Genomic DNA, 230,686 nt, shown 5'->3' with positions numbered 1-230,686 from the left:
TGTCGTCCATGGATATCTCCACGGCCAGCACGGCCACGCCCTGGTCCCTGAGCCGCTTTTCAAGATACGGAAAATCAAAGTACTCATACTCGCAGAACTTTTCACCCACAAAGACAAAGCCTTTCGCGCCGGCCTGCCGGACCCTGTCGATGATTGCATCCACTCTTCGGTCGGATGAAAACAGCAGCGTGGGGCAGGGGAAATGGGACTTGTAAAACTTTACATAATAGTCCGCCGCGTCGGCCCACGTTTCAGGCGCATGGGCGTAAGAACGGTGCATGAACGCCAGGTCATTGCCCGCCACCACAAAACCGGCCTGGTCCATCATTTCACAAAAAGCAGACGGCGACGGAAGAATCCCGCTGACCACCACCCGAACAGATTCATCGTCCGTGGCGGGCGGCGACCCGAGCCCGTCCAGCGTCGATGCCAGCAGCGCGATCTGCTCGCTTACCTCAAGAAAGTTGGCGGCCATCAGGGTGCGGCAAAAATCGGCAAACCCCATCCGGCCTTCGGCCACCGCCTGTTCCAGTTGCAGGCACAGGCTTCGCATCCGGCGATACAGAAAAACGCTTTCGGCAAACCGATCTTCGGAAAAGGTTACGCCGTACTGCTTTTCAAGAGAACAAATGAGCGCTTCGATCTCCTGTTTCAGGTAGCCGGAGCTGTCGGCCTGGGCCGGGGATGTCATGGGCACATGCATGCGGAACATGGGCAAAGGCGAAGCCCCGGCCAGTGCCCGTCCCTCCCGCAGGATCTCCGGAAGGTTTCTCAGGGTGTCCCCGGCGTTGTAAAAAAAGAGGCCGTCGATCAGGTCTTTTCCATCCCGGATCACAAACTGGGCCAGACGGCGGGCCACGGAACAGACATAGTTCTGAAGATGCCGGTCCGCGTCCGGAACGCCTGACACGGCATCGGAAAGCCCCCAGAGCACCACCGGGGTCAGGCCCATGCTGTGGATCAGCTCCAGCGGCGGATAGAGCGGCAGGCACCCGATCACCGGCCGGGGGCCGGCTTTCATTCGTGCCATGGCTTGCAGCGGTGTTTCCATAAAAAGTGTTTCCTCTGAACTAATTATCTTCGATCATTATTGTCCAAAACCGGTTTTAATCATGGCAGGACCAATCGCCGGTTGTTTATCCAAATCGAAATCGCTATCGGTATCGGTATCGAATTGGTTTTCACTCTTATTCCCGGTTATCCGGCAGCTTCCACCTCTGCCAGCGCCAGATCCTGGTAGGCGTGAAAGAACCGCTCGCAGAAGTCGTCCCACTGGCCGCAAACGGCAATGGTCTTTTCATCCATGTCAAACAGGTGGGGCGTTTCCAGGATCTCTTCCAGCTCCTTTGCAAAGCCCCGGACCAGGGTTTCATCCGCCCCTTGCAGGATTCGGCCCGCAAACTCGTTCGGCGGATACCAGTTACGGACCTTCTGAAAGTCCATAAAGAGCTGGGTCAAAAGCACGTTGCGCGGCCCCTCCCACAGTTCGTTGACCATGCCGTCACGGAACATGCGGGGAAAGCTGGAAAAATCCTCCATCACGCCGTGGCCGCCAAAGGCGCTGATGCCCAGTCGGGAAAGATCGATGGCATCCCTGGCCACGGTGATTTTCTGCAAAAGGATCAATTGCCGGACGTCAAAGCGGTGTTTTCGAAGCTCCGGCGGTTCATCCGCCTTTGAACTGACCGACAGGCCCCCTCCGTCCAGGCCCACGGAAAGGCCGCCGGGAAGCTCGATAAAGGCTTTATACACCTTGAAGTTGCCGGCAATGGTGCGCCGGACACAGCCGGCGTTCGTGAGGTACTGGGCCGCCATCATGGGAAAATCCTTTAAGGCGATACCAAAAGCGGTCCGGAACTCGCCGTACTTTTCCACTTCCCGCAGGCCCCGGGCCATGCCGCCGGCCGATCCAATGGAAAGGGCCAGGCGGGAGCAGGTCAGCACAATGCCCACCACATTGGCCACGCCCCGGTTCAGCGGCCCCACCGGATAGGCCGCGGCTCCGTTAAAAGTGATCTCGGCCGTGGGCAGCTCCACCGTGCCCATTTTCCACTTGAGGCGGTCAATGGTGAAGCCGTTGCGAATCTCCTTTTCCCTGTTGCCGTCAAGCCACATGGGAATAACAAACAGGGCCACTTCTTCCGAGCCTTTGGGCTTGGCCGTGACCACCGAATAGTCGGCATGGGCCGCGGAGCAGAAGAACTTGGTGCCGTAAAGCCGCCACCGGCCGTCTTCTTCGACCGCCTCCAGCAGGTTGGCCGGCACGTCGGACCCGCCCTGGATTTCGGAGACAAACTGGGCACCGATGGCAAATTCGCCGTTGATGCCGTCCCGGGTGTGCTCAAGAATATGCCGGGTCTCGGGCGTGTCCGCGTATTTTTCCAGCAGGTCCGCCATTCCCCAGGTGCAGATCAACGGGCAGACCAGGCCGGCTTCGGAGTTCTGGCTGAGCAGGTAAAGCTTGATAAACCGGGTCCAGAGGGAGGTTTTGGGGGAAAACCACGCCTCGGCAAACACCTCTTTTTCCATGACCTCGATTTCATAGGGCCGGACAATGCGGTCGATGCGGTTCTTGTGGCCGTCATAGTGCATCATGTAGGGTCGGTTGTCCGGCGTGGCGATTCTCTCGGCCAGGTCCCGCCAGCGAAAGGAGACCTTTTTGGAAAAGGCTGCGGCCTCGGCATCCACCTTTTCCGCCTCGTCCCCGGCAAACACCCTGATCATCTTCTGGACGAAGGGGTCTGCCTGGTAATAATCAACCTTTTTCCGCCACTCCAGGTAGGGATTAAATGTATAGGGATTGTTTCTGTCCGGATACGACATGAGGCACCTCCTTTTTCATCACGCGGGCATTAAAAAAACAGGCAGACTGCAAAATCCACAATCGGTAAAAAACATTATCCTCCCGTGCGGGTGGGAATGTCAAGAAAAAATCCACATCCGGTAAATTCTTTACTCGGTCTTTTGTTCATGCTACGGTACATCCGGTAAAAAAATTCAGAAGAACCCTTTTACGAAAGCGGCCTGCCTTGCCGACCAGAAAAAAACCTGCAAAAAAACCCGCAAAACCGGCCTCCCCAAAAGGACCCGGCCCCAAGGGAATTGCCACCCGCCTGCGGGTGCTTAAGGCGGCACGACAGGTCTTTACCACCGCCTCCTTTCAGGCGGCCGGCATTCGGGCCATTGCCGAAAAGGCGGGCGTGCCCCATCCCCTGGTGATCCATTATTTTAAATCAAAGGAGGCCCTGTTCGAAGAGGTGGCCATGGAGATCCAGAACGAAATCCTGGAGGGCCACCCTGAATTTTTCAGTCGGCTTCAGACCATGGGGGCCGACAAGCGCAAGGCCGTTTACCTGGAAGGCATTCTGCGCCAGGGGCTGCGCCGGCCCGATGCCTACCGGGTGATGCTGCTAAACGCCGTGGAAATGGTCGACCCGGACACACCGCTTCCGGGCGTGGACCGCATGGCCCGGGTGCATGAAAAGGTTTTGTCCCTGGTGGCCGATCATATTCTGGAGCAGGCACCGGCACAGGAGACCGCCATGTTCATGCTTGTGTTCATGCTGGTGGCCGTCCATTTTATCGGGGGCCGGGCCTTTCATCAAAAGACCCTTGGCGTAGATGACAAAGATTATGAAAACTGGGTGAAAAACACCCTGGCCGGGCTTTTTATCCCGGTGCTGGACGTGCTGTCCAAAGGCAAGGCCGCGGTGCCGGCCGAGTATATGGCCCGGTGGCCGGGAACGCCTGTTCACCCGCCGGAGCGCTCCGCTTCAGCGGCCAAAAAACAGCAGGAAGCGCCCCTGCCCAGAGGCGAGATCACGAAAAAAAGAATCCTGTACGCGGCCCGCCGGGTCTTTACCACCCGGCCTTACGACAGCGCCACCATCCGGCAGATCGGCCAGGCAGGCAAATTCGATTTTTCCCGCATTCACCACTTTTTCCCCACCAAGGCCGCGCTCTTTGAAGCCGTGATCCAGGACGCCTTTGAAACGTTTGTCGAGACCATTGAAAGCTGGCAGCAGGGCGTAAAAGGGCTGCCGCCGGAAGAGGTGTTCATCCACTACCTTCAACAGGGCCTTGCCTACTGTTTTGAAAACCGGGAAATGGTGGGCACCCTGGTCATCAACATCGCCCACTACGACAGCCACCGGCATGTGTCCGGGTTTACCCTGATGACCCGGGTCCACTCCAACCTGCTGAAGATGGTGGAGCAGAGCGTGCCGCCCGGCATTCCCGCCGAAGAAGTGAGCAGATGGCTTTATACCATCGTCATGATGGGCTACACCCTTGCCGGAGCCCCTGCCTACCCGGCCCGGATCATGGGCCTTGACCCGGACTCCGGCGCCTACAAAAAAAAGGTCTTTGAGATCCTCTGCTTTGTCTTTCTGCCCTCCCTGAGAAGCCGCCTGTAAAACACAGCCGCAACATTCCCCGAAACATTCCGGCCGGCAAAACCATTGACACACCCGTCCCCCTCCAAATCCGGATCGGGATCGCTATCGGGATCGGGATCGGGATCGGGATCGGGATCGCCACCCCGGGAGCGCCGCACCCCAGTGCGGCAACCACCGCGGCAAGGGTATTTTATACCCACCCATCCGGGTATTTTATACTCACCACCGCATCGTAACTATCCGATTTCCCCCGCGCCATTTTCTTAAATTAAAAATTTAATATTTTAAAAACAATATGTTGTCATAATATACCACATTGTGGTATGCTGTTTGCACTAACACAGGGCAGATGTAAGAACAGCCAAACCAGAAGGAGGTTTATTATGACGAAACTGACATCCACTATAGGTATTCTTTTGCTGGTATTTGCCGTGGCGGTTCCTGTCATGGCATGGGGACCCGGATGGGGTCGCGGTCATATGATGGGATACGGGAACAACGGACCCGGCGATTATTACGGGAACGTGACCCAGGAGCAGCGTGAAAAGCTGGAATCCCTTGACCGCGCATTCTATGATGAGACCCGCGATATTCAGGAAAAGCTCTGGACAAAACAGGGAGACCTGGAAGCGATTCTGAATACCACCGAACCGGATCTTGAAAAGGCAAAGGCCGTGCAGAGTGACATCAGCCGGCTTCGGGCAAGCCTGGACGAAAAAAGGCTGGCCTACCAGGTCGAAGTGCGCAAGATCACGCCCAATCAGCGGGCCTACGGGTATGGCGGCCGGTATAACCACATGGGGCCCTATGGAATGGGCTACACCGCCGGCCATTGCTGGAATTAACACTTAAAACCGCAGGGGGGAACGTTATCCCCCCTGCAATAATAAAAAGGGGGCACTATGAACACCCTGAACAACGAAACAAAGAGACACGAAACAGGTTCGACATGCTGCGGCATATCCCATGATCAGGACCATGCCCATGACGGTACAACGGCCTGCCACTGTAACCTTGACACTGCCCCGGAGAAAAAGCAGGGGGCCATCAAACGATGGCTGAACCGGATGGCAAAAGCCAATCAGAAAGCCTTCGGCTCTTCAGGCCCCAGGTGCGGCTGCGGATAGAAGTGTCCCGGCGCTCTCATCCAAATCGCTATCGCTATCGGGATCGGGATCGGGATCGAAACTCCCGGGAGCGCCGCACCCCAGTGCGGCAACTGCGGCCGGACGGATGGCTTAAAGCTTCTTTCCGGAGATTAACGTCCTGTCAGCCGCAACATCAGTGACTTCAACCCGGCCAAACCCCGCGGACATGAGAATATCGCCGATTTCTTTCGTAGAATAACATTTACCTTCCGTTGAATGCATCAGCAGGCATGAATACTCAGCAACGGAAAGAGGTCCTGTCTTAAATTGATTCAGATGGGCATCAAAGACCGCTATAAAACCGCCGGGGGACAGGCTCTTGAAGGAATTGGCGGCCAGCGTGGTTACAGCGTCGATATCCCAGTCGTGAAAGGCATTGGCAAACAGATGGACGTCATAACCAGTGGGAATTTTATCAAACATGTTTCCGGCGACAACGTTGATCCTGGCCGACATGCCCTTTGATTCGATTGACCGTTTTGCAGCAAGGTCCACGGGAGGTATTTCAAGGACGGCGGCCGCCAGACGAGGGTTCCGGTTTGCGATGGAGCAGGCGTATATGCCTGAGCCACCGGCAATGTCCAGAAGCGCGTTGTGCTGACTGACGTCGATTGTCTCGGCGAGTTTTCGGGCAAGAAAAGCGCCTCGGCTGTCCATGGCAGCGGTAAAGGTGTCCGCGAATTCCGGATTTTCCATACTTTTTGTCCAGCTGTCCCCTTTATCTTTACTCGACCAGCCGGCAGGCCTTCCGGTTTTGAGAACCTCATGAAACTCCAGGCATTGAGGGCGGTTCTTAAGAGAACGGTAATAAGGGACCAGGCTGTCCGGGCTGTCGCTGACAAGATATTTCGCAGACAGCTCAGCCAACCCATATCTGTGCGCATTCGTTTCAATCAGTTCCATGGAGAGAAGAAGTGACACCATGACGTCCGCCGGTCGAGGCTGAATTTCCATTTTGTCACAGATCTCATCAAAGGTTTTCGGGCCTTCACTCAGAAAGGTGAAAAAATCGAGGCAGGCCACCGCGCACACCAGCAAATCCGCTGCATAAATTGAATCCCTGTATCTGAGCAGACGATCGGGATCGGTGTTTTGAGAATCCTTTTTCATGTCCCCTGGTCTCTGGTCCAATGTACCGACCGGTGAACCGGCTGGTTGTTTTATCGTCAATTACCGGACTATTTGGCAATTACATGGGTCGTTGTCACTTCTGCCAGCAGCTTGTTCCTGTTTCCAGTCACTCGCGTCCGGATAACCATCACTGTTTTACCCTTGCTCAAAAACCTTGCCTCCGCGGTAATATCGCCGGTTGTCTGGTTACCGACAAGACTTGTATGAATGTTTACAGCAAGAGGAAACCCCTTTCCGTCATCCTCGATTTTTCGCCCCTCAAGTGCAAGCACCGAGGCGGTAACATCAGCCAGCCATATCATCGCACCAGCCTGCACCGTGCCATAGGGATTTAAAACGCCGGGGGTGACCGGCATTCGACTGATAACGCAATCAGCACGCCGCTCCTCAATGGAAAAATCGATATTCCCCGTTCTTCTGGCCGAGTTGATATGGTCCTGCAGGTCACTCATCGCAGACTCCATTGGCAAATAAAATTTTCGTCCACCAGGCGCGGTAGACGCCTGAAACGGCCCACGGACAAAGCGGGTTCACAATCACCCCTGGGGATGGGCCTGCCCTGTGCCCTCATTATGTTTTCTGAAAAACTCGATAAATTCAGCAGGCGAAAATATGGTGACATTCTGCCGAACCGCTTTGGGAAAATGTTTTTTGTTCCCTGTTATTATGCATACCGCCTGCCCGGCAATGGCAACCTCAAGAAAGGGCTCATCATCCGGATCCGGCAGCCTTTTTCCCAGTGGCGCGCCGAAAACCACCTGGCCCGTTTGTTTCAACCAGGCCAGAAAGGTGTTCACATCCTGCATATCAAATTGGAACCTGGGTCTCGCCAGGACATCCTGGTATTCAAGAAATATCCTTGAATCATATTGAACCGTAAGCACGCCGGCCGAAATCAGGCGGATGATCTCGCCGTTTGGCCCATACGGTGTAAGAAGCCCGGAAACCAGCACGTTTGTATCAAGCACGATTTTCATTTTTTCCGCCGGGAGCGAACCGACTTGATTTCATCGTCGATTTCACCTGTGGAAATTTTATCCGTTCCCTTTCGCACGGACTCGTGCTGAATGGCATTAACCGCCTGCGTTGCCCTTGCCTGGCGAAAGGACGACAAAACCAGTTCGAGGTTGTCCTCTGTTACGGATGAAAGAATGGCAATCGGCCTGCCGTTACTGGTAATCACCATATCTTTCTGGTTCGGCAGCTCTTTCCAGATAAGCGAAGACTTGGCTTTGAGATCTCTGACACTTAAAAATTTCATGATATCACCTCCAAATTGAGTCCCAATTGTATATTCAAATGAGACTCAATACAAGAAGATTCTTCGGAACATCCGTGGCCCCCTCCAAATCGGGATCGGGATCGAAACCCCCGGGAGCGCCGCACCCCAGTGCGGCACATGCGGCCGGACTAGACGTCCCAAAAAACCTTCATGCCGGCGGCATCATCATCGGGCGTCCCGACTTCCGAATCGGTGTGAAGGAAGCGGAAAACGAACAGCAATGACCTCGGCTTTAAAGAAGGCGAAATAGTCGTCCGTGCCGAACATATTTCCCGCCTCCACATTAAAGGGAAGGCGAAAGCCTTGAACTTCACGGAAATCAGACAGTTTGCCACCAAAAGGTTGCAGTCGATGCACTTTATCAGGATTCGCATCGCTCCATCGCATGAAATGAACTTCAATTGGCCGGCCCTCGCCGTCAACCGTCACATCTACAGCCTGTGACAGTCCCAGGTGGCTTACCGTGGCGCGAGCGGTGTGATCATCCACCGATTCCCAGGCAACGCCCGGGCCCGGCAGCAGGGCGGCAGGGGTCCAGAAAAAAGCCTCGGCAATATAGCGGCCGAACGCTGACCGCGTGTGGTCCGAATCGCCTCCCATCCGGGCAACGGGCAGCAAGCCGAAAATGCGGAACCGCGTCCACCGGCCGGAATCCGAGCCGGAAACCGGTATGACACCCGGCAAACGAAGCTTCCAGACAAAACCCGATGGAGCGGCAAGAATCTGCTTTGCGTCCATCTGCTGATAGGTTGGGTTTTCTCGAGAACCCAGGCTGAACTGCCCGCCCATATCGATTTCAGCCACTGTCAATAAAGGCGTGCCGGGCGCAATGGCAAAGTTGAAGAATCGCCTTGCCGGCTCGGGCAAATCGGCAACCATCATCGGATCATATAAAGACGGGTTTGCCGGCTGCAAATCGGCCAGCCGCGCCCATTCCGCCTGCTCGGCACGCTCATCCCAGAGGCGAAGCACCAGCAGTCCGAACAGCGCAATGCCCAGCGTTCCGAAAATTAAATACACTAAAATCATAGAAAGCGCATTCCGTCTTCTTTATATTTTTCGGCCGCATTTTGCGCCCGGAACGACCTCTGTTACTGATTGTTCTTTTGTGAACATGTCCTTCCGGTGGAACCAGATGATGAGGGATGCAGCAACGATCAGCAGGTATGTGTCGTAGGGCTGTGCGTCCGGGAATATGGGGTTCATGAGCTGAAAGTGGAAAAATGCCGGCAACAGAATGCTGCCACGGGCGTAATTGAACAGTGCGGTGACAATGACGCTTATCGCCAGGCATCCGGCGAAGAATGCGGTAAATGACCACTCGCTTTGCTGGGTTCCGCTCAGGAGGAAGGCCGGTAGATGCCACAGCCCCCATATTGCACCAAGGATCAGCCCGGCCCAGACTGGCGCGAACTTCCTTTGGAGAAGCGGAAGGGCGATTCCCCGCCAGCCAAATTCTTCGACAGGGCCTTTGATGGCTGCAAAGAACAACGCCACGAACAAGGCCTGCGATGAGGCGAATGGAAACGGATCCGTGAAAAGATTTCCCCGCATTGCGGAACCGGCAACAAAGATGACAGGAATACCGATGATCAGAAAGGCATACCAGGCAGCGCTGCAGCGCCAAAGCAACACCCGTCCCAAAAAGCGCCGCACCCCTGCAAGACCACTGTTCCAGGCAACCACAGCAAACGCGGCAATTGCCGGCGCATACACGGCAAGGTAAAAGAGCGGGTGGTTGCCCGTAAGTTGGCCAAACACCGATACCATTTTTTCCGGAAGAAAAATGTATAAACCAAGAATCCCCCAGGCCAGGCCAAAGGAGATCAGCAAAAATGGTATGAATGAGCCAAACGGAACCCGGTGTGCTGCCCGTACTGTGTTGGTTGAAGACATGTTCTTCCTGTTTTATGGTTGACGATCAAGCCCAGCCGCGCTGCTTTTTGTGGGTAAGACCACCGCACACGCCTGGGAGCGCCGCACCCCAGTGCGGCACCTGCGGCCGGTAGTAAACGTGAGAAAACTTTCATGCCAGCGACATGGGCGTATGACGCTGCCAACACATTCAGCTTGGCCTTCGGATACCCTCGCGCAAACGCTTTTTTCGGCGCGGGCGATTATGTAGGGGCGAACCTGTGTATCTGCCCTATTGATGGGTAAACACGCAGGTTCGCCCCTACAGTATTTGCCCACTTTTTCCGAAAAAGCCATTCTCGCTCGGCGGCGCTGCAATGGGCGGAGTTTACCATTGATGCCCGGCCTGGCAAGTTCCTTTGAGTGCACGTCGGTGTAAGAAAAGGTTTGCTGTTAAGAAAAGTATGATGTCCCCGGAATTCCGCCCGGAATTCCGCTGAATCATACTTGTCGTTTAAATCTGATGTTCAGTGTCGGTTTCTTTTTGAATTTTCTCCCAAGAGTCATCCGGTTCCTCGCCAGGATCAAACCAAAAATCATTTTTCAAATTTCTGTTAACGATAAAATATTCATCTGCATGGAATCTTGTTCTTCTGTTAAGTTCATCAACTACCCCATTATGAACATCAATATATCCACTACAGTCAGAGTGACTTATGAGTATAGTTTGTTTAGGTGATACAGGGAGCGTTATCTCAAGAGTAGTATCCATTAATGCTGGGGCACGATAAAATGGAGGCCTTTTATAGGCCTCTGGGTCATACCATACACACGGGCTGTCGGATGTTATAAATCCTGGGATACTATTAGTGCATAATATCGCCAAGCTTAATTTCATTAGCCTCGGTGTGAGGTTAGATATCATAACCGGTAGCATTTTTTGGAGAGGATTTTCGTATAATTCCTTTACTTGCGAACAATCTAAACTTTTATCGTTTTTGCGGGACGATAATGGAGATATTGAAGCCGCACGCCTCTTTTCCTCAGGGGTGGCAGTTTTGGCCCACTCCATCATGTCTTCCATCATTTTGAATGGGCGTTCCCAGTTTTTTTTCCAGTGCTCTCGATTCGCCTTGGTTCTAGATTGAGCAGCAGAAACAAAAGCACAAACAAAAGTTTGCTCTTCAATAGTTAATTCTATCCTTTTTCGAAGTTTTGTTCTTCTAATTCTTGCAAACTTTGTTTCTAACTGTTGAAGGCCATGCTCAAGGATTAGGTTGCGTTCACCCTTTGCTCCCTTGATTGTATACATGTCTGTTTCATAAAAAATATTTTCCGGTGCCTTACGTTTTACGTCTATCCCGTCAAAGGAAAACATCCAGACATATGGAGTCATTTTTTGGGGACATTCTGGGTCACACCAAGCTTTAAGGTAAGAGCTTGGTATAAAATGTTGTTTCTTATGCTTAGACATTGGATACTGGTCCTACACTGAACAGTGATTATACGTCGTGACGTAAAACGTCCATTCACGGGTGCTTTTTAGTTCTGCTTTATTAATTTCGCCATTTCAACTTCAAGTTTTTCCTTGTTGGCCCCGAAATGCGCTTCTCGATGATGCTTTGGGCAAAGAGCTATTACATTTTCAACAGTATCTTCTCCTTCGTCAGCGAGGGCAATTATATGATGTGCTTCTAAATAATAGTTTTGACCATCAGACATTAAAAATCCTTGTTCCCCACAATACTCACAGCGACCTTTAGCACGCTTAATCACAAAAGACCTGATTTTGGGGTCTCTTGAGTATGAAGGTGACATCCGAGATATTTTCTCTGGCTCAGAAATCCCTGGTGGATAAGCGTTTAGGTCGTTTATTGCGTCCGTAGATGGCAATTGATTTTCTGATGATTTGAGGAGGTCTATAGAATATTTTTTTACAATATTGACCAGCTCTATTTGCCGGTCACCCTTTGCGGTTATGTAAATGCTTGGAGAAGCTCCATTCCGCGTGAGTGATTCGTCAACTGCGACAGCTTCTTTTACGACGCTACCAACTTGATTAACAGAAAGAATATAGGCAGCCAAAGGCTTATGGCCATCATTGTCTGCGGCCAACAATAAAATGTGGGTTGCACCTCGGTCGTTAGCACGTTTTGTTTTTTCAAGCACGACCCCTACAACTTCATCTGCAGTCTGAGCGCGATCTTCTTTGCCTGGAAATGCCATCTGGACAGCGCAATTTCCTGAATTGCCTGGTTTCCAGGCGCATTTTACCCAAACAACAAGTGAAGGACCGGATATAGGTTGGACTGTAATCATTTGCATACCACTAACTTTGCGATCTGAAATGATTTCTCCGATATTTTTTAATACAAATGGAGCTAATTCCTTACGCATTGAAGTTTCACGTGAATTGCTTTCTGGACTTCTTGCATATGGAGTTCTTTTAGTCATACAAAACACTCCAAGTTTTATTGTGCCAGTTCCTGTAACCGAATGCCGCAGGCAGCGCGAACGCAGGTGGCCCCGGCAACTGGTTGCCGGGGTGTAAAACACAAGAGGCGGCTTGTTTCTTCATACAAATTTTTGGGGGCAACCTGACAGGCCTCTTGCCCTTCGGCCACGGGCAACGAGTTGCCCGTGGCACCCCTTTGGTTCGGCCCCGCCGATTATTCTGTTATCCAATAGTTTAATGTAACTCCAAGTATAGCGCCCAGCACTGCAACCAAGACAGCCAACCGGACAATTTGCTTATGCCGTCTCGTATTAATTGTTTCTTGATCATATTGTTCCTGTAAGGTCAGGCACTCACTTACATTGATCGCATACCTGTCTTTGCCTTCATGGGGGCCCACATAATAGCAATATTTCTGACCAAGATTATGCTGGGTCATGTTGAACTCGCCTTCAGAAATACCAAGAATCGCCATCATTTCCTGTTTATAGAAATGCGGATTCAAATTCCCTGATTCATTCGCGTAATTAATCAATGCCCTTAAAAACTGTTTCCGTTTAGTATGCGTATCTTTCATCCTCAATACCGTCTTTCCTAACAGTGATTATACATCGTGAAGTAAAGCGTCCTTCCCCCGTTTTTCTTGGATACTAAAATTTACCTTATTGAAATGTCAACATAAAAACTTGATAAAGATAATGTAAAGGAAGGGGTCGGAAGGGAGAGCAGGGTTTTGCCGCACTGGTGTGCGGCGCTCCCGGGGTGGGGTGCGTCCGGGGTGTGGTGAAAAGATTTATCAAACGAAGGGGGATGGCAGCGCGGGCGCGTTACGCCCGCGCTGCCATCCTTCCTTTTTTTACATGGGCTGCAATGCAGCCGGCAAATTATGCATAGCAGACATTTTCCCGGCCAAATACAAATGACGGGCTCACCACTTCAATGGGGCGTCGCCCTTCGGAGACCAGCCTTCCGTCGGCCAGGGTCATGACGCGGCCGGCATAGGCCGCGCACTCCGCGCTGTGGGTCACCATTACGATGGTGGCGCCGTTTTCATTGAGGCGGCACAGCAGTTTCATCACCTCGCCCGTGTTGCGGGAATCCAGGTTGCCGGTGGGCTCGTCCGCCAGCAGGATCGGCGGATCGTTGACAATGGCCCTGGCCACGGCCACCCGCTCGTTTTCGCCGCCGGATATCTCGGAAGGCAGGCGTTTCCACTTGTTCTCAAGCCCCACCACGGAAAGGGCGGCACGGGCACGGGCCTGCTTCTCCCGCCGGTTCATATCCGTGGTAGTCAACGGCAGCATCACGTTTTCCAGGACCGTCAGATAGGGAATCAGGTGAAACCGCTGGAACACGAAGCCCAGAAACTCCCGCCGAAAATCGGCCTGTTTTTCCTGGGAAAGGCCGTACACATCGATGCCGTCCACCAGATACCGTCCCGCGCTGGGTGTGTTCATGGCGCCCAGCACGGACAGCAGTGTCGATTTTCCGGCGCCGGACTCTCCCATCACACCGACAAATTCTCCGGAATCGATTGTAAAATTCATGTTTGAGACAGCCGCGACCTGTGAATCCCCGCTGCCGTAGATTTTTGAAAGATGCTCAACAATTATATGACGCATACCATCCTCCGTATGTTGAAAAAGGGTTACAGGGAACGCAGGGCCCGGCTGGGATCCATTCTGGCGGCCATAAAAGCGGGATAGGCGCTTGCCGCCAGGCCCACGGCCATGGCCATCAGCAACGCCCCTGCCGCCAGGGTCGGGTTCAGCAGAACCGTGGCCGCCTCTTTTTTCGCTAACAGCAGAAAGCCCAGCCGGGTTGCGCCGTATCCAAGCAGGTAGCCGAGGAGACCGCCGATTGCCGACAAAACAGCGGCTTCGATAAACGTGATTTCCATCACATCTTTTTTCCGAAACCCGATGGCCCGGAAAATGCCGATCTCCTCCGTGCGCTCGCGAACGCTTCCCATCATGGTCACCAGCACCACCAGCCCGCCGATAAGGACGACAATGCCGGAAATCAGGTAGGAAAACCGTTGAAAATGGCTAAGGGTTTCCATTCGGCCGCGAACGACCTGCTGAATGGCCATGGTTTTGGCGTCCGGCAGTTTTTCGGAGATCTGGGCCACCATCTCTTCAACCGGGCAGGCATTGCACAGGGCCGCCACCTCCACCATGGAGACCACGCCCGGTTTATCCAGAAGCACCTGGGCCGTGCCCATGGTTGTAAATATCAACTGGTCGTCCTGGGACCCGGTGGGCGCCAGAACCCCGGCAACGCTCATGGCCCGGCCTTTTATGGAGACCGGTTCATGAATACCGAGGCCGAAGATCCGGGCGGTTTCGGCGCCCAGCAGCACTTCGTCGGGACCGGGCAGGGCCCCGGAAACCTTCCACCAGGGTTTTAATATTCGGGTGGCGTCAAAATCAATTCCGGCCAGAAGCACATGCCGGTTTTCAATCTCCACGCCGCCCAGCACCACCGGCCCCACGGCGGCGATGCTGGCCGCGTCCTTGATCGTGGCAATACCGGCCAGGTCGGACTCCCGTATCTCCCGGGTTTCAAAAGCCACCCCGCCAAGGGTCATGCCGCCATAGGTCAGGGCCAGGTTGTCGGTTTTCGGCACAATCAAAATATTGGCGCCGTATTTTTCAAGCTGGTGGTTGATGTTGTGGGTCATGGCCGTAACAAAACTGATCAGCCCCACCACCGTGGCCACGGCGATCACCAGGCCCGCCAGGATGAAAAACGACTTGCCCTTGCGTCGCCACAGGTTCTTTACCGCGATATCCTTGAGTGTCATGGCTACCTCCCGCTTTCAAAATTAAAGTATCCGGCACCGGCAAGAATATCCGCGGTGTTTATGACCACCTGGCCGTCCTGCACGATCCGCGCAAGAGGAGCCGGGTTGCACCCGCCCTGGACTTCGTTGATCTTTACCGAGGCAAACCGGCGGCCGCAGTTGCCGCACACCATGTTGTCGCCTTCCTGGTAATATCCCCTGCCCTCGGGCCAGCACACGTCGCATGCGTCAAACGCGGCCCGGATCACGCCGTCGGCGCTTTGCAGGACAAAGTACCGGATGGTTCGGCCGCCTTCCGTGTAATCAAAATGACGGGCCTTGCCGTCGGCAAACTGGGCGGCCGGGTAGGCGACGGCCCGGTCGGCCGCTTCAGCGGGGGCCGGGGCAATGGACAGCGTCTCCTGCCCGCCGCCTTTCACCCGGTAAAAACCGGCGGCCAGCAGAACGATCAGGACCACACAGGCAACAGCAAACAGGAGGGGCTTTTTTTCGTTGCCAGCCAGAACCCGTGCTTTTTTCTCCGAATGGTTGTTGTTTTCCGTTCTATCTTTTATTTTTGCTTTTTTTGAAGTTCCCATCTTATTTATCTCCTTTTTTGTCCCGGCTGGAAAAAGCTTCTGTCAAACCGGGAGAATTCGAGTCTTTTACCGGCTTGCAAATACAGGAATCCCTGTTTTGAGCCAGGCCTGTTCAGGCGGTGAAGAAAAATCCTCTGCCGCCGGTACCGGCGTTATGATGACGTGCTATCGAAGGGGAAAAACGAAAAAAATCAAAAAAGAAGCGCGGCGTGCTGTAAATAGAGGGGAGGTGCTTTATAAAAATGCGGCAAGGCCGCTGTGAGGGGCGCGGGGGTGGTGGCATGGGTCAGGGCATCGGAAAGGGTGCCCGGGGCCTTGCATACGACAAACCGGGTTTCCGGTTGTTCCGCTGAAGGCAGAAAAGACTGGACGGCCAGAAACGGGGCCGCTGAAACAATCTGGCAGGCATCCTCCGGGCCGCCGGCACAGCAGCAGCCCATGGGATCCGGGGCCGTGTGCGATTCTGCCGGACGGGCCGTTGTACAGCAGCAGCCGGCCTGGTCACACTGGACAAAAGGCACGGCCGCGGCGGAAATCGTGACGCCGGTCAGAAGGCACAAAAGCAGTGAGAAAGTTTTAAGTTGCATGGCATATACCACAATGTAGTAGTTGATTAACTATAGGCATGGGCCGGACCAATGTCAAGCAATTTTTACGCAGCGCCTTGCCGGCCGGCGCCGTGGAAAGGCTGGAGTCGAAAAGGAGGGCAGGTTTTTGCCGCACCGGGGTGCGGCGCTTGCGGGGCGTTCCCCTTTGTCATCGCCGGGCTTGACCCGGTGATCCAGAATAAGATAGACCCTGTTCCGCATAAACAAGGAAACCAGCCAATTTTACGCTGGATTACCCGGTCAAGCCGGGTAATGACGACTACGTGGGCCGTCACCCTCGGGCTTGACCCGAGGGTCCAGAATCAAATTGGCCCCATACCGATAAATAAGGAAACAAATCAATTTTACACTGGATTACCCGGTCAAGCCGGGTAATGACGGGTGCGGAAACAGGTCAATTTTACACTGGATTGCCCAATCAAGTTGGGCAATGACGGGAGGCGTACAGGCGAGCCATCAATGGGCGCCGTGGACCGGATGGGGGTGAAAGGGAGTGCAGGGTTTTGCCGCACCGGGGTGCGGCGCTCCCGGGCTTCCCCTTTGTCATCGCCGGGCTTGACCCGGCGATCCAGAATAAGATAGACCCTGTTCCGCATAAACAAGGAAACCTGCCAATTTTACACTGGATTACCCGGTCAAGCCGGGTAATGACGACTACGTGGGCCGTCACCCTCGGGCTTGACCCGAGGGTCCAGAATCAAATTGGCCCCATACCGATAAATAAGGAAACAAATCAATTTTACGCTGGATTGCCCAATCAAGTTGGGCAATGACGGGAAGCGTACAGACAGGCTATTAATGGGTGTCCCAGGCCTACCGCCGGGGGTTGCGCAGCAGGGCTTGCAGTTTGCGCGGTCCCTCGTCGGCGGTGAGGGGTTTGATAACATACCCGGCAATACCAAGGGCTCTGCACTCGGCAATCGCGTTCCGGTCGGAGATGGAGGTGCACATCACAATGGGCACCTTCTTGTCCGCCAGGCGAATGCGCTGCAGGGCCTCGAACCCGGTCATTTCCGGCATGACATAATCCAGAAAAATGATGTCCGGCCGCTCGGTTTCGTTCATTTCCACGGCCTGCCGGCCGTTGGCCGCCTCCAGGGTGTTTTCGTAGCCGATGGCTTTTAAGTATTTCTTGACCACCGACCGGCTGAACGCCGAATCATCCACGATCAGAATTTTTCCGTCCTTTGGAATGCCGCCCGATTCAGCGTCCGCGTTGTCGTCCCTGTTTAAAATATAATTAAAATAAAACCGGCCCGCGTCAATGTGAATAGGAATGGAGATGACCTCGCTGGCATGGGCCAGAAGGGAGTTCAGGTTTTCCGTGTCGGTGATAAAGTAAGGGGGATCAAAGGTGATGCCCAGGTTCTTGTCGGACAGAAACCGGGTGGCGTTGCCGATGATGGTGTTGCCCCACTCGGCCAGGGCCACCTGCATCTCTTCGTTGATCTCTTCGTGCTCATCGATTTCAGACAGCATGTGGTGCCGCAGGCGGTTGCCGATGGTCAATGCGGTTTCAATATATTTATGCAGCAGGATGACGCCGTTGATTTTGCCCCGGGTGGGCGCGGCCACGGCATATCCCTTGAAACGGAACTTCTCCACATCGTCTAAAAACGGGTCACCTGAACTGGCGGAAAGCCCGCACATGGCTTTCAGGTTCCGAATGGTTTCATCAATAAACGGCGCAATGGTCATCAGCTGGAGGTCGGTCAGCATAAGTCTCCCCTATTCTGTTCGGTTGAAGACAAAAGTCTTTTGGATTCCAAATAGTATACTCCGTTTTTCCGCTCTTGAAACAAAAAATTCCGCCGTCCCGGACAGGCAGGCCGGATGCATCTTTAATCTCATAAAGCATTGGCGGGGTTCTCCTGGTATCCATGATTACACCAGGGGCATTTTCATGAGCCGGTAGGTGCCCTGGCCCATGGCCAGGACAGCGCCGTCCGCATCGCTGATCGTGGAGTGGATAAAGCTGATCCGTGTTGTCTTTGACACCACTTCGGCCCGGCAGGTGAAAAACGCTCCCCGGGCCGGGCGGGTGTACTGAATGTCCGCGTGAATGGTGGTGCAGGAGCCGAATTCCGGCTGGCCGGAAATGGCGGCCCAGGCCATGGTGGTGTCCATCAGGGTAAAAAGGACCCCGCCGTGGGGCTGGCCGGCAAAGGGCCAGCACATGGCCGGCGCGGGTTCAAGCCGGGCCGTGACCATGCCGTCCTGCGCCGTTTCAATGCGAATGCCGATGGCCGTGTAAAGCGGGTTGGTGTTTACCTGTTCAATCAGTTTGCCGTCAAATTCCATGAAACCTCCTGGTGCTTATTTTTTGACAGCCGCCAGCGATGCCAGCCGGCTGGTTCCCTCGTCCGTGGTTTTTTGCGTCTCTTCATAATACAGAATATGCAGGGGCGCAAACGCGTAAAGCAGTTCGTTTTCCGCCAGGCAGAAATCACGGGACCGGCGATGGCCCCTGCCGGAAGGAAAATCGATATAGGTTTCAAAAATCAGGACCCCGCCGGGCGCAAGGCCGTCCATGATCCAGGGAAACAGCCGCCGGTTTAAAAACAGAATGTTTGCAATCAGGGAAAAGCGGTTTTCCGGAATCTCGAAAACATCCAGGTCCGCGCACACCGGAAGAAGGTTGGCGTGGGCGCCGGCCATTTGAGCAAGGCCTTTTTCGGCAATGTCCACGGCCACCACGTCAAACCCCTGTTCGGCGAGAAAAACCGAATTGCGGCCGGTACCGGCCCCGATATCAAGGGCCATGCCGGGTTTTGCCAGCGAATAGAACCGGCGGACGATGTCCGAGGGTTCGGCGGTCCACTCCCGGTCCGTATATTTTTTATTCCACCGGGTACGATCCTCGTGCATGCAGGCCCTCTTTCTCAACGGCGTTGTTCGGTTGTATCTCCTGTGATCCGGCCCTTGAGCAGGACGGGAAAATAGAGGGCCATGTCGGAAAAGATGCGATCAAAATCGGTGGTGTTGACCACGTAGGAAAACACCATGTCGGCCCCGGTCAGCATGGGGTGGGACTTTCCCGCATAGATCAGCAGGTCCGGGCCGCCCTGCTCGGGCGGAGAAAAAAAGCAGGTCGCGGAAGACCATGGGCCGGTGAGCGCCGGCGCCGTGGAAAAGGCAAGGCAGGGGTTTAGAAAATCACCGGTCTGCACCCGCAGGTAGCGCTGCATGCGAGGATGGTATTCAACGGTAAACTCCATCTGGCCTTCTTTAAAAACAGGCGTTGGCCGCGCCTTTCCTTTCCGCATGTCCATCCCACCCGCCGTGCTCTCGGCCCACCACTGGGGACTGGTAAGGGTTCCGGCCCGGGCCGCGGCCTCGGGCCAGCGCACCATGTAAACATCCCGGTTGCCGCCGTCCGCGGCAAAAACCTGTAAAAATCCGTTTTCCAGCATCGGGGTGCCGGCACCCACAACAAAGCCCTGCTGCTGAGGGCTGATCAGCCAGGTCAGGTTCCAGCGGTCCGGTGCATCCCGGGGGTTGTCGATCCAGGCGGCCTTCCAGCCGTCTGCCTCAAAGCCCAGCGCATTGTCAGCGGCCCGGACCACCATCAGAAACACCAGCAGGCGCTTGCCCAGCAAAATACCCGAGGCGGGCCAGTACCAGGTATCGCCACCTTTATCGAAAAAAGCGACAGGCCGGCCCGCTTTTGTTTTCCAGGCAAACTGCATTGAGGCCGCAGTGGGGTCATAACCGGTCTGAACAGCAATGGTGTTTCTCACCAGGGCCGAGGACGACCGGGTCCCGGTGCGGGCCGGGTCGACAAAGCTGTCGCCGAACATCCACAGCACCCGCCCGTCTCCCAGGTCCACGGATGTGGCGCCGTCACCGCCCAGCCACCGGGGGTCTGAATGAAAAATCGCCCCGGCTTCGGGCCAGGGTTCGGCCTGGATGCCCCATGCCGGGGCATCGGCGCAAAAGCCCGCCGAAAAGGGCCCCGACAGAAAAACAAACAGAAAAAAGACAAAGAAAAAATTGCGCGGTTTTGTCACTTTGCGGCTCTCTATAATCCGTTTCGTCCGGAGTGTTCCCGAAGCCATTTGACGGCCCGGCCATTGCCCAGGGCGGCGGCCTTTTCAATATCCCGGCGGCCCGCCTCCCTGTTCCCGGTCTTCAGGTAGGCCATGCCCCGGCCGAACAGGGCGCCCCGCATTTTCGGCTCCACCTTCAGTGTCTGGTTGAAATCGGCAATGGCCTCATGATACCGGTCCTGCTCCATGTAGGCCATGGCCCGCTCAAAATAAGCCAGGTAGGTCGGGTTGCCGGCAATCACGGTGTTTAATGCTTCAATGGCCTCTTTTGTCCTGCCGGTCTGACGCATCTGCACCGCCTTTTCATACAGGCCCCAGGCATCCAGGATGCCCTGGTGGGCGCCGGCGTCCTGGTTTAAGCTGAGCAGGTCGGACTGGAGCTGCTCCATGCGGGCCTGCATCTCCCGCATCTGTTCTACAGACTCTTCGTTGATGGTCCGCAGCTTCTCAATATCCGCCATTTTGCCCTGGGTGTTGCGCATGGCATCAATGGACCGGGCAATCTCATCGGGGTCGGCCACGATCCGGGCGGTCATGGCATACTGCTCGCCGTTCCATTGTTCATCCAGAATTTCCAGTTTCACGATGCCGGCGGTAATGGCCGTCACCGTGTCCTTTGCGATCTGAAAATTCTGCACCTCGGTGCGGCTCTCCAGGTAGACCCCGATTTTTTCCAAAAGCAGCCGCTTGACCTCGATCAGGGAAACGGTGCGGCAGGTGAGCTTGCTGTCCGACTCGCCGGCGTTGTATGCGTAGGTTTCAACAAACGTTTGTGACGCGGCCATGCCGGCCGGCGGAAGGCCCGTTACCAGCAGAAAAACAATGATGACCCGCAAAAGCACCATGGTGTGACCTCCTGTGACAGGGACGCATTTTAAAACCATGCGGAATGATCCCCAAACTATATACCAGCAAAAAGCGCGGTGCAAAGAAGGAAATTCGACCGGCGCTTCCATCTTCCTTTTCATCGGCAAATATAATAAGGTAAAACAGCCTTGATCAATAAAAACCGGTTTATCTTTTTCAGGACTCAAATGTTGTCCCTGCTTAAAAAACTGATCCTCATCAGCGGCGTTCTTCTGGTACTTGCGACGGCGACAGCCGGCGGATACTGCTGGTACCTGTCCGGTCATATCGAAGAGCGCTTTGCCGGCAGAAAATGGGACATCCCCTCCACCATCTATTCAGACACCACACCCCTGTTTCCCGGCAAACAGATCGACCTTTTTGCGTTTGAAAAAAAATTAAAGAACCTGGAATACCGGAAAACAACAGGCCGGCCTGAAAAACCAGGAACGTACCGCCTGGTGGACACGGGCGTTGAAATTCATTTCAAGGACCTGCATTTGCCGGGCAATATCCGGGAAGGCTTTCCGGCCCGCCTGGAGATCAAAAACCGCCGCATTCACAATATTCGCCGGATGGACACGGGCGAGGCCCTCCCCCTGGTGGAACTGGAACCGGAAGTGATCATGCAGTTTTTCGGCAAAGAGCGGGAGCTGCGGCGGGTGGTTTCCATTTCCCAGGTGCCCGAGTACCTGGTCCACGCGGTGCTGGCCGCCGAAGATCACCGGTTCTATACCCATTTCGGCGTGGACCCCGCCGGTATTCTCCGGGCCGTGGCCGCCAACATTCAGCATGGCGGCATTCGCCAGGGCGGCTCCACCCTGACCCAGCAGCTGGCCAAGAACTATTTTCTCACGCCGGAGCGGACCTTCAGGCGAAAGCTTCATGAGCTGTTCATCGCCGTGACCCTGGAGATAAAATACAGCAAGGATCAAATTCTTGAGATCTACCTGAACGAAATCTACCTGGGCCAGAAGGGGTCGGCCTCCATCAACGGGGTGGGCCGGGCCGCTGACTTTTATTTCGGCAAACCGGTGGAGGACCTGACCCTGCCCGAATCGGCCATCATCGCCGGCATCATCAAGGGCCCCAACCTTTTTTCGCCCTACACCCACCCGGACAGATGCAGGGACCGGAGAAACCAGGTGTTGGCAGCCATGTTTGAATCCGGCTGGATCACCGAAGACCAGCTGGCCGAAGCAACGGCCCGGCCCATTGAAACCGTGGGGTTTGAAAAGTACCGGCGACAGGCCCCCTATTTTCTGGACTATGTATCCGCCCAGCTGGAAGCCCTTTATCCCCAGACCACGCTTTCCAGCATGGGGTTTTCCATCTACACCACCCTGGACCCCGAGGTCCAGTCCGCGGCGGAAACGGCCCTTGCCAGCGGCCTTGCCCGGCTGGAAGCAGACCTGCCGGCGCTCAGAAGGAATGATCCTGAAAAAAAGCTTCAGGGCGCCGTGGTGGTGATGCAGCCGAGAACCGGCAACATTCTTGCCATGGTGGGGGGCCGGGACTACGCAACCAGCCAGTTCAACCGGATCACCCAGTCCCGCCGCCAGCCCGGAAGCTGTTTCAAGCCCATTGTCACGGCGGCCCTGCTGGACCTGTTCAAACCCTCGGACCTGCTGGCCAACCGGAAGACCACTTACCTGATAAACGGCCGGGACTGGACCCCGGAAAACTTCGGCGAGATTCCGGGGGACACCATTTCGGTGCGGGACATGCTGCGGCTCTCCTGCAACCGGGCCGCCGTGGACATGGTGGTGCGCGGCGGGCCGGACACGGCGGTCAAACAGATCAGCCGGTTCAACTTCTCAACGCCGATGCAGCCCTATCCTTCTATCGCCCTGGGGGCCTTTGAGGTGATCCCATTAGAACTGGCCCGGGCCTATTGCGCCTTTGCCGCCGACGGGGTGTTGCCCTTTCCCCTGTCGGTTCGGGACGTGATTGATGAAAACGACAACCAGCTGGTCCGTCGTCACATGGATATCCAGGCGGTGCTCTCTCCGGCAAAAGCCTTTCTTGTCACCTCCATGCTGGAATCCGTGGTGACCGGCGGAACCGCAAAATCCCTGAAAGAAAGGGGTGTCGATTTTTCCCTGGCCGGCAAAACCGGCACCACCAACGATTACAAAGATGCCTGGTTTGTCGGCTATACCCCCGATTTCCTGGCCCTGGTCTGGGTGGGGTTTGACAACGGGGATTCGATCTTTTCCACCGGGTCCGGGGCGGCCCTGCCCATCTTTGCCGACCTGGTCAACGCCATGCCCGGGTATGTTTCCAACACCCCGTTTACTATTCCGCCAGGTGTGGTAAAAAGAAGGGTATGCGGGGACAGTGGCGAACTGGCGGTCTCCGGCCGGTGCCCGGCGCCCTACGATGAATATTTTCTGGAGGAAAACCAGCCGGTGGCCAAATGCCGGCTCCACGCGGGGTCCGGCGTGTTTAAAAGGATGTTTGATGGATTCAGGGGGCTGTTCGAATAACAGGCGGCGTACTTTTTGCCGGGTGTTTGCCCTGGTTGCGGCAGTGCTCTTTTTTTCGGCCTGCGCCCGGGTTGCCATTATGCCGGAGCCGGAGCCGGACACCGGCCTGCCCGCCCCTGCCCTTACCTCTCCCGGTGATCCTTCGGGCGCGGCACCCGACGCCCGGATGGCGGCGGCCCACAGCCTGACCGTGGAGGGATACCGGCTGTTTGAACAAAAAGATTATGACGGGGCCATCCGGACACTGGAGCGGGCCGTGGGCATCAACCCGGCCGACGGGCCGGCCTATTTTTATCTTGCCGAAGCCTGGCTGCAAAAAGAAAACCTCGCCCTGGCGGCCCGGTTCAACGAACTGGCAACCCTCTATCTTCGAAACAACCCGGCCTGGTCACAACAGGCCGATCATCAGAAAAAACGGATTAAACAGAAAAGCATCGAAACCGGTGCCGGAAGCACCTCCTGACAGGCCTTTTATCGCCCCCGGACCCAAAACAAGGAATATCTCCATGGAAGACCGTATCAGCCGCCTAAAAAAAGTCGTTCAGGAGGCCGTGCCCGGCGTCTGCCCGGAGCGGGCGCTGCTCTGGACCGCATACTTTAAAAACAGGGCCAACCGCCAAAAACCCGTGGCCGTTCAGATTGCCGGGGCGGTAAGCCATGTGCTGAAAAACAAAAGCATTTACATCTACCCGGATGAAATTCTGGCGGGCAACTACACCTCCCGCCGCGTGGGCGGCATTATCTATCCGGAGTCCCACGGCATCAGCGTGCTGATGGAAATCTTCAAATTTCACAAGCGCCGCCTCAACCCCCTGGAGACCACGCCTGCCCACCGCTGGAAGCTGTTCGCCACGATTCCCTTCTGGCTGAACAGAAACATCATCCGCAAGGCGTTTCCCACGATCAGGCAGCAGCTGACCTTTGCCGTGGGCCAGCTCACGGCCAGAGAATACCAGATATATGAAACCGGCGGCATCTCCCACCTGACGCCCAACCATGAAAAGATTCTGGCCATCGGCCTGGAGGGGTTTTTAAAGGAGATCGAGGCCCATGAGCAGGCAGCCACCGCGCCGGAGCAGCGCGATTTTTATCAGGCGGCCCGGATCGCGGCCGGCGGCCTGATCGCCTTTGCCGAACGGTACGCGGACCTGGCCCGAAAAATGGCCAAAAACGAGGCCGACCCCGTCCGAAAGGCCGACCTTGAGCGCATTGCCGATGCCTGCAAAAGGGTTCCCCGCCACGGGGCAAACACCTTTTTCGAGGCGGTCCAGGCCATGCTGCTGACCCATATTTCCCTGTTTCAGGAGAGCCTGGGAGAGAGCCTCTGCGTGGGCCGCATGGACCAGATCCTCTGGCCCTACTATCAGAAAGACCTGTCCGAAGGCCGGCTCACCCGGGACCAGGCAAAGGAGATTCTGGGCGCCTTCTGCGTCAAGCTCAGTGAGACCGTGCCCGCCTACCCGGAGATTCTGGCAAAAACCCTGGGGGGCCTGACCAGCTACCAGGTGGTCACCACCGGCGGCATGGACAAAAACGGGGAGGACGCCACCAACGAACTCAGCTATATCCTGCTGGAGCTGATGGACGAGCTGCGCATGCGCCAGCCCAACTCCCACGTGCGCATTCACAAAAACACGCCAAAGGCCTTTTACGACAAGGTGGTGGAAGTGACCACGGGCAAAGGCAGCGCGCCGGCCCTGTACAATGACGAAACCATCATCGCCACCATGCAGAAGGCGGGCTACACCCTGGCCGACGCCCGCAACTACGTGGCCATCGGGTGCGTGGAGCCCACCTCCCAGGGCAAGACCCTGGGCTCCACCGACGCCGCCATTATCAACATGCCCCTGGCCCTGGAACTGGCCTTGAACGAAGGCCGGCGGTTCGGCGCCCGCAGACGCACCGGCGCCAAAACCATGGCGGTTTTACAAATGCGGACCATGGCGGATGTAACGGACGCTTACCGGACCCAGCTTCGGCACCAGCTTGGCAGGCTCAAAAACGACCTTCAGGCCATTGAAAAGGCCCATGCCGCCTTTCATCCCACCCCCCTGACCAGCATGCTGATCGACGGGTGCCTGGAAAAGGGGAAATGTTCCACTTCAGGGGGCGCGGTTTACAATTTTTCCGGTATTCAGGGAGTGGGGGTCTCCACGGTGGGCGATTCCCTTTATGCCGTTGAAAAAATGGTGTTTGAAGACCGGGCCATGGGCCTGGCCGAACTGGTGGACCACCTGAAAAGCGGGCTTTCCAACGAGGCAGTGCGTACAAGGCTTCGCCGCCTTGAAAAATTCGGCAACGATCATGCCGAAGCAGACCGGTGGACCCGGTTTGTGATGGACGATTATGCCGACGCCATGGCCGAAATGGGCCAAACCACCCGGGGGGGCCGTTACAACGCCGGGCTCTACTCCAACACCACCCACATCCATTTTGCAAACTTTGTGGGGGCCCTGCCCAACGGCCGCCGCCAGGGCGAACCCTTTGCCTCGGGCATCGCCCCGGAAAACGGCATGGACCGGCGGGGCCCCACAGCCCTGGTCAACTCCATGAACCGGCTGGACTTTACCCGCATGGCCAACGGCATCAACTTCAACATCAAGTTCAACGCATTGAATATGAAAGATGATGCCGGCAAAAACGCCCTGGGCAGTATTTTCCGGGTCTATTTTGACCGGGGCGGCATGCAGGTCCAGGCCAACATGCTGGATCCCGAAATGCTGATGGCGGCCAGGGACAACCCCTCCCTGCACCCCCACCTGCTGGTGCGGGTCTCCGGCTACTCGGCCTATTTTAATGATCTTTCCCCCGAGATGAAGGACGAGATCATCGCCCGGAGTTTTGTCGCGGCTTAGCCCGGATATTTTATGAAATATCTTTTGGTCAGGAACTTGGTGGAATGAGGGGGTTGACTGGAATGTTCTCGAATATGCCGGTCGCATCCTTTCGGGTGATGACCGTATCGTAAAGGCCGATGTCCTCACCCTCGTGTTTGTAGATTCCAATGTAACTCAGGCTGGCATCTTCATAGCGCTTGAACTTGTAAATCGCATCATTCATCAGGGCGCTGTTGAACAGCCCCAGGCTGACCAGCAGCTCGAAGTCGGTCACGGTCAGGCCCGTAACCTTCTTGAACAGGCCCGGCTCCAGTTGAGTAATCACGTCCTTCAGGGTCCGCTCGCGAAAGTCCGTCAGGTACATGAAGATGGGAATTCGTGTAGCGAACTTGATGATCTTTTCCTGGATCTGCTTTCTCCGGCTCTTGTATTCCTTTTCCTCCTGGGAAAGTTCCTTCTTCTGTTGTGCGGACAGTTCCTGATCGTTGGCCTCCTTGCGGGCTTTCTTCACGGCTTCCGATTTGTTGATGATGGTTTCGATGTCCTGATTCAGGGTGCGGAACCCTTCAATGCTCATAAGGGCTTCCATGGCTTTTTTATTATCCATCAGGCGATGCAGGGTGTCGTTGTCCACATTCACCAGCAAGGCGCTTTCCCATCGTCGGGCCAGCAGGGTGGCCGTTGTGCCGCTCATGGCCATGTCGAGAATCCCGGCAGCGTCAATCTGTTTCATGGAACTGCCGTCATACGCCAGAACCGGCAGGAAACTGATAAACTCCTCCACCTTTTTTTCCTGGTTCTCTTCGTTGACGTTCAACCGGCAACTGTAATCGGCAATCTGGCGCAAGGCCCGGTCCGGCGCAAAGTCAAAAACATAACATTCCTTCTTGATAATCTGCTCGGAGTTGGGAGACGCGCCGTCCGGGTTGCGCACCGTCCAGGGCGATTGCACCCGGAAAGCCGCCTGAAAATAGGTCTCCGGGACAGATGCGTTGCGCAGCATCAGAATCCCCGTCCACGGCTTGACCGTCACGCCGGTGGTCAGCTTGCCGCAGGAAAGGGTTATCGTTTTGGTGGTCAGGGGATCGTCCATTGCCTCCTGGACCGGGGGCAGGGCCGCCACGCCGATTCCGGCGGCGTTCCCCGCCGCTACGATGACCTTGTAGTCGTGGTAGAACCGGTTCTGCCTTTTGGCCAGCAGATTGCGCATGGCGTGACAGGCCGCCACGCTCGGCAAAAACCAGAAGGAATGCGAAAGCACGCCCAACAGCCGCACATCCGAGAACGGCATCGGCGGCTTCCGCGCGCCGAGTTTCAGGCTGTCGACGCTGGTCGGCAGGAACGCGCCCCGGATCAGGTCAAGCCATTTCTGAACCTCGTTGGCGTACTTGAATTTGGCCTTGTTGCCGATCCCCTCGGCGGAAAAAAAGACATTCAGGTCGAACTCGTTAAACTCTCCCTGCATGGCGATTTCCCGAATCGCGTCCGGAAGCTGGTATGTCAGCAACACCATCCTTGGCAAAGCGACATATGGGTTGCCCGGACCCTTCCAGGCGCTTTTCGCCCGCTGTTCATCGGAATAGGTCCAGTTGAAAATCTGCTCTTCGATGAATTCGCCGGAAGCAATTGCCCGAAACGGCGTGCCGGACAGGTAGAGATAACCGTTCGTGGTGATCGGCATGATGTCGGCTATCTCTTCGTCCCGCTCTTTCAGGAACTCAGCGCCTTGCCCCACACCGAACGCGACCTCTTTCTTGTCCTCGGCCTCAAACAGCTCTTTGGCGGTCTCCCGCCAGGCGCCGTAGTGGTATTCGTCCAGAATAACGCAATCCCAGTTGGTGGTGTGAACCCATTCGTTCTTTGACTTGATGCCGCCCGTATCGGGGTTGCGGCCCAGATAGTCCTGAAACGAACCAAAACAGACCAAAGGCGGTTTTATCTTCGGTTCACCGTCAGTATGCAAATCGTGCGAAGCAACAAACTGCCACCCCGCAAAATCCACGTGGCACTTTAAATCCTCTTCCCAGGCGCTTTGTACCGCCGGTTTGAAAGTGAGCACCAGCACCTTGCGCCAGCCCATCTTTTTTGCCAACTGATAGGCTGCAAAAGTCTTGCCGAAGCGCATCTTGCAGTTCCATAAAAAATGCGGCGGCTTATTCCGGTTGCCCTTATCCTTGCGCCAGCCGGTGAAGTAGGCGGCCGTTTTTTCTACCGCTGCTTCCTGCTCGGGCCGCATGGTAAAATCCAGGGACCGGTTTTCCTCGTTGAGTTGACCGGTGCGCACGGCGATGATAGCCGCCTTGACCTGGGCGACCGTGCAGCAAAACCACTCGCCTTCCGGGTTTTTGACGCCGTTGATCCGCAGCATGCGGTGAACGTCGTTATCGGTAAACACCGTGCCGTCGCCGCGCATGGCGGCTTCTTCCAGAACGATTCGGTAGGGCGGTGCGCCGGGACGCAAGGTCGGATATTGCTGGGCAACGCGTTTCTGTGCGTCCACGGTTGTGTACCCGACCTTGAGCAGACCCGCGTACTGCGGATGGGTATCCTCGTATGCATAAATCGTGGGCCGCGATTCAGGCCGGGGAGGGAAGAAGGCCTTACTCATCGCTCGCCTCGTCGCTATCGGCAGGCATCGGGCGGACAACGGATTCGATAAAGGCGATTTCATCCTTGGTCAGGCCATATCGCTTGTAGAGCTTCTCGTCGGTCCATTCGCAATTCAAAGGGACGTCGGGAACAAATGCATAGACATCCTTCGTGGCATGTTGCGTTGCCTTTCGTAGAGACACAAGGAAACGGACAAAACGCGTCCGCAGATATGCCGCGTATCGCTCGGCCTCCAATTTGTTTTCGAATCGGCCGGCGATCAAATAAGTCTCCGAGCAGGCTTCTCCAGGCTCCGCAATGATGGGTCTGCTCAGAAACATGGTTTCAACCGCAGCACTGGTACCTTGAACACAAGTCATCAGGACCTTCCATTTGTCAATCCATTCCGAGTTCTGTTGGATATCCGAGCGCTTGATCCAAGAGATTTGTCGTGATCCATAGAGCTTGACCGGAATTTTGAAACCCTTGGGCGATTCAGCGCCATGAAAATTTGTGGGAAAACCAAAGGGCTTCCGGCTGGACACTCGTGCATCCAGTGTCGCCTCGGACTTACCTTTGACACGGTAGGCGCGGACCTTGTCCAGAATGGAGACCGCCTCGTTCCGGCGGACCAGAACATCGTAGGCATCCAGGCGCCGCTTCATCGGCGGGCCGAGTGGTTGGCCATCCCACATCGTTTGCACGGAGCAGGGGCCATCGTAGTCGCGCTCCCACAGGAAATAGGAGACACCGCCACGGATCTTTACGCCGGGAAATCCGTCGTAGAGTTTGGGATAGTCGACCAGGTGGGAAATGCGATGATCATGGAGCATCTTGCGGCGAAATTCGTCCAACCCCTTGCCGCCGGCGAACCATCGGGAAGGAATGATCATCGTCAGGTAGCGGGGCTTGAGTTTCATCGCCTGCTCAACAAACAGGTGATAGATCGGTCGGGCACTCTCTCCGTAACCCCCATCGCTCAATTGGTAAGGGGGGTTTCCGATAATAACATCAAATTTCATATTAAAAAGTTCCTCCGGGTTTTCTGTATGGATAAAGGCATAGGCGTGGCTTTCCAAATCACCGTCCCGTTCGTAGTTCTCCTTGCTGGCTCTGCAGTATACGCAACGGCCGTTCTTCCAGATGTGTTCCACCCTCGCAAAATGGATGTTGCCTTCCGGACTGTCGAAAGCTTCGCAAACGGAATAACGGCCGTTGGCCGTTTTAGAGCAATATACGGACCGACGCGAGAGCAAGGCGGTCAGCTCGGTAATGGCGAGCCCGTAAAGCTGGTTTTTGAAGATGTGGTTGATCCGCTTGTGGCGATCAGGGATCTGCTTCTCCAGGCCTTTGTCCAGACGCCTGGCGATCTCCCGCAAAAACACGCCGGACTTGCAGCCGGGATCAAAAAAAGTGGCTTTTTTGTCGGACCAGAGTTTTTCCGGAAGCAGGTCCAGAATCCCGTTGGCCAGTTGCGGGGGCGTGAACACCTCGTCACTGCTCAGGTTGGCAATGCAGGAAAGCACGTCGGGGTTGTAGCCGCTATTGTTGAGCATGGGCGATCTCCAGGAAGTGGATCGGGGGATATTCCCTGATGGGCTCGTTTAAGTCGGCGACATTGCCCTCGTCGCTGAACAGCAGCATTTGATGCTGCTTTTCCACCAGGTACGACAACATGAAATCCCGCCGCTTAAGCATGCTGCCGTTTACCGGCGACCACTCGGAGAAGCGAATCGGCACCCGGGGCTCGTCTTTGGTCTTAAAATCGAGGGCATCGCCCCAGACGATGTTTATCTCAAGAATAAAACGCACCGCTGCCCGGCAATCGTCGTTCGTCTTGTGTTTGAACAACCGCAGATAGACCAGATCAAATATCCCGAAGAGCCGTTGCCGGCAGTGCTCAACATTATCTTTCTGGATATCAACGCCATAGATAGATGAAACGGCAAGAACGGCGTAACGCTCAAAGTCCAGTTGCGACTTGCTGTATCGCTTCTCGACCACCGCCAATTTTCTTTCCAGGATCACGGCCAGAAAGTTCCCGGTGCCGCAAGCCGGTTCAAGAAAACGCGATTCAATCCTTTCCGTTTCCTGCTTCACCAGATCGAGCATGGCGTTGACCTCACGGTTTCCGGTCAACACCTCACCATGATTAGCAACCCGTTTTTTTGATATGACCTGCGATTCCATCGGTTATTTTCTCTTCTCCCGGCCAACGTCTCGGATAACCTGGACAAAAAGCGACAGCTTTTTGGATCAGAGTTAATCCGATTGGTTAGAATGGTATGTCTTCGTTTACCGAATCTTCTGTACAGGCCTCGAAGGAAAAAGAATCGTCCTCAAAGATATTAAGTACCCTACCTGCAATCCTCACAAGCTGATTAAAGGTTATTACCTCTATCCTATGTAGATGAGCGTTGAAGTTGCGCAAAGCTTCTTGATGATTTGGTGAACCATCACGACCAGCAATTATTCTAGCACGTATTTTGAGGGTGTCGCATTCGTCTTTGCTTAGGATTGAATCTCTGCTGCGTTCAATCTCGGAGATGTAACGAATCACCTGCCCAAGGACTGGTGACAACTTAGACGATGTGTAGTAGCTGTCATGGGATTTGTCGCGAAGAAAAAGAGGTTCATCAAATGGGGTCTTAATCTCTATGATCTCTAAATAGTTATCTGATGTTCGGCGAAGCATGAAGTCCAAATTATCATCACGAGTCCAAGTACGCCTGTCAAGAAGTTCGCTATACTCACTGCCGAACATCCATGGATTCTTTGCGAGAAGATCCTGGAATTCACTTTCAGAGGCATGGCCTGATTTCACAAAGCGCTTGAGCTGATCATATGCCTGTTTATGTTTTACAAAACGAGTAGCAACCGCGACATGATCCAAAGTTTGGGGGTCGGCGCACTCGAAGGCTTCAATAAACTTCGGCATATAATCGCCAGCGTCTTTAATACGCGGAATAATAAGCTTAACAAGCTCAACCATGTCAGGGGAAGACAGATTCGGGATCAAATCAATTAATCTTTCGAGTTTTTCGTACTCCTCTGACCGAATAATATGCAAATCACCTGTGGTTACAGAGAGTTTGCCTTCCAGATGTGCACGTAGAAATCGGAACAGCCGTTCTATTTCATTCGGGTTTTGCCCTTCGAGCGAAACAGATTTTTCAGGTTTATAAAACCACCCGGCTTTCTTTCGATTGATACTATCAATTCTTAGCGAGTAGTGATGTATCTCGCCGCTTTCTGGATTCATAATCTCAAAGAGAGTTGCGAGCCTGAACGCTCTCGGGCCTTCTTTGAGAACGGCTTGCTCCGTCTTACCCACATTTGGATTTTTGACAGATTCCCGTATCCGGACCTTTACGTCATCGAGAGTTGAATCTGGAGGTAAACTCATCGTTCCTCCCTGGTCATTCTAACGCTATTCATCGCCAGTGGCGCCAGTGAACTTGCCGCGTCAGCGCCGCCGCCTTTCTCGCCATCTGGTGCATGAAATTGCTATGTGATTGTTCAATTATTTTAGAGCCTTATTAATGTTTTCAATCAAAGTTTTCCAATTTTGTTGTTCGTCTTTGGTTAAATCTTTTGCGTCATGGTTTCTTGTCCAGCGGACATATGATTTTGCTAATCTATACTTAGAGAAATCTTTTACTTCATCTGCAAACAAGTCGATTATTGGCCTTGTTGGTTGTTTTTGTGCAATTTTTGAGGTGTCTTTGCCAAACTCTTCTTTTACAATTAAGATGAGTGTTTCCCGAAGCATATCTTCAATCTCAGGCTTTGAAACTCCATTACAGAAATCTTTTGTTCTGAGTATGTTTTTATTCCCTAAAGCATGTACGAGGTTTTCTTGTTGTGCAGCTTGGTCACCAGCTGCGTCAGAATCTAAAAGTGCAGCGACTTTAAGATGATGTGCATGCAAAATAGTGGCGTAATATACGACCTTCCCTGCGGAGTTGGCAAAAACCAAAGCTATTTTGTCATTTAAGATACATATTTTTGCTTCTTTCAGTAATTCAGAAGTTGCTTCAAGGTACCAATAGTCAGTAATGCCTTCCAAAATCAAATTTCTTTGCTGTGAAAACAAACTATTAGCGAGATCGTAACCGAGTGCTTCCTGGAGCGGCAACAATCCAGCTGGGTCGCTAGAAGAAATTGTTGTGTGGACTATTGTCCCAACTGTTCTGTTTTCAAGTTCAACAACACGAACAATGTCAAGCTCTTCAGGACCCACCAAGAATGGTGAGTGTGTGGTAAAAATAGTTTGGTTTTTTTCTGCAAGCCTCGAAATAGTTTTTCTGAACTCTCTTTGTTTTAGACCATGTAAACTCATTCCTGGCTCATCCAATAACAATATTGCGTTGTCATGTTTATCCATGGCTTCAGAGAAAAACACTACGAAAAAAGATACTAACCACTGAAACCCTTCTGATCTTTGATCTAACTCGATATCGACACCAAGATCATCTTCAACAACGACTTTTAAATATTGCCCATCTGCTGTTATCTTAAGTTTATCTGCTTCTGATCTTTTTAAGTCCGGCAACCATGCTGAACAAATTTCATTCGTTAACCTTACGCTTGCAGCATTTAGTTGATAACTTCTTTTGTCCAGCTTGTCCTTATATTCTTTTAAAGCCTCCTTTTCATTGATTTTCGGGCTTTGAGCATTACCCAAATCTGCTAATTCTTTTGGAGTAAATCCCAACAGTTTCAATAAGCATAAATTTCCATAGTCGTAATACTCGTCGTCAAGGATATTTTGTTCAACTCTTTGCGCCAAATGCCCTAAATGCACTGATGGCTTAACTTTAAAGTAGTTATTGAATAAAATGAATACAGGCGTTCTTTTGTCCAATATTTTTAATACTTCATCGTGTTTTGCGTTATTTTGAATTAATTCAAGCAATTCTGCGTGTCGTGATTCTTCTTTTTCATTTTCTTCTTCTACATACTCATAATTTTCATCTAACCAAGATTTTAATGACTTGGCAGATTCGTCATCTATTATTTTATTATCGCTCCATTCTGACGATATTGCTTTAAATGAATCACTAGGTTTTATAACTTCCTTATCACCTTCCACAGGAACGACTTGCTTATCCATGTGTGTAATCATTCTGGAAAAATTCTTTTTTAAAACTCCAAATGTAATTTTTTCAGGTGCATTTATTAGACTGTGATAGCCTTTATTGTTGAGATTTCTATATAATTTATACTGGCAATTATGAAATGATTCTGGAATTAACTCTTTGTCTTCATCCTCTAATTCAAAATAACCAGTTACTACGGTTACCGTTGATGGATCAACAATTCCAGTAGTAATGTCGTTGTATTTTGACCTTGGATAATCGCGTAATACATCAAATCCTTCGACATCACTTGGCTTGCTAAGCTGTTGTAGCGCTTTAAGGAGAACTGTTTTGCCAGCTTCATTTGGGCCGACTAATATTGTCTTTAATTTTTCGATATCAAATAGACCGGAGTCTATGATGCTTCGGTAATTTTGAACTCTGGCTTTTTTAAGTCTCATATTTTATCTCCGATCGTATTGATTGCACTTCAATTTTCACATAACGGGCTGGTCAGGGGCGGCGCGCTTTTGGCCGTCCCCTGCACCAGCGAGGTTAGACATTAAGAAAAGCTGTTTTCAAAATCTAAGAGTTTCTCAGATTTTATAACTATGCCTAAATTACTAGGTATACGTGAAACCGCAATAGGCTGCTGCTTTGTAGGAACATTTATAATTTCTATTTCACCAGTTGCTGTGTGTTGTGGTCCCGCATATAGTACCCCTAACAATTTCAATCTTTTTCCGCCTAAATTCATTCCTTTTCTCGAAAAATAACCACCTATATTAATCAGAAGAACAGGAGAACCGCTTGAGCCTGGAAAACATGCGCAGTCGATTAAAAATTCTTTTCTATCATTCCAATCATTTTTAGGATTTGAAGCGGTAATGCCTCTTCGAAAGACCGGCAAATTGTGAACACTATCCCAAATCCCAATGGGATAACCCACCATAGTTATATCATCCATACCGAACATATCATTAAAATCAGCGGCGGTTGGTAACAATTCTTTTGTGAGAGAAATGAAATAAAATTCTTTATTTTGTTCTTTGGCCAAATTAAGAAGAGGCGCTATAGGCATTACGCACAGATCAGTGCTACCATCCGGATGAGGAATCCACCTTTTTTCAAATTGATCAAGCTCGAAAGAGAAATGATCTCGTACAGATGGCTTTCCTGAACCATCTTTTAAGGTAAGTTGAAACCGTCCCTTTGTTGTGTTGGAAACTACATGCTTGTTTGTTACTATAACTGGTATATGAGATCCATCTGCATTTTCTTTTAGCTTAAAAAAGAAACCTGTTCCTGTGCTGACACCGCCATCAGTTGAATCTGCTTCAATTCTTACGGTGCTGTATGAGAGTTGTTCGACTGGTGTAAAATTTTCTTCCATAATGACTCCTGATGTCGAAAACGGCAAGTCAACAGCGGTGCACTTTTTGTTGTCCCCCGCAGGTTAGGCGTTGTTCACATACGGCAGCAACGTTTGGCCGACCTCTGTCACGACGCACTTTGCAATCCCTCCCTCGCCAACAAGATGGGCTTCGATAAACCTTGCAGAAATAAGTTCGTTCACAGAATGGCGAACTCGATTCTCCATGGCGGTGTCGGAAATTTGCTTCGTTTGGGCATATGCTCCTGTGAATTCCATCAACCAATCCGAGGTGACTCTGCTTCCGCTTGCATTAAAGCTACCCAGCTTGACCTGAGGCCAGGCTCGATAGTCGCTGAGAATGGTCAGTGCTTGGGCCGTGAGACGCTCGATTTGCGCAAGAGCGTACCTGTGAGCCTCGAATAGCTTAATGAAATCGCTGCTCACGATATGTTGCAGGGCGCTCGAAAGGTGGTTAGCAAGTTCGAGATCTGGTGGCGAATCGTCTAAAATGCGTATGATCTTGTTGAATAAAGTGTTCCCCTGCGGGCTCGACAGAAAATCGCGAAGTTGGCTAATGGCTATTTCATTATTCTCGCTGGCCTGTACGTACTGCGCGAGAAGAAACTCCTTCTTTGCCTCGCGAAGGTCTGCATCCACAGATTCGTTCCAGTTTAATATCTCACTGATTAACTCGCCCACTTTAAAAAGGCCAAGCAGCTTATCACGCACTGTCTTTGCAGCCTTTTCGGCTACGATACCCGCCTCCTCCTCCTGCGGAATCTTGATTTCTTTAATTCTCGCTTCAAGGGTCTTTTGCTGAGCTGCGAAGTAGTAATCAGGTGCTGTAAGGATTTCGGACTTGATCAGATTCTTCTCTGACATTCGTTTCCTTTCGTGCGTCTAACAAGTTATTGTGTGGTTCTGTGTATTCCCCCGTGTTTTTTATAGGTTGACACTGTCATCAAAGTCAAGGCTATTCTTCTGGCTGGATAATCCGGGGTTTTTAATATTATCGGACTTTGATATCATGCTGAAAGCTCCTCCGGCGTTAATGCAGAAATTCAACTGGCTGTTGGACAACAGCGATATTCCTCCCGGAGAATATCCGGCTTACCGCACATGGTTACGGTTTTATCTGGATTTCTGCAAAAAATACCGGCATGGCTATGCGGAGCCGCGAAAAACGGGGACAGTGAAAAATAAAAAGGTATTGCAGTCAATCTTATTCTGGATTACCCGGTCAGGCCGGGTAATGACGGGGAGGGAGGGTGCCCGGTTCGACCTTCGCCCTGGAGAAAAAACGGGGAAAAGCGAAAACGATACGGGCTAAGCACCGGTGAACTTTGGTTTTCGCTTGTGAAGAAAGGCTTCGACTCCTTCTTTAAAATCTTCGGAAATCAGGGTCAGCACAAACTGGTCGACATCCATATGTGCGGTTGATCTGTCCAGGGCGTTGGTAGCGGCATTGACGGTTTGCTTGGTCATGGCGGCCGGCACAGGCGGCAGGGAAAGGACTTTATCCGCAATTGTCCGGGCTTCATCCATGGTTTTGCGGTCAGGGCATATGCGTTGGGCAAAGCCCCAGTCATAAGCATCCCTGGCGTAAATTTTTTCACCGAACAGAACAATCTCTTTGGTTCTGGCCGGACCCACCAGATGGATCAGCCGTGGAATCGTGGCCCAGCTCATGTTCATGGCCAGTCCGATTTCCGGAACCCGCATAAAAGCCGATTCGGCCATGATCCGGAAGTCGCAGGCACAGGCCAGGGAGACACCGCCCCCCACGCAGAAGCCTTCAATGGCGCATATGGTAATCTGATCCAGATCTTCCCACGCCCGGCACATCCTGGGGCCGTATTCCATCAATTTGCGCTTTTCCGCCAGAGGCGCGATAAGGACCTGCGCCAGCCGGGGATCGGAAAGATCGACGCCGGCACTGAAACAATCGCCTGCGCCGGTTAAGATGATTGCGGAAACATCAGAACGCTTTTGAAAGTCGGCGGCAACTTCACAGAGTTCTTCCAGTACGTCGACGGACATGGCGTTTTTCTGACCGGGGCGGTTGATGGTCACAATCGCCAGTGCGCCGTCGTGGGTTATGGTTATGGAATTTTCATGAGTCATGGGATCACCTTGTTATGGATTGATTGATAATTTTGACGGCTTCGTAAAAAGCCCAATTTCCGCGTTGCGCTGCACCCCTCGTCACTGCGGCGTACGACAAGTACGCCGCATGATATCCTTCCCGATGCTATCCGCGTCCCTTGCCGGCACATGGCATTTCTTGAAAATGCCGGGCCATTCCATGACGGCTGCATTAATTTCCATAATTGTATTTCGTGCTTCCTGCCGCCGCTTGATTCCAAAGTACTTTGACTCGGCCAGCAGGGTTTCAAAATCCGGCGGTCTTGAATCCAGGCCGATTCGCAGCACATGTTCCCGGTTGAAACCGATATTCGGTATCAAGTCAAAGGCGGGGCTCAAGCGCCAGCCGGTTTCATCATGCAGCATGAGAAAGTTTTTGAGATGATCATCGGTGTTGCCGATCAGCACGTTGAATACCATCTGCCGGTATAGCCGGTGAAGATCATGGGCGGGTTGTGATGAAATGTGCCGTATAACTTCGGCCAGGTCGCGGTAACCGGCGTTATAATAGTCATCGGCCCTGAGCAGTGTCTGCATGCTGACCAGGTGATTGCGACCGCCTGCCGCGTTGATATCGAACCGCTTCACCAGCAGGCATTTTCCGGTTGTGCCCAGGGGCACAAGCCTGGTCCCGGCCGTGTCTATTCCGGCCCGGCGGGCCAGTTCCATGGCTGCCGCCTCCAGGCTGACCACGTCCAGTCGATCCCCGGCGCTGGCAAATTTTGCCAGATATGAGCCGTTTTCATCCGCGACAAGGACCTTGGGCCTGGCCCCGCCGGGCGAACTGCCGGCCTGGAACAGAAGGGAGAATTCATCGTCGGTTGCGGCAGCGGGGTCCTGCTCGAATTTTTCCGCAAGCAAGGCCAGTTCCTGCAAGTACCGGCTGGAGACACTTGTTGTTTCCGGCCCGGGTGAGCCCTCTTCTGCGTAGCCCAACGCCCCCAACCCCTTGCCGCCCAGCAGCCGTAAGAGATTGGGGACACGCTGTTCATCACGTTTCAGATTGTAACGGCGGATCATGAGCCGCCGGCCCCAGTCATCCGGCAGGCTGTCTTCAAAAACGCCATGGACACCGGCCCGGGGGCGATTTGCATCAAAGATTTCCGCGGACAAAGGCAGGTTCAGGGGATCAAGCGCAAAGGCCTCGGGGCGTTCCAGGTATTCGGGATTGTAGCGGAACTGCCCCCGTAACCGCCCTCCCCCGGCAGTGTCAGGATCAGCGACAACCAGGCTGCCCGCTTTGATACTTTTGCCTGATGGCACCGTCAGCCAGACATCAAGCCGGATCATTTGCGCTGATTCCTCCTGGTGCCGGCCCGTTGCCGTTTGCCGCTCTTTTTTTCATATTTTGCAAAAAGATCTTCGTTTTCGGCGAATATGTCCTTCCAGTCGTCAAGACGGCCCAGGATACTGCCGGCAGCAATCCAGTTACCGATCAGGGTCTGTGGCGATCCCTTTTCCATCCGGCTGTACGACTGACGGGTCAGGCCGAGTCGTTCGGCAAACAACGCCTGGCTTTCGTTCCGGGCCAGGCGTGCTTCTTTCAGACGTTGTCCGAGCCGTTTCAAAAGAGACTCAATTTCCATATTTTTGTTAAACATATTTTACTTTATACAATAAAAATAGATATTATGTAAAGAATTTTTTACAAAGAAAAGCGCTTTGGGCTAGTGGTAATCGGCCAGGAGCGCTGCGCCGATGGCGCCGGCCAGTTGGGGATCAAAGGGGAAGGGGTGATATTGACCGCTCATCTTTTTGTCGATGATGGCGTTGATGGTTTCGATGCGGGCCACGCCGCCGGTAATGGTGTAATGCGCCACGCCGTCAAACCGCCGGCCCTGGGAGACCACCAGGTTGGCCACGGTTTCGCATACCCCGGCCAGGATATCCTGTCGGGGGATGCCCTGGTTGACGTGGGAGATGACCTCGCTTTCCATGAACACCCCGCACTGGGAACTGAGCCCCACCGAGGATAACGCCCGGCCCGCTTCCTGATCCAGGCGGGATATGTCCACACCCAGCTTGTTACTGATCACTTCCAGGAACCGCCCGGATCCGGAGGCGCACTTGTCGTTGCGCATGTAGTTTGCCACGTCGCCGTCTTCGTCAATCCGGATGGCGGTGATGCTCTGGCCGCCGATATCGATGACCAGCTCTACTTCCTCCAGATAATACGCTCCGGCCGCTGCCACACAGGTGATCTGGTCTTCCATTATGCCGGCCCGGGGGGCCATTTCAGCGCCGGCCCCGGTAATGACGATTTTTTCCACGTCAGCCGCCGCTTTTCCGCCGTGGGCGGTGGTATCCTGAATCAGGCCGTTGATCTCCCTGCCGATATTCCCGGTGGTCCGGATGATCCGGGAGGCCAGCAGATCATCCTCATCCATCAGCACCGCCTTGGTAAATATGCTGCCGATGTCACATCCCACCGCAATCATGCCGATGCCTCCTTTCGGGCCAGCATGGCCGCGCCGTAAGCACCGATAAGCTGGGGATCTATGGCCGGCATCAGAATCTTTTCAGCAAGCATGTCTTCAAGTGCCGCGCGGACGCCGACATTTTTGGCCACCCCGCCGGTAATCATTATTTTTCGTTCCGGCTTCACCCTTCTGGCCAGGGCCAGCACCCTTTCCGCCATGGCCTTGTTGATCCCGGCGGCCACCTCTTTTTTGGGCACCCCCTGCTGCAGATAATGAATCACTTCGGTTTCCACATAGATGGTGCAGCGATTGCTCATCACCGCCGGTTTCCTGGCGTCCCGGGAGAGCCGCCCCAGTTCTTCCAGGCTCACCTCCAGGGTTTTGCTCATCACTTCCAGAAAATGGCCGGTGCCGGCGGCGCATTTTTCATTCATGACAAAATTGACCAGCTTGCCGTCGGCGTTGAGCTTGATCACCTTGGCGTCCTGACCGCCGATATCAATAATGGTCCGGACGGCGGCATTCAGACAAAACGCCCCGTACCCGTGACAGGAGATCTCGCTGACGTTGCTGTCGGCCAGACCCCGGGCCTGAAGCATTTCCCGGCCGTACCCGGTACTGACCGTATACGCGATCCGGTCCCTGGTGACGCCCGCCGTGTCCATGGCCCGGCCCAGGATGACTTCCGCCGACTCCACGGGATTGGACAACACGTTCATGGTTTCCGCGCCTATGATGTCACCGTTCCGGACGATGACCGCCTCGGCTGTCAGCGACCCGATATCAATGCCCGCGCAAAGCATGGCTGTCTGATCTTTCTTCGATGGGTGGGTCATCCGTCTTTTTCCGAAGCCCGCAGGTCGGCTTTGGCCCGCTTGCGCTGCCGGATTTTCCGCTTGCCGCTCTCCTTGCGGGCCACGACATTATTGACAAACTCCTCCACCTGGTTCTGCAGATCGCTCATGGGGGTCATTTTCTTCATCCAGGAATCGCCCTGCAGGATCAGGATGGGAATACCCAGCCGCCTGGCCAGTTCATCCCTGAGAATCGAGATCACCCCCCAGGTCTGCTTGCAGGAGTGGTGACCGCAGTAGATGACGCAATCGGCCTGCAATGACTTGGCCGCGTAAACGACATCATCGGTCCAGGAACCGGACATGGATTCCGCGCCCACCTGCCGGGTCATGGGCATGTTCCAGGCTGCATCGGTCAACCCTTCGATCATGGTTTCCCTGCTGGTGGTATCCACCACACTGGGGAAAAACAGGTCCAGGCCGTCTCCCAGATGGGAAATCCCCTGCTTTTCCATCCAGCTGAAAAATCCGAAAAAATCATGATAATAACTGGTATAGGCCCAGAGGCTGCGGGCCCTTTCCCGTTCAGCGGGGTATGCCTTTCGGACCAGGCGGTCCTGGCTGATGCGCACCAGGGTTTCCATCAGGCCCACCCCGGCATCGGTTCCCCACATGGAAAAACGGGTGCCGTACAAAAACAGGGAAAAAATATTCGGTACCGGGCTCGGGACGGCCTGCTGCAGATCCCACAAATCGTAATACAGCTCGGTGCAGCGGTTGGCCCGGGTCATGGCCTGCCGCAGCCGCTCTTCGTCCAGGGTTTCCCCGAGGAAATTTTCCAGATCGGTGACCAGGTTGTGCATGTAGGTGCCGTACCACTGCCGGCCGCGGCCCGAATCATCGGTGGGCTTTTGCAGAAAAAACTGGGGAATATTCAGATAATGGGAGACGAACTCGTGGATTTTGGCGTTTACGTCGCACCCGCCCGGGGAACTGGAGATGATGGCGTCGGGTTTGAAATCATCACCGGAAAGAACCGATCCCAGTTCAATGGCATTGGCCGAACAGATATGGTCGGGCAACCCCAGGCCCATGGCCACGTCCCAGAACTCCTCTCCCTGCCCTTTCAGCATGGAGACCCCCAGGGTGGTCAGCACCTCACTGGTCAGGGGGACCGCGCTTTCAAAGGCGTGAATGAGTTCACAGGGGAAATTAAAGGGCACCAGGATGACCTTTTTGCCTTCTTTGGCGGCCCGCTTGGCGTTCATGATCCAGGTGGCCGCCATTTTGGTGTAATCCAGGCTGGCTTCCTTTACGTGGGGCTCCCAGAGGGCGTTCATGGACTTGCGGGCGTCCTCGGGTACCAGCTTCAGGGCGTTCATCAGGAAACCGGCCTTGTCGATAAACCCCCGGGGAAGTTTTTCGATAATCGCGAACTGCAGGGCCAGCTGGTCAAACAATCCGGTGGGCGGTCTGAATCTCATGAGGCGTTTCCAATCTGTTCCAGGAAGGCCTGCACCCGGGTCCGCATGCGTCCGGCATCGGCCTTGGCGCCGTATTCTTTTTCCAGCTGCAGCACGGGGACGCCCGCTTCCTCCAGGGCCATGCGCAGCTGCACGTTATCCACCCCGTGAATATCACAGAATTTGTTGTGTACCAGCACAACGCCGTCCACCCTGGCCCGCCGCACCGCTTCCAGCAGGTACGCCCGGCGGGCGGGAAACTCACTGAACATGCGGGGGCAGACCAGGTTTTCCAGGTACATGCGGGCCAGGACGTCTTCCGGGGAACCGTTCATCTGCGGCGTGTGCTGCCAGAAAGCCCGGGAACCGAAGCAGAGCATGTCCGAAACCACCAGGCCGCCGAGATCCTCCATGTCACGAACAAAATCCACCTCATCGGTGGCGCTGCCGCCCAGCAGAAGACGGGCTCGAACGGGGCCGACGTCATGGTGGGTCCGTTCCTGAATGACCCGGTCCAGCAGGTCTTCAAAAACATCCGGCGGCAGGGCGGTGCCCGCCAGGAACACCTTCAACGCCTCCACCCCGGTAATGCCGGGTTTTTCACGCTCGCGGATCGCGTACACCGTTCTTAGCTTCCGGCGAATCCCGTCCTGCCGCTTGATCTCCGCGAAAAGGTCATCGTCGCTGACCGTCCGGCCGGAAAAAGCTCCCAGGGCCTCGCGAAACAGGGCCAGCTCCTCGGTAAAAAATGCCAGGGATGAGGCGTCCGTCAGATGGGGGACTTTCAGGTAATGAAAGAAATCAAACCCGCGGGCATACTTCCAGTTTTCCACCATCCCCCGGATATGATCGCACCCGTTGGTTTCGATCATCCCGTCCAGAAAGTCATAGGCCCCGGTGAGGCCCAATTGAAGGCAGGATCGGCAGAAGCTGCAGTTAAACCGCGACAGGCGGGCGTCGGCCATGTCTGTTTCGCCAAACCCAAGGGCCCGCAGCCGATAGGGCAGCACCTTGAAAGCCGTGATCATCTCGACCGGGGTGGCGACGCAGGCATACCCAAGAACCTTGCCGCCATCGGCCTTCCACGAGGCCACAAAATCAGTCTCAATGGCCGCGACATGTTTATCAATAAAATCCATACCAGGCCCTTGATCAGTAAAAACGGGTTAAAAAACCGGGGCGTAGCTCTGTTTGTATTGTCTGACCCTGCCATCAAACGGCTGTTAAGTCAAGGCAATAGCCATATGCCAGGATCAATGGGGACGCAAGGATAAGGAAAGGAAAAAAGGGGAGGGGAAACGGGGAGAGCCAGGCATCAGGGCCTTTTTTCTTGACAAGCAAAAGGCGCTGTCATAGTTTATTTCTATCCCCTTCTCTCGGCTGATTCAAATATCCAATTACCCGTTTTCCGGGAATTTTTGTGCGTCAAGAGGGGGAATGTTCCGGAAGACGCCACACGCAGGGAGGTCGGCAGTGGACTTGAAAGAACTCAAAAAAGCGCTGGCAGGCTTTTGTATCGCGGGCCTGATCAGTGGCGCCGGCATGGGACTGGCCGGGTGCGGCACCCCCGCCAGCGGCTGAAGCGCCACGGACGACGCAGGTAGCGTCGAAAAGCAACAGCAGCCGGACAGCGGCGGAAGCGGCCAGGACGACAGTGCCGTGAGCACTGAAAATGAACAAAAGACACCTGGCACCAGCGGCTGAGGGGCTTCCCAGTAAAGTGCCGTGAGCACTTCATCCTTTATCTCTTGACCGTTATGCTATCAGCAGAGGCCGTTTATCCGGCCAGCCGCCGGCTTTCCGGAGACCATTTTTTTTCCCGGTGCCTGGAAAAATGCGGGGATCATCCCGAAGCGCTGGCCGATGTAATGGCCCGTCTAACAGGCGAGTATGGTCTACCATCTTACCTGACCGAACTGGCACGTCTGGAGTACGCGCTTTTTCGGGCCGGTTCCGCCGCCGATCAAATCCCCTCTCAGGTATCCGAGATAACAATCAACCCTACCCTGGAGCTGTTGTCGTTCCAGTGGAAAAATCTATGCCGGCTGCTGACTTCCGGGAAAGAGGTTCATCCGGAAGCGGCCGAAGAACGGGTCCTGGTCTGGGTCGACCCGAAAACAGGGAAGCCCCTGGCGCGACCGGCTACGAACAATGATCTGCTGGCACTGAAAATCGTGGCGGAAAGAATCCCGGTGGAAAAGGCGGCCGGGGAGGGCGCCATTCTGCCGGGAGAAATCTGGTTCCGAATCCGGGCTGCCGCCCGCAAAGGCCTGATACTGACGCCGCCCAGTGCTATTGTTCGCGACCCGGCCATCTTTCCCCGCGACGCCGGACTGTCACCGGAAATCTATACCTCTCCGGTTTTTACGCTGCAATGGCATATTACCCAGGCCTGTGACCTGAACTGCAAACACTGCTATGATCGGAAGGAAAGCGAGCCCCTGCCCTTTGACCGGGGAGTGGCCGTTCTGGATGATTTTACCCGGTTCTGCATGACCAGAAACGTCAGCGGTCATATTTCTTTTTCCGGGGGCAACCCGCTGCTGTACCCTCGTTTCTGCGACCTTTACCGGGAAGCCTCCCGAAGAGGGTTTTCCCTGGGCATTCTGGGAAACCCGACCGAGCCCGGGCGGATCGAAGAATTAATCCGCATTGAAAAACCCGCTTTTTTTCAGGTCAGCCTGGAAGGGCTGGCCGAACATAACGATTATATCCGCGGGCCGGGCCATTTTGAGCGGACGCTGGCTTTTCTGGAGGTCCTGCGGGACCTGGGCGTTTTCAGTATGGTCATGCTGACCCTGACCCGGGACAATATGGACCAGGTGATTCCCCTGGCAGAAATGCTGGAAGGCCGGGCCGACCTGTTTACCTTCAACCGGCTGGCCCAGGTCGGGCGGGGAAAAGACCTGCTGCTGCCGGAGAAAACCGCCTACCTGTCATTTGTGCGGGAGTTTATTCAGGCTGCGGACAGGCTGTCCGTTCTGGCCAGAAAGGACAACTTGATCAATGCCGTCCTGTATGAGCAGGACCGGTCTGTTTTCGGGGGATGCACCGGTCACGGCTGCGGCGCCGCGTTCAACTTTATCTCCCTTCTGCCCGACGGTTCGGCCCACGCCTGCCGAAAGTTCCCCTCGCCCATCGGCAATGTTTTTTCCGACACCATTGAGGCCGTCTATGATTCGTCGACGGCCGAGCAATACCGGGCCGGCGCCGCCGCCTGCCGGGGATGCCCCGTACGGTGCGTGTGTGGAGGCTGCCTGGCCGTAGCTTACGGCCATGGCCTGGATGTGTTTTCCGAAAAAGATCCCTTTTGCCCGGGGCCTCCTTCCGCAAAAAACCGGCTGCCCGGTCCGGACCCTGCCGGACGCTAAAAAAGGGGTAAGCACTTGCTTCTTAAAGATAGTGAAACTATGCTCTTTTTTTCCTGTCGACAACACATACCGGAGGAGCCCGGCATGACAATCAAAAAGAGATTACAAACCATCGCGGCCGCCTTCCTGATAACGGTCATTGTGGCGGGATGTGTTTACACGCCGATAAAGACCAATGAGATTGCGCCAAAGAATTTCTCGTACACCGAATCGGCCGTCATTTATACCGACGGCCGAAGCGCGGTTGTGATTGACGAGGCCGGCGGACTCGCGCTTGAGACAGACGATATGTGGAGCAGGACAACACCGGAAGCGGCAAACCTTGAAAAATTTTTAACCGGGGAAAACATCATTGCCAAACAACTGGTCTCCATAGACCCGGCATCCGGCCAGGAGACCATAGAGGCGACCCTTTTGCAGAATGCCAGAGGCCTTGAGTTCTATTTTGAAAAAAAAGTGGGGAAGTACACGGTGAAATCACCCCTGTCCGAGCAGCCGGAACGGGAAAAGTGGCCCCGTCGAAAAGATAAATAACCGCTTCACAATAAACCGCATCAATTCATAGACCCAAAGCACTTTGGCAAAAACGGCCCGGCCGCCCCTGTCTGTTTTTTTTACAGACTGCCAAATATTCCGATACGTCCGGGGCTCAAAAAAAACCCTTCGTTTTTCTTCGCCTTAAAACCATTTATTTACAGGCAGTTAAAATCCGCACCCGCCTGCCCGGGTTCTGGCAAACAATTTGCAGTGTCCCAGGCCAGACACCGCTTTTTCATGGAGGCAGGTCATGCGGATACAGGCCATACATTCCACACGGTTCAAACTGATCGTCAACTTTCTGGTTGTCTGTTTCCTGGTGGGCGGCACATCCCTTTTCATCGGCGGCCACCTGCTTTACAACGCCGTTGTCCGGGAGGCGGAAAGCCAGGTGAAGCTGGCCCTGAGCGCCACCCGGGACGTGTACAACACGCAAATCCGGTACGTCAACGTGGCCCTGAACATCACCTCCCTGGGATCGGGGTTCAGAACCGCCTTTTTTGAACATGACATTGCGGACCTGCGGACCCGGCTGGAGCGGCTGAAGCAGCACGCGGGCCTGGATTTCGTCGGCGTGGTAACCGCCACCGGCCAGCCCCTGTGCCGGACCGGGCCCAATGCCGTGCCCGGAACAACCGAGCCCGCCCTTTCGGTGGACAACACCATCGCGCGGTATGTGACCAGCCACAAGGAGGCGGTGGCCGGAACGGTGGTTCTGCCCCGATCCTTTCTCCATATTGAAAACCCCGACCTTGCCGAACGGATTCAATTTTATTCCACCGGCACCGAGGGCCGGGACATGGCCTGCCTGGCCATTGCGGCGGCCATTCCGGTGTTTGAGAATACCTCTTCCGGAGAGATCGCCGGCGCCCTTTACGGCGGCATCGTGCTGAACCAGAGCACCGACCTGGTGGACATGGCGCGAAAGACCTTCTTTCTTGATGAAATTCAGAAAAAGATTGATGCCCCGACCGTGACCCTGTTTTTTGATGATGTCCGCGTGGCCACCAATATGACCGATGAAAAGGGGCTGCGGGCCATCGGAACCAGAGCGCCCGAAACGGTCCGGCAGGACGTGCTGACCATGGGGAAACAGATCACCACGCGCCTGCCCCTGGCCGGCAAATGGCACATGGCCGCCTACCAGCCCATCGAAGATATTCTGGGCCGACGGGTTGGCATGATGGGCATTGCCGTGCCGGAGTCCACCTATACGGGGGTCCAGAAGAAAATTTTCTTCTTTTTTCTGCTGGCCACCTGCATCGGGGCCTGCGTCGCCATCGGCATGGGGTATCTTCTGGCCTACCAGATCATGCGGCCGATACACCGGCTGATAAAGGCCAGCCAGGAGGTCTCCGAGGGCAGCCTCGCCCCGGATATCGGCGCCATATCCAGGGACCCGGAAATCGCGATCCTGCAGAAAACCTTTCAGCACATGATCGAAAAAATGAAGCAGCGGCGCATGGAGAGCCAGGACAAGATATTTCAGTCGGAAAAGCAGGCCAGTGTGGGCCGGCTGGCCGCCGGCGTGGCCCATGAGATCAATAACCCCCTCACCGGCGTGCTGACTTACACCCACATGCTGCTGCGGCGAAACGACCTGGCCGACGATGTCCGGTCCGACCTGACGGTTATCGTCGAATCCACCGAGCGGGTGAGAAAAATCGTCAAGGGACTGCTGGACTTTTCGCGCCAGACCCGGCTTGATCCCGAGGCCACGGAGATCAACCGCCTGATCGAGGCCACCGTCAAGCTGATTGAAAACCAGGCCCTGATCAAGGGGGTGGCCATTCATTTTCATCCGGGGGAGAGCCTGCCCGCCCTGGTGATCGACCGCAGCCAGATGCAGAGCGTGCTGCTGAACATGATCATCAACGCCCTGGACGCCTCCGAGCCGTCGGACACCATAGAAATAGCCACGGCCATGGCCCGGTCGGCCGGCGCCCCGGGCCGGAACGGGGTGGAGATCACCGTCGCGGACACGGGATGCGGCATTCCGCCGGAGAACCTGGACAAGCTCTTTGACCCCTTCTTCTCAACCAAGGAGGTGGGCAAGGGTACCGGCCTCGGGCTGTCGGTCTCCTTCGGCATCGTCAAGGAACACAACGGCAACATCCGGGTACAGAGCGAGGTGGGGGTGGGCTCCACCTTCTTTATCTGGCTGCCCGTGGAAACCACAGGACAGGAAAAATGAACATACTGGTGGTAGATGATGAAGGCATCGTGCTGGAGAGCTGCAACCGGGTGTTGAAACCCGAAGGGTTCTCGGTGCGGCTGGCGACATCGGCGGAGGAGGCCCTGGCGGTGATCGACCGGGAGCCGCCGGCCCTGCTGATCATTGACGTCAAGATGCCGGTCCATGACGGCCTTTACATCATGAAGGAGCTGAACCGCAAGCAGCAGCGCGTGCCGGTCATCCTGATGAGCGGGTTCAGCACCAAAGAGACGATCGAGGAGTCCTATAAAATGGGAGCCAGAATGTTCCTGGCCAAACCCTTTACACCGGACGAACTGCTGGGCGCGGTTCGCCGGGTGATCGAGGAGACATGTGATGGAAAAGAAAAAAGTTCTGGTCATTGATGACGAGCAGATTGTTTTAGACAGCGTACGGAAGATACTGGCCGACCGGTACGAAGTGGAGACGGCCGACAACGGAACCCGGGGGATCAAGCTGGCCCTCAAGAACCCCTGCGATATCGTGCTGACCGACATTCGCATGCCCGACGTGGGGGGGCTGATCGTGCTGCGGGAGATCAAGCGGCAGAAGCCGTCGCTGCCGGTGATGATCATCACCGGGTATGCCAGCGTCCGTTCCGCGGTGGCGGCCATGAAGCTGGGGGCCGCGGACTATATTGAAAAGCCGTTCACCCCGGAGCAGCTGGCCGAGGCCGTGGCTACCGCCATTGAGCGCGAGAAAGAAAGAGAGCCGGATGCCCAGCAGGTCATTCACAAAGAGGAGATGCTCCGGGTGCTGGAGCGGGCCGGCCATGACAACGATTTTCGAAGCGCCCTGCTCAACCACGGGGCCGATGCCCTTGAGAACTACGAGTTGACAAAACCCGAGATGCTGGCCGTCATCACCGGCGATATTCACTGGATAGAAGAACAGATCGGCCCCCTGACCGACAACCAGAAAAAATGGCTGGAGGCCCGGCTGGCAGCGGAAATCTGGTAACCCGAAGGAGAAAAACCATGCAAAAAAGAATACTGGTCATTGATGACGAACAGATCGTGCTGGAGAGTGTTGAAAAGATCCTGACAGCGGAAGACTACCATGTCCTGACCACGCTGTCGGGAAAAGCGGGGATCGCCCTGGCCTGCGACCGGCCCTTTGACCTGGTCCTCACCGATATCCGCATGCCGGACGTAAACGGGCTTATCGTGCTGCGGGACATTCGGCGGGCCAAACCTTACCTGCCGGTGGTGATCATCACCGGGTATGCCACCATCGACTCGGCGGTATATGCCATGAAGCTGGGGGCCGGCAACTACATCGAAAAGCCGTTTACGCCGGATGAGCTGCTTCGCACCGTAAAGGCCGCGCTGGACAACGCCGCCGGCACCTTTCAGCAGGAGGAGCAGACCCTGGTAAACAAAAAAGAGGTACTCAAGGTCCTGAAAAAAGGGGCCGCTGACGCCGGGTTTGCCGGGCGGGTATTTGAGCGGGGGTCTGACGCGCTGGAAAAGTATGATCTCACCGCCGATGAAAAACTGGCCATTGTCACCGGTGATGTGACCTGGCTGGAGGACCAGCTGGGTTCGATGGATCCGGCGCATAAAAAATGGCTGACGGCCCAAAGGTCGGCATAATACAGGGAGGCACCATGAGCAGCCAGCGGATGCTGATTATAGATGATGAAGAAATTGTTCTGCGCTCCTGCCAGAGGGTGTTTGCCGACGAGGGGTTCAGCGTGGTCATCACCCAGAACCCGGCTGAAGGACTTCGCCTGGCGTCGGAATCCTTTTTCGACGTGATCCTGTGCGACTGGAAGATGCCGGGGTTTGACGGCATGGACGTTGTGGCCGAACTGGACAAGCGGTCCCCCGAATCGGTGGTGGTGATGATCAGCGGGTTCCCTTCCGTGGGACGGGCCACCGAAGCCCTGAAGCGGGGCGCCATGGATTACGTATCCAAGCCCTTTACTCCTGAAGAGATCACCGCCGTGGTGCAGAAGGCTGTACAGCGAAAGCTTTCCGAAGAAAAAAAGGCCATCGGCCGTTTTGAAAAAATCATCGGCTCCCTTCAGTTTCCCGTGCCCGGCATCGAAGACAAGACGCCCAAGACCATTGCCGAGACCGTGGCTTCCACCATCGGCGTGGGTAAGGTGACATCGCCATGGCGCACCGTGACCGTGCTGGGCCTGCTGGCCGGTGCCTACATCGGGTTCGGGGGGCTGCTCTCCACGTCGGTCACCTTTGACATGAACGCCGTCGTGGGCATCGGGCTGACCAAGTTCATGGCCGGCGCGGCCTTCAGCCTGGGCCTGATGCTGGTGGTCATTGCCGGGGCCGAGCTGTTTACCGGCAACAACCTGATGATATCCAGCGTGCTGACAAAAGACATCACCTTTATCGACATGATCAAGCGGTGGGGAGTGGTTTACCTGGCCAACCTGGCCGGCTCCATCCTGATCGCCCTGATTCTGCTGCTGTCGGGCCTGTGGAAAACCGGCAACGGGGCACTGGGCGCCGCCGCCGTGAACGTTGCCGTGGCCAAGGTCTCCCTGGGATTCGGCGAAGCCCTGGTCCGGGGTGTCGGGTGTAACTGGCTGGTCTGCCTGGCGGTGTGGATGGCCCTGGCCTCCAGCCAGACCATCGGCAAGATCTTTGCCATCTTTTTTCCCATCATGGGATTTGTGGCCATCGGGTTTGAGCACTGCGTGGCCAACATGTACTTTATTCCGGCGGGCATCTTCCTGCACCATTGGGCCGACAGCCCCGCCATCGCGGCGGTCACGACGGACAACCTCACCTGGTTTGCTTTTTTGTGGAAAAACCTGCTGCCCGTCACCATCGGCAACATCATCGGCGGCGGCGTGTTCGTGGGCATGAGCTACTGGGGGGCCTACCTGAGGCCGGCAAAAGCGCCAAAACCGGTTTAATTTAAAAGGTTCATCTTCCGATTAGTGGTAGCAAACGATTTGCATATTTTTCAGTGCTGTCGATGGTTTTGAAAGGAGTCAAGGGTTCAAGGATTCAAGTGGTCAAGTAAAAAGCTATAAATAAAGGGAACCTCGAAAAATTCAATTTCTCGCAAAGACGCGAAGGACGCAAAGAAAAGCACGAACACCATGTGTAAAACAGAAAAAATAAGCCTTTGCGCCTTTGCGAGATAAAATAAATAAACCGCCAAAAACAAAAAATGGCGTTTTGGACGAAAAAAAAGGGGCAACCCACAGTCAGCGGGTTGCCCGGATAATTTACGCGGCATGCGCCCCATGACAGGATGATCTGTCTATTCGATATCAATGGAATAGATATCGAACTCAACACCCACACCGTCTTCCGTCATTCGCACCACCTTGCCCTTGACCTTGATCTGGCGGTCCTGGTTGGTAAAGGGAATCGACAGTTGAAGCACCTGGCCCGGGGCCATCTCCTCAATGGTTTCCAGAAACAGGCCGCCCAGGCTGATGTCTCTGGCCATGCTGGTGCCCGAGACTTCTCCCCTGGTCACGCTGACGTTCAGCCGCAAGGGCTTTCTGGGGTGTTGCCGTTTGTCCGTCGCTTCGGGGGCCTGGGGTTTGGATGCCGCCGCCGGTGCCGGTTTTTCCGCTGAAGGGGCTTTGCGGGGCTTTGCAGATGTCCCCGGTTGCTGCTTTTTAATTTTTCCCCCGGGCCGGGCCTTCTGTTTTGGCCCCGCTGTTTTGCCGCCTTGCGTGGCCGCGGGACGCGCCTTCGGTTTGTCGCTGGTTGTCATGGGCAGTTCCGTCGTGTTTAAAAGCGGGTTTGGGGCCATTGCCGCCGGCCCCGGTATTCGTCTTAAAACATCTCGACGTTCTTTTCGCGCTTCTCCCTGTGCCGTTGTTCTTCTCCGATCTCCAGGGCCTCCTTCACGCCGGCCCCTTCCAGAATGGCTTCAAACATCCGGCGATCCGCCTCAATATAATACCTGGATTTGATCATTTCCTGCAAGCCCTGCCACTCGTACGGCGAATAGAGACGATGCCGGTCGTTGATCAGGTCGGCCAGGGCCGACAGGTTGAGACCGACGTGGGCCAGCCGCTGGGTCAGCCGGTCATAAAACTGAAAGGCCACGATCACATCGTTGACCATTTTGGATATCTCCCGGCAGTTTTCCAGTATGGCCGTTTTTTCATCACTTTCCGCCAGGCTTTCCGATGCCGTGTGAACCACCCGCAGCTTTCCCATGAGCGCGGTGAACAGGCCGGTCAGCGCGTCCACCGACTCGTCGCCTTCGGACATGGACCGCTCCACCTGTGAAAGGGCCACGTTCAGCATCATCACCGTTTCCCGAATCTGGCTCCAGTCCAGGTCCGGGTTAAAAGCATCCGAGGGAATCTTTCGTGCAGGCATACCATCTCCTTCCAGATTTTAAGGGCCGGTTCGTCAAACCGTTTCAGCGACCGTTCACTTATAACAACACCGTAACGTACCGGGAAAAAGACCGGATTCGGCATCACCTTCGCCTATTCTCCGGCGAATGACGTCAAACGCCTCCATGTTGGCCGCAAAAACGTCCACTATATCCGGGTCAAATTTTTTCCCGCGTTCTTCCAGTATAATGGCAACCGCCTTTTGATGGGAAAAGGCGGCTTTATAAACCCGCTCGGTGGTCAATGCGTCATACACATCGGCCAGGGCCACGATCCGGGCGGAAAGGGGAATCTGTTCCCCGGCCAGCCCGTCCGGATACCCGGTGCCATCCCAGGACTCGTGGTGATGGTAGGCGATCTCCTTTCCCAGGGTCAGAAAGGACTGCTCCTGCAGCTCGGCATCCACCGCGGCCAGGGAGTTCCCCCCCACCAGGGTGTGCTGCTTGATAATCTCAAATTCGTCGATGGTCAGGGGGCCGGGTTTGAGCAGGATGGCGTCGGGAATGCTCACCTTGCCGATATCGTGCAGAATCGAAGAAAGATAGATGTCTTTAATATAGGCCGGGGTCACGTAGTCCGCGTACCTGGGCAGGCGGGCCACGGCCTGGGTCAGAATACGCACATACTCCCGCACCCGCTCCAGGTGCCGGCCGGTGCTGTCGTCCCTGGACTCGGCCAGCTTGGCCAGTCCCAGGATTGTCGCGTTTTTGGTGTGTTCCAGCCGCTTCTGGGGCGTCACGTCCCGAACAATATTGATCACGCCTTCCACTGCGTTGTTGTTGATAATGGGCCTGGCCCGGCTTTCTACATAAATGCGGGACCCGTCCCTGTGAAAGGACTCCATCTCAAAAATCGGAAACACCACATTGGGCTGGGCCGCCTTGTACAGCTCAAGGGCCTGGCGAAAATCAAAGCCCAGAAAATCATAACTGCCGAGATCCCGGCCCACCACCTCCTCCGGCGTAAGGCCAAAGATATCTAACAGGGTCGCGTTGGTGTTCACCACGAAACCCTCCCTGTCCATGTGAATGACGGCATCATGGGTGTTATCAAAGATAATGGACCATGCCTTCCGGTGTTCCGCGGCCTCGTTTTCCGCGTGCCTGCGCCTGTTGCGTTCTTCGATCAGAGCTTCCTGGGCGTCGACCAGCCGGGCCTTCAGGTGGGCCACATCACCCATGGGAAGATCATCGGCAAACCCGGGCCGTGCATGCCGGCGCCGAAGGGCCGCATCCAGAGCACGGTCCACCATGGGCCGCAGGGCCGCTTCGGTGAGAAGCGGCAGCACCAGGCAGTCAAAGGCGCCGGTACGAAAGGCCAGAAGAATATCGGCGGGAGTCGCATCTTCATCAAAAACGGGAATCACCGGGACACCGGGAAATGTTTCACAAAGCCGGGTCAGGGTCCTCTGCCAGGGCGGCCCGGTGGTTCGGGCGGGCAGAAACACCATGTCCGGCGCCGGTTCAAAAGGGCGGCCGGCCGCAAGATGGCCATGGTCAACCAACACGGCAGCATAGCCCATTCGTGTCAGCGCGGGGATCAGGCCCCCGTCCTCCGTATCGGCCGGGTCTCCAAGGATCCATATGGGTGCGAATTTATGCTGCATGACAACATCTTGTATTTCGACGGTTGATAAACGTTCGGCCATTATCTAGTTGGCGGGCATGACCTTTTTCACCACACCCACCAGCTGATCCGGCTTAAAGGGTTTGGTGATCCATCCGGTAGCCCCGGCGGCCCGGCCCTCCTGTTTTTTGGCCTCCATGGATTCCGTTGTCAGCATCACGATGGGCGTAAACCGGAACCGGTCCATGGCCCGCACCGACCGGGTCAGCTCCAGGCCGTCCACGTAGGGCATGTTCAGGTCCACGATAAACATGTGGATCGGCGAACCGTTAATCTTTTCCAGGGCATCCCTGCCGTTTTCCGCCTCCACCACCGCGTAGCCGGCGTTTTCCAGGGTAAAGGCCACCATCTTGCGCACGCTGGTCGAATCATCAACAATCATTATGGTCTGTTCCATCTGCTACTGCCTCCTCTGTGATTACATGCAGCCGGGCCCGGCCCGGCGCGTCATCCTTAAACCAAAAAACGTCATGAAACCCGGATTAAAACAACTCCACGTTGGTTCCCAGCCCCTCATCGACCGGTTCGTTGTCATCCTCCCGGCCCCCCTTTCGCGCCCCTTCAAACAGAATGACATTGTTCTCCCGGTCGGCGGTGTGCCTGCCGGGCAGGCGGCCCGCGGCTTCCAGGTCCGCGTCCACAAGGACCGTTTCCAGGCCGGGGCAGGCGGATATTTTCTCCAGGCGGTCGCTATACCCTTTGAGGCGCCGGGAAAGCCCCTGGAAAAAATCCAGGCTGGAAAGGGTCGTATCAACCGCCTTCTTCAACTCACGCGCCCGTTGATAAGCGGCCATGGAGTCCTGCTGAAACGCCTCGTAAGCCATGGAGATGTCCTGAATCACCTGGTTGAGACGGGACATGGCCCCGGACTCAGGATCCGGCGCCACCCGTGCCTCAGTTTGCCGAATCTCCCCGGCAGCGGTCATAATGGCCGTGATGATCTGTTCCACCTCGGAGGAGAGGCCGTCGGACCGGGTGGCCAGGGCATTCATCTCCTTGGCCAGCATCTTAAGCGCGCCGCCCCGCTCCCCCATCCGGTCCGCCGCGATAATCGAATTAATGGCCTTGTTATGCGTATTGGCGCTGATGCTTCTTACCAGGCCCAGCAGTTCCGACAGTGTGGCGGCGATACCGGACACCTGGGCCGCTGCCTCCTGAATCTGGCGGTAAAAACTTTCGCCCCGGTTGAGCAGGTCATGCAACTGGGTCAGGGCTCCTTTTAAATGGGAAAACGGGTCATGCCGGAAAGCGGCAAGATCGCTGTCCTCTGATTCCGTATCCGTACCGCTGATGCCCTGCACCAGGTCCCCTACTTCATGGCCGATCCGTTCCAGGGCAGACCGGTTCTTCTCATACACCTCGGTAATTTCAGTCCGAATGCCGGCAATCCTGTGGACCTGGTTGACGATAATCTCCGGCGCCGGTTTCCTGTCGGCTATCAGACCGGGGGCACGCCTGCCGCCATCAACCGCCGCGGACAGCACCGCGTTGAGCCGGTTGGCCACATACAGCATCCGCTGCCGCATGTTGTCATGAAACTGGACACCCACCACAATTTCGGCCACCTGCCGGGATATCTCCCTGGAACGCCGGCCTGCCTGATCGATGGTATCCACGGAGAACCGCAGCAGGGCCTCGGTCTTGTGCGTCGACTCCTGGACCGTTGTCCGTATCTCCGCGGTCAGGGTCTCCAGCCGGCCGATACCCCCGGCAATCTCTTCCAGGGTGGAACGATGGACCGTGCGGGCCTTTTCCACGTTCTTATGAACATCGTTGGCAATACCGGCGATGTTGACCGACAGGTCCTTGATCTCCTGGGCCACGTCGGAGAAGATGTTAACCGACCGGTCGATGCTTCGGGCATTTTCCACCAGCATGTTCAGGGCCACGGTTTTCAGGGACTGGGAAAACTTCTTGATCTGCTTGCTGATGGCATAGAGGGTTTCAAGGTTGTCCATCACCCCGTTCATCCGTTCCAGGTTGGTGCGCACCTCGTTCTGCCGGGCCACGATCTCGGCCAGAGACGCCTCCAGAATCCGGCGGCCCCGGTCCAGAAACCCGCCCTTGTCCATGACACCCATCTGCTTGACCGTATCCAGCATCAGGTCGGTGAGTTCCGTCACATTGGCGTGGATGGTCCGCAGGCTGATCCCCAGCAGCATGAAGTCGCCTTCCGACCCATCGACAAAGGTCTTCATTTCGTCTTTTATGCCGGGAATTTCAACCGACAGCTGCCGAAGCCCCTCCGGCGGCAGCACCGCCGGCGCAGGATCGGGTCCGCCGGTTTCCGGAAAACTCTCCGTAACGGCTGCCACGACCTCCACCGGTTCAAGGTCACTGCCCTGGGTTTCGGGTCTTTTTTTAAACCACGCGCTGAGTCTCATAGTGCCTCTGTGTACTTTTATAAAACCGGATCACTTCGCCGGCGATACGATCCAGGGGGAGCACGTTGTCCACGCCACCGTGCTTGACCGCCTCACCGGGCATGCCGTATACCACGCAGGACGCCTCATCCTGGGCAATGGTATAGGCCCCGGCCCCGTGCATCTCGGCCATGCCCCTGGCGCCGTCGTCCCCCATGCCGGTCATGATCACGCCGATGGCATTGGTTCCGGCGTAACGGGCGGCCGAACGGAACAGCACATCCACCGACGGGCGGTGACGGGACACCAAAGGGCCGTCCTTGACCTGCACCAGGTATTTTGCGCCGCTGCGCACCAGCAGAATGTGACGGTTGCCCGGTGCGATCAACGCGTGGCCCCGGAGTACCGGGTCTCCGTCGGCGGCCTCCCTGACTGTTATGCCACAGATGCCGTCCAGCCGCCGGGCAAAGGCGGTGGTAAAATGTTCGGGCATGTGTTGAACCACCACAATACCCGGCGCGTCCAGGGGCATGGCCTCCAGGAAAATTCGAAGGGCCTCGGTGCCACCGGTGGAGGCCCCCACTGTCACCACCTTGTCTGTGGTCTGAAAAACCGCATGACCCGGCCGGGCCCCGGCCAGCACCGCATCGGCCGTCAGCTTGGGGGACACGGCCCGCTGGTTCGAAAACTCCGGCACCGGCGGACGAGCAACTGCTTTCCTGGCCGTTCCGGCCCTGGCCGCTGCCTTTACCACGTCAATGATCTGCACCTGGGCATCGTGAAAAAACTGTTTGACCCCCAGCCGGGGCTTGTTGATCACCTCCACGGCCCCCTGCTCGACCGCCCTGACCGCCAGGGCCGAGTTTTTTTCGGTCAACGCCGAACAGATCACCACCGGCAGGGGATGCTGGGCCATGATCTTGCCCAGAAAGGTCAGGCCGTCCATGCGGGGCATCTCCACATCCAGCGTGATCACGTCGGGCATATCGGTCTTCATCTTCCTGACCGCCAGGTAGGGGTCCGGTGCCGTGCCCACCACCTCGATATCGGGATCGGTCTCCAGTATCTCGCGCAGGGTCTGCCGGACCAGGGCTGAATCGTCGACAATCAGTACGCGAACCGGCCGTTTAGCCATCCTTGCCCTCTTTACCCACAAGCGTTCGTTGAATCTTCTTGATCCAGACATCCCCCCGGTGAGGGAAAAAAAGCACTTTCCGTCCCAGGGTGCCGCCCACGTCGGTAGCCGTAACGGTAAGCCCCAGCTCGCCGATCACCTGAAGGGCGGTCTCCACGTTGCGGCGGCCGATATTCAGGGTCTTGTTTTCGTGTTTGCCCGGCACCGGCAGAAACATCTGGCTGCCGCCGAAAATCTTGACCTCCATGGTGCGGGGAACCACGCCCCTGGCCGACATTTTGCCGAATATGTGCCGAACGCTGGAATTGACATAGCGACCCACCAGGTTGGCCGTATCAGGGGTACCGGGCAACGGAAACGGCAACAGGGAATGGGTGATGCCCCCGATGTTCAGCCGGGGGCAATACATCGTCACCGTGACGCAGGAGCCCAGCACGGTCCGCACCTGGGCCGGGCTGCCGTCGGAGACGAACCATTCTCCCTGCTTCAGGTAGACGCCGGGCCAATCCGGATCACTGTCCGGCAGACACCGGGTATCGAGTTGCCCCTTCATATAAACTGGTCCCACCGGTTTTGGGTTTCTGTTGCATTCTCCGCTTCAGCACCCAGGCTCACCCCGTTGTTACTTAAGGCCTGGAGCACGGTCTGCTCGGTAAACGGTTTGGTGATATAAGCGTCGGCGCCGCATTCGTACTGGGCCACCAGAATGCGGGACGGGTTGTTGATGGTGGTCACGATAATAATGGTGGTGGCATTTTCTCCCGTCCATCCGGCCTGCTTCTCGAATTCCCGGATTTCCTTGACCGCTGTCAGGCCGTCCTTTTCCGGCATGATGATATCCATGAGCACCAGGTCGAACCGGTCCTCCCGGCTCGTGTTCTGTTTTATCATGTCCACGGCCTCCTGCCCGTTGGCCGCCGTCCGGCAGTGGGCCAGGGGAGACAGAATACCGGTAAAGGCCTCGCGAATGGACGCGCTGTCATCAACAATCAGTATTTTATGCATCACCACACCTCCTGTACTACAACCGCTGGTATACGGTGGGAAACACCTGTCTCAGCGGCAGATCCATGCCGCCCAGGGTTTCCGAATGACCGATGAACAGGTATCCACCGGGTAAAATGCATTCACAGCACCGGCGAAACAGGGCCTCCTGCAACGGGCGCTCGAAATAGATCACCACGTTGCGGCAGAAGACCACGTCGTTTTTTCCGGGGCAGGAAAAGGGCTTCATCAGGTTCAGGCAGCCGAAGGCCACCTTTCTTCTCAATTCCGGTACCACGCGCATCTGCTTTTTGTCCCGGTTCCTGCTGCGCATGAAATAGCGGCGCTTAAAATCGGCGGGTACAGCCTGGGCTTTTGCCTCCGCGTAGATGGCCTGACGGGCTTTTTCCACCACCTCCCGGGAAAGGTCGGTGCCGGTGACCTCAAAATCAAACCCCGGCTGAGTCCGGGCGAATTCATTCAGGACCATGGCGACGCTGTAGGGCTCCTCCCCGGTAGAGCACCCGGCGCTCCAGACCGCAAACTTCCGTCTGCCGCCGTTCCGGGCAAACCAGGCCGGCAAAAGCGTTTCGTAAAGCAGATCAAAATGGGCCCGCTCACGAAAAAAATCGGTTTTATTGGTGGTCACCGCGTCGATCATCAGGGGCAGCTCATGGGCCATCCCCTCGGGTGAAAACAGGTATTCCCGGTACTGCCGGTAGCTGTTCATGTTCATGGCCCGCAGCCGCTTGAGCAGGCGCGATTGGAGCATGATCTTCTTGGCCGGCGGCATCTTGATGCCGAACTCCGCCTGAATGAACCCGCCGATGGCCGCAAATTCAGCGGCGGTCATGGGCGGGGGCGGCTCCCATATCCGGCGCTCCCCGTTTTCACGAGGACCGGGAGACGCAGCCGTGCCCCCCTGCCCATCTCCTCCGACACTGCGGAGAGGCGGGCCGGCAGCCGACGTCATGCGGTATCCATCACGAATCCCGACAGTCCCGGTTGACGGCATCACTCCTCCTGTTCCTCTACCTGTTGCCGCAGGCCGGCAATCATGGAAAGTTCGCGGTCGGAAAAAATCTCATCAATGTTGAGCAGAATCACAAACGCGTCGGCCAGCTTGCCGATACCGGCGATAAACCGGGTGTCCAGTCGGCTGCCCAGGCGGGGGGCCGCATCAATCTGTTCCGTCGGAATATCCAGCACCTCCTTGACCCCGTCTACCAGGGCGCCCATGGTGGCGGCCTCGCCGTCAATCTCCAGTTCCACGATGATGATGCAGGTCTCGGCTGTCCGCTCGCCTTCGGCCAGACCGAACTTCTTGCGCAGGTCGATCACCGGCACCACGTGGCCCCGGACGTTGATGACACCCCGCATGAAGTCGGCGGTCATGGGGACGCGGGTGATGGCGGTAAACTCCAGCACCTCGCGCACCATCTGAATATTCAGGCCGTACAGCTCTTCATCCAGAAAAAAGGTCAGGTAGGTGTTGTTCTGCCTGGTTTTCTCATCCATCGGTCACTCCTTTGTCCGCCGAGTCGGCGTAACATGCCGACTGTTCCTAAAACTATTCAAACGCTGAATCCGCTTGGTCCATTCCGTCCATTGCCAGGGCCGGCCGTTGTCGGGAAGACGTCACCCCTTTGTTCCTTGTCAGCACCGGCCCCCCGGCGCCGCGACCTTTGCCGGGCCGGTCACGCGGGTCATCCTTTCTCCGGCGCACGGCCCCACCGCCCACTCTGAAAAACCCCATGATGTCCTGCAGCTGCTGGGCCTGGCCGGCCAGCTCCTGGGCCGTGGAAGAAACACCCTCGGCCGAAGCTGCATTCTGCTGCACCACATGGTCCAGCTGGGAGATGGCGGAGTTGATCTGGGCCGCGCCCGCGTTCTGCTCACGGGAGGCCGCGCTGATCTCCTGTACCAACTCAGCGGTCCGGCGAATATCAGGCACCATCTTTTCCAGCATGGCGCCGGCCGACTCCGCCACGGCCACGCTGCCGGATGACAGCCCGGCGATCTCCTTGGCCGCCTCGCCGCTGCGCTCGGCCAGCTTCCGCACTTCGGCGGCCACCACGGCAAAGCCCCGGCCCGCGTCGCCGGCCCGGGCCGCCTCAATGGCCGCGTTTAAGGCCAGCAGGTTGGTCTGCCGGGCGATCTCCTCAATGATAGAGGTCTTGCCGGCAATATCCTTCATGGCCCGCACCGTGTCCTGCACCTGGCGCCCGCCCTCTTCCGCGTCCCGTGACGCCTGGGCCGCGATCCGCTCGGTTTCTGAAGCGTTGTCCGCGTTCTGGCTGATATTGGAACTCATCTGTTCCATGCTGGAGGTGATCTCCTCCAGGTGGGAGGCCTGCTCGGTGGAGCCCTGGGAAAGCTCCTCGGAAGAAGAACTCATCTCCTCGCTGCCCGAGGCCACATGATCCGACGTTGCCTGCACCTGAACCACCACATTCCCCAGATGTTCTCTCATTCGGATCACCGCATGAATGATGTCCTGAAATTCGTCCACGATGGCGGTCCTTTCCGGTTCGGTGACCAGATCGCCCGCTTCGATAGCGGCGGCGGTATGGTTCACGGCGGTCAGCTTCAAAACGATGCTTTTGATAATCAGGGCGGAAAGAACAAAGGCAAGGGCGATACCGATGACCGAAATGATGACCATTTTTGTAACAAGGGCCGCTGTTTCAATCTCCGGTGACGTCAGGTAAACCAAAAAATAGGATAAAAGCAGCAAAAACGGGACGGCTGCGGAAAGAAAGAAGGCCACCGCCATTTTGAAAGCGGTGCTCAACCTGGGCAATGCGTCAAGGGTAATCCATCGGGGAAAGGCCCCGGCGTTTATATACCGCTGAACATGGAGCTCCATGGCAAGAAAATAGATGACCGACCCCAGGGAGACTGCGATAAAAAACAGAAAAATAATATTAATAGTCTGGACTCCCGTCACTTCGGCATACATGAAAAGAGGAATAAACACGATCGCCAGGCCGGTGGCCCAGTTGAAAGCCCCGTTGAACAGTTTTTTGTAGGGCAGCATCAGAACGTGCCTGAGCACGGCCTTATATTCTTCATCACTCACCGCCCGACCCGACAGGTATTTTTCAAAATATTTCGCCGGCGGGCCCAGCATGGTGTAGTTGAAAAACACCGTCGGAATCATTGAAAACAGGATGCCTGCCGGTATGCTGAAAACAAGAATCTTCATCTGTTCATCGTTGATGGCCATGTTGGACCACAGATGAAATACGACGATGGGCACAAGAAAAAAATAAGCAAGGCCCTCGTTGATCATCAACGAATTGAAAACAAACCGATCAAGAAGCGTTTTGCTGTTTCTGTCCATCTTAATGCTATACCTTCCTTTGCTGAACCGGCACCGTCGAACGGATCAGAACCGTTCAAACTCATGGTCCATGTCATCTGTTGTCCCCTGCTGCCGGGGCGGTTCCTGACCAGTAAAATCTTCAAGACGTTCCTGCCCGGAATCCGTGCCAGGAGCCGGAAAGTCGCTGTGTTCCAGGAGTTCCGGCTCATGGGCGTCCTGGTCCGTCTGCCGGTGGTCCGCCTGCCCGGCCTCCACCTTAAAAAACACCATGATGTCCTGCAGCTGCTGGGCCTGGCCGGCAAGGGCCTGGGCTGTTGAAGATACCTCCTCGGCCGAGGAGGCGTTCTGCTGCACCACCTGGTCCAGCTGGGAGATGGCGGAGTTGATCTGGGCCGCGCCCGCGTTCTGCTCACGGGAGGCCGCGCTGATCTCCTGCACCAGCTCAGCGGTCCGGCGAATATCAGGCACCATCTTTTCCAGCATGGCGCCGGCCGACTCCGCCACGGCCACGCTGCCGGAGGACATGCCGGCGATCTCCTTGGCCGCCTCGCCACTGCGCTCGGCCAGCTTCCGCACTTCGGCGGCCACCACGGCAAAGCCCCGGCCCGCGTCGCCGGCCCGGGCCGCTTCAATGGCCGCGTTTAAGGCCAGCAGGTTGGTCTGCCGGGCGATCTCCTCAATGATAGAGGTCTTGCCGGCAATATCCTTCATGGCCCGCACCGTGTCCTGCACCTGGCGCCCGCCCTCTTCCGCGTCCCGGGCCGCCTGGGCCGCGATCCGCTCGGTTTCTGAAGCGTTGTCCGCGTTCTGGCTGACGTTGGAACTCATCTGTTCCATGCTGGAGGTGATCTCCTCCAGGTGGGAGGCCTGTTCGGTGGAGCCCTGGGAAAGCTCCTCGGAAGAAGAACTCATCTCCTCGCTGCCGGATGCCATGTACGCTGAAGCGCCCTGCACCTGGATCACCACCGCCTTCAGCTTTTCCGCCATGTTGGTCATGGCCCGGGCCAGCATGCCGACCTCGTCCTTCTGATTGATATCCAGGGTGGCGGTCAGGTCTCCCTGAGCGATGGTGTTTAATGTATCCACCACCGCCTGCAAGGGCCGGGTAATGTTGCGGGTGGTCAGGCCGGCGAAAAAAGTGCCGACGGCAACCGCGATCAGAATACCGATCAGAAGAAAAACCCGCCCCTTTGCATAGGCCTGTTGGGCCGCCTGAACGCGCAGCGCTTTTTCGGGCTGGACCACTGTCTGTGAAATAGCCTCAAGATCTCTGATCTTCTGGGCGAATTTCTCCTCGGCGGATGTCTTGTGTGCCGCCACCTGGGCAAGGACATCATTGTAGTGAAGCGACAGATCAGAAAAAGTTGCCAGGTAGTCGGCCACGCCGGCGGCCACTTTTTCCAGGTCCGGTTTGCCGGCAACGCGCTCGTTCCACTTCGACAGTCCGTCGGAAACGGCTGCCTGAAGCCGCTGCACCTGCTGCCAGGTGAACCGGTCCCGGGTAAAACCAAAATCATGGGAAGCGGTCTGCAGACGAAGCACATTGGCAATCAGCTCCTCGTTGAGCGCCATATTGATGTCGCTCCACATGATCAATGACCGAAGGTCCCGGGCCTGAATCGCGGCGGTTTTGGCCGGGTCCACCACCTCCTCCATGCACTGGGTCAACTGGGCCAGCATCTGGGCAACCAGGGCATCCAGCTGGCGCTGGGTCTCCTCCAGGTCTGTATAAGCGCTGCCGATCCGCAACACCGAAAGCGACATCTCCTCGAGAAACGCCATATCTTCACGGGTTGTTTCACTGAGGGCCGACTCGCCCCCGACAAGCTGGGACCACGACTTCAAACTGTCGGTGGCGATCTCCAGCTCCTTCTGCAGATCGTCCAGGTCGTCGTATGCCGCGGATGTCATGTATTTCTGCAGCTTGTTCTGCAACTTGATCACATGGTGGGTGACCTTTTCGGTCATGGCGATCTGGTAATCGCTCCACCGGCCGTGCTCCTCCATGGCTGTGTTGACCAGACGAAGCTGCAGCAGGCCGATATAGCCGATCCCCGCCATGATAAGAATCATGACACCAAAGGCAATCCACAATTTTTTCGCCATTGAAAGATTTTTCATCGTTCCGTCCCCTGTTGCTCCGCCTTTTGAATCAGCGGCTCCACGTCCAGGATCAGGGCGATACCCCCATCACCCTGAATGGTAGCGCCGGAAACCCCCTGTATCTCTTTATAGGCCCGGCCCAGGTTTTTGATAACCGCCTGCTGCAGGCCGATGATCTCATCCACCACCAGCCCCACCATCCGCTTTTCCAGGGAGGCCACCACAACCTGCTCGTGTTGCGGCGGGGAGCCCTCAATGCCAAACCATTCCCTAAGCCGAAGAAAGGGCACCAGCTGATCCCGCAGGCTGATAAACCCTTCCCTGCGGCGGTGATGCTCCAGGCACTCACTGACCACGGCCAGAGGCACGATAAAATGTTCCCGGTCGATGCGGATCTCAAGGCCGTCAATGATGGCCAGGGTCAACGGAATGGTCATGCGAACGGTGGTTCCCTGGCCCTTTATGCTGGATACAGACACCTTGCCCCGCAGGGCCGTGATGTTCTGCCGAACCACGTCCATACCCACGCCCCGCCCCGACATGTCACTGATTTGGCCGGCCGTGGAAAAACCGGGTTCAAAGATAAAATTGAGCACTTCCTTTTCCGAAGGCGCGGCCCCGGATGCCAGCAGCCCCCTTTCAACGGCCTTGGCCCGGACCGCTTCCGGGTCGATGCCCCGGCCGTCATCGGCAATGGTGATGATCACGTTGCCGCCGGCATGCTCGGCTGAAAAAACGATCCTGCCATGGCGCGGCTTACCGGCCCGCTCCCGTTCTTCCGGGGTCTCGATGCCGTGATCAATGCTGTTCCGCAACAGGTGTACCAGGGGATCGTCCAGCCGCTCGATAACCGTCTTGTCCAGCTCAGTGGCCGCTCCCTCGGTGACCAGGTCCACCTCCTTGCCCTTCTGCGCGGAAAAATCCCACACCACCCGCTTAAACTTGCCGAAACTCGACCCGATGGGCAGCATACGAATATCCAGGGTGGTGTCCCTCAGGTCATTGCTCAGCCGCTCAATAACCTCGGCGATCTCACTCAGGGCGGCATCCTCGTGCTGATCGACCAGCCGGGAAAGGCGGGTCTGGGCGATCACCAGCTCTCCCACCAGGTTGACCAGCTGATCCAGCTTTCTGGCCTGGACCCGCATGCTGGATATGGTCTTTGCCGGAGCAGCGGGCGCTGAAACACCGGCCTCGGCGGACGGCACAGCGCCGGGACCGGTTTTGACGGCCGTTGAAGCAGAATCCGTCTCCCGGTCGCCCGCCACCACCTCCGCGGAAACCATGCGCCGCAGCCCTTCGATGTCGATGGAGGCGTCTTTCAGCAGCACGGGCGCCAGTCGGTCAAAAACAGGAGCCTCCCGGCCCGGTTGCAACACATCGGTCAACAGGCCGATGGCAAGATCACACTCGTCCTCCACGAAAATAAAAACATCCTGAATGGCGTTCTGCCCCTGGTCGGTGGCCAGCAGGATATCCCACCAGGTGTAGCAGCATTCCGGATCCATGGCATCCAGCACCGGCACGCTTTCCACGTGGGCCACCACACGGGCCGCGCCCATTTCATGCAGCTCATCCAGGAGAAACAGGGGGTTGGTCCCGGTGGCAAAAATACCGGGCCGGGGTTTGAAACGGATATGGTAAAGGGACCAGGCCGAAATATCGGGAGTGCCCTCCGGCGCCTCTGGGCCACCGGCAGCCGCGTCTTCGCCGGTCATGGTCTCCGCCGTGATCTGCCGAAAGGCGACCAGCAGATCGGCAACCACCTCAGGACCATCCAGTCCGGGGTCATCCACCAGCATCTGGAACCGGTCCTTGGCCGCCAGGGTCAGCTCCACCAGCCGGTTGTCAACCGCAAAGGAGCCGTTTCGAACATTGTCAAAAATGGTCTCCAGTTCGTGGGCCAGTTCCGAAATCCGGTCAAAGCCGAACATGGCGCCCGACCCCTTGAGCGTATGCAGGGCGCGAAAGGCCCGGTTGATCAGTTCCATGTCCTCCGGGGCATGGCCCAGTTCAAGAAGGGCGCTTTCCAGCTCCGGCAGCAGTTCCTCTCTGGCCTCTTCGATAAATGCCTGTCGAACCCTGGATTCAGTTGTCATTGGGTCACCACGCTTTTATGGCAATCGTGCCGTTTGTTCTGTCCGGCGTTCTTAAAAGCCCCTTTACCCCACATCCCCGGCCTGCATTGCGTCTGATGACGCCTTGAAGAGGCAGGACCCGCAGTCGCATTTTCGACAGGCAGACGCCATGCCGCTCTTTTCCAACTGTCGCGAAAAGGCCGCCGGGGGTGGCGCGTCGAGTGCAAGATGTTTGTCGCGCTGCGCAAAGCTCCGGGCAGCCGAACAGATAACCTGGAAAAACGAAACGTCGCACCGGCCCACGGCTGACATGTCCACCGCCACCTGGTCATCAGACTGTTTGAGCAGGTGACAAAACAGCTGATGCAACTCTTCGGCGCGATTGACCAGACAATCCCCGTGCAGCACGATCTTTCCCATTCCGCGGGTCCTTTCTTCAGGCGGCGCCGGCCGCTTTGCCCCTGCTGTTTTTCACCCGGTTTTCCAGCATCAGCAGAACGGTGTCGTCATTGGCGTCAAACGTCATATACCGGGGGTAGAGCTTCAACAACCGGGCGATCTGTTCATCGGATGTGATGCCGCTTAAAACGAGAATGATATTAAGCCCCTTTAAATCACCCTGATACGCCAGAAGCTCGGAAATCGGTGAATTGCCGCCCACATGCACCACCATCACATCCACATCATAAAGCCCGTCCTTCAACCGCTGTTCCAGGGCATTCAGGTCGTACAGGTATTCCGCCATGCCCGGCATTCTCTGGCGTATCCGTTTTTCAAGACCGTTGGCCGATGATGCGGGGCTGCATAAATTTGCATAAATAATCATGTTTATATATCCTTCCCATGAATTTTACAACTGTACCCCCGGTATCAGCAAAAAGTGTGCCTCCATTCCCGCTAATGTTGAATATCAAATAAAAACAAACTTTTGTTGTCAGGCATACAAGTATCCTGTCTTATTATCGACCATTTGCGGTGAAAACAGGTGAACTGCCAAAAGAAGGGTGGTTAAGCATATAATAAATTATTACAAATGCTTATACTATTAAAGAAGAAAACGTTACTTTCCAGAAAAGCTGGAAACCGTTCCTGTAAAATGGGACAGGGTTTGTTGACAACAGAGGGGTTATTTTTTCACGGTCAGATCGTGTTTGCTGATCAGGCCGTAAATTCGGGACTTGCTCATGTCGGCGATCTTGACCATTTGGCCGATGTCGCCGTCGGTGGTGGCCAGAAGCCTTTCAAAATAGGTCTTTTCAACCGTTTCCAGCACCTGCTTTCTGAAATCCTGCCAGGTGAGCATCTTCTGGTCCTTCAGAGCCGTAAAAAGTTCAGCACCCGGTTCCGATGACGATGGTGCCGATGCGCCGGCCACCCCCGCCTGCCGACGAATAACCGCGGAACGAATCTCCAGAGGGAGGTGTTTATGGAACAAAGCCGGGATGGCGCGGGTCGAACAGACCACCTGGTCAAGGACATTCACCAGTTCCCGGACGTTACCGGGCCACTCATAGTCACAAAGGCACTGCAGAAATTCCGGATGCACCGTCTTGGGCTCAATGTCCATACGCCGGCATATTCGGGAGAGATAATGAGAGACCAGCTCGGGAATGTCCTCTCGCCGGTTGCGCAGCGGTGGCAGCACGATCTTCTGTGCCTTTACACGGTAGAGCAGGTCGTTGCGGAAATCGCCGCTTGTTACCATTTCGTCCAGGTTCCGGTTGGTGGCGGAAATCAGGCGGAAATCGCTTTTCACCTCCGTGGTGCTGCCCACGGGCCGAAACTTTTTTTCCTCCAGCACCCGCAGAAATTTTTTCTGTATTTCCAGGGGCAGCTCGCCGATCTCGTCCAGAAACAGGGTGCCCCGGTGGGCCAGCTTGATCAGCCCGTCCCGGTCCCGGCCCGCATCGGTAAAAGCGCCCTTCACATGACCAAAAAGGCTGCTCTCGATCAGGGTCTCGCTTAAGGCCGTGCAGTCCACCACCACAAAATTGGATTCCGCCCGCTGGCTGTTCAGATGGATAGCCCTGGCAAACAGCTCCTTGCCGGTGCCGGTTTCACCGGACAAAAGGACGCTGTGGTCCCCGTCCGCCGCCTCGGCCATCTGTTCCAGGCACTCGCCAATGGCCTGGCTGGCCCCCACGATTCCGTTTCGCTTGAGAATATGACGCTTTTTACCGGCCATCTTGGCCTGGCGGAACTCCAGGGCCCGGCGAATGGAAAGAATGATCTTTTTGATGTTGATCGGCTTTTCCACATAGTCCCATGCCCCGTGCTCCAGGGCCAGTCCGGCTGCATCCGGGTGGCCGTAGCCGGTCATGATGAGCACCTCGGGGGCGGCTGTCACGCCGACAAAAAAGGAGAGCGCGTCCAAGCCGCTGCCGTCAGGCAGCTGAATATCCAGCAACACCACGTCAAAGGACTGGGCGCCGATGATTTCCCGTGCGTCGGCCAGAGTATGTACGCACACCGGAAGCCACCCCTCCTGGGACACGGTCTCAGACAGCAGCATGGCCACCATCGGCTCATCATCAACGATCAGTATGTGTGGCATCGGTTTTCCTTATTTTTATGACGACACTGCCTCGCCGGACAGGACCTGCCGCACGGCATGGCGCAGGCGGTCCAGGGAGACCGGCTTGGAAAGCACCATATCCACGGCCGGCGGCGCCTCTCCGGCGGCATCCATCATGTCGCCGAAACCGGTGACCATGATCACCGGTTTGCCCGGGGCTGCCTCCTTGATGGTGCGGGCCAGGGTATCGCCGTTCATCTCGGGCATGGCCCGGTCGGTGATCACCAGATCATACCAGCCGTCGGCGAATTTCCGCATGCCTTCGATTCCGTTGGCCGCGGTATCCGGACGATGCTTATCCGCCTTCAGGTATTCGGACAGCAGCAGACGCTGGTGTTCATCGTCGTCCACCACCAGCACCTTCAGTGAGGACCGCTCCGCCTCTGTCTTCTCTATCATGTCAGTGCTATGTTCCCTGTTTACAGCAGCCGGTATCCGCAGGACAAAAGTGGTGCCATTTCCCGGTTCGCTGACAATCTCGATCTGTCCCTGGTGCCGGGCGACGATGCCTTGCACCGTGGCCAGCCCCAGACCGCTGCCCGCCTCTCCCTTGGTGGTGAAAAAGGGGTTCATGCACTGCCGGCGAACCGTGGCATCCATGCCCACACCGGTATCACTGACTTCAAGGACGATCCATCCCGCTTCCCGGCGGGTGCCAAAGGAAAGCGAACCGCCTTCGGGCATGGCATCCACCGCGTTAAAGATCAAGTTGGTAAGCACCTCGTTGAGTTCGGTGCGGTTGCCGCTGGCCGACAACTGCTCCTGAAAACGGGTCTCCACGATAATGGGGGCGCCCCTGGCCTGGGTCTTGTGCTTCCATACCGGCTCGGTCAGGGCCACGGCCTCCTTGATGAGCCGGTTCACGTCCACCGGCTCAATGGTCTCCTCGTCACTGGGCCGGTAAAACTTGCGCAGCCGCCGGACCACCTGGGCCGCGTCCCTGGCAGCCGTATTGATCAGCCCCACATACCGTTTCACCAGTGGCGTGTCTGAAAACTTTTCCGGCGACTGAAGCAGCAGATCGGAAAACCCCTGAATTGAGGAGAGCGCGTTGTTAAAATCGTGGGCAATGCCGCTGGCCATCTGGGAAAGGGCGCGCTGCCGCTCCTGGTCCACGAACCGCCGTTGGGCCTGGCGCAAATCCTTCAACGCCCTTTCCAGCTCACCGGTTTTCTGCTGAAGCTCTTTTTCATACTGCTTGCGGGTGGTCACATCGCGACAGATGCCACCCACGGCCCATGGCTTGCCTTCCTTATAGATGGGATAAAGGGTCTCCACATAATAATGAGTGTCATCTGGTCCCTGGACCTCGTACTCAAAGGAGGTACCGCAGCCATCGGCAAGCACGTGAGCCACCAGCCGCTGGTAACGGTCGGCCAGTTCCGGGGGGTAAAGGTCCGTCAGGCGGCGGCCGATGACGGTGTCTCCCGGGGTCCGGTGAAAATGTTCCACCCGCTCGTTGCTGAACAGGTATGCGCCCTCACTGTTGAGCATGAAGATATGGTCCGCCGAATACTCCACCAGGGCGCGGAAACGAAGTTCGCTCTCCCGAAGGGCCTCCCTGGCCCGTACCCGCTCCGTTTCATCGTTGTAAACCGTCACGATCTCACCGGTGGCCAGCCGGTAAACATAATTGCTCCGCCAGCCGGTGGTGCGGCCGTCTTTGTAAAAACAGGCCGGATGGTGCCGGGGGCGCCCGTTTTCACTGACCCGCCGAAACAGATCCAGAAGCCCCATATCTCTAATGCCGGGAAACACCTCGGTCACCTTTTTCCCGATCACCGCTTCAGCGGATATACCCTCAATCTTTTCCGCGGTCCGGTTAAAGTCGATGATCACAAAATCCTCTCCGTCATCCACCGGCTGGTAGACCACGACGCCGGAGGCGATGTGGTTGAACATGGCCTGGTAGCGCTGGCGGCTCTGGACCAGCGCTTCGGACATCTTTTTCTGTTCCGTGACATCACTGATGGCCGTCACAAAACCGCTGACCCGGCCCTCTTCATCCCTTCGGTAGTTCCAGTCCACCACCACGTCCAGGATTCTGCCGGTGCGGGTCCGGTTCCGGCCCTCCCACCGTTGGGGTTCCGGCTGTTCCTCCACCAGCCGTTCCAGCAGCAACAGCAGCCGCTGCCCGCTCTCTTCGGACACGGCCAGGTCCTTTACGCTCATGCGCTCAAGGGCTTCGAGGGAGTATTCAAACACCTCGCAATACGCGGCATTGACAAACTGAAACCGCCCGGAACAGTCAATTTCGGCAATGGCCACGGGAACGGTATCCATGACCGCGCGCAGCCGCTGCTCGCTCTCCGCAAAAGCGGTTCGGATCTCTACCTTTTCAGTAATATCGTCGGCCACGCAGAGCAGTTTGTCCAGGTTCCCGGAACCGTCCCGCACCGTGTCAAACGTGGCCTGAACATGGCGGACCCGGCCCTGCTTGTTGATGATCCGGTAGGTCAGGGATTGAATCTTGTCAAGCCTTCCGTCAAAGGCTTTGGCCATCAGGGAGACCATCCGGTCTTTGTCATCAGGGTGGATAAGGGAAAAGGCGTTCTTTCCCTGAAGCTCGGCCGGCGTATAGCCCAGAGTTGCTTCATTGGGAGAATTAAGGTAAAGGAACCGGGCCTCCTTGTCGAAAACCGCCACCATGGAGCTGGTATTCTCCAGAAAAAGTCTGGCGAGTTCGTCTGAGAGCTGAATCGGGTTGCCCATTTCCTAAACCTGTTCGCGGGGTTTTCCGGCCCTGAGTCACCGGCACCGCCTATAAATAAAACAAAAACAGGGAACTGGAAAACAAAACGCGCCACAGACGGCCCGGCGCAGACCCCCCCGGTAACAATTGCATTTTATGCTATATCCCAGCCGACATAAAAAATCAATAAGATCATCATGTTTTGCCAAACCCACGCTGACCGCCAAAGCCCTTTTGCATCAATACCTTTGAACAAAAGTTTTAGGGTCTTCTCTAATTGAGTGTCCCTCCATCTTTTTTGAGGACACGAATTAACCCGGGATTTTCTGGAAGCTTTGTCCGACTGGACGGGTTCAAGCATGTTGACGACGGCATCCCCTAAAAAGAGATCATGGGTGCCTGTGACAAGCGGCAGGGCCTGGCGTATGGCCTTAATCTCCAAGGGCCGGCTCAGGTGCCAGGCGTATTGGCGGCCGATAGCGGCCGAGGTGGGGCGACTTACGATCCAATAGCGGTAAGTCTTGCTGATGGCTTGGAAAGCCGGTTCAAAAAAATCCCCTGATGCTTCAGATTCGGCGTCGTTAAGCCGAAAATCGCCCAACGGCTATAAAAAATGGTGTCCTTTCCGTTATGTTTCCCTGCAGTAGCAGCCGGATCAGTACCTGGCGTCATAGCGCAGGTGACTGTTGTCCGCTTTTCGGGAATCGGCCTGGCTGGCCAGCCTGTCCGCCTCTGCCTGCATTTCCTCGGCTTCCCGGTGCTGGTTTAAGACCTCTCTTAGTTCGTTTTCCTGTTTTTGCAATGTGGATTGTAGTGCCTTCTGGGCGGCAACTTTCTTCTCCAGTTCAGAAGAACATCCCAGGGTCAGGCCGGTCACTAAAACCAACACCATAGCCAATAGCAAGTGCCTGATCACTCTGATAGGCGGACGAGTCATCTGTTCCCCCGTTTTTGCATTAGTAAACATAGATACCATGAACCGCGGGCGGTCTGTCCGCTGGCCGGTGTCTTCTGTCCAATTCCTGAATGTCGATTCTTTCCGTTTCCATCTTAATCCGTCGGATGTCGGCAACATAATCTGTATCGTATTTTCTTTTTAAATCGCTGATGAGATTTTTGAAATAGGTTTCATCATCCGCAGAAATCCAGTTTGCGGCGGTAACGGCGCTTTCGGCGGCGGCCAGAGAAATGTCAACGGCGTCCAGCATTTGCCGACAGTCGGCGATCAGGGCTGTTTTCTCCTGCCTGAGTTCATTAATGGCTTCCCGGAACTCAGCAGACGAGGACATATAACAGAGCCTTTGAATTTTGCTTTTTATTTCTCTGTTGGCGGACCGGATGCCTTCGGCCTGGCCGGCCAATGATCGTTTGGCGTCATTAATCGCCCAGGAGGCCCTTCCGATGTCATGGCCCCTCTGGTCTTCGAATTCAAACCGGGACCTAGCCCCGTCCAGTGCTTTTCTGGCCCGGGCCAGTTTGTTTTTTACAGTTGCCCGGGCGGTTTTGATATCGCTGGTGTAAAGCTCTTCCGCCAGTTCCGCCTCCAGATCGGCAATACTATTCTTCAGGGCGTCAATCTGCCCGTTCAGCACTTCATACTGCCGGTTTAACTGGACGGTGTCTGATTGCCCGCCGCAGGCGGGCAGCAAAAGCACCCCGATGAGAAGCAGTACAAGACCTGCCCGGTAGAATGAATCCATGTCGGAACTCCTTGTTTTGTTGCCATGCCTGACCAGAGCTGGTTTTGTTTAATTTTATCCCCGAGGGAAAGCCCCCCTCCAGACTCCCGGCATATTATAAGTATTTGCTTATATGTCTAATTTTTGCATGACCTCCCCGGGGTGTCAATGTTTTTTTGGTTGGATGTGTTTTTTACCTGGCCACTTGAATTCTTGAACCCTTGGCCCCCTTTAAAACCATCGACAGCACTGAAAAGTATATAAATCTTTAATTACCACGAATCGGAAGATGGGCCGAATTTTAACATTGACACGCTTCATGCGGCGCACAATAATCAACCATCACTTTCACGTTTCAGTACAGGCGGGGCCATGACAAAAAGAACAGGTGAAAAACTCGGCTGGACCCTGGGGTGGATCGGCGGTTTTATCTGGGTGGGCGTCATCGCCGTTATCTTTCTCTGCCGGGGGGAGTGGGGGAGAGGGCTGACCGGCCTGGGGCTGACCGGCGCGGCTGTCGGCGTTATCCTCTTTTTTGCCCCATGGCGGTTTCCGTCCACCGCTTACTGGAGACTGATGCTGCCATCCTATGGCCTTTTTGTCATGTCGGTGGTGTGGGTCATATGGGTATTTGACGGTTTTACCTCCGGAGAACTCCGGTGGTGGTATCTTGTCTGGGGGCTGCCGATGTTCTCCCCCCTGATCACCATAGGGTGGCGACGGTGGGAAACAGAGGCCACTGCGAAACAGGACCCGGACGCAACCACCCACCAAAAACCGACCATAAAAAATGAGGGGCCATGAATATTGCGGAAACTATCGCCATTGTCGGGGCCGGCGGCTTTTTTTTAAACGGCCTGCTCACCGGCGTCTGGAAGTATCTTCAGATCCGTTCCAGCGAGCACGCCAAGGCCCATCCCTACGTGGACACCGCCCATCGCACCTCCCTGATGTACAGCTTTGCTGCCCTGCTGCTGGCAAAGTTCGCGGAAATTTCGCTTCTGCCGGAGAGGGTTGAAACCCTCGCGGTGATTGTGCCCCTGACCTTTTTTGTCGTGGCCGTGGGGTCCTACATGCTGCACGGGTTGCTGCGCGACACGGCCAACCAACTCAAACCGCCCTTTTCCCTGGGCCGGTTTCCGCTTCCGGCATGGGGCATGCCGGTTTTTATGTCGGTGCTGATCATCGGAGAGACAGGCGGATTTCTGGTTCTTTTCTACGGTGTTCTTAAAGCCGTCCTGTTTTCCGGGTGACTTTTTGCTTCTCCGGATAACACGGCCGGAACCACTTCCCCGATTTTTTCAAGAAACCGCCGGGTCAGATTAATGGACACAACGTGTTCGTACACCCGGCCGGTCCGGGTCACGCCCCTTATCTTTGCGTCGTAAAAAAATCCGGCCAACAGCAGCACGCCTTTATCCATACGGGTTTCGCGGGCCGCCATGCACTCGTCTGTCACCGGTGCCGGCTTTGGCAGGGGACTGTGGTTTTTCTCCAGGGCCTTGATGAAATTGACGATGCGGGAGAGCCGAAGCAGGGTGACGGCCTCGGTGCGGGTGGTGGCGTGGGAAAGCGGCAGGGCTGAAGAGCGCATCAGGCAAAGATGGGCCGGCAGAAGGCCCTGTTCGGCGGCATACTCAAAGTCCCGGCTGCCCGGTGCCGGGTAGAACACGGAAAGCCCGGCCAGGGTGGGCAGGCCCAGCAGGTGAACAAGGTCGTTTATTGTGGTCTCCGGCGTCTGGTCCGGAGCCCCGGCAATAATATAGCTCACCGCCTCCAGCCCGTGCTTTTCGCACCAGGACACGGCCCGGTCATGGGCACGGCCCACGTCGGGCCGGTTGAAGCGCCGCTGCTGGTCTGAAGAAAAAGAGCCCACCGACAGGTTCAGGGTCTTAAAGCCCGCGGTCTTCATGGCCGCGACCATGGCCTCGTCCAGGGAGGGCGGGAAAAGCCCGTTCATGGCCCGAAGTTCCACGTCCCGGTCCCGGATCAGGGGGCCGACGGCATTCAGCAGTTCCATAAACCAGGCCCGGTCCATGGTCAGGTTTTCATCCTCAAAATCAATAAACCCCGCGTTGTAACCGGTGATCGCCTGTTCGATCTCGGCGGCCACCGATGGAATACGGCGCTTCCTGAACGGCACCGTCTGGTTGCCCACGGCGCAGTAGCTGCACGCCAATGGACAGCCCCGGCTGGCCGTGACCACGGCGCTGCCTCTTTTGTGGCGGGTATAAAACGCCTGGTCCACCAGGTGAAGGGCGGGCAGGGGCATGGCATTCAGGTTTTCCACCACTGCCGGCGGGCTGATGTGCAGCGTGGCATCGGGCCTGCGGAATACGATTCCGGGAATGGCGGCCAGGGTGTCCGGACAGCCGGGGCCGTGCTCACGCAGCACCCCGGCCAGCAGGGGCAGGGCGATTTCGGCCTCGCCCCGGATTACAAAGTCGACCGCCGGGCAGGCCATGACATGGCCGGGCATGGCCGTGGCATGGTGGCCCCCTGCCACGATAAAACTTTCCGGACAGGCTTTCCTGACCGCTTCAGCCGTTTCCAGGGCCATATCGCTGTAGGGCGTAAAAAGAGAGGAGATGCCGATCAGAAAGGCCCCGGACCGGGCCGCCGCCGCTGCCACGGCATTCATGTCCAGGCCGAAATGCTTGTATCCGTGAAACAGGCCGAAGGGAGAGACGTCCGGCTCCCCGTAAAACGCTGACAGGTAGCCCATCTCTGAAGGCAGTGAAATGGTGCGGCTGGCGGAGACAGCCATGGCGTCAAGAATTTGAACTGAAAATCCGTCCTTTTCCAGGGCCGCGGCAATACAGGCCAGGCCGTAGGGGATGGTGCGCTTGGCGGTCAGGTAGAAATCCTGAACCGGCGGCTGAATCAGCAGAATGTCAGTCATACGTTGGCGCTATTGGTCCGATGCCGGTTCGCCGAAAGAGATGCCGATGTCCCGGGCGGTCTGAAGGGTGTCGCTCTCCAGGGGGACCGTTCGAATAGCACCCACAACATCTTCCAGAAGAACCGCGTCGATGTTGGGCGGGTTAAGGGCCACCATGCGGCCGAACTGTTTTGCCTCCACCAGCCGGACGGCGGCCGCGCCGAACCGCAGGGCCAGCAGCCGGTCAAAGGTGGTGGGGGAGCCCCCCCGCTGAAGATGGCCCAGCACCAGGGACCGGGTGTCCTTGCCGGTTTTTTTGTTGATGGCCTCGGCCACGACATTGCCGATGCCGCCCAGCAGCACGTCCTGGCGGCCTTTTTCGCCATCGCCCCGGTGCACGATCTCCCCGCCCAGGGGTTTGGCCCCCTCGGCCGCCACCACGATGGCATACCGGGTGCCCTGAAGCTCATCATTCATGATCTGTTCACACACCACGTCGATGTCAAACGGGATCTCCGGAATTAAAATGGCTCTGGCCCCGCCGGAAACGCCACTGTTTAAGGCAATCCACCCGGCATGGCGGCCCATGACCTCCACCACCATGACCCGGTCGTGGGACTTGGCCGTGGAGTGCAGCCGGTCAATGGCCTCTGTGGCGATACTCACCGCCGTGTCAAAACCAAAGGTGGCCACCGTGCCGACCATGTCATTGTCAATGGTCTTGGGCACGCCGATCACGGGAATGCCTTTTTTGAAAAAATCATGGGCGATTTTCAGGCTGCCGTCCCCGCCCACGGCGATGAGGCAGTCAAACCCCAGCCGCTGAAAATTGCGCACCACCCGGTCGGACACGTCGCGAATTTCCACCTCACCGGCGCCGTTTTCAAAGGGCATCTCAAAGGGGTTGCCCTTGTTGGTGGTACCCAGGATGGTGCCGCCCACACTGGAAATGTTTCTCACCTTGTCCGGCGTCAGTTGAATGATATCGTCTGTGTCCAGCAGGCCGTGGTAGCCCTGGCGAATGCCATACACCTCCCAGTTGCGGTACCAGGCCGACATCACCACCGCCTCAATCACCGCGTTCAGTCCCGGCGCGTCCCCGCCGCCGGTGTTGATGGCAATGCGCATTCTGTTTCCCATGGCGTTTCCTTTCCCTGCCCGAAAAGTTGGCAGCACATCAAAATGGCTATTTTTCCAAAATACCAGAAAAACCTGAACAATCAAAAGGTTTTAAATCTCCTTTCAAAACCGGCGGGCTGTCTGTATACTGACAAACAAAAATCCTTGATCAACAGGAAACCGGCCGACCCTTGAAATCGATAGTCAAAAAATCCGGATGGATCGCGGCATGCCTTCTGCTGCCGGTGGTTGCCGCCGGCGGCGGCGTGACAGAGACAGCACCTGCCGGCAGTTCCGGTGGAACAGACGCCGCTGCCTGGCTGGTGGTCTATGTGGTGATGGCCCTGGGGTTCTCTTTTCTCTGCTCCGTGGCCGAGGCGGTGCTGCTGAGCATCACCCCCTCCTACATAGAGGGGCTGAAAGACAGGCAGCCAGTTCTGGCGGCCCGGTTAAAACGTCTGAAACAGGACAACGTTGACCGGTCCCTTTCGGCCATCCTGACCCTCAACACCATTGCCCATACCGTAGGCGCCATCGGCGCCGGCGCCCAGGCGACCATTCTGTTCGGCAGCACATGGTTCGGCCTCTTTTCAGCCGCCATGACCCTGGCAATCCTTTTTCTCTCCGAGATTGTGCCCAAAACCATCGGCGCCGTCTACTGGACAAAACTGACAGGCCCCACCGCGCTGTTCGTCAAGACCCTTATTACGATCCTGTACCCCATCGTATGGCTCTCGGAAAAAATGACAAAATTTATCGCCCATGGAAAAGCCCTGCCGGTTTTTAACAAGGACGAACTGATCGCCATGGCCCGGGCCGGGGCCGCGGCCGGCCAGATTCGCGGCAAGGAGTCCAAAATCATTCAGAACCTGTTCCGGTTCGAATCCCTGAAGGTCACCGATATCATGACCCCCCGCTCCGTGATCTCGGCCCTTTCCGAAACCATGACGATCAATGACGCATTGCAGCAGATTACCCGAACGCCCTTCTCCCGCCTGCCCCTCTACAGAAGCCACATTGACGACATCACCGGTTTTGTGCTCAAGGACGACGTGCTGATCTTTGCCGCTCAAAAACGGAGCAGTGAGCGGCTCAAGGCCCTGAAACGTAAAATCGTGGTTGTTCCGGAGTCTTTGTCCCTGGCCGCTTTGCTGGAACGCCTGCTCAAGGAGCGGCAGCACATCGCCATTGTTGTCAATGAACACGGCGGCACAGACGGTCTGGTGACCCTGGAAGACCTGATCGAGACCCTCATGGGCATGGAGATCGTGGATGAAACCGACGACGTGGTGGACATGCGGGCACTGGCCCGCAGCCGCTGGGTAAAACGCGCCAAGGCCATGGGACTTGACGCTGACTTAAAGGACCAGACCTGACCCTGAACATTTCGGGCCAACCGCCCCTGTTGATCCGCCCCGGTCATCCCGCCTTAAAAAACACGCCTTTGCGGATTTTGTTGCACTGTTTGCAAAAAGCGCTACAATAGCTCTCCGCCGCTCCCGCGTGAGTCGGTTTTTATTCATCATGCGTTTCTGCTGCCGGAGGCATATGAACCACTTTGTCGCAACCATCCTGCTGCTTTGCTGCAGCAACGTGTTCATGACATTCGCGTGGTATGGACACCTGAAAAACCTTTCCCACAAACCATGGATCATCGCGGCCATGATCAGCTGGGGCATCGCCCTGTTCGAGTACATGCTCCAGGTGCCGGCCAACCGCATCGGCCATGCCTCCATGTCCGTGGGCCAGCTCAAGATCCTCCAGGAGGTGATCACCCTGACGGTGTTTGTGCCCTTTTCCCTGCTTTACCTGAAGGAAAAACTCTCCATGGATTACCTGTGGGCCGGACTCTGCCTGATGGGGGCCGTGTTTTTTCTTTTCAAGGGAAAGCTGCCCGGCCCCTGACCTGAGTCTTTAATAATATCTGTTAAAGATGAACTATCGTTCAGGGTCACGGGGATTTCGATGTCGATACCGATACCGATACCGATACCGATTTCGATTTGAATTCGGATAAACAAAAGTGATCCGGGATAAAATGCTAACCCGAGGATACTCTCATGCAACTGCTTGTTAAAGTCATCATCAGCCTGGCCGTCATTCTGATTGCCACGGGTGTGGGCAAAAAACTCCCCTCAATGGCCGGCCTGATCGGTGTGATGCCCCTTACCGGCGCACTGGTCCTGGTCTGGATTTACCTTGAGAACCAGGGAGACCCGGCCGTCATGCAACCCTTTACCCGGGGCGCGATCTTCGGCATGATCCCAACGGTGCTTTTTTTCCTCACCGCCCTGGTCTGCTTCAAAAACCAGTTCTCCCTGCCGGCCACCCTGGCCGCCGGATTTGGTGTCTGGCTGATCGCGGCCCTGGTCCACCAGTGGATACTTTCGTAAAATAATCCAAATCGGGATCGGGATCGGGATCGAAAATGTTCAATTCCGACCACGCTTCGGATTGTAAAGCAAAAAACTGTATTTATCTCTTTGGTGGGTGGCACGGGCAAAGGCCGAAAGCCTTGCCCGTGAGATCCGGCACCCCCGTCATTGCGAGGAGCGAAAGCGACGAAGCAATCTCATTCGCACCTGTTCAAGATTGCTTCGCTGCGCTCGCAATGACACAAATTGAGCTCAAGATTGCTTCGCTGCGCTCGCAATGACACGTCGATCGACAAAATTTTTACAACCCACCAGAACCGACAATAAGAGCTGACAGCCATGGCAGCGGAAAAATTCATACTGTCCATTGACCACGAGAACCATGCAAACGCCCCTTCAAAACCCTTGCTTTTCTCCCGGCCTGTGATTATTACTGAAAGCAGGACGAAAGCCGGGAGAGACACACCATGAGCAGTATTTTAATCGCCCTGGGACTGACCCTGTTTGCCGGCATGGCCACCGGCATCGGCAGCGCCATTGCCTTTTTTGCAAAAAAGCAGAACTACCGGTTTCTCTCTGTTGCCACCGGTTTTTCCGCCGGGGTGATGCTCTATGTCGCCTTTGTGGAAATTCTGGCCAAAGGCGCAACGGCCCTGGCCCGGGCTTACGGGGAGATTCCAGGGGCCTGGATCAACGCGGCCGCCTTTTTCGGCGGCATCCTACTGATCGGCGTCATCGACAACCTGATTCCTTCGGCGGAAAATCCCCACGAGGTGCCGTCAGAAACGCAAATGGCCGACTTTCGGGACGCCTGCACCCTGTCCGATACCGGCGCGGCCGACTGCGATGACGCCGGCCGCAAGGCAAAACTGTTGCGCATGGGGCTGTTTACCGCCCTGGCCATCGGCATTCATAACTTTCCCGAAGGGCTGGCCACCTTTCTGGCGGCCCTTTCCGATCCGGCCCTGGGCGTGGCCATTGCCTTGGCCATTGCCCTGCACAACATTCCCGAAGGCATCAGCGTGTCGGTGCCGATTTTTTACGCCACCGGCAATAAAACCAAGGCTTTTGCCTGGTCTCTGGTCAGCGGCATGGCCGAGCCCGTGGGCGCCCTGCTCGGCTATCTGGGCCTGCTCTTTTTTTTCGGCAACCCGGCGGGTGGAATGCCGCCTCAGATTATGGGCATTCTCTTTGCCGGGGTGGCCGGCATCATGGTTTACATCAGCGTGGACGAACTGCTGCCCACCAGCCGGGCCTATGGCCGGGGCCACGACTCCATTCTCGGAATGGTGGCCGGCATGGCGGTAATGGCCGCCAGCCTGCTGATGATGAAATAGCAAAACCGTATAATTTCAAACTGTGGAATTTGACATACCCATGGACATACCTTTTTTAAATGACGTGGAAATCATCTTCGGCCTGGCGGTGGTGGTCCTGCTGATCTGCCACAAACTGCGGGTGCCCACGGTGGTGGGTTTTCTGGTCACCGGTGTGGTGGTGGGGCCCCATGCCCTGGGGCTGGTCAAGGCGGTCCACGAGGTGGAAATGATCGCCGAAGTGGGCGTGGTGCTGCTGCTCTTTACCATCGGCCTGGAGTTCTCCCTGGAGCGATTGTTGCGGATCAAGCGGGCCGTGCTGGGCGGCGGTTCCCTGCAGGTGGCCGTCACCTCCGCGATAACGGCGATTGTCGCCATGCAGTTCGGACTTACCGCCGGCCAGGCAATATTCGCCGGTTTCCTGGTGGCCTTAAGCAGCACGGCCATCGTGCTCAAGCTGCTTCAGCAGGGGGCCCAGATCGACAGCCCCCACGGCCTCATGTCCCTGGGCATTCTCATCTTCCAGGATATCATCATCGTTCCCATGATCCTGCTGGTGCCCATTCTGGCCGGCACGGCCGGCAACCTCACCACATCCCTGCTGGTGCTGCTGGCCAAGGGCGGCATCATTATCGTGCTGGTGATCGTCAGCGCCCGGTGGATCGTTCCCCAGCTGCTTTACCTGATCGCCCGCACCCGCAACACCGAGGTGTTTCTGCTCTCCGTAATCGTCATCTGCCTGGGCATTGCCTGGCTCACGGCCACGGCAGGGCTTTCCCTGGCCCTGGGCGCTTTTCTGGCCGGGCTGATCATCTCCGAGTCCGAATACAGCCACCAGGCCCTGGGCAACCTGCTGCCCTTTCGGGACGTGTTTACCACCTTCTTTTTTGTGTCCATCGGCATGCTGCTGGACCTGGGATTTCTGATAGAACAGCCCGGCCGGGTGCTGCTGATCACCCTGGCGGTGCTGGTCGCAAAGACCCTGATCGCCGGGGGCGTGACCGTGGTCCTGGGGTTTCCTTTTCGTACCGGCATCCTGGCCGGCCTGGCCCTGGGCCAGATCGGGGAATTTTCCTTTATTCTCTCCCGGTCCGGCGTCGAATACGGCCTGATGAACGAGGCTGCCTACCAGCTCTTTCTGGCCGTGTCCGTGCTCACCATGGCGGCCACTCCCTTTATCATCATGGCAGCCCCCCGGCTGGCCGACATGGTCCTTCGGCTGCCCCTTCCCGGCCGCCTGGTCACCGGTTTTGCCCCCCTGGGCCATACCGACGCGCCGGTAAAACAGAAGGACCACCTGGTAATCATCGGGTTCGGCATCAACGGCCGCAACCTGGCCAAGGCGGCCCGAACAGCCGGCATTCCCTATATCATCATTGAAACCAACCCGGAAACGGTGCGCACGGCCAAGGCCGACGGCGAGCCCATCTTTTACGGCGACGCCACCCACCAGGCCGTGCTGGAACATGCCGGCATTCACCAGGCCCGCATTGCCGTGGTGGCCATCAACGACCCCACCGCCACCCGGCGCATCACTGATGCCATAAGACGGCTCAACACCGGCATCTGCCTGATTGTCCGTTCCCGCTATATCCAGGAGATGAAGCACCTTTACGAACTGGGGGCCGACGAGGTGATTCCCGAAGAGTTTGAAACCTCGGTGGAGATCTTTACCCGGGTGCTGACCAAGTACCTGGTACCCAGGGAGGATATTGAGCGGCTGGTGTCGGCCATCCGGGCCGACGGGTATGAAATGTTCCGCCAGATCTCCAAGACATCGATCTCCGTGTCGGATCTTCGGCTCAACCTGCACGACGTAAAAATCCAGTCCCTCCGACTCAAGGCCGACTCGCCGTTGGTGAGCATGTCCATCGGCCAGGCCGACCTGCGCCGCTGTTTTAGCGTCTCCATTGTCGCCATTTCAAAAAATGGCCAGATTCTGGCCAACCCCGGCGCTGACACGGTGTTGCAGGAGAACGACGTGCTCTTTGTACTGGGCAACCCCGATAATATTGCGCAACTCAAGGGCATGATGGTCTACGCCTGTCCCCTGGGGGACCGGCCAAAACCGGGGGCCACCTCATGAATACCGGCACCCGTCCCCGCGACCCTTTTTTCTCCCGGGTGCCCCTGGCTGTCATCAAACTGTTTCTGTTTCTCTTTTTCCGGCCCGCCTTTGCCTTTGCCACGGACCGCTCTCCGGCATGGAACATTGCCTGGCTGCGGCTGCGGGACAAAAAACACCCGTCTCCCCGTCAGGTAAAAGGATGCTTGCTGAAAGAGATCTCCGCCGGCGATGGCGTGGCCTGCACGATGATCACACCCAATCGGTTGACGCACAAAGACCGTCTGATCTTCTACCTTCACGGCGGGGCCTACGTCTGCGGGCCCAACCGGTTTCACTGGCCCATGCTGGCCGAACTGGCCCGGGATACCGGCATAACCGTTGCCGTGGTCCGTTACGGCCTGGCCCCGGAACACCCCTTTCCCGGGTCCATCAATGATGCCATGACAGCGTATCGTTATTTTCAAAACCGGTACGCCGACATCTGCCTTCTGGGCGATTCGGCCGGCGGAGGCCTTGCCCTGGCAACGGCCCTGAAGATAAAAGACGAAAACCTGCCCCCGCCCTCCCGGCTGGTGCTGCTTTCGCCCTGGCTGGACATCACTCTTTCCAACCCAAAAATCGCGGCTGTAAAGAACGACCCCTTTCTGGCCACCGGGGCACTGATTCCCATCAGCTCCGCCTATGCCGCCGGTCATGACCCCACAGATCCGCTGCTCTCCCCTATTCACGGCGATTTTGACGGGCTGCCGCCGACCCTGCTGCTTTGCGGCACCGCCGAAATCCTTGCGCCTGACTGCCGGGAACTCAAGAAAAAAGCCGAGGCCGCCGGAGTGAAAATCTTTTATGAAGAGTGGCCGGACATGTTTCATGTCTGGATGGCGGCCCCTTTTATTCCCCAGGCCGCCGAAGCCCGGAAGACCATGGCCCGGTTCATTGAGGCGACCGACTTGGCCGCTGCCGGAGCAGCGACATGAACATCTTTGTGCTGGACCGGAACGTGAAAAAATGCGCCCGGTACCACTGCGACCAGCATGTGGTCAAGATGATCCTGGAAAGCGCCCAGATGCTCTGCACCAGCCTGAGCAAGCGCGGATATAAAACCCCCTACCGGCCCACCCACCACAACCACCCCTGTGTTTTGTGGGTGGACGCATCCTTTGATAATTTTCTGTGGTTAAAATCCATGGCCCTGGAACTTAACAACGAATTCCGCTTCCGGTTTGAAAAAGAAAAGGACCATGCCTCGGCCCTGGTGATCCACGCGCTGGAGGGAATGACCTACCGTCGCCGGGGCCTGACCCCCTTTGTCCAGGCCATGCCCGAAACCTACCGGTTTGCCAACAACCCGGTGCGGGCCTACCGGGCCTTTTACAACGGCGAAAAATCCCGCTTTGCCCGGTGGACCAAACGGCCCGAGCCGCCCTGGTTCCAAAGGCCGGCCCATCCGCCGGGCTAACACCCGCAACCGTACTCCTGCTCGTGCTCGTGCTCGTCCCCGCACTGCCCATCAAAATCGCTGTCGGGATCGAAATCGAAGACCCACGGTCAAACAGGCAAGCGCCTTCTTCTTGACATCAAGGCGTTCCCGCCGCTATAGTTGCGGCATGGCGTATGAAAGGGGAAACACCGATTACAGGGGAGGGGGATATGCATCCTTCCTGTCCCAAAAACCTGAGGACTCCAGAATGACTGACAAACGAGCAGGTATTTCATTTTTACCTTTTTTATTGTGCATTGGTCTTTGTATGGGAATCGCGCATGCCGGTGATGTCCAAATGGGTGAGGTGACGACCGAGGTCAAGCTGAGAAGATCTCCGGGATTGAACGGACAATGGATGGAGACCCTGGCAGCCGGTCAAAAAGTTATCATAACGCAGGAAACAAACGACTGGTACCAGGTTGTTTACGAAAAAGAGAGGTATGGATACAAAGGATGGGCGTACAAAAAGTATGTAAAAATTACTGAAAATGCAGCGCCCGAAACGGCATTCCCATTGGAACGCTCAATCGCCACAGGGCCAACGCCAGGGGTAGCGGCCAAAAGCGCTCTGGAAGCAGAAGAAGAAGACCCGCTTGTTCAACAATCCCTTCAGGAAATTTTATCAGTTGTTAAGACACTGCAAACGGACACGAAAACGTCGGCAGAACCGGCCATAAACAGTGCGGACAGCATTGGCCGGTATAGCGGGCTGAGTGTTTTAATTGGGTCTGTGGCGGTACTGATATCTGTTGTACTTTCCTGTCTTGTCCTGTTGTATGCCCGCCGAAGAATAAAGATGGAAAAAGAGATCGTCAATACGGCCGGGCAGGTTGAGGCCCTTCGACACACTATTGAAAATATTTATAAAAATCCGGATGATGCCAAAGAAAAAAGAGAGCACACACGCGTACCCGGGCTCGTGCGTGTGGAGTTTGTTCTTGCAAATCAGGCGTATTTGGGCGTTATCAAAGACATCAGTGTGGGGGGTGCGTTTATTGAAACCAAAAAGCGCTTTTCCGTTGGTCAAAACCTGGTAATGAATTATCCGTTTCAGGCCATACAGGGCTATATCAGAATGAATGCCGTCATTATCCGTACCGAACCGGATGGAATCGCCGTCCGATTCAAAGAGGCCGGTGTCAAACTGTTCAAGGAACGAAACAAAGAGGGGGAGGTCGTTTCCGCTACGGTTGCCGTTAACCGGGACGGGGTGGTTGAAAAACGGCGATTCGACAGCGAGGGAGAAGCCAAGACCTTTATCAGAAGCCTGAAATAAGGCGCCGTACTTTTCTTGGCGGCAAGAAAAGTACCAAAAGAATCACGCCGCAGGCGTGACTGCCCTCGCGCAAGCAGGTTTTCCGGCGCGGGCAGGAACTCGCCCACCTGCGGCGGTGCTCAAACAGCCTGCCCGCTTTTTCCGGAAAACCCACCCGCGCTCGGCTGCGCCGCAACGGGCGATAAAACCATCAATGGCGTCCGGTCCGCCTTTAAACCACCGACTTTTGATGGGTGCCACGGGCCAAGCGCCAGCTTGCCCGTGTTTCGTTCATGTCCGGCACCTCACGGGCAACCTTCGGTTCGCCCGTGGCACCCGGCAGTTTATCAAATGTAGCGGCGACCTTCAGGTCGCCATACGGCAGAGGACACTGACCACCGATCTTTCTATGGAAGCCTGAAGGCTTCCGCTACCTCATCGAAATCGCTATCGGGATCGGAACCGAAATCGAAGAGTGACGGACAAACAGGCAAGCCCCCTTCTTCTTGACATCAGGGCGTTGCCGTCGCTATAGTGCGGCCATGGCTTAAATAAGGGGAGACCGCCAAATACAAGGAGAGAGGGATGAGTATCATGCCACCCGAATATCCGGAGAATGATTTTCAGCTTACAGAATGAGTTATTGAATTATTTAAGGACGTCCCCGTTTTCCACATGAAAGGCACCGGCTCCGCCATGACCGACACACTCCACCTTTCTCAGCAGCCGGCTCCCGGCTCCCGCATGCTGCGGTTCCGGGGCGATACCGTGACCTTTGTGCTGGAGCTGTCTGAACCGGCCGAGGGTGGCGCATGGATCCGCACCGACATCGGCCACGGCGCCATGGTGCGGCGGGCCGTGATCGACGCGGTGGAAGCCGATATCCCCCCCCTTGGCAAAGAGTGGTTTGATGTTCCCATGACCAGGGAGACCGGCACCCGGTTTTCCATCACGCTGCCCCTGGCCGAGGTGGGCCATTTTGAGGCCAAGTGCTTTTTCATGGCCGCCGGGGAGACGATTCCGGTATGGCCGGAAGGCCCTGACACGGAGATCAACGTGGGGCCGGCCGACACCTGCTGTGCCAACATCATCTACAACGCCTTTGTGCGCCAGTTCGGCCCCAACAAGAGCGGGGCCGGGCAGCCGGACGCGCACGACGCGGCCTGCGTCGAACTGCTGGACAAAAAAGACTATACCGTGATTCCCAAATCCGGCACCTTCCGGGACCTGATCAGCCATCTGGATTTTATCACCGGCGTGCTGGGGTGCCGGGTGATTCACCTGCTGCCCATTCACCCCACGCCCACCACCTACGGCCGCATGGGCCGGTTCGGCAGCCCCTACGCGGCCTTGAGCTTTACCGGGGTGGACCCGGCTCTGGCCGTGTTTGACCCAAAGGCCACGCCCCTGGAGCAGTTCGCCGAACTGGTGGACGCCATACACGCCCGCCACGCGAAGCTGATCCTTGACATCGCGGTCAATCACACCGGATGGGCCGCCACCCTGCACGAGACCCACCCCGAATGGCTCAAGCGGGACCATGACGGCGAAATCCAGGTGCCCGGGGCCTGGGGCGTCACCTGGAGTGACCTGACCAGCCTGGACTATTCAAAAAAAGAGTTGTGGCAGTATGTGGCCGATCTGTTTCTGGCATGGTGCCGCCGGGGTGTGGACGGGTTCCGGTGCGACGCCGGATACATGATCCCGGTACCGGCCTGGACCTATATCATTGCCGCGGTGCGGGACCAGTACCCGGACACGATCTTTTTTTTAGAAGGACTGGGCGGCAAGATATCGGTGACCCGGGACCTGCTCAACCGGGCCGATTTCAACTGGGCCTACTCGGAGTTGTTCCAGAACTACGACCGGGCACAGATCGAACACTACCTGCCGGAAACCATCGACATCTCCCGGACCGACGGCCTGGCCGTTCACTTTGCCGAGACCCACGACAACAACCGCCTGGCGGCCCGGTCCTCCGTGTGGGCGAAAATGCGCACGGCCCTGTGCGCCCTGGCCTCGCACCACGGGGGTTTTGGTTTTGCCAACGGCGTGGAGTGGCTGGCCACGGTCAAAATCAATGTCCATGACGCCTGCTCCCTGAACTGGGGCAACCCGGAAAACCAGGCCGACCGTATCCGGCGGCTCAACCTTTTGCTGCGCACCCATCCGGCCTTTTTTGAAAAGGTGGAGATGCACCTGATCGGCCAGGGGCCGGGCAACCACCTGGTCCTGCTGCGCCGCCACGTGCCGTCGGGCAAGGCCCTGATAGTGGCGGCCAACCTGGACGACCGGCACCCCACACCCTGCGAATGGACCGCGCCACCGGACTTTACCGGCCCCGATTACATCGACCTTTTAACCCAAGCCCCTTTTGCGGTGGCCGTGGAAGGCTCCCGGCATACCTGCGAACTGGTGCCGGGGCAGGTGGTGTGCCTGACCACCGACGGCAACGACCTGCAACTGCTGCAGCAACCGGACGACCTCTCTTTTATTCCGTCGAGAATTCTGGACCAGCGGCTGCGGGCCAAGGTCCTGGATATCTTCTGCCATTACCACAACACGGTAAACGTGGCCGACCTTGACCTGGCCGGCCTGGGCCGGCAACTGGCCAAAGACCCGGCGGCCTGCTGCCGCCTTCTGAACCCGCAAAGCGATGAACCCCGGGTGGTGCGCTGGCAGTGGCCTGTTGACACCCGGCGGGAGGTCATGGTGCCGCCCGGCCATTTCCTGCTGGTTTCGGCCCCGGCCCCCTTTTGTGCCACGGTGTCGGAAACCGGGCCGGCCGGCCGAAAAACCGTTGGACGCGAAGAGAGCCTGCCGGCGGCGGACGGCACCTTTTTTGCCCTGTTTGCGCCGTGGCCGGAACCCGCGGCACCGGCCCGGCGGACGATCCACCTGGTGGTGTATGAAAAACAGGAAAACCGCCATGCCGAAGGGCACCTGCTTTTTCTGCGCGACACGCCTGATCCCGTGGTTTCAACAACTTTCACCCGCACCGACCTGGCCGGCGGCAACCACCTGCTGCTGTCCACCAACGGCCGGGGCGGTATGTGCCGGGCCCACGCGTGGTGGGGAAGGCTGGCCAGCAAATACGACGCCCTGCTGGGGGCCAACCTGAGTCCCGATTTTCCCGAAGACCGGCGCATCCTGTTTACCCGTTGCCGGGCCTGGGTCGTGTTCCAGGGCTACTCCCAGAAAATCTGCTTTGACTGCCTGGACACGTTTGCGTATCAGAACAACCGGGGGGTCTGGACTTTCAAGGTGCCCACCGGCCAGGGACAGAACATTGACCTGATGATCACCGTTGCCATGGTGCCGGGTGAAAACCGGACCGACATCACCTTTGACCGCCGGCCCGCCGGCGACCACCCGGAAAAGCTGGCCGACCCGTCACCGATTCGCCTGATCCTGCGGCCCGACATCGAGGACCGGAACTTTCACCAAACCACCAAGGCCTTTGCCGGGCCGGAGCATGCATGGCCGGCGGCCGTCACGGCCCTGGCCGACGGATTTGTCTTTGCCCCGGCCCCGGAACGGCGCCTGACCCTGACGGTTGCGGGCGGTACCTTTGTGCCCGAGCCCGAGTGGTACTACATGGTACACCGGCCCCTGGAGGCCGACCGGGGCATGGACCCGTCGTCTGACCTGTTCAGCCCGGGTTATATCTTTGTCCCTCTTGAGGGCGGACAAAGCGCCCACCTGACCGCATCCGCGGAAACAGCGGCCAAAGAGACGGCCGATACGCCTGCCTTGCCGGCCCATGAACCCGCCGCGTCCGGGGTTGCCGCGGAAACACTGGCGCGAACCGCCCTTGATGCCTACGTGGTGCACCGCACGCCTTTTCTGTCGGTTATCGCCGGGTATCCCTGGTTTCTGGACTGGGGCCGGGACTCGCTGATCTTTACCCGGGGGCTGATTGCCGCGGACATGATCCCTGAGGCCCTGGCCGTACTAAAGCAGTTCGGCCGGTTTGAAGAGCGCGGCACCCTGCCCAACATGATCGCCGGCGACAATGCCGGCAACCGGGACACGTCGGACGCGCCCCTGTGGTTTATCACGGCCTGCGCCGACCTGGTCCACCGCCATCCGGACAAAAACGTTCTGTCCGAACCCTGCGGGGACCGGACCCTGGCCGAGGTGCTGGTCTCCATCGGCGAGGCCTATGTCAGCGGCACCCCCAACGGCATTCGCGTGGATCCGGCCTCCGGCCTTGTTTACAGCCCGGCCCATTTTACCTGGATGGACACCGATTTTCCGGCCGCCACCCCCCGGCAGGGATACTGCATTGAAATTCAGGCCCTGTGGCACGCGGCCCTGGCCTTTCTGGCCGCCATCGACCCGTCGGGCCGCAACAACTGGAAAGACCTGGCAGGCCGGGTAAAAGAGGCCATCACTCAAAAGTTTGTGCTGCCTCAGGGGTATCTTGCCGACTGTCTTCACGCCCGGACCGGTGAACCCCCGGAAACCGCCGCGCCCGACGATGCCCTTCGGCCCAACCAGCTTTTTGCCATTACCCTGGGAGCGGTTTCGGACACGGCCCTTGCCGCCTCCATTCTGGATGCCTGCCAGGTGCTGCTGGTGCCCGGCGCCATTCGCAGCCTGACCGACGCGCCGGTGGCCCGGCCCCTGGAAGTTGTTCACCACGGAAGACGGCTCAACGATCCTTTTTACCCCTACCAGGGCCATTACACCGGCGACGAAGACACCCGCCGCAAGCCCGCCTACCACAACGGCACGGCCTGGACCTGGCCCTTTCCCGCCTACTGCGAGGCTTGGGCCATGGTGTACGGGCAGCCGGGAAAGAAAACAGCCCGGGCACTGATGAGCGGCAGCCTGGAACTGCTGCGCGCCGGATGCGTGGGCCACTTTCCGGAAATTGTCGACGGCGACTGGCCCCACACCCATCGGGGATGCGACGCCCAGGCCTGGGGGGCTTCCGAATGGCTGCGGGTATGGCGACTTTTACAGGCCTAGCAAGCTTGATGTTCCCGTAAAAAGGCTATTTGGAATGGCAAAGTAAAAAGGTCAAGATCAAGGCGTCGCAAATCCCGAGGAATGAGGCGTACTTGTCGTACGTCGCAGTGACGAGGGGTGCAGCGCAACGCAGAGATTGGGCTTTTTACGAAGCCATCAGGCTTGAAAAAAATTTTTTCCGGTTGTAAGATGGGTTCTACAAAACGGGGGTTATGTCGCTTTGCAGGAGTTTGTTCCGGTTTTCCACGATCTGCCTGGCAAGGATATGTTCACTCTGTAAAATTTTTCATCACTCTGCTGTTCCTGACGCACCGCTGTTTTCGACTCCGGGAGGTCTTCAGAACTCCAGCTAACGGTTTTTTTACAATACGTTAAACAAACCATCACGCAGATGCCGAATAATACTGCGTATTGCGTTGGCACCGATTTTGCTTTCAATTATAGATTGAACCTGTCACCGGCTTTTGCCGGGAACAGTGCCGAATATCAACCCGTTTTACGGAGGAGCAAAATGAGCATGAAAAAGCAGTACCTCAAAGGTAAAAAAATGTGCAAGGTGACCTTTCGGGTGCCTGGAAAGGCATCCATGGGGGCAAAAACCGTCAACCTCGCCGGGGATTTTAACCACTGGAGCGTGACCGACTCCCCCATGAAGAAACTGAAAAACGGGGACTTCACATTGACGCTCAACCTGAAGACCGGCAAAGAGTACCAGTTTCGTTACCTGATGGACGAAAAAGTATGGGAAAATGACTGGGAAGCTGATAAATATGTGCGTAGTGAATACGGAAACTGTGAAAATTCCGTGGTTGTTGTGTAACCTTCTGTGGCGAGGACCCCGCTCATGAGTTTTCTTCAAACATTTCAAGTTTTTCCAAAAGTTCCCGAGCAGCTCAAATTTCTTGAGGTGCTGGTCAGAAACCTCTGGTGGTGCTGGAACCTGGAGGTCATTGACCTGTTCCGCCGCATCAATCCCAAGCTGTGGGAGGAGTCGGGCCGCAACCCCATTATTTTCTTCACCATGATTGATCAAAACCAGCTCGACAGGCTGGCCGAAGACACCAGCTTTCTGACCAACATGGCAGAGGTAAAAGAAAAGTTCACGCATGACGTAATGGCCCCCTCCGCCGACGCCGGTCCCCGGCCCAGGGGAGAAAAAGAGGTCATCGCCTATTTCTCCATGGAGTTCGGCATTCACGAAAGCCTGCCCCTGTTTGCCGGGGGCCTGGGCATCCTGGCCGGAGACCATCTGAAGGCCGCCTCGGACCTGGGGCTTCCCATTGCCGGCGTGGGGCTGTTCTACACCAACGGTTATTTCCACCAGTACCTGAACCACGACGGATGGCAGCAGGAGGAGTATCCGGCCACCAACCTTTACCACCTTCCGGTGGAACGGATCAAAGACGCCTCGGGCAACGAGCTGCGCGTTTCCTTTATGGGGCCGGACGGCATTATTCAGCTGTCTATCTGGAAAATCGCCGTGGGCCGTGTGTCCCTGTTTCTGCTGGACACCAACATCAAGGAGAACCCTCCGGCCATTCGGGAGATCAACTCCCGGCTTTACCGCGCCACGGGCAAGGCCCGCCTGGCCCAGGAGGTGATTCTCGGCATCGGCGGCATGCGGGCCTTGAAGGCCATGGGATACACGCCGGTGGTGTGCCACATGAACGAAGGCCACTGCTCCTTTTCCACTGTTGAACGGCTGGCCCAGATTCGGGCCCAGCACCAGGTGGACCTTAAAACCGCCATCGAGATCAACGCCCGCACCACCGTGTTTACCACCCACACGCCGGTGCCGGCGGGCCACGACGAATTTCCGCCGGACCTGGTGCGGCCCTACATGGTGCCCTATGAAACCGACCTCGGTGTTACCGCCGACGAACTGGTGCGATGGGGCCAGGTCGAGGGCACCGATCCCTACCGGCCCTTTTCCATGTTCGTGCTGGGGCTTCACCTGGCCCAGGACTTGAACGGCGTCAGCGAACTTCACGGCCAGGTGGCCCGGCGCATGTGGGCCCATGTATGGCCCCGGCTGCCCGAAGAGGAAACCCCCATTTCCCACATCACCAACGGGGTCCATATTCCGTCGTGGATATCCATTGAAAATGCCCTGCTCTACCAGCGATACCTGGGACGGGACTGGTCCATGAGCACATGGAACAGCGAACTGTCCGGCCGCATCGCCGATATTTACGATGAAGAGCTGTGGCGGGCCCACGAGATGAGCCGCACCCGCCTGATCCGGTCGTGCAGAAAATGGATGGTGCAGCAGTACGGCCGTCGCAACGCGCCCAAGTCGGTGATGAAAGAGGCCGAATCAGTATTAGACGACGGGGTGCTGACCATTGCCTTTGCCCGGCGGTTTGCCTCCTACAAGCGGGCCACCCTGCTGCTGCGGGACATGGACCGGTTTGAGGCCATATTGAAATCCGAGGAGTGCCCGGTGCAATTCATCTTTGCCGGCAAGGCCCACCCCAAGGATGACGAGGGCAAGCGGCTGATCCAGCAGCTGGTCCATTTTGCCCGGCACCCGCTCTACCGCCACAAGATCCTGTTTCTGGAAAACTACGACATCAACATCGCCCGCCACCTTGTGCAGGGCGCCGACGTGTGGCTCAACACGCCGCGGCGGCCCATGGAGGCCTGCGGCACATCCGGCATGAAGGCCGCGGCCAACGGCGTGCTCAACGTCAGCATTCTGGACGGCTGGTGGTGCGAGGGCTACACCCCGGACGTGGGCTGGGCCATCGGTAACGGCGAGGAGTATGACGACCACAACTACCAGGACGCCGTGGAAAGCCAGGCCCTGTACAATGTTTTGGAAAACGACGTGATCCCCTGCTTCTACGACCGGGAAAGCGGCGGCGTGCCGGAACGGTGGCTGGCCATGATGAAGGCCTCCATGCACATGGCCCTGGAAGGGTTTTGCGCCCATAAAATGGTAAACCGGTACGACACCCGGTTTTACACCCCGGGCATGGAGCGGTACTACGAACTCACGGAAAACGGGGCCGCCAGGGCGCGGCAGCTCAACGAGGTACACGACCGGCTGCGCAACAACTGGCACACCATTGCCATTGAAACACCGGAACGGCAGACCGCCGGGCCCTTCCGCATCGGCCAGTCCCTGGTCATCTCCGTGGTGGTCCACCTGGGCACACTGACCCCGGAAGAGGCGGATGTTGAGCTTTACTACGGCCCACTTCGGGACGTGGACGCGGTCACCGGTGGAAAAACCCAGGCCATGGCCGTAAAAGAGGACCTGGGCGGAGGGACCTTTCGCTATGAATGCGCCCTGACCTGCCGAAACGCCGGCCGGTTCGGGTTCACGGTCCGGGCCATGCCCCGTGCCGATAACTACATCAGATTTACGCCCGGGCTGATTACCTGGGCATAGCCCGAAGGTGTCATAAAAATTTACGATGGAACCAAACGGAGGAGCCTTTCCTGTTCTGATTCAGGACAATCATGTTAAAGGTCATTGCGAGGAGCGAAGCGACGAAGCAATCTTATGGCACACAGCTAAGACGGAGATGGCTGCGCCTGTGACTCACAATGCCGTTTTAAAATAAAAAACCTTCTTAATTTCGATACCGATACCGATATCGATAGCGATACCGATTTCAATAAAGGTACAGGTAACAACGCATGTCCCGCATTCGAAAAACACCCCGCGTGCTGATTGTAACGCCGGAGGTCACCTACCTGCCCGAGGGCATGGGCAACACCGCCAACTACCTGTCGGCCAAGGCCGGGGGGCTGGCCGATGTGTCGGCGGCCCTGGTGTCAGCCCTGTTTGAGCAGGGCGGCGATGTTCACGTGGCCCTGCCCGACTACCGCAGCCTCTTTTCCCACGAGGCCGACCCGGTTTTAAACAAAGAGTTTAAAACCATCAAAAAGAAGGTGCCCCAGGAGCGCATTCACCTGGCCGAAGACCGGGCCTTTTTCTACATGAACGCGGTCTACTCCAACTACTCCTGGGAAAACATCAAGATCTCCCTGGCCTTTCAGCGGGAGGTGATCAACAACATCGTGCCCAAGGTCCAGCCCGACCTGATTCACTGCAACGACTGGATGACCGGCCTGATTCCGGCCATGGCCCGTGAGCTGGAGATTCCCTGCCTGTTTACCCTGCACAACATCTACACCGTAAAAAAACCCCTGGCCGACATTGAAGACCGGGGCATTGACGCCGCCTCTTTCTGGCGCCATCTTTTTTTCACGCGGCCACCCCAGAACTATGAAGAGACCCGGGAGACCAACCCCGTGGATTTTCTGGTGTCCGGCGTGTTTGCGTCCCATTTTGTCAACACCGTAAGCCCCACCTTTTTAAAAGAGGTGGTAGAAGGCCATCACCCCTTTGTGGAAGAACCGTTGCGGCAGGAACTGACCAGCAAGTGGGAGGCCGAATGCGCCGTGGGCATCTTAAACAGTCCGGATCCCTCCTTTCATCCCACCGAGGACCCTTACCTGGCTGTTCCCTACGGCCCCAAGACCGTGATGGAGGGAAAGGCGGCCAACAAAAAGCATCTTCAACAATTGCTGGGGCTGGTCGAAAACCCCAATGCCCCCCTTTTCTTCTGGCCTTCCCGGCTGGACAGAATTCAGAAGGGGAGCCAGCTCATGGGCCACATTCTCTATGACGTGGTCTCCCGTTACTGGCACATGCCCCTGCAGGTCGTGTTCGTGGCCAGCGGGGAGTTTCAGCCGCACCTCAAGCAGATCGTGTGGGATTTCAACCTGGGCGACCGGGTGGCGGTGTGCGACTTTGACGAACGGCTCTCCCATATAGCTTACGGAGCGTCGGATTTTGTCCTCATGCCGTCGGCCTTTGAGCCCTGCGGCCTGCCCCAGATGATCGGCGCCCTGTACGGTTCGCTGCCGGTGGCCCGTGACACGGGTGGTATTCACGACACCATCACCCATCTGGACATCAGCCGCGACACCGGCAACGGCATTCTGTTTGAGACCTTTGATCCCCAGGGGCTCTCCTGGGCCATGGACCGGGCTGTTGACTTTTTCAACCTGCCTCCTGAAACAAAGGAAGCGCAGATTGCCCGGATCATGAAAGAGAGCCTGGCCGCGTTCAACCATTCAGTCACGGCCAGACACTATATCGACCTTTACGAACGAATGCTTCACCGGCCCTTTATAAACCCCGAATTCTAACACGGCGTCACCGGAACTCTGCCCATGGATCCCACAACACCGGCCTTCGACAAAACACAGACCGACACAGTGACCGCTCTTGTAAAGCGGCTGCTGGAAAGGGACGCGCTGCTGACGCCCTATGCCCCGGTTCTCGAACGGCGGCTGAGCCGCGTGCTGAATCTTGAAAAAACCCTGGCCGGTCCCCAGGGCCGGCTGGCCGACATCGCCGCGGAATATGACTATTTCGGGCTGCACCGGGAGCAGGACGGCTGGGTGTTCCGGGAGTGGGCCCCCAATGCCACGGCCATTTTTCTTATCGGCGAGACCAACGGCTGGCAGCCCTCAAAGGATTTTGCCCTGGCCCGCATTCAGGACAACGGCATATGGGAACTGCGGCTGCCCGGCAACACCCTTTCCCACGGGCAGCTTTTCCGGCTCCTTGTCCAGTGGGAAGGCGGCCAGGGAGACCGCATTCCCTCTTATGCCCGCCGGGTGGTCCAGGATCCCCACACCCTGATCTTCAACGCCCAGGTGTGGGAAGCGCCGGCCTATGAATGGCGCCACGAACCACCGGATCTCAGTTCCCAGCCGGCACTGATCTATGAAGCCCACGTGGGCATGGCCCAGCAGGAGGGCCAGGTGGGCACCTTTGCCGCGTTTACCGAAAAGGTGCTGCCCCGGATCATCGACTCGGGCTACAACACGTTGCAGCTCATGGCCATTCAGGAGCACCCCTATTACGGCTCCTTTGGCTACCATGTCTCAAACTTTTTCGCGGTCTCGTCCCGTTTTGGTACGCCTGAAGACCTCAAGCAACTGGTGGACACGGCCCACGGCGCCGGCCTGCGGGTGATCATGGACATCGTCCACTCCCACGCGGTCTCCAACGAGGTGGAGGGGCTGAGCCGGTTTGACGGCACCCTGCACCAGTATTTTCACGACGGCCCCCGGGGGCTTCACACGGCCTGGGACTCCCGCTGCTTTGATTACGGCAAGGAGCCGGTGCTGCGGTTCCTGCTGTCCAATTGCCGCTTCTGGCTGGAGGAATACCGGTTTGACGGGTTCCGGTTTGACGGCATCACCAGCATGCTCTACCTGGACCATGGGCTGGAAAAAGCCTTTACCGGGTATGACGACTATTTTAACCACAACGTGGACGAGGAGGCCCTGACCTACCTGACCCTGGCCAACCGGGTCATCCACCAGGTCCGGCCCGACGCGATCACCATTGCCGAAGACATCAGCGGCATGCCGGGGCTGGCCACGCCCATTGGGGCCGGGGGCATCGGTTTTGATTTTCGCCTGGCCATGGGGGTACCGGACTACTGGGTCCGGCTGGTCAAGGAATACGCCGACGAGGCCTGGCCCATGGGCCACCTGTGGCACGAACTCAACAACCGGCGCTATGACGAAAAATCGATCAGTTATGCCGAGTCCCACGACCAGGCCCTGGTGGGGGACCAGACCCTCATGTTCCGCATGGCCGGGGCCGCCATGTACCATCACATGTGCGTGGATGATCCCGACACCACTGTGGACCGGGCCATGGCCCTTCACAAGATGATGCGGTTTATCACCCTGACCACGGCCGGCCACGGCTACCAGAGCTTTATGGGCAACGAGTTCGGCCATCCCGAATGGATCGATTTTCCCCGGCCGGGAAACGCCTGGTCCTATCACTACGCCCGGCGCCAGTGGCACCTGGCCGATGACCCCGGCCTGAAATACCACTTCTTACAGGCCTTTGACCGGGAGATGGTTGCCCTGGTCAGGCGCTTTTCCGTGCTCGACGCCCCCTGGCCCTACCTGCTCTACGAACACAACGACGACAAGATTCTCGCCTTTTCCCGGGCCGGGCTGGTGTTTGTGTTCAACTTTCACCCCACCCGGTCCTACACCGACTATGCCATTCACGCGCCCGCCGGCAAATACATCATGATTCTAAACAGCGATGACGCGGCCTTTGGCGGCCACCACCGCCTGGCACCGGACCAGGAACACCTCACCCTTCCCATGCCCAACACCAAAACGGCCCACCGGCTCTTTCTCTACCTTCCCACCCGCACCGCCCTGGTGCTGAAAGCGGATAAGGCGTAAGCACCCACGGGCAAGCTTCGCTTGGCCCGTGCCACCCATTGAAGATCAGCCTGCCTTTGACCGAAAACAGCATTCGCGCGAGGGCAGCCAAAGGCCAAGCTGCATCCGCCGTCGCCAGAGGTTATGGCGAGACATGGGGCCGTGGGCACTGCCCGATTGTGATGACATAAACAGAAGCGGGCCATTCGCCGATGGCGAATGGCCCGTCCTGTTCTATCGTTAAGCCGCTGGGGCTAGGCTTTTTCCAGAACCACGGCGCACACCTTGTACTCCGGAATCTTGGACACCGGGTCCAGGGCCGCGTGGGTCAGTTCGTTTACCGCGGATTCGGCAAAATGGAAGGGGATAAAGACCGTTCCGGCCACGCCCTTTTCCGATACCGCAGCTTTGGCCTTGATCTTTCCCCGGCGGGAGGCAATGGTCACCATGCTGCCGTCTTCAATGCCGTAGCGGCCCGCGTCTTCGGCGGAGATCTCCACAAAATTTTCCGGGGCCCGCTCGTTTAGCCCTTCGCTTTTCCGGGTCATGGTGCCGGTATGGTAATGATAAATGATCCGGCCCGTGGTCAGATACAACGGGTAGGCATCATCGGTCTGTTCGGCCGGCGGAATGTAGTCGATGGCGTGGAACTTGCCCTTGCCGATGGGAAACTGCACCGTGTGCAGCACCGGCGTACCCGGATGGTCCGGGGTCGGGCAGGGCCAGTGCAGGCCCACCCGGTCGATCCGCTCGTAGGTGATGCCGCCGTAAGACGGCGTCAGCTTCGCGATCTCTGCCATAATCTGTTCGGCGCTGTCATACCCCATGGGAAAGCCCATGGCCGTGGATATGGCCGCCGTGATCCGCCAGTCGTCCCGGGCCTGGCCCGGCGGCTCCACGGCTTTTCGCACCCGCTGGACCCGGCGTTCGGTGTTGGAAAAGGTCCCCTCTTTTTCCGCAAAGCAGGCCGAGGGCAGCACCACGTCGGCCAGTTGCGCGGTCTCGGTCATGAAGATATCCTGGACCACCATGAAATCCAGGGCCTCAAGCCCGTGTTTTACATGGTGCAGGTCCGGGTCGGACACCATGGGGTTTTCTCCCACGATATACAGGGCCTTGACCGTCCCTTCAATGGCCTTGGGAATCATCTCGGTGACGGTGTAGCCGGGCTTGTCCGGAATGCCGGTCACGCCCCAGGCCGCTTCCAGTTTTTTTCTGGCCTCTTCGCTGGTCACGGGCTGGTACCCGGTGAACACGTTGGGCAGGCCGCCCATGTCGCAGGCCCCCTGCACGTTGTTCTGGCCCCGCAGCGGGTTTACCCCGCCGCCCTCGATGCCCAGGTGGCCGCAGAGCATGGACAGGTTGGCCAGGGACTTGACGTTGTCCGTGCCGGTGGTGTGCTGGGTGATGCCCATGCAGTAGACGATGCTGGCGGCCCTGGCCTTTGCATACAGGCGGGCGATCTCCACGATATCGTCGGCGGCAATGCCGGTTATACTTTCCACAAACGCGGGGGTAAACTTTTCGACCATGGCTTTCAGGTCTTCAAACCCGGCGGTGCGCTTGGAGACAAACGCCTTGTCGTAGAGGTCTTCCTTGATGATCACATGCATCAGGCCGTTGATCCAGGCCACGTCCGTGCCCAGGTTCTGGCGGACCCACTTGCGGGCAAAATTGGTGAGCCTGATCTTGCGCGGGTCGATCACGACCAGTTTGGCGCCCCGCTTTTCCACGGCCCGCTTGATAAAGGTGGAAATCACCGGATGGTTTTCCGTGGTGTTGGTGCCCGTGGCCAGGATCACGTCGGCCGTTTCCAGGTCACCGATGGTGTTTGTCATTGCGCCACTTCCAAATGCTGCGGCCAGACCGGCCACGGTGGAGCTATGTCAGAGACGGGCGCAATGGTCTATGTTGTTGGTTTTCAGCGCCCCCCTTGCAAACTTGTGTACCGCGTAGTTGTCTTCATTGGTCACCCGGGCCGAGGTAAACACGCCGATGCTGTCCGGCCCGTGGGCATCCTTGAGGGCGGACAGGCGCTTTGCCACCAGGTCGATGGCCTCCTCCCAGGAGGCTTCGCGGAACTTGCCGTCTTCCTTGATCATGGGGGTGGTCAGCCGCTCCGGGGAACCGATAAAGGCAAACCCGAACCGGCCCTTGACGCAGAGGCTGCCGTGGTTGGGCGGCGCGTCCACGCCGGTCACCTTCACCACTTTGCCGTCTTTGACGTGCAGATTCATCTGGCAGCCGACACCGCAGTAGCTGCACGTGGTGCGGACCTTTTTCGTGTCCCAGGCACGGCCCTCAAACCGGGCGTCCTTTTCCACCAGGGCACCCACCGGGCAGGCCTGAACGCACTCGCCGCAGAACACGCACTCCGAATCCTTTAAGGGCTTATCGTCCCCGGCCACGATCTTGAGAATCCGGTCCTCGTCGTCCCGAAGGTAATCAATGGCCTTGTTCACCTGGACCTCGTTGCAGGCCTTTACGCACCGGCCGCACCGGATGCACCGGGAAAAATCACGGATGATAAAGGGGTTGGCCATCTCCATGGGGTAAGACACATCGTCACCCGCCGGCACGTCGCCGGTCACCTGGTAACGGTAGGCCAGGTCCTGAAGGCGGCAGTCGCCCCACGCCGGGCACAGGGCCTCGGCCTGGTCATCGGCCTGGACCGCCATCTGGAACCCGGTCCAGTCTTTGCACGCCGTGCCGCTCATGGCGCAGTTGTGGTTGCCCGACGCCAGCATCTCCCGAATCGTTTCCCGCCGGGAGGCCACGACCCTGGCCGACTCGGTGCGCACCACCATGTTGTGGGCCGCCTCTTCAGTGCAGGCGGTGACCAGGTCGTCGGCGCCGTGCACCTCCACCACGCACACCCGGCAGGTGCCCGTGGGCGTGGTGCCCTTCAGGTGGCACAGGGTGGGAATGTCAATGCCGTTACGCAGGGCCACATCCAGAATCGTTTCCCCGTCTTTAAACGACAGTTCATGTCCGTTGATGACAATGATGTTTTTCATGCTGCCTTTTATCTCCTTGGCTGGTCAAAAACGATCTTCTTCGGTCCGCCGACCGCATTCGAAAAGACAGACCGGTTAAAAACGCAAACTTTCTTTTACAATATATATTGAACCCATGTCAATTGCCGGGTGTGTTTTTACCGCTAATATTCCAACTGGTTGATTTTTTTGAAAAACTAGTGATTGCCAAAAAAAATCATGAAACAAATGGAGAGACAGACACTTCCCCATGACTACTGGGGTACCTGAGAGAGACAAATTGGCCGGGAGGTTCTTGACTTTTACAGGTAATAGCGGTTTTAGGGACGCCCTTCATGAGAGGTTTTAGGGACGCCCTTCATATTTTCACATTTAGCACGTCACCTAACAACAAACCTTCTCCATTAGCGATTGTTTCTCCTTTTTTAACCGCATTACTGACAGTCGAGACCCCGACTTTCAGGGCTTCAGCCACTGCTGTCATTGACATTCCCAACTCCCGAACAGCCCAGTAACACACAAGCGATCGTCCTTTAACGACAGTCCTCTCTTTTGAAGGCTCTGTCATAGCGCTCCGGGGAATAGAAAGCAGGCAGGATACGGCCGCGACAATGTCGTCAAGCTGCACTCCTTTTGCAACCAGTGAATAGCGGTTATTCAGTTCTTCCTGTGCAGCCGATAAAACTGTTTTGACAAAATCATCATCTCCCAGGATGCGCTCGTCGCTTTTCTGAAAAACCCCTGCCTTGCGCTGGGAGCGGACTGCTTCCCAGCCGCCAGCGCTTCGAATCAACCCGCCGCCTGTAAGAGATGGCTGCCTGCCCGCTTCCAGGCCTTTTGTAACATACTTCCTATACTTCCGCCGCGCATCCGTCTTGTCTTCACTGAAATATGACAAAACCTCATTTATGGACTGCCAGGTATTGTTTATCTTTCCCATAATATAGCCGTGGCCGGCAAAATGATATCTGTCAAGCGCCTCCATATTGGCGACCAATCCCGCCCTTAGAGGATTCAGATGGATGTAGCGCACCAGTTCTTTCAAATAAATATCCTGCTGGCAGAGAATCGATTTATAACGGTTTTGAAACAAATGCCCGCTCCTGCGATAACGCCGATTGTGGTTGATTGCATAACCCGTCAGCAGGCGGCGCATAAGCGTGGCAATGGGAACATTGCCGGTTTTCAGTAATAAATGAAAATGGTTTGGAATCAACGCCCAGGCAAGGCACTGTGTCTGTGATTCTTGAACCAGTTGGCCGAGCCGCAGGATAAAATCATTTCGGTCCTGGTCGTCCCGAAATATCCGGCCGCGTTCAATCCCCCTGGCAATGATATGATGCAGCGCCCCCGGTGCATCTATTCTGGCTTGTCTGGGCATGTTTTTTTATTCTCAGATATTCAATAATTCGTAAATGTAAAAATATGAAGGGCGTCCCCAATTCCAATTCCTGGCAGCTTAATCGCTGCCAGTGCCACCCGCGCTTACTTGAAATAATTTTCTATTTTATGCTGTTCAATATATTTAAATGTTTTTATTGCTATATAAGTACCAACGGGCAATGCCAGATATAAACAATAGAGATAGAATTTTAAAACATGAAAACCCCAATTCTTTTTAAGTATGACACCGGCCCCCGCTAAGAAATGAAAACCCGATATTATTAAAACAAAGCACTTAAATTCGATAGTATAGTCATTGCTTTGCAATAATAGAAAATGCATAAAAAGGACAACACTTCCCATCAGAATAAAACAATAACCAAACATCTTTATCGGTTTTAAGATATCAATTTGCGCCATGCTAAACTCCTTTCATTCTTGCAATGCGTAAGACCACGACTTTGACGTCCCTTTTTCAAACCAAGTAAGACCGTACCCCTTTCCACCTAAACTTACGGTCCATCCTGTAGTTTTACCTGTACATGGATCTGAATACTTTGTCAGAGACGCGATAAAAAGGGTTAACATGGTATAATTCATTTCACCTTTAAAAAAGTCGGCAGAGTCGCCTTTATAGTAAGTTGCATTAAACCCGGCCCCAAGCCGTGCACCAGGTATTTCGTCAGCATAGGACTGATAAGTATAAGCGCCTAATTGGGCATACCCACCAGTATCTGGCTTAACTCCGATAAATAATCCTGTTCCAGCGCTCCCACCCTCAGAGTAATTATTAGTTCCCCATCCTGTCCCGTAACCACCCCCAGCATCAATGGCAAAACCAGCTAAGCCAATACCATCAATCATATTAACTGGATCATTTAGGCAATACCCATAAAGGTCACTTGCCCCGCCATTGAATCCGATTGGGTCCTTGGCTGTCCAGCGGCCGGTATTCGGATCATAATCGCGATATCCAAAGCGCACAAGACCTGTGTCTTTATCATACAGGCCCCCTGCAAACCCGAACGGTATTTCAAAGCCCGGGTAGGTGTCATTCAACATAAATCCGAAGCTGTCGTAGTCGATCTGCTTGACGATGTTGCCTGCGGCATCGGCCACGGCTCGCAGGGAACCGACCTGATCATAGGCAAGATAATATGTTATACCGCCTTTTTCAACCGCCACAGGCATGCGGCCGTCCGCATACACAAACCGCATAAGGAGGTTATCCGAGCCGTCGTACACCGCCAGCAGGGTTGTCAGGCCGCTCCAGAGATATTTCTCGGTGATCGTACCATTGACCTTTTTGGCGATGCGCCGACCAAGGGGATCGTGAACGTAGGTGATGTCCGTGCCGTCAGGCAGATCAACGCTCAGAAGCTCCCCACGGGATGAATAATCATAGTATGTGGTTTCTGTGCCCGATGTTTTGGATGTCAAAAACCCATCCAGATCATACTGATAGTCTGTCCCTCCGGCAGAAAGAAGGTGGTCTTCCGCATCATAATCCAGGACCCGGCCGGCAATGCCCCGAAGCGAGTTCATCTGGTATGTGCAGGTGCCGTAAGGGATAGTATCATGGTCGTATGATTCGACGAGAGAGCCGTCTTTTGTCACGGTCTCAAGCCGGCCCATCTCGTCATACGTGTAGCCGAACGTGGTGGTGACACCGCCGATGGTCTCTGTTTTTGTCTTTATTCTGCCGTCGGCATAACGGTCTATTACATTCCATTCATACACATCGTAACCGCCGACGGTGCTGGATTCTCTGCCGGTCTCACCATAGCCGTTAAATGTTCTGCCCAGGCTGAAAGCGCCGTTGGTCACGTTATAGGGAAGACCGGTCTCGTTGACGCCGGGGTCATTGTACCGGGATATGGTAAAGCCACCTGCGCCGGTGAGCAGGCCGTCATTGTCGTAAAGATATCCTTCCGTGGCCCCGGCATAGGTGAAGGACTCTACGTTGAAGTCCTCGTTATAGGTATATGACAGGGTTTTGTTGATGGTTCCGTACAGGGTTTCAGAGGTGACCAGTTTGCCGTCATAGCCGTATGCAATGGCCTCCGTGACGGTTGATACAGACTCGACCTTGTTCCCGCAAAGATAGGTGTAATCAATATCACCTTCCGGGGTGATGACACGCCACAGCCGGGACTTGTCTGTCGCGTCTGACGGGTTTGTATAATCCCAGTAAATAGACTGCCCGGATGGAAAATCTTTTTGAACCAGCCGCCGGTCTTTGTCATACGAATAGCTGTAGCTGCCGCTGAGCGGCGTTGTGTAGAAGCTTTTCAGGTCAACTCCATTATACCCGAACAGATGGTCCACGTTCGACGGATTGGTCAGCACGGTCATGTTGCCGTTGGCGTCATATTCAAACCCCAGGTTTGTACCGTCGGGGCGGGCGATATGCGTAACCCGGCCTGCCAGATCATTTGTAAAGTATGTGGTCAGACTTCTGGGGTCAGTAACAGATGCCAGGTAGCCATATGAATCATAGGCAAAAGAAGTCTCCCTGGTACCGGTCATGACGGATTTCGGTCGGCCGTCAGCATAGTAGCCATAGTTTGTCTGATACAGACCGGCTATTCCTGTGCTTAGCGTGACCAGTGTATCAGGATCGTAGGAGGATACAGTGGCCCGGCCTTCCGGTGATGTGGCGGTAACAGTTGACTGAATCACATCTTTTTGTACAGTCGTGGTCTTGCCGTTGACTGTCACACTCCGGGTAATCAGGTCAGGGGCTTCGTCCAGATCGGTATCTTCATAAGAGATATCCAGTTGATTTCTTTTTGAGATACCGGACGGTGCGATTTCATGCGACTCCTTGATAAATTTATATTTATAGGCCGGGTCAATACCATATTCAAAATCCAGCGCCATGCCGCAGGCTAAATCTTTCTGAGCATAAAACCCGTCTGCAGATCTAATATAAGTGGTCTGACCGCCTGGAGCGTCAGTGATAATCGATGTATATTCACCGGACAGTTCCGTTCGATCCAGATAAGATGTTACGTTACCTTCGGCTGTTGTCACCGTTGTCAGGATATCACCGCTTGGATACTTCATCTGCTCATAATACTGATGGCCGTGTTCTTCATCCAACACTTCTGATAATCGCCCTTCTATATCAAAAATGTGATCAAAACGATTTCCTGCAGGATCGATCTCATATTCCATTAAGCCGCCTGTTGTATATCCAAAGTCATAATAACCACCGTCAGGATGGGTAATTCGATTTAAATGACTGGTAGCGGGATCGACGGAAAGATCGGTTCTTAATCCATCAGGAGAGATAATCGCCGTGGGTCGGCCATCACTACTGCGCTCAACTGTTGTTACGTTTCCGAACTGATCGGTTATAGACACAAGACGGTTGTCAGTATCGTATGTAAAGCTTTTTAGTACAACACCCGAGGCCGTATCAATGGTCCTTGAATGCCTGCCATTGGACAACATAATGTGCCCAAGCCCATTTTCTTCCACAAAAATAACCTCCCCAACCCCTACGGAACCAGCCACGACAGGGGCAGGTCCTACTTTACGGACACCACAATAAGAAGTGTCTAAAATATACAGATTCCCTCGTGGGTCGGCGATAATATCGTTAAGGCCCAACCCCAGTTGTGCATAAATAGCCGGGCCTCCGTCTCCGCTGTGACCCGAACCGTTTCCTCCGGCAATTGTTGTGATAATGCCGTCCTGATTGATTTTTCGAATGTGGTCATAGCCCGTCAAGTAGAGGTTTCCGGAACTGTCTAGTGTAATCTCGCTTATAGATTGCAACTGCGCATCCACGGCCGGCCATCCATCGCCGCTGTAGCCCGGTCCGTTTCCACCGGCAATTGTTGTGATAACACCCTTCGGATCTACTTTACGGATACTAAAGTTGCCACTGTCGGCAATAAACAGATTGCCTGTCTTGTCGACGGCCAAGCCGGTCGGGCTTTGCAGCCTGGCATCAACCGCCAGGCCACCGTCCCCGCTGTAGCCAGCGTCGACACCCATGCCTGCGAATGCCTCAATAATCCCGTCCGGACTTATTCTGCGGACACAATGATTATCTGTGTCTGCGATATAAATATTACCAGAGGCATCTATTTCCATGCCTTGGGGATGGTAAAGTCGTGCCTCAATGGCTGGCCCTCCATCGCCTGCGAAAACCTTCATCCCAGGGGGATACGAGGTAGCGATTCCGGCCACGATGGAGACAATGCCGTTTAGATCTACTCTTCGCAATTGATTTTCTGATCTGCTCAGGATGTAAAGCATGCCATCGGGCGCCACTTCAATATCAAGGTTGCCTATGGACCGTATTATTGGGCCTTCAAAAAAAGTCGTAATATTACCATCCTTATCAACTTTCCGAATAATATCTTTGATAGAGATAGCCCCTCCAACAATTTCGTAAGTAGAATCCGCTATATACAGATTACCGCGCATATCCATTGTCACGCTTGTTGGATATGCCAACTGCGCATCCACAGCAGGTCCACCATCGCCGCTGTAGCCCCCCCCGTTCCCACCCGCAATTGTTGTGATAATAACTGCATTTCGCTCTATTTTTTCACCATTGCCCTTATTGAGGACGCCGATATTCCCCATATATAAACTGTGCTGGGAAGAAAGAGTCCACCCCTCCGCAAGCTGACTGTCAACGTTTTTATCTACAGGAGGAATGGGAGTTATTTGGGTCTCATGCGTTTCCCACAGAATAACATTTTGTCTTGAAGGAACATTGGTAACGGTATCTGCCCCAGACTGTGCAAACGCTTTTTTGTAATCAGCTTCAGCTTCATAGTAAACACCGCCATATTCAAAACCGATGTGAATATGAGCAACGACCGGAATTTCTACCCAATCTCCTCTATAATCACGTTTATCCCAGACGAATTTCGCTGCCTGGTTGGGAAGAGGGGCAAGCACCTGCTCAAACATCCTTCCCGCAACTTCCATGTTAACAATTATCTGTTTAAGACTGGCCGGCACAGAAGCTCCGCTTACCGGCACATCTATAATAATACTGGCGCCTTTTACCCAGTTGCTGGCATAGTGAAGGGACATGCCTGTGCCGGGAAGAGGAATATCTTCATGGAGAATACGACTTCTGATATTGACATATGAATTACTGTCTTTATCGCAATCATCAACGGTAGGCTTTTGCTCATCCACATCCGGGGGGCTTTCAGCATTAGACGAAATGGCATTTTCTGGAATCCCAAAAGACCAATTAAAATCCCATGGTGAAAAATGATTTATGGGAACTCTCCAGAATGTAGCACCGGGGCTATACGTACCAGGGTCATTCAACCCGGCGACTTCATCTTCGAGTACACCATTTTCATTAAGATCATCCGGCAGGTCATCGCTATCGGCATCCAGGGCGTCCACAACTCCATCGTTGTCAGTATCAAGCAATTTAACCACTACACCGTTGTCAGACGGCACCCATGCGGAGCGCCCTCGGTCATAATATCCAGAGGGCACTATTTCTCCGACATCAAATCCCAAAAAATTATTTACATAAGCAATGACAGGTTTATCGAACATTACCCGGTCAAACCCGCTTGCCTCCAGTTCAACACAATATGTATAGCCGGAGTTGGGAGGAAGGATAGCCGGCATGGATTCTGGTGTTGCATACTCACTTGCCCGGACTGTTATTAAGGAAAGCTCCTGGACCTGATTCCCGAATTCATCTACTTCGTATGCCTTGGCCTCACCGGTGAAGACCATGGTGCATGAACGGTCGCCAAGCTCGGCATCGAGTGTTTCTGTGCTCTTATGGACGGTAATGGTGCTTGGATCACCGTTGAAAAATATTGTCGTTTCAGCAGTGTCAGGTGATATGAGAGTCACTGTCTTAAGAATCAGAATATCAGTTACCGATGCTTCAATTTTTCTATGGGATGTCAAATACCCTTGTTTTTCAAAAGATAGTTTGAGCAGGCCCCCTCCTTCCGCCGGTATGGAGTATCTTCCATTTTCATCTGTAAGTACTGTCCCATATTCAGGGTGGCCCAGCACGTTCACTGCTACCTCCGGAAGTGGAATGCCGCTCATATCCCTTACCAACCCTGTGGCAACGACGAACCGGTCCGGATCATACGATTCAAGGCTCGCATCTTCCGGAATAAGATCGTTATATTGGCCGCCAAAAGTACCTTCGGGCTGAGGTTCCGGCGGGTGGCCCAAAACTTTGACAGAAATCGTCTGGCAGGTTGACTGATCATTATTGACGGCGGTGAATGTATAGGTGGTTGTATATTCTGGTGTCAGCGTCATGGACCCGCTGGCAGAAACTAATCCAATGCCGTTATTTAGATAAGCCCTTTGTGCCGGCCACGCCTCCCAGGTTAATATGATGGATTCTCCATAGTTAATAACCGCCTGTGATACGTTCAGGCTAACCTGGGGAGGACGCTTGACGGTAAGGGTGGTGCTGCGTGTTGCCACACCGCCGGGGCCGGTGGCCGTGATTGTATAAGTAGTGGTCTCTTCCGGCGATACCGTGACAGAGCCATTTAATGGCACATCACCGATGCCGGGTTCAATTGTACATGTCTCCGCATATGTGGATGTCCAGGTCAGCGTAATTTCTTCGCCGTATTGAATGACCGGCAGGTTGGCAGTAAGACTTACACTGGGGGGTGTGATGGAGACGGTGGCGCTTCTGGTGGTGGTTCCGCCAGGGCCGACGGCAGTGATGGTATATACTGTAATCTGTTCAGGAGATACGGTGACAGAACCGCTTGTCGCCACACTTCCTATATTCGGTTCGATATAGCATGTATCTGCATACGTCGATGACCAGCTCAGAACCGTAGACCCTCCGGGAACAACTGTTGAAGGGGAGGCGATGATAGAAACGACCGGCAGATGCAGTGTGATGGTTATTCGAACAGACATGGTGTCTGTGTGTTCACCGTCAGTGACGGTGAATTCGACATAGTACTCACCAGTCTGGTCACTTGTCGGGGTCCATGAAAACACCCGTGTGTCAGAATTGAAAATTGCCCCTTCAGGAAGATTTGAAGCGGAATAGGTTAATGAATCATTATTGGGATCCTGGGCCTGAACTGTAAAAGTCAAGCTCTCGTTTTCCATTCCTTCCTGCTCTGGTAGTTCGTCAAACCGAGGGGAGCTGCGATCAATAGTTATGGGCTCAGGATAATAAGAAACCACTGGAACGTTGACGCCATCATCAATGACTGCATAAACATAGTAGGTTCCTTCTGCTACTTCTGACGAATCCCATATGTATTGGTCTTCGGTCAGGCCGTCAGGGTCTTCTTCAATGCCTGCGATAATCAGAATGCCGTCCGCTCCTGTATTATCTGTATCGTAATAAAGCGATATGGCGGCATTATCATCAGGATCTTCGTCGTTCCAGCCAATCGCATTTTTTGACACGGCTCTTTTGATCAGAATGGCCAGGTTATCTTCAATAAAAGCTTTGTCGTATGCAAGCTCAAGGCCTTCTGTACCATACTTATCCTCAACACCCACGGTAGCGGAAGTGAGGTTCCCCTGCATCTCTTTGTACTGGAAAAGTATATCTCCGTTTGGATAAAGTATGACCTGAAATGTTTTCGGGGCATCGTCTGCGTATGGCAGCACTTCGGTATACTGAACAATAAAGATCTGGTTTCCCGAATCATAGTAATAATGAAACGATCCACCTTTATCCGGCACAATATCATCCCAGTAGGGAGCGATAAAATCGTTTGGATCAAAAAACTCTGGTATCGGTCTGTTATTACAGTTGGTGCCGTAATTCCCAAAAGTGAGGTATCCGTTTGAGCTAATCAGTATCGATGATTTGATATCGCCGAAAAACGGAAACTCAAATGGAAGATTGACAGAATATGCGTCATCAAACCCGGTCAACAATATTTCAGTGCCGACAGCCGTAATATCCAGCCAGTTGTACAAAAGGGTATTTGAATATCGACTGTCTACATATTCATACGATCCGTCACCCACAAATGCGCTTATGGACGTAAGAGTGATCTCCGGTGGAATGTTATGCAAAACAGTCACAGGACCCGGGCTGTACGCAATCACGGCAGGAGTGACGCCGTCGTCGATAACAGCGTAGATGTAATAATCCCCTTCCATGATTGTCGAAATGTCCCATGTGAATTGATCATCCACACCGTCGGGGTCTTCGCCGAGGCCCAGGGCAATAAGAATGCCGTCCGCGCCTGTGTTGTCGGTATCGTAGTAAAGGGATATGGTGGCGTCGCTGTCCGGGTCTTCGTCTTCCCACTGAATGGTAAAGGATTCATCTGCAATGTCATTGAGTCCGTTTGGTTCAACAATGGTTATTGCAGGCGGAACAAGAACCGTAACCGTGGCGGTTTCGCTGACAGAGCCGTAAGCGTTTGCCGCTGTCAGGGTATAAGTTGTGGTGGCATCCGGCGCCACAGTGACCGAACCATCGGGATCCACTGGTCCGATACCCGGTTCTATGGCGACGGTATCGGCGTTTTCCGTTGCCCAGGCCAGGGTTGCTGTTGAACCTTGCACAACAGAATTCGGCGCAATTGTAAAAGAGATGATTTCTGGTTTGGGGGGAAGGATTTCAATATGCAATGCAGTGCCCGGCGCACCGAGCAGGGACACGAAAAAGGCATTGAACCGCTTAAGAGAGACCGGCTGAACAAAAGTATCATTATTGTTGAGCCAGTAGGTCCTGCCGTTAAGGACCACATAACCCCAGTATGATTTGTCCGGAGTGGTATTGGTGATCCTGAGAACCCCCTGGGCTTCGGCATCAGCGGTGAAAAGATCGGCTGATTTTGCAAAGTGAAGCCAGTTGATGGAGACGGTTCTGTCCAGAAAAGAAGATGCCTCGGCGTGAGCGGAAAACGCAAAAACCAATACAAATAAGGCTGTTAGCAGAGCAGCGGGTTTCTTTGCCATACTTCCCCCTTGGAATAGTTACTTGTATGGATAAAAAAACTGAATTCTGGCGAGGTCTTGTGGGTCTCCCCTCCCATATGCATATGCCTTTATCGGAGTCCATACTATAAATCAAGCAAAAACTTTACAGCCTGTTTAGGTTTTATTGTTCCTGGAATAAACACAAAAACAACGTTTTTAAAGGCCCGTGAAACTGCCGGGCGATTGGGCGGTCTGAATAAATGTGAGGGTTTGTTCCTGGGAAAAGGCCGGGGGGTCAGGGCCTCTTTTTAATTTTATACAATGGTTTTAATGGTTTCCAGATAAAACTCCGGGCTACCCGGACCGGCCGTCATCGCACGGCTCATCCGATGAGAAGGGGCGGGCATGCTCGGCGGTTTCGGTGTAAGTGCAGGAATCGGTCTCCGTGGCCGCAGTTTTCAAGGCATTCAAAGCCTCCTCATAATCCGGCTCCTGCGCGATCTCCGGCACCAATTGAGTGTAGCGGACGGTTCCGGCTTCATCCAGAACAATTACGGCCCGCGCCAGCAGCCCGGCCAGGGGGCCGTCTGTTATCCGCAGGCCATAATCGTCACCGAATTTCCGGTTGCGCAGCTCTGAGGCGGAAATGGCATTTTCAATCCCCTCGGTTTCGCAGAACCGTTTGTGGGCGAACGGCAAATCCAGCGATATGGACAGAAGAACAGTCTTGAAAAATTGAGTGATGCGGCTATTGAAGGTGCGGACGGACATAGAGCAGGCCGACGTATCGATACTGGGAAAAATATTCATCAACACCATTTTCCCGGCCACATCAGCCAGGGAAAAATCGGACAGATCGGTCCGGGTCAGCAGAAAATCCGGGGCTTTTGTTCCAACCTTCGGCAGTTCGCCGCAGGTGTTTATCGGGTTGCCTTTGAACTTTATTTGAGCCATACAACGCCTCCTCTACCCTCTGAAAATTTAGAACAAGTCGGGGATTATCAAACAATAATTATACTGCCGAAGTGTCGTGTCAGAATACGTCTGTTCGGCGGTCAATATGGGAACAGGCTGTAAATTTTGTAATATAATACCAGCCCCAGGGGTGTTATGCAACTTTTGGGCTTGATATCGACCGGCCGATATGACCCGAAAAAGGAGAGATGTAAACAAACGTTCACCATGAAAAAAGGAGGCAGATCTGTGCCTGCCTCCCTTTTACTTTTTCAGCCGAATTATCCAGCCACCGGGCGCGGCAGTGGTGCCGGCACCGGAAAGTGTATTTTTTGCCGCGGGGGAGGGTTTTGTCAAGAAGAAAGCGGCCCGGCGAGAGCCGGGCCGCCGGCAATACCGGATCAGGCTTCCGCCTGTTTCTTTTCTTTTTTCTTTTTCTCTTTCTTTACAGGCTTGTCTTCAACTTTTTTGGCGGCCTTGGGCTGTTTGCCGGCCGCCGCCTTTTCTTTGGTGCTCTGGGCCACCCGGGCGTTGCGCTCCTCTGCGGCTACGATACTGGACAGGCGGGTGTTGGCCTGGCGAATGTCCGCCTTGAGCTTGCGGACACGGGGGTCCTTTTCCAGGCCTTTGCCCTCTATGCCCCGCTCTTTTAACAGCGCGACGCGGGCCGCCAGGTCTGCCTGGATTTTGTTCTTCTGCGCCTCAACATACGGCTTGGCTTTAAGATTCATTTCGTACTCCTTTGTATGGACAACGGGTTATTGTTTTTACTCTTTTTTATTCAACAGCGTGTCCAGGCCGGCAAAGGGCTTGTGCCCGAAGCCGGAAGCCGGCTCCCGGTCCGGGCCGCCGGATGGATCATAGGCATCGGCCACGGCCTGCCGGCCATGGGCGTTTTCATGACAGTACAGGCAGAGCAATTCCCAGTTGCTGCCGTCGGGTGGATTGTTATCGTGATTGTGGTCCTTGTGGTGAACGGTGAGCTCGCGCAGCCGTTTGCCGGAAAACTCCCGGCCGCAGTGGCCACAGATCGGTGGAAAAAGCTTAAGCGCCCGTTCCCGGTACCCCTTTTCCGCTTCTTTACGACGGGCCAGCACGTCGGCCACCAGCCGGTTCACGCCGTTACTGTCCGGACCTCCCTTTATTGAAGGCATGTGATGTCTCCCTGTTGCGTCTACCCGAATATTGCAGAAATATTCGCCTACTGCAAATTCCGTTCATCCCGCACCCTGTCCGCCGGGTCAAAGGCCCCCTGCTCCACCATGCGAATGGTGGCCTCCCATCCCAGGAACTCATTGACCAGCCGGTGCAGCCGTTCCATGTAAGTCCGCTGCTTTCCCATCTCGTCAAAGAAAATATTGTCCGATATCCGGATCAGCACCGTCAGGTGGTCCTGCCCGCCCCGGTTTTCCACCAGGAGCTGGTAGTCGGGAATATGACCGTTTTCAGCGGCCAGCAACGCCCCGACCTGCTCCGGCACGATGCTGCCGCCCCGCATGACGATGGCCCCGTCACACCGCTTGAATATACGCGAGATGCGGCAGTGGGTCCGGCCGCAGGAACAGGGGATGTCATCAATGCGGGCCAGGTCCCCGGTGCGGAAGCGGATCAGGGGATAGGCCTCCTTGGTCAGGGTGGTGATCACCAGCTCGCCTTCGCTTCCCGGCGGCAGGGGTTTTGCGGTCTGCGGGTCGATGATTTCCGGAATAAAATGGTCCTCGAACAGGTGAAGGCCGTTTTTCGCCGGGCACTCCCAGGCCAGGCCGGGGCCGAACACCTCCTTGAGCCCGTAAACATCGGTGGCCGTGATCCGCAGGGCCGATTCCAGCTCGGTGCGGGTGGCTTCAGACCAGGGCTCGGAGCCGAAGATGCCGTATTTTAAAGACAGGTCCATCACGCTGATGTTCTGGTGTTCCATCTCGTCGATCAGGCGCATGGCAAAGGTGGGGGTGGAAACAAAGGCAGTGGCCCGGAAATCGCGCATGACTTTCGACTGGCTGGCCAGCCGGCCCACGGACATGGGAATCACCGAGGCCCCGATCTGCTCGGTACCCAGCTGCAATCCAAAGGGGCCGATCAGTTTGCCCGGCACCAGGGCCACCTGCACCACGTCCTCGTTGTTCACACCCACGGAAGAAAGGCCCCTGGCCATGAGCATGCCCCAGTTTTTCAGGTCGTTCGCGGTAAACCCCACCACCTGGGGCTTGTCCATGGTCAGGGCCGGGGCGTGCAGCCGCACCACCTCACGAAGGGGAACGGCAAACATGTCGTAGGGATAGTTCTCCCGCAGTATCGCCCGGGTGGTAAGGGGCAGCCGGGTCAGGTGATCCAGGTCGGTCAGATCATCGGGCACAAAATCGATTTCCCGGAATGCCTGGCGGTAGTGCCGAACGTTCTTATACACCCGGTTCAGCGTTGCCTGAAGCCGCTCAAGCTGAACCTGCCGGATCGCCTCGCGATCCATGCACTCGTTCTGTTGATCCCAGAAATTGCTCATCCGGTCCCTCCGGTTTTTACAGGCACGTGGCCGCGTTTAAAGCAATATATTACACCACCCCGCATATTCCATGCGGTTTTTCCGACATAAACAGATGCCGCTAAACAGGCTGCGCTCCAAAGTTAATCATCTCACCAGGCGACTTTGTAAAAAGTCCAAGTTCAAGGCGCGCAAATCCCGAGGAATGAGGCGTACCTGTCGTACGCCGCAGTGACGAGGGATGCGGCGCAACACAGAAATTGGGCTTTTTACGAAGTCGCCAAAACTACTCCCATATCTCTTTCTGGTCCCTGCCCAGGTAGGCCCGCTTGACCTCCTGGTTGGCCAGCAGGGCCGATGCCGAATCCTCCAGAATGATCCGGCCGGTCTCCATCACGTAGCCGCGGTCGGCAAAATTCAACGCCACCCGGGCGTTCTGCTCCACCAGCAGCACGGTCAGGTCGTTCTCCTTTTTCAGCCGGTCCAGAATCTGGAATATCTCCCGCACAATCAGCGGGGCCAGGCCCATGGACGGCTCGTCCAGCAGCAGCAGCCGGGGCCGCAGCATCAGGGCCATGGCAATGGCCAGCATCTGCTGTTCGCCGCCGCTCAGGGAGCCGGCATACTGCTTCCGGCGATTCCGCAGCACCGGAAAGACATCGAACATCTCTTCTATGGTGGCAATCAGCTGACGGCGGCCGTGCATCTTGTAAACCAGGAACCCGCCCATCTCCAGGTTTTCAAAAACGGTCATGGGCCAGAAGATCTGGCGCCCTTCCGGCACCTGGGCAATGCCCATGCGGACCTTTTTTTCAACCGGCACCTGGGTGATCTCTTTTCCCTCCAAAAACACCTTGCCACCCCGAATCGCCTGAAGCCCGCTGATGGAGCGCAGCAGGGTGGTCTTGCCCGCGCCGTTGGCGCCGATCAGGGTAACGGTTTCACCCCTGTTGATGTGAAGCGACACATTCTTCAACACATGGGCCAGGCCGTAGTAGCTGTTGATGTTCTGAATTCGAAGCATTCTATTATAACCTTACCGCCGCTGCCGATCCGGGCTATTCCCCGAGATAGGCGGCAATCACCTCCGGGTTGGCCTGGATCTCACGGGGCGTTCCCCGGGCGATCAGGCTGCCGAAATTGATCACGTTCACCTGGTCGGAGATATCCATGACCAGCTCCATGTCGTGCTCCACCAGCACCACCGTGATCCCCATTTCGCGGATCTCCCGGACCAGTTCCCCCATGGCCACCGTTTCCCTGGCATTCAGCCCGGATGCCGGTTCGTCCAGCAGAATCATTTTGGGTTCCATGGCCAGCGCCCTGGCAATCTCAAGCATCCGCTGGCTGCCCAGGGGCAGGCTGCCCGCCGGCAGCCGGGCCAGATCGCCCAGACCGACAAATTCCAGCCACCGGGCCGCGGCCTTTCGAATCTCCTTTTCCTCGCGCCGGAAAAACGGCGGCACCAGCAAAGATCCCAGAAAACCCGATCGTGACCGCAGGTGCCGGCCCACCATGACGTTTTCCAGCGCGCTCATGTTGGAAAAGATCTGAACATTCTGAAACGTCCGGGCGATGGCCATTTCCGCAATCGTGTAAACCGGGCGGCCCTGAAGCGCGACCCCGTCAAAGGTAATGTCACCCCGGGTGGGCCGGAGAAACCCGGTGATCATGTGAAACACCGTGGTCTTGCCCGCCCCGTTGGGACCGATGAGCGCGGTGATGCTGCCCCGGTCCACGGACAGGTCCAGGTCCTTTACCGCCACCACGCCGCCGAACTCCTTGCGAAGCGACCTTATTTCCAGTATGCGTTCGTTCACTTTTCCGTCCCGGCGGTACCAGGGCGCACCATCTGTTTTGCCTTTTTCAACAGGTCGTTCAGCCCGCCGGCGATCCCTTCCGGCAGAAAAAGCATGACCAGCAGCAGGATCGCCCCGTAAACCAGGGTGTCGTAATCGGACCGGTATTGAATGCCCGTGCCCTCGAAATACTCGGACAGCAGGGAAAGCATGTCCGGCAGCAGTGACAGAAACAGCGCGCCGCCCACGGCCCCCCAGATGTGGTGAATGCCGCCCACGGCCACCATGGTGACCAGCAGCACCGAGTGCATGACGCCAAAGGGGCCGGGATCAATGTAGTTCACGTAGTGGGCGTAAAGACAGCCGGCCAGGCCCGCGTAAACCGCGCTTAACACAAAAACCTGGATCTTGTAGCGGGCGGTGTTCACCCCCAGGGACCCGGCCGCGTCCTCGCTGCCGTGGACCGCCATCAGGCCCCGGCCCACTCGCGAATGAATAAGGTTGAGCGCGAAAAACAGCCCCAGGAAAACCATGGCCCAGGTGAAATAGAAAAACCGGGTGTCCGATTTGAGCACATAGTTGAACAGGTGCAGTTTGGGAATGCTGTTGATTCCCTCCGGTCCGCCGGTGATGCCGATGGCGGCCACGGCCACGATATAGACGATTTCGCCAAATCCCAGCGTGGCCATGGCCAGGTAGTGGCCCCGGAGCTTCAGGGCGGGGACCCCGATGACCAGGGCCATGAGCATGCACGCCCCCACGCCGGCGACCATGGCCGGCCAGATGCCCACGTCCATCCTTACCGTCAGGTACCCGGACACATAAGCGCCGATGCCGATAAAGGCCGCGTGGCCCAGGGAAATCTGGCCGGCATACCCCATCAGCAGCGACAGGCCGATGCAGGCCAGGCAGTTAAGACCGGCAAACACCAGCAGGCCCAGGTAGTAATCGTTGCGGACGGCCAGCGGCGTGGCCGCGATCAGCAGCAGCAGCACCAGCAGTCCAATGTAGTGTCGTATGCCCATTTATAACCTGGATATTTCACGAGTTGATTTGGCCGCAGATGCAAGGCGCGGGACATGAAGCTGTAGTCAATCTACCGCGAATGTTCCGCAACACAGCAGATGCGGCCAAGGCGACTCGCCCGAAGGGTGAAATTTTTCGACATAAAATTAGCATAAAATGCCTCAAGTCGCCCGTGACAGTTTGTATTTTTAGAAATCGCTTGAATTTTACTTTAATATACTGCTTTTCATAAAAAATCTTATACATGTCGAAAAATTTCATGAGATATTCGGGTTAAAATTCTTTAAATCTGGCCGCCTCCCGGTTGCCGAAAAGTCCGCTGGGGCGGACAAACAGGACAATCAGCAGGATAAAAAGGGCCGCGGCGTCCATGTAGTGAGAGGAGATGTATCCCGCGGCCATGGCCTCGATAATGCCCAGCAGCAGGCCCGCGGCCACGGCGCCAAAACTGTTTCCCAGGCCGCCCACCACGGCGGCACCAAACCCCTTGAGGCCCAGCAGCGCGCCCCGGGCATAATCCATCTGGATCACCGGCGTGATGATGATGCCGGCAATGGCCCCGATACCGGCGGAAAGGGCAAAGGACAGCATGATCATTTTCCGGTCGTTGATCCCGGCCAGGCGGGCCGCGTCCCGGTTGATGGCGCAGGCCCGCATGCTTTTACCGGTCATGGTGTAATTGAAAAAATAGACAAACACGCCCACGGTCACAACCAGCATGCCGATAATCCACAGCGTCTGGGGAAGAATCGTGGCGCCCAGCACATTAATACTCTCTTCGCTGGAAAAGTGGCGCATGTGGTGGGACTCCTTGCCCCAGACCAGCATGGCAATACCGCGAATCAGGATGGAAACCGCGATGGTGATGATGATCAGCCGCAGCACCGAGGGGTTCTTCACCGGGTTGATGGTGGTCCGCTCCATCAGGACGCCCACCGCCATGACAAAAACAGCGGTCAGCAGAAAGGCCACGGGCATGGGCAGGTGAGAGGCCATTGTCAGGGTGACCATCATCAGGCCGCCCAGCACAACGAACTCCCCCTGCGCGAAGTTGATGATGCCGGTGGAGTTGTAAATGATGTTAAACCCCATGGCCACCATGGCGTAGATGCAGCCCCGCTGAACCCCCATGAAGAGGAACTGCAGAAAATCCGAAAAAGGCCCGCTTACGTCCATTGCTCTTGATCCAACGCTTCAGGGGCCGCCGCCCCTGTCATAAAAGTGTCCATCCGTTTTACATGGGTGGCACCATCCGGTGTTTCCAGCCCATAAATGTGAATTTTTTCGCAAGATCAAGGAGAACAAGTGGAGGCTGAAGGCGTACCCGGTGTACGCCGCACAAGCTGCCCCGCAGTTCGACGCAGAGATTGCGGAAAAGGGCCATTTATGGGCGGAAACTAAAAAAGCGTGGGGGGAAGTCTCCCCCCACGCATACATCATCCGTATCGGAGACTAGTCTGTCAGGACGACGAATTTCCCGTCCTTGACGGTCAGCATTTCAAAAGCGTTCTTGTCCAGACCGGTGTGATCTTCGGCCGAAAACTTGAAGACCCCGCCGGTACCCACGAATTCAATGGTCTCAATGGTGTCACGAATTTTGGCCGGATCGTCGCCGGCTTTTTCCAGCGCCTTTACGACGATGCTGAGCGCGTCATAGGCATGTCCGCCAAAGGTGCTCACCGGCTCATTGTACCTGGCCTCGTATTCGGCCTTGTAAGCGGCCAGCAGGGCTTTCTGGGGATTGTCGCCGGAAAGGGTGTCCACGGCCAGCAGCCGGCCGGCGGGAAAGATAATCCCTTCAGCGGCTTCCCCGGCGGCTTCCACGTATTTAATGTTGCCAAAACCGTGGCTCTGGTACAACGGAATCGTCATGTTCAGCTGTTTCATGTTCTTGGGAACAATGGACTGGGCCGGTACGATGGACCAGTTGATAACGGCCTGGGCCTTGGCGTTGCGGATGTTGACCAGCTGGGCGGTCATGTCCGTGTCGGCCGGGCCGTAGGTTTCATCGGCCACAATGTTCATCTTGTATTCTGGGGCCAGGTCCTTGAGCTGGGTGCGTCCGGCATTACCGAAACCGGTGGTTCCGGTAATCAGCCCCACATCCTTGATGCCCCTGGAGATCATGTGCTCGTAAATGCGCCGTACGGCGTCACTGTCTTTCTGGGGGGTCTTGAAAATCCATTTCCTCTCGGCCACTGGCTCGACAATAACCGCGGCGGCCGCGCAGGAGACCAGCGGGATCTCGGCTTCCTGCATGACCGGAAGAATCGCCATGGTGGCGCCGGAAACCGACGGCCCGATAATGGCGCATACCTTGTCCCTGTTGATCAGTTTCTTTGCCGCGTTGACCGCCCGGGTGTTGTCGCCCTGGTCATCCTCGATATATAATTTCAGCTTGTGACCGTTGATACCGCCGGCGGCGTTGATTTTTTCAGCCAGCATTTCCGCGGTCTTTTTTTCCGGTTCACCCAGCCATGAGGCCTTGCCGGTAACGGAAAAAATACACCCCACCCGGTAATCGTCCGAAGCGGCGTAAAGCATGCCGCCGCACATCAGCATGACAACCAGCACTGCCGCTGTTGCCAGGATACTCTTTTTCATGTTTTTCCTCCTCTTGCGTTGTTGATATCATCCACCCCGCGCCTGCACCCGGCCTTTCAAGCCGCATCATCCGCCGGCAATGTCGGCGTCGGACAGCATCCGGATATTCGCGGCATCCAGGCAGGCAATAGCGTTGTCCACATCATCAAAACGGAAAACCAGAACCGCGTATTCACCCGGTTTCCGGATAATGGCATACAGGTACTCAATGTTCAGCCCCTGGCCCTCGATGGCGTCCAGGGTTTTTGCCAAAGATCCCGCTTCATCGGGAATTTCGACGGCCACCACCTCGTTGCGCTTGACAATAAACCCCCGGGCCTTGAGCGCGGCGATGGCCCCGTCATTGTCCGCCACAATCAGGCGAAGAATGCCGAAATCGGAGTTGTCGGCCAGGGACATGGCCCGAATGTCCACCCCGGCTTCTCCCAGGACCGACGCGATGCTGCTGATCCGGCCGGAACGGTTTTCCAGAAAAACGGAAAGTTGGGTAATGCGCTTGCTGGTGCTCACTTTTTTTGTCCTTAATTGTTGTCCGGAAGCCGCCGGTTGTTCCCCGGTTCCCTGCCCGGCCAGAACCGGGCGCGCCGGCGGCACCCCCATGTAAAAACACGCGGCCCGCAAAAGACCTCCGCCGGCTGCGTAAAGCGGCCCTTATCTATAACAAGACCGGCCGGATGTGTCAATGTTTTAACCGGTTTTTGCCAAAAGCAGCGCCCGTTTAGAGCCGGTTGCACCGGAATTGGGCCGGGCTGCCTGAGAAGCGGCCAGATTTTCAAACTTTTCTTTGGCTTCATCAGGAACATGGTGCTATAATCGCCCGCGTTTTGGCCCGAATATTTCATGAAATATCCGGGTTGGCACCAAATGCCCCGGCGGACGGACAGACGGGATAAAATAGGTCGGAACGGTAAACCCATGCGCAATACCGCAAACCGCAATACCGCAACCACACAGGCCGGCTCCAGGCCGCTGATCGCGGACTGGAACGCCCTGATGCGGGTTTTCATCCGGCCCGAAGACGAGGCCTGCCGCACCACCCTGATCAAGTACATGGAGCAGATCCTCTTCGGCCTGCACGAGTTTCTGGCACAGCACGTGGGCATCACCGAAGACGTCAGCCTCAAGGCCCTGGCCCGGCAGTTCAAAAGCACCGCCATCGCGGAAAACCCGGAAAAACGGCTGGCCGAAGTCATTCAGGAACTGATCCGGGAGATATCCCCCTACGGCGTCAACGTGGCCTCCCCCTACTTTGTGGGCCACATGACCTCGGCCCTTCCCTTTTTCATGGTTCACCTGAAAACCATTGCCGCGGCCCTCAACCAAAACCTGGTCAAGCTGGAAACCTCCAAAATTTTCTCTCTTCTTGAGAAACAGGTGCTGGCCAAAATCCACCGGCTGATCTACCGGTTTCCCGAACAGTTCTACTGCGATCATGTGCAGAACCCGGAAACCACCCTGGGCAGCTTTGTGGAGGGCGGCACCACGGCCAATATCACGGCCCTGTGGGTGGCGAGGAACACCTTCTTTGCCCCGCGCAACGATTTTGCCGGCATCGAGGCCGACGGCAGTGCCGCCGCTTTTGCCGAATACGGCGTAAAAAGAGCCGTGATCCTTGTCTCCCGCCGGGGCCACTACTCCCTGAGAAAGGCCGGCGGCATCCTGGGTATCGGCAACAAAAACATTGTGGCCATCGACGTGGACAAGGAACATCGCTTAGACATCGGGTGCCTTGAACAGACCATCGCCGATATCAGAAAACAGGGGGATACCGCCATCGTCGCGGTGGTGGGCATTGCCGGCGCCACCGAGACCGGGGCCGTGGACCCGCTAAGAAAAATCGGCGAGCTCTGCGCCCGGGAAAAGCTTTTTTTCCATGTGGATGCCGCCTGGGGTGGACCCACGATCCTGTCCGACACACACCGCCACCTGCTCGACGGCATCGAGCTGGCCGACTCGGTAACCATCGACGGCCACAAGCAGTTCTACATGCCCATGAGCTGCGGCATGGTCTATTTCAAGAATCCGCACATCATGGATGCCGTGGCCTATCACGCCAACTACGTCAACCGGCACGGGTCGGTGGACCTGGGCATCCGGTCCCTGTCCGGCTCAAGGGAGGCAAACTCCCTGGTATTGGACAGCGCCCTGAAAATCATGGGGAAAAAAGGATACGCCCTGCTCATCGAACACGGCATTGACACGGCCCGAAAGCTGGCCGAGGAGATCGAACGCCGGGACCTGTTTGAAGTGGTGACCTGGCCCCAGCTCAATATTCTCACCTACCGGGTCTGCCCGGCAGGGCTCAAAGAGATAATGCAAACCGGCACCGATGAAGAGCGCATCGAAGCCGTTCATGCCCTGAACCACATCAACAAGACCGTTCAGCGGATACAGCGGGAAGCAGGCAAAAGCTTTGTATCGCGCACCACCCTGATGCGACGGCACTATGAAAAGGGCATCGTGGTACTGCGGTGCGTGATCATGAACCCCCTGACCACCATGGCGGTGCTCAACGACATCCTGGATGAACAGGAATCCATCTTCCGCCGCTACTTTCCCTCCCCTCCCCCCGTCTACCCCTCTTAATCTTACTCTTACTCTTACTCTTAATCCTGCCCGTGCTCGTGCTCGTAATCGTAATCGTGCTCGTGCTCGTGATCGACCCCGATACCGATACCGATACCGATACCGATTTAGCTGAAACCCACCTATTGCCCGTCGCTGTAATTGAAAAACCCCTTGCCGGTCTTCATGCCCAGGTGGCCGCGATCCACGTACTGCTTTAAAAGATCGGCGCTTTTCTGGGCATTGGCGTCGCCGCGCTTACGCGCCCAGAAATCGGTGATGCGCCACACGGTTTCCAGGCCGATAAAATCCATCAGGGCAAACGGCCCCAGGGGCATGGCCGTGATCTCGGTCCAGGCCCGGTCCACATCCTCCGGCGCGGCAATCTCGCGGGATACCAGGTTCAGTCCGGCCAGCAGCCAGGGGTTGAGCAGTGAATTGAACAGGTAGCCGGCCTTCTCCTGCTTGAGCACGATGGGCGAATGGCCGATCCGTTCGGCAAAGCGCCGCACCGTCTCCACTGTTTCGGCCGAGGTGCCGGCATGGCCCATCACATCCACCAGCTTGAACCCCGGATGAAAATGAAAGGCCAGAAACCGGTCGGGCCGTCCGGTCCGGGCAGCGAACATGGAAGGCACCAAAGAGGAGGTGTTGGTGGTAAAGATCGTGCGCTCCGGGCACACACCATGAAGCTTTTCAAAAAATTCGCCCTTGATATCCGGGTCTTCGGGAACCGATTCGGAAACCAGGTCCGCGTCGGCACCCGCTGCCGCCAGGTCGGTGGTGGTGGTAATATTGGCCTTGATGGATTCAGCAGCCTCCGGCGTCAAAGCCCCGGCAGGGACCATCTTGTCGATTTTCACCGCCATTGCCCTGCGGGCCGCCTCAAGGGCATCCTCTTTTACATCATACAAAATCACTTCACATCCACGCACGGCGCAGGACAGACCGATGCTCCGGCCCATGGTGCCGGCCCCGGCGATAAGCACTCTTTTAATCTCTTCTGCTTTCATCCACTGATTCCTCCATCACAAGGTTCCAATACAATATCGTGCTCGTACTCGTACTCGTGCTCTTACTCTTATTCTTGCCCCTACTTTTACCCCCGGAACGATTTTTGTTCAAGCGTACGATGAAGCACAAGGGAAAAGCCCAAACGCCTGCCCGTCATTGCGAGCGCAGGCGAAGCAATCTTGTCCAAATAAAGCGTCATTGCGAGCGCAGGCGAAGCAATCTTGACCAACCAAAACGTCATTGCGAGCGCAGCGAAGCAATCTTGAACGCCTGCCCGTCATTGCGAGCCGCAGGCGAAGCAATCTTGAACATACACGGAGCAAAATGGGGACTGTATTTTAATTTCACCCGCAGCAAAACGAATTTACCCCAACCGCTCAGAAATTAATATACTGTCCCCATTTTGAAGGCATCCTTATCCCTTATCAATATTATTTGCCTTGACATCCATAATTTTTAAAGGCAGTATTTAAAAATCATGGATAAAAAACGCTTTCTGGCAGATAAAATCAATCAATTATTAAACCTGTTTCCCGCCGTTGCCATTATCGGTCCCAGGCAATGTGGCAAATCCACGCTGGTCCAGGCCATCAGACCGGACTGGAAATACTACGACCTTGAACGCCCGGACGACTATCAGCTTATCACCTCTGATCCGCTGGGGTTTTTCAGCAGACAGCAGGACCGGACAATTATAGATGAAGCCCAGCAGTTCCCGGAATTGTTTAAAGTATTACGGGGTGTTATTGACAGGGACAGAAAGGCTGAGGGCCGTTTTTTATTGACCGGTTCCAGCTCTCCGGGTATCGTCGCCGGCCTTTCAGAAAGCCTTGCCGGCAGAATCGCAACAGTTGAATTATGGCCGTTCAAGGCGGCAGAGTTTTATGACCGGCCACTGTCACCTGTATATGAGATCTTATCGGTTTCAAAACCGGATTTAACCAGGCTGTCAGCGCTCAGGCCGGCAATGACACCGGCCCGGATATTCGAGCACTGGTTTCTGGGCGGATATCCGGAGCCCAGGATAAAAGGGCGGACCACGCCTGAGTTTCATGGGCTATGGATGGATGAATACTTTTCTGATTATATGAGAAGGGATATCCGGCGTCTTTTCCCAAGAATTAATGCCCATAATTTCCAGCTATTTATCCGGACGCTTGCATTTCATTCGGGGCATATTGTCAACCAGTCAAAAATCGCGGCCGCGCTTGACGTCAGTTCCGTTACAGCAAAAGAATACCTGGAAATTCTTCATAATACCTTTATCTGGCGGAATCTCAGGAGCTATGAAAAAAATAAGCTCAAAACAGTGCAAAAAATGCCCAGGGGGTTTTTCAGGGACCAGGGGATACTTCACCACCTCCTTAAAGTGAATGATATGGACAGCATGCTTGTCCATCCCGAAGCAGGCCCTTCTTTTGAGGCGTTTGTCATAGAGGAGATCATCCGGGGATTTCAATGCACGTTAAGCACGGGAATGGATTTTTATTTTTACCGTACAAAGGATAAATCGGAAATCGACCTGATTGTTGAAGCGCCGTTTGGCATTATTCCTGTAGAGATCAAACTTGGCCACAAAGTTACACCGCGCATGCTGACGGCTTTAAAAATTTTTCTTGAAGATACCGGGGCGCCGGTCGGCATCCTGGTAAACAATTCCGACAAGGTTGAATATCTGTCAGACCGGATTATTCAGATTCCGGCGGGCTGTTTATGACCACCAGAACAGCCCCGCCCGGAACCTTGACCTGTACTTTAATTGCACGGACAGCCGGACATGCCAAACGCCTGCCCTGTCCCCATTTTGGCCTTCCTCTGTATCTCCTCCCCCTTGACGGGGGAGGCTGGGTGGGGGTGAAATATCGGGTTAAGTGCTAAACAATCACCGCTGAATTTCTTTTTCAACGAGTTTGGCTAAAAATCCGGAAAACGGCTCAATATTCTTTTTTACACTCGCCTCTTCCAGGGCGGCCATGTAGTGATTGCGGGTTTCAATCGGAATAACTGTCCATGGATAGCTACCACTGGCCAACATAACATTCATCAGAAATCTTCCCATGCGGCCATTCCCATCACAATAGGGATGGATATATACAAAGAAAAAATGGCCTAAAACCGCCCTTACAGCCGGTTCCTTTTCACCTTCTAAAAGGGTGAAGAATGCCGGCATAAGGTCGCGCACGGCTTCGTAGCGGGGCGGTACATGCATTGATTTCCGGATATAGACAGGCTGACTTCGGTAACCGGCAAGGTCTGATGCGGCGATAAGGCCAGCGGTTACACTCGGGGCAAATAATTCTCTGTACCATATGGCATGATCCTTACTCGCCACTGTACCCGGCGTGTTTGCATGCAGAACTTTTGCCAGGCTTTTTTTTACCGCTTGAAAAGCTTGCCAGTAACCACGAGCAGCCAGGGCATCCGCGTATTCTCTATCTTTGCGGTTTGTTTCCGGGTCCCAATCCCCCGAGCGGACACGCTCAATAAGCGCTTCGCTCACACGATATCCTTCTATCGAAAGCGAATGATAGGCATCGGTCAGATATATGTCATCGACATGCTTAAGATATGCACCAGTGTCCTTGAGTCTTGCAGGCGGTTGGGGAAAGTTCTCAAGGACAGTCCCGCGCATATCTGCCCAGTCCATCCGTATCCGGTTAACATACGGAGAAACCTCCCGGCCACGCAAAATAATGGCAGGTCTTTCTTCGAACGGATCATCTTCTGTAATGCTGTATCCGGCAGCTTTCATTGCTTCAATGATATTATCAGCAATAGTATTTTCCCGGATATTACGGAAAGCGCCTGCGAGCCTTCCGGCTATTGTGCTATGTCCGCCTTCAAGAAGTTTGGGCAAAATCTCCGAAGCGTCAGCGACCATATAAAGCACCGCCCGGGCTTCTACAGCATTATTCAAATAATAGCCTGGAGCACATGAAATCAATGCGGCGGACAGGGTCATAATTTGTAAGTTTTCTTTGGTTTCTATATTATTTTTGTTCGGTAATTTCAGGCGAACGTCCATTATGGATGTGTTGTGTAGAAGCCATGTCGGCTTATTGCCCCCTTTGGGCGTGCGGACAACCAACTGTTCGGGGACATTCCAGTTTCCGCTATGAATGCGCAATGATTGTTCAGGGGACAGGCACCACTGATCGCCAAATCTTGAATAAAGATAATCGGCACAGAATCCCCAGAATGAGGCATACCAGGCCGTACTCTCTCCGGCTGGCTCTTCAGGGCGGGATGGGACATACCATCCCTTCATTACTTCTTTGATAAACCCGTTTTTAGCAAGACGCTCCCGGTGCGTACGCGTCATGTTTTTTGTATGAATTGCAACAATGCCTTTGTCCTGAAGCGTTTTCAGAACAACCAGAGATGCTGAAAGCTTATCTTGAGGTGTCGCCATTTTTAGCCCTGTTGGATGTATACGTATATTCTATTTTTAGGTTTTTCAGTATAGTCATTTTTAGGTTTTTGCGTCAAGCGATTTTTAGGTTTTTGTGTTGCGTTGTGGCGGGAAGGGTGAAATATCGAGTTTGGTGGCAATCGGACGGCAGTAGAACAGTCGCCATCCGGAAACCCAGGGCAGACTTTCCGAATCTGTCGACGCTTCGCAATAACCTATCGATCAGAACATTACCGGCTTTAAATGATGGCATTCAGCCTTTCTTTCAAAAAGGCAAACCCGTTTGCCGCATAATAGGCGCGCATGTCACCTTCCAGGATCGAGCCGAGACCGACCTTGAAATCCCTCTCCTTGAACCCGCCCACCCGGGCCCGCATCTTTTCCAGCCGGGCCGCATCCAGCAGGGGCAGGCCGATGCCCCGGCGCAGCAGGAACTCGATATCAAAACCATCCCGGATTTCACCGCGATCCAGCAGGGCAGCCACCTTGTTTTCCATGGTCTGTTCCAGCGTATGGGCCCTCACCACCACCTGGCGGGTGTCAAAACGGGAAAAGGCGATCTTCTGCTGGCAGTCCCACTGCCGGACCTCCCGGCGGATTTCAATTTTCAATCGCCGGGGATAGCGGCCGGAACGCAGTTCAACAACCAGGGAATACCGTTTGAGCTGAGCGTCCGTGATCTCATATACCGATTGAAGCAGGTCCTGGACCTGCCGGGAATAGGCCTTCTCATCCACCGGCCTGATGAACCAGAAATCAAGGCCTGCCGAGTACCGGGGCAGTTCATGGCAAAGCCGCAGCATGGTGCCGCCCCCAAAGGCCAGCGGCTCAAGAACCCCGGCCCGGCCCATCCGGTCCAACACCTCCATCTCAAACACTTCATGTTGTTCAAAGGTATCCATGGGTCCTCATCAGTTTTCTGGTTTTTTCGGGAAAATCCCGGCTTGCCGCTTTCAGCCCTTTCAAATCCAGCCGTGTATCATCCAGGGCAGACACATCCAGGGCATACCGGCCCAGGGACATCAGGTAAAAAGCGTCCACCAGGGCTTTTTCGGGCGTTGCGATAAAAAACCCCTTTTCTCTCCGGAACCCCGAATAAAGACGGGGCGCGATACGGGTATATCGAAACACCGTGCCATCGACATCCACCTGCTTCGTCCGCACAGTCGCCACAGACTCATAATAATCGCGCTGCATCTGGGTGGTGATATCGTAATAATCCAGGGCCGTGGTCAGAGAAATATAGGAAGGCACCTGGACAAGATTGGCAATGGCAAACGTCTCCTCCCTGCCGGCAGCTTGCCAGACCTCGCGCAGCATGTACATGTTCCGCTTTATCCGCACCAGCAGGCCCTGGCTCACAAAACGGTTGGCAGCCACACGCGCCGACGCGGGCGCAATGCCCAGCAACCGGGCCAGTTCTTCATACCCGAAGTAACGTTTCCTGATCTGTCGTAACTGATTCAGTCTCATTTTTCAAAATATAGTTAATTAACATTTTTGTTAATTAAATGTATTTAACAATTACAGGCCTGTCAAGACAAAACTATCCTGCTTTCCTCTGCAAGGTGCGGGACAATGATGTAGGGGCGAACCTTGTGTTCGCCCGATAACACAAGCCGGATTTACAGATATTCGCCTTCTACGGGAGGGTGATAAAATAGACGGCATCGTGGAGGCAAAAAAGCCTGCTTGACGGCTCTGGCCCGAGGCATGCTATTGCCTTGTTTGCGGCACAACACTCCTATTTAATCTGATTTAATCTAAACTTCCCTCCATCTGTTTTGACTTCCCCCCTCAATTGATATAAATCGTTAATCAATCACCTAAAAACCCTACACAAAGGGGATATAAATGGCACTCTGGATGGTTCGCGCCGGCAGGCATGGGGAAGATGAAAATGCTGCGCTTGAAAAAGGGCTGGTAATTGTCGGATGGCATGAGATGCCCGATATTTCTAAAGTGCGGAGTTATGCCGAAATGAAGAGGAAGCACGCGGAAGTATATCCGGACATGTCTCCAAGTGCGGTCAATAATCATGCTGCCCAGGCATGGGCTTTTTCCCAAAGAATAGATAAAGGCGATTTGGTGGTACTCCCGCTAAAAACAAGGTCGTTAATAGCCATTGGGAAAATCAAAGGCGACTATCAATATTTAGATGGCCGGCACGTCAGGAAGGTAGAATGGCTGAAAGAAAATATTCCCAGAACGACTTTTGGCCAGGATTTGCTGTATTCTTTTGGCGCCTTTATGACAGTATGCCAAATAAAAAGGAATAACGCCGAAGAGCGCGTGAAAGCGATTCTCGCTGGCAAGCCAGACCCCCACCGGCAAGGCAAGGCCGCAAAAAAAGACATGTCGACAGACAGTAATATAGTAACAGACGACGATACCGAAGGATTTGTCGATCTTGAAGAACAGGCAGTCGATCAAATACGCCGACTGATTCAGGCAAGATTCGGCGGTCATAATTTAACCCGCTTGGTAGAAGCGATTCTGCAAGTACAGGGCTATCAAACCTATCGCTCACCCGAAGGGCCGGACGGCGGTATCGACATATTGGCGGGATTCGGTCCCATGGGATTTGATAAGCCGCGCATCTGTGTGCAGGTAAAATCGGGCGGCGTTCAAAATGATGCGGCCATTCGGGAACTTGAAGGGGTGATGAGCCGGGTTGGCGCGGAACAGGGCCTGTTTGTCTCCTGGGACGGCTTTAACAAAACCGCCCTGGCAAACACCAGCGGCCTGTTCTTTAAAGTCCGGCTGTGGGACGACAAAAAAATAATTTTTAACCTGCTGTCGAGTTACGCAGACCTGCCGGACGAAATCCAGGCGGAGCTACCCTTAAAACGTATCTGGGTGATGGTGCCGGATGATGACTCCTGACGAAATGAACCGCTAAAGAGCACGATATTGGATAAAAGCGAAAAGAAAAAACTCAGCGAAACAGATATCTGTGATCTGTTCATCACCCCGGCGATTAAAAATGCAGGGTGGGACCCTATTCGGCAGATTCGTCGGGAGGTAACGCTCTCTCCCGGTCCGGTTGTTGTGCGGGGCAACATGTCCTCGCGCAACAAGAAAAAGAAAAAATTTGCCGACTATGTCCTAGCCTGGGAGCCGGGCGTTCCCGTGGCGGTCGTGGAAGCCAAAGCAAACGATCACACCGTCAGCCAGGGCCTACAACAGGCCCTGGGCTACGCCGAGATATTACAGGTGCCCAGCGCCTTCAGTTCCAACGGCGATGCCTTTGCCTCCCACAACAAAGTTCCGGCCACCGGTGAAGAAATTGAAACCCAGCTTCCCCTTGACCAGTTCCCGCCGCCGCCCACTCTCTGGCAGCGCTATAAAACCTATCGCAATATTGAAGACGCCTCGGACGACTTGCTTCTGCAGCCCTATCATTTCGACGCCACGGAAAAAGAACCCCGCTATTATCAGGTCGAAGCCATCAACCGGGTCATTGAAGCCGTTGCCAAAGGCAACCGGCGGATGCTGCTGGTCATGGCCACCGGCACCGGCAAAACCTACACCACCTTTCAGATCATCTGGCGGCTGTGGCAGGCCAGGGCCGTAAAGCGCGTCCTGTTTCTGGTGGACCGAAATATCCTGGCCGACCAAACCCTGGTCAACGACTTCAAACCCTTCGGCTCGGTCATGACCAAGGTGAAAAACCGAAAAATTGATCCAGCCTATGAAATTCATCTGGCCCTTTACCAAGCCATCACCGGCCCGGACGAAGCAGACAAAATTTTTAAAAGCGTTACCCCTGACTTTTTCGACATGGTCGTTATTGATGAATGCCATCGTGGCAGCGCCGCTGAAGACTCCGACTGGCATGAAATCCTCAATTACTTTTCCGGCGCCATCCAACTGGGCCTTACCGCCACCCCCCGGGAAACAAAATATGTCTCCAATATCTCCTATTTCGGTGAGCCGATTTACACCTACAGCTTAAAGCAGGGCATTCAGGACGGCTTTTTAGCGCCCTATAAAGTGGTGCGCATCGACATAGACAAAGACATCCGTGGCTGGACGCCGCCGCCCGGTATGGTAGACGATCTCGGCCAGGCAATTGAACATCGCACTTACAACCAGAAGGACATGGATCGCATTCTCGTGCTCAACCAGCGCACCAAGCTGGTTGCCAAGCGCGTTATGCAGCTTCTTCGCGCCACCGATCCGTTTTCCAAAACCATCATCTTTTGTGAAGACATCGACCATGCCGAGCGCATGCGCAAGGCCATTGTTAATGCCGCCGGCCAACTGGCCATCGACAACGCCAAATATGTTATGCGGATTACCGGCGACAGCCCCGAAGGTAAGGCCGAGCTGGACAACTTTATCGACCCGGAAAACCCTTTCCCCGTTATTGCCACCACCTCGGACCTTCTCACTACCGGGGTAGACGCCAAGACCTGCAAACTCATCGTATTAGACAAAACCATCCACTCCATGACCACTTTTAAGCAGATTATCGGCCGGGGCACACGCATCGATGAAGACAACAATAAATGGTTTTTCACCATCATGGATTTTAAAAAAGCCACCAAACTGTTTGCCGATCCGGAATTCGACGGTGAGCCGGTGGTGATTTACGAGCCCGACGATGACGACCCCCCGGTCCCGCCTGATCCAAAACCGGATGATGACGATGACGGTACCATCGAAGACCCCGGGCCGGGCATCCAAAAGTTTGTGGTAAACGGCGTACCGGTCAGCATCATTGCCGAGCGCGTCGAATACTACGGCCCGGACGGCGACCTCATCACAGAGTCCTACCGCGACTTTACCCGCAAGCAGATCCACCAGGAATTTACTTCGTTAGATGAATTTCTTGCGCGCTGGAACGCGGCTGAAAAAAAGCAGGCCATTATCGATCTGCTGGAAGAACACGGCATTATTCTGGAAAACCTGGCCGAAGAAGTGGGTAAGGATTTCGGCGACTTTGACCTTATCTGCCATATCGCCTTTGACCAACCGCCGCTTACCCGTAAAGAACGGGCCAACAATGTAAAAAAGCGAAACTACTTCACCAAATATGGCGAGCAGGTCCGGGCCGTGCTGGCCGCCCTGTTGGACAAATACGCCGACGAAGGCATCCGCACGCTTGAGAACGCCAAGGTGCTTAAAATGAAGCCCTTCAGCGACATGGGCACCCCCATGGAGATCATCAACACTGTTTTTGGCGGCAAAGCCAATTATGACAATGCCATTGCCGAACTGGAAAAAGAACTGTTTATTAATACGGAGCAGCGAGCATGAGCAACGTATCAGGCATTATCAAATCCATTCAGGACATCATGCGCAAAGACGTGGGCGTAGACGGCGACGCCCAGCGCATCAGCCAGTTGGTCTGGATGTTTTTCCTTAAAATTTTCGACGACCGCGAAGCCGAACTCGAACTTCTCGAAGACGACTATCAATCCCCCCTGCCGGATCACCTGCGCTGGCGGGCCTGGGCCAAAGACCCTGAAGGCATGACCGGCGAGGAACTGGCCGATTTTGTCAATGCCCAGCTTTTCCCCCATTTAAAAGATAAACTTAAAATCCAGGGGCTCCAGGGCAAACGGGCCATGGTCATCCGGAACGTCTTTGAAGACGCCTACAACTACATGAAGTCCGGCACCCTCATGCGCCAGGTGATCAACAAAATCTGTGAAATCGACTTTAACACCCAAAAAGACCGCCACACCTTCGGTCACATCTACGAGCAGATCTTAAAAGACCTGCAAAGCGCGGGCAATGCCGGCGAATTTTACACCCCCCGCGCCGTCACCCAGTTTATCGTCAATCGGGTGGACCCGAAACTTTCAGAAACCGTGCTCGACCCGGCCTGCGGCACCGGCGGCTTTCTCACCGGCACCATCAAGCACAAGCGCGATCATTACGTCAAAACCACCGAAGACGAAAAAATTCTCCAGGCTTCAATCTCCGGCGTAGAAAAAAAAGCCCTGCCTCACATGCTCTGCGTCACCAACATGATCTTAAACGGCGTTGATACGCCCGTCAGCATCCGGCACGACAACACCCTGTCCCGGCCTTACAAAGACTACGGCGAAAAAGACCGGGTCAACGTCATCGTCACAAACCCGCCCTTTGGCGGCATGGAAGAAGACGGCATTGAAAACAATTTCCCCGCCACTTTCCGCACCCGGGAAACCGCCGACCTGTTTCTGGCGCTTATCATCAAACTCTTAAAAAAAGGCGGCCGGGCCGCTATCGTCCTGCCGGACGGTTTTTTGTTCGGCGAAGGCATGAAAACCCGGCTCAAAGAAACCCTTTTGGCCGAGTGCAACCTGCACACCATTGTGCGCCTGCCAAACGGCGTGTTCAACCCCTACACCGGCATTAAAACCAACCTGCTCTTTTTCACCAAAGGCACGCCCACCGAGCAAATCTGGTATTACGAGCATCCTTACCCCGAGGGCGCCAAAAGCTACAACAAGACCAAACCCATGCTGTTTGAAGAGTTTGAACCGGAGATAAAGTGGTGGGGCAGCGAGGCCAAAAATTTTAAAACCCGCAAAGAAACCGCCCAGGCCTGGAAGGTGTCGGCAGAAGACATCGTAGCCCGTAACTACAATTTGGATATTAAAAACCCCCATGTGGCCGAACAGGAAGATCGTGACCCCCAAAAACTGCTGGCCCAATACCAGGCCCAGCAAAAAGAGATTGCGGACTTGCAAGATCAGCTAAAAGCCATCCTGGCCGATGCCCTCACAAATGGCGGCCAGGCATGAAAAACCTGATCACCGACCATCTTGATATCTGGACAGCCGCCCAAACCCCCAAGGCCAATAGCGGCCGGGGCCGGGGCAGCAATGCCAACGGCCACTCCCTGCACGGCATCAAAAAACTGCGGGAACTGATTCTGGAACTGGCCGTGCGCGGTAAACTCGTCCCCCAGGACCCAAACGACGAGCCCGCCAGCGAACTGCTGAAAAAAATCGGGCAGGAAAAAGCGCGGCTGATCAAAAACGGCAAAATCAAAAAACAAAACCCCCTGCCCAAAATCACAGAAGATGAAAAACCTCAAAAAATACCATCAGGATGGAATGTAACCAGATTAGGTGAAGTGCTTAATGTATTAAATGGTCGAGCTTACAAAAATCATGAAATGCTACAAGAAGGGACGCCTCTTTTACGTGTAGGGAATCTATTTACTTCTGACATATGGTATTACTCAGACTTGGCACTTGAACCAGAAAAGTATATTGATAATGGTGATCTTATATATGCTTGGTCAGCTTCATTTGGGCCGTTTATTTGGCAGGGTGGTAAAGTAATATATCATTATCATATTTGGAAATTAGATCTCTTTGATGAATCTTGTTTGTACAAGAACTTCCTGTACCATTATTTAGCTGCTGTTACTGAAAAAATAAAGGCTTCAGGTAGCGGCATTGCCATGATTCATATGACGAAAGCTCGCATGGAAAAGTTGGTAATAATGGTCCCCCCTCTCGCCGAACAACACCGCATTGTCACCAAAGTTGATGAACTCATGGCCTTGTGCGACCGGCTGGAACAGGAGCAGAGCCAGAGCATCGAAACCCACCAGACCTTGGTGAAGACCCTGCTGGCGGCCCTCACCACAGCCGGCGACGCCAAAGCGTGCGCCCAGACCTGGCAACAGATTGCCGACCACTTTGAGATCCTGTTTACCACCGAACAAAGCATCGACCACCTCAAACAAACCATCCTCCAACTCGCCGTCATGGGCAAACTTGTCCCTCAAGATCCCAACGACGAACCCGCCAGCGTCCTGCTGGAAAAAATCGACAAAGAAAAAGCCCGCCTGATCAAAGCCGGCAAAATAAAAAATCAAACACCCTTGCCCAAAATCACAGAGGACGAAAAGCCGTTTGATCTGCCGGAAGGCTGGGAGTGGGTGAGGTTTAACCAACTGATTGAGCCAAATATACCGATATCTTATGGTGTTCTTGTCCCAGGACCTGATGTCGAAAATGGTGTCCCTTTTGTACGAATAGGTGATTTGGACTTAATTAACCCACCCAAACTCCCAGAAAAGTCGATTGATAAAGAAATCGATAGGCAATATGAGAGAACCAGACTTCTGGGTGGAGAAATACTGATGGGAGTAGTTGGTAGTATCGGCAAGTTAGGTGTAGCACCAGATAGTTGGAGAGGGGCAAATATTGCGAGAGCTATATGTAGAATAGCGCCAACTCGGCTCATTCTGAAACAATATTTAATATGGCTATTACAGACTGATTTAATGCAAAGTGGATTTATTGGTGCTACACGAACCCTTGCACAGCCGACATTAAACGTTGGTTTAATTAGAGCCGCAGCAACTCCACTCCCCCCCCTCGCCGAACAACACCGCATTGTCGCCAAAGTCGATAAACTCATGGCCCTGTGCGACACCCTAAAAGAACGCCTGCACCAGGCCCAAACCATCCAGACCCAACTGTCCGACGCCATTGTGGGGCAGGCCTTGGCCTGACCCGGATGGTTCACAATTTATGAATCCTACAAATTCCGAATGTCCTGCAACTCCTTTACACGTACAATCTATTTATGTATATTGGTTGAAAGTTACGCTTAAAAAAAAGAATCCCAAGGGGGAAAACACACACCCCGGCTGCGTTACGCCGGATAGCAACAGTTTACGGAATACGTACGCTTTAGCTACACCCTTGATGTGGCATTAATTATGACAGAGATCGAGTCAGTTAATAACCTGAGAGCTGTACCTTTCTTAAAATGGGCTGGTGGAAAAAGATGGTTGGTTAAGAGGTACGAAAACCTTTTTCCATCAGAATATAGAACTTATATTGAACCATTTGTGGGGAGCGGTGCAGTTTTTTTCCATTTAAATCCAGAAGCGGCCATATTATCAGATAAAAATAAAGAATTAATCAACTCTTACCATGCAATAAAAAAAGATTGGCGATTAGTTTATGCCCATTTAAAAAATCACAACAAAAACCATTCGAAAGACTATTATTATAAAATTCGAGGATCTAAGCCAAGATCTGAATTCACAAAAGCCGCAAGACTTATTTATCTTAACCGAACATGTTGGAATGGCTTATATAGAGTAAATTGTAAAGGGGAATTTAACGTTCCAATAGGGACGAAAACGAACGTTATTCTTGATACCGACAACTTTCATCTTATCTCTGTAACACTATCGAATACGGAACTTCTATCTGATGATTTTCAGAATGTTATTGACAAAGCCCAAACAGATGATTTTCTTTTTGTTGATCCCCCATATACAGTTAAACATAAGAATAATGGATTTTTAAAATATAATGAAACTCTCTTTAGTTGGGAAGATCAAGTTAGACTAAAAGAATCGCTATTACAGGCAAATAGTAGAAAAGCGAAAATTTTACTTACTAATGCAAACCATAAAAGTATTATAAACTTATACAAAAATTATTTTAATATAAGAACATTAACGAGAAAGAGCATTATAGCAGGACAGCCGCGCTTTAGAAACAATTGCGAGGAGTTAGTTGCAACAAACTACTGATAATAATCTACAAATATAGAAATGGTGGGGGAGGCATGCATCTTAAATTATTTTTACGTAAAATCCTTAAAGCTGTGAGGACAATACCTCTTTTGGGCCATTTGATTGATTGTAAGCTTGAAGATTTTTCTGAAGCATTTAAGGAATTAATAACGATACTAACAATGTCAACTCTCCCTTTAACTCTGGGCGCTCTTCTACTCCTTTTTACTGATAAATCTTGGAATAACGAATATTTTAAAGCGTTGTTATTCGTTTCAAATAACGGGGAGTTGTTCCTTTATTCTGCATCCCTAATTGCCCCGATTTATTATATTGCTATGCAAAAGATTAAAACGCGAAAGGAGTTTCCATCAACTCAGTCACATATTTTTTTAGTTTCACTTATTATGTTTATCTCTATAGTCTTTTTTAATGCAAGCCATTTGCGAATAGATCTTAATGATAATTATATTTCTAATTTTTCACGTTACATTTTTATAATATCTACCATATTGTTATATTTAGCACTAGTTTATCGAAATAGTCGTATGTCGACATCTCTTAGAGATATGAAAGAGACAGAGAGAAACTATGTCGAAGATTATTCAGCACATAGGAGCCGAATATGAAAGAGGATCCGAAATCGATTTCATTCCCTTGCCTTAAAATATCCCAGCCAATTGGAAATTTTTACATAGGCAGTATTGGTTATAAAGATCTTTCTGATATTACGTGGGTGGATGTTCGAAGAATATTTGATGAAAGAGATTTTGAGAAATATTTAGGCATACAACGGCCATTAAGCAAGAAAAGGGTAAAAGAATTATCAGAATATGTGAAAACTGTAGATGCTTGTTTTCCAACCAGTATAATTTTATCTGTCAGCTCACTTTGTGCTGAGTATAATGAACAGACAAGTGAAATGACACTACAAAACTATCTTGATGCAGACAACGAAGAGGAAAAAATAATTTTTGGTCAAATTGCAAAGGTTATAGATGGGCAACATCGAATTGAAGGCCTTAAGAACTATAATGGACCTCACTTCGATATTAATGTCAGTATTTTTGTTGATATTGATGTGGCAGAACAAGCGTATATTTTTTCCACAGTGAATCTTGCCCAAACAAAAGTAAATAAGAGTTTGGTATATGATCTTTTTGATTATGCAAAAGCGCGCAGCCCCCAAAAATTGTGCCACAAAATAGCCGTTGCCCTTGATGGTGACAAAAACAGTCCTTTTTACCAAAGAATAAGAAGACTCGGAGTTGCAACGAAGAATAGATACAATGAAACCATAACACAGGCAACATTCGTAGAAGCTCTTCTAAAATACATCTCAAAAACCAAAATGCAAGAAATGCATGATAGAGATCTTTATTTGCGCGGGAAAAAACCCAAAAAAATTGATGCGGATGAGTCAAGACAATTGATTTTCAGAAACATGATGATTGAAGAAAAGGACTTTGAGTTAACAGATATAATTTGGAATTATTTTGAAGCCGTAAAAACACGATGGCCGCATGCTTGGGATTCAACAGGTACAGGATATATTTTAAATAGAACAAACGGGTTCAGGGCGTTAATGAGATTCCTTCGTAATGCATATTGCCAGTTAGCTAATCCTGGCTGTTGGGACGTTCCAAAAGTTGAAGACTTTTTAGAAATATTTAAAAAAATTGAAATTGAAGACGGCGAATTTACCAGTGAAAATTTTAAACCAGGATCGTCTGGAGAGTCTGAGTTATATAAAGCTTTAAAAAAAGGAAGTTTACCCAAGTAAAGTCAGAACGAGAGGTCCTCTTGTTATTATTCTTTAATCACGCGGCCAAATTCATTCCCCGCATAAGTAAGGAATTGATATAGTTCCGGGGACACCACACTTAACTGCACCGTTCTTTCAAGCCCCCAGCCAAATTTTTCCCTTCTATCCCAACCCCGCCACTTCGATGACGGCATTGGCGACTTCAACCGGTTTCATTCCATCATAGCAGTCACCGGGGCTGGCGCGGACCGGGGTGTCGGCCCGGGTTTTTCGATACGCCCGACAGATAAAAGATGGGAACTGGACTGACACATGGGCTACCCTCCTCAGGATTTTGCCTTTGAATGAAGCATTTATGGCAGACCGGGCACAGAAATCAAGAAAAAACAGAGAAGAGTTATCGCCGGTTCTGTGAGCTGCCAGCGGATTACGCCCGGCTGAGGGCACGGAACGGCATGCTGGCCAGGGGGAAAGGACTATGGTCAGGCAACGCCCAGGCAGGCACAAACAAAGCCCCAGAAGGCGCAGGTCGTGCCCGGCAGTCGCACCTTCCGGCTTTTAAAATCATCCATGTTTTACCTGGCCAGTTCACCGGCCGCGGTGATGGACAGGGTGTTGTTCTCCCCGTCGCTGAGCATGGCCACCCGGGCGTCCCGGAACATTTTTTCAACCGGGTACTCCCTGGTCAGGCCGTTGCCGCCGAATATGGCGATGGCGTCGCTGGCCACATCGAAAGCCGTGCGGGTGCAAAAAACTTTGGCGGCCAGGGAGTGATGCAGGGACGCGGACTCCGCGGTCCGGTTATAATTCCCGACCCGGCGGCTGTAGGCCCGGGCGGTTTCCACTTTTGTAAACATGTTAAAAAGCTGTAACTTGATATTTTTGTGCGTGAATATGGGGACCCCGCCCTGCACCCGCTGTTTGGCGTAATGTATGGCCTCGTCATAGGCGGCCTGGGCCAGGCCCACCGAAGCCGCGGCGATGATGTTGTTTGTCCGGGCCAGCATGCCTGTCATTTGCGGCCGGGCCTTTTCCATGTCGGAAACCGCCATGAGTGTGAACGGAATTTTCACGTCTTTAAAAGAGATCCGGCTTCTTGGCAGGGTGCGCTGGCCGATCCGGTCCAGGGGGTTGCTGACAGTGATGCCGGGAAGGTCAAGGGGAACGATGGCCACCCCGCACCCGGGTATGCCCCGGGACGGGTCCAGGCTGACCAGGACCGCCGCGTGGGTGGCCATGGGGGCATTGGCGATCCATGCTGTTATTTCTCCGTTGATGACGTATCCGTCTTCCCGCGATATCGACGCTAACCCGGGCGTATGAGGCGTATGGCTGTCCGCCCCGTTGCCCGGCAACAGCCAGTCCAGGTAATCCCCGGCGTCCGGCATTGCCCAGCAGCCGATCATCCGGGCATCGGTGTCCGCGCAATAGGCTTTGGCCAGTTCCTGCAACACCGGCTGCGAAGACATGGCCGCCAGTACGAACGGCAGGTTGGATACTTCCATACTGACGGCCAGGCCGGCGTCCCCCTGGCCCATTTCCTCGACAATAATGGGGCCGGCTTTATGGTGCAGTTCACCGGCCATGCCGCCCGCCTGTTTGGGAATGTCCAGTACATGCAGGCCCAGTTTCCGGTAAGCTTTGAAAACGTCCCGGATGACGGAGTTGACGGCACATACGGCTGCCGGGTCATGCAGGTTGTCCAGCTCGATGCCGGCCGGCCGCAACCGCTTTTTCGCAAACGGCCGCACTTCCCTTGTGATGGCCTTAACATCCCCGGGAATCGACAGGTCCAGTTCAAAATAGCCCATATTCTTCTCCTTGCATAACGGTTACAAATCTTCGGAAGCGGCCAGGGCCAGGGTCTCGTTGCAGCCGTCTTCAATCATCGAGGCCCGGGCGTCACGAAGCATTTTCTCCACCGGGTACCGGCCGGTCAGGCCCTGGTCACCGACGATTTCCAGGGCGGCGGACGCGATTTCAAAGGCGGCCTCCGTGGCCAGCACCTTGGCGGCAACCCCGTACTTGCCCGTCCCGTAGCGGGTTTTGACGCGGTCGCTCTGCCAGGTTTTCTTTAAATAACCGCGAACGGGTTTTATCTTAAACGACAGGTCGTACATTCTGAAAAAGGCCTGAAGCCCTTTGGCCGCAAGGGCGAAGGTGCTTTCATAGGACATGACCAGCGAGCCCGGAAACACCCGGGAGATCTTCGGCTGCAGAAAGGATTCCCGGAACCGGGTGGACCGCCGCACAAAAGCGCGCACGGCTTCTGTTTGTGCGAACATCTCAAAAAGTTTCAGCCGGACATGATCCTCTTTAATGGACGCGCCGGCCGTGCCGCTGTTTTCTCTTGCGTACCTGGCGGCTTCGTCATAGGCGGCCTGGGCCAGGCCGCTGATCATGATCGATGTTTCCCCGTTGACAATGCCCAGCGATCCCCGGGCAAAAGGGCTGTCCCCGCCCGGCAGGGGTTTATGATAAAGCAGGTGGCTTTTTGGCAGCACCACATCGGAAAAAAAGATTTCCCCCTGGTTGAGGGCCCGCTGCCCCACTTTGTTCAGGGGCTTTCCCCGGGAGATGCCCGGCAAATCCAGGGGGCAGAAGGCCAGCATCTGGCCGTGCATTCCCATGGACGGGTCTAGGCCGACATGCAGCATGGCATGGGTGGCGATGGTGCCGTTGCTGACCCAGGCCGACTTCTGGCCGTTTAGAACATATTCATTGCCGCGCCTTACCGCCTGGAGCGTGGGCGCCATTTTGGGGTTCGAACCCTGGGCGGTTGTTCCCATGGGCCAGTCCGAGCCGTGGTCCGGTTCGGTAATCCCCCAGCACCCGACCAGGGCGCCGTCTTTGTCTTCCGCATAATCCCGGGCCAGCCGGCGGATTTTGGCGTCATTGAAAAAAGGGGCCATGGCAAAGGGCATGCCGGATACGACCAGGCTGACCGCCAGCCCGGCATCGGCATGGCCGAACCGTTCGTTGAGCAATACCCCGGTTTCCGGCGGCACTTTGCCCATCCAGCCGCCAAACGCCCTGGGTATCATCAGCCTGTGGAACCCCTGTTCGCGATACCCTTTGACAACATCCCACAGCACGGAACCTTCTGCGATGACGTCGGAAGGATCATGCAACCGGTCCAGCGCGATACCGGCCGGCCGCATGACGGCCTGCCCGAATTCCCGGGCTGATTCGGCAAGAAAAACGGCTTCTCCAGACAGCGTTGGGTCCAGTTCATGAAAACTCATGAAGCCCCCTGTTCCTGTGACTACCGGTATCGCAGGTAATATGAATGCACGTACCAGATCCCCCCTGCCAGCCCGGCAGGAAGATAATATTTGGCCCGGAGGATATCCAGCACCACCATGCGGGTGTTAAACGGTTCGCCGTCGATGAGCCTGGCAATGGGATCATACTCGGAATCGTTTATCGTTATCCTGGCATCGGTTTCGTAGGATTCTGTAATCTCCTCTTTGGGCCGGAACAGCCATATCGGCTGGACCAGGGAAAAAAACTGCAACGGTCCGCCCACGTTGAATGTTTTATGATCAAACACCGGGGGCGGCGGCGTCTGCTGTGCCTTGGACGTTGATTCTATCCGCAGCACTTCAACCCCGCGACGGGTTACACCGGCCGTGATGTTTTTACCGTTCTCTTCAAAAGTGATGTCCGCCGCTTTTTTCGGATACCCCAGGATCTCCCGGCCGTAGATCATGGCGGTATCATCATCCACCACCATCCAGGGGCAATGCAGGCCTTTGCCCAGGGGGGTCCGGACATGGACCAGCAGCGCCGCCTCGTGATAGGGAACCGTGAAGGACGTTTTGGTGTAATCCACGATGAACAGGGTGGCTGTGGGATTGGGCCCGAGCCACATGCACCAGGGCAGGATTTTTTTCGTCTCTTTTTTGTTCAGCGGCACATCGGCCAGGACAAAACGGGCGTTCTCCCACAACCGGGTGCCGATTGCCATGGGTTTTGTGATCCGGCCCAGCGACTGTTTAAATGATGGAAGCACTTTTCTGTCTTTCATTTTTCCCTCCGCTCACATTAAAGGATCATACTTGTTTTGCCATGAAAGCGACATTAAGCGTTGTCACTTTTGTTCCTGCCTTTACGCTGTTCACAATAACCGGGTTTCAAAAGCGGGAAAAAGTGACATTAAGAATTGTCAGTTTGAAAATTATATGATCAGGACCCGGTTGTCAAGTTTTTTATACGTGTGTAGAAAGCCGGTTCGAAAATAGTTATATATTTTATTTTATTCGTTTTTTGGCAATACCCGGTTTCAGGCAACCCTGCCAAAAAAACAGTTTGCTTGTGACAATAAAAGCTGTCAGAATTGCTTTTATGAAAGAAAATCACCACAAACCGACCCGCCAGTACGGCGGTGTGGACGCGGACCAGCGGATGCATGAACGGCGGGAGAAATTCGTTGCCGCCGGCCTGGAATCGTTCGGTACCCTGGGATACGGACAGGCAACGATCAGGGGCATCTGCCAGCTGGCCGGGCTGACCGAACGCTACTTTTATGAATCATTTAACAACAAAGAGGACCTGCTGTGCGCGGTATTCAACCGGTTGATCAGTGAACTGGAAGCCGGGGCGCAGATGATTATTGAAACGCCCGGGACCAAACCGGAAGAAGCGGCCTGCCAGATCACAAAAAGCTTTTACCTGCTGTTTTTACAGGATCCCCGCCGGGCCCGGGTGCAACTGTTTGAGGTACTTGGCGTCAGCCCCCGGGTGGACGAAGAATACCGGGAATCGATAAAAACCCTGGCCGGCTGGATCAAAATCATTTTTTGTTCCCTTTTTCCCTCCCTGGAGCCCGAATGGCTGGAAACGACAATCATTCCCACATCAATCTCCGGCGCCATGATCGCCAATGCCCACCAATGGGTCCTGGATGGTTTTCAGACCCCGGTTGACGATATTGTATCCCAATCGATGGAAATGTTCATGGCCATCGGCAACCATTACCAGAACCTGCACCAGCACCGGTCGGAAAAATAACCCCCATCAGCACAGGTCGCGGATGATGCCTTTGGTTTATAAAATAGCTTTTTTGCAGTGATAATTTATGCAAAAACATAAAAAAATAAACTTTGAGTTTGAAAAAATATTTTTTTGCATAGACGCACTTTTTGTGATGCCGTTACGCCCGGCTGCGGTTGCGGATTCAACTGGCCGACGCCATGGTTGAACAGGCCGTAGCCTGACGGGAAAACCATAACAACAACCCCACCAACTTTCCTTCGTGCGATAGGCCGTAAAAGTATATTTTGTGTGTTAATATTCACATAATAGTTGAATTATTACGCATAAAATATATTTTGACAGGCCAAAATGGTATATGGTATGTGTATATATTCATATAATAGATGAACAATTACTCTTGAGGTATATTATGGATGAATTGACGGGCATAGGCAAAACAGACCGTGAAAGAATGGCTGCGGTTATTCGCGGCACCAAAGGCACGGTGTCGGTGGGCGAAGCGGCCAGGATTTTAAATGTGGCTTCCACGGATGCCTCCAAGATGCTTTCCCGATGGTCAAAAAAAGGATGGGTGTCCCGAGTGAGGCAGGGGCTTTATGTATATGTGCCACTGGAGTCCCGCACGGCTGACGTGCCGCTGGAAGATCCCTGGCTGATTGCCGAGCGCCTTTTTTCTCCCTGCTATATCGGCGGCTGGAGCGCCGCGGAATATTTTGATCTGACGGAACAAATCTTCAGCACCATCATGGTAATGACCGTTCAAAAGCCGCGAGACAGGAAGCCGGCAATAAAAGGCACGGCCTTTATGCTGCGCACGATTTCCGAAAAGGCCATGTTCGGGTTAAAGCCGGTCTGGCGCGGGCAAGTCAAAAGTTTGGTTTCCGATCCCGCGCGTACCATTCTGGACATGCTGGCCGTGCCCGGCCTGGGCGGGGGGATTCGTTCACTAAAGGAGATGTTTGCCAACTACCTGCGTTCTGAAAAAAGCGATCTTGATCTGTTGGTTGAATACGCAGACCGCTTGAACAACGGAGCGGTATTTAAACGCCTGGGCTTTCTGCTTGAAAAAACAGCGCCGGAACAGGCGCCTGCCATTGCGCAGTGCCGTCAACGGCTGACCACGGGCAACACCCGGCTTGATCCGGCCCTGAACAATACCCGGCTGGTGACCCGCTGGCGTTTGTGGGTACCTGAGAACTGGAAGGAGGCGGCGGGTGATTGACAAGTCTGAAATAATGGACTTTGTCCGGGAGTTCGGGCTCCGGGCAAATGTTATTGAAAAAGACTATGTGCTTGGCTGGATGCTGGCCGGTATATTCAATCATCCAGCGATCGGGAAAAGCTGGGCCTTTAAGGGCGGTACCTGCTTAAAAAAGTGCTATTTTGAAACTTACCGGTTTTCCGAAGACCTTGATTTTACCCTCACCGATCCCGATCATCTTGATCGGGATTTTCTGGTAAGCTGCTTTGAAGAGATTGCCGAATGGGTTCACGATGCTGCGGGCATAGCGGTGCCCGGGGACTTAATCCGTTTTGAGGTGTATGAGAACAACCGTGGCGGGATGGCCGCCGAAGGGCGTATCGGCTACCAGGGGCCAATGCGGCAGGGCGGCGCGCTTCCCCGCATTAAGCTGGATTTGACAACCGATGAAGTGCTGGTGCTGGACCCTGTCATCAGAAACGTGCATCATCCTTATTCGGACTGTCCGGCAGACGGCATCCAAATCAACTGCTACTGTTTTGAGGAAGTGTTTGCCGAAAAAATCAGGGCCCTGGCGGAACGGGAGCGGCCAAGGGACTTGTATGATGTGGTGCATCTGTATCGCCACGATGAATTAGTAACCACCCAGGGCGTCATTTTAAATACGCTTGCGAAGAAATGCGAGTTTAAAGGGATACCCGTCCCTTCCATGGAGACATTTACCAACCGGCCCGAGCGTGATGAACTGGAGGCGGAATGGAAAAACATGCTGGCGCATCAGTTGCCGGTGTTGCTTTCCTTTGAGCAGTTCTGGGTGGAGCTGCCCAAGGTGATAGAATGGCTGCACGGCACGGCTCAAAAAGTGAAAAAAGAATCCATCTCTTCCGGGCAGGTGGCAATTGATCGGTCCTGGCAGCCGCCTTCCATGGCCCAGGCCTGGCACACAACGGTGCCGCTTGAGAAAATCCGTTTTGCCGCAGCCAACAGGCTTTGCGTGAATTTGAAATATAAGGACGACTATCACCTTATCGAACCTTATTCGTTACGGCGTTCTCAAGCGGGTAATCTCTTGCTCTTTACGATAAGACATAATACCAATGAACCCCGGTCTTACCGAGTTGATCGCATTCAGGGGGCGGAGATTACGGACACACCATTTGTGCCAGAATATACCGTTGAGCTGACGCCCTCCGGTCCGGGTGCAACTGTTTGAGGTACTTGGCGTCAGCCCCCGGGTGGACGAAGAATACCGGGAATCGATAAAAACCCTGGCCGGCTGGATCAAAATCATTTTTTGTTCCCTTTTTCCCTCCCTGGAGCCCGAATGGCTGGAAACGACAATCATTCCCACATCAATTTCCGGCGCCATGATCGCCAATGCCCACCAATGGGTCCTGGATGGTTTTCAGACCCCGGTTGACGATATTGTATCCCAATCGATGGAAATGTTCATGGCCATCGGCAACCATTACCAGAACCTGCACCAGCACCGGTCGGAAAAATAACCCGCCTCAGCACAGGGCTGAGACATGGGCTACCCTCCCCGGGAGGTTGTCACAACTCTTTCACGCGCTTTTTGGTGTCTTTTGCTTTCCTGTTTTTTTACCATAGGCGCGCTGTTTTTCTTTTACGGTAAAACTGATCTTTTTTGGGGGTCTGGATTCAATCGCAAGAAGCTGGTCCAAGGTTTCAAAAACAACCGCAAACCGCTCTTCCGTCAGTTGTTTTAACTCAGACAACTCTTTTTTCAGGTCTTCATTGTTTAGAAGCCCCTGGCGTAGCTTTGTAAAGGTTCGCATGATCTGGATATTGACGGCAATTGCCCTGTCGCTATTTAAAACACCGGACAACATGGCCACGCCCTGCTCCGTAAAAGCCATTGGCACATAGCGACTACCACCCCAACTTGAGGTCACAATTTGTGACCTCAAGTTTTTACATTCTTCTTTAGTCAGCTCAAACATGAAATCAGATGGGAAACGCTTGATGTTTCTTTTTACAGCCTGTTTTAAAACCTTTGTTTCAACACCGTAGAGTTCCGCGAGGTCTCTATCCAGCATCACTTTTATCTGCCGGATCACATAGATTTTACTGGCGATTCTTTCTACCGGTACGATATCATTCATGATTAATCATCCTTATGCCGCAAAAGTATTTATTTGATTGGAAGTCGCAGATTGCGACCTCCAAACAGGCAGCCGAATAGGAGAAAAGCTTGTTGCCGTTTATTTTTGATATCACGATTTGTGATATCAACGCTATATTCATTTTTTGTGCCCATATGCGGCGGTTTGCTGACAGGCGAGGCAAGGATGCAGAAGATTGCTTCGTCGCTTTGCTCCTCGCAATGACGCGTTTTTTGTGATGCCGTTACGCCCGGCTGCGGTTGCGGAACCGGACGATGGCCAGGGTAAAAACGGCCGTTGCAATGGCGGCCAGGCAGGCCAGCTCCGGCCACAGCACATCCAGGCCGGCGCCCTTTAAAAACAGCTCCCGCAGGATCTCAATAAAATAGCGCAGCGGGTTGAGATAGGTGATCACCTGGACCCAGCCGGGCATGTTGTCGATGGGATAGAAAAAGCCGGACAGCAGGATAAAGGAGACCAGGAAAAACCAGGAGACAAACAGGGCCTGCTGCTGGGTCTCCACCAGGGTGGAGATAAAGATGCCCAGGCTCAGGGTGGTCAGGATAAAGACCGCGGCCATCAGCGCCAGCAGGGGCAGGCTGCCCACGATGGGGACCGAAAACCAGAGCACGCCAAAGGTCATGGCCACCCCCATCTCGATAAACCCCAGCACGGCAAAGGGAATGGTCTTGCCCGCAATGATCTGCCAGGGGGACAGGGGCGCCACCATCAACTGCTCCAGGGTGCCGATCTCCCGCTCCTTGACAATGGCCTGGCTGGTAAGCAGCATGGTCACGATGGTTAAAAGGATGGAGATGATGCCGGGGATCATATAGTAGACGCTCTTTAATTCCGGGTTGTACCAGACCCGGCCCTCCGGGGAGATGAAGCGGGGCCGGGATGCCGCGACAAAGGCCCCGGCCATGGCGGGGGTTGCCGCATGGTCCTGCATGAAGGCAAACAGGATGCGGTTTGTGTAGCCGGCGGCCACGGCCGCAGTGTTGGAGTTCTGGCCGTCCACCAGGATCTGCACCTCGGGCCGGTTGCCGGTCTCCAGGTCCCGGCCGAACCGGTCGGGAATCACCAGGGCGAGATCGGCCCGGCCGGTAAACAGGTGGTGCTCCACATGGCCCGGCGCGCAGCCGCTTTTGGCAACGTCAAAGTAGTCGGTGTGGGAAAACCGCTCCACCAGGTTCCGGGAAAGGGCAGAATTGTCGTAGTCGCAGATCAGGATATCCAGGTTCTTGATGTCCGTGGTGATGGCATAGCCCAGCACGAACAACTGAACCATGGGCACGATAAAAATGATGCGCAGCATGTTGATGTCCCGAAAGACCTGCCACAGCTCTTTTCGCACCAGATAGAAGACTTTTTTCATAACCGTTATCCAAAAGCTTTAAAAACACTATTTAAGACCCGGGCAACCCTGCCATCCAAATCGAAATCGGGATCGGGATCGGGATCGAAATCCATTGGCCGCCGCGGTTTTACGAAAAAACTTTTTGTCCATCCTTTTTGCGCCCCTATCCGCCTTCTTTCCAAAATCATGGTCAGCCACCCTGTTCAATACCATCACAGCTTCAGGCGAAACCGCCGAATGGCAATGGTGATAAACAAAACCCCCACGGCCACCATGGCCAGGGCCGACGGCCACAGGTCCGCCGGGCCGTTGCCCTTGAGCATGATGCCCCGAATGATCACCAGGAAGTGGGTGGCCGGAATCACCTGGGATACGCCCTGCAGCGGCAGGGGCATGGAGGCCACGGGAAACACGAACCCGGAGAGCATCACCGACGGCAGCAGCGTGGCCACCAGGGAGAGCATCATGGCCACCTGCTGGGTGGCCACCAGGGTGGAGATCAGCAGGCCGATGGCCAGAGAGGTCACCAGGTAGAGCAGGCAGGCAACCATCAGGTAAGACCAGGACCCCAGCATGGGCACGGAAAACCAGAGATGGCCGAAAATGATGATAAACACCGCGATGCCAAAGGCCAGCACCAGGTAGGGAACGGCCTTGCCCAGCACCACTTCGTGGGGCTGAATGGGGCTGACCAGGATCTGTTCCATGGTGCCGGTCTCTTTTTCCCGGGCAATGGTCACGGAGGTCAACAACGCGCCGATCATGATCAGCAGCAGGGCCACGATGCCGGGCACCACAAAGTGGGCCGACTCCATGTCCGGGTTGTAGAGAATCCGTGTTTTTATTTGCACCGGCTGCCCGGCGCCCCCGGCTTCCAGGGACCGTTCCAGCAGCAGGGCCTCAAGGTAGTTCTGGGCCAGGGTGGCGGTATTGGCGTCGGTGCCGTCCGTGATCACGGCCACGGTGGGCTCCCCTGCCCCGGCCATGGCCCGGACCAGGTTCCGGGGTATGATGACCGCGGCCCGAATGGCCCGCTGCTCAAACAGGCCGGCGGTCTGCCGGGGGTCGGTGTACCGGGCCTTTATGTCAAAATAGGGAGAGGCGTCCACGGTTTCTACCAGGGCCCGGCTCTCCGGGGTCCGGCTCAGGTCGCAGATGCCCAGCCGAATGTTCTTGACGTCCATATTGATGGCGTACCCGAAGACAAACATCATCATCAGGGGCATCAGGAACAGGATCCCCAGGGAACGGCGGTCCCGGGAGATATGGATAAACTCCTTGCGCATCAGCGCTACAAGACGGGAATGGGTCATCGGTCCACCAGGTGAATAAAGACATCCTCCACGGATGCCATGTTATATTTCTTCTTGATGCCGGCCGGGGAGTCGATCTCCACGATCCGGCCCGCGTACATGATGGAGAGGCGGTGACAGTATTCGGCCTCGTCCATGTAGTGGGTGGTCACAAACACCGTGGTGCCGCCGCCGGCCAGGGTGGATATCAGGTCCCAGAAATAGCGGCGGGCAATGGGGTCCACGGCGCCGGTGGGCTCGTCAAGAAACAGGATGGCGGGCCGGTGTAAAATGGCGCAGGCCAGGGCCAGGCGCTGCTTCTGGCCCGGCGGCAGAGAGCCGGTGACCCGCCGGGCAAAAGCGGACAGGCTCAGCATGCCCTCCAGGTCGGCCACCCGGCCGGCCACCTGTGCCCGGTTCAGGCCGTACACCCCGCCGAAGAAAAACAGGTTTTCCTCCACCTTCAGGTCGTCGTAAAGGGAGAACCGCTGGGACATGTAACCGATGCGGGACCGGATGGCGCGGCGCTGGCTCACGATGTCCAGGCCGTCCACGGTGCCGGAGCCGCTGCTGGGCGCCAGCAGGCCGGTGAGCATCTTGATGGTGGTGGTTTTGCCCGCGCCATTGGCGCCTAAAAACCCAAAGATTTCCCCTTTGCGCACGTCAAAGGAGACATGGTCCACGGCCACAAAATCGCCAAAGGTGCGGGTCAGGTCCCGGACCGTCACCGCGTGGGGCCCCTGGCCGGCGGTCTGCCGGTCGGTATTTTTGCTTTTGTCAGCGCCCTTCATCAGCGTCTCCCTGTCGCGCCACCATGGCCACAAACACATCCTCCAGGCCGGCGGACACCGGCCCGGCCGACACGATGGCTTTGCCGTCGCTTTCCGCTTGACGGCGCAGGTCGTCCATGATCCGTTGGGCATTTTCAAAAAGGCTGACCAGGACCCGGTCGCCTACAATTCTCACCTGTTCCGGCCCCAGCTTCTGCTTGAACCAGGCGGCCGTGCCCACCGGCTCCGGTGATTCAACCGAATAGACGGTGCCTGAAAAGTTGCCGGCAATACCGGCGGCCGTGCCCCTGGCCAGGATTTTTCCTTTGTGCATCAGGGCCACCCGGTCGCACCGTTCGGCCTCGTCCATGTAAGGGGTGGAGACCAGAATGGTCACGCCCCGGCCTTTGAGTTCCCGCAAAATGGCCCAGAACTCCCGGCGGGAGACCGGGTCCACGCCGGTGGTGGGCTCGTCCAAAACCAGCACCCGGGGCGTGTGCACAAGGGCGCAGGAGAGGGCCAGCTTCTGTTTCATGCCGCCTGAAAGCTGGCCGGCGCGGCGGTTCACAAAAGGGGTCAGCCGGGAAAAGGAGAGCAGCTCGTCGGTGCGGGCCAGCCGTTCGGCTTTGGGCACCTTGAACAGGTCGGCAAAAAACCGCAGGTTCTCTCCCACGGTGAGGTCCGGGTAAAGGGAAAACCGCTGGGGCATGTACCCGATGATCCGCCGGATATCCCCGGGCCGCCCGGTCACCGATATATCATTGACAGAGCAGGTGCCTTCGTCCGGGTCCAGCAGGGAAACCAGTATGCGCATCAGGGTGGTCTTGCCGGCCCCGTCCGGGCCGAGAAGGCCGAACATTTCAGCGGCCCCGACCTCAAGGTCCACCGATGCCAGGGCCGTGGCCGGGCCATAGCTTTTTTTCAATCCCTGAACGCGAATGGCGGTGTCGGTCATGGCTGAGCGTAAACCTCCACCGGCATGCCGATTTTCAGCACATCGGCACCGGTATCCAGAATGACCTTGACGGCATAGACCAGCTCGGACCGGGCCTTTCGGGTCTGGACGTTTTTGGGGGTAAACTCGGCTTCCGGCGATGTCCAGGCAATGGTGCCGCTAAAGGGGGTGTCCACGGCATCGGCCCGCACCTCAACCTTCTGGCCGATGGTGATATTGCCCAGGTCTTCGGCGGCCACGTAAATATGAACCCAGAAGCGGCCAAGGTCTGCAAGCTTGTAAATCCGGCTCCCCGGCATTGCCGTTTCCCCGGCTTCCATGTACTTTTCCACCACCGTGCCGTTGATGGGCGAGGTCACCCGGCCGTCGGCGATCTGCCGGTCGGCCAGGGCCAGTTCCGCCTCGATCTGGGCCTTTTTCGCGTCCAGCATCGGCAGCTGGGCCCGGGCCCCGGCCACCTGGTTTTTGGCCACGGCAAGCTGCGTGGTAATGTCATCCAGCTGTTTCTGGGTGGCCGATCCCCGGTCATGCAGCTCCTTTATGCGGCGGTACTGGGTCTCCACGTTGGCCAGGGTATCTTCAGCCTGGGCCACGGCCGCGTCCGCGGCGGTCCGGTTGGCGGCCACCTCGGCAAGCCCGGCAGCCAGGCGTTTTCGCTGGAGTTCCAGTTTTTCCACGTCGATGACGGCCAGCAGGTCCCCGGCAGCCGCCTTCTGGCCCTCCTCACGGGAAAGGTCGGTTACCGTGCCGCCGGTCTGGGCGCTGATCACCACTTCGGTGGCCTCCAGGGTGCCGGACCCCAGAAAGCCAGGCTCATGGGACTGGCCACACCCGGCAACCCATACCAGGGCCAGCAGCAACACCCCGATTTTTTCCCAGCGTTTTATTCTCATAACACTCTCCTTTATTCGAATATCCGGGATAAACATCCGCTCCCTTACATTTTTATCGTGCTCGTGCTCTTTCTCTATCCGTCATTGCGAGGAGCGAAGCGACGCGGCAGTCTCCTCCGCGTACGTTCAAGATTGCTTCGCTGCGCTCGCAATGACGCTTTGTATGGCCAAGATTGCTTCGCTGCGCTGGCAATGCCCCATGTGCTGATCGATTTCGATCCCGATACCGATACCGATACCGATTTCGATTTGGATGAGTCTTTCACGAAGAAAATCATCTCCGGGCCTCATCTAAACCCATTGCCGTCAGGTAGTCGCTCCAGGCCACGCGCACCCTGGCCCGGGCAGCGGCCAGGTCAAACTCGGCGCCAAGCAGGTCGGTGTGAGCATCCAGGTAGTCGGTGCTGGTGGCAATGCCCACCTGGAAGTGGTCTTTTTTGGTCTGGTAGTTTTCCCGGGCGGTCGCCACCTTTTCCACCATGATCTCTTGACGGCGGCAGGCCTCTTCATACGCCAGGCGGGCCACAACCCGTTCCTGGGCAATGCGGTTGTCCAGGCTTTTGGCGGTCTGCTCCAGCTGCCGCTGCCGGGTCAGGGCCGACTGTTCCTGGCTGCGGCGGCGGTCCATGTCAAAAATGGTCCACGACGCGTTGACACCGGCCTGCCACCAGGTATCCCAGTCCGGATCATTGCCCACAAACCCGGGCCAGCCGTAGTGGGCCGATGCCGTAAGGCCCACCTGGGGCCGCCGTGCCCCGCGGGCGGCCCTGGCACGGGCCCCGGCCGCCTCTATCTGCCGGTCCACAATCTGCTGTTCCTCCCGCATGCCGGCGGCGGCAAGGGTTGCAGGAATCGGCCAGGGCGGCGGATTGTTCCAGTCCGCCGCGATATCGATACCGGCTGCCGGGTCAAGCCCCATGCTTCTGGCCAGTGCCGCGCCGGCTTTTGCCACGGCATTGCCCGCCTCTATCACCGCAAGGTCGCTGTCAAGCTTTCGCATTCGAATGGGCAGAAGGTCGCTCTTTAGAATCAGCCCCTGCTCCAGCATGTTTTGCGCGTCATCCAGGTGGCCGGTAATCCGGGTCACCGATGCCCGTGCGATCTTTTCCATCTCCACGGCCACGGCCAGGTCGTAAAAAGCCGCAATCACCCGACGCCGGGTCTCCCGCTCTTCCAGTCTTACCTGGATCTCCGCGCCCTCCAGGCCGGCCCGGGCCGCCTTCACCCCGGCGGCAACAGCGCCGCCGGTATACAGGGTCTGCCGAAGGGAGACTGACAGGTCGGCAGTGGTGTTATCGCCGATCTCGGTTTCCCGGCCCGGTATCGTTAGCGGCGGTGTGGCCGGTCCGGTGGGAATGGTGATGGGGTCCTGGCGGGTGGTGTTGACCTCGGACCGATACCCGGCACTGGTTCCCAGGGCCAGTTCAGGAAAGTATCCGGCCCGGGCCTCCTGTGTCAGAAGCCGGGCCTCCTCCCGGGCGTAACCGGCCCGTGCGATCTCCGGGTTTTCGGAAAGCGCGATTTCCAGGCACTGGTCCAGGGTCAGGGGCTGAGCCCAAATGCCCGCCGGAAAAAACACAAAAGCGGCCAGCAGCAGGGCCGAAAGCCATGCATGCCGGAACCGGCATACTGTCTGTCTGCATGGGTCTGATGATTTTTTCATTTTCGGTCTACCTCTTTATAATGCCGTAAAACACAAGGTCGACGATGGCCTCCTTGCGCTGCGCGATAAACGCCTTTTCATCCGCCGGTTTTCCCCAGATATGTTCCATCAGGGGCCGGGCCACAAAATAAAACATGCACATGCCCACCACGCTGATGGTGGTCTGCATGGGGTCCACCGGCCGGATCAGGTCACTTGCCACCGCCTTTTCAATAAACGGGCGGATCAGCTGGGGCGGCGAGATACCGGTCTGTGAAAATATCCGGTCCACCACCGCCATGATGTGCCGGCCCCCTTCAAGCACCTCGGATACCATCAGGCGCGGCAGTTCCGGGCGGGTGGACAAAATATCCATATAGGCGTGAATAAAGCCGCGAAAGGCGGCTTCCGGTTCGGTCTCGGCCTGGAAATCGGTCGCCAGCCGGGAAAAAACATCGGAAAAAAAACGGAACAGCACCTCTTCATACAGCTTTTCCTTGGACCCAAAATGATAGTGCAGCAGGGCCTGGTTGACCCCTGCCTCGGCAGCAATCTGCTGCATGCGGGCCCCCTTGAACCCTTCTTTTGAAAAGACGCTTGTTGCCGCCTCCAGAATCCTGGCCGGGGTGTCCTGCTGTGCCATGGTGCCTCCGAAAAATCTGCGCTGGTTTTGAGTTGACCAAAAGGTTTAATTAACTGGTTAGTTAATTTATATTTGAAAAAATCCTCTGTCAAGCACTTTTTTTCGGTGAGACTGTTTTTCCTTTGACGGGTGCCACTCTCCGTCATCGCCCAGCTTGACTGGGCGATCCAGACCAGAATTGGCCCCATTCCTTATGCCGTCACCCTCGGGCTTGACCCGAGGGTCCAGGATCAAATTGGCCCCATACCGCATTAATAAGGAAACAGGTCAATTTTACACTGGATTACCCAATCAAGTTGGGTAATGACGACTACGTGGACGATCGGCCAGAGCAGAATGCGCCAAACCGGGGGATGACGGATGCGAAACGAAGCTTGCCCGTGTGCGCAGGCGGCATGCTACCGCACGCTGAAAACAGAACACCCCCCATCCTGATCTGAATCTTGTCTGATTCCGATCCGAACGGGGGGTGTAAAATTCTGAGTGTGTCCCGGCGGCACGCCTGCCGGGCTAAGCTTAACGGGAAGCGGAGCGGGCTGATGAAAATTTGCTCTGTGCCTGGTCCAGGCTGGTAAAAAACAGGTCCACCTGCCGGGCCTGGTCCTGGGGGCCGATCTCCTGGGGCAGCCGCCGGGAGACAATAGACATGGCCGATTCGATCAGCTCGGAACGAAAGGCCTGCCGGGCCTCCTGGAACCGACCCTGAATCCGGCGCCGGGCCGCCTCGATCAAAAACTCGCTCTCCTTTTTCGCGTTTTCAATGATGGCCAGCTTGGTCCGTTCCCCCTCGGCGATGATGCGCTCCCTGATCTCAAGGATATGGGTGCCTTCCGCGGCAACCTGTTTTTTCGTGTCCGCCACGTCGTTGGCGGCCCGCTCTCTTTCGGTCTCCAGCCGCTCCAGTTCCTTTGCCACCTCGTCATGCCGGGTCTTGAGAAAATTTTTCAAAGGGTTTTTCAGCAGTTTGGCAAGCAGAAACACCAGGATCAGAAAGTTGATCACCAGCATCACGTTGTCATATACAGGCCGCCACCCGGCCGAGCCGCCCGTCTCCTGGGCAAACGCCAATGTGCCGTCACCGGCAACCATCACCAGAACGGACAGCGTCACCCATCCCCACCATTTTATGCCGTTATTTTTTCTCACGATGCCGTCACGCTCCTGTCCAGGATATGCTCCATGATCCCGGCCGCCAGATCTTCCGCCTCTTTTTGAACACGCTTCTGCGCCTCCTCCAGTTGAAGCGCCACCTCCTGCTCGACCTTCTCCTTCATTCGGGAGATTTCCTGGCGGGAGGCCTCCATCATCTCGGCCGCCTGTCCGCCGGCCAGGGACTCCAGCTCTTTTTTCCGGTCAAAGCCGTCCTTTCGGGCCGCATCCTCGCGCTCACGCAGGTCCCGGTTCAACGCCTCGGCCTCCTGCCGGCTGGCGTCAATCTCCCTGTCCAGCTGGTCCATCCGGTCATCCCGCTGCTGCATGGTATCCAGCAGGGGACGGAACATGATCCGGTTGAGCACAAACACCAGGATCAGAAACGAAACCAGAACCACCACCATGGTTTCGTTAATGGTGATCATGCCGGGTATATAGATGAGTTCCATGTTGTTCCCACTTGCACGAAAAATTTCGTGTTTTTAGATTCCGCTGTTGCCGCCGCTTTTATTCAACACCGTGGCATAACGGTTTTCTGCCACGGCGGCATAAAACGGCCCGCCTTCAAACCGCGCCGGTGTTCAAAAAAACGGCCTGACTACACGACAAACAGCAGCAGCAGGGCCACCACCAGCGAGTAGATACCCGTTGATTCGGAAACCGCCTGGCCCACCAGCATGGTCCGGGTCAGCAGGCCGGCCTCGGCCGGGTTTTTGCCGATGGCTTCACACGCCTTGGCCGCGGCCATGCCTTCACCCACGCCCGGTCCGATGGCGCCCAGGCCCATGGCCAGCCCCGCACCCAGAAACGCCGCCGCCTGAATGATGTCTGTACCTTCGATTGCCATTTGTCTTCCTCCTGTTGCCGGTTCAAAACCGGACTTTGATGAGTTATTTAATCTGTACCGACACATACACAATGGTCAGCATGGTAAATACAAAGGCCTGAATGGTGCCCACGAACAGCCCGAAAAAGAAACAGAGAAACGGGGGAAGAATCAGGCTGTACACCAGGTGGCTCACCACCAGGATAATGATCGATCCGCCCATGATATTGCCGAACAGACGAAAGGAGATGGAGATGACCTTGGCCAGCTCGCCGATGAGATTCAACGGCAGCAGAATAAAAAAGGGTTCCATGTATCCTTTGACATATGCCCGAAGCCCCTTTTGTTTTATGCCGAAAAAGTGGGCGATCACAAACCCCATGATGCCCAGGCTCAGCGGCACATTCAGGTCCTTGGTGGGCTCTTCCATAAAGGGGATCACCCCCATGTAGTTGCTCATCACCAGGAACATGAACAGGGCGCAGATCATGGGCGCCAGTTTTCTGCCCAGCTTCTCGTCCAGGGCATCCTCGGTCAGGGCATAAAGCTGGGTCACCAGCAATTCGCCGACGATCTGCATTCTGCCCGGTACCAGGCCCCGGTTGCGGGTGGTAAACAGGGCGAAAACGATCAGAATGGCCATCACGATCCAGACCATGGCAATGACCTTGATGTTGAACGTCAATTCATGACCGAAAAAGGGCACGATCAGCTGATGTATGTATCCGAGTTCATCCATGGCGGTTCGCCGTCTCCTTCCACTGCCGCGACCCTGCCCCGCCGTCTGCCGATGGCGGCCCGGGGCGCGGAAACTGTCTTACACCACAAAAATCATCACAAACGCCACCACCAGGGCATAGATGCCCGTGGATTCCGACACCGCCTGGCCCACCAGCATGGTGCGGGTCAGCACACCGGCGTGCTGCTCGTTTCTGCCCACCCACTTGATGGCCTCGCCGGCGGCAAACCCTTCGCCGATGCCCGGGCCGATGGCACCCAGCCCCATGCAGAGACCGGCCCCCAGCAGGGACATGGCCGGCGCCAGGGCCAGGGTCTCGGGAAAGGACTTGAACACCAGTATAATACTGATCAGCAGACCGTATACGCCGGTGGACTCGGTCACTGCCATGCCCAGGAGCATCAGGCTGGTGATCTGCACCGCGGCCTGGGGCTTTCTGGCAATGCCCTCGCAGGCGGTCTGGGCCGCCCGGCCTTCACCGATGGCCGGTCCGATGGCGGCCAGCCCCACGGCAAGCCCGGCCCCGATAACAGCGGCCCAGGTGGGGCAGACCGGTTGGGCGGACAGGTTCAGAAACATGATCATCAGGGCCACGGCCAGGGCGTAAATGGCGGTGGTCTGGGAAATCGAAGCGCCGATGAGCATGTTGGTGGTGAGCCGGTCAGACACCTCGGGCTGCCGGGAGATGCCCAGGCAGCAGGCCCCGGCGGGCAGGCCCGACCCGATACCCGCGCCGATGGCGCCGAACCCCATGCAGAGGCCGGCGGAAAGCAGTACGTAGGGCGTGATGGGATCGGTGGCGGAGCCGGTAAACAGCAGCATCATGGCAATGAGCAGGGCAAAGATGGCCGATGTCTCGGCAATGGCCTCGCCCATGAGCATGCTTTTAAAGATTTCACCGGACCGTTCCGGGCTGCGTCCTATCGCCTCGTTGGCACAGGCCGCGGTGTAACCTTCCCCCACGGCCGCGCCGATGGCGCCCAGGCCCATGGACAGCGCCGCTCCGCTGATGGCCGCCATTCTGATCCATGTTTCTAATTCCATATATTCCCGCCTTGCTTATTCATCCTGTTCGCGCGACAGCCGCTCGAAGCTCGCTATTTCGCAAATCCTATTCTGATTCTGAAAACTGTTCCCGCCAGGCCCGGCGACCCAGCACACCGTCGGCCAGCAGGACCCCCTGCACGGAAAACAGGCCTATCATCACGGTTGCCAGATTATAGGTGTCCAGCCGGATGGCCAGCACAATGGGAACGGCCATCAGCGCGAACCGCATGCCCATGGATCCGAGGGCCGCGGTAATGCGCCGCCTTTTTGTCGGCGCCAGCCGGGACGGCAGGGTTTCGCCCATCAGCACGAAGTTGACCACGCTGAAAAGCGTGCCCAGCAGCAGGCCCTTTCCCATGGCCACCTGGCCGGCAAGATAGAGGCCGAAAAAGGCGATAATGGCAAGCATCAATGCCCTGGAACAGTATTTTTTCTGAATTTTTCTAATCTGTGCCGTTGCCATGATGGTCCGACCGGCCGGGCGGTTTCATCGGCTCGGCAAGTTCCATGATCTGGCGATAGACCACGATGCCGCCGCCGATAATGCCCAGAACAATAAAGATTGTTGTAAAGATCCCTTTTGTGCCCAGCCAGCGGTCCAGGTAAAGGCCCACAAACAGGCAGAAGACGATGCTCCCCGCCATGGTCAGACCGATCTGCATCACCACATGGAGGTTTTCCGTCCATGTCTTGTTCTGCCTGTAGTCGAAAACCCGGCGCGGTGCCACAAAAGACCGTCCGTTTATCAGGGTTTGGATGGAGAGATTCTAAAAAACCCTCAACCCCGCATTCACCCGTTGCCGGGCGATCTATCGGGTTAAGGGCTTTTTACCCTGCCGCCATCCTTTTATCTGCCCCCTGCTATAGTGGATTACCGGCCAATAGTCAACAGGATTTATTATAAAATTCAGCGCCAGCAACTGTCTGGATATCCCTTTTCATATAAACCGGTTATCGGTCAGCGATTGACAGGTTCAGCGGTTTTTGTTATGGCTGGTATCAGGCTTACGGGGTAGATATTGCGGCCCCAAACGCCGGTTTCTCTGTTTTTCATCCCCCACAACCAACGCCGGAGGATAGCGGAAATGATCAGACTGCTTGCCAAGCTTTTGAAGGCACTGAATTCGGAAACCGAACCGGGCCAGATCAGCCTGGGGATCTGCCTTGCCATGATCATCGGTTTCACACCACTTCTTTCCCTGCACAACCTCCTGGTGGTGCTGCTGGCCCTCATCCTACGGGTCAACCTTTCCATGTTCATCGTGGGGTGGGGAGTGTTTTCAGGCATTGCCTACCTTGCGGACCCGCTGTTTCACGCCCTGGGGCTGGCCGTGCTTCAATCCTCGGCCCTGGAGTCCCTCTGGATCGTGTTCTACAACATGACCCTGTTCCGGCTGGCCCATTTTAACAACACCATTGTCATGGGCAGCCTGCTGGTTTCCCTGGTGCTGTTCGTGCCCGTATATTTTATCGCCAACCGGCTGATCCAGGCCTACCGGGATTCGGTGCTGGCATGGGTCCGCCGGCTCCGGGTTGTTGAACTGCTCAAGGGCAGCCGCCTGTTTCAGGCCTACCAGGCACTTTCGAACTGAAGGGAGAATCACATGAAAAAACTGATTCGATGGCCGGGCCTGATCGCCTTCGTGGTGCTTGTGGGGGGGCTGGCTGGTTTCTGGCTGCTGTTCGCGGACGCCATCGTCAAAGGCATAATCGAACGACGGGGCACCGCCATGGTGGGGGCAAAAGTGGAAATCGCCGGCCTTGACCTTACCCTGGTGCCGGCGGGTATGAGAATCAGCGGTCTTGCCGTGACCGATCCGGACAGCCCCATGACCAATGCCGTGGAGATCGGCGAAATGGTGATGACGGTGGATTCGGGCCGGCTGCTTCGCAGAAAGCTGATCATTGATGAAATGGGAATCGAAGGCATGCGGTTCGGCACAGCCCGGTCCGTTTCCGGCGCCGTTAAAAAACGGACGGCAGACCGGCCAAAAAACGCCGAAAAAGCCGCAAAAAAATTTAACCTGCCATCCTTTGACATGCCGGATCCAAAAGAAATCCTGGAAAAAGAGGACCTGGAAACCATCCGGCTGGCCAATGAACTCAAAGCCGACATCGACGCCGCCAGGGCCCGGTGGGAAGCAAGGATTCAGGAGCTGCCCGACCGCCAGGCTTTTGAGGAGTACAAAAGCCGGATCAACAAAATCAAAACCGGCGCCAGGGGGCTTTCCGGCCTTCTGGGCACAGCCGGTGAAGCTGCGGTCCTTTCCAAAGAGATAAAGGCCGACCTGGACCGGGTAAAGGCGGCAAAAGCCGCTCTTGAGACCGACCGGACCCGTTTTGAAAAACGGGCAGAGCAGGTGACCCAGGCCCCGGCGAAGGACCTGAAACGCCTGGTGGAAAAATACGGCCTCTCCACCGGCGGCGTCGCCAACATCAGCCGCCTGCTGTTTGGTGAAAAGATTTACGCCTGGGTGACAACGGCCCAAAAATGGTACCAGCGCGTGCAGCCCTATGTCGTAAAGGCCACGGCATCCGGCAGGGACAAAAAAGAAAAACCGGCGCCGCCGGAACGGGGAAAAGGCGTGGACATTCGCTTTCGGGAGGCAAACCCCCTGCCTGATTTTCTGATCCGGAAGATTCACGCCCAGGCCGTGCTCGAAATGGGAGATATTGGCGGCACCATTGAAAACCTGACACTTGAGCAGCATATTCTGGGCGCGCCCACCACGTTTGCCTTCAGCGGTAAGGATTTAAAACAGGCCGCCTCGGTGGCGGCCAAAGGCGCGGTCAATTTTGTTTCGCCTCAAAAACCGGTCCACACCGTGGACCTGTCCGTGGACCGGTATGCCTTCAGCAATGCCGTGCTGGTGGACGACCCGTCGTTCCCGCTGGCCTTAAAATCCGGGCTGGCCGACCTCTCGGTCCGCGGACGGCTGGATAACAGCGGCATCAACGCCTCGGGCGTTCTGAACACGAAAAAAGCGTCGCTGTCCCTGGACATGGAAAAGGATGCCGGGCCCGTGAAAACGGCCATTGCCTCGGCCCTGGGCGATATTCGGGCCTTTGATGTCCGGGCCTCGGCCATCGGCCCGATCGAGGATATGGATATCAAGGTGTCGTCCAGCATTGACGAGGCCGTTAAAACCGCCCTGGCAAACCAGCTGAAGGCGGAAACCGCCCGGTTTGAAACCGCGCTGAAAACAACCATGCAAGAAAAAATCCAGGCGGCGGTGGGGACACCGGGCCAGTACCCGGCTGCCCTGGACGGCATTGAAAAAGAGCTGGCCGGCCGGCTGAACCTGGGTGAATCGCTTCTCAAAGATCTGGGGAAATGATAACCCGCGGCGACAAAACGGGCTATATATAACAACACTTTAATCTCATGGAGGTTTGCGGTGGAAGAAAAAAAGGTAAAAGACCTGATGGTGCCCATAGGCGAATACGCAACGGTTTCCGAAGATGCGACCTTAAAGGATGCCCTGGCCGCCTTGAAAAATGCCCAGAAACAGCATGACGACGACCAGTATGCCCATCGGGCCATCATCGTGATCGACAGGGAGCAGCAGGTGGTGGGCAAAATAAGTCAGATCGATGTGCTTAAGGCCCTGGAGCCCAAGTACATGGACCTGTGCGAACCGGACAGCGAATCAGGCATGACCCGGTTCGGGTTCAGCAAGAAATTTTTTACCGACATGTGTACCCAGTACAACCTCTGGTCCACACCCATGTCCCAACTGGTGCAACAGGCGGCCAACCGGCCGGTAAAAACCTTCATGTACAAGCCCAAAGAAGGTGAATACATCACCGAAAACGGCACTATAGAGGAGGCCATCCACCTGCTGGTGGTGGGCCGCCATCAATCCCTGCTTGTGTTGAAAGATAAAAAGATTGTCGGTGTGCTGCGCCTGGTGGACATGTTCCGCGAAATAACGGACGCCATGGACCGTCACGGCTGATACCACTGCCTTCTACCGGCCCGTGACACCGCTCTTCCACGCCGGGGTCATGGGCCGGCCCCCCCCCTTTTTTTTCCCGCCTCAGCATAATTCTATATAGTGTCCATCCATTTAACATGGAAGACACCATGTGGTGTTTCCAATCCAGTCCCGCCATGGCGGGATTTCGCAAGATCAGGGGAAAAAAGGGCTGACTGAAGGCGTACTGCTGTACGCCGCACAAGGAAGCCCGCAGTTTGACGCAGAGATTGCGGAAAAAGGCCATTTATGGATGGAAACTATATAATTCTATTGACAGCTTTCCCCTCTTCTCCTATCTTCGATCTTTCAAAGTTTCAACAAGGTACCTATTTTATAGAACAGACCAAGGAGTTTTTTGTATGGACACTCAGACCGAAAAAACCCCCGTCAACTGGAAAAAAATTATTTTCCTGTTCACCGGCATTCTGCTGTTTGTGGTGGTTTACTACTCCCCGCCCTGGCCCGACGCCGTGGACCCCACCGGCAAACATTTCGCCCTGAGCGTTGCGGGCAAAGGGGCTTTGGCCGTGTTCCTGCTGGCCGGCACCTGGTGGGTATTCGAGGTGGTGCCCATCGGCGTGACCAGCCTGGCCATCGGTGTGCTCCAGGTGCTGTTCATGGTGCGGCCGGCAAAGGTGGCGTTCAAAGATTTCATGGATCCGTCCGTTCTCTTTATCTTCGGCTCCATCGTGATCGGCCTGGTATTCACAAAGGTCGGCCTCACCAAGCGGCTGGCCTATAAAATGCTCTCCATCGTGGGGGAGAAAACCAGCATGATCTACCTGGGCTGTTTTGTGGTGACCGCGGCCCTGACCCATATCATGGCCCATACTGCCGTGGCGGCCACCATCTTTCCCCTGCTGGTGGCTATTTATTCCCTGTACGGCGAAGGGGACAAACCCACCAAGTTCGGCAAGGGCCTGTTCATGGGCATGGCCTACGTGGCCGGCGCCGGCTCCATCGTCACCCTGCTGGGCGCGGCCCGGGGCGCCGTAGCCCTCGGATTTTTCAAAGACATCATGAAACAGGACATTGGTTTTTTCGAGCTCTCCTACTACATGTTTCCCATCGGCTGGCTCATGACTTTTCTTCTGTGGGGCTTTTTCATGATCGTGTGCAAACCCGAAAAAAAGGCCATCCCCGGTCTCAAGCAGAAGGCAAAAGATCTTTACATCGGGCTGGGGCCCATCACGGGACGTGAAATCCTGGCGTCCCTGATCGTGGGCGGGTGCATCCTGGCCCTGGCCGTTTCCGCCGTGCTGTCAGCCGCTTATCCCGATTTTAACGCGCCGAACAAAACCGCACTGATCCTGGTCTCCACCATTCTGTTTTTTATTGTCGGCATCCTGGATATTGACGACCTGGAGGGCATTCCCTGGAACATCATCCTGCTGTTTGCCGGCGCCATGAGCATCGGCTTCTGCCTGTGGGAGACCGGGGCAGCCGAATGGCTGGCCATTAACTGGCTCACCATGTTCCAGAAAGCCAACTGGTTTGTTTTTGTGATGAGCATCGCCTTTTTCGTGATGATGATGACCAACTTCATCATGAACGTGGCCGCCATTGCCATCTCCCTGCCCGTGGCCCTGGTCATCGCTCCCTACCTGGGGGTGGCCGGCGAGGTGATCCTGTTCTCGTCCCTGGTGGTGGCGGGTATGCCGTTTCTGCTGCTGGTGGGTGCGGCCCCCAATGCCATTGCCTATGACGCCAAGCAGTTCACACCCGGCGAGTTCTTTCTTTATGGTATTCCGGCCAGCATCCTGCTGATGATTGTCACCGGGTTTGCCGTATACGTGCTGTGGCCCCTGATGGGCATGCCGATCCGGTTGTAACCGCATAACCAGCACCACACCGGGCACACTTTAAAACCACCGGCGGGAGCGAAACAATTTCGCTTCCGCCGGTCTGTTTTCCAAAAGTGCCAAAAGTGGGGACGTCCTTAAATAATTCAATAACTCATTCTGTAAGCCGAAGATTGTTCTCCCGGACAATCGCCTCGCCCCGCCGGGCCGCATAAGAAACACCCGACGGTGTCATGGCCAGTTTTACGGCAAGATCACTGAGTGGTATATTCAATTCTCTGGTCGCCCAATAACAAAGCAGCCCCCTGGCCTCAGCCCGCGTTTTCATGCGCCCTTTGGCAAAAATATCTTCGCGTTCAATCCCGTAAATTTTCGCCGCTTTTGCGGCAATATAATCAAGATCAACCCCTTTTGCCTTCAGTTGATACCCACGTTCGTATGTTTGCCTTGCCTGGTTTAACATGGACGCAACAAAATCCGAATCCCCCAGAATTCTTTGATCCCCCTTGATACGTCCCATTTTTTGCTGCCGGTTTTTTTTGACCTCCTCCCATCCGCCCAAACTCCGGATCAGCCCACCGCCCACAAGCTCGGGGCGCCTCCCCTGATCAAGACCTGCTTCGACATAAGACAAATAGCGTTTGCGTGCCAGAGAAAGAGAATCGGCAAAAAAAGTCAGAGCATACCCGTCATCCTGCCACGATTGTTTCCAATACCCCGCCAGCACCCCGTGTCCGCAAAAAGGATATTGCCCAAGCGCCTTTAAATCACCAACCATCTTCGCCCGGATGGGGTTCAAATGGATGTATCTTATCAGCTCTTTTAAGTATGCGTCTTCCTGGCAGATGATGGACTTGTAGCGATTTTGAAATAACTGGCCATAACGGTTATGACGGCGATTAAATGATACCGCATACCCGGTCAATAGACGTCGCATCAAAGTGGATATTCCCTGGGGGCCGGATCGAAACAGAAAATGGGCGTGATTTGTCATCAGCACCCAGGCATAGCAACAGGTTTGGGTTTCAGGAATCAGAACGGCCAGTCGATCCACAAAGGACTGCTGATCCGCCGAATCCCAAAATATTTTCCTGCGCTCGATGCCACGGATGATCACATGGTGTAATACACCAGGCGCGTCTAATCTGGATTGTCTTGGCATGAATCAAAAAATAGCAGGACGGTAGGAGCGCGTCAAGTTATTTAATTATTTAAGGACGTCCCCATTTAAACATTTAAAATTTGTTGACAGCCCCTTTTTAAGTGGTTAGGGTTTTTGAGCATATACTCATAATGCTGTCTGTACGAGGTCTTCCAATGACAAAAACAGCCCTGATCCGTTGCGAAAAAAATCAGGACCGCTGCCCCCTGACCGGCTGCTTTACCGCCATGGCAGACACAAAAGAGGGGTTTGCCATGTATGACCAGGCCCGGCCCGCCGGCGTGTTCACCTGCCGGTGCCCCGGGGACAATGTGGTGGACCTGGCAAAAATCCTCAAATCCAAGGGGGCTGAAGCGATTCACTTCTGCACCTGCACCTTTGCAAAAAAAGGGGGGTCCGGTTGGGAGCTGGCGCCGGGCGGTTTCTGCGACCACATTGACAATCTTATCGAAAAGGTTCACCAGGCCACGGGCCTTGCCTGCGTCAAGGGGTCGGCCCACCTGCCCGAAGGCTACACACCCCAAATCTGGAGGTAAGCCATGGTTGTTTTTTACGTGCTGCTGGCAATTGTCGCGCTGGTGCTGCTGTTTTTTGCCCGCACCCTGATCCGGCTGAAAACAGGCAACGCCCGGGGAGCCAAAGAACTGGCCCAAGCCCGGTACACGCCACTGGAGGATGTCGGGACCGTGGATTCGGTTTCCATTCTGCCCCTGGTGGATTTTTATACCGACAACCCCCGCCTCAAAACCGAGGCCGGCGTGGCCTACCTGGTAAAGGCCGGGGAGACCACTCTGCTGATGGACGTGGGGTTCAATAAAAAAAAGGCCCACCCCTCGCCCCTGCTGCACAACATGAAGGCCCTGGACATAAAACCCGATGCCATCGACGCCGTTGTGATCAGCCATGTTCACCTGGACCATGTGGGCGGCATGACCGAGCAGCGGACAAAGACCTTTTCCATCTCCCAGGGACCGGTGGACCTTCGCGAAATACCGGTCTACGCCACCTCGGCCATGGCCCCCTCCCGCTGGAACCCCAAACCGCAAGTCACGGTGACCGACAAACCGCAAAAGCTGGCCGAAGGGGTGGCCACCACCGGCGCCATTCCCCGGAATCTCTACCTGATGGGATACACCCTGGAGCAGAGCCTGGCCGTGCGGGTAAAGGACAAGGGCATCGTGATCATCATCGGGTGCGGCCATCCCACGGTGGAGCGGATTGTTGAACGGGTTAAAATGCTGTTTGACGACCCGGTTTACGCCATCATCGGAGGCCTGCACTTTCCGGTGCATGGCGGCCGCATCATGGCCGGCCCGGTCAACCTGCAGAGCCTGGTGGGCACGGACCGGCCCCCGTGGAAGGCCATCGGCGAGGCCGATGTGGACAATGCCATTACCGCCATGAAAACGGTCAACCCTGCCCTGGTCTCCCTCTCGCCCCACGACAGTTCAGACTGGAGCCTTGAGCGGTTCAAGGCCGCATTCGGCGACCGGTACCTGGATCTGAAGGTGGGGACGCCGATTCAAATATAAACTGGAAACCTTTTTTGTGTCCTCATAATCAAAGGATGGACACGACTTAACCTCACACGCAAGACTTCTCCTGAAAACCCCGCCCCCGGCCGGTAAAATCGGTCAGATTTTGCCAGCCTGACCGACATTTTGCGTCAAAAAGGGGAACTTCCCCCTTGCCCCTCTTTTCCAAAATCGAAAAAATCTTGTATTTCAATTGGTTTCTTTTTATCATGGTTCAAGATGCAGGGTTTGATTCTTGCATGTATTTTTCTTAAAAACTCTGCATTTGCTCTTCCCAACACCCCGCCAAAGGGAGGTATAATGAAAACAATTGCCCCCACCCATTCCTGTCATGCCGCCGTGGCCGCACTGCTTCTGGCCCTTTTTCTGACGCCCGTAACAGCCCCTGACGCTCAGGCCGCCGAATGGGTAAACTACCCCAGGCAGCCGGACATCATCTATTACCTGGCCATTGAGCCGGTCACGGACACGGACTACTATGTCTGGGCCGGCACGGAAACCGGCGCGTTTCGTATTCACGCGGTAGACGACACCTATGTGCGATACACCTATGCCGACGGCCTGTCTTACAACTCGGTCAAATCCATTCTGGTGGACAGTGCCGGCGACAAGTGGTTCGGCACCATGAACGGCGGGCTGAACCATTTTGACGACACCACCTGGACCCTGTTTCCCAGCCCGGATATCACGCCCATCAATGAAATCGCCCTTAACGGACTGGGATTTCCCCTGCTGGCCAGGGGTGATTTTTTAACAGAGCTTGCGGGCCTGGGCGGGTTTCATGTATTTAACGGCGCCGACTGGGCCGTCTATAACGCAGGCAACAGCGACCTGGCAGCAAATTACGTGGAGGCCCTGCTGGTCGACGGTTCGGGAAACGTGTGGCTGGGCACCTGCCCGCCGCCCCTTGGTTTTCTGGTCGGCCAGCCCGGGGGCCTGAACATGTTTGATGGCACGAACTGGACCACCTATGACAAATCCGACGGCCTGGTCGAGGAAAATGTTTCTGACATTGCCGCCGACAGCAGCGGAGACCTCTGGATCGCCACCCTGTTCGGCGGCATCAGCCATTTTGACGGCGCCACATGGACATCCTACACCACCGCCAACAGCGACCTGCCCAACGGCAACGTTCAGGCCGTGGCCGTTGACGCCAATGACACCAAGTGGTTCGGCACCACCATGGCCGGTGTCTGCTCCTTTGACGGTTTTGCCTGGACCCCCTACGACACGGACAACAGCGGTCTTGTCAACAACAACATTCACGCCATTGCCCTGCACGACACGCCCCCGCCCACTGAAGCGGCATCCGGAACCGATCCGATTGCCAGGGTCGTTGTTCCGGTATTTGAACCCGATGTCTGGCTGGGCACGGGCAATGGGGTCAACCGTCTGGACAGCACCGGGGCCTGGACCACCTTTTCCTTTGACGGCATCTTTAACTCCTATTACACGGCCGCGGCCGCGGATGCCGGCGGCAACAAGTGGTTCGGCACCCACGACGGCGTCGTAATGTTTGACGATACCGACTGGACCACTTACACCACCGAAAACAGCGGTCTTGCGGGAAACAACATTCGGGCCATTATCGTATCCAGCGACGGGAATATCTGGTTTGCCACCAACGCCGGGGCAAGCTGGTTTGACGGTACCGACTGGGCCACCTACAACACCGGCAACAGCGGCCTTGTCTCTGACGGGGTTTCCTGTCTGGCCGAAGATATCTCCGGCAGCCTCTGGTTTGGCACCAGCGCCGGGGCAAGCGTGTTTGACGGCACCACATGGACCACCTATACCATCACCAACAGCGACCTGGTTTCCGACGCTGTGCAGGCGGTCTGCGCCGCCGGTGACGGCAGCCTGTGGTTCGGCACCGACGCCGGTGTCAGTGTGTTTGATGGCGGCACATGGACCACCTATACCACCGCCAACAGTGACCTGGTGGCCGACGATATCAACACCATTGTCGAAAGCAGCACCGGCCTCATAGGAATCGGCACCGATTCAGGAATGAGCATGTTTGACGGCGGCACATGGACCACGCTTGACGTGGCAGGCGGCAGCCTGATCGCAAACACGGTCCGGGCCATTATCGAGGACAGCGAAGGCGAAATCTGGGTGGGCACCACGGCCGGCGTCAGCCGGTTTGACGGCGCTGCCTGGAGTCACTACGACAGGGGCGACGGCCCGGGCGATCCCAGCATTCGGGCCATGGCCCTTGAATCCGACGGCGACCTCTGGTTTGCCACGGGCAACGGGGTCACCGGTTATGTCATTCCCCCGGAGCCGGAGCCCGAGCCTGAACCGGAGCCCGTACCGGACCCGCCCCTGGTGCCGGACACCTCGATCGGCTGCTTTATCACCGGGCTCATGCGGTAGCACGCGCAACCGGCAAGATATCCACAAAACAACAGGGGACGCGGAAGGCCGCGTCTCCTGTTGTACTTTTCTAAAACTGCAATCTGCCAACTTTCTGTTGACAAACCAACAAAGTAGCTTTTAGTATTCTTAAAAAGAGGGGGCATGGATTTTTTCTATCACACAAAACCCTTTAAAAAATCAACCCATTCAAATATACAAAACCACATAATTTATAAAATGAGAGAAAATGCATTCAGCTTGTTTTTATTAATTGTTTTAATTATTCTTTTACATATTGCAGGATTTCTTGCGTTTGATTTTTACAATAACCCGAATAGCAATTTGGCAGCATCGAAAGATGAGCCTAAAATACCTTTTGGAGGGACCCAAAACGATCAAGTTAACCATAGAAAATATAATATAAGAAACATTCAGAAAAACCTTCCTGGCTTACTCAAGAAACCCAAACCTATTCCTGTTAACTCAACAAAACCCAAAATATATTCTTGGGTAGACAGCTCAGGGGTAAGACACTTCTCGGATCAAAACCCACAAGAACACTTTGAAAATATTCAAAAGAAGGACGCTTATGTTTCTGACGACCTTGGTACCAGCGAAAGAGCGGCCATGCAAATTGATCCTTACCCATCCAGTTCATCTACCAGCAAAATAATAGTAATGTGGAACCAAATATTTGTTCCTGTAAGGATCGGCTACAGAGGCAAAGAAGTTCAGACCATGCTTCTTCTTGATACTGGCGCTACGACTACGGTTATACACAGTGAAGCGGCTGCAAGACTTAATTTATGGAAAAGATCAAAGAGTGCTTCAATCGTTGCCGATGGAAGAAAAATTGGTTCAGAAAAAGCATATCTAGATTATATCAGAGTCGGGCCTAATAAATTTGAGAATTTCCCCGTTTCAATAATAAATTATTCGGGACACAACAATCATTTTAAAGGTCTGCTTGGAATGGACTTTCTAAAAAACGTAAAATACAGAATTAACTATTCCCAACAAATCATATATTGGGAATAGTCCTACAAGCCAAACCAGGACCTCCTTATCCCGGCCCTTTGGTTGAAAAAACTTTATGAACTCTTTCGACAGCGTTTCCGCCGATGGCCGAATGCATAAAAAAGCCCTGGTCTGGCGGGTGTTTCCCAACATTGTCGCTTTTGGCATCGGGCTGGGTGTCGCCTGGTTTCTTGAATGGGAAACCACGGACCTGGTCTGGAGCCTGTGGCTCTGCAGCCTGGTACTGGGATACCTGACCATCCTGTCCGCCATTTTCGGCGGAGCCTGGGCCTGGATTCATATAACCGGGCAGGAAGATTTGAGTCAGAAAAACCGGACGGCCGCCCTTGTGGCAGGCATCGGCATGGGCCTGTTTCTCCTGGGCTTTTTCTCCATCCACTTCTGCGGGTTTCACGCCGGGCACTCGGTTTTTCTCAGGCAGTTCTTTCCCGTCGAGGGCATGCCGGCCGAGGGTTTCGGCGCTGCCTTCATGAACCCGCCGCTTTTGTGGGCGCTGGCCTTCAAGCACCTTGCCGTGCCCTATGGCATCTTCCTTGTCCCGGCCCTGATTGTTGAACGCAGGCATGTGTTTGCGCCGTTTATCCAGGCCGTCCACATGGTAAACGGGCGGAAAACCGCCAACGGCTCCGGAACAGACCCCAAAACCAGCGCCCAGAAATTTTTCGGCAACGCCATGGGCCGGCCCTACATCAATGTCGTGCGCATGCACATCCTGATCTTCTTTTTTGCCCTCTGTTTCTTTTTAAAGATCGATTCCTTTGCTGTCTATGCCGTAGTCTACTTTGTCTATTTTTTCCCGTGGCACGAGGTGAAAAACAGTTGGCGACAAGTTCCCGCCGGGGCGGTTTGATTTGTAAAAATTAAAATCTTCCCGGACACTTTCGGCAGATGGTAAAGCCCCCGCCCGTTGCAGCGTAGCCGAGCGCAAAGGCTTTTTTCGGGAGAAGCGGGCAGGCTGTCTGAATCCCGCGAAGCGGGATGAGTTCCTGCCCGCGCCGAAAAAAACGTTTGCGCGAGGGCAGCCGAAGGCCAAGCTGCGGGGCGCGGTTCTTTTGGTACTTTTCTTGCCGTCAAGAAAAGTACGCGGAAAAGCAGGGGAGGAAAATTTGGTTTTAATGATAAAGATTGCTTCGCTGCGCTCGCAATGACCTTATGAGACAAACACGGGCAAGCTGTCGCCTGGCCCGTGGCACCCGTTAGCGTCGATTTCGATCCCGATAGCGATAGCGATTTCGATGAGAGACGGAATCGACACGTTCAAGATTGCTTTGCCTGAGGCTCGATAAAGTTTTCAAATTGACATTTCAGAGAGATAGGACGCACACTCTTTAAAAACCGAGAAAACAGGTATGGTAAAATTCTGTCGGCCAGAAGCTGTTCATCTACTGATAGCACCGTTGATCGGGGTTGTCCTGGTCTTCGGCATCCTGGGCTGCATGGCTGTGGGCCTTGACACAAGAAGAGCGGCACCCCAGGCCCCGTTCAATGTCGGCTACCAGGTCCTTGATCTCAAGTACCAAAAAGCCGGGCAGACGCAAACGCTCACGGTGGCCGTCTGGTATCCGACGGCGGCGCAACCGGAACAGCACAACTACGGGGGGCCAACAAATGGGAGCGTTGCTGTCGACGCACCACCCACGGCCAAAGGCGGCCCTTTCCCTTTCCTGGTCTTCTCGAACGGTTATGGAGGTAGCGGACTCAGCGCGGTGTTCCTCACCGAAGCCCTCGCCGCTCGTGGCTGGATCGTGGCATGCCCGGACCACCATGACAAGCATTCAGCCGTTCGTATACGAACCGGCCAAAAGACGGACTTCGACCGCCTCGGTTTTCTGCACGACGCCAGGGAGATAGCAGCATCCGGTCCCGCGGACCGCGACAAATACCTCTATCGACTGGACGAGATGACACTGGTGCTGGACAGCATGTTGAGTACCGATCCGTTCGACAAACTGATCGACAGGGACCGCGTGGCCGTCGGAGGGCACTCTTTCGGAGGATTCACGGCGCTGGGGCTTGGCGGGGCCATCAAACAGCGTCATGATCCCCGCATCAAAGCTGTGTTGCTGTTCTCGACGGGAGCTGGCGGTTACCTGTTCAAAGAGGACGAGCTTGACGCCGTTCGGATTCCATCCATGCTGTTCATGGGGGAAAGAGAAAAAGACCAGTTGCGTGGCTCCAAAACGATGGCAGAGCTTTCGGCCAAAATTTATAAGCACGTATCGTCACCGAAATACCTCCTTGAGGTTAAGGGGGCTGGCCATTTTTCGTTTAACAATTGCTTTGCGGACAACCGCGGGGCAAGGCGACTGAGCGGGACTGAGAAACAGTTCGAAGTTATCCGGCGATATTCAATTGCTTTCCTGGAGAAGCACGTCGCAGGTAAAAAAGACGCCGGTCACGTGCTGGACCGGAGTGACCCACTGCTTACCCGCTATGTCAGAGAACCGGTTCCGGAGGCCTCCAAACAGGATTTGGGGTCACCGGATGAAGGAATGTGACGCACCCGGGGTATGGCGCTCCCGGGTTTGTGCGGGGAACTTTTTTACAGGGCGCCGCGTTCAAGATTGCTTCGCTGCGCTCGCAATAACCTTATGAGACAAGTACGGGCAAGCTGTCGCCTGGCCCGTGGCCTCCGTTGATTCGGTTTCGATTTCGATCCCGATAGCGGTTTCGATAACAGCTGCGGGCATGACACGGCAACCAATAAAGGAGAGAATGAATGCGTTCAATCACTGCCGCCATGGCGGCCATTTTGCTTCTGGCCGGGTGTCTGACGCCCGGGCCGTCCCGGGACGCCGGTCCCTGGACCCTGTTTCTTGATGAACAGACCGGTCTTTACGGGTACAGGGACGCCAAAGGGGAGATTAAAATCCCGGCGAAATTCATCATGGCCGGCAGCCAGGAATTTAACCATATCACTGCCGTTGTGGAACAAATCGGCGAAGATGGCTTTCAGGATTACTACCTGCTGAAAACCGGGGAAAAGGTGGGAACCGGCTGCCTGTACCTGTGGGACAACACACCGGATTGCGAATGTGAGGGAAAAATCCGGTTTCGTGACCCGGAAACGGACAGGGTCGGCTTTTTTGACGCCAACGGCCGGGTGGTGATTCCGGCGGAATACAGTGATGCCCGGCCGTTCAGGAACAATCTTGCCGTGGTACTCAAGGACGCTGTAAGGGTCTGCCCGGACGGCACCCCCTGGTCGGCGGACAGCGGCCCGTGCGAGCACTGGCAGTGGCAGAGGGGCCGGGTGCTGCTGATCGATCCGGAAAACCGCGTGGTGGTTGAAGATTTTCCGCAGACCGGCAGATTTGACTGGTTTTCACTTCGCTTTTCAGAAGCAGCGGATCCTGACCCGCTGCGGGAATCCTTCAAGGCAACAGACGGCCGGTATATCTCTTTTGTAAATTTTGAAAAAGAGTTTGCCCACTGGCTCGCGTCGGCGTTCCTGGTGTCAGACACGCCGGACGCACTGGGGCGGTGCGCGTTTGACGAAATCACGTATTGGGAAGAGGATGCCGGACAATGGCGGCAGGAAGAAAAGGACCGGTTCCTGGAAAAAGCCGGTGGCAGGATGCTTCAGGTGATCGGGCAAATCCGGAGCGGCGCCCTTGAATATGAGGTGCACAACACGCCGGGGCTGAACCCCTTCATCTTCCAGGGCGACCGGTATGCCGCTTATTTTGACACCTGCGGAAATCCCATGGACTGGAAGTACCCGGTGTTTGACCTGGTTGTCTCATACCGGGATAAGGTCGACGGCAAAATTTCCCATCAGGATGTTTTCGAATTTCTCAGGACGGTGGACGGGGTCTACCAGCTGGTCAGCGCCCCTGTGCTTGCCTCGCCCTGATCCGGAATAGCCCGACAGCCATCACCGGTCCGAATCCGCCTTTTTGCCCAGCACCACATCGTCCGGCGTATCAAACACGCCGTCCGGGCCGGGGTGCCGCAGCAGACCACCCTCTTCCCGATATTGCAGTTCCCGGCCGGTATAGTAATCCGTCAGTGCCAGGGTTTGGCCGAGCCGCCGGTTTATGGAAAGCGCCAGCAGGTCGCTCTTTATCCTGGTCGCGGCCAGCCGGTCGATGTAACGTGAAAGGTCGGGCATGGCCATGCTGTTCAAAACCCAGCCGACCATATTCCGAATGGGGGGCTTTTGGGCGTATGCCTTCATATAGGCATCAGCCTGTGACAGATCCACCGGGTGACGCCTGCCGGCTTCGATCAACCGGTCATAGTAAATTTTCATGTCCGCCAGGCTCCGGTTGGGTTTAAACCCCAGAAAATAGACCGCACGTGACAGCAGCGGATTCTGCGCCTGCGCGTCGTCTGTGTTTCCGGGCATCGGTACCGAATCCATGAGGCGGCCGGCCACCAGGCCGCGCATGGTGTTCTTCATGATCAGGTATTCCGAAATCAGGGGCCGGGCCAGGGATATCTCCTCGAATTCGATGGGGGAAAAATTCTCGTGCAGGGAGATCAGGGTCTGCCGGTCCAGGTTTTCGTTCTGCAGGGCGGTCCAGGTGGTTTCAATGGCCTGTTCAACCAGGCCGGCAAAGATCATCTTGTGAATCAGCAGGGTCGCGTTATCCAGCCCCTTGCGGGCCACCCGGTTCAGCCGGCAGAATGCCTCGGTGGCCTCCCGTGGCTGCCCGGCCGATACATTGGCCAGAAAATATTGTCCGTAAATATTCGCCGTATCCCTGAGCGGCCTGAAGCTGAGAAACGGGATTTCCGCGGTAAATGCCACGGCTTCGGGCAGGTCGCAGATCCGGTCAAACCGGTCAAGGGCGTCAATGGCGTTGCGCCGTTTTCGAATATCGTCCCAGGCCTCGGCAATATCCGGCCGGCCGTCCGGGCCGGAGGTTTCCGGTCCCTGAGACTCATCGGTATTGAAAACCGCAAGATGCTCAAAACTGCCGTTGGAAGGACAGGCCACGTCTTTTTCCGAATAATCATTCACAACTGCCGGGGCATCCGCGGCCAGCCATGTTGTGCCGACCCCCGCCATCACGACCAGGGCCGAGACAAGCAGCAAATATCCGTTGTTGCCGGCGATGCGCCCTTTTTTAAGGCCAACGGCAAGGATGACGGCGGCCAGCAGGACCAGCAGCCAGTAGCCGGCAACAGCGATGCCGGGGACAGCGCCCTGCTGAAATACCAGCGCGGTGTGGAATGTCACAACAACGGCGTGCACCAGAAAAAAAAGGCAGGCAATCCCCCACAAGATAAACCGGATCGTTTTCATGTGTCCCCCTTTTCATTAGTTTCCATCCATAAATGGCCTTTTTCCGCAATCTCTGCGTCAAACCTCGGGCTTCCTTGTGCGGCGTACAACAGTACGCCTCCGCGTCGGCCCTTGTTTTCCTTGATCTTGCGAAATCCCGCCATGGCGGGACTGGCTTGGAAACACCACACGGTGTCATCCATGTTAAATGGATAGACACTAACTAAGGAAATTACTTTTAATGTAACCGGCATGCCCTGCCCTGTCAATCAGGGGAAAGGCCCGGTATGAAAGCTGTTTTCATTATTCCAAAACCGTGCTGACTGTTATATGCTCTTTTGCCGGGTCATGCGTTCTTTTCTTTTGGGCTGACGAAACAGGAGTGGCCAATGAAAAATGGATTTGTTCTGATCCTGCTGCTGGTTATTGTGATTCTGGCATGCGTTCTGGTGCAGTTTTACCGGACCCGGCGGGCCATGGCGGAGTTTGCCGGGCAGCACGGCATGACATATACAAAATCCCGATGGAACCTGTTTGATATCGGCACCATTCAGGGCAGCACCGGCGGCGCGGATTTTTTCATGGGCGCCCTGTCGCTAAAATACAAATTCGGCCCGGTTGCATCAGAGAATTATCCTGATGAAAAATCAGTTCTCATGTACATGCCGGTAAAAGGTATGCCGGAAAAAATGGTGATCCGGAGGCGCGGCAGGGGCATCCAGGGGGGTGCCGTTGAGATGGTTTTGTCCCAAACAGGTTATTCCGTGATAAAGACCGGGGACGGGGATTTTGATGCCCGTTTTGACGTGGTGGCAACCGAAAACAGCGTGACAGACTGGCTGACAGACACCCGGCGAAAGATTTTAAAAGCGTTTCTTTCCAGGGAAAACTGTGCGGTGGCCGACGGCAGGCTCAAAATAGAGCTCACCCGTTCACTCATCAGCCGCGATGATCTTGAATCGGCGTTTGCGCATATTCGGGAATCACAGGTGCCGCTGTCCGGCCCGGATGGGTCATAAACACCCCCCATTTTGACTGACGGTAGGGGCGGCCTGCGGCCGCCCGACTGATGGGCAACCGCAGGTTGCCCCTACAAAATCGCCGTCTGGCCCGTGGCGCCCATTGGCTCGATTTCGATCCCGATCCCGATAGCGATTTCGATGACAGTGAGGATTGACGCGTTCAGGATTGCTTCGTCGCGTTGCTCCTCTCAATGACGCATGACATTACCACTTCATGCGGACCGGCACACCGCGCTGATCCAGATACTCTTTGATGCCGCCGATGGTGTGGTGGCCGTAGTGGACCATGGAGGCGATCAGGGCCGCGTCGGCCCTGCCTTCGGTCAGGGCGTCGTGCAGGTGGACGGGCTCGCCGGCCCCGCCCGAGGCAATTACCGGAATGGTGACGTTTTCGGAAATCAGGCGGGTCAGCTCAATGTCGTATCCCCGGCACACCCCGTCGGCGTCGATGGAGTTCAGGCAGATCTCGCCGGCGCCCAGGCGCTGGGCCTCCCTTGCCCACCACAGGGCGTCTATGCCCATATAGGTACGGCCCCCGTTGATCACGATCTCAAAGCCGGAAGGAATCTCTTTACGCTTTTCCACGCGCTTGACATCCATGCCCAGCACCACGCACTGGCTGCCGAACTTTTCAGCCCCTTCGGAGATAATGGCCGGGTTCTGCACGGCCGAGGAGTTGACGCTGATCTTTTCGGCCCCGGCCAGCAGGGTGTCGCGCATGTCGGTAACGGTGCGAATGCCGCCGCCCACGGAAAAGGGAATAAAGATGGTTTCCGCCACCTTTCGCACCACGTCGATCATCAGTCCCCGTTTTTCATGGGAGGCGGTGATGTCGTAAAAAACGATCTCATCGGCCCCGGCCTCGTAATAGACCTTTGCCATCTCCACGGGATCGCCGATATCCACGTTGTTTTCAAACTTGATGCCCTTGGTGGTCCGCCCGTCCCGAACATCCAGGCAGGGTATGATTCTTCGTGTTAACATGGGTTCCACCTGCAAAAATTTTCCAGAATACGAAGTCCGGCCCGGCCGCTTTTTTCCGGGTGGAACTGGGTGGCCACCAGGTTGGCAAACCCGATGACCGACGCAAAGGTCACGCCGTAGTCGGTGGTGGCAATGACCGTGGACGGATCGGCAGGGGCCGGGTAGAAACTGTGCACAAAATAGAACCGGTCCTCCGGATCAATACCGTCAAACACGGGATGGGGTGTTTGCATGGCAACCGCGTTCCACCCCATGTGGGGAATCTTGAGCCGGTCGCCGCTGCCATCTACCATGTCCAGCGCAAAGGGCAGGACCTTTCCTTTTATAATGCCCAGGCATCGGGCGTTGTTTTCGCTGCTTTCTTCCAGGATCACCTGGGTGCCCAGGCAGATGCCCATCACCGGAATACCCCGTCCCACAGCCACGGAGATAGCCGCGTCAATGCCGGACCGCTCCAGGCTTGCCATGGCGGCCCCGGCCGCGCCCACGCCGGGAAAGATCAGCCGTTCGGCAGCGGCGATCTTTTCCGGGTCCCCGGTGATCACACATTCATGGCCGGTTTTCACAAGGGCCCTGGCCACGCTGGTCAGGTTGCCGGCTTCGTAGTCAATAATCGTTATCATGTTGATTTCGCTTCTCGTTACAATGAATTCTTTCTTCTTATCGTGCTCTTCATCTTAATCTTAATCTTACTCTTACTCTTAATCTTGCTCTTGATCGTTTTTACTTTCGAGCACGAGTACGTGCACGAGCACGGGCACGAAAAAAAAGTTACACCTGTAACGATTTTGCTTCGTCCCAGAGCGCGTCCATCTCCTGAAGGGTCATCTCCTCCAGTGTTCTGCCGCTTTTGGAGGCCTCTGCTTCTATATAAATGAACCGTTTTTCAAACTTTTTCACGGTATCGGCCAGGGCGGTTTCCGGGTGCACCCGCAGAAACCGGGCCAGGTTGACAAGGGAAAACAGCAGGTCCCCCACCTCTTCGGTGACATGGGCCTTGTCGTTTTCCGCCATGGCCGCCTCCAGCTCGGCAAACTCCTCTTTTATCTTGTCCATCACCCCGGCGGTATCAGGCCAGTCAAACCCCACACGGGAGGCCCGCTCGGTGATCCGGTAGGCCCGCACCAGGGTAGGCAGGTTGCGGGGCACCGAGTCCATGAGTGACTTTTTTTCCCCGGCCCCGGCTTTTTCCCGCTGCTTGATCCGGTGCCAGCGGTTTTTCACATCCTCCACGGTTTTGGCCTCCTTGTCGCCGAACACGTGGGGATGGCGCCGGATCATTTTCTCCGCGGATATGCGGGCCACGTCCTGGAGATCAAAATCGCCCCGGCCCCGGAAGATGCTTTCCAGAAACAGAATATGAAACAAAAGGTCGCCCAGCTCTTCGCAAATCTTGGCCGGGTCCGCCTCCATGATGGCGTCAACCAGCTCGTGAACCTCCTCAACCAGGTAGACCGTCATGGAGCGGGGGGTCTGCTCCCGGTCCCAGGGGCACCCCTTGTCGCCCCGCAATGTATCGACAATCCGGGCCAGCCGTTCCATCTGCGTCTCCCTGTTGCTTTCCGGTGCTACCTGATCCATCGTTTTTTGATCTCCTGAGCCTTTGAATAGATGTTTTTGTAAAACTTTCCGGAGACCACGTCGGTCATGGAGCCGGCCATGTCCACCGCCATGCCGTGAAACCGGGAATTTTTGGCGTACGGCAGGGCCGCGCCGCCCACCCTGGTAATAAAAAAGAGCAGCACCACCACGATCAGGACGCCCTTGACCGCGCCGAAAAGGCCGCCCAGGACCCGGTCCAGCCAGCCCATCATGGTGATGCCCAGGGCATACCGGACCAGCAGGCCCAAAAGCCCCACGGCGATCACCACGCAGCAGAACACAAGGGCAAACCCGGCCATGTCGGCAAAGGCCCCCCCGGGAATAAAGGCCGGCAATTTTCCGGCCGCATGGGGATAAAAAAGATAGGCGCTGTAAAACCCGGCCAGAATGCCGATGATGGAGGAGAGCTCCCGGCTCAGGCCCCGGAAGACTCCCCGGATCAGGCACACGCACACAACGGCAATGACCACCATGTCGACTATGTTCATCAGCACAACAGCTCTTTTGAATTTAAGGCCTTAAAATTATTTTAAAAACTTGCCTTTCCGGCCTGTATCGCCCGCAGGTCCCCATGGTTTTACCACAATACGGAAAATTTGCAACAAAGCCCGGTATTCTGTATGATGTAAAAATTAAAACCGAAACGGATGGAACGGACCAGAACCAATGAAACACGCGCACACGGAAACAGACCAGCCGGTTCAGCTTGAACTGTCGGACATTCGCCTGGCCATGCAGCTGTTCGGCGAGCATGGCGGCCACCTGAAAAAGATCGCCGCCGACCTGGGGGTAAAAATCGACGCCCGGGGCAGCACGGTCTTTATCCAGGGCGACACCATTGCCGCTGACCTGGCCCGGATCGTTCTCACCCAGCTTTACACCCTGCTGGAGGCCGGCTACCCCGTTTATGTCGAGGATGTGGACCACGCGGTCCGTGCCCTGCGGGAAGACCACCGCACCGACATCAAGGACCTGTTTCTCGACACCGTATGCATGACCGCCAAAAAACGGCCCATCACGCCCCGCAGTCCCCGGCAGAAAACCTATATTGAGGCCATCCGGCGGTTTGACATCGTGTTCGGCATCGGCCCGGCCGGCACCGGCAAAACCTACCTGGCCATGGCCATGGCCGTGGCCGCGTTCAAAAAAGGGCTGGTCAACCGGATCATTCTCACCCGGCCGGCGGTGGAAGCCGGCGAGGCCCTTGGGTTTCTGCCCGGGGATCTGGCCGAAAAGATCGACCCCTACCTGCGGCCCCTGTACGACGCGCTCTACGACATGATGAGTTTTGAAAAAATCGCCGGCCTGATGGAAAAAAAGGTAATCGAAGTGGCGCCCCTGGCCTTCATGCGGGGCCGCACCCTAAACGACTCTTTTATCATTCTCGACGAGGCACAGAACACCACCACCCAGCAGATGAAGATGTTTTTGACCCGCATCGGGTTCAACTCCAAGGCGGTGATCACCGGCGACATCACCCAGATCGACCTGCCCACGGGCAAGTCCTCCGGCCTGATTGAGGCCAAGGATATCCTTACCGACATTACCGGTATCGAGTTCGTCTTTTTTTCAAAAAAGGACGTGGTGCGCCATTCGCTGGTGGAAAAGATCATCGCCGCCTATGAAGAAAAAACCGATGGTATATCCAACGGCCTGAAATAAAATCGTTTTATCTTATTCTCTCCCCCGGCGGCGGTTTTTGCTTGAAAAGTGCGCCGCTTTTCTATAAAAACCCCAAGATGTAACCCGTACGGGTATGAAGGAGCATGAAGCAGCCGTGAACTTTTCAGCAACACGATGTTTGACCGGCCTGAGATCAGACATCCCCTCCGGTCACTGCTGTTTCGCCTGACGCCATGGCCATTCCCTTTCTCACAAAAAGCCTGCTTCCCCCTGTTGACAGCCGCTCTTTCCGGTGGGGCCTGCTGATCGCCACGGCCCTGGTCTTTTCCATGACCCTGTCGCTCTCCTCTTTCAAAATCCGGGACTATGCCTACCAGCTGGGGGATGTGGCCGGCGAAGATATCAAGGCCCCCAAGGACCTGCTGATAAAGGACGCCCGGGCCACGGAAGAAAAACGGGCACAGGCCGGGGACCGCGTGCTGACGGTGTATGACCACAACGACACCCTGGCCGAACAGATCAACCGCCAGCTGGCCGTGAGCTTTGAGCTTGCCAGAAACGCCCTTCAGGGGAAAATCTCTTCTGCCGACACCTCCGCCAAGCCCGGCCATGACCTTTTGTGGGAATACAAGCCCAAGTTTGAACAGACCCTGGGCATCAGCGTGAGCAATGGGGCCTACGGCATTCTGGAAAAAGAAAAATTTTCAAAAAAAATTGAAATCCTGATCGGCCGTATTGTCACCGAGATTCTTGCCAACGGCGTGGTGGCCAACAAGGAGAACCTGCTGCGGGAACGGGAACGGGGCATTGTCCTGAGCACCATAAGCAACCAACAGGAGGAGATCGTCACCAACCTGAGGCGCTTTTACGGCCTGGACCAGGCCCAGATCATGGTCCGCGTGGTGGGTGAGCCCCTGCTGGCCGACGTGGACTACACGGTAAAGAACCTGATCGTGGATTTTGCCCAGAGACTGATTACCCCCAACATTACACTGAATACAAACAAAACCGAAAAACGCCGGCAGGATGCCCAGGCCAGCGTCAGCCAGGTGGCCTACGAGGTGAAAAAAGGGGAGATGATCCTGCGGGAGGGCCAGCGCATCAATGAGCTGGACCTGCTGAAGCTGGAGTCCCTTCGGGCGGAAGCCAAAAATCAGGACTCCCTGGCCACCTCCCTGGGGGCCGCCCTGATCGGGGCACTGGTTTTCTTCGTGGTCTATCTTCGAAACTCGGAAAGCAGCCGGCGCGGTGTGCTGGCCGACAACAAGAATCTGCTCTTTTTCGCCACCATGCTCTGCCTCTCCCTGATGGCGGCCCGGCTGGCCTTTTCCCTGGGCGAGGCAATGGCCTTCAGCGCGTCATCGCCCACCATCACGCCCCAGTCGATCCTGCTGGCCGTGCCCCTGGCCGCCAGCGCCATGATCGTCTGCCTGTTCATGAACATTGAACTCACCGCCTCCTTTGCCCTGATCCTGGCCCTGTGCACCGGCGCCATTTTCAACAACAACTTCGAGGTGGTTGTCTACTCCATTTTAAACCTGACCATGGCCGCCTTCTGGATGCAGCACTGCCGGGAACGCAAGGTCTTTATCAAGGCCGGGGCCAAGCTGGGCCTCTTTAACGTGGCGGCCATCACGGCCATCAACCTCTACCAGGGCGACCTGTCCGGTGCCGGCATGCTGACCGACTGCGGCCTGGCCTTTTTCGGCGGGTTTCTCTCCGGCGTGCTGACCGCCGGCCTGGCACCCATCATTGAAATGGTGTTTGACTACACCACGGACATCAAGCTGCTGGAGCTTTCCAACCTGGACCAGCCCCTGCTCAAGCGGCTCATGCTGGAGGCCCCGGGCACCTATCACCATTCGCTGGTCGTGGGCGCCATGGCAGAGGCCGCCGCTTCAGAGGTAGGGGCCAACCCCCTGCTGGCAAGAGTGTGCGGCTACTACCACGACATCGGCAAAATTCGAAAACCCCTCTATTTTGTTGAAAACATTCGGGACGGCAAGAACAAGCACGACAAGCTGGCCCCCTCCATGTCCGGCCTGATCCTCATGTCCCACGTCAAGGACGGGGTGGACATCGCCCGGCAGCACCGGCTGGGCAAGGCCGTGGTAGACGCCATCGAGCAGCACCACGGCACCCGGATCATCGCTTACTTCTATGAAAAAGCCAAGCGGCAGGCAGAGGAGAGCGGCAAGGAAAAAGAGATCAATGTCAATGACTTTCGATATCCCGGCCCCAAGCCCCAGACCCGGGAGGCCGGCCTGATCATGCTGGCCGACGAGATCGAGGCAGCGGCCCGGACCCTGGAGTCCCCCACCCCCTCCCGTCTCCAGGGCCTGATGCAGGACCTGATCAACCGCACCTTTTCCGACGGCCAGCTCAACGAGTGCGAGCTGACCCTCAAGGATTTAAACAACATCGCCAAGAGCTTCAACACCATTCTCTCCGGCATCTACCACCACCGTATCGAATACCCGAGCGCGGAAAACGGAAAGAAAAAAGATGGAAGTCCAGATAAGCAACCGCCAAAAAGCCCACCGCCTGCCCCCGAAACACCGGATTCTGAAAAAGACGCAGGCCGTCTTAAACGCCTTGGCCAGTCCTGATAATACCGAACTCTCCATCCTGATCACGGACGACGACGCCATTGCCGAAATGAACCAGGTCTACCTGGGCCGCACCGGCCCCACCAACGTGATTGCCTTTCCCATGCAGGAAGGAGCGTTTGCCGATCTTACCCCCGGCCTGCTGGGCGACGTGGTAATATCCGCGGATACGGCCCTTCGGGAGGCCCGGTCCATGGGCGTCTCCCTGGAGGCCCGCTTTACAGAGCTGCTGATCCATGGTATTTTGCACCTTTCCGGATACGACCACGAACAGTCCGACACCGAGGCGGAAAAAATGGAGGCAAAAACGCGGGAACTGCTGAAAATGCTGGCGAGCCTATAGTGCCCCGCATTTTTTGAGCGTCATCGTAGAAAATCAAAATTCAGGCGGCTTTGTAAAAAGTTCAAGTTCAAGGCGCGCAAATCCCGAGGAATGAGGCGTACTTGTTGTACGCCGCAGTGACGAGGGGTGCAGCGCAACGCAGAAATTGGGCTTTTTACAAAGCCGCCATAAGAGGTGATTATGACACATCTGGCCGTCAACGTAGATCACATCGCCACCCTGCGCCAGGCACGGGGCGTGGATTATCCCGACCCCGTGGCCGGGGCCGTGCTGGCCCAGCTGGCCGGTGCCCACGGCATCGTGGCCCACCTGCGGGAGGACCGGCGCCACATTCAGGACACCGACGTGGTGCGGCTCCGGGCCGCCGCCCGCCGTTTTATCCTGGAGATGGCGGTGACCCCGGAGATGGAGAAAATCGCCCTTTCGGTCAAGCCCGACCTGGTCACCCTGGTGCCGGAAAAGCGAAAAGAGCTCACCACCGAAGGGGGGCTCAACCTTGCCAGACACGGCGGGCCGGTGGCAAAAACCATTGAAACCCTGCACCGCAACGAAATTCCGGTCAGCCTGTTTATTGACCCGGACCCCGGCCAGGTGCGCCGTTCCCATGATGCAGGGGCCATGGCCGTGGAGATTCACACCGGCGCCTTTTGCGAGGCCGCCACCGAAAAAATCCGTCAAAAAGAGTTTGACCGGATTCGAAAGGCCGTGGAAGTGGCCCGCAACCTTGGGCTGATTGTCAATGCCGGGCACGGGCTCTGTTACACCACCATTGAATGGATGGTCACCTTAAAGGAGATCGACGAATTCAGCATCGGCCACAGCATCGTCTCCCGGGCCGCCCTGGTGGGGATGGACCGGGCCGTCCGCGATATGCTGGCCCTTATCTCATGAAATTTTTCGACATAAGAATATAGATGTTAATTTATTGGGAAACGTCTATAAAACTTCCAAGACATAAAATGTCACAGGCGACTTAAGGAATTTTGTGCCAATTGTATGTCGAAAAAATTCACCCTTCGGGCGAGCCGCCTTGGCCGCAGCTGCTGTGTTGCGGCATACTCGCGGTAGGCCGGCTACAGCTTCGCATGCCGCGCCTTGCATCTGCGGCCAAATCGACTCGTGAGATATCTAGAACAATTGAGTACAATATCATCGAAATCGGGATCGCTATCGGGATCGGGATCGATCAATACTGACGGCAAAATATAAAATGACCTCATCAAGTGCTGACATGCGTTTTACAAAGGACCGTTCGTTCCTCGTGGCCTGTGAACCGTAGAGTTGTATCGCTATCGATACCGATACCGATCCCGATAGCGATTTCGATTTAAAGGGGAGACTGAAATGTACCTTGTGTGCGCCGACGAGATGCGGCAGATGGACCGCACCACCATCGAAGCCTTCGGCATTCCCGGCCGGGTGCTGATGGAAAACGCGGGGCGGAGTGCCACCGGCTGGCTGCTTGACACCATTCCCGACGCCCTTGAAAGACGCATTGCCGTGATCGCGGGCCGTGGCAACAACGGCGGCGACGGGTTTGTCATGGCCCGGTACCTGGCCCAGCGGGGGGCCGAGGTCACGGTATTTCTGCTGGCCGAAGAGAGCAAGGTGTCCGGCGACGCCAAAGCCAACCTGGACCTGCTTTCCGCATTGAATGTGCCGGTAATCTGCATTCCAGAAGAAAAAAGCTTTGCCAGAAAAAAAACGGCCCTCTCCCACCAGCACCTGTTTATCGACGCCCTTCTGGGAACGGGCCTGAAATTTGAAGTCAAGGGGCTGTTTGCAAAGGCCATTGATTTTATGAACCGGTCAGGGCGGCCCGTCTTTGCCGTGGACATGCCCTCCGGCCTGGATTCAGACACCGGGCAGCCCAGAGGCACCTGCGTAAAAGCCGCGGCCACAGCCACTTTCGGTTTTGCCAAGCCAGGGCAGGTGCTGTTTCCCGGCGCCGCATTCACCGGAAAGCTGGGCGTGGTGGATATCGGCATTCCGCCATTCGTGGCCGATGAGGCCGACTCCCGGCGATGGTTGCTTACACCGGCCATGGCCGCCGGTTACCTTCGGCCCCGCGAGCCGGACGCCCACAAGGGAAGCGCCGGCCATCTGCTGGCAGTGGCCGGGTCCGCCGGAAAAACCGGGGCCGCGGCCATGGTCGGCATTGCCGCCATGCGGTCCGGCGCCGGCCTTGTAACCCTGGCCGTGCCCGCCGGCATCAACGCGATTGTGGAGACCCTGGCAACAGAAGTGATGACCCTGCCGGTAGGAGATACGGATTGCCGAAAGTTTGACGAAACATGTATGGATTCGATCCTCGAACAAACAACCGGCAAAAAGGCTCTGGCCATAGGTCCTGGTATGGGAACCGGGCAGGCTGCCAGAAACCTGCTGCGCGGTCTGATGGAAAAAAGCGACGCGCCCATGGTCATCGACGCCGACGGTCTCACCTGCCTGGCCGACGATCCGGACTTGCTCTCTTTTAGCCGGGACCGGGCGGTGTTCACCCCCCACCCCGGCGAAATGGCCCGGCTCTGCGGTATGACCGTCGCCCAGGTGCAAAACGACAGGATCCGGTGCGCCCAGGACTTTGCCCGGACCCACCACGTCCACCTGGTTCTCAAGGGGGCGGGTACGGTCATCGCCCATCCCGACGGCACGGTGTTTGTCAACCGCACCGGCAACCCGGGAATGGCCTCCGGCGGCATGGGAGACGTGCTGACCGGCGTCATTGCGGGCCTGTTCTGCCAGGGATATGAGACAGGGATTGCGGCCCGGCTGGGCGTTTTTCTTCACGGCCTGGCCGGAGACATCGCGGGAGAAGAGACCGGGAAAACCGGACTGCTGGCCTCCGATGTGTCGTTCACCCTGCCCCGGGCCCTTCAAACCCTTGAAAGCAAGGACCATGACCGGTTTGTCGACTGTTTTCCGACACAGATCAAGCTCGCCTGAAGAGACCCAGGCCCTGGCCGAACGAATCGGCCGGCTCTGCGCGACCGGCGCCGTCATCGCCCTGACCGGTGACCTGGGCAGCGGCAAGACCGCCTTTGTCCAGGGCCTGGCCAGGGGCATGGGGGTTTCTGCTGCCTGTCCGGTCACCAGCCCCAGCTATACCCTGGTCAACCAGTATTCCGGCACCGGCGGCCAAACCCTCTGCCACATCGATCTTTACCGCCTGGTCCACCCGGACCAGATCGAGGACCTGGGCACGGACGAACTGATGGATGGGGACCATGTGACGGCCATTGAGTGGGCCCACAAATTCGGACCGGATTTATGGAAGGAAGATATTGACATCACCCTTGATATCGTGGAAGATACCGTGCGCGATATTTGCGTGGCCCCCCGCACGGCAAAGGGGGAAGCGCTGGTCGAACAGCTGATTCAGATGAACTCATAAAAAACGATTTCGAAAGGCAACGGGCTTTTTACAAAGCCATCCGGAGGGAAAAAATGGGCCTTGTGGTTCAAAAGTTCGGCGGCACATCGGTCGCCGACATCGAAAAAATCCGCAACGTGGCCAACCGGGTCATCCGCACCGCCACCGCGGGCAACCGGGTCGTGGTGGTGCTGTCGGCCATGGCCGGTATCACCGACAGCCTGATCAACCTGGCCAACCAGGCCGCCGAAGATCCGGACGGCAGGGAACTGGATTCCCTTCTCTCCACCGGCGAGCAGACCACGGTGGCCCTTCTGGCCATGATGCTCACCGACATGGGGTACAAGGCCCGGTCCCTGCTGGGGTTCCAGGCGGGAATCCGCACCAATGCGGCGGCCACCAAGGCCCGAATCATCAGCATCGACGCGGAAAAAATCCGCACACTGCTGGCCGGCGGCTATATCGTGGTGGTGGCCGGGTTCCAGGGCATCGACGATGACGGCAACATCACCACCCTGGGCCGGGGCGGGTCCGACACCTCGGCCGTGGCCCTGGCCGCCGCCATCAAGGCCGACGTGTGCGAAATCTACACCGACGTGGACGGGGTCTACACCACCGATCCCTCCATCTGTGAAAAGGCCAGAAAACTTTCCCGGATTTCCTACGACGAAATGCTGGAGATGGCCAGCCTGGGCGCCAAGGTGCTCCAGATCCGGTCGGTGGAGTTTGCAAAAAAATACAACGTGCCTGTTCACGTAAGAACATCTTTTGGCGAGGAGGAAGGAACCATGGTGCTGCAAGAAGACACCGGCATGGAAGAACTGGTCATCTCCGGGGTAACCTGCTCAAAGGGCGAGGCCCGGATCACATTCAAAAAGGTGGCGGATGTGCCGGGCGTGGCATCCGAAATTTTTGGCCCCATCGCCGAGGCCCGCATCCTGGTGGACATGATCATTCAGAACACCCGGGCCGGGGGCCAGACCGACCTGACATTCACCGTTCCCAGGGGGGACTATAAAAAAGCCCTGGCCATTGCCCAGGAAACCGGCAAGGCCATCGGCGCCGAAGAGGTGATGGGCGCGGAAAACCTGGCCAAGGTGTCGATCATCGGCGTGGGCATGAAAAACCACTCCGGCGTTGCTTCCACCATGTTCTCCACCCTGGCCGCCGAGGGCATCAACATTCAGATGATCAGCACCTCGGAAATCCGCATCTCCTGCGTGGTGGAAGAAAAATACGCCGAACTGGCCGTGCGCGTGCTGCACACCGCCTTTGGCCTGGATAAAAAAGAGTAGCGCACAACCCGTTTTCCCCTTTTCCGGGAACAGGTGCGGCAGCCCCGGAATGACACGACAGGGACAAAAGCCTTTTGTCCCTGTCGCTTTTTGATACCTTTCCTGCCACACAGGGGGTGCCCATGAAAAAAGCCTTGTCCTTCGTCTGTATTGCCCTGGCTGTGTTTTTCTGCCAGACGGCAACCCCCGACGCTTCCGACAGGCCGGTTATCTATGCCCAGGCCGGCAACAGCTCGGGCGTTGACAGGGTTATTTTTTCTCCAAACGGAGACTATCTGGTCTCCCTCTGCTTTCCCGGAAGTGCCGTGGTCTGGGAAACCGCATCGGGCCGCACCTACGGAGAGTTTCCGACAGACGCCGATGTTCCACCGGAACTTTCCGGCGTTATGGGCTTCAAAAACTTCGGGGAGGTTTACAGCCTTGCCGACGCCCGGACCACGAGCACCGACACCGGCCGAATCACTCATTCCGATGACACGCGGCTGATGGCCGAAATCCCCAACAACAGCTGCTCCACCATCCTTCTCCGGGACGCAAAAACCGGCGCGGTTTTACACACTCTGGGCTTTCTCCGGGACACCTTTCACCAGATGGCCTTTTCCGAAGACCGGTCCGTTTTTTACACTCACTCCGGGTTCAGTGACCTGACGGTATGGGACCCCCGGGCCGGTGAGCTGAAACAAAAAGACCCGGATGTTGACCTGCTGGACGACAACCGCTTTCTCTGTGCAGTGGCCAAAGAGACCGAGGGCTTCTGTTTTCTTTCTAAAAAAACCACCGCCTTTTTCCGCATCACCGACACCCTCACCGGCCGGGAGACCAGAATTCCCTGGGACGATATGCCGCACGGCCGTATATTCGGCCTCTCGCCGGACATGACCCGCGTGCTGATGGGCATCTTTGACGACAGCCGCCACTACCGGTTGCTGGACGTGGCAACGGCCCAACCGCTTTTTGATTTTCACGCGGAAAGCGACAACCAGATTGAGTGGGACATGGGCCGGTTCGCCTTTTCGCCGGACAGCCGTCATATCGCCTTCAAGGCGAATGAAATCGACAAAGAGACCGGAAAGCACAGAAACACGCTTCATCTTTATGACACAAACAGCGGAGCAAAAGTCCGCACTTTTACCGTCCCTGCCCCTTCCACCATCATTTACAGCTTCGCCTTTGATCCTTCCGGCAAGGCCCTTCTGGTTGCCGACGCCACCACCATCTACCGGGTGAACATCACGGATGGGGCCGTTGTTCAAACCTTTGCCACGGAAAACGAAAAAACCCCCTGGTGGGCCTCGATTGTCAGCAACATCTGCATGTCTGACGACGGCCGACGAATAGCGGCCGGTGACGCCGTGGGTGTCGTCCACGTCTGGGAGACCGGCGGCGGCACAAAAACCGCCACCCTGCCCACCGCGGCAGACGGCTCCTATTGTGTTGTCCTGGCGCCGGACAAAAACCGGGTATGGTCCACCGGAAAGGATGATGGCACCATCTATCTTACCGACATCGCCACCGGGGAAAACGTGGCCCGTTTCATCAGCTTTCGGGACGGCGGATGGATTGTCATCACCCCGCAAGGCTATTACAATGCCTCGGCCAACGGCGAAAAATATCTCAATGTCCGCATCGGCACCTCCATCTACGACATTGGAAACTACCGGGAGGCCTTTTTTCGGCCCGACCTGGTAAAAGTGGCGCTTCAAGGCGGTTCCCTGAAACACCTCCGCACCGTGGCCGACACGCCGCCGGCACCGGCGGTGACCATTGTCAACGCCCCGGTGAAAACCGACCGGGAGGAGATTGCCGTAACTGTCCGAATCACGGACCAGGGCGGTGGTATCGGCGATATCCGCATCTTTCTCAACGACAGCGCCGTTGTATCGGACAGCAGCCGGGGCATCGCCCTGACGCCCGTGGCCGATGAAAAATCGGTAATTAAAACCTATACCCTGCGCCTGGTGCCAGGTGTCAACATACTGCGGGCCACGGCATTCAACAGCGACAACACCATGCAGAGCAACGCGGCCCTGCATACAGTGACCGCCGGATTTGAAACCGGCCGCAAGCCGGCCCTCCACGCCGTGGTGGTGGGTATCAACACCTATAAAAACCCTCAACTCACCTTGAAATACGCGGTGCCCGACGCCCGGCTCTTTGCCGACACCTTGAAGTCCGTGGGAACCGGGCTGTTTGAAACCGTTTCCGTGGACCTGCTCACAACGCCGGAAGCCACCACGAAAACAACCATCCAGCGGCGTCTGGAAGCAATGCGGCAGCAGGTACGGCCCGACGACGTTTTTGTCTTCTACGTGGCCAGCCACGGCATGGTGGAGGAGGGCACCTATTTCCTGGTCACATCCAACGTGGGGTCCCTGCGCACGGAGCGACTGCGCGATGATGCCCTGCCCCAGGACCTGCTCAAAGGGCTGATCGCCAATATTCCTTCCACCAAGAAGCTGGTGGTCATCGATACCTGCAACGCCGGCCGGCTGGGCGAGGCCCTTCAGGCGGCCCTGCTGACCCGGGGCATGAGTGAAGACACGGCCATGAAGATCCTGAGCAGGGCCGTGGGCTCCACTATTCTTTCGGCCTCCACCTCCATGCAGGAGGCCCTGGAGGGGTACAACGACCACGGCCTCTTCACCTACATCCTGGTGCAGGGGTTAAAAGGAAAAGCGGACATCGGCAACACCGGCTTTGTCAAAACCACGGCCCTGGCTGATTACGTGGACACCGAGGTACCCCTGGCCGCGGAAAAAACCTTTCAGCGGCCCCAGTATCCCACCATCTCCATCAGTGGCCAGCCCTTTCCCATCGGCCGGGTGAAATAACCTGAACGCCCCGGACCGGCTTTCCCGAATTTCCCGGCGCTGGCTTTTGCGGCAGTGCGTTTCTGTCTTGACACGAGCCCGCCGCCTGCATAACATCAGTAAAAATCTTCTTTCTTACACTACAGCTTTTCGGAGGTGGTCCTATGATCAGCCAGGTGCCGGGCGCGGAGGTCGTACACGCCTGCCGGCTGCTGTTTCCCGCGGCAGCCGTTATTGATACCTGCTTTCTGGAAACCGTGGCAAAAAAAGATCTGAAAACCGCCTTTCGCAAAAAAGCGCTGAAAACCCATCCGGACCGGGCCAAGGCCCTGGGTCGCAGCCAGGAAGAGCTCAAACGCCTGTTTGAGGAGACGACCTCGGCCTACCACACCCTCAGTCTCTTTTTCTCCGGCCGTTCCACCAGAACCGCCACAGTAAAAAATGAAAAGCCCGCCTCACCCCGGCCTGCCCCCAGGCGACCGGCCCGCAAAAGAACAACGGATCATTTTTACACCGGCAGGCTTCCCACCCGGGAATTGCGGCTGGGTGAATACCTTTATTATTCAGGCCTGATCTCCTGGAAAACCCTGATTAACGCCATTGTGTGGCAAAAAAATCAGCGGCCCCGGTTTGGTGAAATCGCCCGGCAGTGGAACTTTCTTTCAGATGCAGAGGTTTACCGGGTCCTGTCCGGAAAAGCCTGGAATGAACCCTTTGGTGAGTACGCCCGGCGCCGCGGCCTGCTTTCCAAATACCAGCAGATGGCTGTATCGGGCCGGCAGAAGCAGCTTCAGCCCATGATCGGCGAGCATTTTATAAACGAGGGACTTTTCACCCCTGCCCAGGTCGACATGATGGTTATGCGCGCGAAACAGCACAACCGGGGTGTCGGCCACCGGTAACCCGGATATTTCATAAATGAAATATTCGGGCTGGCTGGCACTATTATCTCAAGAAAGGTTTGTCATGAACGCCATTGTTTTTGATCCAACCGTCTGCGCGGCCTGTAAAACCGTGGACTGCCTGATGAACTGCCAGTACATCTCCTTTGGCGACGTGGCTGAGGCGAAAAAAGAAAAGCAGAAGATCAATGCCGGCAAGGAGAGCCGTGTGCTCCACGAATGCCTCACCTGCTATGCCTGCCAGGAGTACTGCCCCAACCACAACAACCCGTTTTTCGTGCTGGTGGAACTTCAGGAAAAGCTGGGCCTGCTGCCCGCGCCCCGGCCCGTGGTGGCCGAGCAGTTAAAAATGATGGCGTTCAAGGGCCGGCTGGCCAGGGCGCCGGTGGCCTCGCCCCTGATCAACATGTGCGCCTTTCCCATGCTGACCGGCTCCATTCGGGGCCGGCTGTATGAAGGGGCGTCGGTGATTGCGGGAACAGACATCTTTTGCAACGTCATGTGGCTTCACTTTGCCAAAAACTCGGTGATCCGGGAGCGGGTGCCCAAAGCCATCGACAACATCATGTCCTTTTTCATGAAGGATTCCGGCCTTACCGATATGGTCTGCTTTCATGATGAGTGCTACGGCACCTACACCACACTGGCAAAGGCCTACGGCATTGACGTGCCGTTCCGGCCGATCCACCTGTTTGACTATATCAACGGCCGGCTGGATGACCTGGCCGACCGGATCAAGCCATTAAACCAGGTGGTCGCCTACCAGCGGGGCTGTTCCAACCGGCTCTGCCCGGAGACCGACGCGGTGCTGGACGAAATCTTTGAAAAAATCGGCGCCATCCGCGCGCCCCGCAAGTATGACCGGGAAAACGCCCTGTGCTGCGGCGGGGTTCCCCGGGCCCACCAGCGGGACGAGTTTGCCGACGACCTGGTGGAACGAAACATTTCCGACATGCTGGATGTAAAGGCCGTGTATTGCGTGTTCAACTGCCCCTTCTGCATGGCCACCCTGGCCCAGGAGGTGGCCGAGCGGGGCCTGATGCCGATTCTGGTCAGCGACCTTGTCCAGGCCGCCCTGGGGGAGTAATTTCATGAAAAATACGGGACACGACATGGATAAACTGATCAAAAAACTGCAAGCCATTGTGGGCGAGGCCTTTGTCTCTGACGCGGCCGAAGAGCGCTACCTCTACTCCATGGACCAGGGCACCATGCCGCCGGCCGCACCCGACGCCGTGGTAATGCCCAAAACCGCTGACCAGGTGGTGCAAATCGTCCGGCTGGCCAATGAGTTGAAGGTGCCCCTGGTGCCCATGGGCGGAGGACTGGTGCTCTCCGGCCTCACCCGGGCCTTAAAGGGCGGGGTGATTGTGGACATGAAACGAATGGACACCATCATTGAGGTCAACCCGGCCAGCCGCTATGTCGTGGTGGAAGCCGGTGTAACCCAGGGCAAACTCAAGGCCTATCTTGCCAAACACCACCCGGATTTAAAACACTCCATGCCCGACGCGCCCCCGGCCGCCACCATTGCCGGCAATGTGTGCATTCACGGCTCCGGCCACCTCTCGGTGCTGGGCGGGTTTCATTCAGACATGCTCACCGGCCTGGAGGTGGTGCTGCCCACCGGCGAGATCGTTCGCACCGGCTCGTGCAGCGTGTCGGACAAATGGTTTGCCAAAGCGCCCCTGCCCGACCTGTCCGGCCTGTTTCTGGGCTGGTCCGGCACCACCGGCTTCGTTACCAAACTGGGCATCCGGCTTTTTCCCAACTACCGGCACAATGACGTGCTGGTCTACGTGTGCGAAACCGCGGACAAAATGCCGGAGATCATCTACCGGCTCACCAGCGCCCAGGTAGCCGAAGACATGACCCCCTGGATGACCCCCAAGCCGGAATGGGCCAGGGGATTTTTTCATATTAACATCGCTTTTGGCGCCCACTCAAAAAAGGAGCTGATCTTCAAACGCAACCTGCTCCAGGAGTCGGTGCGGCCCATCACTGAAACCAAGGCCGCCGGATTTCTGCCCATTCCGCCGGTGCAGAAGGCCCGGTTCCTGGAGATTCCATCGCCGGACCTGGCCCGGTTTGCCGACGCTCGAAAAGGGGGCGGGTTTGAATACGTGGGCGCCATCATGGCCATTGAACGGTTTGCCGAGGCCTATGCCCAGGGAACAAAAATCGCGGAAAAATACCACACCACCTACTCTTTGGGAGCCCGGATCATCGGGGCCGGCCATGCCATGATGTTCTTTTTTGCCTATGCCTTTAACCGGGCCGACAGCGATGACGTGGACCGGGCCGCGGCCGCCCTGGAAGAGACCAACCGGGCCTGTCTTGAGATGGGCGGCATTCCCTGGAAAGCCGAGGCCCCGGCCCAGAAGGAAATTTTAAAACAAATGGACCCCGGCACCGCGGCACTGATGGACCGGCTGCGAAACACGCTGGACCCCAACCGAATCATGAATCCGGGCAACTGGGAGATATAACATGGAACATCAGGAAATTCTGCACCGCTGCTTCCGTTGCGGGTACTGCAAATTCCCGTCCAACTACACGGACATCAACTGCCCGGCCTACCTTGCCTACCGGTTTGAAACATTCGCGCCCGGCGGCCGCATGTGGCTGCTTTCCGCGTGGCTTTCCGGAAAAATCGACGTCAGCGAACGGCTGGGCCGAATCATGTTCTCCTGCACCGGGTGCGGCAACTGTGTGGCCCACTGCGCCATGCCCGGCTTCAAGGAAGAAATCCTGCTGGCCTTTACCGCGGGCCGGGATGCCATTCTGGAGACCGGCACGGTGCCCGGCCCGGTCCGGGACTACCTGACCCGTGTGCAGAACGCGGGAAACCCCTATGGAAAGTCAGCCAAAAAACGGGCCGCCTGGCGCGAGGGAACGGACGTGCCCGAATTTTCCGGCCAGGAGTACCTGTTTTTTGCCGGAGACGTGGGTTCCTATGATTCCCGTGGACAGGAGATCGCCCGGTCCGTGGCGGCCCTGCTCAAAAAGGCCGGCGTGGATTTCGGCGTGCTTACCGACGGTGATTGCTCGGACGGCAATGACGTGGCCATGACGGGCGAAAAGGCGTTGTTTGAGGATCTGGCCGGCAAAAACATCGGCACCTTTGCCGACAGGGGCGTTCAGAAGATTATCACCCTGTCGCCCCATTCGTTTCATGCCTTTAAAAATCTCTACCCGGCCCTGGGCGGGCAGTTCCAGGTGTTCCACTACACCCAGGTGCTGGCCTTTGCCATGGGCCGGCTTCCTTTTAAAAGCCCGTCTGAAAAGACGCGCGTCGCCTTTCACGACCCCTGTTATCTGGGCCGTCACAACGGCGATTACCAGTCGCCCCGCACGGTGCTTTCGTTTACGCCGGGCATCGAACTTGCGGAGATGGACCGCAACCGCGAAAATGCCCTGTGCTGCGGCGGGGGTGGGGGCAACCTGTTTACCGACATGATCTCCGGCGGTGATGATTCCGCGGCCCGGTCCCGGTGCCGGGAGGCCGCGGCTGCCGGTGTTTCGGTCCTGGCTGTGGCCTGCCCGGCCTGCGCCGTGATGCTGGAAGACGCCGTCAAAACCGAAGGCCTGGCGAACACGCTTCAGGTCAAAGAGATTTCAGAACTGGTGATGGAGCAGGTGGCCTGAATTGAAGCCATCACCGGCGGCTGACGGGCCTGGATACCAACAACAGTCCTTTCTCAACGATTCCTTCAGGCGGTCCGGATTTTCCTTTTGATGCTGTTTCGGATGGCCACCAGCGGGGAAAAGCGGTCCTGGGGAGGCTGTTTCTTCTTGATCGGGTTGGTGGCATCAATTGTTTTTTAAAACATATCAACAACATCCAAGGGAGTGCGGCTTCTGGTGAAGGCGGTAATGCCGGTTTGATGCCAACACCAATTCCCATCTGGACAGCAGGGTAAAACAGTTGCCATGCCATTGTCTGTATCACATGACAGAAAGCCGGTGGTTTGGGAGCAGGCATGCCGGTATCCCGTAATTCTGCTGCTGGCGTTCCTGGTGGCCGGGGTTCTTATCGGCCGGTATTTGCCCGCGGCCCGGCCATGGCCGGCCATTTTCTTCTGGGTGTGCGCGGGGGCCGGGATTGTGGCGATGGTTCGGCAAAAAGCCGCTGTCTGGTTTTTTGCTCTGGGCTTTCTGTTTTTCGGGTGGGTGAGCATGGCCCGGTTTGCAAGCCCGGTGATAAATGAACACCACCTGCTGGCCCATGCCGACGGCAATACCCGGTGGACAATCACCGGCACGGTGGACAGCGACCCGGAAATTTTCGGTAACCGGCAGGTGTTTTTGTTGAAGGTGGATGCCCTTGAAGCCGGGAAAAAGCGGTTTGAGCCCAGGGGACGGCTTCGCGTGACCCTTTATGACGCGCCTGAGAAGCCGGCCTTTGGCACGGGGCTGAAATTTTCAGGGGTTATCCGGCCCATTCGCAACTTTGGCAACCCCGGCGCCTTTGACTACAGAAGCTACATGGCCTGGCAGCATGTTTTCGGCCTGGCCTATGCCCCGGCCCGCCGGGTGACAATGGTAAATGAAAAACAGGCCCCCACCTTTTTTTATGCCGTTGAAATTCTACGCGCCGAACTCGGCCGGGCCATTGACAGGGCAACCCCCGGGCCCCAGGCCGGTGTTTTAAAAGCCCTGGTGGTGGGTAAAAAAACCGATATCACGCCCTGGGCACGGGATGCTTTTATCCGGTCCGGGGTGGCCCACCTGCTGGCCATATCCGGCCTGCACGTGGGTATTGTGGCAACCGGCGTGTTTGTTCTCTGTTGCCGGCTGTTTTCCTTTGTGCCGCTGCTGCTGTGGACCGGGTGGGTGAAAAAAAGCGCTGCCCTGGTGACACTGTGTGTCGTGGCAGGCTACGGCATGATTGCCGGCATGTCGCCCTCCACCCAGCGGGCCGTGATCATGGTGACGGTCTTTCTGCTCTCCTTTGTGGTCCAACGCAGCCATCGGCTGCTAAACACCCTGGCCCTGGCGGCTCTGACAATTCTTTTGGTCCATCCGCCCGCCCTGTTTGCCGTGTCGTTTCAGCTCTCTTTTAGTGCCGTGTTTTTCATTGTTTTCGGCATGGGCGTGATGCAGGCCCGGGTGGCCCGCATTTCCCGGCGACCGGTAAAAATTGCCGCAAACTTTCTATTAGTCTCTTTTCTTGCCATTGTGGGCACCCTGCCGTTGACCCTGCACTACTTCAACCAGACCTCACTGGTGGGCCTGGCTTCCAACTGCATCCTGGTGCCCATGGTGGGGTTTGTGGCCGTGCCCCTGGGCCTGGTCGGGGTCATCGGCCACATGGCATGGCCCCCGGCGGGAAGCCTGCTGTTCGGCATGGCCGGAACCGTGGTCCAGGGGGCGCTTGCAGTCGCCCAGGCCATTGCCGGCCTGCCCTTTGCCGCTGCCCATACCATCACCCCGAACCTTCTTGAGATGGCCTGCCTTTATATGCTGCTGGCATCGGGCCTGGCGTTTGCCGGCAACCGGTCAGGCCACGCGCCGCCGGACACGGAGCCTGTTGAAGGCAAACGGTTCGTGAAAACCTGGCCGGCGCTTCTGTTTTTTTTCGCGCTTGCGGTGCTGGCATGTGACACCGGCTACTGGATTTGCCACCGGCTGCTGCACAAAGACCTGCGGATCACGGTGCTGGACGTGGGCCAGGGCAATGCCGCGGTGGTTGAGCTTCCACGGGGCAAGGTGATGCTGATCGACGGCGGCGGGTTTGCCGGCTCTTCCACCTTTGACGTGGGCGAGCGGATCGTGGCCCCTTTTCTCTGGCGCAACAAAATCGCCACCGTGGATATTCTGGTTGCCACCCATCCGGACACCGACCATATCGGGGGCCTGGCCTATGTTGCCGACAAATTTCACGTCAAGCAGCTGTGGAGCAGCGGTCAGCCGGCGGATACGGAAGATTACCAGGCACTGATGGATGCCGTGGCACGGCGAGAAATCCTTATGCCCGCCTACGAAACCCTTTACGGGAGCCGCACCCTTAACGGTGTGGATGTCGATCTTCTCTACCCGGCCGCCGGGTTTTCCGACCCCGGCCGGGCCGGATCATGGCAGGGCACCAACAACAACAGCCTGGTCACGAAAATATCCTTAAAAGAGGTCTCCTTTCTTTTTCCCGGCGACATTCTGAAAAAGGCGGAAAGCGAGCTGGTTGCCACAACCGGGGACCGGCTGGCATCCACGGTGCTGATCGTTCCCCACCACGGCAGCAAAACCTCCAGCACACCGGTTTTCCTGGACCGGGTCCGGCCCGAAGTGGCGGTTTTCTCCGCCGGATGGGGCAACCGCTACAACTACCCTCACCCGGAAGTTCTTGAGCGCTACAAAACCTTAAATACCCGCATCTATCGCACCGACCTTGACGGCGCCGTGATCATGAAAACCGACGGCACCGTTCTGACCGTGGAGACGCCCTGCGCGCCGTAACTTTCTGCTTGTCTTTTTTCCCCGTCCTGGGATATGGTTCTTCAAATTGCCTGTTGCGTTGATCCGGCGCCAGCCAACCCGTCAGACCAGGAGAAGCAGCATCATGGCCTATCAGGCAAAACCCCCGCAGGATACCGTCGACTGTTCGGAAATGGGCCTCGAACTGGATGAGGCACTGGAAATGCTCAGGGAGCAGGTCAGGGAAAAAAACGGACAAAGCGAAAAACACCTGAAACAAAATTCGCCTGCAATGGCGCCGGCAGTCTCTGTAGCGGCCACCAGGGAGGACCGGTTCAGGGTGTTGCCCAGACAACCCAGAGAACGGCGGAACTGGAAGCGGTTTGCCATTGACGGCGCCATTGTGGTGGCTGCAAAGCCTTCCCTTCTGCCGGTTCTGAGGCCCTCCCCTGTAAAGCTCGGCCCGCTGAAGGATATCAGCATGAAGGGCCTTGCCGTGCATTACGGGGAAAAAACCGGGGAAGTCCTCAAAAAGGTGGAACACCTGTCGATCATGATTCCCGGGCAAGAAACCATTGTGGACAGAATCCCCTTCAAGGTGGTCAACCGCTTCAAGGTGGCCGACCTTCCAGACGGCAAGGCGGTCTGGAGCCTCTGCGTCTCCTTCGGACGGCTGCTTCCCATTCAGAAAAGCCAGATAGAGGGATTCATCGACAATTTTGGGGATGAAATCGGAACCGCCTGGGCGGAAACCACTACCGGCTCCGAGGCGTAGCCCGGACATTTCATGAAATATTCGGGCTTAAAACCTCCCTGTTTTTAGCGGCCCGTGCCGGCCGAACGCAGGAGACCCCATGCTCAAGAAGCTGACGCAAGCCCTGCAAAGCATGGCGGGGCAGCGGCTCCATACTTTTGATCCTTCGTCCCTTGGCGACCCGGTTGCCCTGCAGACCGGCTGGACCCCGGCCAGAAGCGGCGGGGCCAGCTTCCGCACCCACAAACTGGTCGCGGTCAATCCCGACCGGCTGGAGTTCCGGCCGGCCGGCGGCGCCATGCTCTTCTATCTTATTTTTCTTCTTGCCGGCCTGGGCATACTGATCGGGTTCTCGGCCCAAAAAATATCATCCGGCGGTCTGGCTTTCGATCTGGATACAATTCTGCCCATCGCGGTGGGCGCCGTCTTTGCCGCCGTGGGCGGAGGGCTGCTCTATTTCGGCACCCTGCCAGTGGTCTTTGACAGGCGCAACGGCTTCTTCTGGAAAGGGCGGACCGCCCCCCATGAGGTGATGAACCGGAGAGCGCTTAAGCATTTTGCCGGGTTAAAGGAGATTCACGCGCTCCAGCTTATCTCCGAGCATTGCACCGGCAACAAAAGTTCCTACTACAGTTATGAATTAAACCTTGTCTTAAAGGACGGCCGGCGCATCAATGTGGTTGACCACGGCAGCCGGGACAAACTCCGGGAGGATGCCAAAACTCTTTCTGAATTCCTGCAAAAGCCCGTATGGGACACCCTGTGACGGTCGCCCCCGCGCGCAGAACCGTTCCTGAAAACGGCGCTTTAACTGCTTTTGATCATCGTTCTTTGCTGTCGTGATCCTTCCTGCGGGGTAGACGGTCTGGCAGGACCGCGCCGGGTCTACGTGTTGAATCGGAAGTGAAAGGAGAAACAGAGAATGCGGGGTTTATCCATGGGCGACGAAAAGCCGCGGCTTTCAAAAGGTTTATTTCGATTCCTGAGAACCGGAGAATGCGGGACACGATCACACATACTCCTTTTGCTGGCCCTCTGCGCGATACTCGGCGCGGGTGTTTTTGATCCGTGCGCCCTGTATGCCACCGAGGATATTACCGATAACGCCGAAATACAATCGGCTTATCAGGGGGCACAGGTCAAGGAGGCGCCATCCGCGGCGCCGGGCGTGGTGAATGCCGTCATTACGGACCGTGGCGCTGTAATAAACGGGAACAGGAACAGAGACGCGCTCGAGATTCGTCCCTTTCAGGAAGCGTGGACCGGTTTTGTTGCCGTGAAAAACACGGGAACCACATTCATTGATCATTTCAGGATCAGTTTTACCTGTCCCATGGAAGACTCAGACGCCATAAGCCTTGACCTGATTTCTCCTTCAATGCCGTCCTGGATCTGGCGGCCGCTTGTGGGGGATATGCTGAGCCTGTGTACCCGGGATATGGATTTTACGATCCTCAACAACCGGGTGGAGGTGCGCGATGCCACCACCAGCGCCCGGATTGCCGTTGCCGGGCTTTATCCTTCTTCCCCCCTCGGGCCGGAAGGACTTGCGCCCGGGCAGACCCTGCTGATCGAATATACGGAGCCCTACAGCGACTGCCTGAACGGCTTTGTCCAGAGCATTGCCACACGGAAAAAAATGGACTTCCAAACCGAAATCGCGGATCGCGAAAACAACATCATGCACATGCGGATTAAAAAATATAAAGTGGCGTTTTTGACCTTTGATCAAGTCGTTGTCGCAATCACCTTTAAAGGAGCCGGGGCGTACGCTTCCTGTTCTCTGGACCTTTCTATCGACAATAAACTATACGATGCCGTTCCGTGGGTCGCGTATGAATGGAAGTAACCCCCCCTGCCTTGACACACCTCGCCACCGGTCTTTATAGTGGGATTGTGCCCGTCACCGCGAACAGACAATCGCTCATGGCCGGTCTGTCAAAATCAGTAGGCCGACACCCCGGACCGCCGCTTTAAAAAGGTTCTGACCGAAATCGTTTTTCAAAAAAAGAAAGGCGTCGTATTCATGACGATCAGTAAACGGCATACCGCACTGCTCGCCGGATTTATCGGGAATGTTGTCGAATGGTATGATTTTGCGCTCTACGGTTATCTGGCCGGTATCCTTTCCGGGCTGTTTTTTCCCGGGGAAAACACCACGGCCGCCCTGATTGCCACCTATGGCGTTTTTGCCGCCGGTTTTCTCATGCGGCCCCTGGGGTCGGCCGTCTTCGGATGGATGGGAGACACCATCGGTCGCAGTAAAACCATGTTCATCTCCGTGATAATGATGGCCCTGCCCACTGTGGCGCTGGGGTGCCTGCCCACTTACCACACCGTGGGGATCTGGGCGCCGATACTGCTGGTCCTGCTCCGCCTGGTCCAGGGCCTGTCGGTGGGCGGCGAGTTCAGCAGTTCGGTCACTTACCTGGTGGAAACAGCACCGGATAACCGGCGCGGTTTCTCCGGCAGTTGGGCCAATACGGGCAGCATGGTGGGGATGCTGCTGGGCTCGGGAATCGCGGCCACCGTTACCAGCCTGATGGCCCCGGAAGTGGTACAGCACTGGGGATGGCGTCTGCCATTCCTCATGGGCGGCATTATCGGTGGACTGTCCATCATGTTGCGCCGACGGCTGCCGCGATCAGAACATTTTGTACGCCATCACAATGAACGTCCGTCCACGTCACCCCTGCTCCAGGCGTTCACCACCAACCGGCGGGAAATGATTCAGGCGATTCTTTTCGCCTCTGCCTATGGCGTAACCTTCTATCTGCCGCTGGTATATCTGCCGGAGTGGCTTCACGACCACACCGGTATGGCCAGAGGCGTGGCACTGGGAATCAACACTGCGGCAACGGCCCTGCTGCTGGTGCTCATCCCGGTATCGGGCCGGTTGAGTGACCGCCTGTTCCGCCGAACCCACTTCATTGCCGGCGCCATGCTGATCATGGCCGTCCTCTCCATCCCTCTGTACATATGGCTTTCCGACAAGGGTGTCCCTGGCGCGATTGTCATACAGTTTGTGCCGGTGATTCTGATCGCAGTGCCTCTGGGAACAGCGCCGGCAATGTTCGTGGAGTTATTCCCGGCCACCGACCGCCTATCCGGATACTCGGTGGCGTATAATCTGGGCGTGGGGGTGGTGGGCGGCGCCACCCCCATGTTTGCCACCTGGCTCATCCAGGCAACCGGCCTGATCACCGCACCCTGGGGTTTGCTTGCCATGGCCGCCCTGCTCGCCTTTGTGGTGGTATTGTGGATTCAGGACAGAAGCCGTGAACCGTTACTATAAAATTCATAAGCCGAATTTTATCGGCGTGCGACATCATGGCTTGGCCGCCAAGACCAGGGAAGTACTGGAAGACAAGCCCGACGGAACACATCCCGAAAGCGACTGACGGAAACGCCCGCTGTCCCGCCCGGTTTTGAAAATATCCGGCCCGCCCCTTTATCACCTCTCGAAAAAGTAGTATCCTTTACGAGTAGCTGTTTCCGGACAGGCCGTCCGATTTGCGCGACAACCATACAGACCCCTGAAGCCGACCGACATCAGCAAAATACCATCCGGCCAGAGGATACCGCGAAAAAAGAGGAGAAAATGAACACCATGAAAAACGACGACATTCGGGAGAAGGTTCGGCAGGCCTACGGAAAGGTGGCGGCATCCGGCGCATCCGGCTGCGGATGTGCTGCCCCCTCCTGTTGCAACGGGGCCGTGAATGCCACCGATCTGGCCATGGGCCTGGGATATTCCGCCGAGGATATCGCCGCTGTGCCGGAAGGCGCCAACATGGGGCTCGGATGCGGAAACCCCGGGGCCATCGCATCGCTGAAACCCGGAGAAACCGTACTGGACCTGGGCAGCGGCGGCGGGTTCGACTGTTTTCTGGCCGGCCGGGCCGTGGGAGATTCAGGACAGGTGATCGGCGTGGACATGACGCCGGAAATGGTTGCCAAAGCCCGGCGCAACGCGGAACAGCTCGGAGCCGAAAACGTGGAGTTCCGGCTGGGAGAGCTGGAAAACCTTCCGGTGGCTGACGGCACGGTGGATGTGGTGATCTCAAACTGCGTGATCAACCTTTCCCCTGACAAGGAACGGGTCTTTAAGGAAGTGGTCCGGGTGCTCAAGCCGGGCGGAAGGGTGGCGATTTCCGATGTGGTGGCCACGGCGGAGATGCCAGATACGATAAGAAACGACCCTCTCATGTTGGCCGGGTGTATTGCCGGAGCCGTTTCTGTTTCGTCCCTTGAAGCCATGATGAAGCGAGCCGGGTTTAAAAACATCCGCATTCAGCCCAGGGTCGAAAGCCGGGCCTTTATTCGCGACTGGATGCCGGGAAGCCGGGCCGAGGAGTATGTGGCGTCGGCCGTCATTGAGGCGGTCAAGCCCCCGGCGTAATCTTTTTCCGGTGCCCGGCCGCAAACGGGTTCCGGCACTCTACACTGTCCGCATATCTGGAGATCTGCATGAAAACTTTACGATTTGTGTTTCCACTCGTCATGATCGGGCTTGTCGCCGGTTGCAGCACCCTCTATTACGGGGCCATGGAAAAGGTGGGCATTCACAAACGGGACATCATGGTCGACCGGGTCAAGGAGGCTCGCGACACCCAGAACGATGCCAAACAACAGTTTGTGACAGCCATGGAACAGTTCAAAAGCGTGGTCGATTTTCAGAGCGGGGATCTGGAAGAGGCGTACAACCGGTTCAATAACACCCTGCAAAAAACCGAGGCCCGGGCCGCCAGTGTGCGGGACCGCATTCGCGCGGTGGAGGATGTTTCAGACGCGCTGTTTGACGAATGGCGCGCGGAAATCAGGCAGTACAACAGCGACTCCCTGCGAAACGCAAGCCAGCGCAAATATGATCTGACACGGCAGAAATACACGGAGCTGATGGAGGCCATGAAACGGGCCGAAGCCACGCTCGAACCTGCTTTAATCCCTCTGCGCGACCAGGTCCTGTTCATGAAGCACAACCTGAATGCCAGGGCCATCGCCGGCCTGAGCGGGGAGGTGAGCACCATCCAGGCCAATGTGGATACACTGGTCCGCGACATGGAAAGCGCCATTGCCCAGGCCGACTCATTTATCGCGTCCCTTGAGAGTGAGTGATCCTGCCGTCGGCAGGGCCACCGGCTCACCGGCATGACCAGCACCATCAATCACCAGCAGAAGAAAGGAATCCTCATGCAGGCACGTGGCCCCCTCATGATAGAACATCGTCTGATTGAAAAAATGATCGCCCTTATCAAGGATGCGCTGGCACGCATTCAAATGGAAGGAGCGGTCGACCCCCTGTTTGTGGATGCAGCGGTAGACTTTGTTCGCACCTATGCCGACCGCACCCACCACGGCAAAGAGGAAGACATTCTCTTTCACGGTCTGAAGGAGAAAAAGATGTCCGCCGAAGACCGGCGCATGATGGATGAACTGATTGAAGAGCATGTGTTTGGCAGGACCACGGTAAAGTCTCTTGTGGCGGCCAACACCCGATACCGGAACGGAGACCAGACAGCGCTGGCCGACATTGCCGACTGTCTGGCCACCCTGGTCGAATTTTATCCGAAACACATTGAAAAGGAAGACAAGGTATTTTTCCCGGCATCCAGGGCCTATTTTACCGAAGCGGAAGACAGGACCCTGCTGGCCGCATTCGAAGCCTTTGACCGGAACATGATTCACGAAAAGTATGAAGCCGTTGTCCGGGAGCTGTCGTCATGAACGAGCGGCTGCAAAAAGTCATCGACCATCCCCTGCACCGGTTTCTGGGTGTCACCGGCATTCAATCGGACGCGGGCCGCGGCGAAATCGTACTCACCATAACGGAAAACCTGGTCAACCCGGCCGGTATTTTTCACGGCGGGGTCATTTATCTCCTCTGCGATGTGTGCGCTTACGGGGGCCTGCTCAGCCTGATGGAGGTGGACGTGGACGCAGTGACCCACGACCTGCAGGTATCGGTGATGCGAGCGCTGAAACTGGGCGACGTGGTGGAATTCACATCCGAGGTGGTCAAGTTCGGCACCCGAATCTGTTTTATCGATGTCAGGGTGACATCCGGGGGACGGCTGGTGGCGTCGGCCCGGGTAACCAAGAGCATGTTGCCGGTCCACCGCCCATAGCCCAATATGTCATAAAATTTTAGAGAGGTGCGCCGTGCCGGAATGGACTGAAAAAGAGATCGCCGACAAAAAACTGATGGCCCCGTGCGGCCTTTACTGCGGCACCTGCGGCGTCTATATCGCCACGCGGGACAACAACAAAAAATTCAAGGCCGTTCTGGGCGGCCTCTATGGCACCCGGCCCGAAGAGACCGAGTGCCTGGGCTGTATGCAGGCTGACCCGCCGGAAAAGCTGTACGCCTTCTGCCGGGCATGCACCATACGGGAGTGCGTAAGCCAAAAAGGCTACTACTCCTGCCACCAGTGCGACCAGTGGCCCTGCGACCAGATAACGACCTTCGGCCTTGCCACCGGACGCCGGGTGATGCAGCATGCCATTCCCCTGTGGCGAGAAAAGGTGGCCGAGCACGGCGATGAAAAGGGAAGCATTGAGTGGGCCCGGGCCGAATGCCGCCGCTACCACTGCCCGGACTGCGGCAACCCGCTTTTTCGAGGAGCCCAGCGATGCCGGGCCTGCGGCAGGTCCGTGGCCGACGACCTGGACGGATCGCTGTAAAACAGCAGACACACACAAGGCGCCTTCCATGAAAAAAATAAAAATCACCGTCAACGACATCATGCAGCAGGGCTATGTCTATTTTCTGACCGCGCCTGAAGGTAAAAATTTTTACCCCGGTTTTGCGCCGGATCTTACGCCCATGGAGATGCTTCATCTGGGGGTGTTTGGTGGAAAGTACATGACCGACTGCGCGGCAGAGTTCCCAAAGGAGTGGTTTGACGGGGCACGGCTGTGCGCCCACCGCCACGACCCGGACACAAACTGCTTCGGTGTCAATGCCTCCCAGCCGCTTTCGGTGTGGCGACAAAAGGGATGGATTTACCAGGAAGATCCCCGTGGCTGGTTTCAGTGGTACTGCCGTTACTGGCGGGGCCGGCGGTGCCCGGACGACGAGCGGCAGATCAAGCGGTGGAAGGCCATGACCCGCCACATCGGCCATCTTCGCAAAGACTGCGCCGCGGGTGATGTGAGTTGCCGGCCGAAGCAGCGCCAGGCCCTGATGCACTGGGCCTATGACAGCAGGAAACTCTGACCCGAGGGGTTGGGCCAGACAACAGCGGGCGAACCCGCCGGCGGCGGATTCGCCCGTAAAAAAACCCTACGATACTGTTCTACCGGTTCTTGTACAGCGGAGAGATATCGCGCAGGGCTTTGGTGATATCCCGAAGGGCTTTTAAAAAGCCGAGAATATCCTCCTCGGTGTTGTCAATGCCCGGCGTGATGACCAGGGTACCCTGGGCGTCGGCATGGTCCAGGCCGATGGACATCAACACGTGGGAGGCCCGCAGTGAACCGGTGGCGCAGGCCGACCGGGTGGAGACCGTGTAACCGGCATCCTCCAGCATCAGCATCAGGCTTTCGCCCTCCACGTATTTTACGGAGACAGAGACCAGGTTGGGCAGGCTGGTGTCAATATCACCGTTCACGTAATATTCATCGATATAGTTAGGCAGCTCTTTTACCAGCAGGGCCTTGAGTTTCTTTAAGTGGGCCACCCGCCTGTCCATGTCCCGTTTCGCCAGTTCCGCAGCCACCCCCATGCCCACGATGCCGATGAGATTTTCCGTGCCGGCCCGCCGGTTGTGCTCCTGGACCCCGCCGTCGATGATGGGCCAGATTCTCGACCCCTTACGGATATAGAGGGCGCCCACGCCGGTGGGCCCGTAATAGGGGTTGGAGGCAAAGCTCACCAGATCGGCCCCCACCTGCTGCACGTCAAAGGGAATCACGCCCACCGAATCCACGGCATCGGTGTGCAGCAGCACCTTTTTTTCTTTAGTAATCTTTGCGATCTCGTCTATGGGCTGAAGCGTGCCGATTTCATTGTTGCTGTGCATGATGGAAACCAGAATGGTGTCTTCCCGAATCGCCTTGGCCACCTCATCGGGAGCCACCCTGCCCTTTTCATTCACGGCCACGGATGTGGCCTTCCATCCCAGGTGCATGAGCCGCTTGACGCTGCGGTTGACCGCGTTGTGCTCAATGTTGGAGGTGACAATATGCTTTCCCTTTTCCACATTGGCGCGGGCCACGCCTTTAACGGCCATGTTGATGGACTCTGTGCCGCCGGACACGAACACCACCTCCCGGGGGTCGCAGTTGATCAGGTCAGCCACGGACTGGCGGGCCTTTTCCAGCTTTTCCGCGGCCAGTTCCCCGGCAACGTTCTGGCTGGAGGGGTTTCCCTTAAAATCGCGAATAACCTCTATCATGGCCTCCTGCACCTCGGGCAGAAGGGGACTGACGGATATATGATCAAGATGGATGTTGCTCATGGGACACTCCCGGACAACCAATGATGTTTTTAATGTTCTTCGGTCAGGTCGGACAAACACGCGCTGCACATCTTCTCGCCATCCGACACCTCTGAATCGCAGTAGGGGCAGTAGCACTTGTCGCCCACCCGGTGCAGCTCATCGTGGGATTCCTTGCGCTTGAGCTCAGGCCGGACCTTGCCCGCTTTTCTATCCTCGTAGTCCTTGATGGCCATCTGCAGCGCGTCGGCCCCAAGGTTGGAGCAGTGGAGCTTGTTTTTGGGTAGACCCTCCAGTGCCTCAGCCACATCCTTGTTGGTGATCTTCTTGGCCTCCTCAAGGGTCTTTCCCTTGGCCAGCTCGGTGAGCATGCTGGATACGGCAATGGCCGAACCGCAGCCAAAGGTCTGAAACTTGATATCCGCGATGCGGTCGTCCTGGATGTCCAGGTAGATGGTCATCATGTCGCCGCAGATGGGGTTGCCCACCTCGCCCACGCCGGCGGCATTCTCAATTACCCCCACGTTCCGGGGGTTTCGAAAATGGTCCATTACGGTTTTTGAATATATCATTGCTGTCTCCCTGGTTGTTTTTCTATTGACAGAAACATGCCACATTGTGGTATGAATAACTTGCTCCCTAAATATGACACTGTCAAGGGAAAACTACAAGAATTTTCTGGAGCGCGTCATGACCGGCCCTGAATTTACCGCCCTGCGCAAGCGGTTTGACAAAACACAGAAACAGATGTCCCAGCTGCTGGGGGTTTCCATCAAGGCGGTGCACAGCTACGAGCAGGGATGGCGATCGATTCCCGACCACGTGGAAAAACAGCTGCTGCTGTTGTCCGTCAGCGTCAACAACCGGCAGGCCCGGCAAAAAGAGTGCTGGACCATCAACCGGTGCCCGGCGTCCATCCGCAAACAGTGCCCGGCCTGGGAATTCGACCGGGGCACCCTGTGCTGGCTGGTCAACGGTACCATCTGCAACGGCACAGCCCACAAGACATGGAAGGAAAAAATCCGCATCTGCCGGTCCTGTCCGGTACTGGCGGCCCTGCTCGACGGCATGCCCGAGTGGAACCTTTCAACCAAGGAGCAGACGTAAAATGAAAAAACCGGACGGACACGCCTTTTCCACCCGTGTGGTACACCACACCCGGCCTGTTGCCGAATGGCAGGGAGCCACGCTGCCGCCCATCTTTCAGACCACGGCCTTTGCCCATGACACCGCGGAAAACCTGAGTAACGCCTTTGCCGGTAAAAACGCGGACCCCATCTATTCACGGCTGACCAACCCCACCAACCAGGCCCTGGAAAAAGTGATGGCCGGCCTGGAGGGCGGGGCCGGCACCATTGCCATGGCCTCGGGTATGGCCGCGGTTGCCAATACCTGCATGGCCCTGCTGCGGGCCGGGGACGAGTTTGTGGCCGGCACATCCCTTTTCATGTCTACCTACCAGCTGTTTGCCGGCATTTTTAAAAAATACGGCATCACGGTCAGGGCGGTCAATCCCCTGGACCTGGATGCCGTAAACAACGCTGTCACCGACAAAACCCGGTTTGTCTATATCGAGACCATCGGCAATCCGGTCATGGATGTGCCCGACATTCGAGCACTGGCCGACCTGGCCCACGGCCATGGCCTGCCCCTGGTGGTGGACAACACCCTGGGAACACCTTTTCTGTGCCGGCCCCTGGAACTGGGGGCCGACGCGGTGATCCACTCCACCACCAAGTACCTGTGCGGCCACGGCGCCGCCATGGGCGGGGTTGTGATCGACGGCGGCGCCTTTGACTGGACGCAAGAAAGGTTTGCCGACTTTGCCCCGTTTGTGGACCGAAAAGGGCGCCTGGCCCTGCTGGACAGGATCTGGCGGGAACACCATATAAACTTCGGCACCACCCAGGCGCCGTTTCACAGCTACCTCACCCTGATCGGCATCGACACCCTGGCCCTGCGCATGGAACGCCACGTGGCCAATGCCATGGTTGTGGCCCGGTTTCTTGCAACCCGGCCCGAGGTGGCCTGGGTCAACTACCCCGGACTCGAGGACCACCCCTGCCATGGCCTGGCGGCCCGACAGTTTGAATCAAAGGGGTTCGGGGGCCTGCTCACCTTTGGATTAAAAGACCCGGCCGCCTGCCCGGGCTTTATCAACCGGCTGAAGCTGGTCCTTCACCTGGCCAACCTGGGAGACTGCCGGACCCTGGCAATCCACCCCTTTTCCACCCAGTATGTCTCCTTTGACGACGCAACACGAAAAAAGCTGGCCATCGGTCCGGAAATGGTGCGCCTCTCCGTGGGGATTGAAAACCCGGATGACATCTGCGCCGATATCGCCCAGGCCCTGGAGCAGTGCCGATGAGCGAATATATCGAACACGATAAAAGCGGTGTGTCCGTGGGGCTGGTGGAAAAACAGTTTTTCACCTTTGCCGAACCCCCGAACCCGATGAAACTGGACAGCGGCGCCGTTCTGGGGCCGGTGACCATCGCCTATGAGACCTATGGCCGACTGAACGAAGACGCAAGTAACGCCGTGCTGGTGGCCCACGCCCTTACCGGCGATTCCCACGCCGCCGGCTGCTACAGCAAAACCGACCCCAAGCCCGGCTGGTGGGACATCATGGTCGGCCCGGGCAAGGGGATTGACACCAATAAATACTTTGTGATCTGCTCCAACGTTCTCGGCGGGTGTATGGGCTCCACCGGGCCGTCATCGGTGAACCCGACCACAAAAAAACCCTACGGCGCAAGCTTTCCGGTGATCACCATCGGTGACATGGTCCGGGCACAGAAGGCCCTGACAGACCACCTGGGCGTCAAACGGCTCCTGGCCGTGGTAGGCGGCTCCATGGGCGGCATGCAGGTAATGGAGTGGTGCGTCCGCTACCCGGAGATGGTAACGTCGGCCATTCCCCTGGCCACCACCACCCGCCATTCGGCCCTGGCCATTGCCTTTAACGAGGTGGCCCGGCAGGCCATCATGACCGACCCCAACTGGAGCAGCGGTGATTACTACGGTGGCAACAAGCCGGCCATGGGCCTGGCCGTGGCCCGCATGATCGGCCACATCACCTATCTTTCGGATGAGGCCATGCGCCAGAAGTTCGGCCGCCGGCTGCAGGACAAGGCAGCGGTCTCTTTTGATTTCGGCGCCGACTTCCAGGTGGAGAGCTACCTGCGCCACCAGGGCGCCAAGTTTGTGGAGCGGTTTGACGCCAACACCTTTCTTTACATCACCAAGGCCGCCGACTACTTTGACCTGGAGGCCCAGCACGGGAACGGATCAGCGGTGGAGGCCTTTTCAAAGGCCCGTGCCCGGTTCCTGGTGGTCTCCTTTACATCGGACTGGCTTTACCCCACCTACCAGTCCCGCGCCATGGTCACGGCCATGAAGAAAAACGCCCTGGATGTCAGCTTCTGCGAAATCGAAGCCGACTGCGGCCATGACGCGTTTCTGATTCCCAACCCGCGCCTGAGCGCCCTGATTAAAGGATTTTTAGAAAGTGTATCCACCGGACAACAGCACCCATAAAATGCGGTTTGACCTGGCCGTCATCGCCTCCTGGATCGCCCCGGGGTCGCGGGTCATGGGCCTGGGCTGCGGTGAAGGAGAGCTGCTTTATTTTCTCAAGACCCAAAAACAGGTCCGGGAGACCGGCATTGAAATCGTGGAAGAGCGGGTGGCCCGCTGCATTGAAAAAGGACTCTGCGTGCTCCAGGGAGACATCAACCAGGAGGTGGCGGACTACCCGGACAACGCCTTTGACTACGTTATTTTAAGCCAGACCCTGCAACAGGTGTATGACCCGGCCCGGCTGATCCGGTCCATGCTGCGCATCGGCAAAAAAGCCATTGTCAGCTTTCCCAACTTCGGCCACTGGAATATTCGAATGCAGATGCTTCTCTCCGGCCGGGCACCGGTTACCGAGCAGCTTCCCTACCAGTGGTACGACACCCCCAACATCCGGGTGCTGAGCATTCGGGACTTTCGCATATTTGCCCAGGCCATGGGCATCCGCATTGTCAATGAAGTGGCCACGTCGCCGGGCCGAACCACCCACACGGGAACCCTTGTCCGGTTTGCGCCCAACCTGCTGGCCACCTACGGCATCTTTCAGCTTGAGAAGAAAAGGTCCTGACGGCAACGGTTTCTCCCAGCAGCCGCCATGAAGAGAAACTCGTAAACAGGTCAACAAAAAGACGGCAAAGTAAAAAGTTCAAGTTCAAGGCGTCGCAAATCCTGAGGAATGAGGCATACTTGTCGTACGCCGCAGTGACGGGGGATGCAGCGCAACGCAGAAATTGGGCTTTTTACGAAGCCCCAATATAAAGGAGAAAGCCGAAATGAAAATTGTTTCCATTGCCGCCAGCAAACACAAGGGCACCCGCAAGACCACGGTGCAGAAGGCCCAACTGATAAAAGACCACGGCCTTGAAAACGACGCCCATGCCGGCGCCTGGCATCGGCAGGTGAGCTTCCTTGCGTCCGAAAGCATTGAAGGGGCCGCGGCCCGGGGGCTTGACGTTACCTTTGGCGATTTTGCCGAAAATATCGCCACCTCGGGCATTGACTGGCTGACCCTTCCCATCGGCACCCGTCTCAAACTGGGCGATGCCGCTGTTGTGGAGATCACCCAGATCGGCAAGACCTGCCACAACAAGTGCGCCATCTACCACCTGGCCGGAGACTGCATCATGCCCAGGGAGGGCATCTTTGCCCGGGTCCTGGAAGGCGGGCCCATCGCCTGTGGGGATGCCATCCATATTCTGGAATGCTGAAACGCGGGTGATCCGGAGACAACCATGAACGAACATGAATTTGCCCAAAAAACGATAGCCATACGACGTAAGGTCAGAGAACAGCGGCCACTGGTTCACCACATCACCAACTTTGTGGTGATGAACATAACGGCCAACGTGACCCTTGCCGTCGGGGCCTCGCCTGTCATGGCCCATGCCCATGAAGAAGTAAAGGAGATGGCGGCCTTTGCCGGCGCTCTCAACCTGAACATCGGCACACTTACGCCCTACTGGATAGACGCCATGGTCATGGCCGGAAAAGTCGCGGAACAGCGCGGTATACCCATTGTGCTTGACCCGGTGGGATCAGGGGCAACCCCCCTTCGGACCGGGGCCGCAAAAAAAATCCTTGCCGAGGTGGGGGTAAATGTTATTCGGGGAAACGCGTCTGAGGTGATGTCCCTGTTTGCAGATAAAGAAACCGTCAACATCCGCGGCGTGGATTCGCTTGAAACCGTGGATGCGGTCCGCCACGAAGCGGGCCTGCTGGCAGGAGAATTAGAAAAAGTCGTTGCCGTCACCGGCCCGGTGGACATCGTCACGGACGGAACCCGAACCCTTGAGGTTCACAACGGAACCCCCATGTTCGGCCGGGTCACCGGCACCGGCTGTTCCGCCACCACCGTGATCTCCTGCTTCTGCGCCGTTGAACCGGACCTTCTGGTGGCAAGTGCCGCGGCCCTGGGATACTACGGCCTTGCCGGTGAGGAGGCCGCCAGGATATCGAACGGACCGGGAAGCTTTCAGGCGGCCCTGCTTGACACCCTTTATAACCTGCCGGAAAAAATCATACAGGAAAAACTGCGCATCAGAGAGGTCTTGCCATAAACCGGTCCAGACAGATAAAGATGTCGGAACCGACATTCCAGTTCCTAACCGACTTAGCCGGCGTACCTGCAGTTCACTTGGCCCCTCGACCCCTTGAACCCTCTGGGGAAAACGGCTTAACCGACGACGATGCAATTGTCTGGTGTACCTGATCGGGAGACGAACCACACAATGAAATGGACCGACGAGGCCGAGGCCGCCATCAAAAAAGTGCCCTTTTTTGTCAGAAAGAAGGTGCGGGCCCGCGTGGAAAGCGAGGCCGCGGCCCGGGGCCGGCAGAAGGTCACCATCAACGAAGTCAACACCACCCGCAAGCGGTTTTTAGAAAACATGTCCGCCGAGGTCAAGGGATACCAACTGGATTCCTGCTTCAGCCAGGGTAGCTGTCCCAACATGGCCAACAGCACCGGGCGCCTGGCCGAACGGATCGAAGCCCTTTTAAAAAAAGAAGACCTGGCCGGATTTCTTCGCCGCACCGTTGGTGGAAACATCAAGTTTCATCACGAGTTCCGCGTCACTCTGGCCGAGTGCCCCAATGCCTGCTCCCAGCCCCAGATCAAGGATATCGGCATTGTCGGGGCCTGTCTGCCCGAAATCACGGACGCGGACTGCACCCTGTGCGGCGCCTGTGTTGCCGCGTGCAGGGACCCCGCCGTCTGCCTGGATGAGGCCAACACACGCCCGGTGATCGATCCCGGCCTCTGCCTTGCCTGCGGGGCCTGTGCCAAGGCATGTCCCACCGGCACCATCACCGAAGGGCAGAAGGGCTACCGCATCCTGCTGGGGGGCAAGCTGGGCCGCCACCCGAAGCTGGCCCGGCCACTGGACGGCATCTTTTCCGAAGACCAGGTGATCGATATCATTCGCCGCTGCATCACCTTTTACAAGGCCAATAGTAAAAAAGGCGCCCGGTTTGCCGACATCTACACGGGTCCGAAAGATATCGGATTGTCTCAGCCATAACTGTTCTTTTTACTGACTTGTCTTTCCTTTAAACTCCTTGACACCCCTTTTCTTTTGCCATAGGTTCAAACAAACACTGCGGGACTTTCGACAAAACCCAACGCGGGTATTTGCCGATGTTTTGCTGAACATGAATTGGCGTCGAGGAGGGGCCAAAACATGTTGTATGGGGACTACTCTTTTTCCTGTGTGTTTGAAACTCCGGCCAGGCTGCCCTTTTACAAGGGCTCCGCGCTTCGAGGCATTTTCGGCCGATCCCTCAAAAAAACGGTCTGCGCTCTCAGGCGACAGCAGTGCGACACCTGCCTGCTCAACACCACCTGCCTTTACGCCATTGTTTTTGAAACACCGGCTTCGGCAAAAACATCGGAAGCCCCCCATCCTTTTGTGCTGGAGCCGCCCCCGGCCCAGGAAACAGACTTTGCGGCAGGCGACACCCTGAATTTTTCCCTGCTTCTATTTGGTTCCGTCAACAACAGCCTGCCTTACTTCATTTATACCGTGGACAAAATGGGCGCAATCGGCATCGGCGCCAGAATAGACGGCCGCAGAGGCCGGTTTGCCCTTGTCGAAGTGAAAGCCGGCCGCAAAACCGTTTACCGGGCCGAGGATGGACGGGTCAAAACCCCGGCCCCTGTCGAAACCCTTGCCCTGTCTGCGGAAGCCGGCTCTTCCCGGACCAGCCGCCTTCACCTGACCATGGAGACCCCCCTCCGTACGAAAATGCAGAACCGGCTGACGGCCGACCTGCCCTTTCATGCCCTGGTCCGGGTCATGCTGCGCCGGGTATCTTCCCTCATGACCCATTACGGACAAGGGGAGCCGCCCCTGGACTACAAGGGCATGGTAAAACGGGCCATGGACGTAAAAATCGTTGAAAACAACCTGCAATGGTTTGACTGGCGGCGATACTCTTTCCGCCAGGACAACGAAATGCTCATGGGCGGCATCACCGGTTCTGTTGTTTATGAAGGCGAACTCGATGAATTTCTGCCCCTGGTCCGGTTCTGTGAAAAAACCCATGTGGGCAAGCAGACCACCTTCGGGCTGGGAAGAATAAAGGCAACCACGGTATAGAACAGAGAGACATGGCAACGTTTCCAAAATTGACCGGAAAAGGCCGCCGACCGAAAATGGCTTCCGGAAAACAGAAAACCATGAAAAACATTATTCTGGCGGTAACGGGCTTAAGCCCCCAGGTGATCACAGAGACCCTCTACGTCCTTCACCAGAGCGGACGGGAGGTCCACGCCATTCATGTCATCACCACCCGGGAGGGCAAAGACAGAATTTTCTCCGATCTTCTGGCCGGTGAAGACGGCCGCTATCATCGCTACCTGAACGAGTACGGCATCAATCCGGAAACCATCGCCTTTGACCATACCCATGTTCACGTCGTCGCCGATACCCACGGCGTGGAGCGCCCGGACATTCTCACCGAAGCCGACAACGAACGGCTTCTGGCCCTGTGCCTGGGCATGGCCTTTGAGCTTACAAAGGACCCGGACACGGCGGTTTTCTTTTCCATTGCCGGGGGCCGCAAGACCATGAGCGCCTGCCTCACCCTGGCGGCCCAGTTTTACGGCCGGCCCCAGGACAGGCTTTATCATGTGCTGGTGTCCCCCGACTTTGAAAGCAGCCGGGAATTCTTCTATCCCCCGAAGGAATCGAAAACCATCGCCCTCAAGGCCAAAAACGGACAAGCGTATTACAAGGACACCCGGTACGCCGAGATCAATCTTATATCGGTTCCATTTGTTTCTATTCGGGACTCGCTGTCAAAAGATGTTCTCAAGGCGTCCAAACCACCGGGCGCGCTTCTGCTTTCCCTGATCCGGGAAGAAACGCCCCGGCTGACGGTCAACCTTGTGGACAAAAAAATCATATATAAAAGGATGGAGCTGGACCTGACGCCGGCCCAGATGGCCCTCTATGCCTTTTTCGCCATGCGCAAAAAAGACTGCCGCAAAAATTCGATCACCTGCGGCGACTGCCATGAGTGTTTCCTGGATTTACCCGCAATTCTGAACCAGGGTTTGGTTATTGCGGATATTTACAAACGTCTTTGCGGCACCCGCCCTGTCGAAGAGATGAGCAAGACCGGCATCATGAACCTTGACGCCGAGCGCTTCAACTCGCTTAAATCAAAAATCAAAGCCGTCCTGCAGAACAGATTCGGGCCATACGCCTTAAAAGAGCTGGAAATCGCCTCCAAAGGCAGGCGGCCTGACACCCGATACGGCATTCAGATGGACAAGGGGAAAATTGAAATCGTTTATTGAAAGGCTATGGAGCCGGACCGGGTCAGATGATCTGGCCATCCCAGAACAATTGACAAAACACCCGTCACGGAAGAATGGTGATGCCGGAACGATCGGTTGTGATAATTTGGAGTCAGTGTCAAATTATTTGTGACAGTTTGGAGTATCGGCATAGATTATCGCTTCACCGAACAAATTAACGAGTGTCCATCCAGTGATTATGGGGACACGACAAAGGTTTCCAATCCAGAAATGAGAACTTTTTCGCAAGATCAAGGGGAACAAGGGCTGACTGAAGGCCTACTGTCGTACGCCGCACAAGGAAGCCCGCCGTTTGACCCAGAGATTGCGGGAAAAGGCCATTTATGGATGGAAACCAACGAACACCGGCAACGTTGCCAGGGTTGCCCGGCCGGACAGGCGGCGATATGCTGAGCACCGGAATGAAAGGAATCACATGAAACATGTCCTTGTCTGTACTGTGGGCACCAGTCTGAAGAAGAACCTGGCCCACGCGCCCGATGAAAAACTCAAGGAATGGATCGGTTCGGCCAATGTTCAAGGCATAGTGTCCGAGCTTTCCGTTATAGACCCGGCCGACCGGCTCAACGGTGCGGAAATCAACTCCATCACCGGCATTCTGGAAAAAGGTCTGCTTGACCAGAGAAACGCCCTTTATTTGCTGGTTTCCGACACCGAAGATGGCGCCCTCACCGGCCGGATACTCAAGGCGTACTACGAAAACAGCAAGAACCCCCGGCGGTTTGACAAGGTTGAAACCGTCACCCTTGAAGGGCTTTCCGACCGCTCAGTCTTCGACTTCAGGACCAAGGGCTTGCGCAACTTGGTGAAAGCCATTGCCGAAATCGTTAAAAGACACGGGGCCGAATCGGTGCTCATCAACGCCACGGGCGGGTACAAGGCCCAGATATCGTTTGCCGGCATGATCGGCCAGGCCCTGGAAATCCCGGTCTGCTACCTGTTTGAAAAATTTTCCGAGGTTATTGCCCTTCCGCCCCAGCCCATTTCACTCGATCTGGGGTTCTGGCTGGCAAACGCGTCCCTGTTTTTCGACCTTGCCGGCGACGGCCTCGACAAAAATCCCGCCGATGCCGACCCCCGTTTCGCCGGACTGATAGACGAAATAGAGGTGGACAACACCCGGCTGGTCGGCCTTTCGGCCACGGGCCAGCTCTTTCACGAAATGTTCTGCTTCCGGTTCCAGCAGCAACGCGGCCGCCTTTTGCCGCCGGATGCGGGCATCGCGCCCGATGCAAAGGTCATTAAATACGAAGACAGCAATAAAGGCCGACATTCCGGCCTTGAGCCCTGGCTGAAAAAACTTTGCGGGGCGCCCTATGTGAAGCGGATATACACCCATTATCACCACTACAGTCTTCCGCTGAAAAACTATTTCCGCCCCTCGGCCAAAGGAGACTTCTGCCAGGTGGAAGGCAGCTTCAGCGACGGGCATGCCACAACCAAATTTGACATCGTAACCACGGCAAAAACTGCCGACCAGCGGGATGCCGTCATCGCCGACCTGTCGAGCCGGTTTGTTTAAAAGGAGGAGTCATGGCATATTCGATTTACGAAGTAATTTTTGGCGCGCTGCTGCATGACGTCGGGAAAATGTGTCAGCGGGCATATGGCTCCATGAAAGCCGTTCCATGGGTAACCTATGATATGGAGTCAACACTCTGCCCCAAGAACAAGCACCAGGCATACACGCACAAGCATGTCCTGTTCACCAATGCTTTTTTTGACTGGATTGAACAGCGGAAAATTTCGTTTCCAGATGGCACCGTGCTGAAACACGTCGCCGATGCCGCGAGTTTCCATCATGCGCCAGATAAAGCTCCGGAAAAAGCCATGGCCTGGATGATCGCCCTGGCCGACAGATACTCTTCCGGCATGGACAGAAGAGAAAAAGACGAGGAGGAGGAAGAGACTTCGTCCAGGGAAACTTACAGGCGCTTGCCCCTGCAATCTGTTTTCGATGAAATTGTCATTGATCCCAAGCGACCGGCGCCGACAAAAAACGCTTATACTCTGTCTGTTCTCAATCCCCATGCCCCAGCGGCCTTGATCCCCCTGCCCTGGACCGGGGAAAGCCCATCGCTTCCCGAAAATTATAAGGCGGTTACGGAATTATGGATTCAGGAATTTCAAAAAATCAAGGATATGCCAGAGCTTTCGCCCCGGCTTTTTGAGGAGGTACTCCTTGGCCTTCTGGAAAGGCACACCTGGGCCATCCCCTCCAGCACCATGGACATCCCCGATATATCCCTGTTCGACCACTCACGGACCACGGCGGCCATCGCAGCCTGTCTCTACCGCTATCATGAGGAAAAAGGCGAGCTTGAAAACCCGGAGGCTGTAAAAAACGAGTCTCTCCCAAAATTCCAGTTTATTGCCGGCGACCTTTCCGGCCTTCAGTCCACGCTATTCACGCTGGAAAGTCAGGGCGTAAAGGGCGTGAGCAAAATTCTGCGAGCAAGGTCCTTTATGCTTTCCGCCATCACCGAGGCCGCCGCGCTGGAGACATTGGAAACGTTTTCCCTGCCCCTGTCATGCATCATCCAACAGGCAGGAGGGCGGTTTCTGATTCTCGCGCCCGTCACGCCTGACATGGAACAGCGGATGGAATCGCTCCAGCGCGACATTGATCAATGGCTGCTGGAAAACTACACCGGCAGCCTGGCCTTCCACCTGGCCGCCAGTCCCTGCTTCCCCGGCCAGTCCTTCAAGTCCAACGGACTTCACGGCATCATGGCCGACCTGGCCCTTGCCGTCGAAAACGCCAAACACCGGTCGCTCGGCGCCTGCCAACAGGGCGTCATCAAACGTGAATTTCGATACGACAAAGCCTGCTCCACCTGCGGCGTCAGGCTGGCCGAGGATCACAGTGAAGATGAATACCGTTGCCGCACATGCCAGAAAGAATTCGAACTTGGCCGCCGCCTTACCAGTGCCAACCACCTGGTCTGGGAAAAAGGTGAAACCGAAGACAAAAACGCCATTCCCGTGCTGGGTTTGCATCTCTTTTTATTGAAACAGGAACCGACCGGCGTCAGGCCGGATACAGCCGTTTCCATCCGCAGACTGAAGCCGGAAAGCGATAAGGCTCCTTGGGCTTGGCGCATTCTGGCCAACCATATTCCCAGGTTTTCTGACGAACGTGACCTTCAGGATCCGAAGTATGACGGAGTTCCAAAAGAAGATAACCAGTATTTCCACGGCATGCCCAAAACCTTTGCCCATATCGGCGCCGAGGCAAAAGAGTTCAGCCATGAAGACAACGACTACCGGGGCAAGCCTTTTCTCGGCCTGTTAAAAGCGGACGTGGACTTTCTCGGATATGTTTTCAGTTATGGCTTGAAGCGCGAGGATCAACAGAAGAGCCGTTTCACCCTTTCCCGCCTGGCCCAGCTTTCACGAATGATGGACCTTTATTTCACCGGCTATCTTCAGGGGGTCATCAAAAACGACTTCCCGGACACCTACACGATTTACGCCGGCGGCGACGACCTGCTGCTCATCGGGCCCTGGCGCCAGATGCACCATCTTGCCAAACGGATGCGGGAATCCTTCGGCGCCTATACCGGCAACAACCCCAACCTCACGATTTCCGCCGGGCTTTCCCTTCTGCACGCCAACTACCCGGTAAACCGGGCCGTAGGCGAGGCAGAGGAGCTTCTCGAAAGGGCCAAACAGCACGACCCGGAAACCAAAGACAGAATCTGCCCCTACACCGGCGCCCCCATGATATGGCCACAATTTAGCCAGACCCTTGATAGCGCCCAATGGATTCATGACCGGATGCAGGGGAAACAGAAGGTCGGCACGGGCTTTGTCTATCAAATTCTCACCCTCGCCGGAGACGCGGAAGAAGTGGCTAAAGGTGATGTGAGCAAGGCCGGCTGGCGGGCCAAGCTGGCCTATCATTTAGCCCGCAATGTTCCCGGCAAAAAGGACGAAAAAGCCCGAAGCATAGCCGAATGGCTCAAGCGGCTGGGCCTGGACAATATGTTTCACACGGTTGCCAATGAACCCGGCATCACCGGGTGGCGGCTGCCGATCACCATCGCTTTATATAGAAACCGGAAATAACATCACAAAGGAGGAGCCATGGTACAACCCAACAGACATTCAGGATACAAACCTCATGGTCAGCAGGGCGCGGGCCGCCCGACCTATGGCAGCCAGAGCCCGCCCCCGCAATTGCCAACGCCAAAACCGTTGAGCTACTATTCGGATGAGAAAAAAAAGCGACTGAAGCCCGAACTGCTGGATGACCAGGCGAGAACTGACGCCGAAAATTTTAAAGGCTTGAAGGCGACCCAGATGCGGCGTTTCTATGATGATTTGAAAGCCATTGAACGAAAAATCATGTCGGGGGACCTTCAGGAGCAGCAGGCCAATTTCGAACGGGACCGGGCGTTGATCGTCATGTTCAAGGCCAAGGCGGTTTACGCGGAAAAACGAAAAGTAGCACCCAGGGCCTTTACCCAGTTCATTTTTGACCACGTGGCTTCCATCAAAGACCTGGCCGATTTTAAAGGATTTTTAAAAGTGTTTGAAGCCGTGGTGGCCTTTCACAAGTTTTATTCACCGGAAAAATAACGTAAAAGGAGAGTTCGACCATGAAGCTGACCACCTCTTACTTGATAACTGGCCAGATAGAAATACTGACCGGACTTCACATCGGCGCCGGCAAGGACGCCGTTGAAATCGGCGGCGTTGACAATCCGGTCGTTAAAAACCCCTATACCGGCGAGCCTTATATCCCGGGCTCGTCACTCAAAGGAAAACTGCGGTGCCTGATGGAGTGGGTCACCGGGTGTGTGGAAGACTCGGGCAAAACCTGGGAAGGCGGCGGCGAGACCGGCCCGGACAAACTGGCGGCAGACCCCATTCTCCGGATCTTCGGCACCACCAGCAAAAACTGGGATGCCGGCCCCACCCGGCTGATCGTCCGGGACGCCTGCCTGAATAAGGAATGGAAAGAGCGGATCATCGACCGGGGGCTCCCTTTGACCGAGGAAAAATTTGAAAACAACATCGACCGGATTCAGGGTAAGGCTGGCCCTGGTATCCGCAAGACAGAACGGGTGCCGGCCGGCTCGCTTTTTGACTTTGAGATGGTCTACCGGATTTTTGACACGAACGATGAAGGCCGGACCGATGTGGATAATCTGGACAACCTGTTTGCGATTATGCGCCTGCTGGAACAGGATGCCCTGGGCGGCTCAGGCTCCCGCGGTTATGGCCGCATCCGTTTTGACAAGCTCAAAAAAGACGGCCAGGACATTCAGGCAAAGTTTGAATCCATCGACGTCTCTAAACTGATTAAACAACAAAAGGTCGCGTAATTATGGCTTACTTTCGCATCATCATCACGCCGTCAGGCCCGCTGACCACGGAATGGGTGTCCGGAACGATCTGGGGGCACATGGCCTGGGCCATTCGATATCTCGAAGGCGAATCGGCCCTTGCTCAATGGATGAGGGAGCAGGAGTCCTCTCCCTGGCTCTTTTCCAGCCGGATACCGGAAAACATGCTGCCCCTGCCATTGCTGCCGCCGGCCGCGAAAAAAGGCGGGAAACCCTCCCTGGAAGCGTTCAGCCTCAGCAAAAATGTCGCTAAGACAGCCTATATTCCAGAACGCCTCTTTCTTTCCCTCCGGGATCAGTTAAATGAGCCAGCCCTGCTGGAGGGGCTGAAAAAAATCACCCCCGAGAACCACAGTGGACTGGAATCAGGCCATCTTTTTCACAATTGCATTGACCGGAACTCCGGCCGCACCCCGGATGCCGGCGGCCTGTTCGTGGAAAACATCAAGTGGCCGGGAGAAAATCAGCGGTTCCAAATTTTCGCGGCCGCCGACCCGGCTTGCCGGAAGCGACTGGAAAGTTCGCTTGCCTTTATTGGCCAGTCCGGATTCGGGGCCAATGCCAGCACCGGCCGGGGAAGTTTTAGCTTCGAAATCAAAGAAGAAACAGCGCTGTTTGCCGGCACGGGCAATCGGGCCATGAGCCTTTCCCACGGTGTCATCACCCCGGCGATGCAAAACCCCAGGTACAAGCTCCACACCCACTATGGCAAACTGGGTGGCCATTTTGCTACAGGCGGCCGCAGTCCCTTTAAATACCCGATTCTCATGGCCCGGCCCGGCGCCACCTTCGACCCGGCTGGGGATCCGCCCTTTGGAAAACTGCTGGGAAAGGTCCACCATGACGAAAGCCTCGGCTTCATCCGACACTATGCTTTTCACCTGCCCACCTATTTTACGGAGGTGACGCCATGACCACATATCACTTCAAGGCCCAGGCACTGACACCCATTCACATCGGCTGCGGCTGTGAAATCGACCCCACCGAATTCCTGATCAAGGATGAAACGCTGGTGCAATTCAATACCGCACGGGTTATTAAAGACCTTTCTCCAGAAGAAAAGACCCGGTTTGCCGCCTTTGCCGACCGGGCCGACCTGAAGGAAATGCAAAATTTTCTTGGGCATCATCTGGATATCCAGCGTCATGCCATGAACACCATAGACGCGTCCGATGCTTTCATAAAAGAATATACGGCCAAGGCATCCAATCCAAACAACCGGTTTATCGTTTCCATGATGCCGCGCAACCCCCACACCGGCAGTGTTTATGTCCCTGGTTCTTCCATCAAAGGCGCGATACGAACGGCGGTGGTGAATTATTTTGCCAACATCGACGCAAACACCCGGCCCTCTGTTCACCAAAAAGTCCAGGCCGAACGCGACATAAAGAAAAAATGCGTGGCTCTGGAGGAAACGGCTCTCAACTGTCGCAAAAGCGAAACGCACAAGGATGTTTTCCGGCTCATTCACGTGTCGGACGCCGAACTTCCGGACAATTCCACCCGCATCGACTGGGCCGAGAATTCCGGGGCAAAGGGCATTCAGATGTGGGTCGAGCGGGTCCAATCAAAGGCCGACGCGGCAACCCCGCCTGAGTTTACTGTCTCCATACGCCTTGACAGCAAGGCAATGAAACGTCCCGGCGTGAAAGAGAACCTGGGCAGAGAACTAAATATTGATCTGATCATGGACGCCTGCAACCGGTTTTACTGGGCCAGGATGATTGACGAAGCAGCCCGCTTTGACAACAAAGAAGCCGACGATACCTCCTGGAAGGCCATTGAGAAACTTTTTCCTCTGGGGCAACTGGATAACGGGCAAACGATCAGCATCAATCCATCGGTCGACGTTTGGGACCATCGCGAATACGTCAACCGCCGCATGTTAATCCGGGTCGGCCATTTCTCCCATTTTGAGTCCCTGTCGGTCGATGAATTGCGGCAGGGCTGGCACGCGAAAAAAAGAGAGCCCATCACCCAAGGCTCCACCCGGACGCGCTGCACCATGGAAAACGGCCAGCCCGCCATGCCCTTTGGCTGGCTGATACTGACCCTTGACCAGGAGCAGGGCGTAAGCCGTTATTGACGAGTCAAAGATTCAAGGGTCGGCCATATGACAGCAAATCCACAAAACAGGGATTTTTTGCAAATGAACAAACCGAACAGCGACGGGGCCGCAGGGGCCATGATCGTTTCCGTGGGCGGCACGCCCGCGCCGGTGATCGAGTCCATCCGCCACTTTCGGCCGGTATTTGTCTCCTTTTTCGCCTCTCAAGAGACCCTGGACAAGGTAATGGAGATTAAAGGCGCGATAAAGGCCGCCGGCCTTGAGTTGCAAAGCGAGGTCACCCTGGCTGAAAACGTCAACGACCTGCTGCACTGCCACAAAAAGGCCGAGGAGGCCGTGGCCCGCGTCATCGGCCGGGGCCACAGCCGGGACAGCGTCATTGTGGATTACACCGGCGGCACCAAGAACATGTCGGTTGCCCTGTCGCTTGCGGCCATCACCCACGGGTTTTCTTTCTCCTATGTGGGCGGAACCCGCCGCACCAGGGGGAACGTGGGCACCGTGGAAAACGGGGCCGAAAAGGTGTTTCAAAGCGTCAACCCCTGGGATTTTCTGGCCGTGGAGGAACGAAAGAAAATCGCATTGCTGTTTAACCGCCACCAGTTCAAGGCGGCCGGCCAGCTTTGCGCGGACCTGGCTGAAAAAAACGTCAACCGGAGACTTGTGTACAAGAAAATCGGGCTGATGATCGAAGGCTTTCATGAATGGGATTTGCTGCGTCACAAAACCGCTGTTCGGCGTTTTGAAAAATGCGAAATAGACGAGCTGCTGGATGATGAGAATAAAGGCGTCCAGGCGTTCGCCAAAGCCGCAAAGGCACTGCTGCCGTTCCTTGCGGATGCCGCCGGATGCGGAGAAAAACCATGCCCGGCATACATCCTGGACCTGTTTGCCAATGCCGAACGCCGGTTTGACGAAGGCAAAACCGATGACGCCGTGCTCCGCCTTTATCGCATCGTGGAAATGGCGGGCCAGCAGCGGCTGATGGACACAAACGGCATCGACACGTCAAACGCGGCGCCGGAAAAACTGCCGGCCGGCCTGAAATCCATTTATGAAGAAAAGTACATGGATCCGGAAAGCAAAACCATCAAGATTTCCATGGCAGCCGGGTATAGCCTGCTAAAAGAGATGGGCGACGACCTGGGTCTTCAGTTTTATGACCAAAAGGACTCGTTTCTAAAAATACAGGATTCCCGGAACCACTCGTTTCTGGCCCACGGATTCCGGTCGGCCAGGGAAGCGGCGTACATGTCCCTGCGGGATTTTATTGTGTCGTTAAACATCTTTCAGGTCTCGGACGTGCCCCGGTTTCCGGTCGTTGTTTTTTGATTACCGGAAATACCGGAAAGCAGGGAGACAACCCGGTGCGGAAAAACGATAAAAAACCACAATGCGCCAACCCAGGGCCGGGAAAGGAATAAAGATCCAACTAGCTGAATTTGTTTTGAAAACGAAAGATCCCGGCCAGGAGGTCGGCGGAAAATAAAAATAGTAAACGATTCTGAAGTGTTACAACATCACAACCCCATAAAAGGAGGCGTAAAAAGATGAAAGAAAAGGAAACCGGCAGCGGTCCGCGGAAAACCCGCTGGAGCCCGTTGTTTTTATTGCCGATAAAAAGGCCGCGGAAGGAAGAGACCCGCTGTTAGAGGGGATTGCGACTAAAATACATTAGAGAGTATTTAGGGAAGGAAGGATATAAAGAAGGAAGAGACCCGCTGTTAGAGGGGATTGCGACCCACACCAGCAGACCTTATCGCCTACCTCAAAGCTCTGAAGGAAGAGACCCGCTGTTAGAGGGGATTGCGACTGAATCGCAGTAAGGTTATATGACAGGTAATCGGCAATGAAGGAAGAGACCCGCTGTTAGAGGGGATTGCGACAAAAAATAGTTCGTAGTCTGATCTTTTCTTAATATTTTCCCAGAAGGAAGAGACCCGCTGTTAGAGGGGATTGCGACGTATGCAACACAGGCCTCTTGAAATAAATCCTGGTAAGGAAGGAAGAGACCCGCTGTTAGAGGGGATTGCGACAAATCTTTTGTGTTCAGTACTTCGTGGAAAGTCCGAAGGAAGAGACCCGCTGTTAGAGGGGATTGCGACTTTTCTTACCAATTTATATTCAACACCATCGATAACCAGAAGGAAGAGACCCGCTGTTAGAGGGGATTGCGACGAACGTATGATGACGTTCTGTCCCTCATGAATGGGAAATCGAAGGAAGAGACCCGCTGTTAGAGGGGATTGCGACTGGTGAACGAGGTCTTCTGAATCTGAATCGGCTGACCGTGAAGGAAGAGACCCGCTGTTAGAGGGGATTGCGACGTCATGTCTCAAACCTCCATTTTTATTGATTAATAAAAAGAAGGAAGAGACCCGCTGTTAGAGGGGATTGCGACCTCAGCCTCAGCTGCCTTGGCCATCTTTTCTTCTAACTGGAAGGAAGAGACCCGCTGTTAGAGGGGATTGCGACTTGGCCTTTGCAGCCTTCATTTCCGCGTTGTTAGTGTCGCGAAGGAAGAGACCCGCTGTTAGAGGGGATTGCGACTTGGGAATCTCAGCATAATTACTTGATGTTGTAGTCATGGAAGGAAGAGACCCGCTGTTAGAGGGGATTGCGACCCGGCCAGGACGGTTGTGAATGTTCCGCCAAAACGAAGGAAGAGACCCGCTGTTAGAGGGGATTGCGACCTTGACCCTTCACCGTAGCTGTTGGCGATACCGTAAATCGAAGGAAGAGACCCGCTGTTAGAGGGGATTGGGACCCGGGGGTGCCGCACTGGGGTGCGGCGCTCCCGGCGTGGCGGAAAGAAAAGACCCATTTTTAGAATGGATTGCGGCCTGAGCAGGGAGAAAATATTCCCGGCCCTACCTCCCCCCAAAACGCCCCTGCCTCTTCCTGGCAACGTTGCCGTTGTTGCGGCCATTGGCTTTGCCTCCTAAGATGGTGTCAAAAGGAGGCGCACAATTTATAACCTGAAAAAGCAGGAGGTTTTATGCCGCGACGTGTTTCACCGCCGGTCAACGAACTCGACAGCCTGCCTCACCCACTGACTTCGGGCGAACGGCGGGTGTTTGATTTTTTTAACGCCCGGCTTGCGCCCGAATGGGAAATCTACGTTCAACCCCACTTAAACGGATTGCGGCCCGACTTTGTGCTGCTGCATCCCCGGATCGGGGTCGCCGTGTTCGAGGTAAAAGACTGGAGCCTGAATGACGCGGCCTACCAGGTCCAAAAACGGGAGGACGGCACGCCCGTGCTGATGGTAAACGACCATGGAGAGTGGCGCGCCATTGAACAGGCAAACCCGGTTGAAAAAATTCTTCACTACAAGCAGGAAATCTTTGACCTCTACTGTCCCCGCCTGGACCAGCGGGCCGGACGGGCCGTGATGACCGCCGGCCTGATCTTTCCTTCCACCGGCGATCGGCGGGTGCGGGAGTTTTTCGAACCGTGGCTGCGCCGCCACCGCGAGATCGTGCAATACCCCGGCCGCCATCCGGTGACGGGCATGGAGGCCATTGACGGCGGCCGGATTGACCAGGTTTTTCCCGAGCACAACCGGGGTCTCTCAAAAATCATGAATGAAACCCTGGCCAGGGACTTAAGGAGCTGGCTGGTTGAACCCGACTTTGCCCTTGCGCAACGGGAGCCGCTGGATATGGACAAAAACCAGAACAACCTTGTCACGTCGCGGACCGATACCGGATACCGCCGCATCAAGGGCCCGGCTGGGTCGGGCAAGTCCCTGGTGCTGGCGGCCCGGGCAGTGGAACTGGCCAACGAGGGCAAGGACGTGCTGGTGGTCAACTACACCATCACCCTGCCGCACTACCTTCGGGACCTGGCGGCCCGCTGTCACCGAAACGGCGAGGGCCGGGGGAGCATCACGTGGCTGAATTTTCACGCCTGGTGCAAGCGGGTGTGTATACAGGCCGGCTTCAAAAAGGAGTACGACAACCTTTTTGCCGAGATCCGTTCGGCAGAACGGAGAGAGCCGGACAAAAAGAACAACGGGTTGAAAGAAATCATGGATCATCGTATCCCCGACCTTGTGGACCGGATCATCAGCCGAAACCTGGGCCATCCGGACACGATCTACGACGCGGTTTTACTGGATGAGGCCCAGGACTTTCAACTGAAATGGTGGAACCTGTTAAGAAAGGTGTGTCGCCAGGGCGGTGAAAAGCTGCTGGTGGCGGACGCCACCCAGGACATATACGGAACGGCCCGTGTATGGACCGAGGAGGCCATGCACGGCGCCGGTTTCAGAGGCGACTGGGTGCGGCTTGCAACCAGTTACCGTCTGCCGCCCAAGGCCGTGCAATACGCCCGGGAATTTGCCAGCCGGTTTCTGGACCCCGACCTGATCGACCTGCCTGAAAAAGCCCAGGGCGAACTGGACATCTACCCCTGCAACCTGAAATGGGTTCAAACAGACAGCGCCCGGGCCGAAGCGGCGTGCCTGCGGGAAATTCTGGCCATGGCCCCGGCCGCGGATCCGGAGCTGCTGGCCATGACGGATATCACTTTTCTGGCCCCCAGCCAGAAATCGGGTATGGCGGTGGTCGCGCACCTGAAGGGCCAATACAATATAGCGTGCGTGGATACGTTTGACGACGACAGCCAGGCGTGCCGGAGAAAAAAGATGGGGTTTTTCATGGGCGACGCGCGCGTCAAGGCCACCACCCTGCACAGCTTCAAGGGGTGGGAATCGCGGGCCATGGTGGTGCTGATCAACACCGCGGACAACCACCGGGCACTGGCCCTGGTCTACACGGGGTTGACCCGCCTGAAGCGGCATGTGCGCGGCAGTTTTTTGACGGTGGTGTCGTGCGCGCCGGAGCTGCGTGAATACGGTGCCTCCTGGCCGGACTTCCTGGAACAGTAACGGTAGGGGCATCGGCAAGCCGGTGCAACATCCCACACGGAAGGTATAACCGATGAATGAGAACCGCAAATCTCGTGCGGATCGCGTGCTCACGATCCAGCCGGGACCAGGGGCTGCATCCTGGCGAATTGCCATTGTCAACGCCTCTCTGGTGGAGGACAAGTATGTCAACATCGTGGACCTGGCCGCGCACATCTGTCCGGCCCCCCCGATCCGGTCCTTTGAGTTTACCGACTCGCCGGTTTATCACACCTGTATATCCTTCGACGAAACAACCGGAGAAGCGGTGCTTTTTTTGCGTGCGCTTTTTGAGAAGAGCTGCCTTCGCGTACAGGACCCCGAGCAAGACTGCTTCAGCCTTCGTGCCAGTTTCTGGCTGGGCTATCTGACAGCGATATTCCGGCTTTTTGCCGTCATGTGCGAAAAAAGCGAAAACCGGATAAGGGCGGACCTGAACCGATTCCAGTCCATCATGCCCAACGACCCGGTCACTGGCAAGCTGCTCAGTTTTATCGGTCGTTACTACAACGTGGAGCCGCCGCCACTGAAAAAGGACCGGTTTCTCGGCCCGCTTGTGGAGCGCCAGCTGGCCGAATGGGAAGCAGCGGGTGTGCCCTGGGCCGCCGCACAAAGAGAAATCATGCACAAGATCGGTGCGTCTCTGCCGCAAATGGGCCTCTTTTTTTTAAGAGAGTATTTCCAATGGACTTCCGGGAACCTGGGAAACAAAGACTGGCCCCCGATTGCGCCCTCCTTTCACGCCGATCCTGCTGAAATGGAGGCGTTCTGGCAGGATGTCCTTAATCTGCAGCGCCGGCAGGAAAAGCGCGACGCGGAACACAAAGCCATGATGCGGGACCTGGCCGTGTTGAATGAATTTGAACGGCAGCTCGCCAAAAAGGGATGGGAATAGAAAGAACGGTTCTGGCCAAAGGAGGCAAAAATGAGCTTTGATGGTTTTGATTTCGGCCCGGAAAATCTGGGTCTTTTTCTGGGTATGGCCGAAGAAATGGCTGAAGAAGCAAACGAACGCCGCCGGATCATAAGAGAGGAGGATCGGCCTGATGATCCGTTTGAAGATGAAGAAGACGTTGTTCCATCAAGCAGGGATGGACAAAAACCCTTAAGGCCCTTCGAACAGTATGTCGACGACATCTGTTGCGGGCGGAGAAGCCTGTGGGGTGAGGAGGAGAACGCCGCACATATACCGCCACGGACTCGACAAGGGGCCACGGAACACCAGGCGGAGCGGCGCTCAGCGAGCGCCCCCGTGCAGATGCTGCAATCCGAACTTGTTTCCAGCCGTTTTCTGCATGTAATGGGCCAGATACTGCAACAATATCAAGGCCATCGAATTCGCACCGTCTCCTTTAGCGCCAAAGGTTATCCGCGCCGGGGAGAATTGCCGGTGATGGGCGTTTATATTCGTAAAAGCGGCACCGTTATTTTCAACCTGCTGCGCCATTTTGAAAACGCGGCCCAGATGGCCCTTGTGATTGATTCGGGCTTTTCCATCCACGGCCTGATATGGCACTCCATGCTTCGGACCCTGCTGCATGAGATTCACCACAGCCTGAACCTGCCCTACGGCGGTGAAGAGACCGAGGAGGTCCAATCCACTGAGGAGTTACTGGCCGGCCAGTGGTGCGAAACGGAAATCCACAGGCTGGTGCATATACTGGACCTGGAGCCAACACGCCTGGATGATGAGCCTTTCTTCCGTACCTGCTTTTACGAGTTGATGCTTCGTGAATCAAAAGCGGGCAATGGGGACTGGGTGGGCAAGCAGAGGAGGCTGGTGGATGCCGGCCTGATCTACTGGGATGAAAAAAGCCATGCGGCGATTGAAACCATGGCCATGTTGTATGACAATTCAGCTAACCAGGGACAGCAGGCACGGGGCGACGCGCAAGAGGCCCTGGTAAAAGCCGACCTTCGAATTCAGGATCGAATAGACTGGGAATTAAAAAAAGAGCAGGCAGTAAAAGAGGCATGCGAAACCGGGGCGATTCTGAAAATTGACTACCGCGCAAACGATCAACGCCTGGTAAGCTGCCTCATCCGCCCTGTTTCCATTTTTTACAAGGATAGT

General features: G+C 55.9%; 199 protein-coding genes, 1 pseudogene and 1 CRISPR repeat array (2 of these 201 cut by a window edge). Of the genes and pseudogenes, 97 read left to right on the top strand and 103 right to left on the bottom strand.

The annotated features are described in order from the left end of the window. Both DOLE_RS04790 and DOLE_RS04785 read right to left on the bottom strand, forming a co-directional pair. On the bottom strand, positions 1-1,051 hold the 5' portion of the coding sequence (locus tag DOLE_RS04790) for a 2-hydroxyacyl-CoA dehydratase subunit D (RefSeq protein WP_012174358.1). 83 nt of this gene lie to the left of the window's left edge; only the first 1,051 of its 1,134 coding nucleotides appear in the window; its start codon is at positions 1,049-1,051; its stop codon lies beyond the left edge, outside the window. 146 nt (positions 1,052-1,197) lie between these two features. Further along, the gene (locus DOLE_RS04785; protein ID WP_012174357.1) at positions 1,198-2,823 is read right to left on the bottom strand and encodes an acyl-CoA dehydrogenase family protein; all 1,626 of its coding nucleotides are present in this window, start codon (positions 2,821-2,823) and stop codon (positions 1,198-1,200) included. 206 nt (positions 2,824-3,029) lie between these two features. On the opposite strand from DOLE_RS04785, the gene DOLE_RS17055 reads away from it, so the two are divergent. From DOLE_RS17055 to DOLE_RS04770, 3 genes are all read left to right on the top strand, one after another. Next, positions 3,030-4,415, top strand: a complete 1,386-nt coding sequence (locus DOLE_RS17055) for a TetR/AcrR family transcriptional regulator (protein WP_012174356.1) — start codon at positions 3,030-3,032, stop codon at positions 4,413-4,415. Between the two features lie 365 nt (positions 4,416-4,780). Further along, complete coding sequence (locus tag DOLE_RS04775; RefSeq protein WP_012174355.1) at positions 4,781-5,242, top strand: periplasmic heavy metal sensor; 462 nt, start codon at positions 4,781-4,783, stop codon at positions 5,240-5,242. 57 nt (positions 5,243-5,299) lie between these two features. Further along, positions 5,300-5,524 carry an LDCC motif putative metal-binding protein gene (locus DOLE_RS04770; protein ID WP_041280356.1) on the top strand — a complete coding sequence of 75 codons (225 nt, stop codon included), beginning with the start codon at positions 5,300-5,302 and terminating at the stop codon, positions 5,522-5,524. Positions 5,525-5,635: 111 nt separating this feature from the next. Here the strand turns inward: DOLE_RS04770 and DOLE_RS04765 are convergent, their stop codons facing one another. The 18 genes from DOLE_RS04765 to DOLE_RS17040 form a co-directional block, all read right to left on the bottom strand. Then, positions 5,636-6,655 carry a methyltransferase gene (locus DOLE_RS04765; RefSeq protein WP_012174354.1) on the bottom strand — a complete coding sequence of 340 codons (1,020 nt, stop codon included), beginning with the start codon at positions 6,653-6,655 and terminating at the stop codon, positions 5,636-5,638. A 68-nt stretch (positions 6,656-6,723) separates the two neighbouring features. Continuing rightward, entirely contained in the window at positions 6,724-7,128 is a 405-nt protein-coding gene (locus DOLE_RS04760; RefSeq protein WP_012174353.1) for a PaaI family thioesterase, read from the bottom strand. Positions 7,129-7,212: 84 nt separating this feature from the next. Then, the gene (locus tag DOLE_RS04755) at positions 7,213-7,653 is read right to left on the bottom strand and encodes a putative toxin-antitoxin system toxin component, PIN family (protein WP_012174352.1); all 441 of its coding nucleotides are present in this window, start codon (positions 7,651-7,653) and stop codon (positions 7,213-7,215) included. Continuing rightward, entirely contained in the window at positions 7,650-7,937 is a 288-nt protein-coding gene (locus DOLE_RS04750; protein ID WP_012174351.1) for a type II toxin-antitoxin system Phd/YefM family antitoxin, read from the bottom strand. Before DOLE_RS04750 ends, DOLE_RS04755 begins: the two co-directional genes overlap by 4 nt. A gap of 186 nt (positions 7,938-8,123) precedes the next feature. Then, a complete protein-coding gene (locus DOLE_RS04745; protein WP_012174350.1) occupies positions 8,124-8,987 on the bottom strand; it encodes a DUF6544 family protein in 864 nt (287 codons plus the stop codon). A gap of 21 nt (positions 8,988-9,008) precedes the next feature. Next, positions 9,009-9,854 (bottom strand): CPBP family intramembrane glutamic endopeptidase, encoded by an 846-nt coding sequence (locus DOLE_RS04740; RefSeq protein ID WP_012174349.1) that lies wholly within the window; start codon positions 9,852-9,854, stop codon positions 9,009-9,011. A 472-nt stretch (positions 9,855-10,326) separates the two neighbouring features. Continuing rightward, a complete protein-coding gene (locus tag DOLE_RS04735; protein WP_083766521.1) occupies positions 10,327-11,286 on the bottom strand; it encodes a DUF4238 domain-containing protein in 960 nt (319 codons plus the stop codon). Between the two features lie 68 nt (positions 11,287-11,354). Further along, entirely contained in the window at positions 11,355-12,266 is a 912-nt protein-coding gene (locus tag DOLE_RS17050; RefSeq protein ID WP_012174347.1) for an HNH endonuclease, read from the bottom strand. 215 nt (positions 12,267-12,481) lie between these two features. Then, positions 12,482-12,844, bottom strand: a complete 363-nt coding sequence (locus DOLE_RS04725) for a hypothetical protein (protein ID WP_041280355.1) — start codon at positions 12,842-12,844, stop codon at positions 12,482-12,484. A 307-nt stretch (positions 12,845-13,151) separates the two neighbouring features. Then, positions 13,152-13,889, bottom strand: a complete 738-nt coding sequence (locus DOLE_RS04720; protein ID WP_012174345.1) for an ABC transporter ATP-binding protein — start codon at positions 13,887-13,889, stop codon at positions 13,152-13,154. 26 nt (positions 13,890-13,915) lie between these two features. Continuing rightward, the gene (locus DOLE_RS04715) at positions 13,916-15,073 is read right to left on the bottom strand and encodes an ABC transporter permease (RefSeq protein WP_012174344.1); all 1,158 of its coding nucleotides are present in this window, start codon (positions 15,071-15,073) and stop codon (positions 13,916-13,918) included. A gap of 2 nt (positions 15,074-15,075) precedes the next feature. Then, entirely contained in the window at positions 15,076-15,651 is a 576-nt protein-coding gene (locus DOLE_RS04710; RefSeq protein WP_012174343.1) for a DUF2318 domain-containing protein, read from the bottom strand. Positions 15,652-15,842: 191 nt separating this feature from the next. After that, positions 15,843-16,238: a hypothetical protein gene (locus DOLE_RS04705; RefSeq protein ID WP_012174342.1), complete on the bottom strand. Its 396-nt coding sequence runs from the start codon at positions 16,236-16,238 to the stop codon at positions 15,843-15,845. An 834-nt stretch (positions 16,239-17,072) separates the two neighbouring features. Further along, entirely contained in the window at positions 17,073-17,978 is a 906-nt protein-coding gene (locus DOLE_RS17045; protein WP_012174341.1) for a response regulator, read from the bottom strand. A gap of 165 nt (positions 17,979-18,143) precedes the next feature. Beyond that, positions 18,144-18,560, bottom strand: coding sequence for a PaaI family thioesterase (locus DOLE_RS04690; protein ID WP_012174340.1), 417 nt, complete (start codon positions 18,558-18,560; stop codon positions 18,144-18,146). A gap of 15 nt (positions 18,561-18,575) precedes the next feature. Beyond that, a complete protein-coding gene (locus tag DOLE_RS04685) occupies positions 18,576-19,127 on the bottom strand; it encodes a class I SAM-dependent methyltransferase (protein WP_012174339.1) in 552 nt (183 codons plus the stop codon). Positions 19,128-19,141: 14 nt separating this feature from the next. Continuing rightward, entirely contained in the window at positions 19,142-20,269 is a 1,128-nt protein-coding gene (locus DOLE_RS04680; protein ID WP_041280353.1) for a DUF4185 domain-containing protein, read from the bottom strand. 11 nt (positions 20,270-20,280) lie between these two features. Beyond that, positions 20,281-21,153, bottom strand: coding sequence for a tetratricopeptide repeat protein (locus DOLE_RS17040; protein WP_052294249.1), 873 nt, complete (start codon positions 21,151-21,153; stop codon positions 20,281-20,283). A 189-nt stretch (positions 21,154-21,342) separates the two neighbouring features. Between DOLE_RS17040 and DOLE_RS04670 the strand changes: the two genes are divergently transcribed. From DOLE_RS04670 to DOLE_RS04660, 3 genes are all read left to right on the top strand, one after another. After that, the gene (locus DOLE_RS04670) at positions 21,343-23,643 is read left to right on the top strand and encodes a PBP1A family penicillin-binding protein (RefSeq protein WP_012174336.1); all 2,301 of its coding nucleotides are present in this window, start codon (positions 21,343-21,345) and stop codon (positions 23,641-23,643) included. Positions 23,644-23,722: 79 nt separating this feature from the next. Continuing rightward, positions 23,723-24,106: a tetratricopeptide repeat protein gene (locus DOLE_RS04665; protein WP_167320837.1), complete on the top strand. Its 384-nt coding sequence runs from the start codon at positions 23,723-23,725 to the stop codon at positions 24,104-24,106. 43 nt (positions 24,107-24,149) lie between these two features. After that, complete coding sequence (locus DOLE_RS04660) at positions 24,150-26,498, top strand: pyruvate formate lyase family protein (RefSeq protein WP_012174334.1); 2,349 nt, start codon at positions 24,150-24,152, stop codon at positions 26,496-26,498. A gap of 28 nt (positions 26,499-26,526) precedes the next feature. Here the strand turns inward: DOLE_RS04660 and DOLE_RS04655 are convergent, their stop codons facing one another. The 7 genes from DOLE_RS04655 to DOLE_RS04625 all read right to left on the bottom strand — a co-directional run bounded on the left by DOLE_RS04655 (position 26,527) and on the right by DOLE_RS04625 (position 36,407). Continuing rightward, complete coding sequence (locus DOLE_RS04655) at positions 26,527-29,088, bottom strand: GIY-YIG nuclease family protein (RefSeq protein ID WP_012174333.1); 2,562 nt, start codon at positions 29,086-29,088, stop codon at positions 26,527-26,529. Beyond that, positions 29,081-30,625 carry an Eco57I restriction-modification methylase domain-containing protein gene (locus DOLE_RS04650; RefSeq protein ID WP_012174332.1) on the bottom strand — a complete coding sequence of 515 codons (1,545 nt, stop codon included), beginning with the start codon at positions 30,623-30,625 and terminating at the stop codon, positions 29,081-29,083. The genes DOLE_RS04655 and DOLE_RS04650 overlap by 8 nt, the downstream gene beginning before the upstream one ends. Continuing rightward, the gene (locus DOLE_RS04645) at positions 30,612-31,259 is read right to left on the bottom strand and encodes a type III restriction endonuclease subunit M (RefSeq protein WP_012174331.1); all 648 of its coding nucleotides are present in this window, start codon (positions 31,257-31,259) and stop codon (positions 30,612-30,614) included. The genes DOLE_RS04650 and DOLE_RS04645 overlap by 14 nt, the downstream gene beginning before the upstream one ends. An 85-nt stretch (positions 31,260-31,344) precedes the next feature. Continuing rightward, the gene (locus tag DOLE_RS04640; RefSeq protein ID WP_012174330.1) at positions 31,345-32,475 is read right to left on the bottom strand and encodes a Shedu anti-phage system protein SduA domain-containing protein; all 1,131 of its coding nucleotides are present in this window, start codon (positions 32,473-32,475) and stop codon (positions 31,345-31,347) included. 117 nt (positions 32,476-32,592) lie between these two features. Continuing rightward, positions 32,593-34,611, bottom strand: a complete 2,019-nt coding sequence (locus tag DOLE_RS04635; protein WP_012174329.1) for an AAA family ATPase — start codon at positions 34,609-34,611, stop codon at positions 32,593-32,595. Between the two features lie 101 nt (positions 34,612-34,712). Beyond that, positions 34,713-35,543: a S1 family peptidase gene (locus DOLE_RS04630; RefSeq protein ID WP_012174328.1), complete on the bottom strand. Its 831-nt coding sequence runs from the start codon at positions 35,541-35,543 to the stop codon at positions 34,713-34,715. Positions 35,544-35,606: 63 nt separating this feature from the next. Beyond that, positions 35,607-36,407, bottom strand: a complete 801-nt coding sequence (locus tag DOLE_RS04625; RefSeq protein ID WP_012174327.1) for a hypothetical protein — start codon at positions 36,405-36,407, stop codon at positions 35,607-35,609. A gap of 145 nt (positions 36,408-36,552) precedes the next feature. Between DOLE_RS04625 and DOLE_RS04620 the strand changes: the two genes are divergently transcribed. Then, entirely contained in the window at positions 36,553-36,855 is a 303-nt protein-coding gene (locus DOLE_RS04620; RefSeq protein ID WP_153304357.1) for a hypothetical protein, read from the top strand. Here the strand turns inward: DOLE_RS04620 and DOLE_RS04615 are convergent. From DOLE_RS04615 to DOLE_RS04585, 7 genes are all read right to left on the bottom strand, one after another. Next, positions 36,852-37,649, bottom strand: a complete 798-nt coding sequence (locus tag DOLE_RS04615) for an enoyl-CoA hydratase/isomerase family protein (protein ID WP_012174325.1) — start codon at positions 37,647-37,649, stop codon at positions 36,852-36,854. The genes DOLE_RS04620 and DOLE_RS04615 overlap by 4 nt on opposite strands. An 81-nt stretch (positions 37,650-37,730) precedes the next feature. After that, entirely contained in the window at positions 37,731-38,960 is a 1,230-nt protein-coding gene (locus tag DOLE_RS04610; RefSeq protein WP_012174324.1) for a type II toxin-antitoxin system HipA family toxin, read from the bottom strand. Next, positions 38,957-39,271, bottom strand: a complete 315-nt coding sequence (locus tag DOLE_RS04605) for a helix-turn-helix domain-containing protein (protein WP_012174323.1) — start codon at positions 39,269-39,271, stop codon at positions 38,957-38,959. Before DOLE_RS04605 ends, DOLE_RS04610 begins: the two co-directional genes overlap by 4 nt. A 66-nt stretch (positions 39,272-39,337) precedes the next feature. Then, a complete protein-coding gene (locus DOLE_RS04600) occupies positions 39,338-40,108 on the bottom strand; it encodes an acyl-CoA dehydratase activase (RefSeq protein ID WP_012174322.1) in 771 nt (256 codons plus the stop codon). Beyond that, positions 40,105-40,926 (bottom strand): acyl-CoA dehydratase activase, encoded by an 822-nt coding sequence (locus DOLE_RS04595; protein WP_012174321.1) that lies wholly within the window; start codon positions 40,924-40,926, stop codon positions 40,105-40,107. The genes DOLE_RS04600 and DOLE_RS04595 overlap by 4 nt, the downstream gene beginning before the upstream one ends. Next, positions 40,923-42,368 carry a 2-hydroxyacyl-CoA dehydratase subunit D gene (locus DOLE_RS04590; protein ID WP_012174320.1) on the bottom strand — a complete coding sequence of 482 codons (1,446 nt, stop codon included), beginning with the start codon at positions 42,366-42,368 and terminating at the stop codon, positions 40,923-40,925. Before DOLE_RS04590 ends, DOLE_RS04595 begins: the two co-directional genes overlap by 4 nt. Further along, positions 42,365-43,486 (bottom strand): 2-hydroxyacyl-CoA dehydratase subunit D, encoded by a 1,122-nt coding sequence (locus DOLE_RS04585; RefSeq protein ID WP_012174319.1) that lies wholly within the window; start codon positions 43,484-43,486, stop codon positions 42,365-42,367. The genes DOLE_RS04590 and DOLE_RS04585 overlap by 4 nt, the downstream gene beginning before the upstream one ends. A gap of 334 nt (positions 43,487-43,820) precedes the next feature. Between DOLE_RS04585 and sbtA the strand changes: the two genes are divergently transcribed. The 8 genes from sbtA to DOLE_RS04550 all read left to right on the top strand — a co-directional run bounded on the left by sbtA (position 43,821) and on the right by DOLE_RS04550 (position 51,357). Further along, complete coding sequence (sbtA, locus tag DOLE_RS18565) at positions 43,821-44,051, top strand: SbtA family thio(seleno)oxazole RiPP natural product precursor (protein ID WP_167320836.1); 231 nt, start codon at positions 43,821-43,823, stop codon at positions 44,049-44,051. Between the two features lie 53 nt (positions 44,052-44,104). Next, on the top strand, positions 44,105-45,718 hold the full coding sequence (sbtM, locus tag DOLE_RS04580; protein WP_012174318.1) for a thio(seleno)oxazole modification radical SAM maturase SbtM: 1,614 nt from the start codon (positions 44,105-44,107) through the stop codon (positions 45,716-45,718). Positions 45,719-45,802: 84 nt separating this feature from the next. After that, entirely contained in the window at positions 45,803-46,252 is a 450-nt protein-coding gene (locus tag DOLE_RS04575) for a hypothetical protein (RefSeq protein WP_012174317.1), read from the top strand. A gap of 253 nt (positions 46,253-46,505) precedes the next feature. Beyond that, the gene (locus tag DOLE_RS04570) at positions 46,506-48,449 is read left to right on the top strand and encodes an ATP-binding protein (protein ID WP_012174316.1); all 1,944 of its coding nucleotides are present in this window, start codon (positions 46,506-46,508) and stop codon (positions 48,447-48,449) included. Further along, positions 48,446-48,835: a response regulator gene (locus DOLE_RS04565; RefSeq protein ID WP_012174315.1), complete on the top strand. Its 390-nt coding sequence runs from the start codon at positions 48,446-48,448 to the stop codon at positions 48,833-48,835. Before DOLE_RS04570 ends, DOLE_RS04565 begins: the two co-directional genes overlap by 4 nt. Next, on the top strand, positions 48,807-49,430 hold the full coding sequence (locus tag DOLE_RS04560) for a response regulator (RefSeq protein WP_012174314.1): 624 nt from the start codon (positions 48,807-48,809) through the stop codon (positions 49,428-49,430). Before DOLE_RS04565 ends, DOLE_RS04560 begins: the two co-directional genes overlap by 29 nt. A 17-nt stretch (positions 49,431-49,447) precedes the next feature. Further along, positions 49,448-50,065, top strand: coding sequence for a response regulator (locus DOLE_RS17035; protein WP_012174313.1), 618 nt, complete (start codon positions 49,448-49,450; stop codon positions 50,063-50,065). A gap of 14 nt (positions 50,066-50,079) precedes the next feature. Further along, a complete protein-coding gene (locus DOLE_RS04550) occupies positions 50,080-51,357 on the top strand; it encodes a formate/nitrite family transporter (RefSeq protein ID WP_012174312.1) in 1,278 nt (425 codons plus the stop codon). Positions 51,358-51,710: 353 nt separating this feature from the next. Here DOLE_RS04550 and DOLE_RS04545 read toward each other — a convergent pair whose 3' ends face one another. The 20 genes from DOLE_RS04545 to DOLE_RS04450 form a co-directional block, all read right to left on the bottom strand. Then, positions 51,711-52,175: a PilZ domain-containing protein gene (locus DOLE_RS04545; protein WP_041280348.1), complete on the bottom strand. Its 465-nt coding sequence runs from the start codon at positions 52,173-52,175 to the stop codon at positions 51,711-51,713. A gap of 62 nt (positions 52,176-52,237) precedes the next feature. Continuing rightward, on the bottom strand, positions 52,238-52,792 hold the full coding sequence (locus DOLE_RS04540) for a hypothetical protein (protein ID WP_012174310.1): 555 nt from the start codon (positions 52,790-52,792) through the stop codon (positions 52,238-52,240). A gap of 54 nt (positions 52,793-52,846) precedes the next feature. After that, entirely contained in the window at positions 52,847-54,418 is a 1,572-nt protein-coding gene (locus tag DOLE_RS04535; RefSeq protein ID WP_167320835.1) for an HD domain-containing phosphohydrolase, read from the bottom strand. A 45-nt stretch (positions 54,419-54,463) separates the two neighbouring features. Continuing rightward, entirely contained in the window at positions 54,464-54,835 is a 372-nt protein-coding gene (locus DOLE_RS04530) for a response regulator (RefSeq protein WP_012174308.1), read from the bottom strand. A gap of 85 nt (positions 54,836-54,920) precedes the next feature. Continuing rightward, a complete protein-coding gene (locus tag DOLE_RS04525) occupies positions 54,921-56,822 on the bottom strand; it encodes a methyl-accepting chemotaxis protein (RefSeq protein WP_012174307.1) in 1,902 nt (633 codons plus the stop codon). Next, the gene (locus DOLE_RS04520) at positions 56,800-57,936 is read right to left on the bottom strand and encodes a protein-glutamate methylesterase/protein-glutamine glutaminase (protein WP_012174306.1); all 1,137 of its coding nucleotides are present in this window, start codon (positions 57,934-57,936) and stop codon (positions 56,800-56,802) included. Before DOLE_RS04520 ends, DOLE_RS04525 begins: the two co-directional genes overlap by 23 nt. Then, complete coding sequence (locus DOLE_RS04515) at positions 57,929-58,489, bottom strand: chemotaxis protein CheD (RefSeq protein WP_012174305.1); 561 nt, start codon at positions 58,487-58,489, stop codon at positions 57,929-57,931. The genes DOLE_RS04520 and DOLE_RS04515 overlap by 8 nt, the downstream gene beginning before the upstream one ends. Next, the gene (locus tag DOLE_RS04510) at positions 58,486-58,941 is read right to left on the bottom strand and encodes a response regulator (RefSeq protein ID WP_012174304.1); all 456 of its coding nucleotides are present in this window, start codon (positions 58,939-58,941) and stop codon (positions 58,486-58,488) included. Before DOLE_RS04510 ends, DOLE_RS04515 begins: the two co-directional genes overlap by 4 nt. 16 nt (positions 58,942-58,957) lie before the next feature. Further along, positions 58,958-59,773, bottom strand: coding sequence for a CheR family methyltransferase (locus DOLE_RS04505; RefSeq protein ID WP_012174303.1), 816 nt, complete (start codon positions 59,771-59,773; stop codon positions 58,958-58,960). A 161-nt stretch (positions 59,774-59,934) separates the two neighbouring features. Next, positions 59,935-60,438 carry a chemotaxis protein CheW gene (locus DOLE_RS04500; protein WP_012174302.1) on the bottom strand — a complete coding sequence of 168 codons (504 nt, stop codon included), beginning with the start codon at positions 60,436-60,438 and terminating at the stop codon, positions 59,935-59,937. A gap of 52 nt (positions 60,439-60,490) precedes the next feature. Then, complete coding sequence (locus tag DOLE_RS17030) at positions 60,491-62,266, bottom strand: methyl-accepting chemotaxis protein (RefSeq protein WP_012174301.1); 1,776 nt, start codon at positions 62,264-62,266, stop codon at positions 60,491-60,493. Between the two features lie 45 nt (positions 62,267-62,311). After that, complete coding sequence (locus DOLE_RS04490) at positions 62,312-64,369, bottom strand: HAMP domain-containing methyl-accepting chemotaxis protein (protein ID WP_012174300.1); 2,058 nt, start codon at positions 64,367-64,369, stop codon at positions 62,312-62,314. Beyond that, positions 64,366-66,450: a chemotaxis protein CheA gene (locus tag DOLE_RS04485; protein WP_012174299.1), complete on the bottom strand. Its 2,085-nt coding sequence runs from the start codon at positions 66,448-66,450 to the stop codon at positions 64,366-64,368. Before DOLE_RS04485 ends, DOLE_RS04490 begins: the two co-directional genes overlap by 4 nt. Positions 66,451-66,513: 63 nt before the next feature. Then, positions 66,514-66,849, bottom strand: a complete 336-nt coding sequence (locus DOLE_RS04480; RefSeq protein ID WP_012174298.1) for an STAS domain-containing protein — start codon at positions 66,847-66,849, stop codon at positions 66,514-66,516. 16 nt (positions 66,850-66,865) lie between these two features. After that, complete coding sequence (locus tag DOLE_RS04475; RefSeq protein ID WP_012174297.1) at positions 66,866-67,255, bottom strand: hypothetical protein; 390 nt, start codon at positions 67,253-67,255, stop codon at positions 66,866-66,868. A gap of 300 nt (positions 67,256-67,555) precedes the next feature. After that, entirely contained in the window at positions 67,556-68,983 is a 1,428-nt protein-coding gene (locus tag DOLE_RS04470; RefSeq protein WP_012174296.1) for a sigma-54-dependent transcriptional regulator, read from the bottom strand. Between the two features lie 15 nt (positions 68,984-68,998). Next, positions 68,999-71,716 (bottom strand): PAS domain S-box protein, encoded by a 2,718-nt coding sequence (locus tag DOLE_RS17025; RefSeq protein ID WP_012174295.1) that lies wholly within the window; start codon positions 71,714-71,716, stop codon positions 68,999-69,001. Between the two features lie 134 nt (positions 71,717-71,850). Then, a complete protein-coding gene (locus DOLE_RS18135) occupies positions 71,851-72,138 on the bottom strand; it encodes a hypothetical protein (RefSeq protein WP_153304355.1) in 288 nt (95 codons plus the stop codon). A 213-nt stretch (positions 72,139-72,351) separates the two neighbouring features. Further along, a complete protein-coding gene (locus DOLE_RS04455) occupies positions 72,352-72,588 on the bottom strand; it encodes a hypothetical protein (RefSeq protein WP_153304354.1) in 237 nt (78 codons plus the stop codon). A 64-nt stretch (positions 72,589-72,652) separates the two neighbouring features. Further along, entirely contained in the window at positions 72,653-73,396 is a 744-nt protein-coding gene (locus DOLE_RS04450; RefSeq protein ID WP_012174292.1) for a hypothetical protein, read from the bottom strand. A 351-nt stretch (positions 73,397-73,747) separates the two neighbouring features. Here DOLE_RS04450 and DOLE_RS04445 point away from each other — a divergent pair, with 351 nt between their 5' ends. Further along, positions 73,748-74,179, top strand: a complete 432-nt coding sequence (locus DOLE_RS04445; RefSeq protein ID WP_012174291.1) for a hypothetical protein — start codon at positions 73,748-73,750, stop codon at positions 74,177-74,179. After that, on the top strand, positions 74,176-74,628 hold the full coding sequence (locus DOLE_RS04440) for a hypothetical protein (RefSeq protein ID WP_012174290.1): 453 nt from the start codon (positions 74,176-74,178) through the stop codon (positions 74,626-74,628). Before DOLE_RS04445 ends, DOLE_RS04440 begins: the two co-directional genes overlap by 4 nt. Here DOLE_RS04440 and DOLE_RS04435 read toward each other — a convergent pair. Together DOLE_RS04435 and DOLE_RS04430 are read right to left on the bottom strand one after the other, a co-directional pair. Continuing rightward, positions 74,592-76,277: a B12-binding domain-containing radical SAM protein gene (locus DOLE_RS04435; protein ID WP_012174289.1), complete on the bottom strand. Its 1,686-nt coding sequence runs from the start codon at positions 76,275-76,277 to the stop codon at positions 74,592-74,594. The two genes, DOLE_RS04440 and DOLE_RS04435, sit on opposite strands and share 37 nt — an antisense overlap. 9 nt (positions 76,278-76,286) lie before the next feature. Continuing rightward, positions 76,287-77,396 carry a 6-phosphofructokinase gene (locus DOLE_RS04430; protein WP_041280810.1) on the bottom strand — a complete coding sequence of 370 codons (1,110 nt, stop codon included), beginning with the start codon at positions 77,394-77,396 and terminating at the stop codon, positions 76,287-76,289. Between the two features lie 170 nt (positions 77,397-77,566). Here DOLE_RS04430 and DOLE_RS04425 point away from each other — a divergent pair, with 170 nt between their 5' ends. From DOLE_RS04425 to DOLE_RS04365, 13 genes are all read left to right on the top strand, one after another. Beyond that, the gene (locus DOLE_RS04425; RefSeq protein WP_012174287.1) at positions 77,567-78,751 is read left to right on the top strand and encodes a hemolysin family protein; all 1,185 of its coding nucleotides are present in this window, start codon (positions 77,567-77,569) and stop codon (positions 78,749-78,751) included. Positions 78,752-78,923: 172 nt separating this feature from the next. Beyond that, positions 78,924-79,280, top strand: coding sequence for a DMT family protein (locus tag DOLE_RS04420; RefSeq protein ID WP_012174286.1), 357 nt, complete (start codon positions 78,924-78,926; stop codon positions 79,278-79,280). 155 nt (positions 79,281-79,435) lie between these two features. Further along, positions 79,436-79,768 carry a DUF3147 family protein gene (locus tag DOLE_RS04415; RefSeq protein ID WP_012174285.1) on the top strand — a complete coding sequence of 111 codons (333 nt, stop codon included), beginning with the start codon at positions 79,436-79,438 and terminating at the stop codon, positions 79,766-79,768. Positions 79,769-80,217: 449 nt separating this feature from the next. Then, complete coding sequence (gene zupT, locus DOLE_RS04410; RefSeq protein WP_012174284.1) at positions 80,218-81,087, top strand: zinc transporter ZupT; 870 nt, start codon at positions 80,218-80,220, stop codon at positions 81,085-81,087. Positions 81,088-81,127: 40 nt separating this feature from the next. Beyond that, positions 81,128-83,152 (top strand): cation:proton antiporter domain-containing protein, encoded by a 2,025-nt coding sequence (locus tag DOLE_RS04405; RefSeq protein ID WP_012174283.1) that lies wholly within the window; start codon positions 81,128-81,130, stop codon positions 83,150-83,152. After that, a complete protein-coding gene (locus tag DOLE_RS04400) occupies positions 83,149-84,108 on the top strand; it encodes an alpha/beta hydrolase (protein ID WP_012174282.1) in 960 nt (319 codons plus the stop codon). The genes DOLE_RS04405 and DOLE_RS04400 overlap by 4 nt, the downstream gene beginning before the upstream one ends. Then, entirely contained in the window at positions 84,105-84,590 is a 486-nt protein-coding gene (locus DOLE_RS04395) for a pyrimidine dimer DNA glycosylase/endonuclease V (RefSeq protein ID WP_012174281.1), read from the top strand. Before DOLE_RS04400 ends, DOLE_RS04395 begins: the two co-directional genes overlap by 4 nt. Before the next feature lie 229 nt (positions 84,591-84,819). Continuing rightward, positions 84,820-85,890: a PilZ domain-containing protein gene (locus tag DOLE_RS04390; RefSeq protein WP_012174280.1), complete on the top strand. Its 1,071-nt coding sequence runs from the start codon at positions 84,820-84,822 to the stop codon at positions 85,888-85,890. Positions 85,891-86,544: 654 nt separating this feature from the next. Then, positions 86,545-90,846, top strand: coding sequence for an amylo-alpha-1,6-glucosidase (locus DOLE_RS04385; protein WP_012174279.1), 4,302 nt, complete (start codon positions 86,545-86,547; stop codon positions 90,844-90,846). 511 nt (positions 90,847-91,357) lie between these two features. After that, a complete protein-coding gene (locus tag DOLE_RS04380) occupies positions 91,358-91,666 on the top strand; it encodes an isoamylase early set domain-containing protein (RefSeq protein WP_012174278.1) in 309 nt (102 codons plus the stop codon). A gap of 24 nt (positions 91,667-91,690) precedes the next feature. Continuing rightward, positions 91,691-94,243 carry an alpha-glucan family phosphorylase gene (glgP, locus tag DOLE_RS04375; RefSeq protein WP_012174277.1) on the top strand — a complete coding sequence of 851 codons (2,553 nt, stop codon included), beginning with the start codon at positions 91,691-91,693 and terminating at the stop codon, positions 94,241-94,243. A 251-nt stretch (positions 94,244-94,494) separates the two neighbouring features. Beyond that, on the top strand, positions 94,495-96,015 hold the full coding sequence (locus DOLE_RS04370; RefSeq protein ID WP_012174276.1) for a glycogen synthase: 1,521 nt from the start codon (positions 94,495-94,497) through the stop codon (positions 96,013-96,015). Between the two features lie 24 nt (positions 96,016-96,039). Further along, a complete protein-coding gene (locus DOLE_RS04365) occupies positions 96,040-98,094 on the top strand; it encodes an alpha amylase C-terminal domain-containing protein (RefSeq protein WP_012174275.1) in 2,055 nt (684 codons plus the stop codon). Positions 98,095-98,327: 233 nt separating this feature from the next. On the opposite strand, the gene fdhF is transcribed toward DOLE_RS04365, so the two are convergent. The 15 genes from fdhF to DOLE_RS18130 form a co-directional block, all read right to left on the bottom strand. Continuing rightward, complete coding sequence (fdhF, locus tag DOLE_RS17875) at positions 98,328-101,090, bottom strand: formate dehydrogenase subunit alpha (protein WP_083766519.1); 2,763 nt, start codon at positions 101,088-101,090, stop codon at positions 98,328-98,330. 337 nt (positions 101,091-101,427) lie between these two features. After that, positions 101,428-102,450, bottom strand: coding sequence for a transposase (locus tag DOLE_RS04350; RefSeq protein ID WP_012174272.1), 1,023 nt, complete (start codon positions 102,448-102,450; stop codon positions 101,428-101,430). A gap of 104 nt (positions 102,451-102,554) precedes the next feature. Beyond that, on the bottom strand, positions 102,555-102,872 hold the full coding sequence (locus DOLE_RS04345; protein WP_012174271.1) for a hypothetical protein: 318 nt from the start codon (positions 102,870-102,872) through the stop codon (positions 102,555-102,557). Positions 102,873-102,884: 12 nt separating this feature from the next. Beyond that, the gene (locus DOLE_RS17020; RefSeq protein ID WP_012174270.1) at positions 102,885-111,380 is read right to left on the bottom strand and encodes an NHL domain-containing protein; all 8,496 of its coding nucleotides are present in this window, start codon (positions 111,378-111,380) and stop codon (positions 102,885-102,887) included. Positions 111,381-111,695: 315 nt separating this feature from the next. Then, positions 111,696-112,295, bottom strand: a complete 600-nt coding sequence (gene tpx, locus DOLE_RS04335) for a thiol peroxidase (protein WP_012174269.1) — start codon at positions 112,293-112,295, stop codon at positions 111,696-111,698. A 401-nt stretch (positions 112,296-112,696) separates the two neighbouring features. Next, entirely contained in the window at positions 112,697-113,026 is a 330-nt protein-coding gene (locus tag DOLE_RS04330; protein WP_012174268.1) for a hypothetical protein, read from the bottom strand. Between the two features lie 36 nt (positions 113,027-113,062). After that, positions 113,063-113,449 (bottom strand): YajD family HNH nuclease, encoded by a 387-nt coding sequence (locus DOLE_RS04325; protein ID WP_012174267.1) that lies wholly within the window; start codon positions 113,447-113,449, stop codon positions 113,063-113,065. A 47-nt stretch (positions 113,450-113,496) separates the two neighbouring features. Beyond that, positions 113,497-114,792: a phenylacetate--CoA ligase family protein gene (locus tag DOLE_RS04320; RefSeq protein ID WP_012174266.1), complete on the bottom strand. Its 1,296-nt coding sequence runs from the start codon at positions 114,790-114,792 to the stop codon at positions 113,497-113,499. 265 nt (positions 114,793-115,057) lie between these two features. Continuing rightward, a complete protein-coding gene (locus tag DOLE_RS04315; protein WP_012174265.1) occupies positions 115,058-115,795 on the bottom strand; it encodes an ABC transporter ATP-binding protein in 738 nt (245 codons plus the stop codon). A gap of 34 nt (positions 115,796-115,829) precedes the next feature. Next, positions 115,830-116,591 (bottom strand): ABC transporter ATP-binding protein, encoded by a 762-nt coding sequence (locus DOLE_RS04310; protein ID WP_012174264.1) that lies wholly within the window; start codon positions 116,589-116,591, stop codon positions 115,830-115,832. Next, positions 116,588-117,595 (bottom strand): branched-chain amino acid ABC transporter permease, encoded by a 1,008-nt coding sequence (locus tag DOLE_RS04305; RefSeq protein WP_012174263.1) that lies wholly within the window; start codon positions 117,593-117,595, stop codon positions 116,588-116,590. Before DOLE_RS04305 ends, DOLE_RS04310 begins: the two co-directional genes overlap by 4 nt. 274 nt (positions 117,596-117,869) lie before the next feature. Next, complete coding sequence (locus tag DOLE_RS04300; RefSeq protein ID WP_012174262.1) at positions 117,870-118,772, bottom strand: branched-chain amino acid ABC transporter permease; 903 nt, start codon at positions 118,770-118,772, stop codon at positions 117,870-117,872. 276 nt (positions 118,773-119,048) lie between these two features. Continuing rightward, positions 119,049-120,200: an ABC transporter substrate-binding protein gene (locus tag DOLE_RS04290; protein ID WP_012174261.1), complete on the bottom strand. Its 1,152-nt coding sequence runs from the start codon at positions 120,198-120,200 to the stop codon at positions 119,049-119,051. A gap of 66 nt (positions 120,201-120,266) precedes the next feature. After that, a complete protein-coding gene (locus DOLE_RS04285) occupies positions 120,267-120,710 on the bottom strand; it encodes an amino acid-binding protein (protein ID WP_012174260.1) in 444 nt (147 codons plus the stop codon). Positions 120,711-120,721: 11 nt separating this feature from the next. After that, positions 120,722-121,042 carry a hypothetical protein gene (locus DOLE_RS18130; protein ID WP_153304353.1) on the bottom strand — a complete coding sequence of 107 codons (321 nt, stop codon included), beginning with the start codon at positions 121,040-121,042 and terminating at the stop codon, positions 120,722-120,724. A 73-nt stretch (positions 121,043-121,115) separates the two neighbouring features. Here DOLE_RS18130 and panP point away from each other — a divergent pair, with 73 nt between their 5' ends. Beyond that, positions 121,116-122,786 (top strand): pyridoxal-dependent aspartate 1-decarboxylase PanP, encoded by a 1,671-nt coding sequence (gene panP / locus DOLE_RS04280; protein ID WP_052294247.1) that lies wholly within the window; start codon positions 121,116-121,118, stop codon positions 122,784-122,786. Between the two features lie 122 nt (positions 122,787-122,908). On the opposite strand, the gene DOLE_RS04275 is transcribed toward panP, so the two are convergent. Further along, the gene (locus DOLE_RS04275) at positions 122,909-123,778 is read right to left on the bottom strand and encodes a 3-hydroxyacyl-CoA dehydrogenase (protein WP_012174258.1); all 870 of its coding nucleotides are present in this window, start codon (positions 123,776-123,778) and stop codon (positions 122,909-122,911) included. 479 nt (positions 123,779-124,257) lie between these two features. Here DOLE_RS04275 and DOLE_RS18765 point away from each other — a divergent pair. Both DOLE_RS18765 and DOLE_RS18555 read left to right on the top strand, forming a co-directional pair. After that, positions 124,258-124,650: pseudogene (locus tag DOLE_RS18765) on the top strand (ATP-binding protein); the annotation flags it as partial. 192 nt (positions 124,651-124,842) lie between these two features. Further along, complete coding sequence (locus tag DOLE_RS18555; RefSeq protein WP_232362739.1) at positions 124,843-125,496, top strand: DUF4143 domain-containing protein; 654 nt, start codon at positions 124,843-124,845, stop codon at positions 125,494-125,496. A 165-nt stretch (positions 125,497-125,661) separates the two neighbouring features. Here DOLE_RS18555 and DOLE_RS04265 read toward each other — a convergent pair whose 3' ends face one another. The 3 genes from DOLE_RS04265 to DOLE_RS04255 form a co-directional block, all read right to left on the bottom strand. After that, positions 125,662-127,191, bottom strand: a complete 1,530-nt coding sequence (locus DOLE_RS04265; RefSeq protein ID WP_012174256.1) for a Fic family protein — start codon at positions 127,189-127,191, stop codon at positions 125,662-125,664. A 239-nt stretch (positions 127,192-127,430) separates the two neighbouring features. After that, positions 127,431-128,093, bottom strand: coding sequence for a nucleotidyl transferase AbiEii/AbiGii toxin family protein (locus DOLE_RS04260; protein WP_012174255.1), 663 nt, complete (start codon positions 128,091-128,093; stop codon positions 127,431-127,433). Further along, positions 128,080-128,664 carry a type IV toxin-antitoxin system AbiEi family antitoxin domain-containing protein gene (locus tag DOLE_RS04255; protein ID WP_012174254.1) on the bottom strand — a complete coding sequence of 195 codons (585 nt, stop codon included), beginning with the start codon at positions 128,662-128,664 and terminating at the stop codon, positions 128,080-128,082. The genes DOLE_RS04260 and DOLE_RS04255 overlap by 14 nt, the downstream gene beginning before the upstream one ends. Before the next feature lie 381 nt (positions 128,665-129,045). On the opposite strand from DOLE_RS04255, the gene DOLE_RS04250 reads away from it, so the two are divergent. From DOLE_RS04250 to DOLE_RS04225, 6 genes are all read left to right on the top strand, one after another. Continuing rightward, positions 129,046-130,077 (top strand): restriction endonuclease, encoded by a 1,032-nt coding sequence (locus DOLE_RS04250; RefSeq protein WP_041280345.1) that lies wholly within the window; start codon positions 129,046-129,048, stop codon positions 130,075-130,077. Between the two features lie 27 nt (positions 130,078-130,104). Beyond that, positions 130,105-132,456, top strand: coding sequence for an EcoAI/FtnUII family type I restriction enzme subunit R (gene hsdR, locus DOLE_RS04245; RefSeq protein WP_012174252.1), 2,352 nt, complete (start codon positions 130,105-130,107; stop codon positions 132,454-132,456). Further along, positions 132,453-133,934 (top strand): type I restriction-modification system subunit M, encoded by a 1,482-nt coding sequence (locus DOLE_RS04240; RefSeq protein WP_012174251.1) that lies wholly within the window; start codon positions 132,453-132,455, stop codon positions 133,932-133,934. Before hsdR ends, DOLE_RS04240 begins: the two co-directional genes overlap by 4 nt. After that, positions 133,931-135,664 (top strand): restriction endonuclease subunit S, encoded by a 1,734-nt coding sequence (locus tag DOLE_RS04235; protein ID WP_012174250.1) that lies wholly within the window; start codon positions 133,931-133,933, stop codon positions 135,662-135,664. The genes DOLE_RS04240 and DOLE_RS04235 overlap by 4 nt, the downstream gene beginning before the upstream one ends. Positions 135,665-135,874: 210 nt before the next feature. Next, positions 135,875-136,702, top strand: coding sequence for a DNA adenine methylase (locus DOLE_RS17870; protein ID WP_083766647.1), 828 nt, complete (start codon positions 135,875-135,877; stop codon positions 136,700-136,702). A gap of 607 nt (positions 136,703-137,309) precedes the next feature. Beyond that, positions 137,310-138,467, top strand: coding sequence for a DGQHR domain-containing protein (locus DOLE_RS04225; protein WP_041280343.1), 1,158 nt, complete (start codon positions 137,310-137,312; stop codon positions 138,465-138,467). 557 nt (positions 138,468-139,024) lie between these two features. Here the strand turns inward: DOLE_RS04225 and DOLE_RS04220 are convergent. Genes DOLE_RS04220 through DOLE_RS17015 form a run of 3 tightly spaced genes read right to left on the bottom strand, consistent with a single transcriptional unit; the run spans position 139,025 to position 142,479 of the window. After that, the gene (locus tag DOLE_RS04220) at positions 139,025-140,260 is read right to left on the bottom strand and encodes an acyl-CoA dehydrogenase family protein (protein ID WP_012174247.1); all 1,236 of its coding nucleotides are present in this window, start codon (positions 140,258-140,260) and stop codon (positions 139,025-139,027) included. Positions 140,261-140,281: 21 nt separating this feature from the next. Beyond that, entirely contained in the window at positions 140,282-141,694 is a 1,413-nt protein-coding gene (locus tag DOLE_RS04215; protein ID WP_012174246.1) for an acyl-CoA dehydrogenase family protein, read from the bottom strand. A 20-nt stretch (positions 141,695-141,714) separates the two neighbouring features. Further along, positions 141,715-142,479, bottom strand: coding sequence for an acetoacetate decarboxylase family protein (locus tag DOLE_RS17015; RefSeq protein ID WP_012174245.1), 765 nt, complete (start codon positions 142,477-142,479; stop codon positions 141,715-141,717). Positions 142,480-142,796: 317 nt separating this feature from the next. On the opposite strand from DOLE_RS17015, the gene DOLE_RS17010 reads away from it, so the two are divergent. From DOLE_RS17010 to DOLE_RS04190, 4 genes are all read left to right on the top strand, one after another. Further along, the gene (locus DOLE_RS17010) at positions 142,797-143,462 is read left to right on the top strand and encodes a TetR/AcrR family transcriptional regulator (RefSeq protein ID WP_012174244.1); all 666 of its coding nucleotides are present in this window, start codon (positions 142,797-142,799) and stop codon (positions 143,460-143,462) included. Positions 143,463-143,856: 394 nt separating this feature from the next. Next, positions 143,857-144,669 (top strand): type IV toxin-antitoxin system AbiEi family antitoxin domain-containing protein, encoded by an 813-nt coding sequence (locus tag DOLE_RS04200; protein WP_012174243.1) that lies wholly within the window; start codon positions 143,857-143,859, stop codon positions 144,667-144,669. After that, positions 144,662-145,861 carry a nucleotidyl transferase AbiEii/AbiGii toxin family protein gene (locus DOLE_RS17005; protein ID WP_012174242.1) on the top strand — a complete coding sequence of 400 codons (1,200 nt, stop codon included), beginning with the start codon at positions 144,662-144,664 and terminating at the stop codon, positions 145,859-145,861. Before DOLE_RS04200 ends, DOLE_RS17005 begins: the two co-directional genes overlap by 8 nt. Further along, entirely contained in the window at positions 145,848-146,153 is a 306-nt protein-coding gene (locus tag DOLE_RS04190; protein ID WP_012174241.1) for a hypothetical protein, read from the top strand. The genes DOLE_RS17005 and DOLE_RS04190 overlap by 14 nt, the downstream gene beginning before the upstream one ends. A 60-nt stretch (positions 146,154-146,213) precedes the next feature. Here DOLE_RS04190 and DOLE_RS04185 read toward each other — a convergent pair whose 3' ends face one another. From DOLE_RS04185 to DOLE_RS04115, 16 genes are all read right to left on the bottom strand, one after another. After that, positions 146,214-146,774 (bottom strand): ORF6N domain-containing protein, encoded by a 561-nt coding sequence (locus DOLE_RS04185; RefSeq protein WP_012174240.1) that lies wholly within the window; start codon positions 146,772-146,774, stop codon positions 146,214-146,216. 244 nt (positions 146,775-147,018) lie between these two features. Continuing rightward, positions 147,019-148,152 (bottom strand): ABC transporter permease, encoded by a 1,134-nt coding sequence (locus DOLE_RS04180; RefSeq protein WP_012174239.1) that lies wholly within the window; start codon positions 148,150-148,152, stop codon positions 147,019-147,021. A 5-nt stretch (positions 148,153-148,157) separates the two neighbouring features. Then, positions 148,158-148,322, bottom strand: a complete 165-nt coding sequence (locus DOLE_RS18125; protein WP_153304351.1) for a hypothetical protein — start codon at positions 148,320-148,322, stop codon at positions 148,158-148,160. A 24-nt stretch (positions 148,323-148,346) separates the two neighbouring features. Next, positions 148,347-149,447, bottom strand: coding sequence for an ABC transporter permease (locus tag DOLE_RS04175; protein WP_012174238.1), 1,101 nt, complete (start codon positions 149,445-149,447; stop codon positions 148,347-148,349). Next, on the bottom strand, positions 149,444-150,217 hold the full coding sequence (locus DOLE_RS04170; RefSeq protein WP_012174237.1) for an ABC transporter ATP-binding protein: 774 nt from the start codon (positions 150,215-150,217) through the stop codon (positions 149,444-149,446). The genes DOLE_RS04175 and DOLE_RS04170 overlap by 4 nt, the downstream gene beginning before the upstream one ends. Further along, complete coding sequence (locus DOLE_RS04165; protein ID WP_012174236.1) at positions 150,204-151,151, bottom strand: ABC transporter ATP-binding protein; 948 nt, start codon at positions 151,149-151,151, stop codon at positions 150,204-150,206. The genes DOLE_RS04170 and DOLE_RS04165 overlap by 14 nt, the downstream gene beginning before the upstream one ends. Continuing rightward, the gene (locus tag DOLE_RS04160) at positions 151,148-152,044 is read right to left on the bottom strand and encodes an HlyD family secretion protein (RefSeq protein ID WP_041280342.1); all 897 of its coding nucleotides are present in this window, start codon (positions 152,042-152,044) and stop codon (positions 151,148-151,150) included. The genes DOLE_RS04165 and DOLE_RS04160 overlap by 4 nt, the downstream gene beginning before the upstream one ends. 274 nt (positions 152,045-152,318) lie before the next feature. Then, complete coding sequence (locus DOLE_RS04155) at positions 152,319-153,707, bottom strand: TolC family protein (protein WP_012174234.1); 1,389 nt, start codon at positions 153,705-153,707, stop codon at positions 152,319-152,321. A gap of 7 nt (positions 153,708-153,714) precedes the next feature. Next, positions 153,715-154,329: a TetR/AcrR family transcriptional regulator gene (locus DOLE_RS04150; RefSeq protein ID WP_012174233.1), complete on the bottom strand. Its 615-nt coding sequence runs from the start codon at positions 154,327-154,329 to the stop codon at positions 153,715-153,717. A gap of 516 nt (positions 154,330-154,845) precedes the next feature. Next, positions 154,846-155,475, bottom strand: a complete 630-nt coding sequence (locus DOLE_RS04145; RefSeq protein WP_012174232.1) for a F0F1 ATP synthase subunit B family protein — start codon at positions 155,473-155,475, stop codon at positions 154,846-154,848. Further along, positions 155,472-155,930: a F0F1 ATP synthase subunit B family protein gene (locus DOLE_RS04140; protein WP_012174231.1), complete on the bottom strand. Its 459-nt coding sequence runs from the start codon at positions 155,928-155,930 to the stop codon at positions 155,472-155,474. Before DOLE_RS04140 ends, DOLE_RS04145 begins: the two co-directional genes overlap by 4 nt. A gap of 149 nt (positions 155,931-156,079) precedes the next feature. Further along, positions 156,080-156,328, bottom strand: a complete 249-nt coding sequence (gene atpE / locus DOLE_RS04135) for an ATP synthase F0 subunit C (protein ID WP_012174230.1) — start codon at positions 156,326-156,328, stop codon at positions 156,080-156,082. Between the two features lie 43 nt (positions 156,329-156,371). After that, positions 156,372-157,046, bottom strand: a complete 675-nt coding sequence (gene atpB, locus DOLE_RS04130; RefSeq protein ID WP_012174229.1) for a F0F1 ATP synthase subunit A — start codon at positions 157,044-157,046, stop codon at positions 156,372-156,374. Between the two features lie 78 nt (positions 157,047-157,124). Then, positions 157,125-158,090: an ATP synthase F0 subunit C gene (gene atpE, locus DOLE_RS18825; protein WP_012174228.1), complete on the bottom strand. Its 966-nt coding sequence runs from the start codon at positions 158,088-158,090 to the stop codon at positions 157,125-157,127. A 67-nt stretch (positions 158,091-158,157) separates the two neighbouring features. Then, positions 158,158-158,556: an ATP synthase subunit I gene (locus tag DOLE_RS04120; protein ID WP_083766518.1), complete on the bottom strand. Its 399-nt coding sequence runs from the start codon at positions 158,554-158,556 to the stop codon at positions 158,158-158,160. Next, on the bottom strand, positions 158,537-158,821 hold the full coding sequence (locus DOLE_RS04115; protein ID WP_012174226.1) for an AtpZ/AtpI family protein: 285 nt from the start codon (positions 158,819-158,821) through the stop codon (positions 158,537-158,539). Before DOLE_RS04115 ends, DOLE_RS04120 begins: the two co-directional genes overlap by 20 nt. Positions 158,822-159,178: 357 nt before the next feature. On the opposite strand from DOLE_RS04115, the gene DOLE_RS04110 reads away from it, so the two are divergent. From DOLE_RS04110 to DOLE_RS04095, 4 genes are all read left to right on the top strand, one after another. Then, on the top strand, positions 159,179-159,685 hold the full coding sequence (locus DOLE_RS04110; RefSeq protein WP_012174225.1) for a TIGR03546 family protein: 507 nt from the start codon (positions 159,179-159,181) through the stop codon (positions 159,683-159,685). A gap of 12 nt (positions 159,686-159,697) precedes the next feature. Next, positions 159,698-161,431 carry a TIGR03545 family protein gene (locus tag DOLE_RS04105; protein ID WP_012174224.1) on the top strand — a complete coding sequence of 578 codons (1,734 nt, stop codon included), beginning with the start codon at positions 159,698-159,700 and terminating at the stop codon, positions 161,429-161,431. A gap of 60 nt (positions 161,432-161,491) precedes the next feature. Then, positions 161,492-162,052, top strand: a complete 561-nt coding sequence (locus DOLE_RS04100; RefSeq protein WP_012174223.1) for a CBS domain-containing protein — start codon at positions 161,492-161,494, stop codon at positions 162,050-162,052. Positions 162,053-162,432: 380 nt separating this feature from the next. Continuing rightward, complete coding sequence (locus tag DOLE_RS04095; protein WP_012174222.1) at positions 162,433-163,905, top strand: SLC13 family permease; 1,473 nt, start codon at positions 162,433-162,435, stop codon at positions 163,903-163,905. A 124-nt stretch (positions 163,906-164,029) separates the two neighbouring features. On the opposite strand, the gene DOLE_RS04090 is transcribed toward DOLE_RS04095, so the two are convergent. Continuing rightward, on the bottom strand, positions 164,030-164,992 hold the full coding sequence (locus tag DOLE_RS04090) for a transposase (RefSeq protein WP_232362726.1): 963 nt from the start codon (positions 164,990-164,992) through the stop codon (positions 164,030-164,032). A 200-nt stretch (positions 164,993-165,192) separates the two neighbouring features. Here DOLE_RS04090 and DOLE_RS04085 point away from each other — a divergent pair, with 200 nt between their 5' ends. The 7 genes from DOLE_RS04085 to DOLE_RS04055 all read left to right on the top strand — a co-directional run bounded on the left by DOLE_RS04085 (position 165,193) and on the right by DOLE_RS04055 (position 173,827). Further along, a complete protein-coding gene (locus DOLE_RS04085; protein WP_012174220.1) occupies positions 165,193-165,573 on the top strand; it encodes a CGGC domain-containing protein in 381 nt (126 codons plus the stop codon). A 3-nt stretch (positions 165,574-165,576) separates the two neighbouring features. Beyond that, entirely contained in the window at positions 165,577-166,569 is a 993-nt protein-coding gene (locus DOLE_RS04080; protein ID WP_012174219.1) for an MBL fold metallo-hydrolase, read from the top strand. A gap of 303 nt (positions 166,570-166,872) precedes the next feature. Further along, the gene (locus tag DOLE_RS04075) at positions 166,873-168,951 is read left to right on the top strand and encodes a two-component regulator propeller domain-containing protein (RefSeq protein WP_012174218.1); all 2,079 of its coding nucleotides are present in this window, start codon (positions 166,873-166,875) and stop codon (positions 168,949-168,951) included. A gap of 144 nt (positions 168,952-169,095) precedes the next feature. Further along, positions 169,096-169,971, top strand: coding sequence for an aspartyl protease family protein (locus DOLE_RS17000; RefSeq protein ID WP_012174217.1), 876 nt, complete (start codon positions 169,096-169,098; stop codon positions 169,969-169,971). 55 nt (positions 169,972-170,026) lie between these two features. Next, entirely contained in the window at positions 170,027-170,821 is a 795-nt protein-coding gene (locus DOLE_RS04065) for a DUF6498-containing protein (RefSeq protein ID WP_012174216.1), read from the top strand. A 499-nt stretch (positions 170,822-171,320) separates the two neighbouring features. Further along, positions 171,321-172,469: an alpha/beta hydrolase family protein gene (locus DOLE_RS04060; RefSeq protein ID WP_012174215.1), complete on the top strand. Its 1,149-nt coding sequence runs from the start codon at positions 171,321-171,323 to the stop codon at positions 172,467-172,469. Positions 172,470-172,690: 221 nt separating this feature from the next. Then, complete coding sequence (locus DOLE_RS04055; RefSeq protein WP_012174214.1) at positions 172,691-173,827, top strand: WG repeat-containing protein; 1,137 nt, start codon at positions 172,691-172,693, stop codon at positions 173,825-173,827. Positions 173,828-173,848: 21 nt separating this feature from the next. Here the strand turns inward: DOLE_RS04055 and DOLE_RS04050 are convergent, their stop codons facing one another. Continuing rightward, a complete protein-coding gene (locus DOLE_RS04050) occupies positions 173,849-175,225 on the bottom strand; it encodes a hypothetical protein (RefSeq protein WP_012174213.1) in 1,377 nt (458 codons plus the stop codon). 368 nt (positions 175,226-175,593) lie between these two features. Here DOLE_RS04050 and DOLE_RS04040 point away from each other — a divergent pair, with 368 nt between their 5' ends. After that, positions 175,594-176,223 (top strand): hypothetical protein, encoded by a 630-nt coding sequence (locus DOLE_RS04040; protein ID WP_012174212.1) that lies wholly within the window; start codon positions 175,594-175,596, stop codon positions 176,221-176,223. A gap of 207 nt (positions 176,224-176,430) precedes the next feature. Here DOLE_RS04040 and hisF read toward each other — a convergent pair whose 3' ends face one another. From hisF to DOLE_RS04020, 4 genes are all read right to left on the bottom strand, one after another. Next, entirely contained in the window at positions 176,431-177,210 is a 780-nt protein-coding gene (gene hisF / locus DOLE_RS04035; RefSeq protein ID WP_012174211.1) for an imidazole glycerol phosphate synthase subunit HisF, read from the bottom strand. Further along, positions 177,204-177,833, bottom strand: a complete 630-nt coding sequence (gene hisH / locus DOLE_RS04030) for an imidazole glycerol phosphate synthase subunit HisH (protein ID WP_012174210.1) — start codon at positions 177,831-177,833, stop codon at positions 177,204-177,206. Before hisH ends, hisF begins: the two co-directional genes overlap by 7 nt. A gap of 148 nt (positions 177,834-177,981) precedes the next feature. Continuing rightward, entirely contained in the window at positions 177,982-178,791 is an 810-nt protein-coding gene (gene mazG, locus DOLE_RS04025) for a nucleoside triphosphate pyrophosphohydrolase (RefSeq protein ID WP_012174209.1), read from the bottom strand. Beyond that, positions 178,779-179,300, bottom strand: coding sequence for a CvpA family protein (locus DOLE_RS04020; protein WP_012174208.1), 522 nt, complete (start codon positions 179,298-179,300; stop codon positions 178,779-178,781). Before DOLE_RS04020 ends, mazG begins: the two co-directional genes overlap by 13 nt. Positions 179,301-179,478: 178 nt before the next feature. On the opposite strand from DOLE_RS04020, the gene DOLE_RS04015 reads away from it, so the two are divergent. The 15 genes from DOLE_RS04015 to DOLE_RS03940 all read left to right on the top strand — a co-directional run bounded on the left by DOLE_RS04015 (position 179,479) and on the right by DOLE_RS03940 (position 199,701). Continuing rightward, positions 179,479-180,474, top strand: a complete 996-nt coding sequence (locus DOLE_RS04015) for a PhoH family protein (RefSeq protein ID WP_012174207.1) — start codon at positions 179,479-179,481, stop codon at positions 180,472-180,474. 194 nt (positions 180,475-180,668) lie between these two features. Continuing rightward, on the top strand, positions 180,669-183,044 hold the full coding sequence (locus DOLE_RS04010; protein WP_012174206.1) for an HD family phosphohydrolase: 2,376 nt from the start codon (positions 180,669-180,671) through the stop codon (positions 183,042-183,044). Further along, positions 183,031-183,387, top strand: coding sequence for an rRNA maturation RNase YbeY (gene ybeY, locus DOLE_RS04005; RefSeq protein WP_041280340.1), 357 nt, complete (start codon positions 183,031-183,033; stop codon positions 183,385-183,387). The genes DOLE_RS04010 and ybeY overlap by 14 nt, the downstream gene beginning before the upstream one ends. A gap of 180 nt (positions 183,388-183,567) precedes the next feature. Continuing rightward, positions 183,568-184,278: a pyridoxine 5'-phosphate synthase gene (locus DOLE_RS04000; RefSeq protein ID WP_012174204.1), complete on the top strand. Its 711-nt coding sequence runs from the start codon at positions 183,568-183,570 to the stop codon at positions 184,276-184,278. Between the two features lie 453 nt (positions 184,279-184,731). Further along, positions 184,732-186,333 carry a bifunctional ADP-dependent NAD(P)H-hydrate dehydratase/NAD(P)H-hydrate epimerase gene (locus tag DOLE_RS03990; protein WP_012174203.1) on the top strand — a complete coding sequence of 534 codons (1,602 nt, stop codon included), beginning with the start codon at positions 184,732-184,734 and terminating at the stop codon, positions 186,331-186,333. Continuing rightward, positions 186,296-186,781, top strand: coding sequence for a tRNA (adenosine(37)-N6)-threonylcarbamoyltransferase complex ATPase subunit type 1 TsaE (tsaE, locus tag DOLE_RS03985; RefSeq protein WP_167320834.1), 486 nt, complete (start codon positions 186,296-186,298; stop codon positions 186,779-186,781). Before DOLE_RS03990 ends, tsaE begins: the two co-directional genes overlap by 38 nt. A 53-nt stretch (positions 186,782-186,834) precedes the next feature. Further along, positions 186,835-188,055 (top strand): aspartate kinase, encoded by a 1,221-nt coding sequence (locus DOLE_RS03980; protein ID WP_012174201.1) that lies wholly within the window; start codon positions 186,835-186,837, stop codon positions 188,053-188,055. 122 nt (positions 188,056-188,177) lie between these two features. After that, positions 188,178-190,886, top strand: a complete 2,709-nt coding sequence (locus DOLE_RS16995) for a caspase family protein (protein WP_012174200.1) — start codon at positions 188,178-188,180, stop codon at positions 190,884-190,886. A gap of 143 nt (positions 190,887-191,029) precedes the next feature. Then, the gene (locus tag DOLE_RS16990; RefSeq protein WP_012174199.1) at positions 191,030-191,767 is read left to right on the top strand and encodes a J domain-containing protein; all 738 of its coding nucleotides are present in this window, start codon (positions 191,030-191,032) and stop codon (positions 191,765-191,767) included. Between the two features lie 64 nt (positions 191,768-191,831). After that, a complete protein-coding gene (locus DOLE_RS03965; RefSeq protein WP_012174198.1) occupies positions 191,832-192,854 on the top strand; it encodes a (Fe-S)-binding protein in 1,023 nt (340 codons plus the stop codon). Between the two features lie 4 nt (positions 192,855-192,858). Continuing rightward, complete coding sequence (locus DOLE_RS03960) at positions 192,859-194,256, top strand: FAD-binding oxidoreductase (protein ID WP_012174197.1); 1,398 nt, start codon at positions 192,859-192,861, stop codon at positions 194,254-194,256. A 1-nt stretch (position 194,257) separates the two neighbouring features. Beyond that, entirely contained in the window at positions 194,258-195,415 is a 1,158-nt protein-coding gene (locus DOLE_RS03955) for a (Fe-S)-binding protein (protein WP_012174196.1), read from the top strand. A gap of 285 nt (positions 195,416-195,700) precedes the next feature. Next, entirely contained in the window at positions 195,701-198,223 is a 2,523-nt protein-coding gene (locus DOLE_RS03950; protein WP_012174195.1) for a DNA internalization-related competence protein ComEC/Rec2, read from the top strand. 103 nt (positions 198,224-198,326) lie between these two features. Continuing rightward, complete coding sequence (locus tag DOLE_RS03945; RefSeq protein ID WP_012174194.1) at positions 198,327-198,956, top strand: type IV pilus assembly PilZ; 630 nt, start codon at positions 198,327-198,329, stop codon at positions 198,954-198,956. Between the two features lie 79 nt (positions 198,957-199,035). Further along, the gene (locus tag DOLE_RS03940; RefSeq protein ID WP_012174193.1) at positions 199,036-199,701 is read left to right on the top strand and encodes a hypothetical protein; all 666 of its coding nucleotides are present in this window, start codon (positions 199,036-199,038) and stop codon (positions 199,699-199,701) included. A 243-nt stretch (positions 199,702-199,944) separates the two neighbouring features. On the opposite strand, the gene DOLE_RS18395 is transcribed toward DOLE_RS03940, so the two are convergent. Continuing rightward, positions 199,945-200,244 carry a hypothetical protein gene (locus DOLE_RS18395; RefSeq protein ID WP_167320833.1) on the bottom strand — a complete coding sequence of 100 codons (300 nt, stop codon included), beginning with the start codon at positions 200,242-200,244 and terminating at the stop codon, positions 199,945-199,947. Between the two features lie 105 nt (positions 200,245-200,349). On the opposite strand from DOLE_RS18395, the gene DOLE_RS18390 reads away from it, so the two are divergent. The 8 genes from DOLE_RS18390 to DOLE_RS03900 all read left to right on the top strand — a co-directional run bounded on the left by DOLE_RS18390 (position 200,350) and on the right by DOLE_RS03900 (position 206,154). After that, the gene (locus DOLE_RS18390) at positions 200,350-200,784 is read left to right on the top strand and encodes a hypothetical protein (RefSeq protein ID WP_208596992.1); all 435 of its coding nucleotides are present in this window, start codon (positions 200,350-200,352) and stop codon (positions 200,782-200,784) included. A 177-nt stretch (positions 200,785-200,961) separates the two neighbouring features. Next, the gene (locus DOLE_RS03930; protein ID WP_012174191.1) at positions 200,962-202,230 is read left to right on the top strand and encodes an MFS transporter; all 1,269 of its coding nucleotides are present in this window, start codon (positions 200,962-200,964) and stop codon (positions 202,228-202,230) included. A 306-nt stretch (positions 202,231-202,536) separates the two neighbouring features. Next, positions 202,537-203,337, top strand: coding sequence for an arsenite methyltransferase (locus DOLE_RS03925; RefSeq protein ID WP_012174190.1), 801 nt, complete (start codon positions 202,537-202,539; stop codon positions 203,335-203,337). Between the two features lie 68 nt (positions 203,338-203,405). Next, on the top strand, positions 203,406-204,053 hold the full coding sequence (locus tag DOLE_RS03920) for a DUF2959 domain-containing protein (protein ID WP_012174189.1): 648 nt from the start codon (positions 203,406-203,408) through the stop codon (positions 204,051-204,053). 75 nt (positions 204,054-204,128) lie between these two features. Beyond that, the gene (locus DOLE_RS03915; protein ID WP_012174188.1) at positions 204,129-204,662 is read left to right on the top strand and encodes a hemerythrin domain-containing protein; all 534 of its coding nucleotides are present in this window, start codon (positions 204,129-204,131) and stop codon (positions 204,660-204,662) included. Next, complete coding sequence (locus DOLE_RS03910) at positions 204,659-205,063, top strand: PaaI family thioesterase (RefSeq protein WP_012174187.1); 405 nt, start codon at positions 204,659-204,661, stop codon at positions 205,061-205,063. Before DOLE_RS03915 ends, DOLE_RS03910 begins: the two co-directional genes overlap by 4 nt. A 34-nt stretch (positions 205,064-205,097) precedes the next feature. After that, positions 205,098-205,619 carry a DUF3795 domain-containing protein gene (locus tag DOLE_RS03905; RefSeq protein ID WP_012174186.1) on the top strand — a complete coding sequence of 174 codons (522 nt, stop codon included), beginning with the start codon at positions 205,098-205,100 and terminating at the stop codon, positions 205,617-205,619. A 28-nt stretch (positions 205,620-205,647) separates the two neighbouring features. Beyond that, complete coding sequence (locus tag DOLE_RS03900; RefSeq protein ID WP_012174185.1) at positions 205,648-206,154, top strand: hypothetical protein; 507 nt, start codon at positions 205,648-205,650, stop codon at positions 206,152-206,154. A gap of 79 nt (positions 206,155-206,233) precedes the next feature. Here the strand turns inward: DOLE_RS03900 and DOLE_RS03895 are convergent, their stop codons facing one another. Beyond that, positions 206,234-207,397: a cysteine desulfurase family protein gene (locus DOLE_RS03895; protein ID WP_012174184.1), complete on the bottom strand. Its 1,164-nt coding sequence runs from the start codon at positions 207,395-207,397 to the stop codon at positions 206,234-206,236. A 29-nt stretch (positions 207,398-207,426) separates the two neighbouring features. Further along, positions 207,427-207,948 carry a Fe-S cluster assembly scaffold protein NifU gene (gene nifU, locus DOLE_RS03890; protein WP_012174183.1) on the bottom strand — a complete coding sequence of 174 codons (522 nt, stop codon included), beginning with the start codon at positions 207,946-207,948 and terminating at the stop codon, positions 207,427-207,429. 118 nt (positions 207,949-208,066) lie between these two features. Between nifU and DOLE_RS03885 the strand changes: the two genes are divergently transcribed. The 19 genes from DOLE_RS03885 to DOLE_RS03795 all read left to right on the top strand — a co-directional run. Further along, positions 208,067-208,483 carry a helix-turn-helix domain-containing protein gene (locus tag DOLE_RS03885; protein WP_041280337.1) on the top strand — a complete coding sequence of 139 codons (417 nt, stop codon included), beginning with the start codon at positions 208,067-208,069 and terminating at the stop codon, positions 208,481-208,483. 1 nt (position 208,484) lies between these two features. Beyond that, the gene (locus tag DOLE_RS03880) at positions 208,485-209,744 is read left to right on the top strand and encodes an O-acetylhomoserine aminocarboxypropyltransferase/cysteine synthase family protein (protein WP_012174181.1); all 1,260 of its coding nucleotides are present in this window, start codon (positions 208,485-208,487) and stop codon (positions 209,742-209,744) included. Then, entirely contained in the window at positions 209,741-210,916 is a 1,176-nt protein-coding gene (gene metX, locus DOLE_RS03875; RefSeq protein ID WP_012174180.1) for a homoserine O-acetyltransferase MetX, read from the top strand. Before DOLE_RS03880 ends, metX begins: the two co-directional genes overlap by 4 nt. Continuing rightward, positions 210,888-211,523 carry a methionine biosynthesis protein MetW gene (gene metW, locus DOLE_RS03870; protein WP_012174179.1) on the top strand — a complete coding sequence of 212 codons (636 nt, stop codon included), beginning with the start codon at positions 210,888-210,890 and terminating at the stop codon, positions 211,521-211,523. Before metX ends, metW begins: the two co-directional genes overlap by 29 nt. A 205-nt stretch (positions 211,524-211,728) precedes the next feature. Then, positions 211,729-212,163 carry an MOSC domain-containing protein gene (locus DOLE_RS03865; RefSeq protein ID WP_012174178.1) on the top strand — a complete coding sequence of 145 codons (435 nt, stop codon included), beginning with the start codon at positions 211,729-211,731 and terminating at the stop codon, positions 212,161-212,163. Between the two features lie 24 nt (positions 212,164-212,187). After that, positions 212,188-213,012, top strand: a complete 825-nt coding sequence (thiM, locus tag DOLE_RS03860; RefSeq protein ID WP_012174177.1) for a hydroxyethylthiazole kinase — start codon at positions 212,188-212,190, stop codon at positions 213,010-213,012. Positions 213,013-213,183: 171 nt separating this feature from the next. Then, on the top strand, positions 213,184-213,975 hold the full coding sequence (locus DOLE_RS03855; RefSeq protein ID WP_012174176.1) for a 4Fe-4S dicluster domain-containing protein: 792 nt from the start codon (positions 213,184-213,186) through the stop codon (positions 213,973-213,975). 159 nt (positions 213,976-214,134) lie between these two features. Continuing rightward, positions 214,135-215,052, top strand: coding sequence for a CRISPR system precrRNA processing endoribonuclease RAMP protein Cas6 (cas6, locus tag DOLE_RS03850; RefSeq protein WP_012174175.1), 918 nt, complete (start codon positions 214,135-214,137; stop codon positions 215,050-215,052). An 80-nt stretch (positions 215,053-215,132) separates the two neighbouring features. Next, the gene (gene csm6, locus DOLE_RS03845; protein WP_041280790.1) at positions 215,133-216,257 is read left to right on the top strand and encodes a CRISPR-associated ring nuclease Csm6; all 1,125 of its coding nucleotides are present in this window, start codon (positions 215,133-215,135) and stop codon (positions 216,255-216,257) included. A 436-nt stretch (positions 216,258-216,693) separates the two neighbouring features. After that, positions 216,694-217,800: a putative CRISPR-associated protein gene (locus tag DOLE_RS03840; protein ID WP_012174173.1), complete on the top strand. Its 1,107-nt coding sequence runs from the start codon at positions 216,694-216,696 to the stop codon at positions 217,798-217,800. 11 nt (positions 217,801-217,811) lie between these two features. Continuing rightward, positions 217,812-220,349 (top strand): type III-A CRISPR-associated protein Cas10/Csm1, encoded by a 2,538-nt coding sequence (gene cas10 / locus DOLE_RS03835; RefSeq protein WP_012174172.1) that lies wholly within the window; start codon positions 217,812-217,814, stop codon positions 220,347-220,349. 18 nt (positions 220,350-220,367) lie between these two features. Then, a complete protein-coding gene (gene csm2 / locus DOLE_RS03830) occupies positions 220,368-220,862 on the top strand; it encodes a type III-A CRISPR-associated protein Csm2 (RefSeq protein ID WP_012174171.1) in 495 nt (164 codons plus the stop codon). Positions 220,863-220,882: 20 nt separating this feature from the next. Then, positions 220,883-221,611, top strand: a complete 729-nt coding sequence (csm3, locus tag DOLE_RS03825) for a type III-A CRISPR-associated RAMP protein Csm3 (protein WP_012174170.1) — start codon at positions 220,883-220,885, stop codon at positions 221,609-221,611. Positions 221,612-221,613: 2 nt separating this feature from the next. Then, complete coding sequence (gene csm4, locus DOLE_RS03820) at positions 221,614-222,546, top strand: type III-A CRISPR-associated RAMP protein Csm4 (RefSeq protein WP_012174169.1); 933 nt, start codon at positions 221,614-221,616, stop codon at positions 222,544-222,546. After that, positions 222,543-223,718: a type III-A CRISPR-associated RAMP protein Csm5 gene (gene csm5, locus DOLE_RS03815; RefSeq protein WP_012174168.1), complete on the top strand. Its 1,176-nt coding sequence runs from the start codon at positions 222,543-222,545 to the stop codon at positions 223,716-223,718. The genes csm4 and csm5 overlap by 4 nt, the downstream gene beginning before the upstream one ends. A 63-nt stretch (positions 223,719-223,781) precedes the next feature. Next, positions 223,782-225,032, top strand: coding sequence for a TIGR02710 family CRISPR-associated CARF protein (locus DOLE_RS03810; RefSeq protein WP_153304347.1), 1,251 nt, complete (start codon positions 223,782-223,784; stop codon positions 225,030-225,032). Positions 225,033-225,330: 298 nt separating this feature from the next. Further along, positions 225,331-226,467: direct repeats of the CRISPR family, unit length 35 nt; unit sequence GAAGGAAGAGACCCGCTGTTAGAGGGGATTGCGAC. 231 nt (positions 226,468-226,698) lie between these two features. After that, positions 226,699-228,594 (top strand): NERD domain-containing protein, encoded by a 1,896-nt coding sequence (locus tag DOLE_RS03805; protein ID WP_012174166.1) that lies wholly within the window; start codon positions 226,699-226,701, stop codon positions 228,592-228,594. Between the two features lie 52 nt (positions 228,595-228,646). Then, positions 228,647-229,507, top strand: a complete 861-nt coding sequence (locus tag DOLE_RS03800; RefSeq protein WP_012174165.1) for a hypothetical protein — start codon at positions 228,647-228,649, stop codon at positions 229,505-229,507. 30 nt (positions 229,508-229,537) lie between these two features. Then, positions 229,538-230,686, top strand: the 5' portion of a protein-coding gene (locus tag DOLE_RS03795; protein ID WP_041280335.1) for a WYL domain-containing protein. The gene runs 90 nt beyond the window's last position; only the first 1,149 of its 1,239 coding nucleotides appear in the window; it begins with the start codon at positions 229,538-229,540; its stop codon lies off the right edge, out of view.

It is taken from the genome of Desulfosudis oleivorans Hxd3, assembly GCF_000018405.1.
GTDB classification, from domain to species: Bacteria; Desulfobacterota; Desulfobacteria; order Desulfobacterales; family Desulfosudaceae; genus Desulfosudis; species Desulfosudis oleivorans.
This window is presented reverse-complemented; position numbering and strand designations above follow the sequence as displayed.

Coding starts and splice junctions, on each gene's coding strand:
- hisH (WP_012174210.1), bottom strand. CDS start 177,833: ATGATAACGATTATTGACTACGAAGCCGGCAACCTGACCAGCGTGGCC.
- DOLE_RS18555 (WP_232362739.1), top strand. CDS start 124,843: ATGGATGAATACTTTTCTGATTATATGAGAAGGGATATCCGGCGTCTT.
- zupT (WP_012174284.1), top strand. CDS start 80,218: ATGAGCAGTATTTTAATCGCCCTGGGACTGACCCTGTTTGCCGGCATG.
- DOLE_RS04535 (WP_167320835.1), bottom strand. CDS start 54,418: ATGCAGCATAAATTCGCACCCATATGGATCCTTGGAGACCCGGCCGAT.
- DOLE_RS04095 (WP_012174222.1), top strand. CDS start 162,433: ATGGACACTCAGACCGAAAAAACCCCCGTCAACTGGAAAAAAATTATT.
- cas6 (WP_012174175.1), top strand. CDS start 214,135: ATGTTGTATGGGGACTACTCTTTTTCCTGTGTGTTTGAAACTCCGGCC.
- DOLE_RS04715 (WP_012174344.1), bottom strand. CDS start 15,073: ATGACACTCAAGGATATCGCGGTAAAGAACCTGTGGCGACGCAAGGGC.
- DOLE_RS04735 (WP_083766521.1), bottom strand. CDS start 11,286: ATGTCTAAGCATAAGAAACAACATTTTATACCAAGCTCTTACCTTAAA.
- DOLE_RS03885 (WP_041280337.1), top strand. CDS start 208,067: ATGACCGGCCCTGAATTTACCGCCCTGCGCAAGCGGTTTGACAAAACA.
- DOLE_RS04405 (WP_012174283.1), top strand. CDS start 81,128: ATGGACATACCTTTTTTAAATGACGTGGAAATCATCTTCGGCCTGGCG.
- DOLE_RS17035 (WP_012174313.1), top strand. CDS start 49,448: ATGCAAAAAAGAATACTGGTCATTGATGACGAACAGATCGTGCTGGAG.
- DOLE_RS03945 (WP_012174194.1), top strand. CDS start 198,327: ATGGCCTATCAGGCAAAACCCCCGCAGGATACCGTCGACTGTTCGGAA.
- DOLE_RS04345 (WP_012174271.1), bottom strand. CDS start 102,872: ATGGCGCAAATTGATATCTTAAAACCGATAAAGATGTTTGGTTATTGT.
- DOLE_RS04515 (WP_012174305.1), bottom strand. CDS start 58,489: ATGAAGGGGCAACTCGATACCCGGTGTCTGCCGGACAGTGATCCGGAT.
- DOLE_RS04065 (WP_012174216.1), top strand. CDS start 170,027: ATGAACTCTTTCGACAGCGTTTCCGCCGATGGCCGAATGCATAAAAAA.
- DOLE_RS04255 (WP_012174254.1), bottom strand. CDS start 128,664: ATGAGACTGAATCAGTTACGACAGATCAGGAAACGTTACTTCGGGTAT.
- DOLE_RS04605 (WP_012174323.1), bottom strand. CDS start 39,271: ATGTTTAACAAAAATATGGAAATTGAGTCTCTTTTGAAACGGCTCGGA.
- cas10 (WP_012174172.1), top strand. CDS start 217,812: ATGGCATATTCGATTTACGAAGTAATTTTTGGCGCGCTGCTGCATGAC.
- DOLE_RS04060 (WP_012174215.1), top strand. CDS start 171,321: ATGGTAAAATTCTGTCGGCCAGAAGCTGTTCATCTACTGATAGCACCG.
- DOLE_RS04710 (WP_012174343.1), bottom strand. CDS start 15,651: ATGGGAACTTCAAAAAAAGCAAAAATAAAAGATAGAACGGAAAACAAC.
- DOLE_RS04435 (WP_012174289.1), bottom strand. CDS start 76,277: ATGACTGACATTCTGCTGATTCAGCCGCCGGTTCAGGATTTCTACCTG.
- DOLE_RS04725 (WP_041280355.1), bottom strand. CDS start 12,844: ATGAAAGATACGCATACTAAACGGAAACAGTTTTTAAGGGCATTGATT.
- DOLE_RS04455 (WP_153304354.1), bottom strand. CDS start 72,588: ATGGTGTTGGTTTTAGTGACCGGCCTGACCCTGGGATGTTCTTCTGAA.
- DOLE_RS04530 (WP_012174308.1), bottom strand. CDS start 54,835: ATGGAACAGACCATAATGATTGTTGATGATTCGACCAGCGTGCGCAAG.
- atpE (WP_012174228.1), bottom strand. CDS start 158,090: ATGGAATTAGAAACATGGATCAGAATGGCGGCCATCAGCGGAGCGGCG.
- DOLE_RS03880 (WP_012174181.1), top strand. CDS start 208,485: ATGAAAAAACCGGACGGACACGCCTTTTCCACCCGTGTGGTACACCAC.
- DOLE_RS04185 (WP_012174240.1), bottom strand. CDS start 146,774: ATGAATGATATCGTACCGGTAGAAAGAATCGCCAGTAAAATCTATGTG.
- DOLE_RS04385 (WP_012174279.1), top strand. CDS start 86,545: ATGAAAGGCACCGGCTCCGCCATGACCGACACACTCCACCTTTCTCAG.
- DOLE_RS04240 (WP_012174251.1), top strand. CDS start 132,453: ATGAGCAACGTATCAGGCATTATCAAATCCATTCAGGACATCATGCGC.
- DOLE_RS04520 (WP_012174306.1), bottom strand. CDS start 57,936: ATGGCTAAACGGCCGGTTCGCGTACTGATTGTCGACGATTCAGCCCTG.
- DOLE_RS18130 (WP_153304353.1), bottom strand. CDS start 121,042: ATGAAATATTCGGGCCAAAACGCGGGCGATTATAGCACCATGTTCCTG.
- DOLE_RS04365 (WP_012174275.1), top strand. CDS start 96,040: ATGGATCCCACAACACCGGCCTTCGACAAAACACAGACCGACACAGTG.
- DOLE_RS04120 (WP_083766518.1), bottom strand. CDS start 158,556: ATGGCAACGGCACAGATTAGAAAAATTCAGAAAAAATACTGTTCCAGG.
- DOLE_RS04400 (WP_012174282.1), top strand. CDS start 83,149: ATGAATACCGGCACCCGTCCCCGCGACCCTTTTTTCTCCCGGGTGCCC.
- DOLE_RS17050 (WP_012174347.1), bottom strand. CDS start 12,266: ATGACTAAAAGAACTCCATATGCAAGAAGTCCAGAAAGCAATTCACGT.
- DOLE_RS04490 (WP_012174300.1), bottom strand. CDS start 64,369: ATGAAAAATCTTTCAATGGCGAAAAAATTGTGGATTGCCTTTGGTGTC.
- DOLE_RS03840 (WP_012174173.1), top strand. CDS start 216,694: ATGAAACATGTCCTTGTCTGTACTGTGGGCACCAGTCTGAAGAAGAAC.
- nifU (WP_012174183.1), bottom strand. CDS start 207,948: ATGATATATTCAAAAACCGTAATGGACCATTTTCGAAACCCCCGGAAC.
- DOLE_RS04180 (WP_012174239.1), bottom strand. CDS start 148,152: ATGAAAAAAGTCTTCTATCTGGTGCGAAAAGAGCTGTGGCAGGTCTTT.
- DOLE_RS04640 (WP_012174330.1), bottom strand. CDS start 32,475: ATGAGTTTACCTCCAGATTCAACTCTCGATGACGTAAAGGTCCGGATA.
- DOLE_RS04170 (WP_012174237.1), bottom strand. CDS start 150,217: ATGAAGGGCGCTGACAAAAGCAAAAATACCGACCGGCAGACCGCCGGC.
- DOLE_RS04485 (WP_012174299.1), bottom strand. CDS start 66,450: ATGACAACTGAATCCAGGGTTCGACAGGCATTTATCGAAGAGGCCAGA.
- DOLE_RS04630 (WP_012174328.1), bottom strand. CDS start 35,543: ATGGAAGAAAATTTTACACCAGTCGAACAACTCTCATACAGCACCGTA.
- csm4 (WP_012174169.1), top strand. CDS start 221,614: ATGGCTTACTTTCGCATCATCATCACGCCGTCAGGCCCGCTGACCACG.
- DOLE_RS04570 (WP_012174316.1), top strand. CDS start 46,506: ATGCGGATACAGGCCATACATTCCACACGGTTCAAACTGATCGTCAAC.
- DOLE_RS04265 (WP_012174256.1), bottom strand. CDS start 127,191: ATGGCGACACCTCAAGATAAGCTTTCAGCATCTCTGGTTGTTCTGAAA.
- DOLE_RS04040 (WP_012174212.1), top strand. CDS start 175,594: ATGAAAAATGGATTTGTTCTGATCCTGCTGCTGGTTATTGTGATTCTG.
- DOLE_RS04720 (WP_012174345.1), bottom strand. CDS start 13,889: ATGCGTCATATAATTGTTGAGCATCTTTCAAAAATCTACGGCAGCGGG.
- DOLE_RS03910 (WP_012174187.1), top strand. CDS start 204,659: ATGAACGAGCGGCTGCAAAAAGTCATCGACCATCCCCTGCACCGGTTT.
- DOLE_RS18390 (WP_208596992.1), top strand. CDS start 200,350: ATGCTGAGCCTGTGTACCCGGGATATGGATTTTACGATCCTCAACAAC.
- DOLE_RS04755 (WP_012174352.1), bottom strand. CDS start 7,653: ATGAAAATCGTGCTTGATACAAACGTGCTGGTTTCCGGGCTTCTTACA.
- DOLE_RS04430 (WP_041280810.1), bottom strand. CDS start 77,396: ATGGGAAACAGAATGCGCATTGCCATCAACACCGGCGGCGGGGACGCG.
- DOLE_RS04320 (WP_012174266.1), bottom strand. CDS start 114,792: ATGAGCAATTTCTGGGATCAACAGAACGAGTGCATGGATCGCGAGGCG.
- DOLE_RS04540 (WP_012174310.1), bottom strand. CDS start 52,792: ATGCCTGCACGAAAGATTCCCTCGGATGCTTTTAACCCGGACCTGGAC.
- DOLE_RS04215 (WP_012174246.1), bottom strand. CDS start 141,694: ATGAGTTTTCATGAACTGGACCCAACGCTGTCTGGAGAAGCCGTTTTT.
- DOLE_RS04745 (WP_012174350.1), bottom strand. CDS start 8,987: ATGATTTTAGTGTATTTAATTTTCGGAACGCTGGGCATTGCGCTGTTC.
- DOLE_RS04545 (WP_041280348.1), bottom strand. CDS start 52,175: ATGACAACCAGCGACAAACCGAAGGCGCGTCCCGCGGCCACGCAAGGC.
- DOLE_RS03940 (WP_012174193.1), top strand. CDS start 199,036: ATGCTCAAGAAGCTGACGCAAGCCCTGCAAAGCATGGCGGGGCAGCGG.
- DOLE_RS04165 (WP_012174236.1), bottom strand. CDS start 151,151: ATGACCGACACCGCCATTCGCGTTCAGGGATTGAAAAAAAGCTATGGC.
- DOLE_RS17045 (WP_012174341.1), bottom strand. CDS start 17,978: ATGCTGACCGACCTCCAGCTGATGACCATTGCGCCGTTTATTGATGAA.
- DOLE_RS04660 (WP_012174334.1), top strand. CDS start 24,150: ATGGAAGACCGTATCAGCCGCCTAAAAAAAGTCGTTCAGGAGGCCGTG.
- DOLE_RS17010 (WP_012174244.1), top strand. CDS start 142,797: ATGAAAGAAAATCACCACAAACCGACCCGCCAGTACGGCGGTGTGGAC.
- DOLE_RS04150 (WP_012174233.1), bottom strand. CDS start 154,329: ATGGCACAGCAGGACACCCCGGCCAGGATTCTGGAGGCGGCAACAAGC.
- DOLE_RS04220 (WP_012174247.1), bottom strand. CDS start 140,260: ATGGGCTATTTTGAACTGGACCTGTCGATTCCCGGGGATGTTAAGGCC.
- DOLE_RS03990 (WP_012174203.1), top strand. CDS start 184,732: ATGTACCTTGTGTGCGCCGACGAGATGCGGCAGATGGACCGCACCACC.
- glgP (WP_012174277.1), top strand. CDS start 91,691: ATGAGTTTTCTTCAAACATTTCAAGTTTTTCCAAAAGTTCCCGAGCAG.
- atpB (WP_012174229.1), bottom strand. CDS start 157,046: ATGGATGAACTCGGATACATACATCAGCTGATCGTGCCCTTTTTCGGT.
- DOLE_RS04645 (WP_012174331.1), bottom strand. CDS start 31,259: ATGGAATCGCAGGTCATATCAAAAAAACGGGTTGCTAATCATGGTGAG.
- DOLE_RS04075 (WP_012174218.1), top strand. CDS start 166,873: ATGAAAACAATTGCCCCCACCCATTCCTGTCATGCCGCCGTGGCCGCA.
- DOLE_RS04315 (WP_012174265.1), bottom strand. CDS start 115,795: ATGCTTCGAATTCAGAACATCAACAGCTACTACGGCCTGGCCCATGTG.
- DOLE_RS04260 (WP_012174255.1), bottom strand. CDS start 128,093: ATGGATACCTTTGAACAACATGAAGTGTTTGAGATGGAGGTGTTGGAC.
- DOLE_RS03900 (WP_012174185.1), top strand. CDS start 205,648: ATGAAAAAAATAAAAATCACCGTCAACGACATCATGCAGCAGGGCTAT.
- DOLE_RS04015 (WP_012174207.1), top strand. CDS start 179,479: ATGAAACACGCGCACACGGAAACAGACCAGCCGGTTCAGCTTGAACTG.
- DOLE_RS04370 (WP_012174276.1), top strand. CDS start 94,495: ATGTCCCGCATTCGAAAAACACCCCGCGTGCTGATTGTAACGCCGGAG.
- DOLE_RS17000 (WP_012174217.1), top strand. CDS start 169,096: ATGGATTTTTTCTATCACACAAAACCCTTTAAAAAATCAACCCATTCA.
- DOLE_RS04050 (WP_012174213.1), bottom strand. CDS start 175,225: ATGAAAACGATCCGGTTTATCTTGTGGGGGATTGCCTGCCTTTTTTTT.
- DOLE_RS04625 (WP_012174327.1), bottom strand. CDS start 36,407: ATGTCAGAGAAGAATCTGATCAAGTCCGAAATCCTTACAGCACCTGAT.
- DOLE_RS04740 (WP_012174349.1), bottom strand. CDS start 9,854: ATGTCTTCAACCAACACAGTACGGGCAGCACACCGGGTTCCGTTTGGC.
- DOLE_RS03805 (WP_012174166.1), top strand. CDS start 226,699: ATGCCGCGACGTGTTTCACCGCCGGTCAACGAACTCGACAGCCTGCCT.
- mazG (WP_012174209.1), bottom strand. CDS start 178,791: ATGGATCAGGTAGCACCGGAAAGCAACAGGGAGACGCAGATGGAACGG.
- DOLE_RS04000 (WP_012174204.1), top strand. CDS start 183,568: ATGACACATCTGGCCGTCAACGTAGATCACATCGCCACCCTGCGCCAG.
- DOLE_RS04105 (WP_012174224.1), top strand. CDS start 159,698: ATGAAAAAACTGATTCGATGGCCGGGCCTGATCGCCTTCGTGGTGCTT.
- DOLE_RS04575 (WP_012174317.1), top strand. CDS start 45,803: ATGACAATCAAAAAGAGATTACAAACCATCGCGGCCGCCTTCCTGATA.
- DOLE_RS04080 (WP_012174219.1), top strand. CDS start 165,577: ATGGTTGTTTTTTACGTGCTGCTGGCAATTGTCGCGCTGGTGCTGCTG.
- DOLE_RS04750 (WP_012174351.1), bottom strand. CDS start 7,937: ATGAAATTTTTAAGTGTCAGAGATCTCAAAGCCAAGTCTTCGCTTATC.
- DOLE_RS03925 (WP_012174190.1), top strand. CDS start 202,537: ATGAACACCATGAAAAACGACGACATTCGGGAGAAGGTTCGGCAGGCC.
- metX (WP_012174180.1), top strand. CDS start 209,741: ATGAGCGAATATATCGAACACGATAAAAGCGGTGTGTCCGTGGGGCTG.
- DOLE_RS04250 (WP_041280345.1), top strand. CDS start 129,046: ATGGCACTCTGGATGGTTCGCGCCGGCAGGCATGGGGAAGATGAAAAT.
- DOLE_RS04235 (WP_012174250.1), top strand. CDS start 133,931: ATGAAAAACCTGATCACCGACCATCTTGATATCTGGACAGCCGCCCAA.
- DOLE_RS04140 (WP_012174231.1), bottom strand. CDS start 155,930: ATGGAACTCATCTATATACCCGGCATGATCACCATTAACGAAACCATG.
- DOLE_RS04480 (WP_012174298.1), bottom strand. CDS start 66,849: ATGGGAAAGATCGTGCTGCACGGGGATTGTCTGGTCAATCGCGCCGAA.
- DOLE_RS04395 (WP_012174281.1), top strand. CDS start 84,105: ATGAACATCTTTGTGCTGGACCGGAACGTGAAAAAATGCGCCCGGTAC.
- DOLE_RS04775 (WP_012174355.1), top strand. CDS start 4,781: ATGACGAAACTGACATCCACTATAGGTATTCTTTTGCTGGTATTTGCC.
- DOLE_RS04055 (WP_012174214.1), top strand. CDS start 172,691: ATGCGTTCAATCACTGCCGCCATGGCGGCCATTTTGCTTCTGGCCGGG.
- DOLE_RS04390 (WP_012174280.1), top strand. CDS start 84,820: ATGACTGACAAACGAGCAGGTATTTCATTTTTACCTTTTTTATTGTGC.
- DOLE_RS04600 (WP_012174322.1), bottom strand. CDS start 40,108: ATGATTGCGGTGGGATGTGACATCGGCAGCATATTTACCAAGGCGGTG.
- DOLE_RS04590 (WP_012174320.1), bottom strand. CDS start 42,368: ATGAGATTCAGACCGCCCACCGGATTGTTTGACCAGCTGGCCCTGCAG.
- DOLE_RS04655 (WP_012174333.1), bottom strand. CDS start 29,088: ATGAGTAAGGCCTTCTTCCCTCCCCGGCCTGAATCGCGGCCCACGATT.
- DOLE_RS03950 (WP_012174195.1), top strand. CDS start 195,701: ATGCCATTGTCTGTATCACATGACAGAAAGCCGGTGGTTTGGGAGCAG.
- DOLE_RS04275 (WP_012174258.1), bottom strand. CDS start 123,778: ATGAAAGCAGAAGAGATTAAAAGAGTGCTTATCGCCGGGGCCGGCACC.
- DOLE_RS04785 (WP_012174357.1), bottom strand. CDS start 2,823: ATGTCGTATCCGGACAGAAACAATCCCTATACATTTAATCCCTACCTG.
- csm5 (WP_012174168.1), top strand. CDS start 222,543: ATGACCACATATCACTTCAAGGCCCAGGCACTGACACCCATTCACATC.
- csm2 (WP_012174171.1), top strand. CDS start 220,368: ATGGTACAACCCAACAGACATTCAGGATACAAACCTCATGGTCAGCAG.
- DOLE_RS04595 (WP_012174321.1), bottom strand. CDS start 40,926: ATGACCCACCCATCGAAGAAAGATCAGACAGCCATGCTTTGCGCGGGC.
- DOLE_RS04665 (WP_167320837.1), top strand. CDS start 23,723: ATGCCGGAGCCGGAGCCGGACACCGGCCTGCCCGCCCCTGCCCTTACC.
- DOLE_RS03965 (WP_012174198.1), top strand. CDS start 191,832: ATGAACGCCATTGTTTTTGATCCAACCGTCTGCGCGGCCTGTAAAACC.
- DOLE_RS04565 (WP_012174315.1), top strand. CDS start 48,446: ATGAACATACTGGTGGTAGATGATGAAGGCATCGTGCTGGAGAGCTGC.
- DOLE_RS04585 (WP_012174319.1), bottom strand. CDS start 43,486: ATGGATTTTATTGATAAACATGTCGCGGCCATTGAGACTGATTTTGTG.
- DOLE_RS04765 (WP_012174354.1), bottom strand. CDS start 6,655: ATGAAAAAGGATTCTCAAAACACCGATCCCGATCGTCTGCTCAGATAC.
- DOLE_RS03800 (WP_012174165.1), top strand. CDS start 228,647: ATGAATGAGAACCGCAAATCTCGTGCGGATCGCGTGCTCACGATCCAG.
- DOLE_RS03960 (WP_012174197.1), top strand. CDS start 192,859: ATGAAAAATACGGGACACGACATGGATAAACTGATCAAAAAACTGCAA.
- DOLE_RS04635 (WP_012174329.1), bottom strand. CDS start 34,611: ATGAGACTTAAAAAAGCCAGAGTTCAAAATTACCGAAGCATCATAGAC.
- DOLE_RS03930 (WP_012174191.1), top strand. CDS start 200,962: ATGACGATCAGTAAACGGCATACCGCACTGCTCGCCGGATTTATCGGG.
- DOLE_RS04160 (WP_041280342.1), bottom strand. CDS start 152,044: ATGAGAATAAAACGCTGGGAAAAAATCGGGGTGTTGCTGCTGGCCCTG.
- thiM (WP_012174177.1), top strand. CDS start 212,188: ATGAACGAACATGAATTTGCCCAAAAAACGATAGCCATACGACGTAAG.
- DOLE_RS03980 (WP_012174201.1), top strand. CDS start 186,835: ATGGGCCTTGTGGTTCAAAAGTTCGGCGGCACATCGGTCGCCGACATC.
- DOLE_RS04650 (WP_012174332.1), bottom strand. CDS start 30,625: ATGCTCAACAATAGCGGCTACAACCCCGACGTGCTTTCCTGCATTGCC.
- DOLE_RS04010 (WP_012174206.1), top strand. CDS start 180,669: ATGGCCATTCCCTTTCTCACAAAAAGCCTGCTTCCCCCTGTTGACAGC.
- DOLE_RS04225 (WP_041280343.1), top strand. CDS start 137,310: ATGAAAGAGGATCCGAAATCGATTTCATTCCCTTGCCTTAAAATATCC.
- DOLE_RS04505 (WP_012174303.1), bottom strand. CDS start 59,773: ATGACCGCCGCTGAATTTGCGGCCATCGGCGGGTTCATTCAGGCGGAG.
- atpE (WP_012174230.1), bottom strand. CDS start 156,328: ATGGCAATCGAAGGTACAGACATCATTCAGGCGGCGGCGTTTCTGGGT.
- DOLE_RS17020 (WP_012174270.1), bottom strand. CDS start 111,380: ATGGCAAAGAAACCCGCTGCTCTGCTAACAGCCTTATTTGTATTGGTT.
- hisF (WP_012174211.1), bottom strand. CDS start 177,210: ATGTTAACACGAAGAATCATACCCTGCCTGGATGTTCGGGACGGGCGG.
- DOLE_RS17015 (WP_012174245.1), bottom strand. CDS start 142,479: ATGAAAGACAGAAAAGTGCTTCCATCATTTAAACAGTCGCTGGGCCGG.
- DOLE_RS03895 (WP_012174184.1), bottom strand. CDS start 207,397: ATGAGCAACATCCATCTTGATCATATATCCGTCAGTCCCCTTCTGCCC.
- DOLE_RS17040 (WP_052294249.1), bottom strand. CDS start 21,153: ATGGTGCTTTTGCGGGTCATCATTGTTTTTCTGCTGGTAACGGGCCTT.
- DOLE_RS04350 (WP_012174272.1), bottom strand. CDS start 102,450: ATGCCCAGACAAGCCAGAATAGATGCACCGGGGGCGCTGCATCATATC.
- DOLE_RS04445 (WP_012174291.1), top strand. CDS start 73,748: ATGACAAAAAGAACAGGTGAAAAACTCGGCTGGACCCTGGGGTGGATC.
- DOLE_RS17025 (WP_012174295.1), bottom strand. CDS start 71,716: ATGGGCAACCCGATTCAGCTCTCAGACGAACTCGCCAGACTTTTTCTG.
- DOLE_RS04510 (WP_012174304.1), bottom strand. CDS start 58,941: ATGCATAAAATACTGATTGTTGATGACAGCGCGTCCATTCGCGAGGCC.
- DOLE_RS04470 (WP_012174296.1), bottom strand. CDS start 68,983: ATGCCACACATACTGATCGTTGATGATGAGCCGATGGTGGCCATGCTG.
- DOLE_RS04020 (WP_012174208.1), bottom strand. CDS start 179,300: ATGAACATAGTCGACATGGTGGTCATTGCCGTTGTGTGCGTGTGCCTG.
- DOLE_RS04610 (WP_012174324.1), bottom strand. CDS start 38,960: ATGATCCGGCTTGATGTCTGGCTGACGGTGCCATCAGGCAAAAGTATC.
- sbtM (WP_012174318.1), top strand. CDS start 44,105: ATGCTATCAGCAGAGGCCGTTTATCCGGCCAGCCGCCGGCTTTCCGGA.
- DOLE_RS04325 (WP_012174267.1), bottom strand. CDS start 113,449: ATGCCTTCAATAAAGGGAGGTCCGGACAGTAACGGCGTGAACCGGCTG.
- tpx (WP_012174269.1), bottom strand. CDS start 112,295: ATGGCTCAAATAAAGTTCAAAGGCAACCCGATAAACACCTGCGGCGAA.
- DOLE_RS04085 (WP_012174220.1), top strand. CDS start 165,193: ATGACAAAAACAGCCCTGATCCGTTGCGAAAAAAATCAGGACCGCTGC.
- DOLE_RS04500 (WP_012174302.1), bottom strand. CDS start 60,438: ATGGATGAGAAAACCAGGCAGAACAACACCTACCTGACCTTTTTTCTG.
- DOLE_RS04550 (WP_012174312.1), top strand. CDS start 50,080: ATGAGCAGCCAGCGGATGCTGATTATAGATGATGAAGAAATTGTTCTG.
- DOLE_RS18125 (WP_153304351.1), bottom strand. CDS start 148,322: ATGATTTTGGAAAGAAGGCGGATAGGGGCGCAAAAAGGATGGACAAAA.
- DOLE_RS04770 (WP_041280356.1), top strand. CDS start 5,300: ATGAACACCCTGAACAACGAAACAAAGAGACACGAAACAGGTTCGACA.
- DOLE_RS04615 (WP_012174325.1), bottom strand. CDS start 37,649: ATGACTCATGAAAATTCCATAACCATAACCCACGACGGCGCACTGGCG.
- csm6 (WP_041280790.1), top strand. CDS start 215,133: ATGAAAAACATTATTCTGGCGGTAACGGGCTTAAGCCCCCAGGTGATC.
- DOLE_RS03955 (WP_012174196.1), top strand. CDS start 194,258: ATGGAACATCAGGAAATTCTGCACCGCTGCTTCCGTTGCGGGTACTGC.
- DOLE_RS04440 (WP_012174290.1), top strand. CDS start 74,176: ATGAATATTGCGGAAACTATCGCCATTGTCGGGGCCGGCGGCTTTTTT.
- DOLE_RS04685 (WP_012174339.1), bottom strand. CDS start 19,127: ATGCACGAGGATCGTACCCGGTGGAATAAAAAATATACGGACCGGGAG.
- DOLE_RS03810 (WP_153304347.1), top strand. CDS start 223,782: ATGAACAAACCGAACAGCGACGGGGCCGCAGGGGCCATGATCGTTTCC.
- DOLE_RS17870 (WP_083766647.1), top strand. CDS start 135,875: ATGACAGAGATCGAGTCAGTTAATAACCTGAGAGCTGTACCTTTCTTA.
- DOLE_RS04330 (WP_012174268.1), bottom strand. CDS start 113,026: ATGAATCTTAAAGCCAAGCCGTATGTTGAGGCGCAGAAGAACAAAATC.
- DOLE_RS16990 (WP_012174199.1), top strand. CDS start 191,030: ATGATCAGCCAGGTGCCGGGCGCGGAGGTCGTACACGCCTGCCGGCTG.
- DOLE_RS04475 (WP_012174297.1), bottom strand. CDS start 67,255: ATGATTATTTATGCAAATTTATGCAGCCCCGCATCATCGGCCAACGGT.
- DOLE_RS03915 (WP_012174188.1), top strand. CDS start 204,129: ATGCAGGCACGTGGCCCCCTCATGATAGAACATCGTCTGATTGAAAAA.
- DOLE_RS04450 (WP_012174292.1), bottom strand. CDS start 73,396: ATGGATTCATTCTACCGGGCAGGTCTTGTACTGCTTCTCATCGGGGTG.
- DOLE_RS03855 (WP_012174176.1), top strand. CDS start 213,184: ATGAAATGGACCGACGAGGCCGAGGCCGCCATCAAAAAAGTGCCCTTT.
- csm3 (WP_012174170.1), top strand. CDS start 220,883: ATGAAGCTGACCACCTCTTACTTGATAACTGGCCAGATAGAAATACTG.
- panP (WP_052294247.1), top strand. CDS start 121,116: ATGCGCAATACCGCAAACCGCAATACCGCAACCACACAGGCCGGCTCC.
- DOLE_RS04290 (WP_012174261.1), bottom strand. CDS start 120,200: ATGAAAAAGAGTATCCTGGCAACAGCGGCAGTGCTGGTTGTCATGCTG.
- DOLE_RS04155 (WP_012174234.1), bottom strand. CDS start 153,707: ATGAAAAAATCATCAGACCCATGCAGACAGACAGTATGCCGGTTCCGG.
- DOLE_RS04525 (WP_012174307.1), bottom strand. CDS start 56,822: ATGAGACTCAGCGCGTGGTTTAAAAAAAGACCCGAAACCCAGGGCAGT.
- DOLE_RS04620 (WP_153304357.1), top strand. CDS start 36,553: ATGCTGAAAGCTCCTCCGGCGTTAATGCAGAAATTCAACTGGCTGTTG.
- DOLE_RS04305 (WP_012174263.1), bottom strand. CDS start 117,595: ATGGGCATACGACACTACATTGGACTGCTGGTGCTGCTGCTGCTGATC.
- DOLE_RS04380 (WP_012174278.1), top strand. CDS start 91,358: ATGAGCATGAAAAAGCAGTACCTCAAAGGTAAAAAAATGTGCAAGGTG.
- DOLE_RS04300 (WP_012174262.1), bottom strand. CDS start 118,772: ATGGACGTAAGCGGGCCTTTTTCGGATTTTCTGCAGTTCCTCTTCATG.
- DOLE_RS04690 (WP_012174340.1), bottom strand. CDS start 18,560: ATGGAATTTGACGGCAAACTGATTGAACAGGTAAACACCAACCCGCTT.
- DOLE_RS04670 (WP_012174336.1), top strand. CDS start 21,343: ATGTTGTCCCTGCTTAAAAAACTGATCCTCATCAGCGGCGTTCTTCTG.
- DOLE_RS04175 (WP_012174238.1), bottom strand. CDS start 149,447: ATGACCCATTCCCGTCTTGTAGCGCTGATGCGCAAGGAGTTTATCCAT.
- DOLE_RS18395 (WP_167320833.1), bottom strand. CDS start 200,244: ATGATCAATGAATGTGGTTCCCGTGTTTTTCACGGCAACAAAACCGGT.
- DOLE_RS03920 (WP_012174189.1), top strand. CDS start 203,406: ATGAAAACTTTACGATTTGTGTTTCCACTCGTCATGATCGGGCTTGTC.
- DOLE_RS03865 (WP_012174178.1), top strand. CDS start 211,729: ATGAAAATTGTTTCCATTGCCGCCAGCAAACACAAGGGCACCCGCAAG.
- DOLE_RS04420 (WP_012174286.1), top strand. CDS start 78,924: ATGAACCACTTTGTCGCAACCATCCTGCTGCTTTGCTGCAGCAACGTG.
- DOLE_RS04760 (WP_012174353.1), bottom strand. CDS start 7,128: ATGAGTGACCTGCAGGACCATATCAACTCGGCCAGAAGAACGGGGAAT.
- DOLE_RS04200 (WP_012174243.1), top strand. CDS start 143,857: ATGGATGAATTGACGGGCATAGGCAAAACAGACCGTGAAAGAATGGCT.
- DOLE_RS04110 (WP_012174225.1), top strand. CDS start 159,179: ATGATCAGACTGCTTGCCAAGCTTTTGAAGGCACTGAATTCGGAAACC.
- DOLE_RS04415 (WP_012174285.1), top strand. CDS start 79,436: ATGCAACTGCTTGTTAAAGTCATCATCAGCCTGGCCGTCATTCTGATT.
- DOLE_RS16995 (WP_012174200.1), top strand. CDS start 188,178: ATGAAAAAAGCCTTGTCCTTCGTCTGTATTGCCCTGGCTGTGTTTTTC.
- DOLE_RS04705 (WP_012174342.1), bottom strand. CDS start 16,238: ATGCAACTTAAAACTTTCTCACTGCTTTTGTGCCTTCTGACCGGCGTC.
- DOLE_RS04560 (WP_012174314.1), top strand. CDS start 48,807: ATGGAAAAGAAAAAAGTTCTGGTCATTGATGACGAGCAGATTGTTTTA.
- DOLE_RS17030 (WP_012174301.1), bottom strand. CDS start 62,266: ATGGACAGAAACAGCAAAACGCTTCTTGATCGGTTTGTTTTCAATTCG.